Consider the following 230686-nt stretch of genomic DNA (forward strand, 5'->3'; position numbering starts at 1 on the left):
TCCCTTCGGTCTTGCGTTTCCGACTCTATCAGATCTTTTCTCGATCCGATTTCCTCGGTGCTTTCCAGGTTCCCGCTCTCGCGTTTCCCTTTCCGGCGGCTCCGACTTTATCAGAGATTCTGAGTCGGAATTTCCGCCCCCTCCGGGAGCTGGTTCCGGCGCACGAGGCGACCGGGTTCCCGTTCAGGCGGAGCCGTAAACGTACTGGAGCGGGGCGGCCCGATGCAAATCGAGGCGCCCCGCTCCTGGTTCACGCAGCCGTGTGTCCGACGGACCGTCAGACCTCCACCACCACAGGCAGGATCATCGGCCTGCGCCGGTACGTGTCCGAGACCCACTTGCCCAGGGTCCGGCGCACCAGCTGCTGCAGCTGGTGGGGTTCGACCACACCGTCCTGCGCCGAACGCTCCAGGACCTCCGTGATCTTCGGGATGACCTCTCCGAAGGCGGAGTCCTCGATGCCGGAGCCGCGGGCCTGGATGTGCGGGCCGCCCGTGATCTTGCCGGTGGACGAGTCGATCACCACGAAGACCGAGATGATGCCCTCGTCGCCCAGGATCTTGCGGTCCTTCAGCGCCGGCTCGCCCACGTCGCCGACCGAGAGGCCGTCGACGTACACGTATCCCGCCTGGACCTTGCCGGAGATCTTCGCCTTGCCCTCGACGAGGTCGACGGCGACGCCGTCCTCGGCGATGACGATGCGGTCGTGCGGGACTCCCGTCAGGGCCCCCAGTTCGGCGTTGGCGCGCAGGTGGCGCCATTCGCCGTGGACCGGCATCAGGTTCTTCGGGCGGCAGATGTTGTAGAAGTACAGCAGCTCGCCTGCCGAGGCGTGGCCCGAGACGTGGACCTTGGCGTTGCCCTTGTGGACGACGTTCGCGCCCCAGCGGGTCAGGCCGTTGATGACGCGGTAGACCGCGTTCTCGTTGCCGGGGATGAGCGACGACGCCAGGATCACCGTGTCGCCCTCGACGATGCGGATCTGGTGGTCGCGGTTGGCCATCCGGGACAGGGCCGCCATGGGTTCGCCCTGGGAGCCCGTGCAGACCAGGACCACCTCGCTGTCCGGGAGGTCGTCGAGGGTCTTGACGTCCACGACCAGGCCCGGCGGGACCTTCAGGTAGCCGAGGTCACGTGCGATGCCCATGTTGCGGACCATCGAGCGACCCACGAAGGCGACCCTGCGGCCGTACTCGTTGGCCGCGTCCAGGATCTGTTGGATGCGGTGGACGTGGCTGGCGAAGCTCGCCACGATGACGCGCTTGCGGGCGCCCGCGAAGACCTGGCGCAGGACGTTGGAGATGTCCCGCTCGTGCGGGGTGAAGCCCGGCACCTCCGCGTTCGTGGAGTCGGAGAGGAGGAGGTCGATGCCTTCCTCGCTCAGCCGTGCGAACGCGTGGAGATCGGTCAGACGGTTGTCCAGCGGGAGCTGGTCCATCTTGAAGTCGCCGGTGTGGACCACCATGCCGGCGGGCGTGCGGATCGCGACGGCCAGGGCATCGGGGATGGAGTGGTTGACCGCGACGAACTCGCAGTCGAAGGGGCCGATGCGCTCGCGGTTCCCCTCCGCCACCTCGAGGGTGTACGGGCGGATGCGGTGCTCCTGGAGCTTGGCCTCGATGAGGGCGAGGGTCAGCTTGGAGCCGATCAGGGGGATGTCCGGCTTCTCGCGGAGCAGGAAGGGGACCCCGCCGATGTGGTCCTCGTGACCGTGCGTGAGGACGATGCCCTCGATGTCGTCGAGGCGGTCCCGGATGGACGAGAAGTCCGGCAGGATCAGGTCGATTCCGGGCTGCTCCTCCTCGGGGAAGAGCACTCCGCAGTCGACGATCAGCAAGCGGCCGCCGTACTCGAAGACCGTCATGTTTCGGCCGATTTCGCCGAGGCCGCCGAGCGGGGTGACCCGCAGGCCGCCTTCGGGGAGCGGCGGGGGCGGGCCCAGTTCAGGATGCGGATGACTCAAAAGACTCTCCTCACCACGCGCGCCACGTACCGGTAGGGCACGTGGCGCGCATGACGTTCGTGCAGAAGCAGTTGTCGTTGTGTTTGGGCGCAGGCACCGGTGGCCTGCTTATTCAGTTGTGGAGTCTGCTGCGCGTCCGGCGCGCCAAGTCTGGTGTTAGAGCTGTACCCCGCCTGCGGCAAGATCGATCTTGAGCTGCTCGATCTCCTCGGGTGAGCACTCCGCCATGGGGGCGCGCAGTGGTCCGGCGGGGAGGCCCTGGAGTGCGAGCGCGGCCTTGGTGGTCATGACGCCCTGGGTGCGGAACATGCCGGTGTAGACCGGGAGCAGCTTCTGGTGGATCTCCGTGGCCTTCTGGACGTCACCGGAGGCATACGCGTCCACGAGCGCGCGCAGGTCGGGGGTGACCAGGTGGCCGACGACCGAGACGAAGCCGACCGCGCCCACGGAGAGCAGCGGCAGGTTCAGCATGTCGTCGCCGGAGTACCAGGCGAGGCCGGAGCGCGCGATGGCCCAGCTGGCTCGGCCGAGGTCACCCTTCGCGTCCTTGTTGGCGACGATCCGCGGGTGCTCGGCGAGGCGGACGATCGTCTCGGTGTTGATCGGGACGCCGCTGCGGCCGGGGATGTCGTAGAGCATGACCGGCAGCTCGGTCGCATCGGCGATGGCCTTGAAGTGCCGGTACAGGCCTTCCTGCGGGGGCTTGTTGTAGTACGGCGTGACGACCAGGAGGCCGTGTGCGCCCACCTGCTCCGCCGCGCGCGTGAGCTCGAGGCTGTGGTGGGTGTCGTTGGTGCCGACGCCGGCGACGACGTGGGCCCGGTCGCCGACCGCCTCCAGTACGGCTCGTACGAGGTCCGATTTCTCCGCGTCGCTGGTGGTGGGCGACTCGCCGGTGGTGCCGTTGATGATCAGGCCGTCGTTGCCTGCGTCCACCAGGTGCGTGGCGAGCCGCTGCGCGCCGTCGAGGTCGAGTGCGCCGTCCGCCGTGAAGGGCGTGATCATGGCGGTGAGGACCCGCCCGAAGGGGGTCTGCGGAGTGGAGGTCGGAGCCATGGGTTACACGCTACTCGTTGCGCACGCCGTGGTCTGCCCTCGGGGGGTGCGGGAAAGTCCGGACAAATATGGAGCCCGGCACTGCCTGCTCGGGGGTTCAAGCAGTGCCGGGTCCGTTTGATCAGGCTAGATGAACTTCTCTAAATGCCGCAATACGGACACTTCATGAGGCTGACGCATGCCCCAGCGCCCGGGTTGCGTTACGGCGCCACGCGGCCGTTCGCATTGAAGGCGGCGTACGTGAGCGGCATGAGCCTGGCCCACTCCGCCTCCATCTTCTCGCCGACCATCTCGATCTCCCGCTGCGGGAAGGACGGGACCTTGGCCAGCTCGTGCTGGGTGCGCAGGCCGAGGAAGTGCATCAGGGAGCGGGCGTTGCAGGTGGCGTACATCGAGGAGAACAGGCCGACGGGGAGGACAGAGCGGGCGACCTCGCGGGCGACGCCGGCGGCGAGCATCTCCTGGTAGGCCTCGTACGCCTGCCGGTAGGAGTCCTCCATGACGCGGCCGGTGAGCTCCTGCTGGGCCTGGGTGCCCTCGACGAAGACGTACTTGCCCGGGCGGCCCTCCTGGACCAGCTTGCGGGACTCGTCGGGGACGTAGAAGACGGGCTGCAGCTCGCGGTAGCGGCCGCTCTCCTCGTTGTACGACCAGCCCACGCGGTGCCGCATGAACTCGCGGAAGACGAAGATCGGGGCGCTGATGAAGAAGGTCATCGAGTTGTGCTCGAAGGGGCTGCCGTGCCGGTCCCGCATCAGGTAGTTGATCAGGCCCTTGGAGCGCTCCGGATCCTTCTTCAGCTCGTCCAGGGACTGCTCGCCGGCGGTGGAGACGCGGGCGGCCCACAGCACGTCGGAGTCGGCCGCGCTGTGCTTGACCAGCTCGACGGTGACGTCGCTGCGGAAGCTGGGCTTGAGGTCGTCGGCGGGGGTGTCGGTCACGGCTCGGAGGGTCCTTCCATCACTTCTCTGGGCGGCGCCCACTCTACGGCCCGGCTCTGACAACGGGGCGTTCGGTGCCGGGTCACGACATACGTCGGCGAACATCGGCGAATTTCTGTGAATTCGGTGAAACCGGGCACCTTTTGGGGCACTCGCTCGTCTGTGTCAGTGACGGTCACTCATACGTTCCCGAGAGGAGAAGACCTACCGATGTTCCTCCCCCAGCTACCGCCGGGAGGTGCCCCCGGCGAGTCCGTACCCTTCGCCTTCCTCGCCGAAGCCGACCAGTTCCGCAGCGATGTCACTCCCCCGCCCCGAGAGCGGGCGTCCGCCGGTCAGATAGCCGGGCGGTGGCTGCTGGGGCTCACCATCGTCGCCGGGCTGGTGGGCTCGCTGGTGGTCGGTATGCCGGCGCTGTCGACCGATACCGGCGCACAGACCCAGCAGTCGCAGGCGTCCCAGGGGCGCTGACTCCTTCGGGCCCCCCAGGGTGGTGAGCGGGGACGCGGGTGGATAGCCTCACCGGGCACAGCCCACGCATGGATTGAGTGAGGACCAGCCGTGCCCCTGCCTTTCCTGACGGCCGACCGCACCTTCGAGGCCGCCGACGATGTCGCGCTGCCCTTCGAGGACCGCGACCGCTGGCGGCGCCCTTACCGTCCGGGGCCGTGGCGGGTGGGCGTGGCGGCGCTGTGGTTGCTGCTCGCCTCGTATGTGCTGTTCGCGGCGGTCATCATCGCCCTGACCGGCACGGTGACCGAGGCCGCCGTCGTCTTCGGCATCGCCCTGGTGATCATCACCGGCGCCCTGCGGTTGCTGCGCATGGGCGTGTGGGTGAGTGGGCACGGGTTGCGCCAGGTTGGCCTCATGCTGACGCGTACGGTGCCCTGGGAGCAGGTCGTCGCCGTGCGGACGGTGCAGCAGCCGGTGCGCTGGCTGGGGTTGCCGCGCACGGTGCAGGGGCAGGCGCTGATGCTCGTACGCCGAGGCCGGGCGTCGGATGACATGCCGGTGCTGATGACCACGCACAACGGGGACTTCCTGGGGCGGGTGGCGGCGTTCGACCGGGCCGCCGACGCGGTCGAGGCGTGGGCGGCTGAGAACGGCCAGGGCTGACCCGGACAAGGACGACACCGAAGGGGCCGGTCCGCAGCGAGTGCGGGCCGGCCCCTTCGGCGTACGGCTGTGCAGTCGTCGTACGGCTGAATCGCCGCTGCTGGGGTTCAGGCCTCGACGGTCTTGCCGTCGTGCAGCGCAATGGCCCGTTGCATCGCCTTGCGGGCGCGCGGGGTGTCGCGGGCGTCGTGATAGGCGACGGCGAGGCGGAACCAGCTGCGCCAGTCCTCGGGGGACGCCTCCGTCTCCGCCTTGCGCCTGGCGAAGACCTCGTCGGCCGAGTCGCGGTCGATACGTCCGCTGGGGGTGCGCTTCAGCTCGTCGACGGGCAGGCCGCCCTCGGCGTCGAGCTTGGCGGCGAGTGCGTTGGCCTTGCGGACGAACTGGGTGTTCTTCCACAGGAACCACACGCCGATGACCGGCAGGATCAGCACGGCCACGCCGAACGTGACGGTGAGGACCGTGCCGGACTGGATGAGCATCACGCCGCGGCTGCCGACCAGGACGAAGTAGACGACCAGGACGGCGGCCGTTATGGCGTAGGAGATCTTCGCGCGCATCGGTGAGCCCCGGGTCAGCCCAGGTCCAGGAAGTGCTCGAGGCCGAAGGTCAGGCCCGGAGTGGTCACCACGCGGCGGGCGCCGAGCAGGATGCCCGGCATGAAGCTGCTGTGGTGGAGGGAGTCGTGGCGGATGGTGAGGGTCTCGCCCTCGCCGCCGAGCAGGACCTCCTGGTGGGCCAGCAGGCCGCGCAGGCGGACCGCGTGGACCGGGACGCCGTCGACGTTCGCGCCGCGCGCGCCGTCCAGGGCCGTCTCCGTGGCGTCCGGGGCCGGGGCCGTGCCGGCGGCGCGGCGGGCCTCGGCGATGAGCTGGGCGGTGCGGGTGGCGGTGCCGGAGGGCGCGTCGACCTTCTTCGGGTGGTGCAGCTCGACCACCTCGACCGACTCGAAGTAGGGCGCGGCGATCTGCGCGAACTTCATCGTCAGGACGGCCCCGATGGAGAAGTTCGGCGCGATGAGCACGCCCGTCTCCGGGGACGCGGCCAGCCAGCCCTTCAGCTGTGCGAGGCGCTCGTCGGTCCAGCCCGTCGTGCCGACGACCGCGTGGATGCCGCGGTTCACGCAGTAGTCGAGGTTGCCCATCACCGAGTCCGGCGTGGTCAGTTCGACGGCCACCTGGGCGCCCGTCTCCGCGAGCGTCTCCAGCTTGTCGCCCCGGCTCAGGGCGGCGACCAGCTCCATGTCCTCGGCGGCCTCGACCGCCCGTACCGCCTCGGAGCCGATACGGCCCTTGGCGCCGAGGACCGCCACGCGCAGCTTGCTCATCTCTGTTGCTTCCTTACGTCGGATGTTCCGAGGGCGGACGGGTCAGGCGACGGCGTCGTTCAACCGGGACGCCTGCTTGTCCTTGAGCGGGCCGATGACCGACAGCGAGGGCCGCTGTCCCAGGATGTCGCGGGCGACGGTACGGACGTCGTCCGGGGTCACCGCCGCTATCCGGGCCAGCATGTCGTCGACGGACATCTGCTCGCCCCAGCACAGCTCACTCTTGCCGATGCGGTTCATCAGGGCACCGGTGTCCTCCAGGCCGAGGACCGTGGAGCCGCGGAGCTGGCCGATGGCGCGGTCGATCTCGTCCTCGGGCAGGCCGTGTTCGGCGACGTGGTCGAGTTCGTCGCGGCAGATCTTCAGCACGTCGTGGACCTGCGACGGCCTGCAGCCCGCGTACACGCCGAACAGGCCGCAGTCGGCGAAGCCGGACGTGTACGAGTAGACGCTGTAGGCCAGGCCGCGCTTCTCGCGGACCTCCTGGAACAGGCGGGACGACATGCCGCCGCCGAGCGCCGTGTTCAGCACGCCCAGCGCCCAGCGGCGTTCGTCCGTGCGGGACAGGCCGGGCATGCCGAGGACGACATGGGCCTGCTCGGTCTTGCGGCCGAGCAGCTCGACGCGGCCCGCGGTGCGGATGCTGCGCCGACCGGCGCGCGGGGCGATGGGGGCGGCGTCGCCGTTCCTGAAGGCGTCCGCCTTCTCGAAGGCGGCGCGGACCTGTCGTACGACCTTGTTGTGGTCGATGTTGCCGGCGCACGCGACCACGAGGTGGGTCGGGTCGTAGTGCTTCTTGTAGAAGCGGCGGATGCGGTCGGCGGTGAGGGCGTTGACGGTGTCGACCGTGCCGAGGACCGGGCGTCCGAGGGGGTTGTCGCCGAACATGGTGTGCGCGAACAGGTCGTGCACGCAGTCGCCCGGGTCGTCCTCCGTCATGGCGATCTCTTCGAGGATCGCGCCCCGCTCGACGTTGACGTCCTCTTCGAGGATGAGCGAGCCCGTGAGCATGTCGCAGACGACGTCTATGGCGAGCGGCAGGTCGGCGTCGAGCACGCGCGCGTAGTAGCACGTGTACTCCTTCGCCGTGAAGGCGTTCATCTCGCCGCCCACCGCGTCGAGGGCGGAGGAGATGTCCAGGGCGGACCTGCGGGTGGTGCCCTTGAAGAGCAGGTGTTCCAGGTAGTGCGTGGCGCCGTTCAGAGAGGGCGTCTCGTCGCGGGAGCCGACGTGCGCCCAGATGCCGAAGGTCGCGGAGCGGACGGAGGGCAGGGTCTCGGTGACGATGCGCAGGCCGCCCGGGAGGGTGGTCTTACGGACCGTGCCGATGCCGTTCTCGCCCTTGATGAGGGTTTGGGTACGGGCGACGGCCCGCGCCTCCGAAGAGGGGCGGGCCGTCGCCTTGGAGCTACTCGACGTCACTGGTCGGCGTCGTCCTTCTTGTCCTCGGAAGCCTCTTCCTCGCCCTCGATCACGGGGACGAGCGAGAGCTTGCCGCGGGAGTCGATCTCGGCGATCTCGACCTGGACCTTCTGGCCCACACCGAGGACGTCCTCGACGTTCTCCACGCGCTTGCCGCCGGCCAGCTTGCGGATCTGCGAGATGTGCAGCAGACCGTCCTTGCCGGGGAGGAGGGAGACGAAGGCGCCGAACGTCGTCGTCTTCACGACCGTGCCCAGGTAGCGCTCGCCGACCTCGGGCATCGTCGGGTTGGCGATGCCGTTGATCGTGGTGCGGGCGGCCTCGGCGGACGGGCCGTCGGCGGCACCGATGTAGATGGTGCCGTCGTCCTCGATCGTGATCTCGGCGCCCGTGTCCTCCTGGATCTGGTTGATCATCTTGCCCTTGGGGCCGATGACCTCGCCGATCTTGTCGACCGGGATCTTCACGGTGATGATCCGCGGCGCGTTCGGGGACATCTCGTCCGGCGTGTCGATCGCTTCCATCATCACGTCGAGGATGTGGAGGCGGGCGTCACGGGCCTGCTTCAGGGCGGCGGCCAGGACGGAGGCCGGGATGCCGTCCAGCTTGGTGTCGAGCTGGAGCGCGGTCACGAACTCCTTGGTGCCGGCGACCTTGAAGTCCATGTCACCGAAGGCGTCCTCCGCACCGAGGATGTCGGTGAGGGTGACGTAGTGCGTCTCGCCCTCGATCTCCTGGGAGATCAGGCCCATGGCGATACCGGCGACCGGGGCCTTCAGCGGCACACCGGCGTTCAGCAGCGACATGGTGGAGGCGCAGACCGAGCCCATGGACGTCGAGCCGTTGGAGCTCAGCGCCTCGGAGACCTGGCGGATCGCGTAGGGGAACTCCTCGCGCGTCGGCAGGACCGGCACCAGGGCGCGCTCGGCGAGGGCGCCGTGGCCGATCTCGCGGCGCTTGGGGGAGCCGACGCGGCCGGTCTCGCCGGTGGAGTACGGCGGGAAGTTGTAGTTGTGCATGTAGCGCTTGCGGGTCACCGGGGAGAGGGTGTCCAGTTGCTGCTCCATGCGGAGCATGTTGAGGGTGGTGACGCCCAGGATCTGGGTCTCGCCACGCTCGAACACCGCGGAACCGTGCACGCGCGGGATGGCCTCGACCTCGGCGGCGAGCGTACGGATGTCCGTCACGCCACGGCCGTCGATGCGCTTCTTCTCCTTGATGACGCGCTCACGGACCAGGGTCTTGGTCAGCGAGCGGTACGCGGCGGAGATCTCCTTCTCGCGGCCCTCGAACTCCGGCAGGAGCTTCTCGGCGGCGAGCGCCTTGACGCGGTCCAGCTCGGACTCGCGCTCCTGCTTGCCGGCGATGGTCAGCGCCTGGGCGAGTTCGGGCTTGACGGCGGCGGTGAGGGCCTCGAGGACGTCGTCCTGGTAGTCCAGGAAGATCGGGAACTCGCCGGTCGGCTTGGCGGCCTTCGCGGCGAGGTCGGCCTGGGCCTTGCACAGGACCTTGATGAAGGGCTTCGCGGCTTCCAGACCGGCGGCGACGACCTCCTCGGTCGGAGCCTCGGCGCCGCCCTTGACCAGCTGGATGGTCTTCTCGGTGGCCTCGGCCTCGACCATCATGATCGCGACGTCGCCGTCCTCCAGGGTGCGGCCCGCGACGACCATGTCGAAGACGGCGTCCTCGAGCTCGGAGTGCGTCGGGAAGGCCACCCACTGGCCGTTGATCAGCGCGACGCGGACGCCGCCGATCGGGCCGGAGAAGGGCAGACCGGCCAGCTGCGTGGACGCGGACGCGGCGTTGATCGCCACGACGTCGTACAGGTGGTCGGGGTTGAGCGCCATGATCGTGGCGACGACCTGGATCTCGTTGCGCAGGCCCTTCTTGAAGGACGGGCGCAGCGGGCGGTCGATCAGGCGGCAGGTGAGGATGGCGTCCTCGGAGGGGCGGCCCTCACGCCGGAAGAAGCTGCCGGGGATCTTGCCGGCGGCGTACATCCGCTCCTCGACGTCCACCGTCAGGGGGAAGAAGTCGAGCTGGTCCTTGGGGTTCTTGGAGGCGGTGGTGGCCGACAGCACCATGGTGTCGTCGTCCAGGTACGCCACGGCGGAGCCGGCGGCCTGCTTGGCCAGGCGGCCCGTCTCGAAGCGGATGGTGCGGGTGCCGAAGGAGCCGTTGTCGATGACGGCCTCGGCGTAGTGGGTCTCGTTCTCCACTAGCAATTTCTCCGTTACTTTTCGTCTTTTGTCCCGGTCCGCCCGTGTGGCGGAGGGACGTGGTCGGAGAAGCGCTCCATCTGGTGCGGGCCGGTCTTCGATCGAAGCACCCGGGGTTCGGATCGCCCGGGGGCCACTACCGAGGACCGGCGGCGGCGAGGTGCACTTCTCCTCGTACTGCGTTGTGCTACCACACTACAAAGCGGGTGTGACACTCCGCACGTTTCCGTACGTACGGCAAAGGGAGCGGCTCCCGATCCTTCCGGGAACCGCTCCCCACATGGCGTCTTACTTGGCGCCCGCCGCACCGCGGCGGATGCCGAGGCGGTCGACCAGCGCACGGAAGCGCTGGATGTCCTTCTTGGCCAGGTACTGCAGCAGGCGGCGACGCTGACCGACCAGGATCAGCAGACCACGGCGGGAGTGGTGGTCGTGCTTGTGGGTCTTGAGGTGCTCGGTCAGGTCGGAGATCCGGCGCGACAGCAGAGCGACCTGGACCTCGGGGGAGCCGGTGTCACCCTCCTTGGTACCGAACTCGGCCATGATCTGCTTCTTCGTAGCGGCGTCGAGCGACACGCGTACTCCTCGTTGGTCTTCTGTTGCCACCGAGTGCCCCTGGTCTTCTTCGCAGGGGAGCTTCCATGACTCGGGAGGCGGGGATCCGCTGGGCGCAGCCCCCAGGTGGACCGGGGGCGCGTACACAAACGGCCGTCACACAGCGTACCAGCCCGGCAGACCGGGTCGTTCCACCCGCATGACACCCCGCATGACACAGCGGCTGCCACCCTCGCAGGTGGCAGCCGCTGTGCGCTGCTGGTGGCCGGGCGGCAGTCAGCTGGTCATGCCCCGGGCGGCCGCGTACAGGTCGAGCACCGCCAGGCAGAGCGGGACGAGCGACAGCAGAACCGCTCCCTCGCTCAGGTCGAGCATGCGCCCCCAGAAGGGGGTGACGCCCTTGCGCGGCACGATCAGGGCGATGGCCACCAGGATCATGGCTGCCAGCGCCACCGCGGCGGAGAGCCAGATCGTGCGGATGTCCAGCGGGGCGCTGTTCTTGTTGTAGAGCAGTTCCTTCAGGATGTCGGCCGGCGGGTTCAGGGCGAGGCCGAGCACCAGCAGGCAGATCGTGATGATGCCCGAGACCATCAGGGTCACGACCTGGGACGTGTACAGGAAGAGGCGGGCCCGCATCAGCAGGGCGAGGCCGGCCGCCAGCGACAGCAGCTGGGCCCAGCCGCTGGTGGAGAAGCCGAGCACCACACCGGCGGAGGCGACACCGCCGAGCGCGCAGCCGCCGACGAGGCCGAGCAGCAGTTCGTGGCCGCGGCGCGCCTGGTCGTTGATGACCTGGAAGTCGACGGGCTCCTGCTCCTGCTGTTCGTCGGCGCGGCCGCGCTTGGCGATCTGGTCGGGCGAGCGGAAGCCGATGGGGAGCTTGGCGAAGCGGGCGGACCAGCCGGGGAGGAAGCCGATGACGGCGACCATGACCACGGCGGTGACGGCGGCGGTCTCGCGCGGCTCGGCCTCGCTGACGATCGCCGCGAAGGTGGCGAGGACGCCGATGCCGGAGGCGAAGGCGGCGGCGATGAAGGGCGCGTCGTTCTGGGGCAGCATCAGGACGAGCAGCACGGCGGCGACGAGCACGACCGCGAGACCGATGAGCAGGTGCAGCCGTCCGGGGCCCTCGTTCGCGGGCACGCCCACGATGCCCGAGCCGCCCACCATCAGGTGGGGCAGCGAGGCCAGGCCCAGGGCCGCCGCCGCGTGGTGGTCGTCGTAGACCCGCGCCCGTACGGCCGCCAGCGCGACGAGGATGACGCCGGTGGCCCCGGCGATGATGCCCGGCAGGCCGTTCATGTCGTGCTTGATCGGCTCCGAGAACCACAGAGCCAACGCCATCATGGTCAGCAGGAGCGCGCCGGCGACCAGGCCGACGCCGCGCATCATGCCGTCGTTCCAGCTACGGCGGTCCGTTTCGACGGCCGCTGCCACGGCGTCCACGACATCGTCGAAGACGGCGGGCGGCAGCGAGTCCGCGAACGGCCGCAGCAACAGCAGTTCGCCGTCGCGGATTTGCAGTTCGGCGAGTGAGCGGCCGTCGTCGAGGACGGAGCCGTCCCTGCGTACCAAGTTGTACCCGGTGGGCGCGGCTTCCTCGGGCGTCTGCCCCGAAAGCCGCAGGATCTCCGGGTAAACGTCAGAGAGCGGTACGTCCTCCGGGAGTGCCACATCGATCCGGCTGTTCGGTGCCGCCACCGTGACTCTGCAGAATCCGGTTGCTGAAACCGTACTCACTGACGGTTCCCCCTCGTCCAGTACTCGGTGATTCGTCGCGGTTTGCCAGGGCGATTCCCGCTCCGCGCTTCGTTTGGAGCGTCACCCTACCGTCCCCACGCTGCATCTCCTCATCCCCTCCCGACTCAACGTCCCCGCAGAACAGTAGGATCAACGCCCGACTCCTGGACCCGGTATCGACCGGCGCGAGTTGACGTACGTACGGGGGCCGTCACGACGGGGGCGGTTCAAGATTGCGATTGCGTGAAGGACTGGTGGATCGGTGAGCGTCGTCATCGTCAAGCGCCCGCCGCGGGTTTTCCCGCCGGAGGTGCCGAGTGAGGAGGTCAAGCTCGAATCTCCTCCCGAAATCCCTCGCAACGAGGACGACAGCCTGCTGATGAACCTGCTGCCCATGCTGGGCATGGGTTCGTCGGCGGCGTTCTTCTTCATGCCGGGCGCCCAGGGCTTTATGAAGATCATGGGCATGCTGATGATGGTGTCCACGGTCGCCATGCTGATCGCCCAGATCGTGCGGGCCCGCAAGGGTCCGTCCGGGCAGATGGCCGAGGGGCGGCGGGACTACCTCAAGTACCTGGCCCAGAAGCGGCGTGAGATCCGGCGCACCGCGCACAAGCAGCGCGACGCCCAGTACTACCTCCACCCCGCTCCCGAGCAACTGTGGGCGCTGGTCGCCGAGGGCTCGCGGCTGTGGGAGCGGCGTTCCACGGACCAGGACTTCGCCCAGGTGCGTATCGGTCTCGGCCCGCAGCAGTTGGCGACTCCGCTGGTAGCGCCCGAGACGGCGCCGGTGGACGAGCTGGAGCCGCTGACCGCCCATGCGATGCAGCAGTTCATCGCCAGTTACGGCACGATCAACGAACTTCCCCTGGCGATCGGGCTGCGCTCCTTCTACCACGTGACGATCTCGGGCGAGGCGGAGACGGTCTACGGCCAGACCCGGGCGGTGCTCGGCCAACTGGCCTCGCTGCACTCGCCCGAGGACGTGCTGATCGCGGTCGTGGCCGCGCCGGGCGCGGCCGTTGACTGGGAGTGGACCAAGTGGCTGCCGCACATGCAGCACAAGGAGTCCGACGGTGCCGGCACGCGGCGGCTGCTCTGCTACGACCTCGGCGAGCTGGAGGAGGCCATCGCCCAGCAGCTGGAGGGACGGCCCAGGTGGAGCCGGGACGGTCAGCCGATCCTGGACCAGCCGCACGTGGTCGTCGTGCTGGACGGCGGCGGCGTGCCCGCGGACTCGGTCCTCGCGTCGGCGGAGGGCCTGCAGGGCGTGACCATCCTCGAGGTGGTGCCCGGTGAACTCGACGAGCTGCGCGGCTCACTGTCGGTGCGGGTGTGGCCCGACGCCATGGAGCTGGAGGCGGGCACCGGTGTGTTCACCGGCAAGCCCGACGTGCTGTCGCAGGCGCAGGCGGAGTCGCTGGCCCGGCAGCTGGCGCCGCTGCGCCTGGGTGCCGCGGACGCGGACGAGCCGCTGCTGGCGAACCTGGACTTCACCGACCTGATGCAGATCGGTGACGCGGCGAGCGTCGACGTCTCGCGTACCTGGCGGCCTCGTACGCTGCACGAGCGGCTGCGTGTCCCGATCGGCCTCGGCGAGAACGGCGAGGCGGTCATGCTGGACATCAAGGAGGCCTCGCAGGAGGGCATGGGCCCGCACGGCCTGTGCGTCGGTGCCACCGGTTCCGGTAAGTCGGAGCTGCTGCGCACCCTGGTGCTGGGCCTCGCGGTCACCCACTCGTCGGAGACGCTCAACTTCGTCCTCGCGGACTTCAAGGGTGGTGCCACCTTCACCGGCATGGGTTCCATGCCGCACGTCTCCGCCGTGATCACCAACCTGGCCGACGAGCTCACGCTCGTGGACCGTATGCGCGACTCCATCACCGGTGAGCTGACCCGTCGTCAGGAGCTCCTGCGACAGGCCGGCAACTACGCCAACATCACCGACTACGAGAAGGCTCGTGCGGCCGGTGCCGCGCTCGACCCGCTGCCCTCGCTCGTCCTGATCATCGACGAGTTCAGCGAACTCCTCGCCGCCAAGCCCGACTTCATCGAGATGTTCATCCAGATCGGCCGTATCGGCCGTTCGCTGGGTGTGCACATGCTGCTCGCCTCGCAGCGACTCGAAGAGGGCAAGCTGCGCGGCCTCGACACCTTCCTGTCGTACCGCATCGGTCTGCGGACCTTCTCGGCCGCGGAGTCCCGTACGGCGATCGGCGTCCCCGACGCCTACCACCTGCCGAACGTCCCCGGCGCGGGCATCCTGAAGTACGACACCGGCACGATGGTGCAGTTCAAGGCGGCGTACGTGTCCGGCACCTACCGGCCGAACGGGCCGGTCGTCCAGGGCGGCGGGCGGATCGACCGCTCGCCCGTGCTGTTCACCGCCGCGCCCGTGCCGGTGCGGATCCTCACCGAGCCGGAGCCGGAGACCCGTTCCAACCAGGTCGACGACGCGCTCGCCGACACCGTCCTCGACGTCATCGTCAGCCGCCTGGACGGTCAGGGCCCGCCCGCCCACCAGGTGTGGCTGCCGCCCCTGGACGAGCCGTTCAGCCTCGACCAGCTGCTGCCGGTGCTGAACATCAGCGCGGAGCGCGGTCTGCACGCCGAGGGCTACCACGCCCAGAGCAAGCTCGTCGTCCCGGTCGGCCTGGTCGACAAGCCGTTCGAGCAGCGCCGTGACGTGATGTACGCGGACCTGTCCGGTTCCGCCGGTCACGCGCTGATCGTCGGTGGCCCGCAGTCCGGCAAGTCGACGCTCGTGCGCACGATGATCACGTCGTTCGCGCTCACGCACACGCCCACCGAAGTGCAGTTCTACGCCCTCGACTTCGGCGGCGGCGGCATGCTCGCCCTGGAGAACCTGGCCCATGTGGGTGGCGCCGCTTCCCGTCTGGACCAGGAGAAGGTCCGGCGTACGGTGGCGGAGGTGCACGGCATCCTCAACGCCCGCGAGGAGTTCTTCCGCTCCAAGAGCATCGACTCGATGGCCACGTTCCGAAACCGCCGGGCGCAGGGCCACTACCCCGACCAGCAATGGGGCGACGTCTTCCTGATCATCGACGGTTGGGGGACGTTCAAGAACGACTACGAGATGCTCGACCCGGTCATCGCGGACATCGCGACCCGTGGTCTCGGTTTCGGTGTCCACCTGATCATCACCGCGACCCGGTACACCGAGATGCGGCCGGCGCTGCGCGACCAGATCCTGAGCCGACTCGAGCTGCGGCTCGGTGACGCCATGGAGTCGGAGTTCGACCGCAAGCGGGCCGAGAACGTGCCGATGGGCAAGCCCGGTCGCGGTCTGTCCCCGGACAAGCTGGACTACCTGGCCGCCACGCCCCGGATCGACGGGTCGCCCGCGGTGGAGGACCTGGCCGACGGCATGGCGAACCTCGTGCAGAGCGTCAACAACGCCTGGCAGGGCCCGACGGCACCCAAGGTGCGGATGCTGCCGACGATGCTGCACGCCTCCGAGCTGCCCGGTGGCGGCGACTTCGGCAGCCGCGGTATCGCGGTCGGCGTCGACGAGCTCACGCTGTCGCCGGTGTTCGTGGACTTCGAGACCGACCCGCTGTTCGTCATCTACGGCGAGAGCGAGTCCGGCAAGTCCTCGCTGTTGCGGTTCATGGCCAAGCAGATCGCGGAGCGGTACCAGCCCAACAAGGCGCTGTTCGTGGTCTCCGACTTCCGGCGCGCGCTGCTCGGGCAGGTTCCCGAGAGCCACATGTACAAGTACTGCGCCTCGGGTCCGCAGCTGCAGGAGGTCATGGAGTCGCTGGCCGGCTCGATGAGCCGCCGTATGCCGGGGCCGGACGTGACGCCGGACCAGCTGCGCAACCGCAGCTGGTACAACGAGCCGGACGCGTTCATCTTCATCGACGACTACGACCTGGTCGCCACGTCGATGGGCAACCCGATGTCGGTGCTCATGGAGTACCTGCCGTTCGCGCGTGACCTGGGCCTGCGCATCATCCTGGCCCGCACCACCTCGGGTGCCTCGCGGTCGTCCTTCGAGCCGGTCCTCACCCGGATCAAGGAGCTCGGCGCGCAGGGCATCGTGCTCTCCGGTGACCCGTCGGAGGGGCCGGTGTTCAACAACATCAAGGCCGCGCCGATGCCGCCGGGACGTGGCCAGTTCATCTCGCGCCGGACCAGCGGGCAGCTGGTTCAGACGGGGTATCTGCCGGAGAGCTGAGTCTGCTTCGGTGAAGTGCTGAGGGGTTGGGCCGTGTCCGCGGCCCAACCCCTTCTTTTGTTCCACCGTTCAACGGCGAGAGTTTCGACAATCCGCTGCCTGGAGTCGATCGACGCCGCGGGCTCGGGCGGCAGCGCCTCGACACCGGGTGCCGGGGCGGCGGCACCGGACGGTGCGGTGTACGACGGCAGCGGGGCCGCCTGCGGTTCGCCGCCCACCTCGGCCGGTCAGCCAGGGGGGAACGAAGGCCACGGGCGCGCCGTGTGCGAGCGCCGCCGCCAGAACGTGCCGGTAGCCCTCGAGGAAGGGGTGGCGCAGCTTGCGCCCGCCAACGACATTGACCCGGCGAGGGATACCTCGTGGTCGGCCAACGTCCGCCTGACGGTGTCGTCGTCGAAATAGTCGTACCCGTATGCGCTGCCGAACCGCGGTACGGCGTCAGAGGCCGGGCGGCGGAGCCTGATTCAGCTGGACCAGTCGTGCAGTACTGCCTGCGCGTAGACCACGCGCAGGTCCAAACGGGAGGAGCGGACCTTGTACTTGTCCCTCATGCCGTAGAACTTCACGGGGGCGAGCCCAAGTGCGAGGCCACCCTTGGTCCGCCATGCCGTACGTGTCGGCAGATACCAGTCAGGGCGTCCGTACCCGCCGAGGAGACCCGCTACGTTGAAGATCAGAAGCAACGGCGACACCAGGACGTAGAAGACCCACGCGCTGATGGTTCCACGGCGGCCGACCAGGTTCGTGCCGTCCGGCATTGCCATCTCGTACGGCGGCCGCCAGCCGCGTCCTCGGGTGGGGAGCCGCAGCACGCCCAACTCGGCTCCGCCAGGCCCGATCACGGCCAGAGCGATGTCCGCGCTCATCCCCGGCGCCCGCTGGGCCACGGAACACAAGGGCTTGTGACCTGCCAGGTCCTCGTAGAGGGTGAACCTGGGGCCGGCTCCATCCGGCATGTCCTTGTTCGGGAGCTCTCCCCCGGCGTAGACAGGGTTTCCGCCTCGCACCTTGATGACGCGCTGAAGGTTGTAAGCCGCGTTTTCCTGTGCGGACGGTACGTGCACGCTAAATACAGTACTCACAATTCCTGGCCCAATTTGTCAGCGGCAATGGTTTCGAGGTCGCAGGTCGCAGGTCATCGCCATCTCTTTCCGGTGACCGGCTTCAGCCACGCGGGCAGTTTATGGCGATGGAGCCCCGCTGCCGACAGGACCTCCAGGTACCCGTTGACCTGATCACGAGTTCCGCCGTGTATCCACACATGCCGGAACCAGAACGCTCGGGACAGCAGGTACACGGCGAGCGAGAGCAGGAGCGCGACGGGTGTGAAGAGGACCAGGCCGACCACCGGTTCGAGGGTGCCCAAGTCGGTGGTGTCGAGCAGGAACCAGGCCCCGGCCGCTCCGGGAGCGAGCAGCAGGCCACCCCACGCTCCACGTGAGTTCATCCTGCCCAGCAGCCGGCGATGCCGTTCGAGCATCGCCGCGACCTCCCGGTCGGCCAGGTAGTCGATGCCCCGGTCGACGCCGATCGCCCGAATGTCGTCGGACAGGCCCGGTACGGCCGCCAGGTGAGCGGCGGTCACCTGCAGCAGCCCGAGCGCCTCATCGGAGACGGCACTCTCATCACCCGGCATGCGCCGCACTCATCCGAACACGTCTCGGACGGACTTCGCTTGCAGGGGCACCTCGATGCCCTGGGCCAGGTCCGTGGGCAGGCCGGGAGGCGTACTCTGAGGCGGCTCCAACTGCTGCGGCTGCTGCGGTTGTTGTGCCTGATCCGGTTGCTGCGCCTGATCCGATTGCTGGGCCTGATCCGATTGCTGGGCCTGATCCGGTTGCTGCGGCGCGGGCGAATCATCGGCCGGGCGCTCGACATCGGCCACTTCGAGAGTGTTGACGATGTTGAAGAAAAGTTCGGAGTACAGGTCCCAGTCCTCCATGCACGGAGTGCTGAGTTCGAAGAGTGCCATCTCCGCCTCCCGTCGAAGAGGCAGGAAGACGGTGATCTTCCCGATCTCCACCTCCTCGGGCCGGCCGGAATCGGTGATCTCCGCGGGAAGGGTCATGATCTCCGAGGTGAACCGGGCCACCGCCTCGCCGGCCGTGAGCCAGACCGTCTCGATCTGGCTCTCGTCCCCGGAACCCGAGAGTTCCGCGGCGACACTCGACGCGGTCATCTTCTGGCCGTCCGGCACGGACTCCAGCAGGGTCGCGGTCACCGACGCCGTGCTGCGTCGCCCGTCGAGGTCGAGCAGACAGAAACCGGCGTAGCTGATTCCGGCATCCATCATCTCGGCGACCACCGGCAGTTGAATCGCCGCGTACTGGAACCAGAGTTCCGGGTTGCCCTCCGGATAGACATCCTGGGCCAGCTCGATCAGCGCCTGGCCGACCTGCTCCGGATCCTCGTAGACGGGGAGCTCGAAAAAGCTGGGAGGGACACGGAACGTCAGCCGCGGAGCGGCGGCGGCCGTGGGATCGGCCGAGTCGTCGCCGGGAAGCATGGTGTCCATCGGTTACGCCGCTCCCGCCGCCGACATGAACGCGTTGGAGGGCGGTGCACTGGCCGACTGGGTGCTCGACCCCCCTGCCAGGAAGCCGAGCCCCAGGCCCATGCCCTTGACGCCCATCTGCGTTCCGCGCATCGCCCAGCTGCCGACGTCCAGAACCTCGTCGCTGAGGTTCATTCGCTTGCCCGCGAACGCGAGGCTCTTGTACATGACGCCGTCGGCCATGCCCCTGGCCACGTTGACCGAGGTCGCCATCTCGTCGGCGTTGGCGAAGACACCCTTGAGGCGGTTGCCGGTCGCCGCCGCCTTGGCCGCCTTCGCTCCGGCAGTCAGTCCCTTGACCGCCCCGATCCCCGGCAGGACGCCCAGGCCGGCGCCGACCCAGTCCATGACGCCGACCTTTTCACCACGGGCTGTCCTGACGCCGTATCCGGCCAGGGCGAGCGCGCTGGCACCGATGGCCAGTGCCCCGAGCACCGCGCCCACGGGCGGGATGGCCATGGTCGCCAGGGAGAGGATGGACAGAACGGATCCGATCTTGGAGAACAGGTCCGCGTTCTTGGCGAGGAAGTCCGTGAAGCCGTCCCAGGCGCCCTTCAGTCCATCCGTGATCTTGTCCCAGATACTGATGTCCGGCGGCCGGTTCTCCGAGGCCTCGCGAATGGCGTTCTCCGCCTTCGCCGCCTGCTCCTCCCAGGACTTGCGCAGCGCTTCGCCGTCGTCGATGATCTTTTTGAGATCGGCCGCGGCATCCTTGGCCGCCGCTGAAGCGGAGTCCGCCTCCTCCGACAGGGCCTTGGCCTCCTGCTCGGTGAGCTGTCGGAACTGGGCACCCGTGATCTTGACGTTGACCCGGTCGACCGCCTCGTTCTTCTGATCGAGCCGGTTGCGCGCCTCGAGCGCCTGGTCCTCGAGGCTCCTGGCCCGCTGCTGCATGGTCTGGAGCTGGTCGTGCCAGCCCTGAAGCGCCTTCGAGCAGGCGGTCATCGACTCGTAGCCCTGCTTCAGGTACTTGGGCAGCTCGCCGATCTTCTCCTTGAACTTGGCGGCGGCTTCGCCCTCCCACGCTCCGTCCGTCTTGCCGATGCTGAGCAGCGTCTCGCGCATCTCGTCGAGCTCGTTACCGACCGTCTTGACGTCATACGCCAGTGACTCGATCGTGTGCAGATCACCCTTGGCCGGGTTGAACGTCAGACCTGGCCAGTTGGGATCGTCGAAAATTCCCATCGTCTTCTCCCCGTTGTGTGCGAGATGTGCGAGTCGGCGGTACGGCCGTACGGCGCCGGCCAGGGCTACTTCTGGCTGAAGCCCTTCTGCATGTCCCTGTCGGTCGTCTCGTACGCCTCGACCGTCTTCTTGAGCCCCTCGTGCAACTGCTTGGCGGAGTCGGCGATGCGCTTGATGCCGTCGCCCCAGGCGTCCTGGAAGTCGTCGCAGGCGTTGTCGAGGCCGTCCGTGCCCAGGCCCTTCGGGCCGACCTTGTTCAGCCGCTGCTGGGCACCGCGCATGCGGTCGTCCACCTGGTCCAACCTGTTGATCAGGGTCTTCATGCGATCGACATCGATCTGGAAGTCCGCCATCCCCGTGTCTCCCCGTAGTTGTGATCCAGTGACCGCCGCACAGATTATCGGAGCGCCAACCTCCGTGGTACACGAGGAGGTTCGCGGTTGCCAACATGACGCTGCTGCCCCTCAGATGCCGTCCCACACATGCAGCACGGCCTGTGCGTAGGCGAGCCGGAGGTCCAGCCGCTGCGACTCGATGTGAAAGATGCTCCCGCCCCGGTAGTCGACGACGGCGTCGGAGCCACCGGACGGATGCCACAGGGCAGGGCTTGGAGGTTCCAGCTCCCAGGCCGATTCCTTCTTCGCCCCGTCCTTGTCCCCGACCAGCAGCAGAAGCAGCCCCTGGAGGGCTGAGAGCGCCCAGGCGACGAAGTAGATCGGGAAGCCGAGGATTGACCAGGCCGCCCAGCCCCCCGCCGTTCCCCGCTTCGCGGTCAACGGCTCGGCCCCGGTTGCCGGCTGCAGGGTCCAGTGCGCACGGCGCGGCCAGGGCAGCACACGTCCGCCGCGCCGCGTGATCCGCCCGATGGGTGTGCCGTCGCCGCCGTAAACGTCGTAAGTGCCTTCGCCGGTGGACCGGACCGAGCAGAGCACCTCACCCTGGAGGCCGCCGACGGTGAACGGCGGCCGCGCTGTGCGCCCTCCCTTGGGAGCGTCCTGCGGCACGTGGACGTACGCGATCGCGTTGCCCTTCGTCGCCGGATCCGCCGAGCGGATGGTGACGGTCGGCTCCCCCGCCGTGACCCGGTCGTGCCTGCCCAGCCAATGGTTTGAATCTCGACCATGGTCAATGGCGCGGGGTTCGGATACGGCGTCGCGGCCGGGGCCTGCCCGTACTGTCCCGGAGCCTGCGATTGATACTGCGGCTGCCCGGGCGGCTGCCCCTCCGAAGCCCATCCCCGGCTGCTGTGGTTCATGGCCGCCCAACTGTCGTTGACGATGATGACGGACTTCAGGCTCTCAGAGTTCAGTCGTGCAGTCGTGGGGCGGGTGGGACAGAGCGGTCCCATGAGACCGCGCCTCCACGAATGGACCACAGGTGCAGTACGGGACTTGTAGCAGTTCGGGCGCTCCTTCTCGTGCCGGGTGAGAAGGACGCGCACCCTCACCCTGCAGCCCGCACAACATCTTCACGAGCTTTACCACATGGATAGGGAACCGCCCTGACCAGCAACTCACCTGCTTGTAGGGTGTCATGAGCATTAACGGGGAAGCTGAGGCATGAGCGGCGAGTCATCGCCCGTGCGAACGCTGAAGTTGATCACGCCGAGGTGATCCGGCTCGACCCATCGGTTCGACAGACGGGGTCGAGCGCTCGAGTGACGCTCCATTTCTCTGCGGCTTCGCGGCCACGAGCTCTCCGATGCCTGCGCGGGCACTGACTGGTCCCGCGCTCCATCGAGATGCACGGGAGAGGCAGTTCATGTCGTACCCTCCGCCGCCCGGAGGGCCGGGCGGCGCGTATCCGCAGGGATCGCCGCAGGGTCAGGGAGGTTGGGTGCCGCAGCAGGGCGGCGCGCCGTACCAGCCCCAGGGCACACCGGGGTACGTCGGTTACCCGCCGCCGCCTCAGCCCGGCGCGGTCCCTGGTTGGCCCGGGGCCCAGCCGTCGTACCCGCAACAGCAGCCCTACCCACAACAACAGCCCTCAGGTGGAGGCGGCGGCAATCAGGGCAAGGGCCTGAAGAGGGCAGTCATCGGCGTTGTCGTCCTGGCCGTGCTGGCGGTCCTTGGGGTCGGCGGGCTCGCTGTCTACCAGGCCGTCGGCGGAGGCTCGTTGCCCACCGCGGGCGGCGACAAGCAGAGCGAGCAACTGCTCAGCCAGGAGGACATCGAGGAGTTGCTCGACGGACGTAGCCAGGCGTTGCAGAGCGGTGACGAGGACGCCTATCTCGCCCCCTTCACCGGCAAGGCCAAGGACACGCAGCAGAACCTCTTCCAGAACCTGCGCAAAATACCCTTCTCGCAGGCCGAGTACGCCATCCTCAACCAAAGAGGCAACACCACCGACGAATACGGCGACGGGGCGACGGTCGCCCTCGACGTCGCCTTCGTCCACAAGATCCAGAACGTGGACGTCCGGCCGGTGTCCGAGTGGTACCGCTGGATCATCAAGCGGGAATCGAAGAACGCCGATCCGCAGATCACCAAAGTGGGGCCCTCGCCCGGGGCCTACGGCTCCGCGAGCTACGTGTACTACCCGGCTCCCTGGGACCTCTACGAGGACATGCACGTCGTGAAGCAGGAACACTCGCTCACGATCTCGGACAAGAAGTACGCCGCGGACACGGACCGTTTCGCACCGTACATCGAGAAGGCCGCGAAGGACGACATCGAGCTGTGGAAGTCGAAGGGGCCCGCGGGAACCGAGACTCCCACCGGATTCGTGGCGGTTCTCGAGCGCGACCGCAAGGCCTATTCCTCCCTGTACGGCTCGGAATCCGTCGAGTGGGAAGCCGGCCAGAGCGTGCCGATGCCCACCTTCGATGCCGATTCCAGCGGTGACGAGAAGGACCTGGAGTACGGCGGCGCCCGGGTGAAGATGGACATGTCCGGGAAGCGTTTCACCAACGCGACGTACTGGCCGAAGCTCGTCCAGGAGATCTCCCACCACGAGTTCGCGCACGCCATCGTCCAGCCACTCGAAGCCGCCTCCGGATTCGACTCCGAGACCTACCCGAACTGGTGGGTCGTGGAAGGCTTCGCCGACTACGTGGCGTTCCGTTACGACCGTGAGCTCGGCGAGTGGAACATCCGGAGCGACGTCACCGGTAAGGCATTCGGGGGCTCGCTGCCCAATGAGGCAGGGATCGGCGACGAGGTCTCCACGAATTACACGCTCAGCTACATGGCCCTCCGATTCATCGCCGAAAAGGGCGGCGAGGCCGCGGCGTTGAAGTTCGTCACCGACCACTACGACAACCCCGACCAGCTCGACCAGCAGCTGCGCGAGGCCACGGGCATGGGCGAGAGCGAGTTCGAGGCCGCCTGGGCCAGTTACGTGAGGAGCAACAGCTGATGTCCACAGACGGTATGCAGGGAGCCGGCGGCGGGTACGGCCAACAGCCTCCACCGCCCGTACCCCCGCCGGGATACGGCTATCCCCAGCAGCCTCCGGTGCCGCCGCAGAGCCCGCCACAACCTCCTCAGCCTCCTCAGCTGCCTCCCCAGCAGTACGGGTACGGTGCGCCGCAGCAGGCCCCGCAGCCGGGGCCGCCGCAGACGCCCCCACAGGCACCCCCGCCGGGATACGGCTATCCCCAACAGCCCCCGCAGGGCTACGGCTACCCGCAACAGACTCAGCAGGGGTACGGCTACGCCGGCCCCGGCGGCCCGCCTCACCAGGGGAACGCGCGCAAGAAGCCGGTCGGGATGATCGTGCTGCTCGTCATGGCCGTACTCGTACTGAGCGGCGCCGGTTACGGGGCCTGGTACATGTTCGTCGGCTCGCCGAGCAACAACGTGCTGTGGAGCGTGGCCGCCCCCAAGTCGGCGGGATCGTCCGTCGACTCGAACCTCGAAACCAATCGCGGCACCTGGTTCACCGACAAGGCGGTGGTCCAGGCCCTGACCGGCGGCTTGAAGGCATACGACCTCGATACCGGTAAGCAGTTGTGGGCCACGTCCCTGCCCGGTGGCACCAACCATTCGTGCATCGCGCCCGAGAACTCCTCGGGCGACATCGGAGTCGTCACCTATGGAGAGGGCCGCGCCTGCGACCACGTCGTGGCATACGACCTCAACACCGGCAAGGAGCTCTGGGACAAGAAGATCACCCTCGGTGACTCCTCGGACGGTGCGTCGGTCGCTCGTGCCGGCGATGTCGTCGTCATCAATGGCGGAGACACGGCGCTTGCCCTGAAGGCGGCCGACGGTACGCCGGCCTGGAATCCGAAGCGGTTCGCGACGGCCGACTGCGGCCCCGGCGGCTTCAGCGGTGGCGAGGCACTGCTCAGGGTCCGTCACTGCCAGATCAACGACCCCGACGACCCCGACTGGCTCGACGGCTGGGACGAGGTCTCGCTGGTCGACCCAGCCACCGGGCAGGCCCGTTGGACCTACCGTCACGAAATCCCCGAGGACAGCTTCGGCGAGCTCTCCAGCGGCAACGTCCTCTCGACGTCTCCCATCGTCATGATCCGGGAGGGCGACAACGGAGAAGAGCTCTTCTCTCTTGACGACAAGACAGGGAAGGTACGCAGCGAGTTCTCGCCCGCCAAGCCGGCCGAATACCTCCACACCGCCGGCTCGGACGGCGGTCGCTGGCCGGAGGCCGGTGTCTTCGGTGACACGTTTGTCATGGGCGTGACCGACGAGAAGAGCAAGGGCCTCATAGCGGCGTACGACCTCGACAGCGGTAAGCAGTTGTGGAAGACGGAGCCGACCGAGTTCAAGAAGTACTACCCGCTGCCGACGGCCGGAAGCGATCGCATCCTGGCCTACGTGACCAGCGTTGACAACGACAAGGGGCCCGAGCTGGTCGAATTCGGAGCCGAGGACGGCTCGATGAAGACGGTCGTGGAGTACCCGGTCGAAGTCGGCAAGGCGATGGGCACCAGCGGCACGCCGTTCTGGCACGAGGACCGGCTCTACATGGCCTTGGCGGATCCCCTCACCGGCCTGTCGAACAAGGCGTACACCCTGGTCGCCCTCCCCACCACCGCCTAGCGGCGACACGGACAACGGCCGGCTGCCGCCCGACTCCCACGAGGATCGGGCGGCACCCGACCGTATGAACGACCCGACCACTCGCACCGAGGAGACCGCCGGCCTCATGCCGCCCGACACCCCCACCCCACCGGCAACCCCCGAGCAGGCCCTGGCCATCGTCCGCAGCCGCTACGCCCAACCCACGCTGCCGGACGGCACACCGGCCCCGATGCACGTCCACGAATTCGACCTCGGCTACCTGGTGTACGCGACGTTCCCGCCCACCACCGACGCCTCGGGCCGGCCGCAGCCCGCGCCACCCGGCGGCAGCAAGATCGTCGTCGCGAAGGACACCGGCGAGACGGTCACCGTCCCCAACTACCCGGTGGAGGCGGCCATAGCGCTCTACCGCGAACAAGCCCGTCGATAAGATCGTTATATGAGCTCCACGGGACCGGTCACACCTTGCGTCTGCGAAGGCCATAGGGTGTCGGGAGACTCACGGGGGTGCCGAAAGACGCGCGAGTGGCTCGATCAGGTCGAGCCTCGCGACGACCTGGGCTACGGGTCGGTGGAGATGCGGGCTCCTTTCGTGTGAGCCCGGACCACGCATCGTGCTCCCTCGCAGAAGGACGTGTGAGAGGGAACCATGTCTTACCCCACGCCGCCCGGCGGCGGTAATCCGTATGGGCAGCCGCCCCCGCAGAGTGGTTGGCAACCGCAAGGGCAGGTACCGGGAGCGGCTCCGGCACCGCCGCCCATGCCGGCGGCGCCCCCCGGGCCTCCCCCGGCGGCCGCTCCGGCTCAGCCGGGGCCGTCTCCGTACGGTGGGTACGCTCCGCCCGGGAGCCCTGTTCCTGGGGGCCCTGTCCCCGGGGGTCCCGTCCCCGGAGGTCCTGTACCCGGCGGCCCTGTCCCGGGGTACCCCGTCCCCGGCGGCCCGGTACCCGGGGCGCCGGTGCCCCCCTCGGGCGGCGGCCGGACCGGCCGTAAGGCCTTCGGCATCGTCCTCACCGTCTTCGGCGTACTCGGCATGCTCGGCGGCGGGGCGCTGGTGGCCCACGCGTACAGCAACGCGCAGCAGACGATCCCCAACCAGGCCTACGACGCGGTGGTGTGGCGCAACGAAACCACGGAGTCGATTTTCCCGGAGACCATCGGCGACCCGCCCAACTACACGTACGAGGCGTCGGACAAGAAGATCGCGCAGTGGAACCGGATGGGCATCTCCGAGGACACCTCGTGCTCCAAGGGCCTCAGCGGAGAGACCAAGGAGAAGGCGCTGGAGCTCGGCTGCGAGGCCGTGCTGCGTGCGACGTACGTCGATCTCACCGGTGAGATGGTCGCCACCATCGCGATAGTCGTGATGCCCAAGGACAGCGAAGCCGGGTCGGAGCTGGGCGAGTACCTCAGGGAGCAGTCGAACGAGGATGTCCCCGACGCCGCGGTGGTTCCGCTGACGGTTCCCGGGACCCTCGCGGCGAAGTGGCAGGAGAGCAGGCGCAACGGCATGGGCGGGGACCCCGTCGGAACGTACGCCGTCGCTGTCACCACCGGCGCGGTCGACGGACGCGCTTCGGCCAACCTGCCCGGCGACTTCGCCGACTACAACGAAGAGGACCGAAAGCCGTGGATGGACGAGGCCGAGGCCCTCGCCGGGACGTTCGGCACGCACATCAGGAACCTGGCGAGGTGGACCTCACGGTGAAGCTCCGGACCATAGGCATACGCGCGACCTGCACCACGCTCGCCCTCACCGGCCTGCTGGGCACGCTGGCCACCACGCCCGCGCAGGCGGCCACGCCGGTCGGCTGGGAGGGGCAGGCGCTCGGCCTGTCCGCGGCGCAGCAGCAGAGCCAGGGCGAGGGGATGACGGTCGCCGTTCTCGACTCGGGTGTGATGGAGAACCATCCCGCCCTCAAGGGCAGGGTGACCACCGGACCCGACTTCCTCGAGGACGGACTGGAGCCGGGGGACCCGAAGTGGGGGCAGCACGGCACCGCCATGGCCTCGGACGTCCTCAAGGTGGCTCCGAAAGCCAAGATCCTCTCTGTTCGCGTGATCGACGACGAGCAGGACGAGACACCCGACATCGAGGACCTGAAAGACCTTCGGAACCAGGGCAAGAGCCCCATCGCCGAAGGCATCCAGTACGCGGTCGACCACGGTGCCGATGTGATCTCCATGTCGCTCGGCAGCAGCGACTGGTTCAACACGTACGCCGCCGAGGAGTCCGCGGCCGTGGACTACGCCCTGGTGGCAGGCGTGCCGGTGCTCGCCTCGGCCGGCAACTCGGGTGACGGGCTCAACAGCGTTTCGTACCCGGCCGGTTACGCCGGCGTGATCGCGGTGGCCGCCACCCAACAGAACGGCACCCGCGCCGAGTTCTCGACGGTGCACACCTACAACGACATCGCCGCGCCGGGCGTCGCCATCACCAGCGCGACGAACACCGGCGGCTACAAGCCGGTCAACGGCACCTCACCGGCCTGCGCACTGGCCGCCGGCGTCGTGGCGCTCATGAAGGCGAAGAACCCGAAGCTGACCCCGGCCCAGGTGAACGACGTCCTGATCGCCACCGCACAGCGCCCCGCCGGGGGTGGCAGTGCCCTGCTCGGCTACGGGCCGATCAACGCGAACGCGGCGGTGAAGGCCTCCGCCTCGCCTCCCAAGGACGAGACGGCGCCGGCGGCGTACGAGGGCAAGGAGCACTTCGCGACTCCGGACGGCACCCCGAAGTCCACGCACCCCGCGCTGGAGCAGGAGCTGGTGATGACGGGCGGGGCCGCCGCCGGCGTGGGGCTGGTGGCGGTGATCGGCGGTGTCCTCCTGGTGCGGTCGGGCCGCCGCAGGGGGCCGGCGGCCATGGCCGCGCCGGCGCCGATGGGACCGGCGGGCATGATGCCGCCTCAGGGGCCGTATTCGGGCTGAGTCGCTCGGCATCTGCTCACTGAGAAGCTCACGTTCAGCGAGAAGCTCCCGTCGGCCGCAGGCGCATCCTGTCTACCGGCCAACGGGAGCTTTCGTTTGCCTCGTTCAGACAGGTGCGGCGGCACTCCGCTCATGGACCGGCGCCAGCCCCGAGCAGTCGTGCCCACTCGAGGGATCCGGCTCGTACACCCAGGCCAGGGCAGCGAGCTGCACCAGCAGCAGTACGGGGACGAGGCACGCGGCCACCATGGCCACACGCCCCTGCCACACCGCCCCCGGCCGCTGCCCCCGCCGGCGAGCTCCGCGGCGCAGAGCCGTCAGGAGCAGCAGGGCGGCCAGGGCGCAGACGGGGGCGGCCCAGGCGGTGACGTACATCCGGGTGGACGGGCCCAGGTACCGGCAGTTCCGGAAGACGTCGCCCTCGAACGAGAAGTGGGCCGCCACCAGCCCCGCCGAAGCGACGACGAGGGCGGGCACCAGGAGGGACCAGCGGCGCCAGGAGGCGGCCGGGGTGGTGGTGGCAGGTGTCGGGTGGGTGTCTGTGCTCATCAGGTCTTCCAGGCTGACGTTCTGGTACGAGTCGCTGTGCTGGATGTTGAGCCAGTCGAAGCCCAGAGCCTCGGGAAGGGCAGCCACGCGCCAGAAGACCCCGGACACCCCCGCCAACCGGTCCCCCGGCATCCGCAGACCGCGCAGCACGTCCGGCCGCCGCTCCCACCGGGGCTTCGGCACCGGTGCCCCGGCACGGCCACCGAACTGCCCAGCGACCGCTCGCCGTTCGGCAGAGCGTCGTCGGCTCGCGTGCTGGCGGCCTTGTAGGGCCGGTAACGAGTAGGGTCGGACGACAATCCTCAGCCTCCCGAGCCACATGCTGGGACCGCGCGGCCATGGCTTGCTGGAGCGGTGGAAGGACGTAATGCGAGAACCAACTGTGCAGGAACGAGAGACTCAAGTCCCCATGGGGAAGGTCGCCTTCGACCACCCAGGGACTCGGACCGCCTGGGCCAAGGCAAGAGGCACAACGATCACGCGTATGTCACTGGCGACCTTCCTCTTCGTGGCGTCGTTCATCACGCTCAGCGTGCTGCAGGGCTTCGGCATCATCACTCTGCCAGGCAGCGAGAAAAAGGACGGCGGACTCCTCGGCCTGATCCTGACTCTGCTGCTCTTCGTCTACGTCGCTTTCCTCTACCTCTACGTCAGCTCCCTGCGCTGCCTGAAGCGCATCCGACGCGTCCTCGAAGCACACCCATGGCGACCGATCGCCGGCGCTCACAGGCACCGCGCCCTCAAGGACGCCGCCGGTGTACCCATCCAGCTCCAGTTGAACGCCGCGACGGACTCGACGAAGTCGGATGGCTTCATGTCGGCCCGCGGCACGGTCCACCGCCGCCGCTGGCCGCAGGCGATGGAGCACGGCGCCTGGTACGCGGGGGACGCCGATGGCCACGGTGTCCTCGGGCTGCCGGGCGGGACCGACCTCATGGAGGTCCAGCCCCGGCGCTGATCGTCCTGCTGGCAGGCGGAAGGCACCTGGTACGCGGAAGATCCGGGAGCCTGGTCGAACTACCGGTAGTAGGAGACGGCCTTCTCGATGCCGGCACGCCTGGCCTTCTCGATGCGAGCTTCCCCGGCGCTTTCGCCCACACGCCGGTTTCGATGTCCTGCGGCCAGCCGTTACCGCCCAGGGCGTACTTCGCGAGCATCGTGATCGATCCAGTCTCGCGTAGAAGGCGCCCCGTGACCAGAGATCCAAGTATCCCGACAATCGCGAGAGGCAGAAGGTAGTCGATCTTTGCACTCTCCCGGGCCGACCCGTCCTCGTCCAGAAAAGGCCGACTACCGGTACCGCACAGGCCTCTTGATTCCAGCCCGCTTGGCCCGCCCGACGCGATCCTCCCCCGCGCTGTCGCGCTCCTTCGCCGACAGCGCCCATTCAGTGGGCTGCATGAAGAGCAGCTCACCACTGCCCGGCACGATGGCCGCGCCGCCGAACGGTTCGTCCCCGGCGAACCACACGCCGTTGGCGATGCCGTCCGGCCAGCGGGATTGCCCCAGGGGATCCTTGGCCAGCAGGGTTACCGGCGGCTGGCCGGCTTTGTCGCCCAGCCTCATGTGGAGCCGTAGAGGCCGCTCCAGTTTGACTTTCTCGACGGGCGCACGGAATTCCAGAGGGTACGTACGGAAGACGCGCGCGCATCGCCAGGTCAGGAACAGTCGGCCGTAAGCGAGGAAAAACGCGATGAGGAGGCCGAACATTCCCGCGATGGCGAACGGCAGCGCGTACCCGCGCGAGTCCATCGGCCACGCGAACATCTGGACAAACAGAGCCGCACTGGGCAGACCGAGCTTCGCGAACCGCGTCAGGGCGGAGCGGTAGTAATACCCCAGCGCGCCCTTGAAGTCCGTGCCGTCCGTCGCGTAAGGCGCCTGCACCATCTCTGACACTGCGGATCCTCCAGTCTCGCCCGTGCTCATCCGAAGGGACTCTTTTCCCCCGAGCCGGCCCCAGGAGCTCCGAAGGGTCCGAATGCGCCGTTCGCTTCCGCCGGAGCGTTCGGGTCGGTGAAGGTCACCGTCCGGGCGACGCCCAGCAGCACTCCCCGGTAGTCGTCGGCCAACTGCACCGCCGGAGTCACCAACTGCACGGTGATGACCGACGAGGAGCGCGTGTCCGGAATGGCCACCGTGCCCTGCCAGACCGTCTCCTCCAGGGGCTCGTCCTGCCCCTGGGGCGGTGCGCCCGGAGAGACCGTGCGCCGTTCCGACTCGATCAGGAAACCCGTACCGATGGGCAGTTCCACCGGAACGATGCCGTTGTCCGCACCGGTCCCGGCACCGGCCGCCAGCATCTGCGTGAGCGCCGCCTTCGGGTTCCCCTTGGGCGTCGAGAGCGTGGAGACCGTCAGGACGGACATGACGGGGTCACCGGTGCTGTCGTCGGGGTGCATTCCGAGCGCGCACCCCTGCACCTGCTGGCTCCGCAGCATGCTCACGACGACGGCGTAGAGGCGGAACACCTGATCGGCGCGATCACGCGCCTCCGCGGGAAGTTCACTGATCTGCCGAGCCATCTCCAGGAGCCCCTCAGCCGTCGGCTGGAGGTCCAACTTGAGGTAGCCGTACGGGAGTCCGTACCAGTAATCCGGCTTCGGCTCGGGCGGGGCGATGTCAAGGAAGCTGTTCACAGTCGGATGCCCCTCATCATTTCGCCCATGTCCGTCAGGATGCCGATGGCGCCGCCCTTCAGCCCGGTGGAGGCAGCGCCGATCTTCGTCACCTCGGCGGCGTCATGTCCGTAGCCGTTCTTCGGAAGAACGCCGGCGGTCTCCAGCGACGAAGCCCCGTTCGCGAGTACGTTCACGCCTTGGATCGAGTACTGGAGCGCACCGACCGCCGGATCCGTCGCGGCCTCGAGCGCCTTGAACTTGAAGGCCGGCACGATCTCGCTGCCGAAGTTGGCCATCTTCGAGCCGAGCGACAGGGCCTCTCCGCCCTCCCGGGCGACCGCCGCCGCGAGCCCCGCCTCGCTCCCGGCCCTGGCCAGCGCTCCGACGCCGGGCACCATGCCGAGGGTGTCACCGACCATCGCGCCCCACGCGAACGCCCCTTCTTTCCACCCGTACTTGCCCATCAGGGAATCCCTGAAGTCCTCGCTCGAGAGGTTCTTGGTCATGGCGAGCGCGCTGGCGCCCACGGCGATCGCCGCGAAGATCGGCGCGGCCGGCGTCGGAAGGAGGGCGAGGAGACCGGCGATCGCGCCGATGGTTCCGGCGTGCTCGTAGATCTGCTTGCCGACCCAGGCGATGCCCTCACCGATGGCCGAAACGGTCTTGCTGAGCCACCCCGGCTCCTTCGGCGCCAGCTTGTCGTCGGCCTCGTCGAGCTTGCCGGCGATGAACTCGGCCCGCTTGGTGTGGTCGTCCTCCAGGTCCTTCGCCTTCTTGATGACGTCGTTGTACGCCGTAGTGGCGTTGTTGAGCTGGGTGGTGGCCTCGTTCAACGCGCTCTCGGCGGCCCGCAGCCGGGTCGTGGCGGCATCGGCCTCCGCCTGGGAGGGGAACTCCTTCCCGGCGAGCTTGAGGTCCGGGTGCTGGTTGGCCTCGTCACGACGCTGCTTGGCCGAGTCCATGGCGGACTTCTTCTCGCGCGCGGCGTCGTCGTACTTCTTCGCCAGGTCACGGTGGGAGGCAAGGTCGCCGTCCCAGGTCCCCAGCCAGTTGGCGGCCTTCCCCAGGGAGTTCCCGGCGTTCCTCATGTACTCCTTGAGGTCGCCGTCGAGGGCGTCCCGGAACGCGCTCGCCGCGTCCCCCTCCCAGGAGGAACTGGCCGCGATCAGCCTCTCGATCTGGCGATGGCAGTTGTCCAGCGTCTCCGCCGCGGACTTCACCTTCTTCTGCAGCGCCGAAACCGCTTCGGGTACCCCGGGAACGGGGTTCCAGCCGAGGTTCGGATACGGGTTCGCGGCCATCAGCGGGTCCCCCCTGCGTTCGCGGCGGCCGTGTCGTTCATCTGCTTCAGGGCCTTCGACAGCTCTTCTTCGAACGTCTTGTAGCTCAGCATGGTCGTCTCGACGCCCTCACCGACCGCCTTGATCAGCTCCTTCAGCTGATCCGTCCCATACGCCCACCTGTCCTGGAAGGTGTCACAGGCTTCGTCCAGCCGAGCCGTACCGATCTGGTCGGCGCGGACGTCCGCGAGAGCCTTGCGGGCTCCCTCCAGTTCCTCGACCGATCGCTTCAATGTGTCACCGAATGACTTCAGATGGTCGAGATCGACCTTGAATTCCCCAGCCACTGAGGACCCCCTTGCTCGTTGCGGTGAAGCGATCGTTTGGAACGCAGGGGGCGGTACGGCACCCCCGTGGCGTTGTGGCGACGACAGAGTATCGTCGACTTTTGAAGATCCTGTGGTTGTCGGAGCGCCGCATTGAGCGGCTGCACGGAGCGAGAAACCTCCGAGGCGGATGCCCTCTCCCGTTTCAAGATCGCTCAATGCCGTCATGATCAATGCCCTCGCGATCAATGCCGCCATGATCAATGGAGTCGCGAAAGCGCGGGCGCGCCCGAGGCGCCGCGGCCCGGGTCGCGTCTTCTCAGCCTTCGAGGGACGCCAACGCGAGCGTCAGCGGCAGGGTGGCGACCGCCAGCACCAGACCCGTCACCGCCATCCCCATACGGATCTCCCGCTTGCCCCGGCTGCCCAGGTACGCAGCGATCAGCGGCAGGAGGCAGCACACGAGGAAGCTGAAGTGCCAGCCCTCTTCCTTGATCAAGAAGGCCATGAGGGCCCAACAGGCGGGCACCGACGCGACGCTCATCATGTGGCAACGCGAGAGGAAGAGCTCAAGACTGTCGCCCCCGCCTATGAAACTCATGCCCCGAACCGCTTTCTTCCGCTTCTACGACCGGGTGAGCGTAGCCACCGGTGCCGGTACGAGGAAACTCGCCGGTTGCCTGGAACGCGTGGGCCTCAGAGCGCTGCACGAGCGGGATCGCTCGACGGGTGAGCAGCGCCAGGCGACCGACCACATACGGCCCCACAGGCGCCCTCTGAATGCGGGAAGGGCTTCGCTAAGCTCACGCACCATGTTGCCGCCGCACACCCCCTCCCCCGCACCGGACGCCACGGTCATCCGTACCGGCCGCCGCGCAGCCACGACCGGGTTGCCCTGCTCCGTCGTCCTCATCGCGATGGGCGCCATCGGCGTCTTCGGCGCGGTTGTGGTTGCCTCCGGGAATCAGCGGGGCGAGTCGTCCATCGCCGGCTTCGCAGGCATCGCCTTCATGCTGGCGCTCGGCGCACTCGGCGTGTTCCTCTTCATCGGCAACTGGGCGAACCGCCGCGCCAGGATCCTCCTCGACCACACAGGCCTGTGGGTCGACAACGGAAAGCTTCGGAACGTCATCCCGTGGCAGACCCTCGCCGGAGTCGGCCTCTACTGGAGCAAACTCGGCCGAAGCCAGAAGCTCTACTCCCTCGAACTGTTCCCAACGGGCCCCATCGACCGGGACGACCCGGTCCTGTGGGGCCTGGTCCGCGACGAGGAGCCACTGCGCCCCGAGCTTCCCCGCCTGCGCTACCGCCTCCCCTTCCCGGCCGCCTGCCGGCAGGAGGTTGTCGCGGCGGTCCAGCAGTTCGTCCCGCAGCTGTGGCTGGGCGAATCCGAGCGCGCGGCGGGCCACATCGGCCGGCCCGACCTTCAGGGGCACCGGAGGCGGGTCAGTGCTCGGCTGACGCCGAAGCAGGCGGAGAACCAGTGATCGGAATGCCGGGGTCATCCGCGAGGTACACCCACAAGCCGCGCGTCGGATCATCTTTGACGCAGGCCTTCGCTTTCAGTCCGTGACGTGCGAAAGAAGACTACGAACACGCCAGGACAGCCAGCACTGGACGGCAGCTGCGAAGTCCCGTCAAAAATGGGTTTCTTCAACGGTCGATTGCCATCCATTCCAGGGGAGGAACAAGGGTCGCCGGCACCTTGCCCAGTGACGAGCCGCGTTCAATACACCTCATCTGCGCCCCTGTTGGGCAGACGAATCACCCCACCGGGACAATCCCTTTGGCTGGCTACTGGACCGATCGGAGATACACACCGGATGAACAAGGACTGCCGTGACCAGGTCAAACCGCACCTCCATCCAGGGGAACAGCTGATCGCGGTCTGTGAGTGCCACACGGCGCCTGGCGTCCCGGAGCGTCCCGTCTGGTTGCGTCAGCCACCCAGGTCCCAGGAGTCGGAGCTGGAGCGCCGAATCAAGTCCCGTCTCCCCGGGGCCGTACAGCGGTTCCTGCGGCCGAGGGAACCGAAGCCCATGGGACGGTTCGAGCAGCAGATGGAAGGCCTTGAACAGGCGAAGGACGATGCTCTCGCCCGGGCAGTCCACGGCAAGGGCATGCATGGCGGCTGGGAGAGCCAGGCCGGCCAGTTCCTGGTGGCGCACTACACCGCCGCGTATCTGCCCGCCTCGACACTGGCAACCGCGTTCACCGACCGACGAGTGCTCGTACTCGCCGACCGCGCGAAACTCTGGCAGACCAAGCGAGCGTTCGAGGTGCAGTGGGAGGCCCCGCGAGCCGCTGTCCTCGGGGTTCGCGCGAACCCCAAGGGGGTTTTCCAACGGGGCCGTTTCGAGCTGACGTTCGCGGACGAGTCCTGGATAGCGTTGGTGGCGGAAGTACCGACGCATGCGGAGTCGTTCGCCGTGCAGGTGGGTTGCTGAGAGTTCCCAGGAAAAGAGGCTCAACGGCGGTTGGAACTGCTCGGCCGGAGGCCTCGGGATCGCTGTGTGCCTCTGGGGGGAACGCGTGCTGGCCGTCGGGGAGCGGCAGGTCAGCCTCCTGTACGTCGATGAACACGAGGCCGAGATCGCCTGGTCCGTCCCCCGGGAGCAGTTGGCCGGCGTGGAGCATGCCCTCTGGGACGCCCATGACGCTCAGCAGGCCACGCTGCGGTGGCACATCAGGGACGGTTCCTGGTACGACGTGAAGGCACAGGGGGGAGGGTGGAAGCTCCTCGTCGATGGCCTGCCTCTGCGCTGAGTTCGGCGGCGGCCGTCGCAGTATGCCTCCACGCCGGTTTCTACGCAGTTGCCGTTACCAGGCGGGGGTGGCCCCTCAGCCGAAGCGGTTCATGCCGGACGTAGGGCGGGGTGCCGGCGGGTCTCGTCGTACGTAGGCGTATTGGCGATGTACGACGTGAGCGGACCCAATAGCCCGTCGCCGGATGACTGTCTCCTGGACCGAGACCCGGGCGTCCGACAGGATGGCGCTCTCCCCCGCTAGGGCGCGGCACCGCAGAGGGCGCCGTAGTGGCCGGACCGCCAACTCCGGTCAGGGTTTGCCGATGTCAACGGCCCACACGCCCGTACCGTTGTATGCCTCGGGCGTGGCGGTCAGTACCTGACCCTCGACTGCACCGGAGACGGCGGCGTGGACAGCGTGGCCGTACGCCCACTCCAGACCGGCCTCAACCGCCTGTTCGACCGTGGCGGCGCCGGCGAAGTCAAGCGGCAGAAACTCAAGCCCGGGCAATGCCCCGACATGTGCTGCCGCGCCGGGGAGTTGAAGACTCGCCGCCACCAGACACAGCGCTGGAATGTGCGCACGCTGGTCCGGATCGTCGACCTCGACGGCGGCCAGGCCTGACAACAATCGGTGACCACGGCACAAGGCGAGCACCGCCGTGTGGTCCAGGACGATCAACGGCGCTCCCCCAGTTGCCTGGAGGCGATCGCGGCGCGCCATTCCTGCGCCTCCCGCAAATCAGCCTCGGTGAAGTCCTTACGCAGGTTGGCCCGTACATACGCGATGCCCCGTGCCGTTCGCTCCGCACGCTCCGCCTCTGTTGGCGTTGTGGCAACCACGCGCTCGACGTAGGCGCGCGTGCTCAGACCGCGCTCCTCGGCGAGGGTACGCAGACGGTCCCTTGTCGACTCACTGATCTTGATGGTGGTGTCAGCCATGCCGGAAGAATACAAATGAATACCGGGATACGGGAAGCCGAGGGGGGCGCCACAACGAGTAGTGCCGCGCCCACCTTCGACCGGGCGCTGAAGCCTGCAAACCCACGCCCTTGATCTTCCCTACGCCTCCCGGCGAGCTAGGGAAGTGCGGCTGGGCTGTCGCATCCATGGCGGGCGGCCGATTGGTCGGCGAAGCGCTGTATATCCGCCCGTTCGCTCTTGTTGAGAGGGGCCGATGTGAACTCTCGGTCACTCCCCTCGACCGGCGAAGCGTGGTAGTAGCCGATACCCAGGGCGCCCTGGCATGTGGCTGACGTCCAGGCCGTGGACCTCTCGACTCCCGAGGGGGCGTCGTGGCCGCCGTACTTGCCGTTGATGACGGCGTCGGACGCGTCGCTGAAGGGACCGTACTCGGCGAAAAGTCGCAGGCTACCGACGAGTACACACTCTTCCACCGGCGCCTGCGCGGCGGCTGTCTCCCGTACCGTCGGTACGGACGTCATCCCCTTGCAGGTCCCCGTGGCGGCATCGGCCGACACGGTCCTGGCATTGGTTTCTGGAGCGGTGAGCTTGTCCGTGTCCCCCGTCTGCGTCTCGCAGCCGGTCTTGTCCGCCGCGCGCTGTGCCGTCCCGGTGGCGACTTGGGCGAGCTTGAGCCGGATGGACTCTGTGACCTCGGTGTCGTACGGCGAATCGGCCGTCACGAGGATGCCGCTGCCCTCTTTCGGTGACCAGTTCTTGCAGCTGAGGAGTACCGACGCGGTCGCCTCGAGGTCATCGGTGACCATGAACCCCTGCCACCCGGCGCTCAGGGGTACGACAGGGGTCTTCTCGTCCCCCTGGAAGGCGGCGTACGCGCTGTGGGCGCCGGCCGTGGTCTCGATGGCTATCTCGATGCCGTCGACCTCGCATCTCGTCGCCAGTCCAGCAGGTTCCGTCACATCGCCGGACACGTCGAACTGCGAACTGGAGACGTCGAATCCCATGCCGAGCAGGGAAAGTTTCGACTTCCCCGCCAGGTCCAGTACCGAGTCGACGGGAAGCATCCCACTGCACGCTCGTCCGGTCTTGGCAGCCGGGTACTGGAGCTGAAATCCGTAGTACCCAGCCCCCAGCACGGCGAGGGCAACCGTGGAGCCGATCAGCCCACGTCTCCCTTTTCCTCGGAACAGAGCCCGAGAGTCCCACTTCATCTGCCGCAATCCCTGTCTGCCTGACGATTGACCGAACCTACACATGCACCGCGTGTGACCCTCGGACCGCCCCCGGGCTGTCCGGGTCAGCCCTGCCCCGTGCCCCTCTTGTCCTGGCCGTAACCGCCCAGGTTGCTCTCGGCCGCATGGAACCCCTGCTCGACCTCGTTGGCCAGGATGTTGTTGTAGTCGGCGACGTCGCCCTTGCCCTGGGCCGCGGAGTTCTGGTAGGCCTCCTGGAGAACGGGCCGATGTGGAGTGCTTCGCGTTCTCCCAGTCCGCACCTCTGCGGTACACCGTGTCCCCCCGGGTGTCCCGACCGACGGCCGGCGTGGCTACGAAGGAGGTGCCGACACCGATGCCGGTGCCCACGATGCCCGCCGCGTAGCTGCCCGCGCGCAGCATGGGCGTCGTTGTAGGCCTTGTCGGCCCCCACAACATCGCCGATGTCGGGCTCCGACGACGGATCGCGATGCTTCCCCTGAATTCCCGGAAGACTTGGCGATTTCCCTTAATAAACCGTTTCGGGTCTGATTGAGGTCAGGCCTGCCCTGAAGACCGTCAGGTCATTCCGGCGCTCTCGTGGTGGTCAGCGATGGCGAGGCTGGGAGATCGGCAGCTTCCTTGCATCCCACAAGTCCTGCCATCTTCCTCAACACCGGGTAGAGGAGAGAGATCTGGAGCTTCTGGCGTTCGGCGAGAGGGAGGTCCGAGTCGGGGCCGTTAAGCCGGGCGAGAAGATAATGCTCCTTGTCGGGATTAAGGTTCCGGATGGAGGCGCTGCACTTGACGAGCGCGTAGGCAATCCGCCCATCGGAATAGGCCTGGTCGCCCACCGAGAAGAACGCTGCTTCGGAGGTGTCGGAAGGGCTCATGAGGCCGTAGGCCCAACCGAACCTTATGATCATCCCGCGGTCCGTCGTATCGGAAAGAACGACCCCGCACGCTTCCACGTCGTCGCCCTTGGCTTGCTTCAGCTCATCAGCCACCTTCGTCAGGCTGCTGCTGTACGACGCCTCTTCGACCTTCCTTCCTGCGAAGAGTTTCTCGAAGTCCTTCCTCGCTGCCGAACTCAGTGAGGAGTCACAGACTTCCTGGGCAAGCTGAGGGACTGAGGTCGTGTCCCCTTCACTCTTCTCGCTCGAACAGCCCACCATAGCCATGGCCAAGAGCGGCAAGACGGCTACGGCGAGGGTAAGTGTCGTGCGCTTTGCCATTCTCAGTCCTCCTCCTTGTAAGGAGCGCGAGAACTCTTTCCCTGGTCGTATCCGGCCGCCGCCGCCGCCGTTAGCCGTCTGTCCGGTGTCGAGTACTCCTCGATGCCATGCACCCGGTTGTATGCAGTGATAGGAAGTGCCGCGCGGCTCTCCCCCGTCACAACGTATTCGTCCCGGGCCTCCTCGATGGCGTCATTGTTGTCTGCCTCGAACTTCTTCGCTGTGTCGTCGATTTGCTGTCCCACAAAGGTCTCCAGCGCTCCACCTACTGTCTCCGCCGCCAGAGGCACCGCAATCGCCGCGCCCATGCCCCCGGTTGCAACGCCAACGGCGCCCCCGATGACAGCCCCAGTCCCCCACTTGATCCATTCGGTGGACTTGCCGAGCTCCTCCTTCTGCTTTTCCTCGTCGCCCCGGTAATCCGCCTCGATCTGCTGAACCCGCGAGTCATCGAGCACACCATGCACCTGGGCGCCGGTACGCACGGCGGACTCGGCCTCCGTGATGTTGTGCGTCGAGTCCAGGACACCGAGTGTGTATGCCTGCTGCGCCTGGGACATCGCTGCATGAGTGTCCTCGTTCTGTCCCATGACCGTCAGGAAGTCGAGGGCATCCTCCCGTGAGATCTTGGCGTGGGCCTGCCCCTTCGTGTCGTACAAGGGGTCACGCGTGTCCTCGTTACGGTTACCGAAGTTCGAGACGCCGTTGTTGAGGTCATCGATGTATGCGGCGCCTACCTTGCTGAGGCTGTCCTCGATACCTGGGCGTTCGTGCATGAGCTCCGGGTGGTCCCCGTAGGTCGTGACGAGACGATCCATGAGCGCAGCGCCGTCGGCAGTCCGGTGCAGCGGCGGAACCTCGGACTCGTATGGACGTCCGATAGTGGCCGACTCAAGGGCATGGCCGAGGGAGTCATGGCCGGCGACCTTGCCGCTGGCGTCGCCCATCCGAGCATCGGCCGGCCAATCACGGGCCTCGGTCTCCTCGGACCCGCCGACGAGGTAGTCGAAGTTCTCGGTCTTCTTGAAGAAGTCTGCCGAGGCTTCGGGGTTGTGGCCGAGTGCCTCCAGGTAGCCGGTCATCGGGTCATTGCCCCGGTCGTTCTCTGCCCCGAAGTTGAGATCGCCTGTGTTGAAGTTGCCGGTCCAGACCATGTCGAGGTCAGCCCCGCCGCCCATCTTCCGTTCATGGCCGACCAGGGCGTTGCCGTAGTCCAAGAGGAATTCCCTGTCGTACTCGCCGTGGCGCATCAGGTTGCTCATCACCTGGAAGCCGTAAGGGTTGCCCGCGTCGTCGATCTCGAGCCGCTGCGGTCCGAGCTTGATCATTTCCTGCTTCCACTCCGTCATGGCCTTGCTGTCGGAGTGAGTCGCGGTGCCGAGGGTGGTGCCGAGCTGGTTCTGGAGGTCCTTGAGAAGCTTCTCCCGCTCCTCGCTGCGGCCATAGGCTGCGGGGTACGGGTCGGCCATCTCGGACCAGAATGCCAACGTTCCCTTAGGACCGAGACCGGTGGCGAACTTCTCCTCGAACTTGGCGTCCTTGTCCTTGCTGTGCTCCTTGAGAAGCGCGTTGAGCTCCGTCAGCTCCTGGTCCGACATGTCCTTGCCCTTGCCGGCCAACTCCAGAGCGCGGGCGGAGTCCCGGGCAGCGTCTGCCGCGTCCAGCGAGGTGTAGACCTTGTCGTTGAAGTTCGCGTTGTCGCTGCCGAGGTTCTTGTTCAGCGCGTAGCAGGCCTCTTCGTCGGCCTCGGCGGCCCGTTGAAGGATGCGGTCGAGCTTGGCGACAATCGCGTCGATGTTGGCGTGCTGCTTGCGAATGAGGTCCTGCAGGTCGGGGTCATGGTGGCGCATCGGGTCCTTGGACAGGTCGTCGACCGGGGTGACCTCGCCCTTGGGGCTGACGTGCAGGCCCTTCTCCTTGGCCTCCACCTCGGCGCAGTGGCGCAACTCGGCCTGGTAGCCCTTGAGCTTGGTGTGCAGGTCGCCGAGGATCTTGGCAATGCCATCGGCCTCGACCCGGGCATCGTCGAACTCCTGCTTGGCTTCTGTGGTCTTGGTCCCCGCGTAGGTGGCGGTGAGGACCGGCTGTCGCCAGCCGGCATCCTTATAGGGGCGCTCGACCCGATCCCCGAAGGAGCTGTGCAGGCCCTTGAACTTGGTGGAAGTCTCCGTCCACCGATCAGCGGCGCTTCTGAGATTGCCAAGCTTGAGGTGGTAGAGCTGCTCGTACGTCGGCATCGGCCGGAATTCTCCCCGTGAAAATGCTGATGTGACAGCTGGTTGGCTAATGCGCGGCTGATCAGCCGAACGGTGACGGCTGCGCAGACATCGTCTGGGTGTTCGCCGACTCGACCTCGACGTAGTTGTTACGCGTGGCGCCGAACTGGGCGCTGAGGTCCCGGCACCGGCCGACCAACCCATCCACCTGGAGAGACCACACCGACGCGAGCCTGTTCAGCGCGGCGCCCGCGCCGCCGCTCCAATCAGCACTGAAGTCCTTGGCTGCCGCATAGGTCTCATCGACAGGATGGTTGCCGGCGGTTCTTGTCTCGCCAGCGATCTCCGCCGCCCCGTTGCCTGCCTGCCGCAGCGACTCCGGGTTGTCGACTTCTGTACCGCCTGACATGGTTTCCCCTCTTTATCCCCGTTGGTGCGCCCCATGGACCACATGTCACGTCGAGAATATCTGAAGAGATGCCAAATGGATCATCAGTGGCAGAGGTAAGGCAGGATTTTGGTCAGGCGGTTAACTCCGTTAGACCGCGTGGGAGAGATACGCCTCTCAGTCGTTGGGCGCCCCTGCTGGTCAAAGAGTTTGGCGATTGGTGACGTTGGCGACCTGGTGGCCCCCTCGCCAGCATGGTGTTGATCGCCGCCGGAGCCGACAAGGTTTTGAGGCCTACGACTGATCACCGCAGGAGGTTGAGGAAGGCGCTCCACGCGTGGTGGCCGAACTCGAGCACAGGAGCGATAGGTCGCTTGCTGTCGCGTACCAGGACTATGTGGGGGACGTCGTCGGCGACCTCGACGCACTCATTGTTTCCGCCACTGTATGTGCTGCTGCGCCACCTCGCGCCTGACAGATCCGGCGTGCCGTGACGTGCGTGCTTCATGGTCTGTACTCCTTGGCCCTGCGATGGATGACGGCACGGGACTCCACTGGAGAGAGCGCGGATGTGCGTGCAGCGTCGAAGAGGCCCCGGTATCGAGCGACTTCCGCCTCTCGCTCAAGCCATGTCGAACCGGTTGGGTTGTCCGCCAACACCACGTCCAAGGCTCCCTCTTCGGGAAAGCCCAGCACCACGTACGGGCCGAACATACTCGCATGGGCACCGCGGGAGAACGGCAGCACCTGCACAGTCACATTGGGACGCTCGGAAACGTCCAGAAGATGTTGCAGCTGCCCTTTCATCACCTGGGCTCCGCCTACTTGCTGAAGGAGTACGGCTTCCGACAGAACGGCCCAGAGGTGCAGAGGTGAGTCGCCTGTCAGCCGCTGCTGCCGAGCCAGTCGCACCGTGACGAACTGTTCGATCTCGTCCCCCGTCTCCCACTGCCGTGATGCCACCGTTACGGCACGGATGTACTCCGGGATCTGAAGCAGGCCGGGAACGAGTTGCGCCTGGAAGGTGCGGATGGAATCCGCCATGGCCTCCAGAGCGATGTAGTCGCGGTAGGCGTCGGCGAGGACGGAGCTGTACTGGTTCCACCACCCTTGCCTACGGCGCCTGTTGGCCTTACGGGCCAGAGCGGTCAGTCGCTCACGGAGATCGACGTCCGACACCTTGTACGTCTGCAGCATGGCCGTCAGGTCGGGAAGCCTCACCGCCACTCGTCCGTTCTCGATACGGCTGATCTTGCCCTTGGTGCAGTCGAGAGCCTCAGCGGCCTGGACGGTTGTCAGCTCCGCAGCTTCTCGCAACCGGCGGAGCTCGTCTCCGAGTTGGCGCCCGAGGACGGTCGATGGACTCGCGGCGTCGTTTTTGGCAAGCATGACAACACCTTTAGCAGGGCAGCGGGCGCCAAGACATAGCCGCCATCCGAAAGAGGGAATATTGCTGCCGCCTCAAATGGAAACGTTGCAGATTGAGTTGGTGCACCTTCATTCTGTTGGCCATGGACACCGGTGTCCCGCTGCCCAACTGGCCTTCTCTGTAGGGGATCCCGGTCAAGCATCTACTCCCCGGGGGCTGCCATGGCCGTACTGAACCAAGTCGCGTTTCAGCTGTCCCGCCGTCGCGGCAGCGTTCCCCGGGCGCGAGCCCTGGTCACCGCAGTGCTCGGCACCTGGGGAATCGATCAAGAAGCCATCGATACGGCGGAGCTGGTGCTGTCGGAGCTTGTCACCAACGCACTGCGGGCACGGGCCCCAGGTGACCGCCAGGTGGGCATCCGCATCGCGCACTCCGAGGCGGACGGGCTGCTGCGGCTGGAGGTAAGCGACGCTGCGGAGGGCAGGCCCGAGGTACGAAGTCCCGGCGAGGACGAGGACGGGGGACGTGGATTGCTGCTCGTGGATGCGCTGACTCACCGCTGGGGCGTACAGAAACGCGAGGGCGGCATCGGGAAGACGGTGTGGGCCGAGCTGAAGGCGCCGGTCATCGCGGCTGTCCCGATCGAAAGGGAGATCGCCGCGGTCACGGTCCAACCGGGGGAGCAGGTCCAGTTGCGCGGGGCGTGGCGGACCGTCCGCAGTGTCCGGGGTGAACGGTCTGTCACGGGTGGGTTCGTCTTGGTGCTGGGACTGGACGACGGCCCCGTAGTGCGGGTGGACGCCACCGATCCGCTGACTGTGCGGAGCACGGGGCGAAATGGTTCCTGCGGCGCCGCAGGAAGCGGTGAAACGTAGGTTGCCTGACGCGCACCGGGATTGTGACTCCTCCGTCGGTAAGACTGGAGCCACTGGTACTCGCACTATGCCCAGCGGGCGTGATGCCTGGTCGCATCACGCCCGCTGGGATCTGAGCCGTATCAGGCCGCTACTGCTGGGGCGGCCACTGGCTGTGAGGCGGGGTTGGGTGCTGGTACGGGTTCTGGTGCGGCGAAACCTGCTGCTGATACGGGTTGTGCTGGGGCGGGAAGGGCTGCTGAGCGTATTGCGGGTAGCCGGCACGACCGCCAGGAGCGCCAGTCTGGTTGCTGTTTCGTCGGGACCGCTTGGCGATCAAGAGCACAATCAGGCCGATGACAGCCAGTCCCCCGACACCGATGACAGTCCAGGCAATGATTGCCTTTCGATCAGCCCTTGCCTGTTCCTCATCGGACATGCCGATCGCAGGAGCGGCCGACTTCTCCTTGAGGGACTCCGGAACGGTGAGGGGACCGTAGTTCGAGCCGGCCGGGATGTCCTCTTTCAGTGCTGCGAGCGGCTGGATGATGCCGTAGCCGTACCGCTTGTCCGGCAGGGACAGGCCCTTCTCGGCATCCGGTAGGGCCGCTGTCTTCACGAGGCGGTTTGCGATCTGGCCTGCCGTAAGGTCAGGAAATTTTGATCGAAGGAGGGCAGCCGCTGCCGCAACATACGCAGTGGCATCAGATGTACCGGTTCCAGAACGATATTCGTTGCCGGATCCGCTTGCGGAGACAATGTGAGTACCGGGAGCAGCCAATGACACAAAGTCCCCCGGGTTCGAGCCCTCCCAGATGAAGCCGTCATTCTTTACGGCGCCTACGCCCAAGGCACCCGGCGAAGCGGCTGGATAGCACTTACCGCCTTTATCGCCCTCATTTCCGGCTCCACCAACTACCAACACGTCACGACTCAAAGCATAAGCTACAGCCTCATTAGCTGCTTCTATCTGGCGAGGGTCGGTAGAATCGAAGCACATAGAGACGCTGATCACGGAGGCGCCGTGGTCAACTGCGTATGGAATGGACGTGGGATATCCTGGCCCATCTGTACCAAAATCACGAACCGGCAAGATTTTGCCTTCGGCGCCAATCCGATGACGCCATCGTTAGTGCCATGGCCGTGCGCCACGATGATTGACGCCATAGCCGTGCCGTGGTCGTCACCGGAACGTGGGGTCGTAGGACCCCCGTCCATGAAGTCTTTCCCTTCAAGGACGTTGCCCTGAAGGTCGATGTGGTTGGCATTCACGCCATCATCAATGACAGCAACTGTTACCCCGCTTCCTTGAGAGATATTCCACACAGACTGGGCGTTGAGCGCTTCCAGCGCCCACTGATCTTGTCTGATCTGATCTGCCGTCGCAAGCGGAGTTGAGACAAAAACCAGTGCACCGGTCAATACTCCGCAGCCAACCGTGCGGATTGCCTGAGCGAGGACCATTCCGTCTTCCTGTCCCTTACCCAAACGTGAACGTGGGCGCAAAGACAAAATATTGTCTTTGCGCCCACGCGACCTTCATGTCGAGTTTCGCGCTGCACCGAATCCGCGGCTACTGCTGCGGCGGCCACTGCCCCTGCGGCGGAGTGGGCTGCTGCTGGTACGGGTTCGGTTGCTGCGGCGGCCCCTGCTGCTGGTACGGGTTCTGCTGGGGCGGGTAGGGCTGCTGACCGTATTGCGGGTAGCCGGCAGGACCGCCGGGTCCACCGCTGTTGTTGCTATTACGCCGGGACCGCTTCACGATCAGGAGCACGATGAGGCCGATCACGGCCAGGGCGATGACGCCGAGGATGACGAAGAACAGCATCTGCTTCTGGTCTGCCTTTTTGTTTTCTGCGGCGTACTCGGCGTCGGACTTGCCGGTGCTTGGAGCAGCGGAGGAGCTCTCAGATCCAGGGGCCTTAAGCGGCCCGTACTTCGAGCCTGCGGGGATGTCCTCCGTCAGCGCAGCGAGCGGGCGGATGGTGCCGTAGCCGTACTTTTCGTCGGGGAGGGAAAGTCCCTTGGCGGAGTCGGGAAGGACGGCGGTCTTTACGAGGCGATTTGCGATCTGCCCTGCCGTGAGGTCCGGGAACTTCGACCGGAGCAAGGCAGCAGCTGCTGATACGAACGCCGTCGAGTCCGAAGTACCATCTCCGATCTGGAGATTGTTGCCAGGCCATCCTGCGCTCACAATACGCGTGGCAGGGGCGGTCAACAGAACTTCGGGTCCGTAGTTGGAATCTTGCCAAACATTTCCACTCTGGTTAACCCCTCCCACCGCCAAGACACCCGGGGCCATAGCAGGGAATCCAACTCTCCGTTTCCCTTGGTTTCCGGTTCCGGCCACGATTAGGACGTCATGCTCGAGCGCGTAGGAGATCGCCTCCATATCTTCGACAGAACCGCCAGCTTCCGAGTACTCATCACGAATATCCATGGAAATATTAATGACAGAGGCCCCATTGTCCACCGCGTAGCGAATCTCGTCTGCAAACCCGGCCAGGTCCGCGCGGATAGGGAGAATCTTGGCTTCTGGCGCTAGACCCATTACGCCGTCTGCCGCACTGGGCCCATGCCCATGTCCTGCGATAATTGCGGCCATCTGCGTGCCGTGGGTCGGCTTATTATCCGAGGCTTCAGGCGAGGCATCATCATCCCCATCGACAAAATCTTTGCCTTTGAGGACGTTACTTTTCAGATCCACGTGCTCAGCGTTCACGCCAACATCAATGACTGCGACTGTGACGCCCTTGCCTTTGGATACCTTCCAGACAGACTCGGCCTGCAGTGCCTCCAATGCCCACTGATCACGTCTGGTCTGGTCTGCGGAGGCAGTAGGAGCCGCCGCCAGTATCAGCGCGCCCGTCAGTGCCGTGGCGCCCAGAGCGCGCACAGTTCGCGTGAAGGCCATTCCTTCTTCCTCTCCCATACCGAAACGTGGGCGTGACCCGGAGGCCACGCCCACGCATCCTGTCACGTGCCGGTGAGAGCCAACCGACTACTCCTCGATGACGCGAGGCGCCGCATTGGTCTGCGGGGCCCAGGTCTCCTCGTCCTCGACCAAGTAGTCGGGACGCTCGCCCTCGCGCTGCTCCTGGTCCTTGGGGCGACCGGTGCGTGCGCCAGGGACGCCGACCATGCCACCCTTGCGAGTAGCTGCGGCTCCCCGTCCAGCGGCACCAGCGGCACCACGGCTGCTGTGCAGACCCGAGCCACCGGCAGTGCCCCTGCCCGCACCTGCACCCGTCCTGGGCGCCCCGCCAACTACGCCACCGCTCTGGCGAGCCATGCCTCCGGCACGCGCGGCACCGCCCTTGGCTGCACCTGCGCCAGCGGCACCACCCATGCCTCCAGCACCGGCGCGACCCGCCATGCCCGCTGCACCGGCACGATTGGCCATGCCGCCGCGAGCGGCACCGGCCCCAACCGCCCCGCCGGCCGCACCGCCGACGACACCAGATCCACCACCGACGCCAGTGGATCCACCGCCAACCGTGCTGGCGCCGCCAACCGTGGGTGCACCAGGGCGGCCACCGGAAACGCCGTCAATCGCAGTGCTGACCTGCGGCTGTGGCGGGGTCGGCTTGTGTGCGCCGCCGGTGATACCCGCAGGCGGGGCTACTGGCTTCGACGGAGCGACCCTACCGGCCTGGCTTCCCCGAGCGGTCCCGCCTGTCGCACCTTGCGGACTTCGAGTCGCAGTCCCGGCGGGGACAATTACAGGAGCAGGAGCAGGTGCAGCGCCGCCAGGATCGCCTGGATAGGTATCACTGTCGTTGACACTGCCGGGCTTCCACGACCCCAGTTCCCGGGCTCGGCTGTTGTAAGCTGCCCCCAGCATCTCCATCTTCGCAGCCATCTGGAGCTGCCGTTCCTTACCCTCCGACAAGCTGCCCGCGTTGTCGTCGAGGGCCTGCTGCGAGCTGGCCCCGCCCCGGATGGCGTTGTCCGCAGCCGGACCGCCGTCCCGGTCACCCAGGTTGCCGATATAGTCCGCCCCGCTGGAGAGCTTGCTCGGCTTCTCCATCGCCATGACCTGAGGCTTGATCTCTGCAAGCTTCGCAGCGGCGCCCTTGAGAGATTGCGAGGTGTTGTCGGCGTACTTGGAGCTGTCTGTGATCTTCTTGCCGATCACCTGCGCCCGTGCCCTGAACAGATCCGCGCTCTGTCCTTCCCAGTGGGCGAGGACGTGCTGGACAGCCGTGTCAAGACTCTCCTTGATCCCGCCAGGTCCGACGAGGTCCTTACTGAGGGCCGTCCAAGCCTCTGCCACCAACTCTACGGTTCTCGGATCGGCATCTCGGACCATGTCTTTCATTTGGTCCATGTCGTAATCGAGCCCGAATGGCGTGGTGTGCTTTTCCGACACGCACTGATTTACTTCGACATACTCGAAGTTGTCGACGTCCTTGTCGCCCATGTCTACAGCCCCCTCACATCCACGTAGCAGGACACCCCGTTACTTCCCGTTGAACGCCGCATAGTTCTCTGCCTCAGCGTCGCTGAACGCGTCATGCGTCCTCTTCGTCTTCGTCCCGAAGTCGTCCAACACCTCTTCCAAGTGCGCGACGATCTCGTAAAGTCGTTCCTTCATCGCTTCGTGGGCCTTGTACAGCGCTTCGGCCTCGCCGAAGCCCGTCCCAAGCGCCCCCTGCGGCAGGTAAGTCTTGCCCATGCAGCTCGACTTGGACGTCGTCATGTCCTTGATGACGCCATTCAGCTTCGTGATCGTGCCCTCGATCTCACTCAGATCGACCTTGTACTGCTCAGCCATCCTCAGCTCCCCGTTGACTCCACGTTGTTACTCATGCCCTGTCTGCGTCGCCAGTCACTCAACACCCGACCACCACCGAACAGAAGAAGCACCGCAGCGAACCCAGTCGCGAACACGTACAACGCATACCGCTCCGTCCGCTCCTGCCGAGACTCCCCAAGCACCAGCGTCGCAGCCTCGACATTCGCCGAGCCGCCCGCGGCCCCGACCTGGTCCGGCGTCGGACCGTCCTCCGACGGCTCCGTCGAGTCGTCGTTGACCGCGGCGGCCGGGTCGACGACACCCCAGCCGACGAAGTCGTCGCGGTTCGGCTTGGTGCGGTCCGCGGTCTGTTCGATCTGGGTGATGACCTGCTTGTAGGTCCAGTCGGGGTGCTTGGCGCGGATCAGGGCCGCGACGCCCGAGACGTATGGGGCCGCGAAACTGGTGCCCTGGTCGACGCAGTGGCCGCCCACGGGGACCGTCGAGACCATGTCGATGCCGGGTGCCGCGACGCCCACGAACTTGCCCGACTGGGAGAAGGGGGCGCGGGCGTTGTTGCGGTCGGAGGCCGCGACCGCCAGGACGCCGGGGTACGCCGCCGGGTACGTCTCCTTGATCTCGCCGTCCGCACCGTTGTTGCCGGCCGCGGCGACGATCAGGATGTCTTTCTGTTCCTGGGCGTACTTGATGGCCGCCCGGAAGGCCTCGTCGACCTGCGGAGGCATCTTTGAGGCGGTGTCCTGCGAGATGTTGATGATGTCGGCGCCGTGGTCGGCCGCCCACATGATGGCCTGGATCATCGTGCGGACATTGCCGCTGCCCTGGTCGTCGTTCTGCCGGATCGGGATGATCGTGGCTTCCGGGGCGATACCGATGAAACCGGTCTCGTCCGACTTACGCGCGGCAATGATGCCGGCCACCTTGGTGCCGTGCCCCACCGTGGGGTCGGTCTTGCCCGTGCCGCCCTTTTTCAAGAAGTCCGTGCCGTTGACAACGGCCTTCCGCAGCTGCGCGTTGACGATGTCGACGCCGGTGTCGATGACGGCGACCTTGATGCCCTTGCCCTTGGTGTCCGCCCACAGCTGGTCGGGGACGATGCGCTGGAGGGACCAGGGCGTTCCCTTGATCGGGTCGGACGGGAACGAGCAACTGGTGTCGTCGATCTGGAAACGCACGTCGTCGTCGGCCAAGGTGGTCCGCACCTGCTCCGCGGCGGCGGCCGGTGCTGCGCCCGCGAAGGGTAGCCCGCAGGCGAGGACCGCCAGGGCGGCGGTGCCTGCGGCGCTCCGGCGTGCGGCGCGCGATGCCCCGGATCCCACTGTCTTACGTCCTCCCGTTTCGTTCCTGCTACTGGCCGTGCGGAGTTCAAAGTCCGGAGGCCCAGAGCCCCAGAGCCCCAGGGTCCGAAGACCCGAAGTCCCCGAGATCCGAAGTCCCGAGATCCGAAGGGCCGGAGACCAGAGATCGGCACCTGCCGAAATGGTCTCCACGGCCCGTCATCCGCCCGACCCGTCAACCGCCAATGGGGGCGAGCGCGCCGTCGCGCGCCCGCCCCCATCAAGCGATCACGTCAGCCGCCCCAGATCTGGGCGTTCTTCGACTCGGTCGCCTGGTAGTTCTGAGCGGCGCTGTCGAGGGCCTTCGCGATGGCCTCCAGCGTCTGCTGCATGGAGTTGGCGCGCTGGTCCCACTCGGCCTGCTTGGCACGGTAGGACTCCTGCGCCTGGCCTTCCCAGCTGGCGGCGATCCGCTTGACGCCGGCCTCGAGGTCGTCCAGCTGACGGCGGATGTTGTTCGCCGTCGAGCGGACGTCCTGGGAGGCCTGGGAGATCGTGGCAAAATTGACGAGGATCTGCCCGGACATGTCTTGTGTCTCCTCAGATGTATGGATAGTCGGTCACGGACGTGCGCCGCGGCGCACGGGGCCGATCATCCGAACGGGGACGAAGCCGCGATGTTCTGGATGGAAGCCCGCTGCTCCTCTTCCGAAGCCGCGTAGGCCTTGGTGCTCTGGTCGATGGCTTCCTTGATGTCGTTCAAGATCTGGTTGATCTTGTTCGCATCCTGGTTCACCTGCGACTGCAGGTTGTTGTACGCGGTGGCCGCCGAGCCCTTCCACCCGCCCGTGATCGTGTCGATCACGGTCTGCAGGCGACGGATCTCGCCCTGGATCGAGGAGTTGACCGAGGAGATCTTGCCGCTGAACGCGACCATCTCCTCCTCGGTCATGGTGAACTGCTGTCCAGCCATGCTGTGTCCCCCATGAGACGTAGGAGTTCTGGATAGATCCATACGTGGCACGCCAACGCCGTGCAAACGGCGGGCGTATCCAGTCTGGTCTGCTTCCACTCTAGTCGCATCCACCGACAGAGCGAACATCAGACGGATCCTGTAGCAGGATCGGGATGAAGCCAACTCATCTTTTTCACATGGCAGTTCATTGAGTGTTTGATGAGTTGACCTCGTGGTGCGTGTAGGAGGTCGGTATCCGGCTCGCCAAGAGCCCTGCGCCCGTCTCGCTAAGAGCCCTGCGCCTGCTCGGCGTTGCCGCTGCTGAGCTCCGGACCCGCCGCGAGCAGGTCCGCCCACGCCGCCCGCACCGGGACCGCGCGGATCTTCCCGTAGCCGAGCCGCACCTGCGCGGTGTTGGTCTGTTGGCCGTCGGCCTTCTCGCCGCCGGTGACCTGGCTGTCGTTGCGGGTCGGAACCGAGTAGCGCAGCCCGGTGTCAGTCACCAGGTAGGTGCTGCCTCCGCCGCCGTCGGTCCCCGTGATCCGCTTGAACAGGAGGCCGCTGCCGGGTGAGACATACGTGCTGGAGCCGTTCTGGGCGACGTCCTTCGGGTAGTCCTGGCCGGCCCAGACGGTCATCTGCGGCAAGCCGGTGAACTCGTCGTTCTTGCCGTGCCAGATGCTGCACGAGACCTTGTTGCCGGCCTGCTCCCAGTGCGTGTTGGCCTGCTTCACCGGTTCCTTGGGCCAGTTCTTCTGCGACATCCACTCGCCGTCCGCGGGCGGCATGTCGTTGAAGGAGACCTTCACCGGCGCCGGGGTCTTGCCGCCGTACACGCCCTCCGCCCAGGGGCTCAGCAGCCACATCTGCGCCGTGAAGTCGGACACACGCTGAACTCGGTCCTTCAGCACGATGTACTTCTGCGTCGTGTTGTTGGACGGGGCTTCGAGGATGAGGCCCACCTTGGACAGGCTGGGATCGAGGTCGTCGACATTCGCCTGCGTCGCCACGGCCGACCCCAGATCGGGGAAGTCGACGTCTCCCACGACGTTCAGCGTGTTGATGAAGTCCGCGCTGACCTTCTGCGGCTCCATGCCGTCACCGATAACGGCTCGCTCCAGCCTCTTCAGCGCCGCCTCGGTCTGGAGCTTCCACCCCACGCCGCCCATCAAGTAGGCCCGTCCGTCCGAAGTGACCAGGTACCGCGGCCCGCCACCGCTGACCGCGCCGCTAGCGACCGGCCCCTCGATGTACAGCGCCTGCCGCGGGTTCAGCTCCTTGTTGCCCTTGTGCAGCAGGTTGTCGTAATCGCCCTGGTCCAGCACATACGTCGCCCTGACGGGCTGGCCGTCCTTACCCGGCGCCTCACACAACGCCCACACCTTCGCCTTCTCCGCGTCATCGGGAGAAGGAAGCCGATCCGGCGCGAACGGAATCCCGACGGTCGCCCCCATCGGGTACTTGCTCTCGTCGAGCACCGATTCCTTGATCTTGATGACCTGTGGGTTCTCGCCGTTCAGCAGAAGCTTGGCGGACGCGAGGTTGAGGACCGGGTGCAGGCTGAGCTTGTCCTCGCCCTTGGTCTTCACCAGCACGTACCGTGTCGTCGACTCGCTGCCGACGAGGATGTTCTTGCCCTGGGTGTCCCAGCCCTTCGGCGCGGTCGGGCTGAGCATGCCCCACGCTCCGAATACGACGAGCACCAGTGCCGCCACGCCGACACTCGGCAGGACGGTCTTGAGGGGGCGCGGCGCGGCCTCCTCGGAACCGTGCGGGGACGGCTGCAAGAACGCCGCCACCGTGCGCCTGCGCGCAAAGGAGTAGGCGTTCAGCTCATCCCGACGTGTCGCCATCGATGGGTCAACTCCCCGTTTTTTCGCTTTGTTTCCGTATGCGGAACTCCCCAGGGCCGCCCGGTACTCCGTGGCGTTTGCTCCTGCAGGGACCTCTACTATGCCGTGTGACGATCGCACCGTACGGTACGGGGTACGGTGGTGCGCCGCCAGCTCAAGTCGCGGCCAGAGAATGCAAAGGGGTTGTAGCGGGGGATGAGCACTGCGACCAGGTCCCGGCGCCGTAACGGCAGCCGTCGCACGCAGGAAAACCAAGGGCCGGAACCCGCGCAGCGGTCCGCAACCCCTACTCGCCAGAGCCCGGTCACGCCGGTGCTCGCCAGGCGGCCCGGCAGCATCGGCCCCATCCGGGTCCAGCAGCTGGTCGGCTTCGAGCTGGCCGCCGCGGTGCTGTTGATCGGCTGGCTGCTGCGCCCCATCGGTCTCACCATCGGCATCGTGCTGGCCGTACCGCTCGTCCTGGCCGGGCTGCTGCGAAGGCGCGGTCGGCCGCTGCCCGAGTGGTTCGCCACCGCTCGTGCCCTGCGAGACCGCCGCAAGCGCAACGCCGAGCCCGTACCGCCCGGCACGGACCCCGGCTTCGCCCCGGCCGTCGAGTGCGACCCGGCGCTGCGGACCTACGCCTTCCAGGACCGTGAGCAGCGCGAGATCGGCATGGTCGGTGACGGTACGTTCCTCACCGCCCTCGTGCAGGTGGAGGCCGCGGACATTCCGCTGCGCCCGACGCAGGGCACCCGGGACATTCCCCTCGACCTGATCCAGGGTCTGCTCGAGGTGGACGACATCCGGCTCGCCTCCGTCCAGGTCGTCCAGCACACCCAGCCCGCGCCGGCGACGCACCTGCCTCCGCAGGCCATGGCGGTCCGCTCCTACGGGCCGCTGCAGGCGCAGAGCATGACTCCGGGTATGCGGCTCACCTGGGTCGCGCTCAAGTTCGACCCGGAGCTGTGCCCGGAGGCCGTGGAGGCCCGTGGCGGCGGCATTCAGGGGGCCCGGCGGGCGCTGCTGCGGGTCGCCGACCAGCTGGCCAGCCGCCTCATGGGCGCCGGCCTGCAGGCCAAGGTGCTGAGCGAGTCCGAGATCGTCGCGGCCATCGCCACCTCCAGCTGCGTCAACCCGCTGGCCACCACCGGCGGTGCCGCGCTCGACGGCAGCCGCTCCAACCGCCGTACCGCCGAGAGCACCAAGGCCTGGCGCTGCGACGACCGTTGGCACACCACGTACTGGATCTCCCGGTGGCCGCAGCTCGGCCCCGGCAGCCCGGCGCTGCCCCAACTGGTCGGCGCGGTGACCTCGTCGCCCGCGCTCGCCAGCACCTTCTCGCTCACGATCAGCAAGCGGCGGGGCAACACCCTGGCGCTGTCGGGACACGTGCGGGTCACCGGCCGCGGTGAGAACGAACTGGCTCAGGCGACCCAGCACTTGGAGCGGTCCGCGTCCGCGTTCAAGATCGGTCTGCTGCGGCTCGACCGTGAGCAGCTGCCCGGCGTTCTGGCCACCCTGCCGCTCGGAGGTACCCGCTGATGTCCGCCCCCACCGTTCCCGCGTCCGGCCGCCCCGGCTTCGGGTCCGCGGCGCCGGGCCTGCCCGGGCAGCGTCCCGGCCATCTCCCCCGCAACCCCGAACCGGCTCGGCAGGGGCCGGAGCGACGCCTGCGCGCCGCCTTCGGTCTGCTCGGCCCCCGGCGTGAGCGCCACCTCGTGGACGCCGACGTACTGGCGCAGTTGGCGCTGCCCGCCGGCGACGACGGCCTGATCCTCGGGGTCGACCCCAACAACCAGCCCGCGGTACTGGGACTGTGCCGGCCCACACGGTTGGACATCCTGATGGTGGGCGGCACCTGGCTGGCCCAGGTCGTCGCCCTGCGCGCCGCGGCGATCGGCGCTCGCGTGGCCGTGGAGACCGCGCGTCCCCAGCTGTGGTCGCCGATGGCGCAGGCGGCCGGCGGCGGTCAGCAGTGTGTGACGGTGCACCAGGTGGGGCGGATAGCCCCGCAGGGCCCGTCCCCCGCCAGCCCGGTGCTCATCATCCGCGACCTGGGCATCCGCCCGCCGAGGAGCCGCCTCAGCCCGGCGCCCTGGCAGTCGGTGCTGACCCTGCTCCCCTATCTCGGCCCCACCGCCCCGCGACTGCTGGCCAACGCCGACGTCGTCGGCGTGCAGCGGATCTCCCCGCAGGAGGCCGACGTCGTGGGCAAGGTGATGCGGCTGGGCCGGGACGACACTTCTTCGCTGCCCACCCTCGCCGACAGCGTTGCCCTCTGGTGCACGCAGAAGCACCGGCAGTACGTGATGACCCAGCCCACCGACGCGGAGACCGGACTCCTCGGAGCCGCGCGCCGGATGGACTGAGTTCGCGGCGCCGTACGGACTGAGTTCGGTGGCGCCGTACGGACTGAGTTCGCGGCGGGAGAGCCTCGTTCGTGGCACATGGGTCCGGGTTCCCAGGAACGTGTGTGTCATCGTGGGGAGTTCGGCGTACGACCTCTGGCAGCCGGGGTGTCCATTGTGTCCACCGTGTCCACTCTGTCCGCCGGAGGGCGACGTCACCACCCAGCCATAACGGCACACTCATGGATGAAAACGACCGCCTTCCGTGGGCGGGAGGGCTCTGCGTGAACGGAAACTCTCGTCGTATCCCGAACACCCCGGCGCCTGCCTGCAATTCGTGACCAGATCGTTGCAGCGTGCGAGCCCGCGGAGTCTGAGTAAGGTGACCCTGCACGTCGTTCGCCCACCAGAAAGGGCCTTTGACCATGGCTGACGCACCCGGCAGCGCCGCAGGGACACCGGACGAGGACGTCAAGGCACGTAAGGAAAGGGAACGGGACGAGCTGTACGCCCTGGACATCTCGGATGTCGAGTGGCACAGCGCACCCGGCACCGAGGAGCACGAGGAGCGCGTCGAGATCGCCAACCTCCCGGGCGGCGCGGTGGCCATGCGGTCCTCCTTGGACCCGGACACCGTGCTGCGCTACACGGAGGCGGAGTGGCAGGCTTTCGTACTCGGCGCGCGCGACGGCGAGTTCGACCTCGAGCCCGCACCGCACAACGGCGGGCTCGCGGCGGAGTAGCCCGAGGAAGACAGCAGTGCCGCGGGTGCGAGCACACACAGGACGGGCCTGCCCTGCCGACCCCTGTGGCGTTTACGCTTGATGCGGGTGCGACGTCGGAACCCCCGGGTGGGTTGTTCGCGTCCAGGGGACACCAGTGGATCGGACAACAGGAACGGTCGCCCCAGCCCGGCACATGAATGCCCCCAGGGCACGAGGGTGCTCGACCACACCAGGAGGAATTGTGCAGAGCGATCGGGACGGGCTGCGGGCTGGCTGGACCACGCCCAGCGATGACCAGTCCGACGCGGAGTCCGCCGTCGAGATGACGGGTGAGTTCACCATCGACTACGCCGCGCCTGCCTGGTACACACAGGGCGCGGCACCCGCCGGAGAGGCGGCAGCTCCAGCGCCCGCCCCTCCCGCACCTCCCGCGGCCCCCGCCCCTGCCCCTCCTGCTGCCCCCGTCCCTCCGACTCAGGCGCCCCATCCTGGTTACGGCGATACGTCCGGTTCTGCGACGGCGCACGGCGCGTCCGGTGCGACGCCGCCCGCACCGCCCGCACCCTGGGCAGCGAATCCCAACGTGGCCCCGAACCAGAACGTCGCTCCGAACCAGTACGTCGCCCCGAGCCAGCCCGCGCCGACCACCCCTCCGCCGGCGGCCCCCGAGGTCCCGGGGCCGTCCGCCGCCCAGGCCGGCGGTTCCCAGGGTGCGGCGCCCGCCGGCGCCACGGATTCCGGTAGCTGGGCCACCGGGAGCCGGACCGAACCCCCGTCCGCCGGCACGGGCACGACGAGTGACGTCCAGCAGCCCGCCGCCGCGCCGGTCGCTCCCGCGACGAACGAGGCCGCCGCCGGGCACGACAGCGGCGCCACGTCGGCGACTCCGGCCGACGGCACCCAGGTGCCGACGGGAGCGGCGGCGGACGCCGGTGTGCCGGCGACCCCGGCCCCCAGCACCGCCCCAACCCCGACCGACACCGGCGAGGACGCCACGGCCGGACCGGACACGACAGCTGGACCGGACACCACGGCCGGACCGGACACCACAGCCGGGCAGGACGCGACCGACGGTGCCGGCTCGGAGGGTGCCCACCAAGTTCCGGGTACCGCCGGCGACATAGCCGCAGAAGGCTCGGACAGCGCCGAAGGTACTGCCGCCGTCCCCTCCGGCGATGCCGAAGCGGGCCCCGCCGAGCCGCAGGCCGCCGCACCCTCCGGAGGCGACTCGACCGCACCGACCGGCGAGCAGCAGCAAGCCGCTGTTCAGCCGACCCCTGCTCAGCAGGACGCGGCCCCACAGGCGGCTCCTCAGCCGGACGCGGCCCCACAGGCGGCTCCTCAGCAGGACGCGTCGGCCGGCTGGACTCCCCCGCCGGCTCCGCAGGGGACCGTTCCCCCGCTCCCGCCCGAGTTCCCGTCGGCGGCCACGGGCGGCGCGGCACCGGCCGCCGGGCAGGAGTGGTCGGCGGCGCCCGGGCAGCCACAGCAGCAGCCCCCCGCCGCGCCCGCGCCCGCTCAGCAGCCGGCTGCCCCGGCTCAGCAGCCCCAGGCCCCGCAGCCCGCGCAGCCGGGCTGGCCGGCCGCCGCGCAACAGCCCCAGGCCCCGGCTGCCAACCAGGCCCCGCACGGCGCCGACGGCTTCCCGCCACACGCCGCCGTACAGAACCCGCAGGGCGCCTACGGCTACCCGCAGCAGCCCGCCCCCCAGCCGCCGCAGGGTGCGTACGGCTACCCGCAACAGCCCACGCCCCAGCCGCCGCAGGGCGCTTACGGCTACCCCCAGCAGCCGACGCCCCAGAACCCGCAGGGCGCCTACGGCTACCCGCAGCAGCCCGCCCCCCAGCCGCCGCAGGGCGCTTACGGCTACCCCCAACAGCCCGCCCCCGCACAGCCCCAGCAGCAGCCCCAGGCGCAGCCGGGTCAGCACATGCCCCCTGCGCACCAGGCTCCGCCGCAGGCCCCGCCCCAGCCGCAGGCACAGGCCCATCCTGGACAGCCGCCGGTGGCGGAGCAGCCGCCGCAGGCCCAGCAGCCCTACGCACCGGCCCCCGGCCAGCCCGGAGTCGACCCCCGCACCGGTGCCGCCTGGCCGCAGAGCGTGCAGCACGACCAGCGCAACCAGGTCGGCCCGGGCGCGCCGCTCGGCTACAACGCGGCTGTCGAGCTGACCTCCGACCGGCTGGTCAACAGCCGGAAGCAGAAGGCCAAGAGCAGCCGTCCCACCCCGGGCGGGTCGAAGTTCAAGCTCGGTGGGAAGAAGGAGGAGCAGGAGAGGCAGCGCAAGCTCGAACTCATCCGCACGCCGGTGCTCTCCTGCTACCGGATCGCGGTCATCAGCCTCAAGGGCGGCGTGGGCAAGACGACCACGACCACCGCCCTGGGCGCCACGCTCGCCACCGAGCGGCAGGACAAGATCCTCGCCATCGACGCCAACCCGGACGCCGGCACGCTCGGCCGACGGGTACGGCGCGAGACCGGCGCCACCATCCGCGACCTCGTCCAGGCGATCCCGTACCTCAACTCGTACATGGACATCCGCCGCTTCACGTCGCAGGCGCCGTCGGGTCTCGAGATCATCGCCAACGACGTGGACCCGGCCGTGTCCACGACGTTCAACGACGAGGACTACCGGCGCGCGATCGACGTGCTGGGCAGGCAGTACCCGATCATCCTCACGGACTCCGGTACGGGACTGCTCTACAGCGCCATGCGCGGTGTGCTCGACCTCGCCGACCAGTTGATCATCATCTCGACGCCGTCGGTGGACGGCGCGAGCAGTGCCAGTACGACGCTCGACTGGCTGTCGGCGCACGGGTACGCGGCGCTGGTGTCGCGGTCCATCACCGTGATCTCGGGGGTGCGCGAAACCGGCAAGATGATCAAGGTTGAGGACATCGTCAACCACTTCGAGCAGCGCTGCCGAGGCGTGATCGTCGTGCCGTTCGACGAGCATCTGGCGGCGGGCGCCGAGGTCGACCTCGACATGATGCGGCCGAAGGTGCGAGAGGCGTACTTCGACCTGGCCACGATGGTCGCCGAGGACTTCGTGCGGGCCCAGCAGGAGCAGGGGCTCTGGACCTCGGACGGCAACCAGCAGCCGCCCACCATGGCTCCCCCGATGCCGGGCCAGCAGCAGGGCCAGCCGCAGCAGGGGCAGCCGTACCAGGGCGGACAGCCCTACCAGGGCGGGCAGCCGTACCAGGGTCCCCCCGGGGTCCAGCCCGGTCAGCCGTGGCAGACGGGCGCGCCGCAGCCCGGGTTCACGCAGCAGCCGTACGACCAGACCGGCGGCGGACAGCCGCAGCCCGGGTTCCCTCCGGGACAGATGCCGCCACAGCAGCAGTAGCGCATCGACCGCAACGCGAGAGGGCCGGCACCGTCACGGTGCCGGCCCTTCGTCGTCGTACGGTTCAGCCCGCGGCCGCGATCAGCTCCCGGCAGCGCTTGACGTCCTCGGCCATCTGCTCCAGCAGGGCGTCCAGCGTCTCGAACTTCGCCTGACCGCGGACGAAGGCGAGGAAGTCGACGGCGACGTGCAGGCCGTACAGGTCCAGCCCCACCCGGTCGATCGCGTACGCCTCCACCGTCCGCTCCGTGCCGTCGAACTGCGGGTTCGTGCCGACGGAGATCGCGGCGGGCATCGCCTCGCCCTGGGCGTGCAGCCAGCCGGCGTAGACGCCGTCGGCGGGGATGGCGGTGTGCGGCAGGGTCTCGACGTTGGCGGTCGGGAAACCGAGTTCCCGCCCCCGCTGAGCGCCTCGTACGACCACGCCCTCCACCCGGTGCGGACGGCCGAGGATCTCGGCAGCGCCACCGACGTCGCCCTCGGCGACCAGACGCCGGGTCAGGGTCGAGGAGAACGGTTCGCCGCCGCCCGCCTCACCGGTCACGTACAGGTCGACGACCTCGACCTCGAAGTCGTAGATCTTGCCCTGTTCGGCGAGGAACTCGACGTCGCCGGCGGCGCGGTGTCCGAAGCGGAAGTTGGGGCCCTCGACGACCGCCTTGGCGTGCAGCTTGTCGACCAGGACCTTGACCACGAAGTCGGCCGGCGACAGCTTCGAGAACTCGGTGGTGAACGGCAGGATCAGCACCGCGTCCACGCCCAGTTCGCCCATCAGCTCGGCGCGGCGGTGGTGCGGGGCCAGCAGGGGCGGGTGGCTGCCGGGCCGGACGACCTCGCTGGGGTGCGGGTCGAAGGTGACGACGACGGCGGGAACGCCCAGCTCACGCGCGCGGTCCACGGCATGCCGGATGATCAACTGGTGCCCGCGGTGCACTCCGTCGTAGGAGCCGATGGTGACGACGCTGCGCCCCCAGTCCTGGGGGATGTCCTCCAAGCCACGCCAGCGCTGCACTGTGCCTGCTCCTTGTCGCAAACTCGTCGAACCCGTGTCCGTCTTTGCCTCAGACGCTCTTACGCAGGTCTAAGGGTGCCATGCCGGGCGCCTCGGGCCCGCATCGGCATGGGCTGTGACCGGGTGCACGGGCGGATGCGCCGGTCAGGCGGGGACTCGTCCGCCGGCCAGGTTCTCGATCATCCGGCGGGAGCTCGGCCCGACCACCGCCGACCACTCGTGCGGGGCGTCGGTCAGCCACCCGGCGACCCGCGCGGCGAAGCCCGGGACGCGGCGGCCCAGGTCGACCAGGCCCCGGTCGAAGCGGGCCGCGCCGTCCGGGGTGCGGACGAGGAGCAGGCCCGTGTGATGGACCAGGCCACGGAGGTCGTCGTCCACCCGGTCACCGCTGCGCTGGACGGTGGCGTGCAGGAAGGCGTCCAGGACGGCGGGGGCGCGTTCGTGAGCGAGGAGGACCTCGCGGAGTTCGCGGCGCAGTGGGCGGGACTCGGGGGTGCCGGAGGTGGCGAGTACGGCGGCCAGGGCGGCCCGTACCTGTTCCGTACCGCCGTCCAGCAGGCCGGTGACCAGCGGGAGGAGTACGACGCGTGCGGTGGGGCCCTGGTCGAGGCGCCGGTCGACGTAGGCGGCCACGTCCGCGGCGGTCTCCGGGTGCCGCTGGACCGCCTCCCGTACGAGGGCGGCGACGCGGAGGGCGAGGCCGGGCTCGGTGACGTCCGCGAGGGTGCGCAGCGCCTGGCCGGGGTCCGGCCGGTTCAGGCGTTCGCGGAAGGCGTCCAGGACCGGTTCGGTGTGGGTGTCCAGAGCGGCGACCAGGGCGCTGGTCGGGAACTGGGGGTCGTCGGCCGCGAAGAGCGCGAGCGCCTGCGGGAGGTGGCGGGCGCGGGTGTGCGGGTCGCGCACGAGCAGGGCGATCGCGCCGCCGTGCAGGGTGCAGTCGGTGGGGCGGGCGAGCAGGGCGAGGGCGGCGTAGCGGAGCAGTTCGCGGTCGGCCTCGGTCCGGACATGGGGTGCGGCCCGCAGTCCGTACGCCGCCGCCGCGACCCGTCGCCCGGGCCGCTCGTCGTGCGCCCAGCGGTCGACGGCCCGGCAGATGGCGGACGGTTCCTCCTCGGCCAGCACGGCGAGGAGTTCGTCGGCCCTGCGGTGCGCGCTGTTGACGAGCGTCTCGGTGAGGTCGTCGAGGGCACGGTGACGGTGGGCGTAGAGGAGGGCCTGGGCTGCTCGGGCGACGGTCGCGTGGGGGGTTGCCGGGAGGGGGCGGTCGTCGTCGAACCAGCGGGTGAGGTGGGGTTGTACGGCGGTGGGGGCGGCGGCGAGGAGCTGGGCGGCGGTGTCGAGGTAGCGGGGGGTGCGGGAGGAGGGCGAGGGCGAGAAGGAGACAGGTGAGAAGGCGGTCGGCTGTTGTGGACCGCCGTCGGTGCCGTGCGCGAGGGAGTCGCTCGGGGCGGTGTCCGATTCGTGCGGGGGGCCATCAGCGCGGACGAGGTCGCGGAACAGGGCGAAGCGGTCGGTGTCCGGGAGGCGGAGGGCCGTCCAGAAGTCGGGGTGGAAGTCCGGGGGTGCGGGGTGTCCCCGGTGCCGCCAGGCCACGATGCGGTCGGCGAGCCGGCGCAGTACGTCCAGATACGGCGTCGCGTCCGGGACCCGCAGCAGGGTTTCGGCGAGGAGGCGGGCGGCCCACCAGGAGTGCCGGTCGGCGTCGAGAGCGCGCGTCAACTCCTCCATTCGGCAGGCGAGTTGGGCAGTGCCGTGCTGGCGGGCCAGCAGGAGCAGGGCCTGTACGACGGGGCCGATGCGGTGGTGCGGTACGGGGAGCGGGTGCGCGGTGTCGGGGTCGGTGCGGGGGCGGTGGACCAGTGCCTGGAGGGCCTCGTCGAGGTCGAGGTGCATGCCCTGGATCCAGTCGGCGAGTTCCTCGTGGGCGAAGCGGTAGCCGTTGCCGGCGGGGACGAGGAGGCCCTCGGTGAGGACGGCGGACGCCCAGCCGGTACCGCCGCCGAGCCGCGCGGGAGCGGGACCCCACGGGAACACGGCCTCGAAGGACGCTCGGTCCAGCTCTCCCTGACCGGGGCCGAGGCTGCGGCGGGCGGCCTCGTGGACCTGGCCGGACACCTTGGCGGCGAGGCGGCGTACGGCGCTGCCGCGCAGACCGTTCTCGGCGGCGAGGCGTACGGCGATGCGCAGGCACATGAGGTCGAGGTGGGCGGAGAGGACGTCGTCGCGGTCGAGTGGGGGGTGGGGGACGTCGGGGAGGGCGGCGCGGACCTCGGAGAGGAGGCGGAGGGTGAGGGGGTGGCGGGCGTCGGGGGCGGCCAGGGCGGATTCCGGGATGCCGTAGCGGGCGCGGGCCTGGTGGGCCTCGTCGGGGGTGAGGTCGCCGAGGCGTACGCACGGCGGGTGACGCCGGGAGTTGTCGCCCCCGCCGCCCCTACCCGTCCCGTCCCCAGGGGCTCCGCCCCTTCGACCCCGCCAGGGGGCTCCGCCCCCTGGACCCCCGTCGGCCCGAAGGGCCTCGTCCTCAAACGCCGGACGGGCTGAATTCCCACTCCCCTCGTACAGCAACTCCTCCGGGAACTCCGCCCCCGCCCCCTCCCAGTACTCCGCCCCGCACGCCACCACCAGCCGCGCTCCCGTCTCCCGCAGCCACGCCGCCGTGCCCTTCGTCCAGTCCGTGAGGCGATGGGCCAGAAGCGGGGGCATCTCCTCGGGGCCGTCGAGGAGGAGCAGGAGGGGGTGGCCGGTGGTGCGGGAGAGGTGGGCCAGGCGGTCGGGGCTCGTGTCGCCCAGGGCGGCGGGGTCGGACGGGGTCGACGCCGCCACGATGCGGGCCGCCCGGGTCAGCGCCCGGCGGGCGGCGTCGGCCACCGAGTCGTCGTCGTCCTTCAGGTCGGCGCCGCGCAGCCACAGCGTGGGAGCCGGTGCCGGCCCGCGGTGGCGGCGTGCGGCGAGGGCCGCGAGTTCCGTCGTACGGCCGCTGCCCGGCGGCCCGACCAGGCCCAGGACAGCCGCCCCGCTCTCGGTGAAGGCGGCGAACTCCCTTGCCACCGTGGCCCGTTCGACCGGCGCCACCGCCCCGACCGCGGCCCCCGCTCCCCCGGCCTCCACCCGGCCCACACAGCCCGCCAGCGTCCCCGGCGGACCGTCCTGCCCGACCGACGTGGCCGTCAGTTCCAGTACGCCCGCCAGATTCAGGTCGGCGCCGTACCCCGGCACGGTCGCCGCGTTCTCGGCGAGCAGTTCGGCCAGCGGGCCGTCGGCAAGCGGTCGCAGCGGCACCGCGAACCCGGCGCCGCGGTCACCGGACTGCAGCGCCGTGCCGAGGACGCCCACGACCGCGCCGGTCCCGGCGTCCAGCACAGGCCCCCCGGCCGCCCCACCACCCAGCCGCAACGCGTCCCGTCCGGCCGTACCGATCGCCAACTCCAGGGCGCCGTCGAGGAGATGGAAACGGTCCGTGGCCGTGTACGTCACCAGCGCCGGGCCCAGCACCCGTGCCTCCCGCCACCCGCCGGCCGCGATCCGCACATACGCCCCGGTCTCGACCCGCTCCCGCACGCTCACCGGCAACGGATCCACGCCCAGGCCTTCGGTCCGTACGAGGGCGAGGTCCAGTGCGGGCAACGGCGTCACCGCACTCGCGGGAACCACACAGCTCCGACCGCTCTCGGCGGCGTGCAGCACCAGCCGGGGCAGGCCGTCGACGACCTCGTGGCTGGTGACGACGGTGCCTTGATGGTCGGCCACGAAGCCGAGCCCACGGGGCCGCCCGGCCAGGTCGTGGATGCGGATCAGGGCGTCGTCAGGGGCGCGTTCCTGGGCGTCGGCGCGGACACGGGCCTGAGCTTCCTCACGGAGGCGAGCCCGGTCGTCGTCGTGGGACTGGCAGCGGCGTGAGTGCCGTACGCAGTCGTCCTGCCTGGACCGGCCGATGTCGTCCGGCGTGTCCCACGTGCCGTGAGCTCCCCGCGTGCCCCCCGCAGTACCGGCCGCCTCCGCCGTCCGCCGGTCGCCGCCCGCCCGCGGGCCCCGTCCCGCCATCGTCGAACCTCCCCGCCGTACGTCCGGACGCGTATACGCCCATACGGCCGCGCCCTGTGTTCTCGACGGTAGGCGCGAGGTGATCAGCGGGACAGATCGCTCGGCGAACGCGCCCCCTTCCGCTCCCTCGGTTCACTCCGAGCGCCTGCACGGACGGGTGAACAGACGGGGGTCGCTGGATACACCCTAGGGGTGGGGGAACCGAGGGGGGACCGTGGAGCGGCGGGCAGAGGACTACCCCGTGACCGCCGCTCCACGGGCAGGCACCGGCAACAGGGGCTGCCTCAGCCGAAGACGGCCAGGCTCCTGGCCTTGCCCTTCTGCTGCTCCACGAGTGCGAGGAAGCGCCCCTGCGGGTCGAAGACGGCGACGGGACCGGCGCCGGCATACTCGTCGGGCATGTCGAGGCGGACGCCGTTCGTCAGCAGCCGGGCGCGCTTGGCATCCACGTCCCAGCGCGGGAACGCGGCCGCGGCGGCCTCGGCGATCGGCATCACGGTGAGCTCCTGCTGGAGCTGGTCCAGCGTCTTGGCGGCGTCCAGCTTGTACGGCCCCACGCGCGTACGGCGCAGCGCCGTGAGGTGGCCGCCGACTCCGAGGCCGGCACCGAGATCGCGGGCCAGGGCCCGGATGTACGTACCTGAGGAGCAGACCACCGACACGACCAGGTCGAGGACCGCGGTGCCGTCGTCGGCGACGGCGTCCCGGACGTCGTACACCGAGAAGGACGAGACGGTGACGGGCCGGGCGGGAATGTCGAAGTCCTCGCCGTCCCTCGCCCGCTTGTAGGAGCGCACCCCGTCGATCTTGATGGCGCTGACCTTGGACGGCACCTGCATGATGTCGCCGGTCAGCTTGGCGATCTGGGCGTCGATGGCCTCGCGGGTGACCTTCGAGGCGTCGGCCGACCCCGTGATCTCGCCCTCGGCGTCGTCGGTGACCGTGGTCTGGCCCAGGCGGATGGTGCCGAGGTACTCCTTCTCGGTCAGGGCCAGATGACCGAGGAGCTTGGTCGCCTTCTCGACGCCGAGGACGAGGACGCCCGTCGCCATCGGGTCGAGGGTGCCGGCGTGCCCGACACGGCGGGTGCGGGCGATGCCGCGCATCTTGGCGACCACGTCGTGCGAAGTGAAGCCCGACGGCTTGTCGACGATGACAAGGCCGTCGGGCGTGCTGTGCTTCTGCGTCATTCCGCGGTGTCGCCGTCCGTCTCGTCCTCGGCGCCCGGCTTGCGGTACGGGTCCGCCTCACCGGCGTACTTCGCGCCCGCGGACACCTCACGCACCTTCTCGTCGGACTGGCGCGCCTTGTCGAGGAGGTCCTCGATGGTGCGTGCCGTGTCCGGAAGGGCGTCGGCGACGAAGGTCAGGGTCGGCGTGAACTTCACGCCCGCCGCCGCCCCGACGGCCGAGCGGAGCACGCCCTTGGCGCTCTCCAGACCGGCCGCGGCGGCCGCCCGCTCCTCGTCGTCCCCGTACACCGTGTAGAAGACGGTCGCCTCCCGCAGGTCACCCGTGACCCGGGTGTCCGTGATGGTGACGTGCGAGCCGAGCCGCGGGTCCTTGATCCCGCGCTGCAGCTTCTGGGCCACCACCTCTCGGATGAGGTCCGCCAGCCTTTTCGCCCGCGCGTTGTCGGCCACTGGTCCGTCTCCCGTTCTTTCTTCTGCTCGTTCTGTGGTCAGTCGTCGTCGCCGTGGAAGCGCCGTCGCACGGACAGCAGCTCCACCTCGGGGCGGCCGGCGACCAGCCGTTCGCACCGGTCGAGTACGTCGCTGAGGTGCCCCGCGTCGCCGGAGACCATCGCGAGGCCGATGACGGCCCTGCGATGGAGGTTCATGTGGTCGACCTCGGCCGCGCTCACTGCGTACTTCCGCTGGAGTTCGGCGACGATCGGACGGACGACGGAGCGCTTCTCCTTCAGCGACCGTACGTCGCCGAGGAGGAGGTCGAAGGACAGAGTCCCCACGTACATGTGTGTAGCCGGTTCACCCGCCGGTACGGGATCGATGGCCCTGCGATCGGTAGGGGCAGGGACATCAAGAACGGTACCGCGAACCATCCGGCGGCTCGACGGAGTTTCCGTTCGGCAAACGGCGCGCTGGCCGACGGAACCGAAGTCCCGTCGGCCAGCACGAACCGTCGGTGCGGTTACACCCGCGGCTTCTCGCGCATCTCGTACGTCGCGATGACGTCGTCGACCTTGATGTCGTTGAAGTTGCCGAGGTTGATACCGCCCTCGAACCCTTCGCGGATCTCGGTGACGTCGTCCTTGAAGCGACGCAGACCCTCGATGTTGAGGTTCTCCGCGACCACCTTGCCGTCGCGGATGAGGCGCGCCTTGGTGTTGCGCTTGACCTCGCCGGAGCGGATGAGAACACCCGCGATGTTGCCCAGCTTGGACGACTTGAAGACCTCGCGGATCTCCGCCGTACCGAGCTCGACCTCTTCGTACTCCGGCTTGAGCATGCCCTTGAGGGCCGCCTCGATCTCCTCGATCGCCTGGTAGATGACCGAGTAGTACCGGACGTCCACGCCCTCGCGCTCGGCCATCTGCTGCGCACGCCCGGCGGCGCGCACGTTGAAGCCGATCACGATGGCGTCGGAGCCCATGGCCAGGTCGATGTCGGACTCCGTGACCGCACCGACGCCGCGGTGCAGGACGCGGATGTCGACCTCTTCGCCGACGTCCAGCTGGAGCAGCGAGGACTCGAGCGCCTCGACGGAACCAGAAGCGTCACCCTTGATGATCAGGTTCAGCTGCTGGACCTCGCCAGCCTTGAGCACCTTGTCCAGGTCCTCGAGCGAGACACGGCGCGTGCGCTTCGCGAATGCCGCGTTGCGCTCGCGAGCGGCACGCTTCTCCGCGATCTGGCGGGCCGTACGGTCCTCCTCGACCACGAGGAAGTTGTCGCCCGCACCCGGGACGTTGGTGAGGCCCAGGACCTGCACCGGCGTCGACGGGCCGGCCTCGGTGACGAGGTTGCCGTTGTCGTCGTGCATGGCGCGCACTCGGCCGTAGGCGTCGCCCACGACCATCGTGTCGCCGACCCGCAGCGTGCCTCGCTGGACGAGGACCGTCGACACGGCACCGCGGCCGCGGTCGAGGCGGGACTCGATCGAGATGCCCTGCGCGTCCTGGTTCGGGTTGGCCCGCAGGTCGAGCGAGGCGTCGGCCGTGAGGATCACGGCCTCCAGCAGCGAGTCGATGTGCAGACCCTGCTTGGCGGAGATGTCGACGAACATGGTGTCGCCGCCGTACTCCTCGGCCACCAGACCGTACTCGGTGAGCTGACCGCGCACCTTGGTCGGGTCGGCGCCCTCGACGTCGATCTTGTTGACCGCGACGACGATCGGGACCTCGGCCGCCTTGGCGTGGTTGAGCGCCTCGACCGTCTGCGGCATGACGCCGTCGTTGGCCGCGACGACCAGGATCGCGATGTCGGTCGACTTCGCACCACGGGCACGCATGGCGGTGAACGCCTCGTGACCCGGGGTGTCGATGAAGGTGATCTTGCGCTCTTCGTCGTTGACCTCGGTCGCGACCTGGTAGGCACCGATGTGCTGGGTGATGCCGCCGGCCTCGCCCGCGATGACGTTCGTCTTGCGGATGGCGTCGAGCAGTCGGGTCTTACCGTGGTCGACGTGACCCATGACGGTGACGACCGGCGGACGGACCACCAGGTCCTCCTCGTCGCCCTCGTCCTCGCCGAACTCGATGTCGAAGGACTCGAGCAGCTCGCGGTCCTCCTCCTCGGGGCTGACGATCTGAACCGTGTAGTTCATCTCGTCGGCGAGGAGCTGCAGCGTCTCGTCGGAGACGGACTGCGTGGCCGTGACCATCTCGCCGAGGTTCATCATGACCGCGACGAGGGACGCCGGGTTGGCGTTGATCTTCTCCGCGAAATCGGTGAGGGACGCACCGCGCGACAGGCGAATGGACTCGCCGTTGCCGCGAGGCAGCATCACGCCGCCGACCGACGGGGCCTGCATGGCCTCGTACTCCTGGCGCCTCTGCCGCTTCGACTTGCGGCCACGACGCGCGGGACCACCGGGACGACCGAAGGCACCCTGCGTGCCACCACGGCCACCGGGACCGCCGGGACGACCGCCGAAGCCGGGACGGCCACCGCCGCCACCGCCGGGACCACCCGGACGGCCGGCGAAACCGCCGCCACCGCCACCGGGACCGCCGGGACGACCGGCGAAGCCGCCACCGCCGCCGCCACCCGGACGACCGGCGAAGCCGCCGCCACCCGGACGACCGCCGCCGCCACCACCGGGACGACCGCCGCCACCGGGACCACGGCCACCGGGGCCACCGCCACCGGGACGCGGGCCGGCAGCAGGACGCTGCGGCATCATGCCGGGGTTAGGACGCGGACCACCGGGGCCGCCACCGGGACGCGGGCCGCCGCCCTGCGGACGGGGCATGCCGCCCGGCGTGGGACGCGCGCCGCCCGGAGCCTGCGGACGAGGACCGCCCGCCGCACCCTGGGGACGGGGACCGCCCTGACCCTGCGGACGCGGGGCGCCGCCGGGACGCTCGCCCGGGCCACCCGGGCCGCCGGGACGCGGGGCGCCGCCCGGACGGGGCGCCTGCGGGCGCGCCATGCCGGTGGAGCCACCAGAGGTGAACGGGTTGTTGCCCGGACGGGGACCGGCCGGACGGGCACCGGGACGCGGGGCGCCGCCACCCGGACGCGCAGCGCCGGGACGGTCGCCGCGGTCACCACGGCCCTGGCCACCCTGGCCGGGACCACCCGGACGCGGAGCGCCCGGACGCGGGGCCTGGCCGGCCGGACGCGGGGCGCCCGGACGCGGACCGGAGCCCTGGGAGGCGGCCGGTGCGGCGGGAGCCGACGGGGGTGCCGTGAACTCGGGCGTGGTCGGAGCCGGGGACGCCGGGGCGGGCCGCGGCGCGGGCTTCGGGCCCGGAGTGGGACGGGGGCCGGGAGCAGCCGGGGCGGCCGGAGCCGCGGGCTTCTCGGCGGCCGGCGGCTTGGGGGCCGCCGGGCGCGGCGGGGCCGGTCGGGCCGCCTGCGCCGGGGAGGGGGCTGCCGGCTTCGCCGGGGCAGCCTTGCGGGCGGGGGCGGGCTTGCCGCCTCCGTTGCCCTGCTGGAGGGCGTCCGTCAGTTTGCGGACAACGGGCGCTTCGATGGTCGAAGACGCCGAACGGACGAATTCACCGAGTTCCTGGAGCTTGGCCATGACGACCTTGCTCTCCACACCGAACTCCTTGGCGAGTTCGTATACCCGGACCTTAGCCACTTCGCTCCTTTTAGGTCCGGGTTGCGTCCGGACCGTCGCTACTTCATGGGCGTACTCATCGCGTGCTCATCGAGTGCTCATCGCAATCTCGACCTACTTCCAACTCGCGGGGTACCTGGGCCGCGCGGGGGTTCCGCACGACGCTTCTTACGGTGTTGCCTGCTCAGCAACTGTTGTCTGCTCGACGTGCTGGCGCAACGCCTTTGTGTCGAGCGCTCCCGGGGCGCGCAACGCCCGCGTGAACGCCCGGCGGCGTACCGCCTGGTCGAGACAGACCAGAGCGGGGTGTACGTACGCACCCCGGCCGGGCAGCGTACCGCTTGGATCAGGGACGCACTCGTCCTTGATCGCCACGATCCGCAGCAGATCAGCCTTGGCCGCTCGCTCCCGGCACCCCACACAGGTGCGTTCAGGGCATGCGCGGACGCGTGTCCGGCCAGACACAGCTAAGTCTACCTCCCCGTACCGACCTCACCCCTTTGGGGCAGGATTCGAACAGTTGCCGGGCGATAACGTGACGTGATCTAAGCGCCCTGCGGCTTGGATCTATTCCCCGGTCTGCTCGGTGTCCGGACGGATGTCGATCCGCCAGCCGGTGAGCCGGGCCGCGAGCCGGGCGTTCTGCCCTTCCTTGCCGATCGCCAGCGACAGCTGGTAGTCGGGCACGGTCACGCGCGCGGAGCGGGCTGCCATGTCCACGACCTCCACCTTGGAGACCCGGGCCGGGGACAGCGCGTTCGCCACCATCTCGGCCGGGTCGTCCGACCAGTCGACGATGTCGATCTTCTCACCGTTCAGCTCGCCCATGACATTGCGCACCCGGCCGCCCATGGGGCCGATGCAGGCGCCCTTGGCGTTCAGGCCGCTGCGGGTGGACCGTACGGCGATCTTGGTGCGGTGGCCGGCCTCACGGGCGATGGCGGCGATCTCCACCGAACCGTCGGCGATCTCCGGCACCTCCAGGGCGAACAGCTTCTTCACCAGGTTCGGGTGCGTGCGCGACAGGGTGACGGACGGGCCGCGCACGCCCTTCGCCACCCGAACGACGTACGAGCGAAGCCGCATGCCGTGCGGGTACGTCTCGCCCGGGACCTGCTCCTGCACCGGCAGGATGGCCTCCAGCTTGCCGATGTCGACGAGGACGTTCTTCGGGTCGCGGCCCTGCTGGACCACGCCGGTGACGATGTCGCCCTCGCGGCCGGCGTACTCGCCGAGCGTCGCGTCGTCCTCGGCGTCGCGCAGCCGCTGCAGGATGACCTGCTTGGCGGTGGTGGCGGCGATACGGCCGAAGTCGGACGGGGTGTCGTCGAACTCGCGCGGCTCCTGGCCCTCTTCGAGGTCCTCGGGGTCTTCCTTCGCCCACACCACCACGTGCCCGGACTCCCGGTCGAGCTTCACGCGCGCGTGGCGGTGGCTTCCCTCGGTGCGGTGGTAGGCGATGAGGAGGGCCGACTCGATCGCCTCGACCAACAGGTCGAAGGAGATCTCCTTCTCCCGTACCAAGCCCCGCAGGGCACTCATGTCGATGTCCACGGCTACGCCTCCTCTTCCTTCTTGTCCTTGCGGCTGAACTCGACCTGCACGCGCGCCTTGTCGATCTCCGGGAAGCCGAGTCTGCGGCTGGTGGCCTTGCGGCCCTTCACTCCGGGCACTTCGAGGTCGAGACCTTCGTCGTCGACCTTCATGATTCGGGCCACCAGTTCCCCGCCCTCGGCCAGCTGGAACTTCACCAGCCGGTCGACGGCGCGCACGTAGTGCCGGTGCTCCTTGAGGAGGCGTTCCGCGCCCGGGGTGCCGACCTCGAGGGTGTACTCGCCCTCGCCCATCGCGTCCGTCTCGTCGAGCTTCGCCGAGAGCGCACGGCTCACATCGGCGACCTTGTCCAGGTCCGCCCCGGTGTCGGAGTCGACGACGACACGCAGCACGCGCTTGCGTCCGACGGAGTCCACTGCGATCTCTTCGAGGTCCAGGCCCTGGGAGCTGACGAGCGGTTCCAGCAGTTCTCGCAGCCTCTCGCTCTGGGTGGTGCTCATCCGGGTGACTCCTCGGCCGCGTGTGCTGTTGTGGGATGGGTCGCGTGTCTGGTCAAAGGGTATCGGGTCACAGGGAGTGTTGCCGTCCACCTGCACGCGTACGGTGCCGGTGAGTGGTGCCGTCCGGTTGCGCAGGTACGGTGATCACGGGCCCGCGGCCCACTGACTCCGTGGCCGCTCCGCAGCTGCTTTCGTAAGTGCTTTCGTACGAGTTCCCCGAGGACGTCTGCCGTGCCGTACCCGTCGCCACCGCGCTCCCCCTCGGGGCCGCGCAGAAGAACCCTGCTCGCCTCGGCCGCCGGGGCCGCCCTGCTGGTGGGCTGCTCCTCCGGGCCCGAGGACTCGGACGGCACCACGAGCGGCAGCCCGTCGCTCACCGAGCGGGCACGCGCGCGTGCGGCCCGGGACAGCGAGGGTCTGGTCGAGCGGTACGACGCGGTGCTCGCCGTCCATCCGGCACTGGCGGAGCTGGTGGGGCCGTTGCGGGACGAGGCCGCACGGCATGCGGAGGCGTTCGGCGGGGGTTCGGCCGGGTCGTCCCCCGCAGCCTCAGGGCCGTCCAGGGGCTCTTCTACGACGTCCGAGGCGCCGCAGGCCGGGAAGGCGTCGCCGTCGGCCGCCCCGTCGGCCACCGTGCCCGCGAAGGAGAAGGACGCCCTGACCGAGCTGGCCGCCGCCGAACGGGCGCTCGCCGACCGGCGGGCGAAGGCGCTGCTCGACGTGCCGGGCGAGTTGGCCAGGCTGCTGGCCTCGGTGGCGGCGGCCGGGGCCGTGCACGCGTATCTGCTGACGGAGGGCGCCAAGTGATCGAGACGAGGAAGCAGCGGCTTACGGCTCTCCAGGCGGCCCTCGCCGCCGAGCACGCGGCCGTGTACGGATACGGGGTCGTCGGCGGGCTCGTGCTCGAGGGGCTGCGCTCGGAAGCACGCGCGGCGTACCACGCGCACCGGGCGCGGCGGGACACGCTGGCGCGCGAGGTGCGTGACCTGGGCGCCGAGCCGGTCGCCGCGAGCGCCGCGTACGCGCTGCCGTTCCCGGTGCCGGACTCCGCCGCCGCCGTCCGGCTCGCCGCCGAGTTGGAGGACCGGGTGGCCGGGGTGTACTCCGACCTGGTGCGGGCGACCGAGGGTGAGCTGCGGGGCACCGCGGCCGAGGCCCTGCGCGAGGCGGCGGTGCGGGCGGTGCGCTGGCGGGGCGAGAGCGTAGCCTTCCCTGGGCTGGCCGAGCGGGCGGGCACCACGACGGCATCGGCGGCGCCCAGCGCCTGACGGGGCCGCAGCGCACGTACGGGCAGTACGGGCAGTACGGGCAGTACGGGCAGTACGGGCAGTACGGGCAGTACGGGCAGTACGGGAAGGGAACTACTCGCGCATGGCTTTCGAACCGCCGCAGCGTCTGGTCAGGGCGCTCGGTGAGACGGCACCGGACGGTGACGACTGGTTGGAGAAGCTGCCGGAGGCGGCCCACCAGGCCGTCGCGCTACGCGAGTTGACCGTTGAACGGGTGCAGGTGCCCGGCGGCCGCAGCAGCCTGGTTGTGCTGGTGCGGCGCGCTGATGGCACCCCCGCCGTGCTCAAGCTGGCACCGCCCCGGTCCCGCCCGGAGAGCGAGCGGGCCGCGCTGGCGCACTGGGACGGTCTGGGCGCCGTACAGCTTCTGGAACCGTTCGTGACGGAAGGCGTACTGCTGTTGGAGCGGCTGCATCCCGATCTGTCGGTGCGGTCGTTGCCGGAGGCGAAGGCGTTGCTGGAGGCGGCGGGGACGTTGCGACGGCTGTGGGTGGAGCCGCCGGCTGAGCATGTTTTCGAGACGGTGGCCGAGCGGACCGGGCGGCAGGCTGAGGCCATGCGGGCGACTGCGGGTGCCTTCGGCGATTTGGCGGTGTTGGTCGATGCCGCGCTCGTTGCGCGCGAGGAGTTGTTGGCCGCGCCGCCTGTGGAGCGTTTGCTGCATGGGACGTTCCGGCAGAGCAAGGTGTTGGCCGGGGAGCGGATGCCGTGGTTGGCCGTGGGGCCGGATCCGGTGGTCGGGGAGTGTGCGTTCGATCTTGCGCGATTGGTGCGGGATCGGGTGGAGGATCTGATCGCCTCGCCTTCGGGGGCGGCGACTACTCGGCGGCGGGTCAAGCGGCTTGCGGAGTCGCTGGATGTGGATCAGGAGCGGTTGCGGGGGTGGACCTTGTTCCGGGCCGTGGAGTCGGGAGTTCGGGCGCTTCGGGTGGGGCGGCCCAAGGATGCCGAGTTGTTGCTGGAATTCGCCGGCTGGCTTTGAGGGGTTGTGTTTTGTCTGCGGGTGTGTGGGGGCTGGTCGCGCAGTTCCACGCGCCCCTGATCGGCATCACCTGATCGCCAGTTTCCCATGTCGTGGCCCCCGTTCCCTGGTGCGCAAGACCGTTCCCCGCCGTAGTGACGCTCTGTCACGTACTACGGTCGGGGAACGGTCTGAGAGAAAGCTGTGAGGCGCTTTGGCCGCCGGGAGAGCTTTCTGAGGAGTTGCTTTACGCCGTCGCTTACGCGGTCAGGCGCGCGATCGCCTCGTCCACCGTCAGCTCCTCGCGCTCACCGGTCCTGCGGTCCTTGAGCTCGACGACGCCCTCGGCAGCGCGCCGTCCGGCCACCAGGATCTGCGGTACGCCGATCAGCTCCGAGTCCGTGAACTTCACGCCCGGCGAGACACCGGCCCGGTCGTCGCACAGGACACGCAGGCCGGCCGAGGCGAGCTTCTCGGAGACGTCGAGGGCGAGTTCGGTCTGCAGGGCCTTGCCCGCGGCGACGACGTGCACGTCGGCCGGGGCGACCTCGGCGGGCCAGCACAGGCCCTTGTCGTCGGCCGTCTGCTCGGCGAGGGCGGCGACGGCGCGGGAGACGCCGATGCCGTAGGAGCCCATGGTCACGCGGACCGGCTTGCCGTTCTGGCCGAGGACGTCGAGCTTGAGGGCGTCGGCGTACTTGCGGCCCAGCTGGAAGATGTGGCCGATCTCGATGGCACGGTCGAGCTTGAGGCCGGTGCCGCAGTTCGGGCAGGGGTCGCCCTCCTGCACGACCACGACGTCGACGTACTCGTCGACCTCGAAGTCACGGCCCGCGACGACGTTCTTGGCGTGCGTGGCGTCCTTGTTGGCGCCCGTGATCCAGGAGGTGCCGGGGGCCACGCGCGGGTCGGCGATGTACTTGACCTTCTCGCCCAGGCCCTGCGGGCCGACGTAGCCGCGGACCAGGTCCGGGCGGCCCGCGAAGTCGGCCTCGGTGACCATCTCGACGACGGCCGGGGCGAAGTGGGCCTCGACCTTGTCCATGTCGACCTCGCGGTGGCCCGGGACGCCGACGGCGACGATCTCGCCGTCGACCTTGACCAGGAGGTTCTTCAGGGTGGCGGAGGCCGGGACGCCGAGGTGGGCGGCGAGGGTCTCGATGGTCGGGGTGTCGGGGGTGGGGATCTCCTCGAGGGCCGCCACGCCTTCGGCGTCCACCGGCTTCAGCTCGTACGAGATCGCCTCGGTGTTGGCCGCGAAGTCGCAGTTCGGGCAGTCCGCGAAGGTGTCCTCACCGGCGCCTGCCGGGGCGAGGAACTCCTCCGACTTGGAGCCGCCCATCGCGCCGGCGGTCGCGGCGCAGATGCGGTAGTCGAGGCCGAGGCGCTCGAAGACACGCTGGTAGGCCTGGCGGTGCAGGGCGTAGGACTGGGCGAGGCCCTCGTCGTCGGTGTCGAAGGAGTACGAGTCCTTCATCAGGAACTCGCGGCCGCGCAGGATGCCGGCCCGCGGACGCGCCTCGTCACGGTACTTGTGCTGGATCTGGTAGAGGATGACCGGCAGGTCCTTGTAGGAGGACGCCTGGTCCTTCACCAGCAGGGTGAAGATCTCCTCGTGGGTGGGGCCGAGCAGGTAGTCGCCGCCCTTGCGGTCCTTGAGCCGGAACAGCTCCTGGCCGTACTCGTCCCAGCGGCCCGTCGCGTCGTACGGCTCACGCGGCAGCAGCGCGGGGAGCAGCACCTCCTGGGCGCCGATCGCGTCCATCTCCTCGCGGACGATGCGCTCGACGTTGGCGAGGACCCGCTTGCCGAGGGGCAGCCACGACCAGATACCGGCCGCCGTGCGGCGGACGTAGCCGGCGCGGACGAGCAGCTTGTGGCTGAGGACCTCGGCGTCCGCCGGGTCGTCGCGCAGCGTCTTCGCCATCAACTGGGACATGCGCTGGACCGGTGCGTTCGCCATGGTTCTCGTACTCCTGCTGGTTTGGGTTATGGCAGGAGGTTAGCCGGGGGGTACGGGGCGGTGGAAATCGGTTAGCGACGGCGGAGGGGCAACGGGGCACCCATCACGGCGTACGGCTTCGGTGCGCTGGGGAACAACACCTGGCGGGCGAGATCCTGGTAGCCGAGGGAGTGGTAGAGGCCGCGGGCCGGGCTGTCCGTGTCGATCGCCGAGAGGATCGAGCGGGGTTCGGTGGCGCCGTCCGTGATCGTGGTGATCAGTGTGCGGCCGATGCCGCGGTTCTGGTAGCCGGGGTGGACGTGGAGTTCCGTGATGACGAAGGAGTCGTCGAGCCAGGCGTCGTGTCCCTGGGCCCGGAGGTAGGGCTCCACGACGGTGGACCACCAGTGGGTGCGGTCGTTCGGCATGCCGTAGACGAAGCCGACGAGACGCTCCGCTGTGGTGGCGCCGAGTGCCCTTGCGCCGGGGTAGGTCATGTGGCGCAGGACGATTTGGCGGCGTACGGCTACCTCGTCGGGGCCCAGGCCGAAGGCTACGGCCTGGACTGCGAGAGCCTCGTCCACTCGGGCTGACAAGTCCAGGGGGCCGATCACGATGTCGTCGGGTTGGCGGCGGTGTCCGTGACCGGGAAGGCGCATGTGGGGAGGGTACCGGTGCGCTTCGCTGGATTGCGCCGGGGACTTCAGGTTGTCGTTCGGGTGCGGGTTGTGCTCTGAAGGGACGTTCAGAACAGAACGCTCATGAAGGCGCCGACCTCTTGGAAGCCCACCCTCTGGTACGTCCTTCTCGCCGCCGTGTTGAAGTCGTTGACGTACAGGCTCACCACGGGGGCCACGTCCGCCAGGGCGTAGCGCAGTACCGCCGCCATGCCGGGGGCCGCCAGGCCCTGGCCCCGGTACTCGGGGGCCACCCAGACCCCCTGGATCTGGCAGGCCCGGTCCGTCGCCGCGCCGATCTCCGCCTTGAAGACGACCTTTCCGTTCTGGTCGAGGCGGGCGAAGGAACGGCCGGAGCCGACGAGTTCGGCGACCCGGGCCTGGTAGAGGAGGCCGCCGTCGCCGGCCAGGGGCGATACGCCGACCTCCTCGGTGAACATCGCCACGCAGGCCGGCATGATCGTCTCCATCTCGTCCTTGCGGATGCGGCGGACGTACGGATCCGGGGTGATGTCGGCCGGCATGCGGTGGGTGACCATCAGCGGCTGGTGGGGGCGGACCTCACGGGCCGGGCCCCAGCCGGGTTCCAGCAGGCGCCAGAGCTGGCCGGTGGATTCGGCGGGGCCGACGATGGAGGAGCAGCGGCGGCCCGCGCGGCGGGCCCGGTCGGCGAAGGCCCGTACCGCTCGCGGGGTCGCGCAGATCGGGACGAGGTTGGCGCCCGCGTAGCACAGGGACGTCAGCATGCCGCCCTCGTACCAGCCCCACATCTCGCCGCCGAGGCGCCAGGGGTCGAGGCCGGCGACCTGCACCCGCGACGTCACGAAGGCGTTCGCGACCGGCTCGCGGTCGAGGACGGCGAGCGCGGCGTCCAGGTCACTCGGTTCGAGCACCCGTGAGGTGGTCTGGGTCAACACGTGCGGGGGCCCTCCGGGGGAACTGCTGGTCTCCGCACTGTACCTGCGGAAGCTGAGCCGCGCCGCCCTGCCTTGGTGCCGCCTGCTTGGAGGTACCCGGCGTTGTCGTTGCCGTCGACTGGGGGCTGCCGCCCCCAGACCCCCGCTTCGGCCCTGAAGGGGCCTCGTCCTCAAACGCCGGACGGGCTGTTATTGCTGACCGGCGTCAGCCCGCCACCGAAACCGACGGCTCGCCGCTCGCCACGCCGTCCGCCTCCATCTGCTCGGCCAGCTTCATGGCCTCCTCGATGAGGGTCTCGACGATCTTGGACTCGGGGACGGTCTTGATGACCTCGCCCTTGACGAAGATCTGGCCCTTGCCGTTGCCGGAGGCGACGCCGAGGTCGGCCTCGCGGGCCTCGCCGGGGCCGTTGACGACGCAGCCCATGACGGCGACGCGGAGGGGGACCTCCATGCCGGTGAGGCCGGCGGTGACCTCTTCGGCCAGCTTGTAGACGTCGACCTGGGCGCGGCCGCAGGACGGGCAGGAGACGATCTCCAGGCCGCGCTGCTTGAGGTTCAGGGACTCCAGGATCTGGTTGCCGACCTTGACCTCCTCGACCGGCGGGGCCGAGAGGGAGACGCGGATGGTGTCGCCGATGCCCTGCGAGAGCAGCGCGCCGAACGCCACCGCCGACTTGATCGTGCCCTGGAACGCCGGGCCCGCCTCCGTCACGCCGAGGTGGAGGGGGTAGTCGCACTGAGCGGCGAGCTGGCGGTAGGCCTCGATCATCACGACCGGGTCGTTGTGCTTGACGGAGATCTTGATGTCCCGGAAGTCGTGCTCCTCGAAGAGGGAGGCTTCCCACAGGGCGCTCTCGACCAGGGCCTCGGGCGTCGCCTTGCCGTACTTCTGGAGCAGGCGCCTGTCCAGGGAGCCGGCGTTGACGCCGATGCGGATCGGGGTGCCGTGGTCCTTGGCGGCCCGCGCGATCTCCTTGACCTTGTCGTCGAACTGCTTGATGTTGCCGGGGTTGACGCGGACCGCGGCGCAGCCGGCCTCGATGGCCGCGAAGACGTACTTCGGCTGGAAGTGGATGTCCGCGATCACCGGGATCTGGGACTTGCGGGCGATCGTCGCGAGGGCGTCCGCGTCGTCCTGCGTCGGGCAGGCCACGCGCACGATCTGGCAGCCGGAGGCCGTGAGCTCGGCGATCTGCTGGAGGGTGGCGCCGATGTCCGACGTACGCGTCGTCGTCATCGACTGGACCGAGACCGGCGCGTCCCCGCCGACCGCCACGGATCCGACCTGGATCTGCCGGCTCTTCCGGCGCTCGGCGAGCTTGGTCGGAACGGACGGCATGCCGAGAGAAATCGCAGTCATCTGCTGTGCAACCCCAAGTCGTGGATCAAGGTCCGGTCCCGTCAGCAGCGGGCTCCAGGCTTCGAGATTACGGCACGGGCGCTCGGCCCAGCACATCACAGCCTGTAAACCCACTCATTGGAGGGCGGCCCGGGACAGATGATCCCGGGCCGCCGCGAACTCCGTATGACTAGGAGATTCTGACCGGGTTAACCACGTCCGCGACCAGTACGAGCAGCGTGAAGCAGATGAAGATTCCGGCGACGACGTAGGCCACCGGCATCAGCTTCGCCACATCGAACGGACCGGGGTCCGGGCGGCGCAGCACCTTCGCCGTGTTCCGGCGCAGGGACTCCCACAGGGCGCCCGCGATGTGGCCGCCGTCGAGCGGCAGCAGCGGGAGCATGTTGAAGAGGAAGAGCGAGAGGTTGAAGCCGGCCAGCAGGAACACGAAGGTCGCCAGCTGCTGGGATGCCGGAATGTCCAGCGTCGCGATCTCGCCGCTCACCCTTGCCGCGCCGACGATGCCCATCGGGGAGTCCGGCTCGCGCGGGCCGTCGCCGAAGGCCGCGTCCCACAGGGCGGGGATCTTGGAGGGCAGGGCCACCAGGGAGTCGACGGCGTCGCCGACCCGGTCGGTCATCCAGACCATCGAGTCGCCGAAGTCCTGCTTCACGACGCCGGTGGCCGAGCTGAAGCCGAGGAAGCCGGCCTTGACGTACTCGCCCTCGACATAGGCCCCGCCGGCGTCCTTCTTCACGACCCGGTTGGTGGCGATCTTCGCCTCCAGGGTCACTTGCTCGCCCTTGCGGTCGACGACGATCGGCACCTCCTTGCCGGCGCTGTCGCGGATCAGGTCGGAGAGGGTGTTCCAGTCGTCGGTCCGTACGCCGTCGAAGGAGACGATCTTGTCGCCGGCCTTCATGCCCGCGGCCGCGGCCGGCGACTCGGGGTCGGACGCCTTGCACTCGTCGCGGTTCTCGGTCTGGGCGATGACGCACGGGGAGACCGAGCTCACCGTGGTGGTCTGCTGCTGGATGCCGAAGCCCATCAGCACCGTCAGGAACAGTCCGAAGGCGAGGACCAGGTTCATGAACGGGCCCGCGAACATCACGATGACCCGCTTCCACGGCTTGCGCGTGTAGAAGAGGCGGGTCTCGTCACCCGGCTTGAGCTCCTCGAACGCGGCTGAGCGGGCGTCTTCGATCATGCCGCGCCAGGGCGAGGTGGAGCGGGCCTCGAGCCTGCCGTCGGGGCCGGGCGGGAACATGCCGATCATGCGGATGTAGCCGCCGAACGGGATCGCCTTGATGCCGTACTCGGTCTCGCCCTTGTTCCGCGACCAGATGGTCGGGCCGAAGCCGACCATGTACTGCGGCACTCGGATGCCGAACAGCTTGGCCGTGGACAGGTGGCCCAGCTCGTGCCATGCGATCGAGAAGAGCAGCCCGACCGCGAACAGCACTATGCCGAGGATGAACATCAGGGTCGTCATGCACGGGCCTCCGCCGTGTGTGCCGCCAGTTCCCGGGCGCGGCTGCGCGCCCAGGTCTCCGCTTCGAGGACGTCCGCGACGGTGAGGGAAGTTCCCGCGTTCGGGGTTCCGTGCTCCTCCACCACCCGGGTCACGGTCTCGATGATCCCGTTGAACGGCAGCGCGCCGGCCCGGAAGGCCTCCACGCACTCCTCGTTGGCCGCATTGAACACGGCCGGTGCCGTTCCCGCGAGTTCTCCCACGTGACGCGCGAGGTCGACCGACGGGAACGCGTCGTTGTCGAGCGGGAAGAACTCCCAGGTCGACGCCTTGCTCCAGTCGAAGGTGGGCGCGGCGTCGGGGACGCGTTCCGGCCAGCCGAGGCCGATGGCGATGGGCCCGCGCATGTCGGGGGGTGTCGCCTGGGCGATCGTGGATCCGTCCGTGAACTCAACCATCGAGTGAACATACGACTGGGGATGCACGACGACCTCAATGCGGTCGAAGGAAATGTCGTAGAGCAGGTGCGCCTCGATGACCTCCAGACCCTTGTTGACGAGGGTCGCGGAGTTGATCGTGATCACCGGGCCCATCGCCCAGGTGGGGTGGGCGAGGGCGTCCTCGACGGTCACGTTCGCCAGCTCGGCCTTGGTACGGCCGCGGAAGGGGCCGCCGGAGGCCGTGACCACGAGCTTGCGTACGTCCGCCCGCGTGCCGGACGCCAGCGCCTGGAACAGGGCGGCGTGCTCGGAGTCGACCGGGATGATCTGCCCCGGCTTGGCGAGGGCCTTCACCAGCGGGCCGCCGACGATCAGCGACTCCTTGTTGGCGAGCGCGAGCGTGCGGCCCGCCTCCAGGGCGGCGAGGGTGGGCGCGAGGCCGATGGAGCCGGTGATGCCGTTCAGAACGGTGTGGCAGTCGGAGGCGGCGACCTGGGTGGCCGCGTCCGGTCCGGCGAGGATCTCGGGGAGCGGCTCGCCCGTGCCGTACTGGGCGGCGAGTGCCTCGCGCAGGGCCGGTACGACGTCCTCGCGGGCGACCGCGACGGTCCGCGCCTTCAGCCGGTACGCCTGCTCGGCGAGGAGGGCGACCCGGCCGCCGTTCGCGGAGAGGGCGGTGACCCGGAACCGGTCGGGGTTGCGCAGCACGAGATCGATGGCCTGGGTGCCGATCGAGCCGGTGGAGCCGAGGATCACCACGTCCTTCGGGCCGTCGCCCGCCACGGGGTCGTAGACGAGATGCGGGTCGGCGAGGGGGGCTGGACTGTCGCTCATTCCCCCATTGTGGCGGGAACGGCTGTCGGCGTGGACAGGGTGTCCCGTTCGCCGGGTTACAGGATGGTGAGAGGTCACTGCGGGCAGTGACCTCTCGGGGCTTTTCCTGATCGGGCGGTGCCCCTTCTCCCGCTGACTCGGGCCCGGCGTCGCCTCGGCGATTTCGGGCGGACTGCCGCTCAGTCGGCCGCAAGGTCCGCGGGCGGAACATCAAGAACATGCGCGATCAGCAGGAATTCGTCGAGGGTTGTGTCGACGGCGCCGTGCTCGATGTGGTCGATCCGCCTGCTGCCGAGCTTGGTCACCCTGCCCAGATCCTGCTGAGTCAGTTCCTGGGCTTCGCGCAGGAGGCGGATACGCTCTCCGAGCGCACGGAGGCGGGTGTCCACCCAGTCGGGCCGGATATCGGATCGCATGGGTGGACTCTATTTCCGCCTGATCGCCTCAGCTGCCCGCGCCTCAGCGAATCGGACGGTGCACGTTCTCCCGCTGCGACGGGCCCGGGGTCGCGTCGGCGATCCACACGCCGCCGTCGTCCGACGGGTCGACGATGCCGCTCTCCAGCCACTCGTACGTGCCCGACATCACGCCCTTGACGACCTTGCGGTCGAGGTCGTCGGTGTTGGACCACAGGCGGCCGAACAGCTCCTCCACGCGCAGGCGTGCCTGGCGGCAGAAGGCGTCGGCGAGCTGGTAGGCCTCGCAGCCGTGCTCGCCCTGGCCGCGCAGGTGCTCGGCGCGGACGCAGACCGCGCTCATGGCGAACAGCTCGGCGCCGATGTCGACGACACGGCCCAGGAAGCCCTGCTTGGTCTCCATCCGCCCCTGCCAGCGGGACATGCCGTAGAAGGTGGAGCGGGCGAGCTTGCGGGAAGTGCGTTCGACGTAGCGCAGATGCGGCGAGAGGTCGACTCCGCGTTTGAACTCGCCGTATGAGTACGGCAGTTGCCCCTGGCCCGCCACCAGCTTCGGCAGCCACTTGGCGTAGAAGACACCGGCGTTCGCGCCCGCCTTGGCCTTGTCCTGGAGGGACTTGTCGGGGTCGATGAGGTCGCCGGCGACCGAGAGGTGGGCGTCGACGGCCTCGCGGGCGATGAGGAGGTGCATGATCTCCGTCGAGCCCTCGAAGATGCGGTTGATGCGCAGGTCGCGCAGGACCTGCTCGGCGGGGACGCCGCGCTCGCCGCGGGCCCGGAGCGACTCGGCGGTCTCGAAGCCTCGGCCGCCGCGGATCTGGACGAGTTCGTCGGCGATGAGCCAGCCCATCTCGGAGGCGTACAGCTTGGCGAGTGCGCCTTCGATGCGGATGTCGTTGCGGTCCTCGTCGGCCATCTGCGAGGCGAGGTCGGTGACGGCCTCCAGGGCGAAGGTGGTGGCCGCGATGAAGGAGATCTTCGAGCCGACGGCCTCGTGGTGGGAGATGGGCTTGCCCCACTGCTCGCGGGCCGCCGACCATTCGCGGGCGATCTTCAGGCACCACTTGCCGGCCGCGACGCAGGAGGCGGGGAGCGAGAGACGTCCGGTGTTCAGCGTGGTGAGCGCGATCTTCAGGCCGGCGCCCTCGGGGCCGATCCGGTTCGCCGCCGGGACGCGGACCTGGTGGAAGCGGGTGACGCCGTTCTCGATGCCGCGCAGGCCCATGAAGGCGTTGCGGTTCTCGACGGTGATGCCGGGCGAGTTGGTCTCCACGACGAAGGCGGTGATGCCTCCCTTGTGGGCTTCCGACTTGGGCACGCGCGCCATGACGACGAGGAGGTCGGCGACCACCCCGTTGGTCGTCCAGAGCTTGACCCCGTCGAGGATGTAGTCGTCCCCGTCCGGTACGGCGGTGGTGGCGAGGCGGGCCGGGTCGGAGCCGACGTCGGGCTCGGTGAGCAGGAAGGCGCTGATGTCGGTGCGGGCGCAGCGCGGCAGGAACCGTTCCTTCTGCTCGGGGGTGCCGAACAGCTTGAGCGGTTGGGGTACGCCGATCGACTGGTGGGCCGAGAGCAGCACGCCGATCGCGGGGGACGCCGAGCCGGCCAGGGTGAGGGCCTTGTTGTAGTAGACCTGGGTGAGGCCGAGACCGCCGTACTTGGTGTCGATCTTCATGCCGAAGGCGCCGAGTTCCTTGAGCCCGTTGATCACCTCGTCGGGGATCCGGGACTCGCGCTCGATCAGGGCGCCGTCGACCTTCGTCTCGACGAAGTCGCGCAGTTTGGCGAGGAACTCCTCGCCGCGCTGGGCGGCCTCGTCGGTGGGCATCGGGTGGGGGTGGATGAGGTCGAGGCGGAAGCGGCCGAGGAACAGTTCCTTGGCGAAGCTGGGCTTGCGCCATTCCTGTTGCCGGGCCGCCTCAGCCACCTGGCGGGCCTCACGTTCGGTGACAGTAGGGCGTCCGGAGGACGACGTGGGTGCTGCGGACATGAGGCTCACCTCGCCGTGAATCGGGATCATGGGCCGTTTGGTTACCGACGGGTGCTACCCGATCGTATGTACCCGATTCCGGGCGACCCCACCACCCTGCGTGCAGCCGTTCAGCCGATGACCTCGCTGCCGGACTCGATGGGATGCTTCCGGGGGACGGTTCGTGTGCGATCCTCGGTGGCCGCCGACCCCGCCCCGCAGGTTGCCCCCACGGCGCCGGCACTCTCGTACGAGAAAAGCTGTCGAAGCGCTTCGACAACCTATGGACACCCGCGCGCGCCAGAGCTAGTGTCGAACCACCCTCACACCCACCCCTGTACCCACCGCGCACTGTCGAAGCGCTTCACAAAGCTTGGAGAGCTGGATGGTCACCCTCGCCGAGGTCGCCCAGCACGCCGGAGTCTCGGCGAGCACGGTGAGCTATGTCCTCAGCGGCAAGCGGTCGATCTCCGCGACCACCCGGCAGCGGGTCGAGCAGAGCATCCGCGAGCTCGGCTACCACCCGAACGCGGGCGCCCGCGCCCTGGCCAGCAGCAGGTCGAACATCATCGCGCTGATGATCCCGCTGCGCACCGACATGTATGTGCCGGTGATGATGGAGATCGCCATCGCGGTGGCCACCACGGCCCGCACCCACGGCTACGACGTCCTGCTGCTGACCGGCGAGGAGGGCCCCGACGCCGTCCGCCGCGTCACCGGCAGCGGGCTCGCCGACGCGATGATCCTGATGGACGTCCAGCTGGACGACGAGCGGCTGCCGCTGCTGCGCGGCACCGACCAGCCGTCCGTGCTGATCGGGCTGCCCGCCGACACCACCGGGCTGACCTGCGTGGATCTCGACTTCAAGGCGACCGGCGCGCTGTGCGTGGAGCATCTGGCGATGCTGGGGCACCGCGACATCGCTGTCATCGGAGAGGCCCCGGCCGTCTACGAACGGCACACCGGCTTCGCCGAGCGGACGCTCGACGGACTCCGGCTGCGTTCCCAGGAGTTGGGCATGCGGCTGCTGCACCGGCCGTGCGAGGGCGGGTACGACGCGATGGCCGTCACCCTCGCCCGGATCCTCGACGAGCGCGCCGGCACCACCGGTTTCGTCGTGCAGAACGAGTCGGCGGTGGAGCCGCTGCTCGCCCTGCTGCGCCAGCAGGGCCGTGCCGTGCCCGAGGACGTGTCGGTGGTCGGCATCTGCCCCGACCAGGTCGCCACCCAGGCCTCGGTGCGGCTGACGTCCGTCTCCATCCCCGCGCAGGAGATGGGCCGGCATGCCGTGGAGCAGCTGGTGGCCAAGCTGGACGGGCGCGGGAGCGACGAAGTCCTGTTGATCGCACCCGAGTTGACGGTCCGGGCGAGTACGGGACCGGCGCCGTCGGCGTCCTGACGCCCTTTGCTTCACGTGCTTGTACGCACGTCCCTGTCTGCTTTCCTGTCTGCTTTCCTCCAGGAGCACGCCTCGTGTATCAGCCTGCCGAAAACCAGCCCAAGGTCAGTCTCGCGCAGTCGTCCCCCACCGTCGGCACGTTCCGCGAGCGGGACGGCGCGCTCGAGTGGAGCGGCCGCCAGGAGACCGTTCGCGTCGAGCCATGGGGGCCGGACGCAGTCCGGGTGCGTACCCGGCTCGGTGGACCGATCCTCGACGGGCTGCCGGGTGCCCTTCTGGACGAGCCTGCGGCCACGGCGAGCTCGGTCAAGATCGGTGACGCAGAGGCGCAGTTGACGGTGGGCGCCCTGACCGTTCACGTCGACGCCGAGGGCCTGATCCGCTTCGTGCGCACGGATGACTCCGCCGAGCTCCTCGCAGAGGCTCGCGCCCACTTCTGGTGGCCGGGACCGCGCCTGTACACCGCCGTCGGCAACGGCTACCACCGCCTGGAGCAGCGCTTCGCCGCGTACGACGACGAGAAGCTGTACGGCCTCGGCCAGCACCAGCACGGACGGTTCGACCAGAAGGGCCTGGTCCTCGACCTCGTCCAGCGCAACGCCGAGGTCGGCATCCCGGTCCTGTCCTCCAGCCGCGGCTACACGCTGCTGTGGAACAACCCGGCGATCGGCCGCGTGGAGCTCGCGCACAACGGCACCCGGTGGGTCGCCGACTCCGCCCGCCAGATCGACTACTGGATCACCGCGGGCACCCCGGCCGACGGCCAGCGCCGCTACAGCGCGGTGACCGGCCGTACGCCGATGCTGCCTCAGTGGGCGGCGGGCTTCTGGCAGTGCAAGCTGCGCTACCGCACCCAGGACGAACTCCTCGCCGTGGCACGGGAGTACAAGCGCCGCGGTCTGCCGATCTCCGCGATCGTCTGCGACTTCTTCCACTGGACGCACCTCGGCGAGTGGAAGTTCGACCCGAAGGAGTGGCCGGACCCGGCGGCGATGGTGCGTGAGCTGGACGAGCTCGGCATCAAGCTGGTGGTCAGTGTCTGGCCTTCGGTCTCGCCGCTCTCCGAGAACCACCCCGTCATGGAGCAGCGCGGCTACTTCATCGGCACCCAGTACGGGCCGATGGCGCACGCCGACTGGCCCGACAAGGAGGTGGCCTCCACCGTGCAGGTGGCGTTCTACGACGCCACCAACCCGGATGCCCGCGAGTTCGTGTGGTCGCGGGTGCGGGACAACTACCTTGTCCCGTACGGCATCACCGCCTTCTGGCTGGACGCCTGCGAGCCGGAGCTGAAGCCCGGCTTCCAGGAGAACCTGCGCTACTGGTCGGGCCCCGGCCTGGAGGTCGGCAACAGCTACCCGGCCGAGAACTCCCGCACCTTCTACGAGGGCCTGCGCGCGTCCGGCGAGGACGAGGTGATCACCCTCAACCGCTCGGCCTGGGCGGGCAGCCAGCGCTACGGCGCCGCCCTGTGGTCCGGCGACATCGGCACCGACTTCCCGACCCTGCGCCGCCAGATCGCCGCCGGACTCAACACCGCGCTGTCCGGCATCCCCTGGTGGAACACCGACATCGGCGGCTTCCACGGCGGCGACCCGGACGACCCGGCGTACCGCGAGGTGATGGTCCGCTGGTTCCAGTTCGGCGCCCTGTCCCCGCTGATGCGCCTGCACGGCTTCCGCGACCCGGGCATGCCGCTCGGCCCGGAGATGACCGGCGGTCCGAACGAGGTGTGGTCGTACGGCGAGGAGGCCGGCGCGATCCTGGAGAAGTACCTGCGGCTGCGCGAGCGCCTGAAGCCGTACGTGCTCGAGGTCATGCGGGAGGCCCACGAGGAGGGCCTGCCGGTGATGCGGCCGCTGTTCCTGGAGTTCCCGGAGGACCAGGCGGCCTGGTCGGTGGACGACGCCTACCTCTTCGGCCGCGATCTGCTGGTCGCGCCGGTGCTGACGGCGGGCGCGACGGCCCGCACGGCGTATCTCCCGGCGGGCGCCGACTGGACGGACGCGTGGACCGGTGAGACGTACGAGGGCGGTACGACCGTGACGGTCGACGCCCCGCTGGACCGCATCCCGCTGTTCCTGCGGGACGGGGCGCGGCTGCCTGTAGCGGAGTAGCCGTGCGGGAGGGGGTGGCCGGCGGGTGGAGGTCTTCCGGCCACCCCCTCCGCATGTTCGGCCAACTTCCTTACGGCCTCGGCCAGTTCGACGAGATAGGTTCCCTGCATGTCCTCGTCTCCGCTCACTCTCACCCTCGCCAATGCGCTGCTGCGCCCCGGCTTCGGCTCCCGGCGCGATCCCGACCGGGTCTTCGACAGGATCGCCGCGGAAGCCGGGGAGGCGCCCGGTGACGAGCAGTTCGTCGACGGCTTCCGTTCGCTGCTGGGCTGGTGGGCGAAGGCCGAACGGCTCACGCCGGTCGGCTGGCAGTCGGCGCAGGCGCATGTACGCCGGCATCTCGCCAACCGGGCCCGCATCCGGCGGCTGATCGCCGAGCACCCGGAGATCGAGCGGGAGCCGGTCGAGAAGCCGGTGTTCGTGGTGGGGCTGCCGCGCACCGCGACCACGGTCACGCACGCCGTCCTGTCGCTGTCGGACGATCACCGCAGCCCGCTGCTGTGGGAACTGCTGGCGCCCGACCTGGAGTTGCCGCCCCGGCAGCGGCGGAAGGCGATCACGACCGGGCGTCGGATGGTCCAGGGCACGGACCTCTTCGCGCCGCGCTTCCGGGACATCCACGCGATGGTGGCCGAGGGTCCGGAGGAGTGCACGTTCGCGCTCCCGCACGCCCTGATGCCGTTCTCCCAGGCCCGTATCCCCGAGTACCGGGACTGGCACTGCGCGCGGGACTTCGTCCCCGACTACCGGTATCTCAAACAGGTCTACCAGGTCTTGCAGTACGGCCGTCCGCGCCGCCGCTGGGTGCTGAAGTCCCCCATGCACCTGGAGAACCTGGACGCCCTGCGCACGGTGTTCCCCGACGCCACGATCGTCTGGTGCCACCGTGACCCGGTCACCGCCGTGGCGTCCTTCTGCAGCCTGATCGAGCACGGCATGGCCGTCAGCTCCCGCCCGCTCGACCTGCCCGGCATCGGCGCCACCTGGCTCGGCCTGTTGAGCCGGGCCATGACGCGCGGCATGGCGGCCCGTGCCGCCATCCCCCCGGAGCAGTTGGTGGACGCCCCGTACTCCTGGCTCGGCTCCGATCCGGCCGCCGGCGCCCCCAAGCTGTACTCGGCCGTCGGCGCCCGCTGGACCGACGCCGAGGCGGCCAGGCTGCCCGAGGCCGTCGCCCGCCCGAAGGGCAGCCGCCCGCACCGGTACGACCTGGCCCGCTACGGCCTGACCCGTGCCGAGGTCGAGTCGGCCTTCGCCGGCTACAACGCGCTGCGGGCCGAGGTCGACCGCGCCTGAGGAGGACGCGGACCGACCCCGGCCCTGATGTCGCATCAGCCACCGTTGATGGTCAGGTTGTTGGTGTTGAAGTTGAGTCCGCCGGACGACGAGGTGATCTCATAGCCGAACTGGACGTCACCGATGGTCTCGTTGCTGGACATCCAGCCCTTGGTGTAGGCGAGCCACTGGAGGATCGGCTTGATGTCCACCGTGCCGGAGTTGGAGTCGGATGTCCGCAGGAACGAGAACACCTGGTTCGCCCCGTTGGTGCCCCGGTAGACGTTCCAGTTGTGGCCGCCGAGCGTGACGGTGCTGTCGTAGCCGCCGATCGGGCCGACGGCTCCGTTGTGGTTGACCCAGAGCATGATCTCGTACTGGTGGTCGGTGTCCCAGATGTCGTACGCCGTGTTGTACGCGCCGGACGACGGGACGCTGACGTTGTAGTCGCTGGTGAGCCAGCCGAGAGACGCGATCGACTTGTTGATCGCCTTCGTCGAGTTGGGGTAGGACTTGATGCCGCCGGTGTTGGGGTGGTTGGCCCAGACACCCCAGTTGGTGCCGGAGTTGGCCCAGGTGCATTGGCTACCGGCGCCGGAGCCCCAGATGTTGTTGTAGAGCGTGTAGCCGTTCAGGTTCGTGCTGCCCCACTGGTCGCAGGTGTTCCAGACGGCGGCCGAGGCGGGGGCGGAGGCGAGTCCGACGGTCGCGCCGAGGGCCATCGCCGGGGCCAGCACCGCCATGGTTATCTTGCGCAGTGCGCTCTTTGCCATGGTGTCCCTTTCCATGGGTGGGGGGAAATGCGGGGGGATTACCACGCCCCCAACGCGAGGACGTGGTCTTCTCCGGCGACGAGGTCGAGCGGCTGTGTGTCGCCGTCGTCGCCGGATGAAGTCCGGATTTCGACGCGGACGGTGCGGGACGGCCTCACGACCGCCGTCGCCCCGTCGCGCGTCCAGCTCAGATCGACCTCCGCGCCGAACCGCGTGCGTACGCCCCGGAGGCGGCCCTCCGGGAGGGTGGGGGGCAGCGCGGGCAGCAGGACCAGGCGGTCCGGGGTCGACTGCACGAGCATCTCGATCAGTACGGCGGGCAGGGTGTGCGCGGCGTCCGCGTTGTAGACGCTGCGGTTCGGGTAGTGGGAGCTCATCAGGGAGGCGTGGAAGAAGTCGCCGCCCAGGACCTGGTCGAGGGCTTGGGCGACCCGGTCGGCGTCCCGGAGGCGGGCCGCGATCAGGGCGTGGTGGAGGTGGCCGTGCGCGGAGTCGTTCTCGGCGCCCCGCAGTTCGAGGGCGCGGTGGGCGGCCGCCGCGAGGTGGGGGGTGTCGTACGGGGTGATCTCGTCGAGCGGCCAGACGCCGTAGAGGTGGCTGAGGTGACGGTGGTCGTAGGTGTCCGCCAGGCCGGGCCAGGCCCATTCGGCGAGGGCGCCGTCCTCGTTGATCCGGTGCGGGGGGAGGCGGTCGGCGAGGGCGCGCCAGCGGCCGGCGTCCGGGGTGTCCGGGTGGTACTGGGCGGCCGTGAGCAGGGCGTGCCGGGCCGCGGAGAGGTCCATGGCGGCGTTGATCGTGCCCCAGCTCGCGTTGGCCGGGCGGTTCTCGGGTGAGTAGGAGGGGACGACGACGAGATGCCCGTCGTCGTCGGTCCGGGTGAGGAAGTCCTCGTAGAACCTGGCCAGTTCGGCGAGGACGGCGGCGGTGCGCGGGTCGCGGTCGCCGCGTGTCTCGTCGTGGTCGACGAGGGGCTTGAGCAGCCAGTCGGTACCGGCGGTCCACAGGTGAAGGGGGTACTCGCGGTTGAAGTGGTAGAGGTGCCCGGACTCGCCGTCGGTGTGGGCGGGGGCCACGACGCCACGGGTGCCGAAGATCGCGCGGGCGTTGTCACGCCAGTGGGCCACCTGGCCGTGGATCAGGGTGGCGTGGGCCTCCGTGACCTCCGGGAGCGCGGCTGCGGCGGCCGATGCGGTCTGGAGGTTGAGGTTGGCGTCGGTGGTGAAGGCGCCCGACCACGCCGTGTCCCAGTCGCCGGTCCACAGGCCGGTCAGGCGGGGCGGGAGCATGCCGGAGGCGGAGAGGAGGTGGTAGCGGCCCGCTGCGAAGAGGCGTTCCAGGAGGGCCGGACTCTTGGTGCGGCTGACCAACTCCGACCCGGGCAGAGCGCGTTCGGCGGGGTTCGCGCACAGGTCGAGGGTCACGCGTTCGTAGGCGGCGCGGTGGAGCAGGGTGTGGCGGTCGAGGAGGTGGGCGAACGCGCCGGACTCGGTGAGCAGGTCGTGCAGGGCTTCGACGTGGGTCGCCGTGTCCAGTTCGCCGATGTGTCGCACGACCCGGGTCAGGAGGAGGACGGATGCGGCTCCGGTGACGCGTGCGCCCGGCGGGACGAGCGCGGTACGGCCGCCCGTCGGCACGACCAGGGTCATGCCGGTGTAGGCACGGTCGCTGTCGGGGTAGCGGACGCGGAGGGTGAGGAGGGCCCCCTCGGAGGCGCGGACGATGCTCTGGCCGACCATGAGTGCGGCGGGGGCGCCCGGGAGCCGGTGGTCGAGGGTGACGACGAGGTCGGCCGCCTCGACCTGCTGGACGACCACGTCGTCCGCGCGGGAGACGAAGACCCGGCTGCTCCAGTCCGTGCACTGCGCGTGCGTGATGCCGGTGGCGAAGTCGACGGACCGGCGGTAGCCGGAGGTGTCGGCGGCCGGGCGGCGCAGTCGTATCTGGAAGGCGGGATGGAAGGGCTGCACCCACTGCAGCTCCCGCCCGTCGGTGAAGCGCTCGGCCGCTGTCACGTCTCCGGCGAGCAACTTGTCCTGGAGGGACGGGAGTTCGGCGGCGAGCGCGGGCGGACGAGCGTGTTCGCCGCCGTTGGGGCGGACCAGGGTGTGGTGGTTCACAATCACCCGGTCGTCGTTCGGATCACCGAACACCATGACGCCGTGCCGGCCGTTCCCGCTCAGGAACGCGTCCTCCCAGCGGCCGGCGGGGGCGGGTTCCCAGGTGCCGTGCACGGGGGCGGTCGGCTCGGACGCCGGGGATACGGGGCTGGGACTGCCGGGGCTCGTAGGGCTCATGGCGCCAACTCCAGCACGGCAACCCCGTACCGGCCCAATTCCATGGTGTCGGTGACGTCCGCGCCGGTCAGCAGGTCGCGGTGGCGGCCCGGCACCGGCACGGTGACGCCGTCGCGCCCATGGTTGAGCAGGAACAGCAGCCCGCCCCGCCGTACGGCCTCCACCCCGGCCGGGAGCCCCGCGAGGGTCGGCCGTACGCCTGCTTCAGCGGCGATGTCGACGAGGAGCGTGCGCAACACGTGCGGCTCGGGGAGGGTCGAGACGTACCAGGCGCGGCCCTTGCGCAGGACGGCCGGGAGTCCGTCCAACTCGCCGCCCTTGTAAGGGATGACGGCCTCCACGTCGTCCGCCGCCTCGATCTCCTCGGACCACAGGGTCCCGTGGAAGCCCTCGACGTCGGCCTTCTCGCCCGCGTCGAGCGGCCACCACTCGTGCAGCACGCGGATGCCGAACAGCTCGCGCAGCCGTACGTCCATCCCACCGGGACGCACACGGTCGTCCTCGTCGGCGATACCGGTCTGGAAGCCGGCGACGAGGGTGCCGCCTGCGTTGACGTACGCGACGAGGTTGCCGATCGCGGCGTCCGTCATCAGGTACAGCTGCGGGACGACGACCAGCTTGTAGGCGGACAGGTCGTGCTCGGGGTGGGCGAAGTCGACGGTGGTGTTCGCCTCCCACAGGGCGCGGTGCCAGGCGCGGACGACCTGCGGATGGTCGGCCTCGGAGGACAGCCGCCCGTCCTGCTGGCTCGCCCACCAGGCGTTCCAGTCGAGGAGTAGGGCGACCTCGGCGGCCTCGACCCGGCTGTCGGCCACCTTCTCGCTCAACTGCGCGAGTTCGCCGCCGATCCGCTTGACCTCCTGGAAGGTACGGCCGTGCTCCCCGGCATGGCTGACCATCCCGGAGTGGAACTTCTCCGAGCCCTGCCGGGACTGCCGCCACTGGAAGTAGCAGACGGCGTCGGCGCCGCGGGCGACGGCCTGGAGGGACCACAGGCGGTTGAGGCCGGCCGGTTTGGGGTGGTTGACCCCGCGCCAGTTGACCGGTCCGGCGGCCTGCTCCATGACCATCCAGGGTCCGCCGCGGGCCTGCGAGCGGGTCATGTCATGGACCAGCGCGCCGGACTGCCCGCCGAACGGATCCCTCGGGTCCGGATAGACGTCGATCGACACGACGTCCTCCTGCTCGGCCCAGGTCCAGGCGTCCAGGCCCTGCCACACCGCCATGAAGTTGGTGGTCACCGGGATGTGCGGGGTGTGCCGGGCGACGATGTCCCGTTCGGCGAGGTAGCACTCCAGCAGCGCGTCGGACGTGAACCGCTTGAAGTCCAGCACCTGCGTGGGGTTCTTCATGTAGTGCGCCCGGCGCGGCGGCAGGACCTCATACCAGTCGCCGTAGCCCTGGCTCCAGAAGGCGGTCCCCCAGGCCTCGTTGAGCGCGTCGAGCGTGCCGTACCTGTTCTGCAGCCAGCGGCGGAAGGCGGCCTCGGCCTCGTCGCCCCAGTCATAGGTGCAGTACTCGTTGTTGATGTGCCACATCCGCAGGGCCGGGTGGCTGCCGTAGCGGGCGGCGAGGTCCTCGGTGATGGCGGCGGCGTAGCGGCGGTAGGTGGCGCTGGAGTGGGAGAAGTGCTGGCGGGAGCCCCACCACTCGGTGCGCCCGTCCTCGTCGCGCGGCAGTGTCTCGGGGTGCAGGCGCCCCATCCACGGCGGCGGCGAGGAGGTGGGCGTGGCGAGGACGACGCCGATGCCGCCTGCGTGCATCAGGTCCATCAGCCGGTCCAGCCAGCCGAAGTTCCGCTCCCCCGGCCGGGGTTCGAGCTTCGCCCAGGAGAAGACGCCGAGGGTGACCGAGTTGATCCCGGCCTCCTTCATCAGGCGGACGTCCTCGTGCCAGGTCTCCTCGGGCCACTGCTCCGGGTTGTAGTCGCCGCCGAAGAGGAGGCGGCCGCGGGTGGCGTCGGCGAGGGTCGGTCGTTGCGATTCGGGCATCACACCGGGTCTCCGTACTGGACGCCGCGTCCGTTGGTGGCGAGGTAGACGCGGCCGTGGATGCGCGGGTCGCCGATGACGGCCGTGCCGATCCAGCCCCACTGGTGCCGGTCGTCGTTGATCCGCACCCAGGTTCTGGCCCCGTCGTCGGAGCGGTGGACGCCGGTGACGGCCCCGATCGTGCCCACCTGGTAGATCGCGGGGTAGTCGGCGCCGTCCGCGGCCCTGCCGAAACCGAGACACTCCGAGGCCCCGACGCCGGCGATCTTCGAGAAGCTCTCGCCGCCGTCGGTGGACCGGTGCAGGCCCTCCCCTTTGGCGCTCAGCCACAGGTCGCCGGATCTGCCCGGCGCCGTGACCAGCTTGAACTGGCTGTCGCCGGAGGGCAGTCCGGTCGCACGGGCGGTGAAGGTACGGCCACTGTCAGTGCTGGCGAGTAGCGTTCCTGTGTCGGTGTCGTACGCGTAGAAGAGCGTCGGGTCGGCCGGGTCGGCGACCGGCGTGGCGCCCTTCGGGAAGGAGGTGACCTCGGACCAGGTGGCGCCGTTGTCCGCGGAGCGGTAGGCGGGGTACTTCGTGCCGTCCCAGTGCACGAACACCCAGAGCAGCACGCTGCCGTCGGCGTTGGTGGCGATCGGCCCGGGCGCGTCCTTGGCGAGGGAGGGCTGAGCCTTGAAGGGCGCCCAGGTCTGCCCGCCGTCGTTCGAGTAGGCGCCGTTGCCGTTGTCGCCCCAGCCGGTACGGACGACGTACGCCGGCTTGGCCGCGGCCTGGGCGAGCCCCGCAGCCGACCCGAAGACGGGGTTCGACGCCATGCCGCGCGAGGGCGATGCCGTGAGCGACTCGTGGTACATCACACCGATGTCCCCGTTCCCGCTGATCAGATGCGCCTCCCCGACCGGGGGCGAGATCAGCATGCGCACGGACGTCTCCTCCAGGCCGCGGATCTGCGGGGCCCAGTTCCTCAGGTCCCGGGTGCCGTAGAGGGTGGCGCCGGTGCCGTAGACGATGTGCCGCGAGTCGTACGGGTCGAGGGCGAGGGCCTGGATCCACCAGCCGAACTTCGGCTTGTCCTGGCCCCACTTGAGGTAGGGGGTCTCGGAGACGTCGAGGACGGCCGTGTCCTTCAGGGACGTCCAGGTGCGGCCGCCGTCGGTCGTCCGGTACAGGGTGTCGATCTCCGCCCACCGGTTGTTGGTGGAGACGACGACGGTGCCGGGCCGGCGGGCGTCGACGGCGACACCCCCGTACCCGAAGGCGTCGGCGGATCCGTCGGCTGCGGTCCCGCCCGGCTTGACCGGCGTGACCTCGGTCCACTTGCCGTTGAGGGTGCAGAGCTTGTGCACGCTGCCGTCGGACTGGCCGTTGGGGCCGGGCGCGTTGGCGTAGGTCACGTACAGCTCGCGGGTGTACCGGTCGTACGCGGCCCGGATCGGGACCTTGGCGGCGGTGCCGGAGGGCTGGCCGGGGACGGCTTCCCAGGTGGTGCCGTCGGCGGTGCGGTAGAGGTTCTTGGCACTGGCCGTGCCGTCACCGTCGCCCCAGCCGGCGTAGAGGATGCGCCCGGCGGCGACGAGGAAGGTGACGCCCTGCCCGGTGGCGCTCGGGGAACCCGGGAATCCGGTCACGGCTGCCCAAGTCGCGCCCCGGTCGGTCGACTTGAGCAGCCCGTCGTGCCGGGTTCCCAGCCACAGAGTGTTGCTGTCCCGCGGATCGACGAGCAGCCGCTCACCCGTACCCCGGCCGTCCTCGTTGGCGCCGAGCTTGACGCCGAGGTCGGCGCGGGTCCAGGTGGCGCCGCGGTCGTCGGACCGCAGGATCGCCCCGTTGCCGGCCCAGGACTGGGTGTAGGTGCCCAGGGCGAGGTAGACGCGGTCGGGGTGGGTGGGGTCGACGGCGATGGCCTCGACACCGGTGAGGTTCCAGTCGTCCGCACCGAGGTGGTCGGTCAGCGGGACCCAGCGGGCGGTGCGGTCGTCCCAGCGGTAGGCGCCACCGATGTCGGTACGGGCGTAGGCGAGGCCGCGCACGGCGGGGTGGAAGAGAACGCCGGTGATGAAACCGGTGCCGCCGATGACGGCGTTGCGCCAGCGGTAGGCCGGCGCGGCGGTGGCGGCCGGTGCCATGGCCAGTGCCCGCCCGGGGAGGCACGGGACGGCGGTGAGCGCGGCGGTCGCCGAGGTACCGGCGAGAACGGCACGTCGGCTCGGAGCGGACGCGGGCATGACATACCTCGTTCCGTGCGGTGGGGAGAAAGCGGTGGGGAGAAAGGGGAAGCTTGGGCCCGCCGCGGCCGACCGCTGATGGCGGCAGGTCGGCCGCGGCGGAGTCGGAATGTGCGGCTCAGCCCTTGATGGCGCCGGTGAGCATGCCCTTCTTGAAATGCTTCTGGACGAAGGGCGACAGCACGGCCACGGGCAGCAGGGCCATCACCATGACCGCCATCTGGATGGCCAGCCCGGACAGCTGACCGGTCTTGATGGCCTGGCCCAGGCCGACCGGCGCTTCCTGCTTCTGCACGAGCTGGATCATGACGTTCTGCAACGGCATCATGTCCTGCTGGTTCAGATACAGGGACGCGTTGAACCAGGCACTCCAGTACCCGACGGCGTAGAACAGCGTGATCACCGCGAGGACGGCCCGCGACAGCGGCATGACGATCTGCCAGAGGATCCGCAGGTCCCCGGCGCCGTCGATGCGTGCGCTGTCGATGAGTTCCTGCGAGATCCCCATGAAGAAGCCGCGCAGCACCAGGATGTTGAAGACGCTGATCGCGCTCGGCAGGATCAGCGCGAGATAGGTGTCCGTCAGGCCGAAGGACTGCACCAGAAGATAGGTGGGGATGAGGCCGGCGCTGAAGAACATGGTCGCCAGCAGTGTCATCAGGATCCAGCGGTGGCCGAGCGAACCGCTGCGGGACAGACCGTAGGCACAGAGGACCGACACCGTCATCGAGAACAGCGTGCCGACCAGGGTGACGAGGATGCTGACGATCGTGGCGCGGGTGACCTGGCCTCCGCTGAGCAGCTCCTCGTAGGCGATGAAGGTGATGCCCTTGGGCACCATCACCAGGCCGCCCGCCTCGTCGATCGTCTTGCGCGAGGACAGGCTGGTGACGACGACGATCCACAGCGGGAAGAGGATCGCCAGGCAGGCGAAAGTCAGGGCGATGCCCTTGCCCGCTAGGCCGGCCTTGGACGGCTCCTCCTCCCACGCCGGGCGCTCGGGTGCGGCCCACCGGCGGGGCTTGTTCGCCGGTTTGTCGATGACGGCGGTCACTTCTTGTACACCCCCTGCTCACCCATGAGATGGGCCACCTTGTTCGCGGCGAGGACCAGGCCGATGCTGACCACGCCCTTGACGAGACCGGCGGCGGCCGCGTAGCCGAAGTCCTGGTTGCGCACGCCGTTCCACCACACGAAGGTGTCGAGCACCTCCCCCGCGCCCGGTCCGACGCCGTCACGTTGCAGCAGGATCTGTTCGAAGCCGACGGTCAGGGCGTCGCCGACGCGCAGCACGAGGAGGAGGGCGATCACCGGGCGCAGGGCGGGAAGCGTGACGTGCCACATACGGCGCCAGCGTCCGGCGCCGTCCATCGCGGCGGCCTCGTACAGGTCGGGGCTGACCGACGCCAGGGCGGCGAGGAAGATGATGATCCCCCACCCGGCGTCCTTCCACACGCTCTGCGCGGTGAGCAGGAAGGGGAAGGTGTCCGGGTTGGTCATGATATCCAGGCCGTCGTACCCGTTCTGCCTGAGCAGCTGGGAGAGCATCCCCGCGCCGCCGAACATCTGCTGGAAGACAGCGATGACCAGCACCCAGGAGAAGAAGTGCGGGAGGTAGAGAACGGCCTGCGCGAACGCGCGCACCCGGGGCCGGACCACGCTGTTGATGAGCAGCGCGAGCAGGATCGGGATCGGGAAGAACAGCAGGAGCTGGACGAAGAACAGCACGAGCGTGTTCTCGACGGCGTTCCAGAAAGCGGAGTCCTCGAAGATCCGCTGGAAGTTCTCCATGCCCACGAAGGGGCTGTTGAGCATGGAGACGATGCCGTTGTCGCTGATGTAGGGGTCGTAGTCCTGGAAGGCGACGATGTTGCCGAGGATCGGCAGGTAGTTGAAGACCAGGAGGAGCAGGACGGCCGGCAGCGTCATGAGGAGCAGCACGCGGTCGCGTCTGAACCTGAGCCGCAGGCTCAGCTTGCCCGAGCCTCGTTTCTCCCGGGGGCCGGTGGCGCCGTCGGACGCCACCGTGGTCTTCACCGGTGTGCTGGCCTCGGCCTTGCTCCGAGGCACCGTGCTGTGGGACACAGCCGTTCTCCTTGCCTCAGAGTCTCGTCAGCTCGCCGCCGGACCGTTCTCGTCGAGAAGCTTCTTGTACCAGTCGCGCAGCTTGTCGCCGCCCTTGCTCTTCCAGTCGGAGACGGCCTGCTGCATGTCGCTGATCTTCTTGTGCCCGCGGATGATGTCGTCCTCGAGCTGCTCGAAGTCGTTGGCGAGGTTGGTGTAGCGGGAGGGCTCGGTGATCTGCAGGCCCCAGAAGGACGACTTCTTGGTGAAGGCGCCCATGCGCTGCTGCCACTCGACCATGCCCTGGGTGTATTCCGGGAGGTCGGGGTAGGCGAGGGTCGCGGCAGGGCTCGCGACCATGACGTAGGCGTTGATGACCTCGTTGTTGCCCCTGTCGTTCTTGACGGGGACGCCGTCCTTGAGCGTGTAGTGGGTGCCCTCGACCCCGTAGTGGGTCATCATCCACTCCTTGGTGCCGTACGGCGCCGCGGTGACGTTGGCGACCGCCAGCGCGTCGCGGATGACGGACTCGGAGGCCTTCTTGTTGACGAAGGCGAAGATGTTGGCCGGGTTCACGGCGTACAGCGTCGGGTCACCGCCGTCGTGGCCCCAGATGTCCATGCCCCAGACCTTGACGTCGGGGTTCTGGGCCCTCAAGGAGGCCTGCTGCGCGTGCCAGTTGGAGATGTCGTTGTTCCAGATCAGGAACTCGCCGGCGGCGAACTTGGGGGCCGGGTCGGCGATCTGGCTCTTGCCCAGCTTGAAGTTGGGGTGGACGACTCCGGCGGCGAACAGCTTGCGCGTCCACTCGATGGCTTCCAGGTACTGCGGGGTCTCGATGCGGTTGATCAGCTTGCCGTCGACCATGTTCCACCAGAGCGGCTTCTCACCGCCCCCGAGCACGCCGAAGTTGCTGAACGCGGTCCACTTCATGTCGCCGCAGGCCCACCGCTTGGCCCTGGGGTTGGTGATCTCCTTGCACAGGGCCATGAACTCGTCGGCGGACCGCGGGATTTCGTAGCCCTCCTTGTCGAAGATGTCCTGGCGGTAGAGCGGCACGATGTTCCCGACGTACCCGGCGGGCATCGGCAGGCCCATCAGCTTGCCGCCGAAGATGGAGCGCTGCCAGGCATCGCTGGGGATCGCCGCGAGGTTGGGATACTCCTTGACCTTGTCCCCGGACAGGTACGGGCCCAGGTCGGCGAACTTGCTGATGATGGCGCTGGGTATCTTGCCCATCATGTTCCAGCCGGGGACGACCACCACGTCCGGGACTTCGCTGGAGGCGAGGACCGCGCCGAGCTTCTGGTCGTAGGTGTTGCCGTCCTGGTTCCGCCACTGGACGTCGACGCCGATCAGGTCGTTCATCGACGTGTAGTAGGGGTTGTTCTGCCTGGGCGGCGAGCCCCAGAACGGCGACATGATGGTGACCTTGCCGCCCTTGCCGAGCTTCTTCGGCACCGACGTCTTGAGGGTGGCGATGTCGAGCTTGCTGGTGAAGCCCATCGCGGAGCCGTTCTTGGACGGGATGTCCGGCTGCACGATGTTGCTGGCCACATAGGCCGGCAGGATCTTCTTGGCGTTCTTGCCCGACGTGGTCCCCTCGCGCGACCCGCCGTCCGAACCGCCGCAGGCGGAGAGCAGCGGCATCCCTCCCGCCACCGCTGCGGTGGCGACCGCCGTGGAGGCGAGGAAGCTTCTCCGGCTGGGTCCGGAGGAGGCGGAGGCGGCGTTCGGCGTCATTGCGTCAACCCTTCATGGCGCACCTGGACACCCGGCGGGGGCCGTCGGCTGCGGTGTCTGAGTGGAACTGGCTGAGCTGAAGCGCTCCTCCGACCACTGCGGCGAGATGCGTAGTCGAAGCGCTTCGATGTTGCTGTGAGGTTAAGTGAACCCTCATGGGTGCACAAGGGTCGCTTCCAAGAATCCTCCGACGTGTAAGAAGGGACCTCTTCTTATGCACCGCTTGAAGTAACGGTGTCGATCTCTTGACACTCGCCCTTGAGTCGAATGAGCATCGAAGCGCTTCGAAAGCACCAAGCCGATCCATCGCAAGGGGATCCCCACGTGACCGCACACACGCCGCCCACGCTGCCGTTCCGCGATCCGCAGCTGCCGTTCGCGAAGCGCATCGACGACCTTCTGTCGCGGCTCACCCTCGACGAAAAGATCGGATTCCTGCACCAGTTCACGCCCGCCGTCGAGCGACTGGGCGTCGCCGGGTTCCGCACCGGGCAGGAGGCGCTGCACGGGGTGGCCTGGATGGGTCCGGCCACCGTCTTCCCCCAGGCGGTCGGCCTCGGCGCGACCTGGAACACGGATCTCGTACGACGTGTCGGCGAGGCTGTCTCCAAGGAGACCCGCGCGATGCGCGCCCGGGACGACCGCGTGGGCCTGAACGTCTGGTCCCCCACCGTCAACCTCCTGCGCCACCCCCTGTGGGGCCGCAACGAGGAGGGCTACTCCGAGGACCCGAAGCTCACCTCGGCCATCGCCACCGCGTACACCCGTGGCCTGCGGGGCGACCACCCGACGTACTGGCGTACCGCGCCCGTCCTGAAGCACTGGCTGGCGCACAACAACGAGACCGGCCGCGACGTCACGTCCTCCTCGGTGCGCCCGCGCGTGCTGCACGAGTACGACCTGCGCGCGTTCCGCGAGACGGTCGAGGCGGGCGCGACGGCCGGGGTGATGCCGGCGTACAACCTGGTCAACGGCCGCCCCAACCACGTCTCCCCGTATCTGCGCGAGCACCTGCGCACCTGGACCGACGAGGACCTCCTCGTCTGCTCGGACGCGGGCGCGCCGTCCAACCTGGTCGACTCCGAGCACTACTTCGACACCCACGAGGAGGCGACGGCCGCCGCGCTGCTGGCCGGCGTCGACAGCTTCACCGACCACGGCACCGACAGCTCGAAGATCACCGCACGGGTGCGCGGCGCCCTCGACAAGGGTCTGCTGACCGAGGCGGACATCGACACGGCGGTCCGCCGCCAGCTCTCGGTCCGCTTCCGGCTCGGCGAGTTCGACCCGGAGTACGACCCGCACGCGCTGACCAGGGACTTCGACACCCCGGCCCACCGCGCCCTCGCCCAGGAGGCGGCGGAGCAGTCGGTCGTCCTGCTCAAGAACAGCGGTGGCCTGCTGCCGCTCGCCCCGGACACCCGGCTCGCGGTGGTCGGGCTGCTCGCCGACGAGTGCAAGCTCGACTGGTACAGCGGCACGCTCATCCACCGCTCGACCCCGCTGGAGGGCGTGTACGAGCGGTTCGGCGCGGAGCGTGTGGAGTTCGCGGAGGGCGTGGACCGCGTCCTGCTGAAGACCTCGGCCGGAGCCTTCCTGCACGTCCCCGAGGCCGACGCCGCCGACGAGGTGCGCGGCGCCGAGGGCGCCCTCGACCCGGCCCTGCTCGCCGGCCGTACGGACCTGCCGCCGCTCACCACCGACCCGGCCGGCACCGAACTCGCCCTTGTCGACTGGGGCGAGGGCGTGCTGACCCTGCGTGCCCCCGACGGCCGCTACCTCTCGGTCGCCGAGGACGGCCGCGTCCGCGCCTCCGCCGACCAGCCCGGAGGCTGGGTCGTCCAGGAGACATTCCGCCTGGAACCGCACGAGAACGGACACCTCCTCCGGCACATCGGTACGGGTCGCCACGTCTCAGTCGCCGCCGACGGCGTCAGGGTTGCCGAAGCGAATCCGGAAATCTTCGAGCTCGTCGTCGTCGAACGGGGCGAGGACGCAGTAACGCGGATCACCTCGCGGGCCGACGCGGTCCTGGTGGTCGCGGGCAACGACCCGCACATCAACGGCCGCGAGACCGAGGACCGTACGACACTCGCCCTCCCCGCCCACCAGGAGCGCCTGCTGCGCGCCGCCCGCGCGGCCAACCCGAACACGGTGCTGGCGCTGGTGTCGGCGTACCCGTACGCCGTCGACCACGCGTCCCTGCCGGCGATGCTGTGGACGTCCCACGGCGGCCAGGCGGCCGGCACCGCCCTGGCCCGCGTCCTGGCCGGCGACGTCTCCCCCGCCGGCCGCCTCCCGCAGACCTGGTACGCCGACGACGCCGAGCTGCCCGACCTCCTCGACTACGACGTGATCGGGGCCCGCCAGACGTACCTGTACTTCGAGGGCACCCCCCTGTTCCCGTTCGGCCACGGCCTGTCGTACGCGACCTTCTCCTACGCCGACCTGGACACCGGCGTGACGGACGAGGCACTGCACGTCTCCTTCACGGTCACCAACACCGGCGACGTGACGGCCGACGAGGTCGCGCAGCTCTACACGCGCGCCGTGGACCCGACGGTGCCGCGCCCGCGCCGCGAGCTGGTGGCACACGACCGGGTGCGCCTGGAACCCGGCGAGCGGCGGGAGCTGAGCTTCGAAGTCCCGTTGCGCACCTTCGACTTCTGGGACGTGACGCGGGGCGGATGGCGCCGCGAGCCGGGCCCGTACGAGCTGCTGGCCGGTGCCTCCAGTGAGGACATCCGGCTGCGGACGACCGTGCTCCTGGACGGCGAGGCACCGGCACCCCGCCCGGTCCTCCAACGCGGTCTGAGCGCGGCCGACTTCGACGAGCAGAGCGGCGTCGCGATCGTCGACCGCACGAAGACGTCGGGCGACGCGGTGACGGCCGCGCAGGGCAGGTCGGGAGAACTGGTCTACCGTGACTGCGACTTCGGGGACGGCGTCGCGGAGATGACGGCGAGCATCTCCGGCGACGGCGTGGTCGAGATCTCGCTGGACGGCGGCCCGGCGCTCGCCGTACTGACGTCCAAGGCGGCGGACGCGAGCCCGTACGACTACTCGACGCTGAGCGCCGAGATCATCGCCGAGGGCGTCCGCGACGTCCACATCAGGCTGCGCGGCCCACTGCGGCTCGCGCATGTCGGCTTCTCCGGTTGAGGGTCCGGACGAGGCCGACACAGAGAAGGGGCCCGGCACCGGAAGGCATCGGTGCCGGACCCCTTCGGGGATCCTATCTGAAAATGGTTCCCATTAGCCAGAGGTGATGCGGGCTCGCTCAGAGGGCGAGGCCGGTGAGGACCATCACCCGCTCGTAGGTGTAGTCGTCCATCGCGAACCTCACGCCCTCGCGGCCGACGCCGGACTGCTTGGCACCGCCGTACGGCATCTGGTCGGCGCGGTAGGAGGGAACGTCGCCGATGACGACACCGCCGACCTCCAGCGCCCGGTGGGCCCGGAAGGCGGTCTGCAGGTCACGGGTGAACACCCCTGCCTGGAGGCCGTACTTGGAGTCGTTGACGGCGGCGAAGGCGGCGGCCTCCCCGTCGACCTTCTGCACGGTGAGGACGGGTCCGAAGACCTCCTCGCAGGCAAGGGTGACGTCGGACGGTACGTCGGTGAGGACGGTCGGCGCGTAGGATGCGCCGTCGCGCTTGCCGCCGGTGAGGAGGGCGGCCCCGGCGGCCACGGCCTCGTCCACCCAGGTCTCGACGCGCTTGGCGGCGTCCTCGCTGACCAGTGGCCCGACGTCGGTGGCGTCGTCGCTCGGGTCACCGGTGACCTGCGCCTCGACGGCGGCGACGATACGCGGCAGGAGGCGGTCGTGCACGGACGCGTCCGCGATCACTCGTTGTACGGAGATGCAGGACTGGCCGCCCTGGTAGTTGGAGAAGGTGGCGATGCGGCCGGCGGCCCAGTCGAGGTCCTCGTCGGAGGCGAAGTCGCCGAGCACGACCGCCGCGCCGTTGCCGCCCAGCTCCAGGGTGCAGTGCTTGCGCGGCACCGAGTCCATGATCGCGTAGCCGACCGTCTCGGAGCCGGTGAAGGAGATCACGGGCAGGCGCGGGTCCTGGACGAGCGCGGGCATCCGGTCGTTGGGGACCGGGAGGATGCTCCAGGAGCCGGCGGGCAGCTCGGTCTCGGCGAGCAGCTCACCGATGACCAGCCCGGACAGCGGGGTGGCCGGGGCGGGCTTGAGGATGATCGGCGCGCCGGCGGCGATGGCCGGGGCGATCTTGTGGGCGCACAGGTTCAGCGGGAAGTTGAACGGTGCGATGCCGAGCACGACGCCCTTGGGGAAGCGCCGGGTGAAGGCGAGCCGGCCCTGACCGCCGAGGTCGGTGTCCAGCCGCTGGGCATCTCCCCCGTTGAACCGCCGGGCCTCCTCGGCCGCGAACCGGAACACGGACACGGCACGGCCGACCTCGCCGCGGGCCCACTTGACGGGCTTGCCGTTCTCGGCGGAGATCAGCTGGGCGATCTCCTCGGTCCGCTCGGCGAGCCGCCTGCTGACGTGGTCGAGGGCGGCGGCGCGCACATGGGCCGGGGTCGCGGCGAACTCGTCCCGGACGGCGTACGCGGCGGCCACGGCCTCCTCGATCTGCGCGTCCGTCGGCACGCTCACCTTGCCGACGACCCGCCCGTCCCACGGGGAGGTGACATCGAAGCTGTCCTCGCCGCTGACCTGGCGGCCGGCGAGCCAGAAGGCGTGGGTGGAAGTCATAGTGGAGTCCCGGCCCTTCCGCGTTGGGGGTGTCCTGGTGTGTCGTGGTCCACGGTAGGGGTGCGGGGGCACAGGGGCGTTTGTCCGGGGTGTAGTGGTGAGGGCCGAGGGCGCACCGATTTGGCGGAGTACCGCGAGGACTAGCGCCGTTCGGCAGGAGCGTTCCTGCGCAGGAACAGCCACAGCAGGGCGAGCAGCACCGCGCACAGGGACCAACTGGCCAGTACGTCCAGTGGCCAGTGGTAGCCGCGCCGGACCAGTCCGAAGCCGACGCCGAGGTTGAGGACAGCGCAGGTGGCGAGGAGGGCTCGGCGGGCGAGTACGGAGGTCAGCCACGGGAGGAGCAGCATCGTCGCGGCCCCGTAGGCGACGGCGGCGGTGGCCGTGTGGCCGGACGGGTAGTAGCCGGTGCCGGGTGGCACGACCGGGGTGCCGGGGCGGTCCGTCAGTTCCTTGAGGGGGACTATCAGGGCCGGGACCAGAGCCATGAGGGCGGCGGCCGCGGCGGCCGGCCACCACCAGTGGTCTGTACCGGCACGGCGGCGGGCCCGCCAGGTGACGTACGCCAGGACCGCGCCCAGCACCGGCACCGCGACCTGCACATTGCCCAGGTCCGCGAGGAGTTCGGAGAGGCGGTCCGGGTGGATCAGGACCCGGCTGGCCGCCTCGTCGAGGTCGGCCAGCGGGCCGTCGGCCACCACCTGCCAGGTGATGAGCGCGAAGAGAAGGGCCGGAAGCCCGAGAAGGAGAGAGAGGGAGGTCGGCCGCCCCGGAACAGGGGGGGTGGTTCCGAGGCGGCCGTCCGGATCGGATGGTCGCGCGCCCCGGGGGGTTTGGGGCGGGCGACTGTCCGATCGGTGAGGAGATCCGGAGCCGGAAGCCCCGGTTGTGTGCGCGAGGGCACGACCAGGTCGAAGCTGGGGAGGCCTCGGCCTGATGTCACCCAGAGTCCCCTCTGGGCGGGGTGTATCTCTCATCTGGTTAGAACCTACGACAGGGCGACGGCGTAAGACAGGCGGAATCGCGTCCTGCCATCCACCTCGCACACCTTCTTCACACGCTCTGACGGTAGCCGCCCCAGCCCCGGAACCGCGAGCGGTGTCAGGGCTGGGGCGGATGGGGTTCCCGGAGCGGGGACCTGTCGCTCACCAGTGGTTTTGCAGTGACCTCAGATGCGGGCGAATGCCTGCTCGATGATGTCGAGGCCCTCGCCCAGGAGCTCGTCGCCGATCACCAGCGGGGGCAGGAAGCGCAGCACGTTGCCGTAGGTGCCACAGGTCAGGACCAGCAGGCCCTCCTGGTGGCAGGCCTTGGCGAGCGCGGCGGTCGCCTCCGGGTTCGGCTCCTTCGTCGCCCGGTCCTTGACCAGCTCGATCGCGATCATGGCGCCACGGCCACGCACGTCGCCGATGATGTCGAACTTCTCGGCCATTGCGGTGAGGCGGGCCTTCATGGTGGCCTCGATCTGCTTCGCCCTGGCGTTGAGGTCCAGCTCCTTCATCGTCTCGATGGAGCCGAGCGCACCGGCACACGCGACCGGGTTGCCGCCGTAGGTGCCGCCCAGGCCGCCCGCGTGCGCGGCGTCCATGATCTCGGCGCGGCCGGTCACGGCGGCGAGCGGGAGACCGCCGGCGATGCCCTTCGCGGTCGTGATCAGGTCCGGGACGATGCCCTCGTCCTCGCACGCGAACCACTGACCGGTACGGCAGAACCCGGACTGGATCTCGTCGGCGACGAAGACGATGCCGTTGTCGGCGGCGAACTGACGGACCGCCGGCAGGAAGCCCTTGGCCGGCTCGATGAAGCCGCCCTCGCCGAGCACCGGCTCGATGATGATCGCGGCGACGTTCTCCGGGCCGACCTGCTTGGTGATCTGGTCGATGGCCTGCGCGGCGGCCTCGGGACCGGCGTTCTCCGGACCGGTCGGCCAGCGGTAGCCGTAGGCGACCGGCACGCGGTAGACCTCGGGCGCGAACGGGCCGAAGCCGTGCTTGTACGGCATGTTCTTCGCGGTCAGCGCCATCGTGAGGTTGGTGCGGCCGTGGTAGCCGTGGTCGAAGACGACGACGGCCTGGCGCTTGGTGTACGCACGGGCGATCTTGACGGCGTTCTCGACGGCCTCGGCACCGGAGTTGAACAGCGCCGACTTCTTGGCGTGGTCACCCGGCGTCAGCTCGGCCAGGGCCTCGGCGACGGCGACGTAGCCCTCGTACGGCGTGACCATGAAACAGGTGTGGGTGAAGTCGGCGAGCTGCGCGGTGGCCCGGCGTACGACGGCCTCGGCGGACGCGCCGACGGAGGTCACGGCGATGCCGGAGCCGAAGTCGATGAGGCGGTTGCCGTCGACGTCCTCGATGATGCCGCCGCCCGCACGCGCGGTGAACACGGGCAGCACGGAGCCCACGCCCTGCGCGACCGCGGCGGTACGGCGGGCCTGCAGCTCCTGCGACTTCGGGCCGGGGATGGCGGTGACGACGCGGCGCTCCTGAGGAAGTGCGCTCATGAGGGGCTCCTGGAGGTGTTACGGACTCTTGTCTTCTCTTTTCTCGCAGGCTAGGGCTGGCAGCGGGGGGTGGGCATGCTCCATGTGGGCGTTGTCAGCGGCGCCGCTTGTCCGTGGTGGACATAGCGACCCGGACCGGCTTGGCGCCACCGGGGACGGAGACGACGCAGGGCCCCTCGGGATCGCCCGCCATCCACAGGCCGGTCGCCCGTTCGTCGACGTACACCCGGAACGGGCTGGGCGTCAGCGTCCGCCCCTCGGCCTTGATCAGCTGCTGCCTGCCCCGGCTGCGGATCTCGCAGCCGACCGGGCGCCAGGGGTGCTCGCCCAGCGTGCGGGCCGTGCGGCGGGTGGCGACGACCAGGTAGATGTGGAACGGGAGGAGCGTCACCTCGAGCAGCGCGCCCATCACCACCAGTCCGATCATGTCGTGGCCCTCGTCGGCGACGATCACGGCGATCTGGACCGCGAGCACGGCCGGCCAGACGAGGAGCAGCGCGGCGACCCGGTTGACCAGGCGGCGGCGTATCACGCGCCGCGTCGCCGGGTGGGAGAGCGCGCTGCCGGAGGGGTCCGGGACCGGGGCGTCCGTCCGCTCGGGATTGTCCGGCAGCAGGCTGTGCCGCAGATACCGGTGGCGCAGGCGGCGGGGTGCGTGCTCCGTGGTGCGGGAGGCGGCGATGACGACCTGGTCGTCGAGGAGGCCGCAGTACCAGAACCGGGCGATCCGGGCCCTGCGGTCCGCGGGGGCCTTGCGGTCCATGCGCCGGCTCCACCACAGCGGCGCATGGATGATCAGGGGCAGTCGGCGCCGGGGATTGTCGGGGTCGGGGACCTCGAACCAGGCGTCGTTCACGTTCCGGGCCCTCGCGTGGCCCGACAGGCCGTGCCGCGGGTTGTCCACGGTGCGCCAGGGGTGGGCGCGCAGGAGGCGGCGTACACGCCAGGCATTGGGGAGCTCGGCGAGCAGCTGGAGGAGCAGACCTATGAGCGAGACGACGAAGAACAGCACGGTCAGCCAGGCCACCCGCTCGCGCACCGCGACGGTCGTTCCGGAGTACCAGGTCCACCATGCGGCGCACACCCCGACGATCAGCAGGCTCCGCCCCGTCTGCCGCCACCACGCCCGCCGGGTCGCCGCGTCGTCCCAGGCGACGCCCGAGACTCCGGTCAAGTCCTTTTCATCAGTGGGCAGTTGATCGGTCACCGGGGAGTCTCCGTCTCCTGTTCCGCGCGTCTGAGGCAGGTCACGACGATATCCGGAGCATCTCGGTCCGCTGCGTCGGCCGTGTAAGCGGTGAACTCCCCAGGAGAGGGCGTTAGATTGACTCGCTGATGGTGGATGGCACGGATGGAACGGCTGGTCAGGGGGCAAGGGCGATGGACAGCGACGGGACCCAGGACGCGCGGGGCACGCACGCGACACCTGTGCCACGTCCAGCGGTACCGCCGGAGGTCCCCGCGGTGCCGCCGCGGCCTGCGCGGGCGCCGGGCGAACCCGCGTTTCTGACGTGGCTGCGGGCGCCGCGACCGGAGGCGCTGCCGGGCGTGTGGCGGTTCGGGCACGTGCCCCGGCCGGACGAGGAGCCCGAGCGGATTCCGGCGCGGCAGTTGCTGAGCGGGGCGCTGATCGCGTTCCTGGTCGGCTGGCTGATCTGGTCGCTGCTGTGGAACGGCTATCTCGGCGGCTGGTGGGTGCTGCCCCTGGAGCTCTTCACCCCCGACTCCTGGCGGGAGAACAACGACCGCGTCGGCAACGCGATCCTCTGGTACGGCTACTACACGCTCATCGCCCTCGCCATCATGTTCGCCGTCGGCCGCCTGGGCCGCTGGGGCGAGGTCTGGCGCCGCTACGGCCCGCCCGCCTGGCGAGGCACCGCAACGACGCCCGAGCGTCCGCCGACCCCCGAACAGGACCCCGCGACCTGGCCCGCGCTGCGCGCCGCCGGTGCCTCCGACGCCGCCGAGCGGCTCGCCGCCGACGCCCGCTCCGGGCAGATGCGCGACGTCGACTACGCCCGGATCGCTCGTGCCTGGCAGGGCGTGCGCAGCGGGCGGCACGACCTCGCCACCTTCTCGGGCGCCGTGCTCAGGGACGGCGCCGCCGCCTGTCTGCACCCGTCGGGTGAGCGCGACCTGCCCGCCCGGGTCGCCCGGCACGACCTCGTCAGCGGTCAGGTGCGGCTGGGCACGACCGCCGACGATCCGCGCAATCCGTACGCCTATCGGGGCACCGGCCTGGGCCTCGGGCCCGACCTGCTCGGCACCTCCTTGCTGGCCGTCGGACCCGCCGGGTCCGGCAAGACGGGGACCGTGGTGCGGCCGCTCGCCGAGTCGCTGTGTCTGCACGCGCTGGCCGGGCGGGCCGCCGTGGTCGTGGTCGGCGCGGCGGGCGCGGGGCTCGGACCGGCGGACGCGTACGACGTCGTCGTACGGATCGGAGACCCGGAATCGGTCTACGACCTGGACCTGTACGGCGGCACCAGCGACCCCGACGAGGCCGCGGCCGTGCTCGCCGAGGCGCTCGTCGGGGACCTCGTCGACCCGCATCCCGGCAGCGACAGCCGCCGCTCCACGACCGTGCTGGCCCAGCTCCTCGGACCGTTCCGGGCGGTGCACGGCCGTTTCCCGTCCGTGCCGGAGCTGCGGCAGCTGCTGGACGGCTCGCCCGGGGCGCTCGGCGCGCTGCGTACGGCCCTGGAGGGATCGGGGCAGGAGTCGCTGCTGCGGGAACTGGACGCGCGGGAGCGGCAGTTGGGGCATCCCGGTGATGTGTCGGCCGTGCTGGCGGACCGGGTGGCGCTGCTGGACCGTCCCGCGTTCGCGGGCTTCTTCGACACGTCCGGACAGTCGCGGCCGTTCTCGCTGCAGGCCCTCGACCACCCCGTCCGGGTCCGCATCGATCTGCCCGCGCGCGGGCACGCCGAGGCCTCGCGGATGCTGGCGCGGCTGGTGCTGGCGCAGTTCACGGCGAGTGTCGCGATCCGGGAGGACCGGTCGCTGTTCGCCTGCCTGGTGCTGGACGACGCGACGGGGGTCGTGACGCCCGAGGCCGTACGGGGGATCCAGCGGCTGCGGTCGGGCAACGCGGGCGCCGTACTCACGCTGCGCACCCTGGACGACGTACCGAGGCCGCTGCGTGGGCCGCTGCTCGGTTCCACGGGGTGCCGGATGGCGCTGGCCGGGGTCACGCCGTGGGACGGGCAGGACTTCGCCGAGGTGTGGGGCAAGGAGTGGACCGAGGCGCGGGACGTCACCGACCGGCAGATCATCGCCGAGACCCCGGCCGGGAAGGCGGTGCACGCGCTGCGGCGGGTGATCACCGGCAAGGCGCCGACGGCGCGGGCGGTGACCGTGCGGCAGGTCGAGCGCGAGCGGTGGTCGGCGTCCGAGCTGGCGCACGCGGTGCCACCGGGCCATGCGGTGCTGTCGCTCACCAGCGTCCAGGGCGAGCACGCGCCGCCGTTGCTGGTGGATCTGCGGGGGTGACCTCGGCTTCCGGGTGCGCGACCGCACGGTGACCGTACGGTGAGGCAGAATCGACACAGGTCGTTCATACACGGCGGCCAAAAGATCACCGGGACCACACCGATGATCACCGCGATCACACCGATCACACCGATTTGAAGGCCTCATGCCCCCCACGCTCGCCTCGCTCGTCCACCACTCCGCGCTCAAGCTGACCGTGCGGGCGGGCGAGGACCGTCTGGACGTGCCCGTGCGGTGGGCGCATGTCAGTGAGCTCGCCGACCCGGTCCCCTATATGGAGGGCGGCGAGCTGCTGCTGATCACCGCGCTCAAGCTGGACGCGGAGAACCCCGAGGCGATGCGGCGCTATGTGCGGCGGCTGGTCGGCGCGGGCGTGGTCGGGCTCGGCTTCGCGGTCGGTGTCAACTACGAGGAGATCCCGAAGGCGCTGGTCGACGCGGCGGAGGAGGAGCGCCTGCCGCTGCTGGAGGTGCCGCGCCGCACGCCCTTCCTTGCCATCAGCAAGGCCGTCTCGGCGGCCATCGCCGCGGACCAGTACCGGGCGGTGACGGCCGGGTTCGCGGCGCAACGGGAGCTGACGAAGCAGGCGCTGACCGGCGGGCCGGACGGGCTGCTGACCGCGCTGGCGGCGCAGGTGAACGGCTGGGCGGCGCTGTACGACGCGTCCGGTGCCGTCGTCGCGACGGCACCCGACTGGGCGGGTCGGAGGGCGGCACGGCTCACGGCGGACGTCGAGCGGCTGCGGGAGCGGCCCGCGCCGGCGTCGTCGGTGGTGGGCGGACCCGAGCACGAGGACCGGGTCGAGCTGCACTCCCTCGGCACGGGGCGCCGGCCACGGGCAGCGCTGGCCGTGGGGACGGCGGCGGCGCTGGGCACGGCGGAGCGGTACGCCGTGCACTCGGCGATCGCGCTGCTGACGCTGACCACCGAGCGGTCGCGGTCGCTGCACGCGGCCGAGCAGCGGGTGGGGGCGGCGGTGCTGCGGATGCTGCTCGCCGGGGAGCCGGATCACGCGCGGGCCGTGGCGGGAGACCTGTACGGCGAGCTGCTGGACGCCCCCTTCCGGGTGATGGTGGCCGAGGCGGCGCCGGTGTCGGCGGCGCGGGTGGTGGACTCCGGGACGCGGGTGGCGCTCCCCGCGACGTCCACTGCGGTGCCGGTCGCCACGCCCGAGGCGGGCGGTGATCCACTGGGTGCGCTCGCCGAGGTGGTGGAGTCCGCGGCGGCAAGGGCCGGCGAGGCGGTGCTCGTGGTGCCGGAGGGCGAGGGCGAAGCGGCTCGGGTCGTGGTGCTCGCCGCGGACGGGGGCGCGGCGGTGGCGGCGTGCGCGGAGTACGCGGCGGCGTTGGAGGCGGCGCGGGCGGGGGCATCGCCCGAGCGGCCGGGCGACGAGAACGAGCTGGTGATCGGGCTCTCGGCACCGGCCGGGCCCATCGCCGCGGCGGCCGCGTACAAGCAGGCCGAGCAGGCCGTGTCGGTGGCCCGGCGGCGGGGCCGGGTGTGCGTGGAGCACGAGCAGCTGGCCGCCGGGTCCGTGCTGCCGTTGCTCGCGGACGACGCGGTGAAGGCGTTCGCGGACGGCCTGCTGCGGGCGCTGCACGAACACGACGCGATCGGGCGGGGGGACCTGGTGGCCTCGCTGCGGGCGTGGCTGTCGCGGCACGGGCAGTGGGACGCGGCGGCCGCGGATCTGGGGGTGCACCGGCACACCTTGCGGTACCGGATGCGGCGGGTGGAGGAGATCCTGGGGCGGTCACTGGACGACGCGGACGTGCGGATGGAGCTCTGGCTGGCGTTGAAGGCGACGTCGGCGGCGTAGCGGGCGAGGGGGCCCGCGTCCGGGCCCCCTCGGCGCCGGGCCGTCCGTCAGCCGAAGTAGCCGTCGAACGTCCGCTGGAACTCCCAGCCGCCGTACCGGCCCCAGTTGATCGACCAGGTCATCAGGCCGCGCAGCGCGGGCCAGGTGCCGTGGGTGGTGTACGAGCCGCAGTTGGTCTTCTTCGTCAGGCAGTCGAGGGTCTTGGTGACCTCGGCCGGGGGAACGTAGCCGTTGCCCGCGTTGGTGGAGGCGGGCATGCCGATGGCGACCTGGTCGGCGCGCAGGGGCGGGAAGACGTTGTTCGCGTTGCCGGCGACCGGGAAGCCGGTCAGCAGCATGTCGGTCATGGCGATGTGGAAGTCGGCGCCGCCCATGGAGTGGTACTGGTTGTCGAGGCCCATGATCGGGCCCGAGTTGTAGTCCTGGACGTGCAGGAGCGTCAGGTCGTCGCGCAACGCGTGGATGACCGGGAGGTACGCCCCTGCCCTCGGGTCCTGGCCGCCCCACTGGCCGGTGCCGTAGTACTGGTAGCCGAGCTGGACGAAGAAGGTCTCCGGGGCCATTGTCAGCACGAAGTCGTCGCCGTACCGGGCCTTCAGGGTCTTCAGTGCCGAGATGAGGTTGATGATCACCGGGGTCTTGGGGTTCTTGAAGTCCGTGTCGTCGGCGTTCAGGGAGAGCGAGTGGCCCTCGAAGTCGATGTCCAGACCGTCCAGCCCGTACTGGTCGATGATCTTCGAGACCGAGGAGACGAAGGTGTCGCGGGCCGCCGTGGTCGTCAGCCGCACTTGGCCGTTCTGGCCGCCGATGGAGATCAGCACCTTCTTGCCCGCCGCCTGCTTGGCCCTGATCGCCGCCTTGAAGTCGGCGTCGCTCTCGACGTTCGGGCACTCGGTGACCGGGCAGCGGTTGAAGCGGATGTCGCCGGAGGTGACCGAAGTCGGTTCGCCGAAGGCCAGGTCGATGATGTCCCAGCTGTCGGGGACGTCGGTCATGCGCGTGTAGCCGGAGCCGTTGGCGAAGCTCGCGTGGAGGTAGCCGACCAGGGCGTGGGCCGGGAGGTCCACGGGATCGCCGGTACCCGCCGTCGTCGTCGCCGTCACCGTGGCCGACTTCGCGGACTCCCCCGCCTGGTTCACCGCGGTGACCTGGAAGCCGTACGCCGTCGAGGAGGCGAGTCCGCCGATCGTCGCCGAAGTGCCGCTCACCGTCTGGACCTTGGCGCCGTCGCGGTAGACCGCGTAGCTCGTCGCGCCGCTGACCGCCGACCAGGACAGGGCGACGCTGGACGAGGTGACGGATCCGGTCTTCAGGCCGGTCGGCGCCGCGGGCGGCTGCCCCGCGTCCACGCCGGGGCCGACGAGCGAGATGTCGTCGGCGTGGTAGGCGCCGGTGCCGTACCAGCCGTGGGTGTAGATGGTGACGCGGGTGGTGGAGGGGCCGGTGCGGAACGTGGTCGTCAGCTGCTGCCAGGCTGTGGCGGACTGGGTCCAGGCGGAGACGTCGGTGGTGCCGGTGCCGCTCGCGCCGAGGTAGACGTAGGAGCCGCGGACTTGGCCGGACAGCGTGTACTGGGAGTCCGGTTTCAGGGTCACGGTCTGCGCGCACCGGGCGTTGTCGGACCCGGCGGGAGTCGCCTGGAGCGCGGAACTTCCACTGCGGACAGGTGAGTTGACGGTGGTCCCCGCCGTGCAGGTCCAGCCGTCGAGGCCTGCCTCGAAGCCGCCGTTGCGGGCGAGGTCCGCGTCGGCCGCACGGGCGGCCGACGAGAGTGCGGTGAGGCCGGACAGGGTCAGTGCCGCAGCGGTCAGCAGGGCGAAGGGTCTGGAGGGATCCACAAGTGCCTCCGGGCATGGGGGAATTGGAGGGTGGAGAAGCCCACAACTTGGTCCAGACCAATCAGGTTGTCAAGGTATCCGGCGGTTCGGCAACGCCCCCAAGGGGCGCGGGGATCTGCGCGACCAGCCACAACGCCGCCGCTGCCGACCGACAACCCGGCGCGGCACTCGCCTCAGTCGTCGGCCAAGCCGGCGGCAGCCTCGTGCATGGCCAGTTCGAGGAGGGCCGGGTCGGTGAGGGTGCCGCTGCCGTCCGGCGGGATCAGCCAGCGGATGCCGCCGATGGCGCGGCCCGGGTACGGGACGACGATCCAGGTGCCCGCCCCGGCCGTGCGGATACCGGTGCCGAGCCAGCGGGCGGCCGTGCCGGGCGGCACGAAGAAGCCCATGCGCGAGTCGCCGAAGTCGACCAGGACCGGGCCGAGTTGGTCGAGGATGCGGGTGAGGACGTCGAGGGTCGGATAGCCGAGTTCGCCCGGCAGGATGAGTACGTCCCAGGCCTTGCCGGCCGGCAGCAGCGCAACCCCGAGGGGATTGCGTTCCCACTCCCAGCGACAGGCCGCGGGGTTCGGAGCCACGGATGTCAGCCACTCGACCGCCGACTTCGCCCCTGTCATGACGGTGACCTCCCTTGCCTTCGTGGACGCCGGTCGCGTCACGAGGGAGAGGGAGGTCACCTGGCAGGCATTACGCGGGTTCGCGCGACCAGTTTGAAGTGAACTGGGTCACATTCAGCTGAGACGCCTTCAGCTGTCGAAGCCGAGACCCAGCCGGTCCATCGCCCTCAGCCACAGATTGCGCCGCCCGCCGTGCGCGTCGGCGCGGGCCAGCGACCACTTGGTCAGCGCGATGCCGGTCCAGGCGAAGGGCTCCGGCGGGAAGGGCAACGGCTTCTTGCGGACCATCTCGAGCTGCGTCCGCTCCGTGCGCTCCCCCGACAGCAGGTCCAGCATCACGTCCGCGCCGAACCGGGTCGCACCGACGCCGAGGCCCGTGAAGCCCGCCGCGTACGCCACCTTGCCCTGATGGGCCGTGCCGAAGAACGCCGAGAAGCGCGAGCAGGTGTCGATCGCGCCGCCCCAGGCGTGGGTGAAGCGGACGCCCTCCAGCTGCGGGAAGCAGGTGAAGAAGTGCCCGGCGAGCTTGGCGTACGTCTCCGGGCGGTCGTCGTATTCGGCGCGGACCCGGCCGCCGTACGGGTAGATGGCGTCGTAGCCGCCCCAGAGTATGCGGTTGTCGGCGGAGAGGCGGAAGTAGTGGAACTGGTTCGCCGAGTCGCCGAGGCCTTGGCGGTTCGTCCAGCCGATCGAGGTGAGCTGCTCCTCGGTGAGCGGCTCGGTCATCAGGGCGTAGTCGTAGACCGGGACCGTGTAGGCGCGGACGCGCTTGACCAGGCTGGGGAAGATGTTCGTGCCGAGGGCGACCTTGCGGGCGCGGATCTGGCCGTAGGGGGTGCGTACGGCCATGCCGGCGCCGTACGGCTTCAGCGTGAGGGCGGGAGTGTGCTCGTACACGCGGACGCCGAGGTCCAGGCACGCCCGCTTCAGGCCCCAGGCCAGCTTGGCGGGGTGGACCATGGCGACGCCGCGGCGGTCGTAGAGGCCCGCCTGGAATGTCGGTGAGTCGACTTGCGCCCGCACCGCATCGGCGTCGAGGAACTCGATGCCCTCCGCCAGGCCCTTGTCCCGCAGCTCCTCGTACCAGTCGCGCAGTTCCCACGCCTGGTAGGTCTCGGTGGCGACGTCGATCTCGCCGGTGCGCTCGAAGTCGCAGTCCAGCGAGTAGCGGGCGACCGCCTTCTCGATCTCGTCGAGGTTGCGGGCGCCCAGCTCCTCGAGCTTGTGGATCTGGTCCGGCCAGCGGGCGAGCCCGTTGGGCAGACCGTGGGTGAGGGAGGCGGCGCAGAAGCCGCCGTTGCGGCCCGAGGCGGCCCAGCCCACCTCGCGGCCTTCGACCAGCACGACGTCCCGCTGCGGGTCGCGCTCCTTGGCGATGAGCGCGGTCCACAGTCCGCTGTAGCCACCGCCGACGACGAGGAGGTCGCAGGTCTCGGCGGTGGTGAGGGCGGGCTCGGGGTGGGGCTTGCCGGGGTCTTCCAGCCAGTACGGGACCGGCTGGGCTTCAGAGAGTGCCTGTGTCCATCTATTGCCACGACTCATGGCGCTTGGGGCCATGATTTCAACTCCCTACAGGGGTTTATGCCTTTTGCTTGTTACGGCGATTGCTTACGGCCATGGAGACCAGGACGAACAGTACGGCGACGACGAACATGGCCGTACCGATGACATTGATTTGAACGGGCGTTCCGCGCTGGGCCGAGCCCCAGACGAACATCGGGAAGGTGACGGTGGAGCCCGCGTTGAAATTGGTGATGATGAAATCGTCGAAGGAGAGCGCGAAGGCGAGCATCGCGCCCGCCGCGATGCCGGGGGCGGCGATCGGCAGGGTGACCCGGACGAATGTCTGGAACGGGCCGGCGTACAGGTCCTGGGCGGCCTGCTCCAGCCTCGGGTCCATCGACATCACACGGGCCTTCACCGCCGTCACGACGAAGCTCAGGCAGAACATGATGTGGGCGATGAGGATCGTCCAGAAGCCCAACTGCGCGCCCATGTTGAGGAACAGGGTGAGCAGCGAGGCCGCCATGACGACCTCGGGCATCGCCATCGGCAGGAAGATCAGCGAGTTCACGGCGCCCCGTGCGCGGAAGCGGTAGCGGACCAGCGCGAAGGCGATCATCGTGCCGAGGAGTGTGGCCCCGAGGGTCGCCCAGAACGCGATCTGGAGGCTGACCGACAGCGAGCCGCACAGGTCGGAGACGCCGCACGGGTCCTTCCAAGCGGCCGTGGAGAACTCCTGCCATTCGTAGTTGAAGCGCCCCTTCGGATTGTTGAAGGAGAAGACCGTGACGACGATGTTCGGCAGGAGGAGATAAGCGAGTGTCAGCAGTCCCGCGATGACGACGAGATTGCGCTTGAGCCAGTTGACGAAGGTCATTTAAACCAGATCCTCCGTTCCCGACCTGCGGATGTAGACGGTCACCATGACGAGGATGGCGGCCATGAGGATGAAGGAGAGCGCCGCGGCCGTCGGATAATCCAGGATGCGCAGGAACTGCGTCTGGATGACGTTGCCGACCATGCGGGTGTCCGTGGAGCCGAGCAGGTCCGCGTTCACGTAGTCACCGGCCGCCGGAATGAAGGTCAGCAGCGTGCCGGAGACGACGCCCGGCATCGACAGCGGGAAGGTGACCTTGCGGAAGGTGGTGACCGGCTTGGCGTACAGGTCGCCCGCCGCCTCGTGCAGCCGAGGATCGATGCGCTCCAGCGAGGTGTAGAGCGGCAGCACCATGAACGGCAGGAAGTTGTACGTCAGACCGCACACCACCGCGAGCGGCGTGGCCAGCACGCGGTCGCCCTCGGTCATGCCGAGCCAGCTGGTGACGTCCAGGACGTGCAGTGTGTTCAGGGCGCCGACGACCGGGCCGCCGTCCGCGAGTATCGTCTTCCAGGCGAGGGTGCGGATCAGGAAGCTGGTGAAGAACGGCGCGATCACCAGGATCATGATCAGGTTCCGCCAGCGGCCCGCGCGGAAGGCGATGAGGTACGCGAGCGGATAGCCGAGGATCAGGCACAGGATCGTCGCCGAGCCGGCGTAGAGCACGGAGCGCAGGAACTGCGGGTAGTACTCGGACAGGGCGTCCCAGTAGGTGGCGAAGTGCCAGGTGACCTTGTAGCCCTCCTCCAGGGAGCCCGTCTGCACGGACGTGGAGGCCTGGTAGATCATCGGCAGCGCGAAGAAGACCAGCAGGTACAGGATGCCGGGCAGCAGCAGCCAGTAGGGGACGAGACGGCCGCGTTTGCGCGGGGGCTTCTTCTCGGGTGCCGTCGGGGTGAGAGGCGGTGGCGCCTCGGTGAGGGTCGCCATCAGACCGCCGCCTCTTCCTCGGTGCCGGCGTCGATGTCCTGGGTCGCGTCGAGGCCGAAGGTGTGCGCCGGGTTCCAGTGCAGGACGACGTCGGCGCCGGGCACGAGCCGGGGGTCGCGGTCGATGTTCTGGGCGTAGACCTCGAACTCGGGGCAGACGGGGCTGTCGACGACGTACTGCGTGGAGACGCCGATGAACGAGGAGTCCGCGATCTTGCCGGTGATGCGGTTGCGGCCCTCCGGGATCTCGCCCGCCTCGTCGGCGTGCGTGAGGGAGATCTTCTCGGGGCGTACGCCGACCAGCACCTTGCCGCCGGTCGAGGTGGGCGCGCTGCAGCGCGCCTCGGGGAGGACGAGCTTGCCGCCGCCCGCCTTCAGCACGATGTCGTCGCCGCTCTTGGAGTCGACCTCGGCCTCGATGAAGTTCGAGGTGCCCAGGAAGTTGGCGACGAACGTCGTGCGCGGGTTCTCGTACAGGTCGGTCGGCGAGCCGAGCTGCTCGACGCGGCCCGCGTTCATCACGGCGACCGTGTCGGCCATGGTCATGGCCTCCTCCTGGTCGTGCGTGACATGGACGAAGGTGATGCCGACCTCGGTCTGGATGCGCTTGAGTTCCAGCTGCATCTGGCGGCGCAGCTTCAGGTCGAGGGCGCCGAGGGGCTCGTCGAGGAGGAGCACCTTGGGGTGGTTGATGAGCGCGCGGGCGACGGCCACCCGCTGCTGCTGGCCACCCGACAACTGGTGCGGCTTCTTGCGGGCCTGCTCGCCGAGCTGCACGAGGTCGAGCATCTCCTCGACCTGCTTCTTCACCGACTTGATGCCGCGCCGGCGCAGGCCGAAGGCGACGTTCTCGAATATGTCGAGGTGCGGGAAGAGGGCGTACGACTGGAAGACCGTGTTCACCGGCCGCTTGTACGGCGGGAGGGCCGTCACGTCCTGGTCGCCGAGGTGCACGGTGCCGGAGGAAGGTTCCTCCAGACCGGCGATCATGCGCAGCGTGGTCGTCTTGCCGCAGCCGGAGGCGCCGAGCAGGGCGAAGAAGGAGCCCTGCGGCACGGTCAGGTCGAGCGGGTGGACGGCGGTGAAGCCGTTGTCGTACGTCTTGCTGATGCCCGAGAGGCGGACGTCCCCGCCGGTTTCGTTCTTGTTCGTCACGGTGGTCACGCCCCAGTCAGCTTCGCGAACTTCTCTTCGAACTCGGTCTCTTCCTTCGAGCTCAGCGAGCGGAAGGCGTGAGACTTCGCGGCCATGGCCTTGTCCGGGATGATCAGCGGGTTGTTCGCCGCATCCGCATCGATCTTCTCCAGCTCGGCCTTCACACCGTCGACCGGTGTCACGTAGTTGATGTACGCGGCGAGCTCGGCGGCCGGCTTCGGCTCGTAGTAGAAGTCGATCAGCTTCTCGGCGTTCGTCTTGTGCCGGGCCTTGTTCGGAATGAGGAAGTTGTCGGTCGACGTGATGTAGCCGCTGTCCGGGATCAGGAAGTCGATGTCCGGGCTGTCCGCCTTCAACTGGACGACGTCACCGGCCCAGGCGATACAGGCGGCGAAGTCGCCGCTGCTCAGGTCGGAGGTGTAGTCGTTGCCGGTGAAGCGGCGGATCTGGCCCTTGTCGACGGCCTTCTGGATGCGGGCGACGGCCGCGTCGTAGTCGTCGGCGCTGAAGCTGCCCGGGTCCTTGCCCATGTCGAGCAGGGTCATGCCGATGCTGTCGCGCATCTCCGACAGGAAGCCGACGCGCCCCTTGAGCTTGGGGTTGTCGAGCAGATCGGAGAGAGTCTTCACCTCGACGCCGTCGAGCGCCTTCTTGTTGTAGGCGATGACGGTCGAGATGCCCTGGAAGACGTACGAGTGGGCGCGGCCCGGGTCCCAGTCGGGGTTGCGGAACTGTGCCGACAGGTTGGCGTAGGCGTGCGGCAGGTTGGCCGGGTCCAGTTTCTGGACCCACCCGAGGCGGATGAGGCGGGCGGCGAGCCAGTCGGTGAGGACGATGATGTCCCGGCCGGTGTCCTGGCCCGCGGCGAGCTGCGGCTTGATCTTGCCGAAGAACTCGACGTTGTCGTTGATGTCCTCGGTGTACTTGACCGAGATGCCGGTCCGCTGCTTGAACTGGTCGAGCGTGGGGTGGTGCTTCTCGCTCTCGTCCACGTCCATGTACTCGGTCCAGTTGGAGAAGTTGACCACCTTCTCCTTGGCCGAGTGGTCCTCGGCCGAGACGCCGCCCTCGGTGTTGCCGGCCGCGGGGATGCCGCAGCCGGTCAGCGCCCCGAGGCCGCCGACCGCGAATGCGCCGCCCGCTGAGGCGCGCAACAGTGACCGCCGGGTCATGGCGGCCCGGCCGTTGCGGAAGCTGCGCCGCATGGCGGCCACTCGGGCCGGGCTCAGGCGGTCGGGCTCGTACTGCTCCATGCGCGTGGTGCCCTTTCGGAGGGGGAGCGGCCGGACGTGGTCGGGCGGCCGGCCGCGCTCGCTGACGTGGCTATCGGTCCCCGAAGACGGTGCGGTGCCAGTCCTTGACGGCGACCGCGGTGTTGTCGAACATGACGTGTTTGATCTGGGTGTACTCCTCGAAGGAGTACGCGGACATGTCCTTGCCGAAGCCGGAGGCCTTGTAGCCGCCGTGCGGCATCTCGCTGATGATCGGGATGTGGTCGTTGACCCACACGCAGCCCGCCTTGATCTCGCGGGTGGCGCGGTTCGCCCGGTAGACGTCGCGGCTCCAGGCGGAGGCGGCGAGTCCGTACGGGGTGTCGTTGGCGAGGCGGATGCCTTCGTCGTCGCTGTCGAACGGCAGGACGACGAGGACGGGCCCGAAGATCTCCGACTGGACGATCTCGCTGTCCTGGGGTGCGTCGGCGACGAGGGTGGGCCGATAGTAGGCGCCGTTCTTGAGATCGCCCTGGGGAGCCTCACCCCCGGTGACCACGCGCGCGTAGGCACGCGCACGGTCCACGAACCCGGCGACCCGGTCGCGCTGGACGTGCGAGATCAGCGGGCCGAGGTCGGTGCCGGGGGCGAAGGGATCGCCGAGCCGGATGCTCTCCATGAGGGCGGCGGTCTGTTCCACGAAGGCGTCGTAGAGCGGCCTCTGCACGTACGCGCGCGTGGCGGCCGTACAGTCCTGCCCGGTGTTGATGAGCGCGCCCGCGACGGCGCCGTGGACGGCGGCTTCCAGGTCGGCGTCGTCGAAGACGACGAAGGGCGCCTTGCCGCCCAGCTCCAGGTGGATCCGCTTGACGGTGCCGGTGGCGATCTCGGCGACGCGCTTGCCGACGGCGGTGGAGCCGGTGAAGGACGTCATGGCGACGTCGGGGTGGGCGACGAGGTGCTCCCCTGCCTCCTTCCCGGTCCCGGTGACGATGTTGATGACACCGTCGGGGATCCCTGCGTCGGTGGCGGCCCGGGCGAAGAGCAGCGAGGTCAGCGGGGTGAGCTCGGCGGGCTTGAGCACGATGGTGTTGCCCGCGGCGATCGCCGGGAGGATCTTCCAGGCGGCCATCTGGAGGGGGTAGTTCCAGGGGGCGATGGAGCCTACGACACCGATGGGTTCGCGGCGCACGTAGGAGGTGTGGTCGCCGGAGTACTCCCCCGCGGACTGCCCCTGAAGATGCCGGGCGGCACCGGCGAAGAACGCGGTGTTGTCGATCGTCCCCGGGACGTCGAACTCGCGGGTCAGCTTCAGCGGCTTGCCGCACTGCAGGGATTCCGCGCGCGCGAAGTCCTCGGCGCGCTCGGCGAGGACGGCGGCGAAGCGGTGCAGCGCGTCGGAGCGCTCGCCCGGGGTGGCGGCGGCCCAGGCGGGGAAGGCCTCGCGCGCGGCGGCGACCGCGGCGTCGACGTCGTCGGTGCCGGCCAGGTCGTACCTGTACACCTCCTCCCCGGTGGCAGGGTCGACGACGGCGTGCGTACGACCGGAGGTCCCCTTCGCCGGACGGCCCGCGATGTGCTGCGCGCCGTCCGCGAAGCGGTCCTGGGCCGGGAATCGTTCCGAGGTGGCGGTTTCCGGGGTTGTGGTGTCCGGTGGTGCGGTTTCCGGGGTGGCGGTGCCCGGGTTCTGCATGGCGCTCTCCTCCGTGTCCCCGTGGTGGGGCCGGCGTGGCTCAGGCTCGATTTGAGTGCCGATCCTGACAGAGCAGGAGGACTCCAACAAGTGATTCCGTTGTTGCCTTTTGGTTACGCGACGGAATCTGTCGACCAGGTGTCGAGTTCGCCTGGAAAACCGAGGACGGATTGTCGGTGGTGCGTGCGATGCTCGGGGGCATGGCGAAGATCGATTCTTGGGACGCCCTTCTCGGGGCGGTCCGTGCGGGGGCGAGAGTCAAGTATCTGCACTTCTGGGGGCACCGGCCGCTGCCCGACGGCCGGGTGGGCGCGAGCTGTCTGAGCCAGTGGTGGCCGTCGCCGTTCACGGTGGACGGGGTGGCGTACGCGACCGCCGAGCACTGGATGATGGCCGAGAAGGCGCGGCTGTTCGGGGATGCGGAGGCGGAGCGGCGGGTGCTCGACGCCGGGCATCCGTCGGTGGCGAAGAAGGCCGGGCGGCTGGTGCGGGGGTTCGACGACGGGGTGTGGGAGCGGGAGCGGTTCCGGATCGTCGTCGAGGGGTCGGTCCACAAGTTCGGTGCGCATGCGGATCTGCGGGGGTTTCTGCTGGGTACGGGGGATCGGGTGCTGGTGGAGGCGAGTCCGGTGGATCGGGTGTGGGGGATCGGGTTGGCGGCGAGGGATGAGGGGGCCGGGGATCCGGAGCGGTGGCGGGGGCCTAATTTGCTGGGGTTTGCGTTGATGGAGGCGCGGGAGCGGTTGCGGGGGTAGGCGGTTTTTCGCCCCCGCCGCCCCTACCCGTCCCATCCCCAGGGGCTGCTGCCCCTTCGACCCCGCTCCCAGGGGGCTCTGCCCCCTGGACCCCCGCTCCTCAAACGCCGGAGGGGCTGACTTAGCCCGTCCGGCGTTTGAGGACGGGGACGGGACGGGTAGGGGCGGCGGGGGCGAGAAACACCCGGCGTTCCCTATGACGTCGCGATCACGAACGCCAGCATCACCAGGCTGAGCACCAGACCCGCCACCCCACAGATGACCCCGGCAAGCGCCTGCCCCCGGTTCGTCGCCTCACCCCGCCGCGCCTTACCCATGCCGATCGACCCGAAGATCACCGCCAGCACACCCACGACGATCGCCACCGGCCACAGACAGAAGACCACGGCCGAGATGATCCCGAGCACCAGCCCCGCGGTACCCATCCCATTACTGGGCAGGGCATGCATACCGGGCCACCCGTAGTAGCCCGCCGCACCCGGCCCCGGAGGGAAACCGTGACCACCGGGATAGCCGTACGGCACCCGCCCCGGCCCCTCGGGCCCGATGGGCGGCGGCGGCACATGCTCGCCATGGGCCGCGTAGTGACCGGGCCCGACAGGAGGTGCGAAGGGATTCACCGGCGCCCCGAGCGACGCGGACGCCATGGGAGCCGTGGGAGACGCGGCCCCCGGCGGCGCGAACGGGTTGGCTGCCGAGCCGCCCGGCGGCGCGAACGGGTTCACTGCCGAACCGTCCACCGGCATCGCGGGCGCCGCCCCTGCCGAGGGACCGCCTCCTGCCGACGGATTCATCCACGGCGGCGCCGGCGGGACGGCGTCCCGCGGCTCGGACGGCACTCCCGCCGTCGGCGCCGAACCAACCGTCTCCTGGTCATGCACGGACGGAGCGGGCCAGGTCGGCGGCTCGTACGGGGCGAAGGTGTGCCCGGCTCCCACGGGCCCCGGGGAATCCACCCGCGCTCCCCCGACAGGAGGCGCCCACGGATCCCGCTCAGGACCCGACACCGCACCCCCCGGTCCCGGCACCCCCGGCTCGCCCAAAGACCCGGACGCCCCATCGCCGCCCTTCCCGAGCGACACCTTCGGCCCCTTCTCCAAGGAAGCCCCAGATACCTCCGACGCCCCCAGTACTTCCGCCGCCTCCGCCACCCCCGGCGTCTCCGCATCGTCGGACATGCGCGGGCCCCCCTCTTTCGTACGTGCCGTCATGCTAAGGCCCCGTCTCCGCCCTCGCGGTCCCGGCCTACGATGACCCCCGAGTCACCGATCAGCCGATCACCCGCGCCCGCCGCCCCACACCCGGCCGCGGACGCCGTTCCCGGGGAGGAACCTTGACCGACCGTCTCGTCGACGCCCGCGTCCCGCGCGATCTGCACGCCTTCATCGCCGGACTGCCCAAGGCCGAACTGCACGTCCACCACGTCGGCTCCGCCTCCCCCCGCATCGTGGCGGCACTCGCCGCCCGTCACCCCGACTCCAAGGTCCCCACCGACCCGGAGGCCCTGGCCGACTACTTCACGTTCACGGACTTCGCCCACTTCATCGAGGTGTACCTGTCCGTCGTGGACCTGATCCGCACCCCGGAGGACGTACGGCTGCTGACCTACGAGGTCGCCCGCGACCTGGCCCGGCAGCAGGTGCGCTACGCCGAGCTGACCATCACCCCGTTCTCCTCCACCCGCCGCGGCATCGACGAGGGCTCGTTCATGGACGCGATCGAGGACGCCCGCAAGGCGGCCGAGGCCGAGTTCGGGACCGTACTGCGCTGGTGCTTCGACATCCCCGGCGAGGCGGGGCTCGAAGCCGCCGAGGAGACCGTGCGGCTCGCCACGGACGACCGGGTGCGCCCGGAGGGCCTGGTCTCCTTCGGGCTCGGCGGGCCCGAGATCGGCGTACCGAGGCCGCAGTTCAAGCCGTACTTCGACCGGGCGATCGCCGCCGGACTGCACTCCGTGCCGCACGCCGGTGAGACCACCGGACCGGAGACGGTCTGGGACGCCCTCACCCACCTGCGCGCGGAGCGCATCGGGCACGGCACGAGCTCGGCACAGGACCCGAAGCTGCTCGCGCACCTCGCCGAGCACCGGATCCCGCTGGAGGTGTGCCCGACGTCCAACATCGCCACGCGCGCGGTCCGCACCATCGACGAGCACCCGATCAAGGAGTTCGCGAAGGCCGGGATCGTCGTCACCATCAACTCCGACGACCCGCCGATGTTCGGCACGGACCTCAACAACGAGTACGCGGTCGCCGCCCGCCTCCTCGACCTCGACGAACGCGGCCTGGCCGACCTGGCCAAGAACGCCGTGGCCGCGTCCTTCCTCGACGAGCCCGGCAAGGCGCGGATCGAGGCCGAGATCGACACGTACACCGCCGACTGGCTCGCGCCCTGACACCGCCACCGACCCACAACCTCGCCGACGGCTCCCCACACCTCCCGACGGCTCCCCACCCACCACAATGTCCCTCATGCAGAACGTGACCGCCGTCGCCCACCGCGGCGACCCCTACCGCGTCCGCGAGAACACCCTCGACTCGCTGCGCTCCGCGCTCGAACTGGGCGCGGACGCGGTGGAGATCGACGTACGGCTCACCAGGGACGGCGTGCCCGTGCTGTTGCACGACGACACCCTGAAGCGGCTGTGGGAGCAGGACCGGCCGCTGCTCGCGCTGTCGGCGGCCGAGGTGCGGGGGCTGACGGCGGGCGGGGTGCCGACGCTTCAGGAGGCGCTGGCGGTGTGCGACGGGAGCCGGGTGATGCTCGACCTGCCCGGCACCCCCGATGTGAGCGCCGCCCGCCGGGTCGTGGACGTCGTGCGCGAGTGCGGGGCCGAGGACCGCGTGTACTACTGCGCGGGCGCCTCCGCGATGCTCGCCGTGCGCGCCGCCGACCCGGCCGCGGAGATCGCCCTGACCTGGACGACGCTGGCGCCACCACGGCCCGTGCTGCTGGACGCGGTACGCCCCCGCTGGCTCAACTACCGCTTCGGGCTGGTCGACCACGCCCTCGCCGAGCGCGTCCACCGCGACGGCCACCTGCTGTCCGTGTGGACCCCGGACACCCGCCGCTCCATGCGCCGCCTGCTGGACGCCGGCGTCGACTCGATCACCACGAACCGGGTGGACGCCCTCCTGGGCCTGCGCACCGCCTGAGCTCAGGAGCTCCGCACTCGGGACTCCTGCGGCACGGTCGCCGCGTCCGCCGGGGTCGCGCGCGTGACGTACTGCGGGACGGGCGTGTCGTCCTTACCGGTGTCGCGGACCAGGCCGTAGCGGATCACGCCGTCGGGCGGTCCCAGGTTGATGTCCTTGTTCGCGGCGTCCCAGCTGGAGGGGAAGACGCTGAGGTTGTAGTCGGCGCCGCTCTCGTTGACGGTGAGGGTGACGCTGCCGTCGAGGTAGAAGTACTCGTTCTGCCACATCTGCTGGGTGCCGGGCGGCAGGACGGTGTACCCGGTGGTCGTGCTGCCCATGCCGGTGGCAGAGCTGTCGGTGCTGCTGACGCGGTCGTCCATGCGGCGGCCGCCGCCCGAGGCCACGTGGAAGAGCTTGCCCTTCAGTCCCGTCCAGGCCGGCATGACGAGGCCGCCCGGCCGGTACTGCGGTGCGATCTGCCAGCGGACGAGGATGTAGCCCTGGCCGGTGAGCGTGGCGCTGTCGCCGCGGTGGTTCATCACGGCGTGCGCGCCGCCCGTGCTCGTTATGCCGGACTCGGGGCGGTGCGGCAGGGCAGCGGGCCGGGCGTTCGGGTCGGGCGCCCGGTCGACGGCGTCGACGACCGTGCCGTACAGGTCGGCCTTCCGCGTCGGTGACGGCGACGGTGAGGGCGTCGCCGACGGTGACACGCGCGGCGTGGGCGACGGCGGGCGGGGCCGGGCCGTGCTGGCCGCGGTGGGGGCGGCCGCCCGGGGCGGCGGGGCGTCCGGGGCCTGGGTGACGACGTACGCGCCGCCCGCGACGATCGTCGCGCCGGCCGTCACCGCGACGGCGGGCTGGGTGAGCGCGGCCACCACCTTGGCCGACCAGCCGACGGACGTCGCCGCGACCGCCGTCTTGCCGCCGAAGGCCAGGGAGAGGGTGAAGCCGACGGGGATCGGGACGAGCGCGATGCCGACGAGGAGGCGTTCCGCCGGTACGACGGCCTCGCGGGTGTCGCCGCAGTAGCCGCAGCCCCTGATGTGCCGGGCCAGCCGCTTGCGCCAGACCGAGTCGGGGCGGCCGCTGAAGCGGGCGGTCAGCTCGCGCAGGTCGGGGCAGGCGCCGTCCAGGGCCCGGACGATGCCGCGCGCGGTCTCCAGCCGTTCCTTCACCCGCTGGACGCGCACGGCGGCGTGCTGCCGGCTGATCCCGGCCGCGGCGGCCAGCTCGCGCCGGGTCAGCTCGCCCGCGACCTCCAGCCACCACAGCGACAGCAACTGCCGGTCCTCGTCGTCGAGCCAGCGCACGGCCTCCGCGACCTCGCGCCGCTGTCCCTCCAACTGGAGCCGCAGCACGGTGAGTTCGGCGAAGTCCGTCGCCTCGTGCGCGGCGGACTCGTCGAGTTGGACGGGCTGCTTGCGGCGGGCCCGGTCGCGTATCTGCCGCATGGCGATGGCGACGAGCCAGGAGCGGAAGCTGTCCGGGTCCCGCAGCGAGCCGAGGTTGTCGACGGCACGCAGCATGGTCTCCTGGACGACGTCGTCGACGTCGGCATGGCCGTTCAGGGCGCGTCCGACCACGTTGTAGACGAGCGGAAGCCAGCCCTCGACCAGTTCGTCCAGCGCATGCCGGTCACCGCCCTGCGCCGCCGCGATGGTGGAGCGCCACTGCCTGCCGGCTGCCTCGTCCACGTACGTCCTCTCCCGGGTCACTTGCTGCCCGTACGCACCATCTCAGCCTGACCTGCGCTGTTGGCTATGTCGGAGATCACATTCCGCTTCCGGGACAGGCGAGGCATGGGGGTGGCTCCGGGGTGTGGGGACGGAGGGACGCGAGTGGAGACGCGGTGAAGAGGGCGGCGATAACACTTTTTTCGGCGGACGGGGCCCGTAAGGGCGATCCCTTACAACTCCCCTGTATCGCCCGGCACTTGGTCGGGGCTCGCTCAGGGGCCGAGCCCCTCCTCGCCGACGATCCGGCCGGGGCCGTACCGCCCGAGGATGATCACGCACCACCTCTTCACCGGACACCCCGTCGATTTCAGGAGCAGAAGATGCCCGTACGCCCGCTTCCCGCCCTCCTCACCTCCGCGCTGGCGCTCACCCTCACCGCGCTGCCGCTGGCCGGGGCGGCCTCCGCGCGGCCAGCGTCGCCATCGTCGTCGTGCTCCGCGCAGGCCATCGAGACCGCACCCTCCAGCGGGCCCGACGTCAAGGCCCTGTGCGCCGCGCTCGCCGGCCTGCCCGACAAGGACGCGACGGCCGCGCTGATCCGCGTCGGCGGCAAGGGGAGCTGGCACGGGGCGGCCGGGGTGCGGGACGTGAGAACCGGGGCGCCCGCGCTGGAGAACGCCCGGTTCCGGGCGGGCTCCTCGACGAAGATCGTGACCGCGGCGATCGTGCTGCAACTCGCCGCCGAGGGGCGGCTCTCCCTCGACGGCACGGTGCAGCAGTACATGCCGGGCCTGCTCACCGACGACTTCGAGCCCATCACCGTACGGCAGTTGCTGAACTTCACCAGCGGACTCCAGCCGGGCGCATCCCTCGGCGAGGACGTCGACGACGGCTACGAGCACCGCTTCGAGACGCTGACCCCTGGGGAGGTGGTGGCCGCGTCGGTCGCCAAGGGCCCCGACCCGGACCACGCGCCCGGCGAGCACCAGCGCTACGGCAACATCCACTACACGGTGCTGGGCATGCTGATCGAGAAGGTCACCGGCGACTCGTACGCCCACCAGGCGGCCGTACGGATCTTCCGCCCGCTCGGCATGCGGCACACCTCGTTCCCGGCCGGCCCGGACCCCCGCATCCACGGGGCGCACAACCGCGGCTACGACTGGATCGACGGCAGGCTGGTCGACGTGACCGAGTGGAACATGTCCGACCGGTTCGCCGCCGGCGACATGATCTCGACGACGACCGACCTGGAACGGCTGGTGTTCGCCCTGTTCCGCGGCCAGGTGGTGCCCGAGCCGCAGCTGAAGGAGATGTTCACGGTCCCGGACGTCGAGGGGGCCACCATGGCCGCCGCGCTGGAACGTTACGAGCTGAACGGCAAGGTGATCTGGGGCAAGACGGGCGCCCGCCCCGGCTATCACACCGTGGTCGCGGCCACCCGCGACCTCTCCCGCACGGTCGTCTACTCCGTCAACTCCACGGACGCGAAGGGCGACGGCCTGGCCATCGCCCAGCGCTTCGCGTTCCCGGCGTTCAACCGCTGACGGCGGCGGCAGCGGCCGGAGGTGCCGACTGTTCGGTCAGCGCCTCCAGCCGCTTGATCCTCTGCCGTACGACATACAGCGGGATCACCCCGAAGACACCGAAGGACATGTCGATCACCGACCACCAGAAGGGGATGTCGCGGATCGGCCCGCAGATCAGGGCGAGCGGGATGATGCCGGCGCAGGCGATCATCCCGAACTCGACGACCCAGATGTTGCGGACGGGGTCGCGGTACGGGCCGTAGAAGGCGACGGCGATGACGAGGTGGGCGAAGGCCAGCCAGTCCGTGCCGTACAGGATGAAGGGGTATTCGGCGTCGGCGGTGTCGAGCCCGTGCCGGACGCGCTCGATCCAGTCCATGAGGCCGGGCAGCTGCTCCGGCACGGACAGGGCGCGCAACAGGTCCTCGGTCCAGCGCAGTTCATGCACGAGGGGGAAGGCCGTGGCGCCGCTGAGCACCAGGCAGACGACGAAGAAGGCCAACCAGGCGCGGATGCCCTTGAGCAGGGCGGCTCTGTCGCTCATGGGGGTAGCGTACGCCCTTGTTGAACATGTTCAAAAGTGTGTGCCGTGCGCTGCCCCGCCCTGACCACCGCGCTGCGGCCGGGGCTGGTCACACGCGCGACGCACCCGCCCTACGATGTCCGCGGCGGACGGAGGAATCATGGGCTGGGACTTCAGCGAGCGGGCCTACCGAGGCCAGCGGTGGGCGGCGCGTACGGCGTTGGCCTCGGCCGGTCTCGCGGTGCTCGTGCCGCTCGCCTACGGCGGTGTCGGCGGCGTGCTGCTGCTGGTGGCCGGCGCCGCGGGCCTGGGTCTCAGCGCGGTCGCGGTGTGGTGGACGCTGACCCTGCGCGGGCCGCTGCGCTGGGCGGCGGCCGTCGTGGCCCTGGCCGTACCGGCCGCCGTCGTCGCACTGTTCGCGGCCACCCTGTTCTGGGCGCTGCTGGCGTCCGTGGCGCTGTGGACGCTGGCCGTGTGGAGCGGCCGGTACGCGCTGCGGGGCACGGGCAGCACGCGGGTGCGGGTCATGCGGGAGCGCAAGGCGCCGCCGCCGCAGCGGCCGGTCCTCATCATGAACCCGCGCTCGGGCGGCGGGAAGGTGGTCAGCTTCGCACTCAAGGAGAAGGCCGAACGGCTCGGCGCCCACGTCGTCCTCCTCGACCCGGACCAGCACCAGGACGTCACCGCCCTGGCCCGCAAGGCCGTGGCGGAGGGCGCGGACCTGCTGGGCGTCGCGGGCGGCGACGGCACGCAGGCGCTGGTCGCGGCCATCGCCGCCGCGTACGACCTCCCGTTCCTGGTGATCAGCGCGGGCACCCGCAACCACTTCGCCATGGACCTCGGCCTCGACCGCGACGACCCGTCCAGCTGCCTCGACGCGCTCACCGACGGCGTGGAGCTCCGCGTCGACCTCGGCTACGCGGGCGACCGGCCCTTCGTCAACAACGCCTCCTTCGGGGCGTACGCGGCCATCGTGCAGAGCCCCTCCTACCGCGACGACAAGATCGGCACCAGCCTGGAGCTGCTGCCCGACCTGCTCAGCCGCCAGCAGGGCCCGCGACTGACGGCCCGGGCGGCCGGGACGACGCTCGACGCCCCCCATGCCGTGCTGGTCAGCAACAACCCGTACCGCACGGACGACCCCTTCGGGTTCGGCCGCCGCGACCGCCTCGACGCCGCCGTTCTCGGTGTCCTCGCCATCAGGGTGGACAGCGCGGCCGATGCCGCCGCACTGATCCTCGACCCCGCGCCGCGCGGCCTCACCATCCTCACCGCGCCCCACGTCGTCATCGAGGCCGACCGCGCGGAGATCGAGGCCGGCATCGACGGCGAGGCCCTCGTCCTGCCCGCCCCGGTGCACTGCCGCATCATCCCCGGCGCCCTGCGCGTCCGCGTCCCCCGCAAACGCCCGGGCGTCCCGCAGCGCGGCCCCCGCCTGGACTGGCGCCGGTTGCGCAAGCTGGCGGCGACGGTGGGGCGTACGGCGGTGCACCGGCGGGGGCCGTTCGTCTGACGCCGCCGAACTGCCGTGTGACACACGGGATTTGGGTACGCGCCCCGCGACAAGGGAGACCGACGGGTGGACGGCCGACACACCCGCCATTTGTCACGCCTACGACGAGCACGTCGAGGACGACCGCCGGACACCTTGTCCCTGTCCCTCACCACCTGGATCCTCGGCACGCCGCCCGAGGTCCTGGCGTCTCCGCCCTCCTCCGCGACGCCGCCGGCAACCAGAACTTCGAGGCCGCCGAGGTGGCCCGCTGCATCTCCGCCGGCAGTGCGCCATCGTCTTTCCCGGGGAGACGGACGAAAGGTGTGGCACCCGCCCTACAGCCCCGCCACCGCATTCCACCGCTTGGCGAACTCCACCCGCTCCCCGGCCGTGATGTCCCGCGCGATCGCCAGGCGCCTGCGCATCGCCGCGTCCGGGAAGATCAGCGGGTCCTCGGCCAGGGCGGCGGTCTCCTCGTCCTTGGCGGAGGCGAGGACGTCCTGGGCGGCCGGGACGGGGCACACGTAGTTGACCCAGGCCGCCAACTCGGCGGCGACCTCGGGCTCGTAGTAGTAGTCGATCAGGCGCTCGGCGTTGGCCTTGTGGCGGGCCAGGTTGGGGATCATCAGGGACTCCGACCAGAGCTCGGCGCCCTCCTCGGGAACGACGAAGCGGATGTCGGGTTCGTCCGCCTGGAGCTGGATGACGTCGCCCGAGTACGCCTGGCAGGCCAGTACGTCCCCGCTCGACAGGTCCTTGATGTAGTCGTTGCCGGTGAAGCGGCGGACCTGGCCCTTGCGCACGTGCTCCTCAACCTGGTCGCAGACCCTGTGGAAGTCGTCCGCGCTCCACCGGGTGATGTCGACGCCGTTGCCCTGCATGAGCAGGGCGAACGCCTCGTCGAGCCCGGAGAGCAGCGTCACCCGGCCCTTCAGGTCACTCGCCCACAGATCCGCCACGCTGCGTATCTCGCGGCCCAGCCTGCGGCGGTTGTACGCGATGCCGGTGATGCCGGACTGCCACGGCACGGTGAACTTCCGTCCCGGGTCGAACGCCGGTGAACGCAGCTGCGGATCAAGGTACTTCGTCACGTTCGGCTGCCGCGCCCGGTCCATCTCCTGGACCCAGCCCAGCCGTACGAACCGGGCGCACATCCAGTCACTGATGACGATGAGATCGCGGTCCGTGCGCTGATGGTTCATCAGCGCGGGGCTGACCTTGCCGAAGAACTCGTCGTTGTCGTTGATCTCCTCGACGTACTCGACGGAGATGCCGGTGCGCTTCTCGAAGGCCTCCAGCGTCGGCCGCCGCGTCTCGTCCGCGTCGTCCGTGTCGATGTACAGCGGCCAGTTGGCCCAGGCGAGCCGCTTGTCGGTGGCGGAAAGGTCAGCGGCGGCCCGCTCGCCGGGCGGCACGTAGGCGGCGGGCACACCACAGCCGGTGAGCCCGCCGAGCATCGCGCCGGAACCGAGCGCGCGAAGGAGAGTGCGACGAGAGGGCATGCCCCGGACGGTACTTGACGCGTCCAGGGCTGCAACGTCCCTCAGGGGCGCGGGGCTGTATCGATTTGCGGCTCCGCCGCGCGGGCGCGACCAGCCCCCACGCACCCGCAGCCGGAGAACTACGCCTCCAGGGACGTCATCACATGCTTGATCCGCGTGTAGTCATCGAACCCGTACGCCGAAAGGTCCTTGCCGTACCCGGACTTCTTGAACCCACCGTGCGGCATCTCCGCGACCAGCGGAATGTGCGTGTTGATCCACACGCACCCGAAGTCCAGCGCCTTGGACATCCGCATCGCCCGCCCGTGGTCCTTGGTCCACACCGACGACGCGAGCGCGTACTCGACACCGTTCGCCCACTCGACGGCCTGCGCCTCGTCCGAGAAGGACTGCACGGTGATGACCGGCCCGAAGACCTCCTTCTGGATGATCTCGTCGTCCTGCTTGACGCCGGAGACGACGGTCGGCGCGAAGAAGTAGCCCTTCTCCCCGACCCGCTTGCCACCGGCCTCCACGCGCGCGTGCGCCGGCAGCCGCTCGATGAAGCCCTCGACCTGCTTGAGCTGGTTGGGGTTGTTGAGCGGGCCGAACAGCACGTCCTCGTCGTCCGGCTGCCCGGTCTTGGTGTCGGTGGCCGCCTTCGCGAGCGCGGCGACGAACTCGTCGTGGATGGCCTCGTGGACGAGGACGCGGCAGGCGGCCGTACAGTCCTGCCCGGCGTTGAAGAAGCCCGCGACCGAGATGTCCTCGACGGCCTTGGCGATGTCCGTGTCCTCGAAGACGACGACCGGCGCCTTGCCACCCAGCTCCAGGTGGACCCGCTTGAGGTCCTTCGACGCGGACTCGGCGACCGACATGCCGGCCCGCACGGAGCCGGTGATGGACGCCATGGCCGGAATCGGGTGCTCGACCATCAGGCGGCCGGTGTCACGGTCGCCGGTGATGACGTTGAAGACGCCCTTGGGCAGGATCGAGCCGATGATGTCGGCCATCAGGACGGTCGACGCCGGCGTCGTGTCCGACGGCTTCAGCACGACCGTGTTGCCCGCCGCGATGGCCGGCGCGAACTTCCATACGGCCATCATCATCGGGTAGTTCCAGGGCGCGACCTGCGCGCAGACGCCGACCGGCTCACGGCGGATGATCGAGGTCATCCCGTCCATGTACTCGGCGGCCGCCCGCCCCTCCAGCATCCGCGCCGCGCCCGCGAAGAAGCGGATCTGGTCGACCATCGGCGGGATCTCCTCCGACCGGGTGAGCCCGACCGGCTTGCCGGTGTTCTCGACCTCGGCGGCGATCAGTTCCTCGGCGCGCTCCTCGAACGCGTCCGCGATCTTGAGGAGGGCCTTCTGGCGCTCGGCGGGCGTCGTGTCGCGCCAGCCCGGGAAGGCCCTGGCGGCGGCCTCCATCGCGGCGTCGACGTCCGCCTGCCCGGACAGCGGCGCGGTCGCGTACGCCTCGCCCGTCGCGGGGTTGACCACCTCGGTGGTCCGTCCGTCGGCGGCGTCCCGGAACTCACCGTCGATGTAGTTGCGCAGACGACGCAGCTCGGTGCTCACTGCCGGCCTCCTGTCAGGTCTTCACTGCTTGTGGCTGTCAGTACGGGGTGTCCAGTTACTGAGACACCCACCCTAATCGCCGGGCCCACGTTTTCAACACCCCCAATCCCGCCACCGCTGCGAAATCCGCAGGTCTCAGTCACGTAAACAACGAATTTCATCGCTACGACCTTGCGGAAGTGTCGAGACGTCGTGCACAGTGACGTCGTGGCCAGTCGAAGCGCAGAGCACAGGGACTCCCGCGAGTCCAGGAACGGCGGCGGTCCCCAGCTGGACGCCGTCTCCCTCGCCATCATCGAACAACTTCAGGAGGACGGCCGCCGGCCGTACGCCGCCATCGGCAAGGCCGTCGGCCTGTCCGAGGCGGCCGTGCGCCAGCGCGTCCAGAAGCTGCTCGACCAGGGCGTGATGCAGATCGTCGCCGTCACGGACCCGCTCACCGTGGGCTTCCGGCGCCAGGCGATGGTCGGCGTCAATGTCGAGGGCGACGTGGAGTCCGTGGCCGACGCGCTGACCGCCATGTCCGAGTGCGAGTACGTCGTGATGACCGCCGGGTCCTTCGACCTGATGGTGGAGATCGTCTGCGAGGACGACGACCACCTGCTGGAGGTCATCAACAAACGCATCCGGGCCGTCCCCGGAGTGCGCTCCACCGAGAGCTTCGTCTACCTCAAGCTCAAGAAGCAGACCTACATGTGGGGAACCCGATAACCGTGAGGACCCGATAACCGTGAGCACCGACACCCCTCAGGACCTCAGCAGGACCGCGTACGACCACCTGTGGATGCACTTCACGCGCATGTCCTCGTACGAGAAGTCGCCCGTCCCCACCATCGTCCGGGGCGAGGGCACGTACATCTACGACGACAAGGGCAAGCGTTACCTCGACGGTCTCGCCGGCCTGTTCGTGGTCCAGGCCGGGCACGGCCGCGTGGAGCTGGCCGAGACCGCCTTCAAGCAGGCGCAGGAGCTGGCGTTCTTCCCGATCTGGTCGTACGCCCATCCGAAGGCCGTCGAGCTCGCCGACCGTCTCGCGGACCACGCTCCGGGCGACCTCAACAAGGTCTTCTTCACCACCGGCGGCGGTGAGGCGGTGGAGACCGCCTGGAAGCTCGCCAAGCAGTACTTCAAGCTGGTCGGCAAGCCCACCAAGCACAAGGTCATCTCGCGTGCCGTCGCCTACCACGGCACCCCGCAGGGCGCCCTGTCCATCACGGGCCTGCCCGCCCTTAAGGCCCCCTTCGAGCCGCTGGTCCCCGGCGCCCACAAGGTCCCGAACACCAACTTCTACCGCGCCCCGATCCACGGCGACGACCCGGAGGCCTTCGGCCGCTGGGCCGCCGACCAGATCGAGCAGCAGATCCTCTTCGAGGGCCCGGACACGGTCGCCGCGGTCTTCCTGGAGCCGGTGCAGAACGCGGGCGGCTGCTTCCCGCCCCCGCCCGGTTACTTCCAGCGGGTCCGCGAGATCTGCGACCAGTACGACGTGCTGCTGGTCTCGGACGAGGTCATCTGCGCCTTCGGCCGCCTCGGCACGATGTTCGCCTGCGACAAGTTCGGCTACGTCCCGGACATGATCACCTGCGCCAAGGGCATGACCTCGGGCTACTCCCCGATCGGCGCCTGCATCATCTCCGACCGCATCGCCGAGCCGTTCTACAAGGGCGACAACACGTTCCTGCACGGCTACACCTTCGGCGGCCACCCGGTGTCGGCCGCGGTCGGCATCGCCAACCTCGACCTGTTCGAGCGCGAGAACCTCAACCAGCACGTCCTCGACAACGAGGCCGCCTTCCGCTCGACGCTGGAGAAGCTGTACGACCTGCCGATCGTCGGCGACGTCCGCGGCAACGGCTTCTTCTACGGCATCGAGCTGGTGAAGGACAAGGCGACCAAGGAGTCGTTCAACGCCGAGGAGACCGAGCGCGTCCTGTACGGCTTCCTCTCCAAGAAGCTGTTCGAGAACGGCCTGTACTGCCGTGCCGACGACAGGGGTGACCCGGTCGTGCAGCTCGCGCCGCCGCTGATCTCCAACCAGGAGACGTTCGACGAGATCGAGCAGATCCTGCGCGCGACGCTGTCGGAGGCATGGACCAAGCTGTGACGCGCCAGGCGCACCAGGCGTACCAAGCGCCCCAGGTGCCCCCGCCGACCCGCGGAAGTTGATCTTCCGTCTGGATGATCAACACCGGCCCCGGAGCCGCCCGTTCGAGTGAGAAACGGCGGCCCGGGGCCGTGTGCTGTCCGGGGTCCGGGGGACGGCTGCCTAGCGTTCCTGTGACCGATCGGCCGAGCCATCGTTCCCCCGCACGGGGGATCAGGTACGGAAACGGATCAGAAGCGAGGTGTACGTCATGGTGGCCCCGCCGGACAACGACGTGCTCTGGGCGCGCGCCCTGCACTTCACCTACAACGACGGCTCACCCGCGCTCAGCGGCGTCTCGCTCGGTGTCCAGGAGGGTGAGGTCCTCGCCGTCATCGGTCCGCGCGGGAGCGGCAAGACGACCCTGCTGCAATGCCTGTCCGGCCTGCTCCCGGTACGCCGGGGCGACGTCTGGTTCAACAGCGTGCCGGTGCACAAGATGGGCCCGCTGGCCCGCGAGCGGCTCCGCCGCGACCGCTTCAGCTGGATCGACCCGGCCCCGTCCCTCGTCCCCGAACTGAACGTCTGGGAGAACGCCGCCCTCCCCCTGATGCTGCGCGGCACCAGCCGCCGGCGTGCCAAGACGGCCGCGCTGGAGTGGCTGGAGCGCCTGGACGTCGGCAAGGTGGCCCGCAAGCGCCCGCACCAGCTGCTCCAGGCCGAACGCCAGCGCGTCTGCATCGCCCGGGCACTGGCCCCCTCGCCCACGGTCCTGTTCGCCGACGAGCCGGCGGCTTCCCTGCACCGCACCGACCGCACCCAGGTCCTGCGCACACTGACGACGGCGGCCCGCTCGCACGGCATCACGGTCGTCCTGGCCAGCTACGACCCGGACGCGGCGCCCCTCGCGGACCGCAGGCTCACCCTCCTGGACGGACGCCGTGTGAACACGGTGCAGCTACCCCCGGTCGGCGAGGCGGAAGGCCGGGCCGCGTGCTCGCTCTCCGCCTGACCCTCGGCTCCCAACCCGCCGTCCAGCTGCGCCGCCTGCTGGTGGCGACGGCGTCCGCGGGCACGGGCTTCCTGCTCCTGTGCGCCCTGGGCTACGCCCTGTCCCACCCCGACGATCCCGGCGCGTCGCTGCTCCGCCTGGCCTGGTGCGTGCCCCCGTTGGCCGCGACGATCCACTTCGCGGTCGCGGTGGCCCGCACCGACCCCGGCACCAAGCCCCGCCCCGGCCTCTCGGCGATCGGCCTGGGCCCGGCCCGCCTGATGGCCGTCTCGGCGACGACCACGGCCCTGTCCTGCACCCTCGGCTCGATGGTGGCCCTGCTGTTCTTCCTGCACCTGCGAGGCGACCTGACGGGCATGCCCTTCGACGGCGCCGGCGAGGAGTTCCTCGCAGCGGACACCCCCCTCCCCCTCCCGGCCACCTTGACCCTCCTCACCGCGGCACCGGCGATCGCCTCCCTGACGGTGGCGTTCACCCTCCGCCCGAAGGAGCAGCGCACGCACGCACAGGGCGGGGCGAGGCCGCACGGCCGCTTCGGTTCGCGCAGCGGGCCGACGACGCGGGAGACATTCGGGGCGTACGGCAGGTTCGGGGCCCATCTGAGGCGGGGCGGGCGGGGAGCAGCTGAGGCACCTGGCGGCCATCAGCCCGCGGACAGCCGGCCCCCGCAGCCCACCCAGACCCCAGCCCCCACCCCGGGCAAGCAGACAACCGACTGGACCGAAGCGGTAGCCGACCCCACCGCCACCCCGGACTCCGCACTCCCCCCAGCACCCCGCAAACCCCCCGCTGGCCTCCCCTGGGGCATCGCGGTGATCGCCGCAGGCCTGGCCGCGGAGACCTACGCCGCCCACGCCACAACCGGCGCCGCCCTCACCCTGCCCGCCGCCCTCCCCACCGGCCACGCCGGCGTTCTCCTCGGCTGGCTCCTCACCGCCCTCGGCCTCGCCCTCGCCGCCCCCGGCCTCACCCACCTCTGCGGCCGCCTCCTGCAGTCCGCCCGCCCCGGCGCCCTCCGCCTCCTGGCAGGCCGCGTCCTCATGGCGGAAGCCGTCCGCATCGGCCGTCCTCTCGGCATCGTCTGCGCCGCGGCCTCCGGCGCGTACGCCGTGGCCACCCTCTCCGACCCCGACGCCATCTCCGCCTTCGGCCCTCTCACCACCGTCGGGGTCGCCCTGGTCACCGGCTGCACCGTGGCCACCCTCCTGACGGCCGCCGTGGAGGCCAAACAGGCCCGCGCCGACACCACGGCCGCCCTGCTCCGCCTCGGCGCCCCCACCTCGATGCTGCGCAGCGCGGCCGCCCTGCGCGCCGGTGTCCTGGCGGCCTTCTTCGGCCCGCTCACCCTGATCGTGGCCGAGCTGGCCGCACTGCCCCTGGCGCGCTGAAGCAGGGCGCGAAAAACTCGTACGAAAAAAGTCCCTCCGCGGCGATGAGTTCCGCACGACCCCCCGGTCTACCCCACCGAACAGCATCGAACCCGATGGGAGAGACCACGATGACCGCCCCCGCGTACCAGCAGATGATCTTTGTGAACCTGCCCGTGAACGACCTCGACGCCTCGAAGAAGTTCTTCACGGAGCTCGGTTACTCGATCAACCCGCAGTTCAGCGACGAGAACGCCGCCTCCGTCGTGATCAGTGACACCATCGTCGCGATGCTGCTGACCAGGCCGTTCTACGCGACCTTCACCGACAAGGAGATCGCGGACGCCACGAAGACCAGCGAGGTGCTGGTCTGCCTGAGCGCCGAGAGCCGCGACAAGGTCGACGAACTGGTCGAGAAGGCCGTCGCCGCCGGCGGCACCGCCTCGGAGAAGATCCAGGACATGGGCTTCATGTACGGCCGCGCCTTCGACGACCTCGACGGCCACACCTGGGAGGTCGTCTGGATGGACCCGTCGGCCATCGAGGGCTGACGCCCGCGCCCCCTCGGACGGTGCCTAGCATGGGCGCGTGCAGACGATGCCCGCCCATGCGGCCCACCACGACGACCGTGAGATCGAGACGCTCGAGGAGTTCGACGCGACCGTCTCGTCGCGCGGCACCCTCGCCGGATTCCGTGTCCAGGCCGTCGACCTGACGGACCGTACGCGCGAGCTGCTCGGCACGGACACGGCGGGCGCCGTCTTCCTCGGCTGCCCGATGCGCGAGGAAGCCGCCGCGAAGATCCGCACGGACGGCGCCCTGGTCTTCCCGCCCGTCCCGGATCTGCCCTTCGACCCGTACCGCGGCCAGGTCTACTCCCCCGACGAGCTCTTCACGTCCCTGGCGGACGGATACGAGGCCACGCCGGACGCACGCTCATACGCGTGGTTCCAGCAGACCAAGGCGGACGGGGACATATACGCCTCCATGCTCCGCGCGGTCCACGACGACTCGGTCTCCGACGCCCTCGACGAACTCCTCGCCGGCGCCCGGGTGGTCGGCGTCATGGGCGGGCACGCGATGCGCCGCGGCACGGAGGCGTACGAGGGTGCCGCGCGCCTCGGCCGGGAGCTGACCCGCGCCGGTTTCACGGTCGCCACCGGCGGCGGCCCGGGCGCGATGGAGGCGGCGAACCTCGGGGCGTACGCCGCCCCGTACGACGACGAGATGCTCCGCGAGGCCGTCCAACTCCTCGCCAAGTCCCCCGGGTTCACACCCTCGATCACCGACTGGGCGGCCGTCGCCTTCGACGTGCGCGCCCGCTGGCCCAGGGGCGGCCGCTCCGTGGGCATCCCGACCTGGTTCTACGGCCACGAGCCGCCGAACCCGTTCGCCTCCCACATCGCCAAGTACTTCGCCAACGCCACCCGCGAGGACGGCCTCCTGGCGCGCTCGAACGCGGGCGTCGTCTTCCTGCCGGGCGCCGCCGGAACCGTACAGGAGATCTTCGACAACGCGACGCCGAACTACTACGAGTCGCGCGGTGAACCCACCCCGATGATCCTGGTCGACCGCACGCACTGGACCGAGAGACTGCCGACCTGGCCCCTGCTCCAGTCGCTCGCGCGGGACCGCTCGATGGAGTCCCGTATCGCCCTGGTTGACCGGATCGAGGAGGTGCCGGAGGCGTTGAAACGTCTGGGCGGTTAATAAGAGGGCAAAGCCAACGCCTGTTGGCTGCATACACGTTGACACTGCTTATGTCACGCTTATAAACCTGTGAGACTCCTGGGGACGGCGATGTCAGAATCGCCAACCTCTTCAACCCCCCTCAGTTGCGCAACTCGTAAGGACAAACGTGTCCATAAACCGCCGTACTGTCGCACGTTCCGTGCGCGCTCTTGGTGTCGCCTCCGCATCCGCGGCGCTCGCGCTCGGTCTCGCGGGCAACGCGCTCGCGTGCGACATCAGTGAATTCTCCGCCGAAGCCAAGTGCGACGGCGTCAAGGGCGTCATCACGGTGACCGACGTGGACCCCAGCGGGATCCCGGCGACCGTCAGCGTGTACCTGCAGAACAACGGCGCCGACCTGAAGAAGGTCGGCGAGCAGGTGGTCAAGGGCTCTCGCGAGGGTGTGACCATCACCTTCGAAGAGAACTGGAAGCCGGACGCCGAGTACCGGGTCCACGTCAAGGCCGAGGGCTATGTCGACGAGGACATCAAGCCGAACCTGACCACGCCGTCCACGGCCTGCAAGAAGGAAGAGGAGGAGCCGCCGGCTCCGTCCGACACCCCGACCCCGTCGGACTCCGCCTCGACCCCGGCCGAGGAGACCGACACCCCGACCCCGACGCCGTCTCAGAGCGAGAGCACCGCCCCCGCGGGCACCGAGAGCAACGCTCCGGCCCCGGCGGACGCCGGTGACTCCAACCTCGCCGAGACCGGTGCGAACTCCAACACCGGCCTGATCGCCGGCATCGCGATCGCGCTCGTGGCGATCGGTGGCGGTGCCGTCTTCTTCGGCATGCGTCGCCGCGGGACGAGCGGCGACCGCTGACACGCCCGCACAGCAACACCGTTGTGGCCCGCCCCTTCCCCGGGGGCGGGCCATACGCCTGTCAGCCGAACGTCGCCCGTTCGAGCCAGAACTCCAGCAACTCCCGCTCGCCGAGGATCTCCAACTCCGCGCTGTCCAGCGGCAGTCGGCGGTAGAAGGCGAGCAGTACGGCGGTGAGCGGGCCGCGCAGGGCGACCGTCGCCTTCTCGTGGCCGCGCCGCCAAGTGACGACGTCCCCGGTGAGATCGATGAACCATTCGGCGTTCACCTCGGGGGCGTTGTCGGTGGCGTGCAGATGGATACTGCCCCCCGGCCGGTGCAACTCCCTCGCCGGGTCGTCCGGCAACGTCCGCTGCGCCCACTCGACGATCTCCAGCCACTCGTCGATCGCGTCGGCGGCCACGTCCGGCGCGACCTCGTAGGGCAGCCCGGCGGCGAGGGTCGCGTCGGCGCGGTGGACGGTGATCTCGTGTGTCATACGGCGGGCCCAGAATCCCGCGGTGGGGACGCCGGCCCACCCCCACATCTTGGCGTCCGGCCCGGCCTCCCGCAGCGCGCCGACGACCATCTCGCCGGTCTCCGCCAGCCAGGCGTCCAGGGCGGCGGGATCGCCCTGCCCCTCGGGACCCTCGGCCCCCGGCACCTGTTCCTCCGGGATCTCCTCCTGTGCCCGCGTCCGCACCATCAGCTCCACCCAGCGCAGGGCGCCGCCCGTGTGCCGTACGAGCTGTTCCAGCGACCAGTCCGGGCAGGTCGGCACGGTGGCCGACAGATCGGCGCCGGAGGTCACCACAGCCCTCAACAGGCCGATCTGATGGGATATTTCGTCACAGTAGCGATCATGCGCGAGCTGCCTCATGCCCCGCACCCTACGGGCCGGGTGATCAGTCCAGCACGACAATTTCAGCCGCATCGAACTCGACGCCGACCACGTCCCCGACCTCCGGCGCGTCCCGCAGCGCACACGCCGCCTCCAGGCGCGGCGCGTCCTCGGGCTGGAGGTGAACGGCGACATGCGTGCCCTTGAAGGTGCGTGCCGTGACCGTGCAGCGCAGCCCGGCGTCGGGGGCCACGAGCCGCACCCCGGCCGGCCGCACGAGCAGGGTCCGCGGGCCCTGCGCGGCGCCCTCGCCCACCGGCAGCTTGCCCCAGGGCGTGTCCGCGGCCTCCCCGGCGACCGTGCCCTCGACCACGTTGTCGAAGCCGAGGAAGCGCGCCACGAACTCGTCCACGGGCCGCTGCCACACCTGGAGCGGCGTGCCGGTCTGGGCGATCCGCCCGTCCCGCATCACCACGACGCGGTCGGCGAGCGCGAAGGCCTCGCCCTGGTCGTGCGTCACGGCCAGCACGGTGGTGCCCAACCGCCCGAACAGCTCCCGAAGTTCGACCACCAGCCGCTCACGCAGCGAGCGGTCGAGCTGGCCGAGTGGCTCGTCCAGCATCAGCAGCCGAGGCCGGGGCGCGAGCGCGCGGGCCAGCGCCACCCGCTGCTGCTCCCCGCCGGAGAGGGAGGCGACGGCGCGCCGGGCGGCGCCCGGCAGTCCGACGAGATCGAGCAACTCCGTTATCTGTTCGGCCTGTTCACCCTTGGATGCGCCGTGCATCCGCGCCCCGAAGGCCACGTTGCCGCCGACGTCCCGCTGCGGGAACAGCTGGTGGTCCTGGAACATCAGCCCGACACCCCGCTTGTGCGCGGGCACCCCGGCCTGGTCCCGCCCGTCGAGCGACACCCGCCCGGCGTCGAGGGGTTGCAGGCCCGCCACCGCCCTCAGCAGCGTCGACTTGCCGCTGCCGCTCGGCCCCAGCACGCACACGATCTCGTGCTCGGCGACATCGAGGTCCACGCCGTCCAGCACGGCCCGCCCGCCGAACCGTACGGTCGCACCCGCCAGGCTCAACAGCATCTAGAACTCCCCCGTCCGATCCGTACGAAGCCGCTCCAACACCAGCAGCGCCACCGCGCACACCACCATCAGTACCGTCGAAAGAGCCATCGCCTGGCCGTAGTTGAGCTCGCCGGCCCGCCCCAGCAGCCGCGCCACGGCGACCGGCAGCGTCGGATTGTCGGGCCGCGCGATGAACACGGTCGCCCCGAACTCCCCCAGCGACACGGCGAAGGCGAACCCGGCCGCGATCAGCAGCGCCCGCCGCACCATCGGCAGATCCACCTCACGCCAGACCCGCCAGGGCGAGGCCCCGAGCACCGCCGCCGCCTCACGGAGCCGCTGGTCCACGGCCCGCAGCACGGGCAGCATGGTCCGTACGACGAAGGGCACGCCGACGAGCGCCTGAGCCAGCGGAACCAGGATCCACGAGCTGCGCAGATCGAGCGGAGGCTCGTCCAGAGCGATCAGGAACCCGAACCCGACGGTCACCGCGGACACCCCGAGCGGCAGCATCAACAGCGCGTCGAAACCGCGTACGAACCGCCCCGCGTCCCGTCGGGTCAGTGCCGCCGCGGCCAGACCACCGATCAGCACGGCGATGACGGTGGCGACGACGGCGTACTGAAGCGAATTGCCGATGGCCTCGATCGGCGCGACGAGGAAGACCCCGCCGTCGGCGCTGGTCAGCGCCCGGTAGTGGCCGAAGTCGGGCGCGTCCAGCGACCGCTGCACCAGCACGGCGAGCGGCAGCAGCAGGAGTACGACGATGACGGCCAGGACACCGGCCAGCAGCGCCCACTGCCCCGCGCCGCGCGGCCGCCGCGCGGTCACGGACGCGTCGACCAGCCGAAGAGTGCTCTCCCGGCGCCGTACCGTCCAGGCGTGCACGGCGAGGATCGCGGCCACGGCGAGGAACTGGATGATCGTCAGGACGGCGGCCGTGGAGAGGTCGAAGATCTCCGAGGTCTGCCGGTAGATCTCCACTTCGAGGGTGGAGAAGGTCGGCCCGCCGAGGATCTGGACGACACCGAAGGAGGTGAAGGTGAACAGGAAGACCATGAGCGCGGCGGCGGCCACGGCGGGCGCGAGGGCCGGGAGGGTGACCTGACGCCAGGCCTTCAGCGGAGACGCCCCGAGCATCCGCGCGGCCTCCGCCTGCCGCGGGTCGAGCTGCGCCCAGAGCCCGCCGACCGTCCGTACGACGACGGCGTAGTTGAAGAAGACATGCGCGAGGAGGATGGCCCACACAGTGGTGTCGAGGCGTACGCCCCACAGCTCGTCGAGGAGCCCGCCACGGCCGACGAGTGCGAGGAACGCCGTACCGACGACGACCGTCGGCAGCACGAAGGGCACGGTCACCACGGCCCGCAGGATCTGCTTGCCGGGGAAGTCGAAGCGGGCGAAGACATACGCGCCCGGCAGCGCGATCAGCAGGGTCAGCGCGGTGGACGCGAGGGCCTGCCAGGTGGTGAACCACAGGACGTGCCGGATGTCGGACTGCCCGAGCACGTCCCAGAGCCGCCCGAACTGCCAGACCCCGTCGACCTTCAGACCACGCGCGACGATCGCGGCGACGGGGTAGGCGAAGAAGGCCGCGAAGAACGCGACGGGCACGGCGATGAGGCCGAGCCGCACCGCCGCACCGCCCGCGCGTCCCTTGCGGGCTCCCTTTCGTGGGGCTACTTCAGTACGAGCGAGGTCCACGACTTGACCCAGTCGTCACGGTTGTCGGCGATCTTCGCCGGGTCCATGGTCTCGGGATCCTCGGCCTGCGGGCCGTACTTCACGAACTCCTCGGGAACCTGGGCGCCCTCGACCACCGGGTAGACGAACATGTTGAGCGGCATGTCGTCCTGGAACGTCCTGGTGAGCAGGAAGTCGAGGAGCGCCTTGCCGCCCTCGGCGTTCTTGGCGTTGCTGAGCAGACCCGCGTACTCCACCTGGCGGAAGCAGGTGCCGGTCGCGACCCCGGTGGGCGCGGTCGTCGGCTTCGGGTCGGCGTAGATCACCTCGGCGGGCGGCGAGGAGGCGTACGACACGACGAGCGGCCGGTCGGCCTTGGCCTGCTTGCCGCCGGCCGAGCCGGAGAACTCCTCGTTGTAGGCCTGCTCCCAGCCGTCGACGACCTTGACGCCGTTGGCCTTCAGCTTCTTCCAGTAGTCCTGCCAGCCGTCGTCGCCGTACTTGGCGGCGGTGCCGAGCAGGAAGCCGAGGCCGGGCGAGGAGGTGGAGGCGTTCTCGGTGACGAGGAGGTTCTTGTACGCGGGCTTGATCAGATCGTCGTAGGACGTCGGTGGGGCCAGCTTGTGCTCGCTGAAGTACGCCTTGTCGTAGTTGACGCAGATGTCGCCGGTGTCGATCGGCGTGACCCGGTGCTCGTCCTTGTCGGCGAGGTACTCGGGCTTGATGCCGTCGGAGCCCTTCGCCTCGTACGACTGGAACAGGCCGTTGTCGAGGGCCCGCGAGAGCAAGGTGTTGTCGACGCCGAAGAAGACGTCGCCCTGCGGGTTGTCCTTGGTCAGGATCGCCTTGTTGACGGCCTGCCCGGCGTCGCCGTCCTCCAGGACCTTGACCTTGTAGCCGGACTGCTTCTCGAACGCGGCGAGGACGCTCTTCGAGACGGCCCACGAGTCATGGCTGACGAGCGTGACGTTCTTGCTCTTGGACTCGCCGGTGTCGCTGCCGGAGTCGGACGACCCACACGCGGACAGCGTGACGAGGCCCAGCCCGACGGCCACGGCCGCGAACTTCTTGGTGGTGCTCACGAAATTCCTCCTGGGGTGGACCAGGAAGAGACGCGGCCCTGCCCACGAGTCCTTTCGGCTCCTGGGCAGGGCGCAACAGCTTGAGTGATGACCGAACTTCCTACCCAGAATGACCTGGGCGAGGTTCAGAGGGTCTGCGGCCCGGTTGCCGCACTCTCAGCGCTGTGGCGCTCCCCTGTCGGAATATGAAGATGTACGTACGGGTGTACGCGCTCAGATTACCGCTCGGTGGCCGCCAGCTGACCGCAGGCCCCGTCGATCTCCTGACCACGGGTGTCCCGAATGGTCACCGGCACACCATGGGCGGCGATGGCCTCCACGAACGCCTTCTCGTCCTCGGGCCGGGAGGCGGTCCACTTCGACCCGGGAGTCGGGTTCAGCGGAATCAGATTCACATGCACGGGCTTGCCCTTGAGCAGCCGCCCGAGCCGGTCACCGCGCCAGGCCTGATCATTGATGTCCCGGATGAGCGCGTACTCGATGGACAGCCGACGCCCGGACTTCTCGACGTACTCGAACCCGGCGTCGAGCACCTCGCGCACCTTCCACCGCGTGTTCACGGGGACGAGGGTGTCGCGCAGCTCGTCGTCGGGCGCGTGCAGGGAGATCGCGAGCCGGCACTTGAAGCCCTCGTCGGCGAACCGGTGGATGGCCGGGACGAGACCGACCGTCGAGACGGTGATCCCTCGCTGGGACAGGCCCAGCCCGTCGGGCTCGGGATCGGTCAGCCGCCGAACGGCCCCCACGACCCGGTTGTAGTTGGCGAGCGGCTCGCCCATCCCCATGAAGACGATGTTGGACAACCGAGCGGACCCACCGGGCACCTCCCCGTCCCTGAGCGCCCGCATCCCGTCCACGATCTGATGCACGATCTCGGCGGTGGACAGATTGCGATCGAGCCCCGCCTGCCCGGTGGCACAGAACGGACAGTTCATCCCGCACCCCGCCTGGGAGCTGATGCACATGGTCACCCGGTCCGGATACCGCATCAGCACCGACTCGACGAGCGTCCCGTCGAACAGCCGCCACAGCGTCTTGCGCGTGGTGCCCTCGTCGGTCGACAGATGCCGCACGACGGTCATGAGCTCCGGGAACAGCTCCTCCCGCAGCTTGGCACGCGACCCGGCGGGGATGTCGGTCCACTGCTCCGGGTCGTGCGCGTACCGCGCGAAGTAGTGCTGCGAGAGCTGCTTGGCACGAAACGGCTTCTCGCCGATCGCGGCAACAGCGTCCTTACGCTCACCGGGCGTGAGATCAGCGAGGTGCCGCGGCGGCTTCTTGGCTCCGCGGGGGGCGACGAAAGTGAGTTCTCCGGGCTTAGGCATGGCTGTACCAGTGTCGCAGATCGAATCACGTGCCCCGGAGCCCGAGCGCGCACCCCTCTGATGCCCATCGACTCGTCCGCGCTGAAATCGTCCCTCTCCATCAGGTGGAGAACCACTGAGTCACCGCTGACCAGTGATGAAGACGCGGTCCACGCCACCACCGTCCTGCGGCGTCATCGGACGGTTCAGTCGGTCTTGCGCTCCAGCCTGTCCTTGAGCAACTGCTCGTCGCGCGGCAGCTCCTTGCGGACCTGCGGGCGGACGACGAGGGGCACCAGGACCTTGCCGAGGCCGTGCCCTTCGAAGTCGATGTCGATCGTCACTCGGGAGCGGCGGCCGTCGTCGAGCGGCTCGATCTCACCGTGGGTACGTGGCCTGACGGGGCCGTCGATGCCGTGCAGATCCCAGCTGTGCGGAGGGTCGAGCTCGTCGAACTCAACGGTCATCGGAATCTCACGGTTACCGATGCGCCGGGTGACCCGCACCTGGGAGCCGGCGTGGATCGGCCCTGCGTCCAGCGGCTCGGCCGAGACTGCGCTCAGCTGCCATTCCGGCAGGTGGGACGGGTCGGTGACATACGCGTACACCTCGTCCGGCGTGCAGTCGACGTCGATGACTTCTCGGATGGCGGTCATGATGACCCCCTTCGAGTCCCCTTTGAGTGCCTTCATTGACGTACACGGGAATCGTCCCACACACCAGGGAGCCTCCGCTCTACGAGAGCGGAGGCTCACAGAGGCTGATCAATCCGTCAGCCAGACCCCACGAACAACACCAGCAGCAGCCACACCACAGGAGCCGTCGGCAACAGCGAGTCCAGCCGGTCCATGATCCCGCCATGACCCGGCAGCAGGGTGCCCATGTCCTTGATGCCCAGGTCCCGCTTGATCATCGACTCGCCGAGGTCGCCCAGCGTGGCGCTGGCCGCGACCGCGAGGCCCAGTAGCAGGCCCTGCCACCAGGTGCCGTCGTCGATCAGGAACTCCATGCACAGTGCGCCCGCCACCATCGCGAAGCTCACCGCGCCGAGCAGGCCCTCGCGGGTCTTGCCGGGGCTGATGCGCGGGGCGAGCTTGTGCTTGCCGAAGCGCCAGCCGACGGCGTACGCGCCGGTGTCGCTGACGACCGTCAGCAGCAGGAACGTCAGGACGCGGAACGCCCCGTCCTCGGCGGTGAGCATCATCGCGACGAACGTCGCCAGGAACGGCACGTAGAACGCCGCGAAGACGCCCGCGGTGACGTCCTTGAGATAGCCCTCCGGCGGTTCCGTCATCCGCCAGACCAGTACGGCCAGCGCGGTCAGCGCCATCGACACCCAGGCGCCCTCGGCACCCCGGACGTACCCGGCGACGACCATGGCCGCACCGCCGAGCGCGAGCGGGACGAGGGGCGCCTTGATGCCCTTGCGCTCCTCGAGCCGCTTGGTCAGCTCCCACAGGCCGACGACGACGGCGACCGCGACGACACCGACGAACACGGCCTTGACGACGAACAGCGAGGCGACGATCACCACGCCGAGCCCGACACCGACCCCTATGGCCGCACCCAGGTCGCGCCCCGCGCTCTTCTTCTGCGGCTGGGGCGCCGGCTGCGGGGCGTCGGGCATGGGCTCCGGATTCTGCTGCGCCGCCTCGAAAGGCCGCGCCTGCGGCGTGTCGTACGGCCGCGCATGCGGCGGCTGTTCGCGGAACAAGGGGCCGCTCAGCCGAGCGGCCCCCCGGTCGTCATCCTGGTCTCCGCCATACGCGGGAACGTCGGGCACGATGGGCATGGGGCGAGTCTGCTGCGCCTCAGGCGCATCGTACGCGGGACCCGCCGGGGCAGCCCCCTGGACAGGTCCACGCTCGGCGGCGCCCCAGTACCCGGCTTGCCCGGCCCCTGACGGCACCCCCCAGGAAGAGTCGTTCATCAGACCTCGAGCAGCTCAGCTTCCTTGTGCTTCAGGAGCTCGTCCACCTGGGCGACGTACTTGTGCGTGGTGTCGTCGAGCTCCTTCTCCGCACGGCGGCCCTCGTCCTCACCGATCTCGCCGTCCTTGATCAGCTTGTCGATGGCGTCCTTGGCCTTGCGGCGGACGGAACGGATGGACACCTTGGCGTCCTCGCCCTTGCCCTTGGCGACCTTGATGTACTCGCGGCGGCGCTCCTCGGTGAGCTCGGGGAACACCACCCGGATGATGTTGCCGTCGTTGCTCGGGTTGACGCCCAGGTCGGAGTCCCGGATCGCCTGCTCGATGTTGCGCAGCGCGGTCTTGTCGAACGGGGTCACGACCGCCATGCGCGGCTCCGGCACGGAGAACGAAGCCAGCTGGTTGATCGGCGTCGGCGCGCCGTAGTAGTCGGCCACGATCTTGTTGAACATCGCCGGGTGCGCACGGCCGGTGCGGATCGCGGCGAAGTCCTCCTTGGCGACCACGACGGCCTTCTCCATCTTCTCCTCGGCCTCGAGGAGGGTCTCTTCGATCACCACTTGCTCCTGCGTGTCTTGAGTAAAAGGCCCGGCTGCGGTTCCAGGGTGGGGGCGGCGGCCGGCTGCGTCGCGTCTTCTTCCTGCACGGTTCCCGACCGGCAGGACATTGTCCATCCCCCGGTCAGGGTCCGTCCCGTCCGTCCCCCGGACGGGGTTGTTCTGGGGCGTCAGCCCTGACTGCCCTGCTCACCCACAAGCGTGCCGATCTTCTCACCATTGACGGCGCGGGCGATATTGCCCTCCGCCAGAAGCTCGAAGACGAGGATCGGGAGCTTGTTGTCGCGGCACAGGGTGATCGCGGTGGCGTCGGCGACCTTGAGGTCGCGGGTGATGACCTCGCCGTAGCCGAGGGAGTCGAACTTGACCGCGTCGGGGTTGGTCTTGGGGTCGGAGTCATAGACCCCGTCCACGCCGTTCTTGCCCATGAGCAGCGCCTCGGCGTCGATCTCCAGGGCGCGCTGGGCGGCGGTGGTGTCGGTGGAGAAGTACGGCATGCCCATACCGGCGCCGAAGATGACCACACGGCCCTTCTCCAGGTGCCGTACGGCGCGCAGCGGGATGTACGGCTCGGCGACCTGGCCCATGGTGATGGCCGTCTGGACCCGGCTGTCGATGCCCTCCTTCTCCAGGAAGTCCTGGAGGGCGAGGCAGTTCATCACGGTGCCGAGCATGCCCATGTAGTCCGAGCGGGCCCGGTCCATGCCGCGCTGCTGGAGTTCGGCACCGCGGAAGAAGTTGCCGCCGCCGATGACGACCGCGACCTGCGCCCCGTCGCGGACGACGGAGGCGATCTCGCGGGCGATCTTGTGCACCACGTCCGGATCGACGCCGAGGCCCCCGCCACCGGAGAAGGCCTCTCCGGACAGCTTCAGCAGAAACCGGCCGCGTACTTTGCCGTCGTCGCTCTTCTGGGCCTTGGTGGTCATCGAGATCCCGCCTTTGTTACGTGGTGCACATACGAAGAAGGCCATTGCCGGTTGGGGCGTGTTTCGCATCCCATGCGCGGCAATGGCCTCCTCGTCAGATCTGCTGTCGTCCGTCACGCGCGCGTACGTGGTGACGGCGTCCGCGGACGACTGCCCTCGACCCTATCGGGGTCGGGCGCCGATCGCGGTACGGACTCAGATGCCGACCTTGATGCGCGAGAAGCGCTTCAGGGTGACACCGGCCTCGTCCAGGATCTTCTGGACGGACTTCTTGTTGTCGAGCGCGTACGGCTGACCGAGCAGCGTGGCGTCCTTGAAGAAGCCGTTGAGGCGACCCTCGACGATCTTCGGCAGGGCGGCCTCGGGCTTGCCCTCGGCGCGGGTGGTCTCCTCGGCGACGCGACGCTCGGACTCGACGACCTCGGCCGGGACGTCCTCCTTGGAGAGGTACTTCGGCGCGAAGGCGGCGATGTGCTGGGCGATGCCCTTGGCGACCTCGGCGTTCGGCTTGTCCAGCTCGACGAGGACACCGATCTGCGGGGGCAGGTCGGGCATCGTGCGGTGCATGTAGGCGAGCACGAAGCCGTCGGCGAACTGCGCGAAGCGGTCCAGGACGATCTTCTCGCCGAGGTTGGCGTTGGCCTCGTCCACGAACGCCTGGACGGTCTTGCCGGCCTCGATCTCGGAGGCGAGCAGGGCCTCGATGTCGGCCGGGGAGGTCTTCGCGACGTGCTCGGCGATGGCGTTGGCCACGGCCTGGAACTTCTCGCCCTTGGCGACGAAGTCCGTCTCGCACTTCAGCTCGACGATGACACCGGAGGAGTTGTCGTCGGCGATGATCGAGACCACGGCGCCGTTCTCGGCGGAGCGGCCCTCGCGCTTGGCGACGCCCTTCTGGCCCTTGATGCGGAGCGCCTCGACTGCCTTCTCGACGTTGCCCTCGGCCTCGTCCAGCGCCTTCTTGCAGTCCATCATGCCGGCGCCGGTGAGCTCGCGGAGCTTCTTGACGTCGGCGGCGGTGTAGTTCGCCATGAGTCTGTGAATCTTTCTCGAAGTCTGGAAGATCGAAGATCTACGGGGTCTGCAGCTCCCCATGTATCCGGGGGCCCTGACCTTCCGTCGACCTACGGGTGAACGGCGGGAGCGGACTTCAACCGCGCCGGAGGCGCTGTTGGACGCAGGACCGCTCCCGCCGTCAACGCTGACGGTGTCAGGCCTGCTCGCCCTCGGCGGCCGGAGCCTCAGCAGCCGGAGCCTCGGCGGCCGGAGCCTCGGCAGCGGGGGCCTCGGCAGCAGGCGCCTCGGCGGCGGCCGGGGCCTCCTCGGCCTTCTTCTCGCCCTCGAGCAGGTCGCGCTCCCACTCGGCGAGCGGCTCGCCCGCGGCCTTCTCGCCCTTGCCCTCCGTCGCCACGCCGGAACGGGCGATGAGGCCCTCGGCGACGGCGTCGGCGATCACACGGGTGAGCAGGGTGACGGAGCGGATCGCGTCGTCGTTGCCCGGGATCTTGTAGTCGACCTCGTCGGGGTCGCAGTTGGTGTCGAGGATGGCGACAACCGGAATGTTGAGCTTCCGGGCCTCACCAACGGCGATGTGCTCCTTCTTGGTGTCCACGATCCAGACGGCGCTGGGCACCTTCTGCATCTCGCGGATACCACCGAGGGTCTTCTCCAGCTTGGCCTTCTCGCGCGAGAGCACGAGAAGCTCCTTCTTGGTCAGACCGGAAGCGGCGACGTCCTCGAAGTCGATCTGCTCGAGCTCCTTGAGGCGCTGCAGACGCTTGTAGACGGTCGAGAAGTTGGTGAGCATGCCGCCCAGCCAGCGCTGGTTGACGTAGGGCATGCCGACGCGGGTCGCCTGCTCGGCGATGGCCTCCTGCGCCTGCTTCTTCGTACCGACGAACATGACCGTGCCGCCGTGGGCGACGGTCTCCTTGACGAACTCGTAGGCGCGGTCGATGTACGACAGCGACTGGAGCAGGTCGATGATGTAGATGCCGTTGCGCTCCGTGAAGATGAAGCGCTTCATCTTCGGGTTCCAACGACGGGTCTGGTGACCGAAGTGGACGCCGCTCTCCAGCAGCTCCCGCATCGTGACGACGGCCATGGCCGTATCTCCTTGAATGTTCTCGGTTGTGCCGCGGATGCCGGATGGCTCCCGCGCCTGACGCCCACATGCGCCGTGCCACGAAGGACCGAGAGGCGCTGACACGGACCGTCTCCGGTGGCCGTATCGGGGCGTGCGAAGTCGACCCGGTGACCCGGATCGCCAGAAGAAGTGTACGGGACCCGGGAGGTACCGGGTGACGCCGCTGTCCACAACCCGGGAGTTATCCACAGATACCGGCCATGATCGGGGAGGGTGCGGGACGGTTCTCGCATGCGAGCAAAGCGATGTGCGAGAACGGCGGAGACGGCGAGGACATGCGGGCGGCTGGTGTTGCGGCTGGTGTCACTGCTGCTCCTGACGGCGACCGTCCTGCTGACACCGGTCCCACGACTGACTCCGGCCGCCAGTGGCGTGCCTGCCGCGCCGGCCCAGGACCCCACAGTGCCGGCGGTCGGCCAGGCCTGGCCCGTGGGGTTACGCCCTCCGGTCCTCCGCGGCTGGGAGCCCCCGGCGACCGCGTACGGCCGCGGCCACCGCGGCGTGGACCTGGCAGCGCCCGCCGGGACACCGGTACGGGCGGTGGCGGCGGGGCGGGTTTCCTTCGCGGGCCGGGTCGCGGGGAAGGGGGTCGTGTCGGTGGAGCTCACCGGGACGGGGGATCCGCCGTTGCGGACGACGTATGAACCGGTGCGGGCGATGCTGAAGAAGGGCGAGGAGGTGGAGGCGGGAGAGGTCGTGGGGACAGTGCAGGCGACCGGGTCCCACTGCGCGGGGACGTGCGTCCACTGGGGTTTGCGGAGAGACGACGCCTACCTGGACCCGCTGTCGCTCCTGCCCCCGTCGCTACTGCACAGGGGACCGTCGAGGCTGCTGCCGGTGCTGGGGGTGCCGTTGCCGTCCTAGCCGGCGCGGGGTGCGGGCACCGGCACCCCGCACGCGCGGACGGGCGTTCCCGCCCCGTCGGCACCTCGCGCCGGTCAGCCTGTCAGCCCCGCACACCCCGCAGTGCCATGGCCACGGCCGCCTCCGTGATCGCCGAGGGATCCTCCGCCGCCCCCAACTCGATCCTCCGCACAGCCGCGTCCACGACCCCCTGCAACAACATCGCCGCCAGCCGAGGCTCCGCGTGCCCCATCTCCGCCAGCGCCTCGACGATCATCGCGACGAGCCCGCCGTGCGCCGCCCGGATCTTCTCCCGAGCCCCGGCGTCCAGCTCGCTCGCGGAGATCGCCACCACGGCCCGGTGCCGCCGATCTCCCACCAGCGCGAGCTGCTGCCGCACATACGCCTCGACCTTGCCGTCGGCCGTCGGGTCCCGCTCCATCGCCGCCGAAACCTCCGCGGCCCACACAGGAAAGTCGACCCCGCACAGCTCCTCGACCACGGCGGCCCGCGACCGGAAGTACTCGTACACGGACGACCGCGCGAGCCCCGTCCGCTCGGCGAGGGCCGGGAAGGTCAGCGCCTCCGTCCCGCCCTCGGACAACAGGGAACGAGCCGCGTCCAGCAGGGCGGCTCGCTGCATCGACCGGTGCTCGGCCACGGAGGCCGCTCGAATCCTTGGCACGTCAACCACTTTACGGACGCGCCACCGCCGACGGGAGTCTCTCCACGGATCCCCCGACACGTCCCGCCAGGTCAACGACCGAAGCCGGCCAGCTTCGCCCGCAGCTGCAGCACCGACTTGGTGTGGATCTGGCTGACCCGGCTCTCGGTCACACCGAGCACGTTCCCGATCTCGGCGAGCGTGAGCCCCTCGTAGTAGTACAGCGTCACCACGGTCTTCTCCCGCTCGGGCAAGGTGTTGATCGCCCGCGCCAGGAACCTCCGCAGCTCCCGGTCCTCGGCCACCTCCACCGGATTGTCCGCGGCGGTGTCCTCCAACGTGTCCATGACGCTCAGCCCGTCGCCACCCTCACCCCCGACGTGCAGCAGCTCCTCCAGCGCCACCACGTTGGCCAGCGACAACTGGCTGAAGACCGCGTGGAGTTCGTCCACCGCGATCCCCATCTCGACGGCCACCTCCGCCTCGGTCGGTGTCCGCCGCAGCCGCGCCTCGAGCGTCGCGTACGCCCGCTCCACGTTCCGCGCCTTCTGCCGCACCGACCGCGGGATCCAGTCCAGCGCCCGCAGCTCGTCGATCATCGCGCCCCGGATCCGCGTGATCGCGTACGTCTCGAACTTGATCTCCCGGTCGATGTCGAACTTCTCGATCGCGTCGATCAGTCCGAACACTCCCGACGACACGAAGTCCGCCTGCTCCACATTGGGCGGCAGACCGACGCTCACCCGGCCCGCCACGTACTTGACGAGCGGCGAGTAGTGCAGGATCAGCTGCTCGCGCAACCGCTCGTCCCCTGTCGCCTTGTACGACCGCCACAGCTCGTCGAGCGTCGAGGGAGCGGGCGGCCGCACGCTGCCACCGTCACGGGCGGCTGGGGGGATCGCCGCACGGTCGGACCCGGAGGTGTGCTGGGGCATTCGTTGCCTTGTGCCGTTCTGCCGTGATGTGGGGGCGCCTGGGGGAGCTGCCGGTCTGATGTCGTTCTGATGCTGTTGCGGGGTCGAGGGGCCGGTCTGAGTCGGAATTCTCGTGAGCGTAGCGTGACTGCGGCGTCGCGGTGCGCGAAGGATGAAGCGCAAGCCGTACGCAGATACGTTCCGCTGGACGCCCCGCCGGGGCATGGCGGTCGCTCTACGTGATCACCCGAACACCCCAACTGGGGGAATTCACAAGGGCGTCCGTGTTCCCCCGTACGGCCGAACCTGCTCGGTCAGGATCGACTTCGATCTTCGCGAGCGGACATAATCGCCTGGCGTGTCAACTTCCAGCCGTCGCCGTGTCGTTCGACGTAACCGAGTGAGCGGAGTTCGTACAGCCTCGCGATCGCGTCGTCCTCGGTGGTCTGCGCACCGCGCGCGATCTCGTCCGCCCGTGCGGCGCGGCGACCGGGGAGCGCGGCCAGAACCCTGCGCGCCCCAGGCTCCAGCAGATCGCGCGGGAGGACGGGCCCGCGCCGCTCGGGCGCCAGCTCTCCCATGTCACCCACGATTTCCACGATCTCCGCGGCGTCGGTGACCAGCACGGCATCTCCGCGCAGCAGTTCGTGCACGCCCGCGGAGAGGCCGCTGGTGGCCGGGCCGGGCACCCCCATCGTGTGACGTACCAGCTTCTGGGCCGCCCGCGCGGTGACGAGTGACCCGCTGCGATGGGCGGCCTCGACGACGACCGTGCCCCGCGTGAGCGCCGCGATCACCCGGTTGCGCACGATGAATCTGCTCGGCGTCGGGTGGTCGCCGGGTGGCAGTTCCCCGATCACGAGTCCCTGTTCCGCGATCCTGTTGATCAACTGGGTGTGTCCGCGCGGATAGGGCCGGTCGACCCCACAGGCGAGCACGGCGACGGTGGCCCCGCCGGCGCTCAGGGCACCCCGGTGAGCGGCTCCGTCGACGCCGTAGGCGCCGCCGGACACGACCACCCACCCCCGCTCGGCGAGCCCGTCGGCGAGGGCGGCCGCCATGTGGGCCCCGTACTCGGTGCAGGCCCGCGCGCCGACGACGGCCACGGACCGCAAGGCCCACATCCGCAGGCTGGCCCGCCCCCGCACCCACAGCCCGATGGGCCGGGCGTCCCCCAGATCATCGAGCTGCTGCGGCCACTCGACGTCCCCGGACCGCAGAAACCGCACCCCGGCCTCCCGGGCCAGGGCAAGATCACGCCGGGGCTCGGCCCGCGATGCCCGGGCCCGCAACCCGTCCCACCGCTTGTAACTCACCCCCGGCAAGGCCTCCGCCCCCTCCCGCAACCGCCACACCACTTCCCCCATCCCGTACTCCCGCACCCACCGCCCGACGACCTCGTCACCGGGCTCGACTACTCGGCTGAGGAGCACCCGGCCGAGCAGCTCGTCGTCCGGGTCCTCGCTCCCGCTCACGTCAGCGCCCAGATGGCCATGGGCACGCCCCGCGGCACACCGGTGCGCAACTGCAGCGCCAAGGCGACATCGGTGGCGTCAGGCCGGTCGTGCCCGACGAGGTCGGCGACGGTCCAGGCGACGCGCAGGACACGGTCCAGGCCGCGGGCGGTCAGAACTCCGCGTTCAAGGTTCCGTTCGGCATCGTCCATGGCGCCGGCCGCGGCGTACCAGCGGCTTCGCAGCTCACGTCCGGGGACCTCGCTGTTGGTCCGCCACGGGGTGCCGGCCAGGCGGGCCGACGCCCGCTCGCGGGCCGCGCGCACCCGGTCGGCGACCGTCGCGGTGGATTCGCCCCGGGCTCCCCGCTCCGTCAGCTGGGCGCGCGTGACACGGTCCACCTCCACCCGGAGGTCAACGCGGTCGAGCAGCGGCCCGGACAGCCGCGCCTGGTAGCGGCGGATGGCCGAGGGCGGGCACTCGCACAGATCGTCCGTCTGGGAGAAGCGGCCACAGGGACAGGGGTTCGCCGCCAGCACCATCAGGAACTTCGCCGGGAAGCGGACGACTCCGGCGCTGCGCGCGATCACGACATGGCCGGCCTCCAGTGGCTGCCGCAGGGCGTCGAGGGCTTGGCTGTTGAACTCCGGTGTCTCGTCGAGGAAGAGAACACCCCGATGCGAGAGTGACACCGCGCCCGGCCGCGCGATGCCAGGGCCCCCGCCGACGAGGGCCTGCATCGTCGCCGAGTGATGCGGTGCGCAGTAGGGGGCCATGTCGACCAGGGGCTTGCCCGGAGGCAGCAGACCCGCCACCGAGTGCACCGCCGTGACCTCCAGGGACTCCTCCCTGGCGAGCCGGGGCAGGATGGCCGGCAGCCGCTCCGCGAGCATCGTCTTGCCGGCGCCGGGCGGCCCCTCCAGGTAAAGGTGATGCCCACCCGCCGCGGCGACCTCCACGGCCGTACGGGCCGACATCTGCCCCACCACGTCGGCGAGATCGTGCCCGTGATCGGGCTGGGCGGCGCCGAGGCTGTGCATGCCCGTGGCCGCGCCCGTACCCGGCATCCGCAGACCCGCGAGCAGCGGGTCCGGGCGGCCCTGCTCGTCCGGCTCCTCCTCGGGTACGGGCTCGTCCGCGAGGACGGCGATCAGCTGGCGCAGGCTGCGCACGCCCAGCACGGACACGCCCGGCACCAGTGAAGCCTCGGCCGCGGCACACTCCGGGACGACCACCTGCTCGTAGCCGGCATCCGCCGCGGCCAGCACCGCGGGCAGGATGCCCCGGACCGGACGCACACGTCCGTCCAGACCGAGCTCTCCGATCATCACGATGTCGGCGAGGACTCGCGGATCGATCCGCTCGCAGGCGCCGAGCACGGCACACGCGACGGCCAGGTCGAAGCCGCTGCCCGCCTTGGGGACCGATGCCGGGCTGAGCCCGACAGTGAGCTTCTTCTGCGGCCACTCGCCCCCCGAGTTCACGACGGCAGCCCGCACCCGGTCCCGGCTCTCCGAAAGACTCTTGTCCGGCAACCCCACCAACGTGAACGCCGCCACCCCCGGCTCCAGATCCGCCTGGACCTCGACCACAACCCCCTCGACGCCCACCAGGGCCACCGAGCACGTACGAGCGAATCCCATCTCAGGCCACCCCCCGGGCGTGCTCGACCACGGGGGCGCCGCGCTGTGGCAGGAGGACACCCACCAGATCGATGCGGACGCCTCCCGGTGGTGCCCCTCCGTGTGCGTGGAGCCAGCTCTCCGCCAGGCCTCGCAGGCGCTGGGCCTTCTCCGGGGTCACCGCGGCCATCGGGTGCTCGAAGGCACCCGTCCTGCGTGTCTTGACCTCGCAGACGACCAGGACGTCGCCGTCCCGCGCCACGATGTCGATCTCGCCCGTCCTGCCGCAGCGCCAGTTGCGCTCCAGGACCGTCATCCCGGCCTCGACCAGCCGCCGTGCGGCCAGCGTCTCGCCGTACCTGCCCAGTGCGCTGCGTGCGTTTCCGTTGCTCGTGCTCATGTCGGCACCACCTCCGGCGCCAACATTGAGGGCAGCTCACCGAGCTATTGGATCTTGGTGGACGAGTACGCGATTGTGGATAACTTCCTCACCCCTGCGGGTGAACCGGGTGAGGCGGGCAATCCGGGGGCCTCACCCGCCGGGAAGCTCCAGATCACTCTTGTTCAGCTCCTCGATGTTCACGTCCTTGAACGTGAGCACGCGGACCTGCTTCACGAACCGGGCGGGCCGGTACATGTCCCACACCCAGGCGTCCGCCATGGACACCTCGAAGAACACTTCTCCCTGAACCGAGTGCACCTGCATCTCGTAGTCGTTGGTCAGATAGAAGCGCCGCTCGGTCTCGATCACATACTTGAACAGACCGACGACATCGCGGTACTCCCGATAGAGCTTGAGCTCCATCTCGGTCTCGTACTTTTCGAGGTCCTCGGCGCTCATGGCATGTTCCCCTTCAGCCGTGCGATCCCACCATTGTGCGCCAGTCCCGTCCGCACCTAGACAATTTCGGGGTCAAGGGTCACGGGCCCGGCGGGGGGACCTTGGTCGAGCAGTGTGCGCAGCAACCCGGCGAGTCTGGTCGGGTACACCGTCTCATGCGCCCGGGCGAGTTCCTCACACGTCCACCAGCGCGCTCCGGCGACACTGCGCCGCTCCAGCTCGGTGAGGCCCACGGCCCGCGTCGCCGTCTGCGTCGTACGGGCCAGGTAGTACCACTCGTCCTGATCCCAGCGGCGGCCCGCGAACGGGAAGGAGCACCTCCGCCGCCACAGCACGGGACCGAGTTCGACCTCGGTGATGCCGGTCTCCTCGGCGAGTTCCCGCAGCGCGGCCTGCTCGCGGCTCTCGTCGCCCTCGACGCCGCCGCCCGGCGTGAACCACCAGTCGTCCGCCGGATCCTCCGGCTCATGACCGTGCAGAAGCAGAATGCGGTCCCGTGGGTCGAGCAGCACCACACGTGCGACCTTGCGCAGCCCGCCGTCGTACAAGTCGCCGTACGCCGCGTTCCCCGCCGCTGTCCCGCCGTACGGTCCGTTCCCCGCGCCGACCGCCTCAGCGGGCACCCGCGGGCTCCGTCCGGGGCGTCGAGCGCTTGGCCAGCCTGTTGGCGATCGGGCCGTACGCCCCGCCGCCCATGACCAGCGCACCGCCCACGACGATCAACGCGACGATCGTCCGCAGCGGTCCCGGCGACGACAGCGCGCCGAGTGCCTCGAAGCCGGTGGGGCGCTCCAGCAGGCCGTCCATGGGCCATACGACGGCGTCCACCCGGGCCGACACGGCGCTGCGCGCCACCGTGCCGCCGGCGGCGTCCGTGAGGTGGGCCGTGGAGTCCAGGGAGCCGCTTCGTTCGTCACCGAGCAGGAAGAGCCTGTCCTTCGGCACCGTCACCGTCGGGAAGTTGCGGATCTCGGCCGGAGAGTCCCCGGCCAGGTACGGCTCGTCGATCTGCTTACCGTTGACGGTCAGCTTGCCGTCGGTGCAGCAGGCGACCGTGTCGCCGCCGACGGCGACCACGCGCTTGACGACGGGTGCGTTGGTCACCCAGGTCTTGTCGGTGAAGACGACGACGTCACCGCGGCGCACCTCAGAGCCGTCGACGCGCTCGGCCAGCACCCGGTCGCCCGCGCCGATCGTCGGCGACATCGAACGGGTGGGCACGGTGTACGGCCGGTAGACCACGGCTCCCCAGGCGAACCCGCCCAGGAACAGCACCAGGCCCAGCGCCACGGCCAGCCCGGACAACCGCTGTCCGGTCCGGCCCGCCGCCGGGCCCCTGCTCGCGCCGCCGTCGCGCGGCGCCGTGCGTGTCGTGCTCTCACCACCCATGGGTCCGCACACTACCCGGCAGTACCGACACCGGGCAGCCCCCTCCCGAGGGCTCGAGGTCACACGCTCGGCAAAGCTTTCCCAGCCATGTGCCGAAGCCCCGTCCGAGCGGCCGCCCAAGCCTTCACCCAGGGGACCCTCACGGCCTTCCAGGCGACCCTCACGGCCTTCGGCCGAGGCGGTCCCCGCATGCCCTCATGGAGAGCCACGGCCTCCCGGGCCTCGTGGAGAAGCCCCACCTCGCGCGCTCAGCGGCCCTCCGCCGCCTTGATCCGCTGCCGGCGCCACAGCACCAGCGGCACCGCACCGGCCAGCGCGAGCCCCTGGGGTGCGACCGTCAGCGCGGCGGACCGGGCGCTCAGGTTCTGGTCGAAGGTGTCCGGGACCGGCAGGTTGTCCCAGCGGCTGATCGGCCAGGCGATCACGATGGCGCGGCCGACGACCTCGTTGACGGGGACCATGCCGTGGTTCTTGTCGGACTGGTTGTAGCGCGAGTCGCGGGAGTTCTGGCGGTGGTCGCCCATGACCCAGATGTGGCCCTCGGGAACCTTCACCTTGAACTGGCCGCCCTGGTCGTCCTGGCTGCAGGGGGTGTTGCCCGGGTAGACGTAGGGCTCGTCCAGCGCCTTGCCGTTGACCGTCAGCGGGCCGGTCTTCTTGCACTCGATCGTGTCACCGCCGACGCCGATGACGCGCTTGATGAGGTCCTTCTCCTCCGCGGACGGCATCAGGCCGATCCAGCTGAGGAAGGTCTGCAGGGCGTTGGGGTCCGGCGTGGGCTCACCCGCCAGCCAGTTGTCGGGGTCGTGGAAGACGACGACCTCGCCGCGCTCGGGCTCGGAGCCGAACCAGGGCGTGAGCTTGTCGACCAGGACGCGGTCACCCTGTTGGAGGGTGTTCTGCATCGAGTCGGAGGGGATCGAGAACGCCTGCACGAGAAACGTCTTGATCAGCAGCGCGAGGACGAGCGCGATGCCGATCAGGATGGGCAGCTCCTTCCAGAAGGAGCGCTGCTTCTTCGGCTTGGGGGAAGCCCCGCCCGGCCCCTCGCCGTCGGTCGGGGGCTGCCCGCCCGCCCCTGAACCGGCGCCGTCCGCTCCGAGGTCATTCCCTGAGGTCACGGCGCCGTCCGGGGCCGGGTCGGCCGCGTCCACGGGGCGTCCGCGGTGCTCCTCGCCGTCGTGCCCGGATCGTGCGCCAACCGCCACATCCCCCACGCCAACTCCTTACCTTGTGCCGCTGCCTGCCCCATGTGCGGCGCAGGCCCACCACTCCCATAACGAGCGGGAGTTCCGCAGGGCTCGGGAGCTGGATCGTTCCGTTCGAATCGTCGGAAGCAACCCTATGCGACAGCTGGGGAGCTGCGGTCGACCCTGTCCCCCAGTCGGACACGGAAGCGTACGTGTTCGGCTCCTCCAGGGTGGTCCAGTGGCCCAGGGGCCAGGCGATCCACATCGCCCGTCCGACCACCTCCTCCTCGGAGACCGTGCCGCCGTAGTCCTCGTCCTGGTGAACCCGGGAGTCCGCGGAGTCGGCCCGGTGGTCACCCATCACCCACAGCCGTCCCTGCGGGACGGTGATGTCGAACTGCGAGTCGGAGGGGGCGTTGCCGGGATACAGATAGTCCTCGTTCAGGGGAACGCCGTTGACGGTCACCCGTCCTTGCCCGTCACAGCACTTCACTCGATCGCCGCCGACGCCGACGACGCGCTTGATGAGGTCCTTCTCGTCGTCGGAGGGCAGCAGTCCGATGAAGGTGAGCGCCTGCTTGACCTGCTTGATGACGACGGGATCCTCCTTCTTCACCGTCGTCTGCTCGTCCCGGAGCCAGCCGCCGGGGTCCTTGAAGACGACGACGTCCCCGCGCTGCGGCTTGGAGCCGAACCAGGGGGTGAGCTTGTCGACCAAGACGCGGTCGCCGATCTGGATCGTCTGCTCCATGGAGCCGGACGGGATCACGAACGCCTGCACGAGGAAGGTCTTCAGGACGAGCGCTATGAGGACCGCGACGCCGACGAGGAGGGGTATCTCCTTCATCGCGGAGCGCCTGCGGCGCCGTTTGACCTTGCGCTGGAGCTTGCGCCGCTCGGCGCGCGTACGGCCGCCCGCGGGGCTGGCGGCGCGCCGGGCGCCGGTGGGCAGAAGATTGTCGGCGGGACTGCTGGGCACGCCGCGGGGCTTGCCACGGTTACCCATGCGCGCCCTCCTCCGCAGCGGGCACGCGCGCGTACGCGTCGGGACGGTGCAGGCGGGTCCAGTGGGCGGTCGGCCATACGATCCAGTCGGCGCGGCCGATGACGTCGTCGACCGGGACCATGCCGCCGCCGGGCGAGCCCATCCGGTCGCGGGAGTCGCTGGATTCGCTGCGGTGGTCGCCGAGGACGAACAGGGTGCCGTCGGGCACGACGACGTCGAAGCGCACCGTGGACGGGCTGTCGCCGGGGTACAGATACGTCGACTCGTCGACCGACCGGCCGTTCACCTGGATCCTCCCCTCCTTGTCACAGCAAACCACGTGGTCTCCCCCCACACCCACAACGCGTTTGATGTAGTCGGCATCCCCGAAATACCCAGTTCCGTCGAACACGACAACATCGCCGCGCTGCGGCTCGGCACCGAAACGGTACGCCAACTTATTTACGAGAACGCGGTCGCCGATCCTCAATCCGGACTCCATGGATCCGCTGGGAATCTCGAACGGCCGCAGGACGAACGTGTTGAGCACCAGCAGGAACGTCAGGAAGACCAGCAGCGTCAGGCTGATCCGCCCGCCCGGGAGCCACTCGGTGATCCGCGACACCAACGCGAAGCGCGACCGTTCCTCCGGCCCCTCTGTGTCCGAGGTCTCCTCGGAGTCGGAAGGGCGGGAGGAGCGGTCGCGCTCCGTCGGCTGTGCTTCGGTGTCCATCGGGGCCAGATGCTATCCGGCCCCGCTGTGGACCCCGCGGGGGCGAGCCCCCGGAAGCGCTCAGTTCTCGCGCTTCTCCTTGATCTTCGCCGCCTTGCCGCGCAGGTCGCGCAGGTAGTACAGCTTGGCGCGGCGGACGTCACCCTTGGTGACGAGCTCGATCTTCTCGACGATCGGGGTGTGCACCGGGAAGGTGCGCTCGACGCCGACAGAGAAGGAGACCTTGCGGACCGTGAAGGTCTCGCGCACGCCGGCACCCTGGCGGCGGATCACAACGCCCTTGAACTGCTGCACACGGGAGCGGTTGCCCTCGATGACGCGGACGTGGACGTTGACGGTGTCGCCCGGGCGGAAGGCCGGGACGTCGCTGCGCAGCGACGCGGCGTCGACGGAGTCGAGCAGGTGAGACATTTCGTCTGCTTTCTTCGCTGATGCCACAGGTCATCAACGGGAACTAGATGTTCGGTGAGAGTGCCGTGCGCGTCGGGGCGGGCGTCGTGTCCCCCTGTGGCAGGGGCGCACGCCGGACGGCGCACAACAGCTGTCTATTCTTCCACGCCCTCGGTCCTGCGCCAAAATCGGCCGGACCGCTCCCCTTCCGGGTCGGGCATCCAGCCCAGGATGGAGAGCATCTCGCGGTCCTTCTTGTCGAAGGCCTTGGGGTCGCAACGCTCGATCAGTTCGGGCCGGTTGGCCGTCGTACGCTTCAGGGCCTCGTCGCGGCGCCAGCGGGCGATCTTGCCGTGGTGGCCGCTGAGCAGCACGTCCGGGATGCCCCGGCCGCGCCACTCGGGCGGCTTGGTGTAGACGGGGCCCTCCAGGAGGTTGGCCATCGCGCCGGGCGCGAAGGAGTCGTCCTGGTGCGACGCGGCGTTCCCCAGCACGCCGGGCAGCAGACGCGCCACGGCCTCCGTGATGACCAGTACGGCCGCCTCGCCGCCGGCGAGGACGTAGTCGCCGATGGACACCTCGTGGACGGGCAGACGGGTCGCGTACTCGTCGACGACCCGGCGGTCGATGCCCTCGTAGCGGGCCGGCGTGAAGATCAGCCAGGGCCGCTCGGAGAGTTCGACGGCGAGTTCCTGGGTGAAGGGGCGGCCGCTGGGGGTGGGGACGATCAGTGTGGGCGCACGCGAGCCGGTCTCGTAACCGTCCGCGAGCACGGAGTCCAGCGCGTCCGCCCAGGGCTCGGTCTTCATGACCATGCCGGGGCCGCCGCCGTACGGGGTGTCGTCGACGGTGTTGTGGCGGTCGTACGTCCAGTCCCGCAGATCGTGCACATGCACGTTCAGCTGTCCACGCGCGCGTGCCTTGCCGACGAGGGAGACGTTCAGGGGCTCCAGGTACTCGGGGAAGATCGTGACGACGTCGAGCCTCATGCGCTGTCATCCCTGGTGGAGTCGATCTCCGCGTTGTCGTCGATCAGGCCCGGCGGGGGCGTGATGACGGCCTTCTGCTCCGTCAGGTCGATCTCGGTGACGATCTCCTCGACGAACGGGATCATGACCTCGCTGCCGTCGGGACGCTCCACGATGAACAGGTCCTGGGAGGGCAGGTGCGAGATCTCGGTGATGCGGCCGACCTCCACGCCATCAGCGGTGACCACGTCCAGGTCGATCAGCTGGTGGTCGTAGTACTCGTCCTCTTCCTCGGGCAGCTCGTCCGGGTCCACCTCGGCAATCAGCAGGGTGTTGCGCAGTGCCTCGGCGGCGTTGCGGTCCTTGATCCCTTCGAAGCGCAGCAGCAGCCGGCCGCTGTGCACCTTGCCGGTCTCGATGGTGAGCGGGCCTGCCGAGGCGGGATCCGTGAGGAGCACCGCGCCGGGCGCGAGCCGCAGTTCCGGCTCGTCGGTACGGACCTCCACGGTGACCTCGCCCTTGATGCCGTGGGCGCGGCCGATCCGTGCGACTACGAGCTGCACTTTTCGAAGATCTCCTGTCATGACGACGACGGGCCGGGGACGGCCCAGTGGCCCTCCCCGGCCCGAGCCGGTGCTGCGTTCGGCGTCAGCGGACGTGGTCCACGTCGACGAGGTCGACACGGACACCGCGGCCGCCGATGGCGCCCACGACGGTGCGCAGAGCGCGTGCGGTGCGGCCGTTGCGGCCGATCACCTTGCCGAGGTCGTCGGGGTGCACCCGGACCTCCAGCACACGCCCGCGACGCAGGTTGCGCGAGGCGACCTGCACATCGTCAGGGTTGTCGACGATGCCCTTCACGAGGTGCTCGAGAGCCTCCTCGAGCATGCTCAGGCCTCGGCCGACTCGGACTCGGCGGCAGCCTCGTCCTTCTTCTCCGCCTTCTTCTTCTGGGTGATCGCCTCACCCTTGCCCTCGTCGTCGCCACCGAGGGCCTCGAACGACGGGCGCGCCTTCTTCGGCTCGGCAACCAGCAGCGGAGCCGGGGCGGGCTCGCCCTTGAACTTCTGCCAGTCGCCGGTCTTCTTCAGAATGGCGAGCACGGGCTCGGTCGGCTGCGCGCCGACACCCAGCCAGTACGCCACACGGTCGGCGTCCACCTCGATGACCGACGGGTTGTAGGTCGGGTGGTACTTGCCGATCTCCTCGATCGCACGGCCGTCGCGACGGGTACGCGAGTCGGCGACGACGATGCGGTAGTGAGGCGAACGGATCTTGCCGAGACGCTTGAGCTTGATCTTGACTGCCACGGGAGTGGGTTCTCCTGGATTTGACGTGGTTGGGCACGGCGAGAAAGCCGCGTGGGGTTGCGGTACCCGAGTGCCCGATGGACGCGTCAGCCGGAGGAGAGAGGGGTCCTGTGCGGCTGTCGAGTACAGCTAGCCATTGTGCCATACCCTGCGGGTCGCTTTTGGCCGAGGGGGCGGGGAGGGTGGCTGGGCATGCTGGGGAGGCACCCGGCATTTCGGGTGCCTCGGGGTTGGTCGCGCAGCCCGGCGCTGACGGGGTGCCACGGGGGACAGCGGCACCCCTGCGCCATGCGTCCCGACCGGCAGCCACGAGATGCCGGTGCTGGACGCCCCCGCGGTTACGCGTTACGCCGCGCCCATGACCTCCGGGATCCGGAACGGCTTGCCGCAGCCGCCGCACACGATCGGTGCCTGGGCCAGGACCGACGGGACGACCCGGACGTTACGGCCGCAGTCGCACACCGCCTTGACGCGGACGCCGCCGCCGGAGGAGCCGTGGCGGGCGGCCGGGCCCCGGAAGGTCCTGCTCGTGTCGGCGGAGGTCGCCGCCGTGTGCGCCTTGAGGGCGCGCTGGAGGCGGTCGATGGTCGGACGGTACCGGCGCTTGGCCTCGGGGTTGAGCGTGACCAGGGAGAAGCCGCTGCTCGGGTGCGGCTCCTCGGGGTGGTCCAGGCCCATCTCCTCGGCGATGGCGAGGAATCTGCGGTTGTGGTAGCGGCCGGCCCGGGAGGTGTCGCGGACGCCGCGCGCGGCGGCGATGCCATGGACTGCCTCGTGAAGCAGTCGCTCGAAGGAGAGCTCGTGACCGCAGGCGGACGACGACTCCCCGATCAGGGACTCTGGCGCGGCGAGATCCGGCAGCTCGGGGTGGTACCGCTGAATGTCGGCCCACGCCTCTGCCAGCTCTGCGGCGAGAACAGGTGGTGTCTGTGTCGTGCTCACGTAATGACAACGAGCCGGAGTGCCGCTGTGTTCCGATTCCGGGGCATCCCAAATAATTTGCACGTACCCGTCAGTTGCGAATGATGCGCCACGACGAGGGCGGGTGCGCCGATCTGCGGAGAAGCCTCACAGCTCGTACCAAGCCGGTGCGTAGCCTGACGTACGCACCAGCGTGTAGATCGCGTCCACACGCCGGGACCGCTGTGGTCCGCGGAAGCGCAAGAGGGGTTCCGGCCGCTCTCTTCCCCCACGGGCGTCATCTCAATAAGCGCGCGCCACGACGGCGACGTTACCGGGTGCGTCGTCGGCGTCCGGCACCGACCCGTCCTCGGCGACCAGACACCGTACGGTCACGGCGTGCTCGGCCAGCCTGGCCTCGCCTTTTTCGCCGAGCGTCGCCCACGGGAGGCGCGCCCAACCGCCGGCGACGGCTGCCTCGACGGCCTCCTTGATCGTCGACACGTCGGCGGTGCGGGACTCACGCCGTTCGCGGGACTGGGCCAGCAGCAGCGCCTGATCTTCTTCGAGGACCGTGGGGAGAAGCCGTACGAGCGACTCGACGGGCACCGGCTCCTTGCCGCCCGGGATGCGGCGCGCCAGCATCGCCGTGCCGTTCTCCAGGTCACGGGGGCCGACCTCGACGCGGACCGGCACACCCTTGAGCTCCCAGTCGACGGCGCGGCGGCCGAAGGGGATGTCGGTGCGGTCGTCGACGTGGACGCGGATGCCGGCCGCCTTCAACTGCGCACCGATCTCACGGACCTTGGCCAGAACCGGCTCGTCGCCCTTGATCGCGAGCACGACGACCTGGATCTGCGCGAGGCGCGGCGGCACCCGCAGCCCGTTGTCATCCCCGTGAGTCATCACCAGGGCGCCGATCATGCGGGTGGTCGATCCCCAGGAGGTCTGCCAGACGAGTTCCTGCCCGCCTTCCTTCGACAGGTACCGCGTGTTGAAGGCCTTGGCGAAGTTCTGGCCCAGCTCATGGCTGGTCGCCATCTGCAGGGCCTTGCCGTCGCCCATCATGCCTTCGAGGGTGAGGGTGTTGATCGCGCCGGCGAAGCGCTCCTTGACGGTCTTGCGGCCGGGGACGACGTCCATCGCGAGGACGTTCACCATGAAGTCCTCGTAGACCTCGCGGTGGATGTACGCGGCGAAGTCGCGGGCGTCCTCGTACGTGGCGTGCGCGGTGTGACCCTCCTGCCACAGGAACTCCGTGGTCCGCAGGAAGAGACGCGGCCTGAGCTCCCAACGGACCACGTTCGCCCACTGGTTGATCAGCAGGGGCAGGTCGCGGTAGCTCTGCACCCACTTGGAGAAGTACTCGTTGATGATCATCTCGGAGGTGGGGCGGACGACCGCGGGCTCCTCGAGCTCCTTGCCGCCGCCGTGTGTGACGACCGCGAGCTCCGGCGCGAAACCCTCGACGTGGTCCGCCTCGCGCGCGAGATACGACTGCGGGATCAGGAGCGGGAAGTACGCGTTCTGAGTGCCCGTCTCCTTGATGCGGGCGTCCATCTCGGCCTGCATCCGCTCCCACAGCCCGTACCCGTACGGCCGGATGACCATCGTGCCGCGCACCGGACCGTTGTCCGCCAGCTCCGCCTTGTTGATCAGCTCCTGGTACCAGCGCGGGAAGTCATGTGCCCGTGGCGTAAGAACGGGTGCCTTTGCCATGGCCAGATGGTACGGGCCCATGTTGCCGGAATGTGAATTTCGGCCACGGACACAGCGATCCGGCAAGCCGGGCTCCGCGACCCCTGGACGCGACGTCGAGCGCGGAGTTTCCTGGCATACGGGGGGAGCGCGAGCGCAAGTCACGGGGGCTACTGAATCGGGTACATCGTCAACTCTCGGTGGATTGGGGCGCTTTACATGACACCTACGCTCGTGCGGCAGCACCTGCCTCACGCGGGCGCGACACCCCGCGTGGACCTGTGTGCACGCGCGCGTGACTGGTCCGAGATCCAGGAGCGGATGCTGGTTCCGCTCTACGAGGCCGTCTACGAGCGACTGGACGTGGGCACCGGCACCCGGCTGCTGGGCCTCGGCTGCGGCAGCGGGCTCGCCCTTGTGCTGGCGGCGTCCAGAGGCGCGGCCGTCACCGGTGTCGAGTCCTCCGCCCCAGAACGACTGGACCTCGCTCGGCAGCGGTTGCTGCCCGAGGCGTGGGGCACGCGCGCGCGTGTCGGCACCCGGCTCATCGACGGCTCGCCTCGTGACACGTCCGACGCGGGGGCGCCCCCTTACACCCTCGTGACCGCGTTCGAGCCCATCGGGTGCCTCGCGGGCGACTCCGAGGGGCTCGGTGAGGCGCTCGCGGCCGCGGTGCCGCTCGCCGGGCGCGGGGCGCCCGTGGTCCTCGCCGGCTGGGGGCCGCCGGAGCGCTGCGCCACCTCGTCCGTGCTGCGGGTCGCCACGAAGCTGGCCGATCCCCTGCGCAGCACGGGCAGTTGGCGCCCTGCCCTGCGCGACGACCTGGAGGAGGTCGCCCAGCGCGCGGGCCTGCGGCCCGACGGTTCCGGGCGGGTGGCCTGCCCCTTCGGCTACGCGGACGTCGACAGTGCCGTACGGGGACTGCTGTCGACGGGGCTGTTCGACGCGGCGATCTCCGCGACCGACCAGGCCCAGGTGGACAAGGAGGTGACGGAGGCGCTGCATCCGCATCAGCGGCAGGACGGGACGGTGTGGATGCCGAACGTCTTCCGGTACCTGATCGCCCGCGTGCCCTGAGCCTGTCCGCTACGCGTCCGTGTCCTTGGCCAGCCGGGTGATTCCGGCGATCCGGTACGCGTCGGCCTCCTCCAGCGTCTCGTTCTCCAGCAGCGCCTCGGCCAGGGCGTCCAACTTCCCCCGGTGCTCCCGGAGTTTGTCGCACGCCTCCTCGTAGCACTCGTCGACGATCCGGCGCATCTCGGCGTCGATCACATCGAGGGTCTGCGGGGCGGCCGCGAGCCCGTACGCCTGCTGGGTATCGCTCGGCAGGGCGGACAGCCGGCCCACCCGCTCGCTCATGCCCCAGCGGGCGACCATCCCGCGTGCGATGTTGGTGACCTGTTCGAGGTCGTTCTCGGCGCCCGTGGTGACGACCCCGTAGACCACCTGTTCGGCCGCCATGCCGCCCAGGGCGCCGATGATGCGGCCACGAAGGTAGCCCTCCGAGTGCGCGTACCGCTCCACCTCCGGCGTGGACATCGTCACCCCGAGCGCCCGGCCGCGCGGCACGATGGTGATCTTGCGTACGGGGTCGGCGCCCGGCTGCAGCATGCCGAGGAGGGCGTGTCCGCTCTCGTGGAACGCGGTGCGACGGCGGTCCTCCTCGGGCATCACGAGGGTGCGCTCGGCGCCCAGCTGCACCTTCTCCAGGGCCTCGGACAGGTCCGACGCGGTCACCTGCCCCTGCTTCCGCTTGACCGCGAGCAGGGCGGCCTCGTTGGCCAGATTGGCCAGATCCGCGCCCGTCATGCCCGGGGTCGTGCGGGCCAGCTGGGCCAGGTCCACGTCGTCGGCGAGCGGGATCTCGCGGGTGTGGATCCGCAGGATCGCCTCGCGCCCACCTCGGTCCGGCGGGGATACGTTGACCACCCGGTCGAAGCGGCCGGGCCGGGTCAGCGCCGGGTCCAGGATGTCGGCGCGGTTCGTCGCCGCGATGACGATCACGCCCTCCGAGCCGGAGAAGCCGTCCATCTCGGTGAGGATCTGGTTCAGCGTCTGCTCGCGCTCGTCATGGCCGCTCACCGAGGCGCCACCGCCGCGCATCCGTCCGATGGTGTCGATCTCGTCGATGAAGATGATCGACGGCGCCACCTTGCGGGCCTCGCCGAACAGCTCCCGGACCCGGGACGCGCCGACACCGACGATCATCTCGATGAACTCGGACGCGGAGGCGGAGAAGAACGGGACGCCCGCCTCGCCCGCCACCGCCCGCGCCAGCAGGGTCTTGCCGGTGCCCGGCGAACCCGCGAGCAGCACGCCGCGCGGCATCTTCGCGCCCATCCTGCGGTAGGCGTCGGGGTGTTCCAGGAAGTCGACGACGTCGTCCAGCTCGCCCTTGACCTCGTCGATGCCGGCCACGTCGGCGAACGTCGTGCGCTCCTTGCCCGGCTGGAGCTCGACCGGCTTGGGCGGCGCCTTTCGGCCGAGCATGCCGCCCGCACCGCCCAGGCCCCCGCCCATCCGCCGGGCGAGGAAGATCCAGACCGCCACCAGGAGCACGATCGGGATCAGGGAGAACAGCAGGTTGGACAGGACGCCGCGCTCCCGCACGACCGGCTCCGCGGTCACCGTCACATCGCGGCTGCTCAGTTGCCGCCAGAGTTCGTCGTCCGCGAAGGCCGGGCGCTGTGTCTTGAACCTGGTGTACTCACCGTCGCCGTCGGGGTTGTCCCGGGCGCTCTTGAGCTCGCCCTGGATCGCGTCGCCCTTGGAGTAGATCTTGTCGACGTTTCCTGCGTCGACCTGCCTGCTGAACTCCGTGTAGGAGATCGTCGGCTCGTTGCCCCGGTCGAGGTACGTCAGCCCCACATAGGCCAGCAGGAACACGATCACCGCGGTGAGGAGCAGCCCCCACCATCGACCGCGGGTCCGTCGGCCGCGGGGCGGCCCGGGCGGCTCGTCGGGAGTGCCCTCGATGCGCCACGGCTGGTCAGGGGCCTTGCGTGGTGGCGCGGCATTGCTCATATCTGGACGTTACGGCAGATACCCGGCTACGGCACGCGCTGGGGGCGCCCCCATGACGAGGGGCGCCCCCACTGACGTACGCGACGAGACGGTCGTACGAAACGAACCGTCAGCCCATGAACTTCTTGAACTCGTCCGGCAGCTCGAAGTCCTGTCCGGCCTGCTGACCCGGCAGCCCGAAGGCGCCGCCGCCCTGAGCCGCGGCGGCCCGGCGGGCGGCCTCCTCCTGCTCCTGCTGCTTGCGCTTCATCGGGTTGCCCGAGCGCTGCTTGCCCTTGGCCTTCTTCGGCTGCTTTTTGGCGCGGCCGGGACCGCCGCCCATGCCCGGCATCCCCGGCATACCGGGCATGCCGCCGCCCTGGGCCATGCGCGACATCATCTTGCGGGCCTCGAAGAACCGCTCGACGAGGTTCTTGACCGCGCTGACCTCGACACCGGAACCGCGGGCGATACGGGCGCGCCGCGAGCCGTTGATGATCGTCGGGTCCTGGCGCTCGCCCGGCGTCATCGACTTGATGATCGCGGCGGTGCGGTCGACGTCCCGCTCGTCGAGGTTGTTGATCTGGTCCTTGATCTGGCCCATGCCCGGGAGCATGCCGAGCAGCTTGGAGATGGAGCCCATCTTCCTGACCTGCTCCATCTGGGCCAGGAAGTCGTCGAGGGTGAAGTCCTGGCCCTTCTTGGAGGCCAGCTTCTCGGCCATCTTCTGGGCTTCGGCCTGGTCGAAGGTCTTCTCCGCCTGCTCGATCAGGGTGAGCAGGTCACCCATGTCGAGGATGCGGGAGGCCATCCGGTCCGGGTGGAAGGCGTCGAAGTCGTCGAGCTTCTCGCCGTTCGACGCGAACATGATCGGCTTGCCGGTGATCTGCCGGATCGACAGGGCGGCACCACCGCGGGCGTCACCGTCGAGCTTGGAGAGCACCACGCCGTCGAAGCCGACGCCGTCGCGGAACGCCTCGGCGGTGTTGACGGCGTCCTGACCGATCATGGCGTCGACGACGAACAGGATCTCGTCCGGCGAGACCGCGTCCCGGATGTCCGCGGCCTGCTGCATCATCTCCTGGTCGATGCCCAGACGGCCGGCGGTGTCCACGATCACGATGTCGTGGACCCTGGTCCTGGCGTGCTCGATGGAGTCCTTGGCGACCTTGACCGGGTCACCGACGCCGTTACCCGGCTCCGGCGCGAAGACCGCGACACCGGCGCGCTCGGCGACGACGCTGAGCTGGTTGACGGCGTTGGGGCGCTGGAGGTCGGCGGCGACGAGCAGCGGGGAGTGGCCCTGCTCCTTCAGCCAGCGGCCGAGCTTGCCCGCGAGGGTGGTCTTACCGGCACCCTGCAGACCCGCCAGCATGATCACGGTCGGCGGCTGCTTGGCGAACCGCAGGCGCCGGGTCTCGCCGCCGAGGATCGTCACGAGCTCGTCGTTCACGATCTTGAGGACCTGCTGGGCCGGGTTCAGCGCCCGGGACACCTCGGCGCCGAGGGCGCGCTCCTTGACGTTCTTGATGAACGTCCGGACGACCGGCAGCGCCACGTCCGCTTCGAGGAGTGCGATGCGGATCTCGCGCGCGGTGGCGTCGATGTCCGCCTCTGAGAGCCGTCCCTTGCCGCGCAGGTTCTTGAAAGTCGCTGAGAGGCGATCGGAGAGAGTATCGAACACGGCGCTCGCGGTCCTCGGGGTCGGTGGCAGCTGGGAATCGCCCTCCAGGGTATCCCGGCGACGCAGGTTGCCGGGATCCCTGGTTCAGGGCCTGTCCTTCGGATCGGCTCGGGGACGCGGGCCCTGGCACGCACTCCCCCGAGCTCTGCGAGCAGGGCCCTAGCCCCGCAACGTCTCCTCCAGCTTGCGCGCCACGGCAGCCGCCTCGTCGCCGGGCAGCGGGGCGCCCTCGGGCCCTGTGACATAGAACGCGTCGACGGCGTTGGCGCCGAGTGTGCTGACATGCGCACTGCGCACCCGCACGCTGGCGTCCTCCAGGGCCCGGCCGATCCGGAACAGCAGCCCCGGCGCGTCCTGGGCGCGGACCTCGATCACCGTGGCCAGCCGGGAGGCGGCCGGGTGGACCGACACCCTGGGCGGTGGCGGCACGACGCCCCGGCGGCGCGGATACGCCGCGTCCCGCTCGGCGAGGCGGCCGGCGATGTCCAGGGAGCCGTCCAGGGCCCGTACGAGGTCGGCGCGCAGTCGGGCGGCCTGCGGCAGGGAGCCGTACTCCGCGGCGACCCGCCAGTTCAGCAGCAGCACGGAGCCCTCGACGCCGTCGGGCAGGTCCTGGGCGCGCAGTTCGGCCGTACGGACGGTCAGGCGGTGCATCGCCAGGACGCCGGCCACCGCGGGCAGCACGCCCGGCTGGTCCGGTACGGCGATGAGGAGCTCCACGCCGAGCGGCTCCGGGTCGCCCGAGGGCTGCTCCTCGGCCGGCGGCTCGGTCTGGGCGCGCAGTGACAGTACGGGGCTGCCGGTCGCCATCGCCTCGATGGCGAGCCGTTCCTGCTCGGCGGTGGGCGCGGCGGCCTCGGGCTCGTCCGGGTCGTCCCCGGCGAGCACGGCTGCGACCCGTTTCACCAGGTCGGCGACGAGTGAGCCGCGCCAGGACGACCAGGCCGCCGGGCCCGTGGCCAGGGCGTCCGCCTCGGTCAGGGCGTGCAGCAGTTCCAGGGTGCCCTGCGAGCCGACCGCCTCGGCGACCGAGCGCACGGTGGCCGGGTCCTCCAGGTCACGCCGGGTGGCCGTGTCGACGAGCAGCAGGTGATGGCGTACCAGCGTGGAGAGCACCGTCACGTCGTCGCGGTCGAAGCCGATGCGCGCGGCCACGTCCTTGACGATGATCTCGCCGGCCACCGAGTGGTCGCCGGGCCAGCCCTTGCCGATGTCGTGCAGCAGCGCGGCGACCAGCAGGAGGTCGGGGCGGTGGACGCGGCGGGTGAACTCGGAGGCGCGGACCGCCGTCTCGATGAGGTGCCGGTCGACGGTCCAGACATGCACGGCGTTGCGCTGCGGGCGGCAGCGCACCCGCTCCCAGTCGGGGAGGAAGCGGGTGATCAGCCCCTCGGCCTCCAGCGCCTCCCACACGTCGACGGTCGGGCGGCCGGAGCCCAGCAGGGTCACGAGCTGCTCGCGGGCCTCGGCGGGCCACGGCGTGGGCAGGGCGCGCCCGGTGGCCGCCATGCGCCGGACGGCGTGCAGGGAGAGCGGGAGTCCGGCCTGTGCGGCGGCGGCCGCGGCGCGCAGTGGGAGTACGGGGTCGCGTTCGGGGCGCGCGGCACGGGCGAGCACCACCTCGCCGTCCTGCTCCACCACACCCTCCGCCAGCGGAGAGCGCTCGGCGGGCGGCTTTCCGCCGCCCAGCATGGCGCGCAGCCGGGGCCGCACGGCGCGCGATCGCAGCACGCGCCCCACTTCGCGCCAAGTGACATCGCTGGCATACGAGATGACCCGCGCCGCCTCGTACACCTGCCGCAGCAGGGTGTCGGCGTCGAGCAGTCCGAGCTCGGTGGCGACCTGGTCCTGCTCCTGCAGCGCCAGCCGGTCGGTCGCGCGCCCGGTGGTGAGGTGCAGGGCGTCGCGTACGTCGAGCAGCCGGCGCCGGGCGTCGTCGAGGCCCTCGCGCGGGGCGTCGGCCAGCCAGGACGCGGCGACGGCGCGCAGGATGGTGGCGTCCCGCAGACCGCCGCGCGCCTCCTTCAGGTCGGGTTCCAGGAGGTACTGCAGCTCGCCCTGGCGCTCGGCGCGTTCGGCGGACAGCTCCTGGAGTTCGGGCAAGCGCTTGGGCGCCTGGTTGCGCCAGTCGGCCAGGATCGACGTACGCAGTCCCGCTGTCAGGCCGAGGTCGCCCGCGATGTGCCGGGCGTCGAGCAGGCCCAGCTGGACCTTGAGGTCCTCGCCGGCGGTCTTGCGGGCCTCGGCGGGGGTGCGCACGGAGTGGTCGAGGGCGAGGCCGAGGTCCCAGACCGGGTACCAGATGCGGTCGGCCAGGGCGGCCACCGCCTGGCTGTCGCCTCCGTCGTGCAGCAGGAGCAGGTCCAGGTCGCTGCGCGGGGACAGCTCGCCGCGGCCGTAGCCGCCGACGGCGACCAGGGAGACGCCACGCAGCCCTTCGGCACCGGCGGCGAACAGGCCGGTCAGCCACTCGTCGGTCAGTTCCGCGAGGGCGGAACGGCGCGGCGGCCCGGACCGCGCCCCCTCGGTGAGGAGGCGCAGCCGGGCCGCCGCGTAGCCGCTGGGTCCCGAGTCCTCTGCTTCGTTGTGCACATCCGTACTCGACACCCAGCAGCTCCTGTTCTTCTTCTGTCAGAGCGCGTCGGGACCGCGCTCGCCGGTCCGGACCCGTACGGCCGTCTCGACCGGCAGGGACCAGACCTTGCCATCACCGATCTTGCCGGTGCGGGCGGCCTTGACGATGACGTCGATCAGCTGCTCGGCGTCGTCGTCCTCGGCCAGGACCTCGATACGGATCTTCGGGACCAGGTCGACGGTGTACTCGGCACCGCGGTAGACCTCGGTGTGGCCCCGCTGACGACCGTAGCCGCTCGCCTCGGTGACCGTCAGGCCGTGTACTCCGAAGGCCTGGAGGGCTTCCTTGATCTCGTCGAGCCGGTGGGGCTTGACGACAGCGGTGATGAGCTTCATGCGTCCACCTTCTTGCTCGCGGCCGCGGCGGCCGGGGCCGCGACGGCGGTCTTGGCGGCACCGCCACCGGCGCCACTGAAGTCGTATGCGGTCTCGGCGTGCTCGGCCTGGTCGATGCCGGCCACCTCCTCGTCCTCGGAGACCCGCATGCCGATGGTCTTGTGGAGGACGAAGGCGATCAGCGCGGAGACGATCAGCGAGTAGGCGAGCACACCGCCGACACCGGCGAGCTGCTTCCACAGCTGGTCGAAGCTGTGGTCGCCGTAGAAGACGCCCGTGGCCTCGGACTGGCCCTTCCCGCTGGCGAAGAAGCCGATCAGGACCGAGCCGACGACACCGCCGACCAGGTGGACACCGACGACGTCGAGCGAGTCGTCGTAGCCGAACTTGTACTTCAGGCCGACGGCCATGGCGCACAGGACACCGGCGATGGCGCCGACGGCGATCGCGCCCATCGGGGTGACCGAACCACCGGCCGGGGTGATCGCGACCAGACCCGCGACCGCACCGGAGGCGGCGCCCAGCGTGGTGAACGCGCCGTGGCGGATCTTCTCGTAGATGAGCCAGGCCAGCATGGCGGCGGCGGTGGCGACCTGCGTGTTGACGAACATCAGCGAGCCGACGCCGTCGTCGTTGCCGAGCCAGGAACCGGCGTTGAAGCCGAACCAGCCGAACCACAGCAGGCCCGCGCCGAGCATGACCAGCGGGAGGCTGTGCGGACGCATCGGGTCCTTCTTGAAGCCGACACGCTTGCCGATCACGAGGATCACACCGAGCGCGGCCGCACCGGCGTTGATGTGGACCGCCGTACCACCGGCGAAGTCGATCACACCCATGTCGAAGGCCCAGCCGCCGTCACCCCAGACCCAGTGGGCGACCGGGAAGTACACGACCGTGGCCCACAGCGCGATGAACAGCGCCCACGCCGAGAACTTCACGCGGTCCGCGAGGGCACCGCTGATCAGGGCGGGCGTGATGATCGCGAACATCAGCTGGAAGACGAAGAAGACCAGCACCGGGATGTTGTACGTCGTGCCGGCCGAGCTCCACAGCTCGCCCTTGTCGAGGTTGCCGAGGCCGACCCAGTCGGAGTTCCAGCCGATGAGGCTGCCGGAGTCCTTGCCGAAGGCGAGCGAGAAGCCGAACAGCACCCACAGGATGGTGACGATTCCCAAGCTGATGAAGCTCATCATCAGCATGTTGAGGGTGCTCTTGACGCGGACCATGCCTCCGTAGAAGAAGGCCAGGCCCGGTGTCATGAGCATCACCAGGGCGGAACAGATGAGCATGAAACCTGTGTTGGCGGGCGACAGCTCTACCTTGTCTGCCGCCATCATGATGGCTGGAGCCATCGGCGTCTCCTCGTGGTTGGTACGGCCCCGTGCGGGCGAAGCCTGAGCGGATTGAGGGGTGGGCCGGTTATGCGCCACGAGATTGGCGCAGCGCGGTTTCGGTGGAAGCCCCTCGTTGTTTCGCCACCGTGACGAAGGCGCCCTGCGTGTTACGCGTTGATGAACTCCGAGATGTTGCGCTGCACGATCGTTATCGTGGCGCAACCTTCACGGAGGGAAACGAAACCGGCCGCGGTCGGCCTTCCGATGACCTGGCATGGGGGAGCCGAGTCGGGCAGTTCGGGAGGGCCGGCCGCGGCCGGGGTTCTGGGGTTTCTGGGTTTCGCCCGGGTCGGTCAGACCGCCTCCGCGGTCTCCGGCAGCTCCACGGCGAGCTTGTCGGTGAGGTCCACGACCTCGGCGAGATCCCCGAAGTCACGGGCGGCCGTGTCCACCGTCTTTCGAATACGAGTGTTGACGCGCTCGGAGCGCACCTTCTTGGCGATGTGCATGGCCTGCTCGGCGTAGACCGCGCTCTGCTCGGGCTCACGCCGCAACAGGTGCACCGTGGCCATGCCGATGAGGTTCAGTGCGTACGACCGCTGGTGCTCGCCGTCCTTCGCGAACAGGTCCACGGCCCGCCGCATCACCGGCTCGGCCAGCGAGGCGTACGTGGGGCTGCGGCCGGCGACATAGGCGAGGTCGCGGTAGGAGTGGGAGTTCTCGCCGTACAGCTCGGCCTCGGAGAAGAAGCGGATCCAGTCCGGGTCCGGCTCGTCCCACTCGTCGGACTCGGCGAAGGTGTCCTCGGCCATCCGGACCGCCCGCTTGCACTTGCCGGGCTGACCCATGTTGGCGTAGGCGCGGGCCTCCATCGCATACAGCATCGACTGGGTGCGCGGGCTCGCGCAGTCCCGGCTGCCGTACTGCGCGAGGTGGATCAGCTCCAGGGCGTCGTCGGGCCGGCCGAGGTGGATCATCTGGCGGCTCATGCTGGAGAGGATGTACGAGCCGAGCGGCCGGTCGCCCGCCTCCTTGGCGGCGTGCAGCGCGAGGACGAAGTACTTCTGCGCGGTCGGCTGGAGACCGACGTCGTAGGACATCCAGCCGGCCAGCTCCGCCAGCTCGGCGGCGACCTTGAACAGCTTGCGGGTGGTGGCCTCGGGCTGCGGCTCCTGGAGCAGGTCGGTCACCTCGTGCAGTTGGCCGACGACCGCCTTGCGGCGCAGACCGCCGCCGCACTGGGCGTCCCACTGCCGGAACATCACGGTGGTGGACTCCAGCAGGTCCAGCTCGGGCTTCGACAGACGGCCACGCGCGCGTGAGGACGGGACGGGTCCGGGCTCCTGGTACGGCGCGGGCGGCGCGGGGACCAGCCAGCGCTGCATCGGCTCGATGAGGGACGGGCCGGCGGACAGGGCGAGCGAGGTCCCGAGGAAGCCGCGCCGGGCCAGCATCAGGTCGCTGCGCGAGAACTCGCTCAGCAGGGCCACCGTCTGCGGGCCCGTCCAGGGCAGGTCGACACCGGACACGGAGGGTGACTGACGGGCGGCGCGCAGGCCGAGGTCCTCGACGGAGACGACGCAGCCGAACCGCTCGGAGAACAGCTCGGACAGGATCCGCGGGATCGGCTCGCGCGGGTTCTCGCCGTCCAGCCAGCGCCGTACCCGCGAGGTGTCCGTGGAGATGTGGTTGGCGCCCAACTGGCGGGCTCGGCGGTTCACTTGGCGGGCCAGTTCGCCCTTCGACCAGCCGCTGCGCACGAACCAGGACGCGAGCAGCTCGTTGGGGCGCTTGTCAGCGTGCGATGCGCCACCAGCACTCGTACCGCTTCCGCTGTTGCCGCTCACTGGAACGCCCCCATCCCTTGGACCACTTGTCACCGAGTGCGCCAAGCCCTATCAGAATGCCGGTAAACACGGTCGCCCGTCCGGCAGTTCTCACCCTTCGAACGGAAAGCCGACTTGCCCCCGGCATACCCACGAGCGCATGTGCCCCGAGGCTCCGTGCACTCACAGTAATCCTACGATCACGCCCCCAGCCATGGCGATCCCGGAATCGCCACCATTCGCCACCCCTTCGAATGAACTAACGGTGGCGTCTCCGCGATTCACTTGACATAGGACGGCCGGGAGTGGGCGTAGCGAAGCACCCAGGGGCGCGCGTCGCCGAGTCCGCGACCCGGGGCACTTCCGAGCGCCACGTGAACTGAGCGGCGTCACTGGGTAACCGGCCGCCGAGGAACACAGAGGGTCACGAACCGAATTCGCGTCGTAACCACGGGCGCGCTGGACCCGTTGGAGGGGGCATGGGCTTCACGATCGGCGGCATCCGGGAGATCCGATCCGGCTCGCGGCGACGCGGCCGCTTCTCGGAGTGCACCTCCGTCGCCGAGTTCACGGGGTTGTGGGGCTGGGACGTGGTGCCCGGCGCGCGAACCTCGGCGGGCGCCTGTTCGTGCGGCCGCTCCGACTGCGACGCGCCCGGCGCTCACCCCCTCGACTTCGCGCCGGAGGTTCCGGCCGGGGCCACACTCGACGAGGTCGCCAAGGCGTGGTCGGAGTTTCCGGGCGCCGCGGTGATGCTGCCGGTCGGGCGGGCGTTCGACGTGATCGAGGTGGCCGAGCCCGCCGGGCGCCGCGCGCTGACCCGGCTCGAGCGCATGGGCCTCCCCCTCGGCCCGGTCACCGCCACCCCCGAGGGCCGCGCCCATTTCTTCGTCGCCCCCGGCGCCGCCGCCGAGCTCCCCGAGCTCCTCTACCGCATGGGCTGGGACGACCCGACCCACCTCGACCTGCGCGGCCTCGGGCCCGGTACGCACATCACGGCTCCGCCGTCCGACCGGGGCGGACTGGGTCCGGTGCGCTGGCTGCGGCCGCCCGCGCTGGACACGGCGACGAAGCCGCCGGCGGCGCGGTTGCTGCTGGGCACGCTGGCGTATGTGGCGCACCGGTCGCGGGCGTAACAGGAGCACAACCCTCACAGCCGTCACAGCGAAGCGCCCGTCCCCCAACTGCACCTTGGGAGGCGGGCGCTTCTTCGAACCACGTACCGAATTTGGTAGGTGGGTGTCACTCTCCGATCAGGGCGTCAACAAACGCCTCCGGCTCGAACGGCGCCAGATCATCGGCACCCTCGCCCAGCCCGACCAGCTTCACCGGCACGCCCAGCTCGCGCTGCACCGCCACGACGATGCCGCCCTTCGCGGTGCCGTCCAGCTTGGTGAGCACGATGCCGGTGATGTCGACGACCTCGGCGAAGACACGGGCCTGGACCAGGCCGTTCTGCCCCGTGGTCGCGTCCAGCACGAGCAGCACCTCGTCCAGCGGCGCGTGCTTCTCGACGACGCGCTTGACCTTGCCGAGCTCGTCCATGAGGCCGGTCTTGGTGTGCAGGCGCCCGGCGGTGTCGATGAGGACGACGTCCGTCCCCATCTCCTTGCCCTCCTTCACCGCGTCGAAGGCGACGGAGGCGGGGTCGCCGGCCTCCGGCCCGCGCACGGTGTAGGCGCCGACCCGCTCGCCCCAGGTCTGCAGCTGGTCGGCGGCGGCGGCGCGGAAGGTGTCGGCGGCGCCCAGGACCACGCTGCGGCCGTCGGCCACGAGGACGCGGGCGAGCTTGCCCGTGGTGGTGGTCTTGCCGGTGCCGTTGACGCCGACGATCATCACGATGCCGGGCTTGCTCGTCTCCGGCTCGGTCTTGACCGTGCGGTCCATATCGGTGCCGACCAGCTTGAGCAGCTCCTCGCGCAGCAGGCCGCGCAGCTCCTCGGGGGTGCGGGTGCCGAGCACCTTCACACGCTCGCGCAGACCCTCGACCAGCTCCTGGGTGGGCTGCACGCCCACGTCGGCGGTGAGCAGCGTGTCCTCGATCTCCTCCCAGGTGTCCTCATCGAGATGCTCCCGCGAGAGCAGTGTGAGCAGGCCCTTGCCCAGGGCGTTCTGGGAGCGGGAGAGCCTGGCGCGCAACCGGATCAGACGGCCGGCGGTGGGCTCCGGGACCTCGATCGCGGTCGGCGGGAGCTCTTCGACGACGGGCGGTTCCTCGACGGCGACCCCGGTCGAGCCGCCTGGGAGATCCACCTCCTCTATCGTCCGGCGCTCTTCGTCGCGCGGTGTCTCGGCCTCGTCGCCGACATGCGGCTCGGCCGGAGGGGCGGTGATGTCGGGGGCGGCCGGGGGCGGCGGAGGCAGCGGCTTCTTGCGCCGGCTGCCGACGATGAGCCCGCCGAGCGCGCCGAGCACGACCACGGCGATGACTACAGCAAGGATGACGATGTCCATAACGCGTCCAGTATCGGCCATGGAGGCCGGCGACACCGCTCTGGATGTCTGACACACCGTCAGCTAACGTCCGCCTTCACACCCGCCCGGTGAAGGGGGACCCCCATGCCCGTCACGGTCGTACGCTTCAACCTCGTCGAGCCCGACGCGACCCCCGCCTCGCTCAGCGCCCGCTACCGAGCCGCCCTGGAGATGGCGGCATACGCGGACGAGCACGGGATCACCACCGTGCAGACGGAGGAGCACCACGGCGCCGAGAACAACTGGCTCCCCGCCCCCTTCTCCTTCGCGGCGGCGGTCTTCGGCGCGACGCGGCGCATCGCGGTCACCGTCTCTGCGATCATCGGCCCCCTGCACGACCCGCTGCGGCTCGCCGAGGAGATCGCCGTACTGGATCTGCTCAGCGGCGGCCGGCTGGTCACGGTCGCCGGGATCGGGTACCGGCCCGAGGAGTACGCCCTGTTCGACGTGGACTGGAAGCAGCGAGGTCGCCTCCAGGACGAGCTGCTGGAGACGCTGTTGAAGGCGTGGACCGGCGAGGAGTTCGAGTACCGCGGCCGGACGGTGCGGATCACCCCGCGTCCGTACACCGAGCCGCACCCCCTGCTCCTGGTCGGCGGTTCCTCGAAGGCCGCCGCGCGCCGTGCCGCCCGGCTGGGCCTGCCGTTCTTCCCCAGCGCGCATCTGCCGGAGCTGGAGGCGTACTACAAGGAGCGGCTCGTCGAGTACGGCACCGAGGGCTGGACCATGATGCCGGCCGCCGAGACGCCGTTGCTGCACATCGCCGAGGACCCCGACCGGGCCTGGGCCGAGCACGGCGGCCACTTCCTGCACGAGGCTCGGACGTACGCGTCCTGGCAGTCCGGGGACATCCGCTCGGCGGTGAAGTCGGGGGCCACGACGGTGGAGGAGCTGCGCGCCGAGGGTGTGTACCGGATCGTGACGCCTGAGGAGTGTGTGGCGCTGGGTTTCGACAACTACGTACTGCATCCGTTGTCGGGCGGGATGCCGGTGGAGGAGGGGTGGCGGAGTCTGCGGTTGTTCTGCGAGGGAGTGCTGCCCGGGCTCGGCGCCTGACGTGTCGTACACGAACCGCCGCCCCGGCTCGGGCAGTGGCCGAGCCGGGGCGGCGGCGTGGTTACGGGGAGAGGGGCAGCGGGGACTTGGCCCTTCTCCCCGAGTTCGGGGAGCCCTTCCTGGGGCTCAGCCCATCTCCTCCAGCTTCTTGCCCTTGGTCTCGGGCACGAACTTGAGGATGAAGGGGATGGAGAGGAAGGCGAACACCGCGTACATGACGTAGGTGAGCGACAGGTTCCAGTCCGACAGGTCCGGGAACGTGATCGTGATCAGCCAGTTGGCGATCCACTGGGCCGAGGCGGCCACGCCCAGGGCGGCGGCGCGGATCTTGTTCGGGAAGACCTCGCCGAGCATGACCCAGACGACCACGCCCCAGGACAGGGCGAAGAAGAGGACGAAGGCGTTGGCGGCGATCAGCGCGACGTAGCCCTGCGCGGTCGGGAGCGGGTCGTTGCCGTTCTGGAAGGAGAAGGACCAGGCGGCCGCCGCGAGCGAGATGCCCATGCCGACAGAGCCGATCAGGGCGAGCGGCTTGCGGCCGATGCGGTCGACGAAGATCATCGCGATCACGGTGCCGATGATGTTGATGATCGAGGTCTCGAACGAGTAGAAGAACGAGCTCGACGGGTCGACGCCCACCGACTGCCACAGCAGGTTCGAGTAGTAGAAGATGACGTTGATGCCGACCAGCTGCTGGAAGACGGAGAGGCCGATACCGATCCACACGATCGGCAGCAGACCGAACCGGCCGCCCAGCAGGTCCTTGAACGTCGACTTGTGGTCGCTGCGCATGGCCTGGTCGATCTCGGCGACCCGGCTGTCCAGGTCCACGTCGCCCTCGACGTCGGCGAGGACCTTCTTCGCGTCGTCGATACGGCCGACGCTGATCAGGAAGCGCGGGGACTCGGGGATCGCGAAGGAGAGCAGCCCGTAGACGATGGCGGGCAGGACCATCACGCCGAGCATCCACTGCCAGGCCTCGAGGCCCGCGACCGTCCCGCGCTCCTCGCCGTCGGCCATGTTGAGGATGGCCCAGTTGACCAGCTGCGACACGGCGATGCCGATCACGATGGCGGCCTGCTGGAACGAGGCGAGCCGGCCGCGGTACGCGGGCGGGGCGACCTCGGCGATGTAGGCCGGGCCGATGACCGAGGCCATACCGATGGCGATGCCGCCGAGGACACGCCAGGCGGCGAGGTCCCACGCGGCGAACGGGAGCCCGGAACCGACGGCACTCACGGCGAACAGCACCGCCGCGATCTGCATGACGCGGATCCGGCCGATGCGGTCGGCTATGCGGCCGGCGATCGCGGCGCCCAGTGCGCTGCCGAGCAGGGCGCTGGCGGCGACGGTTCCGGTGACGCCGGAGCTGAGGTCGAACCGGGCCTGGATGCCGCCGTTGGCTCCGTTGATGACAGAGCTGTCATAACCGAACAGGAAGCCGCCCATGGCGGCCGCCGCGGTGATGAAGACGACGTGCCCGAGATGTTCGGGATGCGACGTCCGGGCTCCTGACGTGGGTGCCTGCGCTGTGCTGGTCACGTGTACTCCTCGGGCACCGGCAACGCTGCCGGGTGAAGGCAAAAGCAACGTCGATGACCCTATGTCTTCAAGTTTCGAAGTCAAGGGATCGAGGATGTGACCTTGAAAGGAGCAGGTGAGGGGAATGTGTTCAACTCTTGAATGAAGGGAGGGGGTCAGCGAAGCCGCTGGCTGATGACCTTCGACACACCGTCGCCCTGCATGGAGACGCCGTACAACGCGTCGGCGACCTCCATCGTGCGCTTCTGGTGCGTGATCACGATCAGCTGCGAGGCCTCCTGCAGCTCCTGCATGATGCGGATAAGCCGCTGCAGGTTCGTGTCGTCGAGGGCGGCCTCGACCTCGTCCATGACGTAGAACGGGCTCGGCCGGGCCTTGAAGATCGACACCAGCATGGCGACGGCGGTGAGTGAGCGCTCACCACCCGAGAGCAGGGACAGCCGCTTGACCTTCTTGCCGGGCGGACGCGCCTCGACATCGACACCGGTGGTGAGCATGTTGTCGGGATCGGTCAGGATCAGGCGGCCCTCGCCACCGGGGAACAGCCGGCTGAAGACGCCCTCGAACTCCCGGGCCGTGTCCCGGTACGCCTCGGTGAAGACCTGCTCGACGCGCTCGTCGACCTCCTTGACGACCTGGAGCAGATCCGCGCGGGTCTTCTTCAGGTCCTCGAGCTGCTCGCTGAGGAACTTGTGCCGTTCCTCCAGCGCCGCGAACTCCTCCAGGGCGAGCGGGTTGACCTTGCCGAGCTGCTGGTAGGCCCGCTCGGCGGCCTTGAGCCGCTTCTCCTGCTCGGCCCGGACGAACGGCTTGGGCTGGTTGCGGGGGTGCTCGGGGTCCTCGGGGAGCTGCTCGCCCTCGGCGGCCAGGGAGGGCGGCACCAGCTGGTGGGGGCCGTACTCGGAGACGAGCCCCGCCGGCTCCACGCCCAGCTCCTCCAGCGCCTTGGTCTCCAGCTGCTCGATCCGCATCCGCTTCTCGGCGCCGAGGACCTCGCCACGGTGGACTGAGTCGGTCAGCTTGTCGAGTTCGGCCTTGAGGTCGCGGCCCTGGTTACGGGCGACGGTGAGTTCCTGCTCGCGGCGGGCCTTGGCGGCCTCGGCGGCGGTGCGTTCCTCGTCGGCGCGGGCGAGCGAGACCTCGACGTGCGCGAGGAGTTGGCGGGTTCCGGAGGCGACGGCTTCCGCGACGGCCGCCTCGTGGCGCAGCCGCGCCCGCCGCTGCTCGGCACGCGCGCGTGCGTCTCGCTCCGCTCGGGCGGCTCGGTCGAGGGAGTCGGCGCGGCCGGCGAGTCCCTTGACGCGTTCTTCGTGCGTACGGACCTGGAGGCGGGCCTCCATCTCGGTCTGGCGGGCGTTGGCCCCGTCGGCCGCGAGTCGGTCCCGTACCGACGTGTCGGGCTCCTCCTCGACCGGCATCTCCTCGGCGACGGCCAGCCGCTCCGCCAGCTCCTCGACCTCTTCAAGGGCCTTGTCGAGCGCCTCCTGCGCCCGCGCGGCGGCGGCGACGGAGCGCTCTGCTTCGCCCGCCGCGCCCCGTGCCTGCCCGGCGAGCCGGCCGAGCTGCTGGGCGACGGACGACTTCTCCCGGTCGGCGGCCCTGCGCCGCTCCCCCAGTTCCTCGACGAGCGCGGCACATTCCTTACGCCGCTCCCCCGCCGCGTGCTGCGCCTCGGTGAGCTCCTCGCACCGCACCGCCAGCTCCTCCAATTCGGCGGCGGCCTCGTCCACGGACGCCTGCACTTCGAGGAGGCTGGGGGCGCCTGCGGAGCCGCCGTGGGCGAAGTGGGCGCCGAGGAGGTCGCCTTCGGCGGTTACGGCGGTGAGGTCGGGGTGGGCGTAGACGAGGTCTTCGGCGTCTTCGAGGGCGGGGACGACGACGATGCCGCGCAGGATGCGGCGTACAGCGGGCATGAGTTCGGAAGGACCGCGGACGAAATCTGCCGCGTGAGGTGGTCGGGCGTCTGAGGGTTCGTCGTGGTTTGTCGCGCAGTTCCCCGCGCCCCTGAGGTCGGCTGCCGTACCTGTGTCTTGTGGTTCTCCCGCCAGCAGCAGCGCCGCCCGCCCGCCGTCCTGCTTGCGCAGCAGCCGGATCGCCTCCGCCGCCGCGGACGGTGACGTCACCGCGATCGCGTCGGCCGCCGCCCCGAAGGCGGCCGCCAGCGGTACCTCGTAACCCGGCGTCACCGTCAGCAGTTCCGCGGCGGGGCCCAACAGCCCCGTGAGGCGGTCCTTGGCGCCGAGCAGCGCGCCGGTGCCGTCCTTGCGGCGCAGGCCCAGCGCCAACGCCTCGTGGCGGGCCTGGGTCGCGGCCCGCCCCCGTTCCGCGGCCGTGGCCGCCTCGCGGGCTGCGGACAGGGCGGCCTCCGCCTCCGCCAGCCGCCGCTTCGCCGCCTCGTGCTGCTCGGCCAGTTCCGCGTCCCCGGCGTCCAGGCCGTCGACCTCGGCCTTCAGCACCTCGTACTCCTCCTGGGCGGCGAAGGCCCGCTCCTGGGCCTCGTCGCGAGCGGCGGCCAGGCGGTCGATCTCGGCCTGTGCGGAGGCGGCCCGCGAGCGCGCCGCGTTGACCTGCCCGTTCAGCCGGGCGAGCCCCTCGCGGCGGTCGGCGATGGCGCGGGCGACATCCTTCAGGCGCCGCTCTTCGAGGGCGAGCTCGCGTTCCAGTTCGGCACGGTGGGCGACCGTGTCCTCGAGGGCGCGCTCGGCCGCCTCCAGGGCAGCCTCGAGCTCGGCCTCCTGCTCCCGGATCCGGGCGGCCTCGCGCTCCATGTCCTCGGGGTCGCGGCCCCGGCGTTCCTCCGGCGGTGCGGAGGTGGCGCTCTTCACGCGCGCGTCGGCCAGCGAGATCGTGCCGCGCACCCGCTCGGCCAGCTGGGACAGCTCGTACCAGGTCTGCTGGGCCCGCTGGAGGCGCGGTGTGAGCTGCCGTACCTCGTCCTCCAGGAGTGCCTCGCGTTGCAGCGCTTTCTTCAGCTCCTGTTCGGCGGCCTCCTTGCGCTCCTTCAGCGCGGCCTCGTCGGCGACCTCGGCCTGGAGCGCCTCCCTGAGCCGTACGAGATCGTCGGCGAGGAGACGGAGGCGGGCGTCGCGCAGGTCGGCCTGGATCACGGCTGCCCGCCGGGCGACCGCCGCCTGGCGGCCGAGCGGCTTGAGCTGCCTTCTGAGCTCGTCCGTCAGGTCCTGCACGCGCGCGAGGTTGGCCTGCATCGCGTCCAGCTTGCGGAGGGCCTTCTCCTTGCGCTTGCGGTGCTTGAGGACGCCCGCGGCCTCTTCGATGAAGGCGCGGCGGCCCATGGGGTCGGCGTGCAGGACGGAGTCGAGCTGGCCCTGGCCGACGATGACGTGCATCTCGCGGCCGATGCCGGAGTCGGAGAGGAGTTCCTGGATGTCCAGGAGGCGGCAGGTGTCGCCGTTGATCTGGTACTCGCTGCCGCCGTTGCGGAACATGATCCGCGTGATGGTGACCTCGGAGTACTCGATGGGCAGCGCCCCGTCGGAGTTGTCGATGGTCAGCGACACCTCGGCACGGCCCAGCGGCGGCCGGCCGGTGGTGCCGGCGAAGATGACGTCCTCCATCTTGCCGCCGCGCAGCGACTTGGCACCCTGCTCGCCCATGACCCAGCTGAGCGCGTCCACGACATTGGACTTGCCCGAGCCGTTCGGTCCGACGACACACGTGATCCCCGGCTCGAACCGGAGCGTGGTCGCCGAGGCGAACGACTTGAACCCGCGGAGGGTCAGGGCCTTGAGGTGCACGCCGCTGGACTCTACCTTCCGGGGATGTCTCGCTCCATGAACCCACGGTTTCACCGGTGAACGTGCAGGGCACACCAGACGTTAAAGAGAGTGAAAGAATGCGCGGGGCATTAAGACGGGGGCAAGAAAGAAGGGACGCCGAAGCGTCCCTTGCAACTTCTTACGGCTGACTGGCCAGCCGTTGACAACTTAGCGGTTGAACTTAGCGGTTGTTACGGGCAGCCCAACCACTGCTGGTGCTGTTGTGGAGCGATGCAGTGATCAGGTGAGCGCAGGCTCCGCCTGGTGTGCGTCGATGCTCTCCATGATCCTGTCGTGAGAAGCGGCAGCCTGCAGGGCATCCTTCTCCGCCTGGATCCGTACGAGTTCGGATTCCAGGTCCTGGACACGCTGCTGGAGCCGTCGCATCTCGGCGAGGAGTCGAGGGTCGGAGCCGCCGACGTAACCGAGAAGCGCCTTTGCCATGATGGATGGTCCTCCACACTGAGTGACCGACCGAAGCGGTGTGGGTCGTGAGGGATTCGCACCCGCGGTTGCTTGGCAGGCCTGAAGTTGTGCTGCCGTTCAGCCATGCCAAACAGCTAAGGTGCGCGGGGCTTTCAGCGTCTCACCAAAAAGTTTGACGGTCAACACGATCACGCCCCGTATCGGTGGGAAACCCGGGGGCGCACGGCCGGAAAGCGGCGGTGCTGCGACTCCTGCGGGCCCCTCGGGGCGTGGCGATCATCCTTGCCTGCGGAGCCTGCCACTGCAAGGGGGTTGTTGGCAACCACCTGCTCATTTCTGCTCGGGGCAGTTGCCGGTGGCAGATCCCTCCGCTCGTTCCAGGCCCGCTTTACAGATCCGGCTCAGCGGATGGCGAAGCCGTCGTAACCCCCGCGAGGTGTGTCCCAGATCTCGGTGACACCGTCCACCCGCCCGGGCGTGTCGTCGCCCTGAAGCCAGTCCAGAAGTCCCTCACAGCCTTCACGCGGGCCCTCCGCGACCACCTGGACCCTGCCGTCGCCCAAATTGAGAGCAAAACCACTCAGGCCGCCGATCTCGAGGGCCTTGGCCCGCGTGAACCAGCGAAAACCCACACCTTGGACGCGTCCACGGACCCAGGCGACCAGCCGTACATCCTCGCTCATGAGTGCAACCTAACGGGCCAATGTCTCTTCGGGCACTTCCTCCCCGGGCGCCATGCGGTACCGTCCCCACCCAATGAATCCCATATGAAACTCACACGATCGAGTGAGTTCTGTGGGGATCTTGAGACCGCACGGACGAGGAAGGCCAGAAACATGGGACGCCACCGACGCTCCGCCGCCGGCCGCGCCGCCAGGGGCCGCGCCACGGGGGTCACACATACGGACGGCTCCTATACGGGGGGCCACGACTCCCTGGACTCGTACGCGAACGACCGCCCCACGATGGGCATCGCGCCCTATCTGAACCCGGAGGCGTACGCCGAGGCCTACGCGAAGAGTGACGCCTACCTCTTCGCCTCGGACGACGACTACGACCGGATCACCGACCCGACGACCTTCCCGAGCGACACCTCAGCCGTCGGCGGGCCCGCGGGCGCCGCCACCGCGGTCTTCCACGGTGACGGTTTCACGCCCGACGCCGGCTCCCGCCGCCCCGGGAACGGCTCGCACCGCCGCCGCAAGAAGAAGGCCGCGGCGCCGGTGAAGACCGGACTGCTCGGCGTCTCCGCGGCGGTCGCTCTCGGCACGGTCGCGGTCGCCACGGGCGTGGTGCCCGGCATCGAGAACTACCAGCTCGGCGGGGGCAGCGGCGCGGACCGCGTGCAGGCCGCGGACACCCCGACCAACTCCCCCAGCGAGCAGGGCGGCACCTCCGGCAGCGCCGAGGGTCACGAGGACGGCGGCTCGACGAGCCGCGACGTCGAGCGGCCCGCCTCCCCGACCCCGTCGAAGACGTCGTCCGCGCCGACGAAGACCCCGTCGAAGAAGCCGTCGGCGACGCCCAGCGAGAAGCCGAAGGAATCTCCTTCCCGTACGGCCACGAAGGCGCCGGAGAAGAAGCCCGAGAAGGAGACGGAGAAGCCCAGCGACTCCGTGGCGGTGTCCGCGGAGGCCGTCGCCGCGGCCGAGGTGCTGAAGCTTGTCAACGAGGAGCGCGCACAGGTGGGCTGCAGCGCTCTCTCCGCCAACAGCTCGCTGGCCGACCTGGCGCAGGACTTCAGCGAGGCCATGGCCGCCCGGGGCTTCTTCGACCACACCGACCCCGACGGGGCGTCCCCGTGGGACCGGGCCGCGAAGGCCGGCATAACCGACCTCGGCGGCGAGAACATAGCCCGCGGCCAGGCCGACGCCGCCGCAGTGATGGAGGCCTGGATGAACAGCCCGGGCCACAAGGCCAACATCCTGAACTGCGACTTCAAGACGCTGGGGGTCGGGGTGCACTTCGGCTCCGGCGGGCCCTGGTGGACGCAGGACTTCGGGTACTAGCCCCCGGAACCACACTGTCACTCCCGCACAGGGCGCTAACTTCTGGTTAGCGCCCTCTGCAAGTCAGCGCTGCCTGCGAGTACGCTTTCGATATGGACACCACGCAGGAGCGCGCGGACGCGCAGGACTTCCCCTACGACGTGTTCGCCAAGGCCTGCCCCTCGCGCGGCACGCTGGAACACGTCACGGGTCGCTGGGGCGGGCTCACGCTCAGCGCCCTGTACGAGGGCTCGCTGCGTTTCAACGAGCTGCGCCGCCGGGTCGACGGCGTCAGCGAGAAGATGCTGTCCCAGACGCTGCACGCCCTGGAGCGGGACGGCCTGGTGCACCGCGAGGCCCAGCCGACCAACCCACCACGGGTCGACTACGAGCTGACACCGCTGGGGCACGGAGTCGCCGAGCGACTGATGGGCCTCATCCACTTCGTGGAGGGCCGGATGGACGACGTGCTCGCGGCGCGTCGGCGTTACGACGAGACCCGCGGCGCCCGCTGACACTTCGGGCAGAAGTAGCTGGACCGGTTCATCCAGGGCCGCCTGCGCATCGGCGTACCGCACCGCTTGCAGGGCAGCCCTTCACGGCCGTACGCGTCGAGGGACCGGTCGAAATAGCCCGACTCGCCGTTGACGTTGACGTACAGGCTGTCGAAGCTGGTGCCGCCCACGGCGAGGGCGGCGTTCATGACGTCCCTTACGTGGCCGAGGAGTTCGAGGCTGCGCGGGCGGGTGAAGGTCGCGGTCGGGCGGTCGTAGTGGAGGCGGGTGCGCCAAAGGGCCTCGTCCGCATAGATGTTGCCGACGCCGCTGATCAACGACTGGTCGAGCAGGGCCCGTTTGATGGTCGTGCGCTTGCGGCGCAGGGCCTGGTGGAAGGCCTCGTCGTCGAAGAGCGGGTCAAGGGGGTCGCGGGCGATGTGCGCGATGACGTCGGGCAGGCCGTCCGGGGTGTTGTCGTGCAACGACAGGCCGCCGAAGGTGCGTTGGTCGACGAAGCGCAGCTCGGTGTCAAGGGCGTCCGCGAACCGCACGCGGATCCTGAGGTGCTTCTCGTCGGGCGCGGTGTGCGGCTGGACCAGCAGCTGGCCGCTCATGCCGAGGTGAGCCAGGATCGACTGGTCCGTGTCCTCCAGGGGCAGCCACAGGTACTTGCCGCGACGGCTGGGGACACCGACGCGGTGGCCCTTGAGACGGTGCGCGAAGTCGTCCGCGCCGCCCAGGTGACGGCGCACGGCACGCGGGTGCAGCACCTCGGCGTCGGCGACCGTGCGGTGGGCGACCCACCGCTCCAGGCCACGCCGTACGACCTCGACCTCGGGCAATTCGGGCATGGGATCCCCCGTCGACCTGCGTGGGCCGCCCGTAGGGCTTTCGCACCCTGGGGTGGCCTGTCCGCTCAATGGGCCGAGCGCCCGCCCCGCGGCGGGGTACGGGCGCTCGGGTCGCGCTGTTCGGTCAGGCGGAGGCCGACGACGCGTCGGCGTCGGGCTCGGCGGCATCCACTGCCGCCTTCGCCTTCTTGGCTCGCTCGTCCGCGGCGGCCCGGATGGACCGCCACGCGGATTCCGCGGCCTGCTGCTCCGCCTCCTTCTTGCTGCGGCCGGTGCCGGTGCCGTACGAGACGCCTCCGACGCGGGCGGCAGCAGTGAAGGTCTTCTCGTGGTCGGGGCCGGTCTCCGTGACCAGGTACTCGGGGACGCCGAGGCCTTCGGTCGCGGTGAGCTCCTGGAGACTGGTCTTCCAGTCCAGGCCGACTCCGAGGTTCGAGGACTTCTCGATCAGGGGGTCGAACAGGCGGTGCACCAGCTCCGCCGCCGATTCCAGGCCCTGGTCGAGATAGACCGCGCCGATCACCGCTTCCAGGGTGTCGGCGAAGATGGACGCCTTGTCCCGGCCGCCCGTGCCCTCTTCACCGCGGCCGAGCCGGATGAAGGAGCCAAGGTCAAGGCCGCGACCGACCTCCGCCAGCGCACGCGAGTTGACCACCGCGGCCCGCAGCTTGGCCAGCTGGCCTTCGGGCAGGTCGGGGTGGGTGCGGTACAGCGTGTCCGTGACCACGAGGCCGAGCACGGAGTCCCCGAGGAACTCCAGGCGCTCGTTGGTCGGCAGACCGCCGTTCTCGTATGCGTAGGAGCGGTGGGTCAGCGCACGCACCAGAAGGGCGGACTCGAGCTTGTACCCGAGCCGCCCTTCCAACAGCGTGTGGGACGAGGCTGTGTTGTCCGCAGCGTTCTTCTTAGGCGTGGACACAGTGCCTCTCACCAGCCGCTCAGACCTCGAGGACCTGGCGCTTGTTGTAGGTGCCGCAAGACGGGCACGCGATGTGCTGCTGCTTGGGCTCGTGGCAGCGCTCGCACGCAACCAGGGTGGGGACCGCAGCCTTCCACTGCGACCGGCGGTGGCGCGTGTTGCTGCGCGACATCTTCCGCTTCGGAACAGCCACGGCTACTTCTCCTGCTTCTCGTCGACGCCCGCTTCGGCGCCGCTCTTCTCGTCCTTATCGCCGGGTTCGAGTGAATCGGCGAGTCCCTGCAGTGCCGCCCAACGGATGTCGACGGCGTCGTGGTGGTGGTCCGGGTCGTCCGCGAGGCGTGCGCCGCACTCGGCGCACAGTCCTGGGCAGTCTTCCTGGCACACCGGCTGCATCGGCAGTGCGAGCACCACCGCATCGCGCAGCACGGGTTCGAGGTCGAACAGGCCGTCCTCGAGAAAGAGCCTGTCCTCGTCGTCCTCGGCGTCGTCGCCGGGTTCCGCACCGTGGTGGTGACGGCCCCGATCGTCGGCGTCAGGGTACGAGAACATCTCCTGGAAGTCCGCTTCCACGTCGAGCTGAAGCGGCTCCAGACACCTTACGCACTCCCCCTCGGCCTGTGCACGGGCGGTGCCTGTGACGAGCACCCCTTCCATGACCGACTCGAGCCGGAGTTCGAGCTCCACCGGGGCGCCTTCCGGCACTCCGACGACTCCCTGGATACCGAGATCCTTGGGAGCGTCGACCTCGCGGGTCAGGCGCTGCAGCGCACCGGGCCGCCGACCCAGCTCGTGTGTGTCGAACACGAGAGGGTTGCGGTGGTCGAGGCGGGCTGTCACGCCATTCCTGCTTTCGATCTGCTGAGCTCAGAGGGTCACTGCCCTTCGGTGTCCCCGGGCAGCGTTGATCGCGGACGTACGCGCGACCGAAGAGCCAGGATACTGGACCTTTCGCTCACGGCCCAATCCGGTGGTGGGCTACTGGCCGCGCCCCTGCTCGTAGGCCCGCAGCTGCTCCGGAGTGATCATGCTGGTGTCGAAGAGGCTGGTCTCGTCGAGGGCGTACGACTGGTGCGTCTGCTGGGGCTGCTGGGCCTGCTGGGCCTGCTGGGCCTGCTGGGCCTGCTGGGACTGCTGGGCCTGCTGGGCCTGCTGGGCCTGCTGGGCCTGCTGCGGGTCGTACGCCTGCTGACCGTCGTAGCCCTGGTAGGAGGCGTAGGGATCGGCCTGCTGGTAGCCGTACGGGTCCTGCTGCTGGCCGTAGGCCTGCTGCGGGTAGCCGCCGTAGGTGTCCGTCTGCTGGTAGCCGTACGCCGGCTGTACGGGCTGCGGGTCGTACTGGGGCTGTGCCGGTACGGCTGCCGCCGCCGGCTCGACCGGGGCCGCCGCCGGGGTGTCCCGCTCCGCGAGGGCCGCGAGGTCGGCGAGGTAGTCGGCGTCGCTGGAGTGCTGGACGGTGCTGGTGTCGTCGGCGAGGGCGCCGAGGTCGTCGGTGGCGATACGGCCGTGCAGCTTCTGCCGGCCGCGGCCGACCGCCTCCAGGGTCTTGGCCAGGACCGCCTCGAAGGCCCCGAGCTTGGCGTCGACGTACTGGTCGGCGTTGTGGCGCAGGGTCTCCGGGTCGTGGCTGCGCTCGGGGGCGTCCTCGTCCTCGTAGCCGTTCTCGTCGGTGCCGGGGCCGGTACCGAGGAGCTTCTCGCGGCCGCGGCCGACGGAGCCGAGGGTCTTGGTGAGGACGACCTCGAAGTTGGCGAGCTTGGAGTCGACGTAGTCGTCGGCCTCGGCACGGATGTCCTCGGCCTCCTTGCGGGCCTCGGCGAGGATGCGCTCACCCTCGGCCTGGGAGCGGCGGGCGACCTCGGTGTCGGAGATCAGGGAGCCACGCTCGGCGTGCGCGCCCTGGATGATCCGCTCGGCCTCCTGGCGGGCCTGCTCGACCATCTGCTCGCGGCCGCCGATCAGCTCCTGGGCCTGGGCGAGGGAGCCGGGCAGGGCCTCGCGGAGCTCGTCGAGCATCGAGAGCAGTTCGGCGCGGTTGACCACGCACGAGGCCGACATGGGCATCGACCGGGCGCCGGAGATCGCGGCCACGATCTCGTCGAGCTTCTTCTGCACGTCCACCTGTGCTCGCCATTCTCTACAGCTGTGTTTTAAGACGGACGGGACGACTGTAGCCCCATCAGTCCTTGCGCAGGCGCTTGTTCAGGGCCTCCAGCACCACGGGGGGCACCAGGTGGGAGACGTCGCCGCCCCAGGTCGCCACTTCCTTGACCAGGGAGGAGGACATGAAGCTGTAGGTGGGGTTGGTCGGCACGAAGAGCGTCTCGACGCCCGACAGGCCATTGTTCATCTGGGCCATCTGCAGCTCGTAGTCGAAGTCGCTGACCGCGCGCAGGCCCTTGACGATGGCCGGGATGTCGCGCTGCTTGCAGAAGTCGACGAGGAGGCCGTGGAAGGCCTCGACCCGGACGTTGCCGTACTCGGCCGTGACCTGGCGGATCAGGTCGAGACGCTCGTCGACCTCGAACAGGCTTTTCTTGGACTTATTGATCATGACCGCGACGTAGACCTCGTCGTACAGCCTGGAGGCGCGGGAAATGATGTCGAGGTGTCCATTGTGGATCGGGTCGAACGACCCAGGACAGACGGCGCGGCGCACTTGTGATCCCTCGCTCTCCGGTCCGGTCATCGTGCGTCTTCGCACGTAGAGGCGGCGCGACCGTACCAAAACGTTCCCTCGCCGTAGCGACGGGCCCGGAGCGCTTCGAAGCCGTCCGGCCACCTGAATTCGCCGCCTCTGGTGCTGCGCTCAACGGTGACGAGCGCCTCCGGCGCTAGCCAGCCCCCTGAGCGGAGTGTGAGCAGAATCTCGCGAAGATCGTGATCTGAGACTCTGTACGGCGGGTCGAGGAAGACGATGTCGTACGGCTCGGTCGGTGGCGGTGTCTGGATGATCTGTTCGGCTTTGCCCGCCTTCACTTCGGCGCCGGGGAGGCCGAGGGCCTTGACGTTCTCGCGGACGACGCGGGCGGCTCGGGCGTCGGCCTCGACGAGAAGGGTGTGGCCGGCGCCGCGGGACAGTGCCTCCAGGCCGACGGCACCCGAGCCGGCGTACAGGTCGAGGACCCGCTCCCCTTCCAAGGGGCCCCCGAGGAGGGACTGCCAGGTGGAGAAGAGACCTTCGCGTGCTCGGTCGGAGGTGGGGCGGGTGCCGGTTCCTGGCGGGACTGCCAGGCGACGTCCGCCGGCTGCGCCGGCGATCACGCGGGTCATCTTGGGTCCTTGGTTGTGGGCGGCTCTAGGTTCAGTGTGGCTGGTCGCGCAGTTCCCCGCGCCCCTTGGGGAAGTCTCCCTCACCCCTTTTCCAAGTACTGCTCCCTCTCCTCGTCCAAAAGGGCGTCCAGGGCCGTCCGTAGGCCGGGAAGTCCCGTCAACTCCGGGTCCGCCGCCACCAGCGCCGCCGCCTCGTCCCGCGCCTCGGCGATGATCTCCTCGTCCTCGATGACCGCCAGGACTCTCAGACTGGACCGCGCGCCCGACTGGGCCTGCCCCAGGACGTCGCCCTCGCGGCGCTGCTCCAGGTCGATGCGGGAGAGTTCGAAGCCGTCGAGGGTGGAGGCGACCGCGTTGAGGCGCTGGCGGGCCGCGCTGGCCTCCGGCATTTCGGTGACCAGGAGGCAGAGGCCGGGCGCCGAGCCACGGCCGACGCGGCCGCGCAGCTGGTGGAGCTGGGAGACGCCGAAGCGGTCGGCGTCCATGATCACCATCGCCGTGGCGTTGGGGACGTTCACGCCGACCTCGATGACCGTCGTGGCGACCAGGACGTCCGTCTCGCCCGCGGCGAAGCGGCGCATGACGGCGTCCTTGTCGTCCGGGTGCATACGGCCGTGCAGCACCTCGACCTTGAGTCCCTGGAGCGGCCCCTTGGCCAGTTGGTCCGCCACGTCGAGGACCGCGAGCGGCGGACGCTTCTCGGCTTCGTCCTCCGGGGACTTCTTCTTGCCGGCCTTCTTCGGGTCGTCCTCCTCGTCCCCGATGCGGGGGCAGACGACATACGCCTGATGGCCGTTGCCGACCTCCTCACGCACCCGCTCCCAGGCTCGGGCCAGGAAGTGGGGCTTGTCGGCGGCCGGGACGACGTGGGAGGCGATGGGTGAGCGGCCGGCCGGGAGCTGGTCCAGGACCGAGGTCTCCAGGTCGCCGAAGACGGTCATGGCGACCGTGCGGGGGATGGGTGTGGCCGTCATGACGAGGAGGTGGGGTGGCTGTTTGCCCTTGCCTCGCAGGGCGTCGCGTTGCTCGACGCCGAAGCGGTGCTGTTCGTCGACCACGACCAGGCCGAGGTCGTGGAACTGCACCTTGTCCTCGATCAACGCGTGCGTGCCGATCACGATGCCGGCCTCGCCCGTGACCAGGTCGAGCAGGGCCTGGCGGCGGGCGGCGGCTCCCATGGAGCCCGTCAGCAACGCGACCTTCGTGGCCTGCTCGGCCCCGCCCAGCATGCCGCCCTCGGCCAGCTCGCCCATCATCTCGACGATGGAGCGGTGATGCTGCTGGGCCAGCACTTCGGTGGGCGCGAGCATGGCGGCCTGACCGCCCGCGTCGACGACGGCGAGCATCGCGCGCAGCGCCACCATCGTGTTGTGGGTCACCGTGAAGTGATCCGTGACATAGGCGTGGCTGGGGTGGCCGACGCTGATGCATTGGACCGGCTTCCGCCCCACGTACTCCACAGCACGGATGCCGCGGCGGAAGGTGTTGTACTTCGGGCGTGTGCGCACACGTTCGGCTTTGCGGGTGAGCCGGAAGGGGGCGTAGCCATCCGGCAACGCCACCGACACGTTGAAAGCGGCCTTCTTCGGCAGAACACGCGCCCGGCCGCCCAAAGAGCGCACAAGCCAGGCCACGTCGTCCGCCAACGTCGGCGAGGCCGAGCACAGGGAAATACTCATACCGTTTTGATCAACTGTGCCCTCGGTGTCCATGAGCCCCTGCAGGAGAGCAAGGCGGTTCTTGATCGACGTGTTCTTGAATTCGGCGGGAATGAACTTGTCCTGTGACGTCAGTCCCCAAAGGCCCAGATCACGCAGAGTCTGGATGACCGGATTACGGGGAGCCACCGAGGTCTCCAAGACATCGCGGATCTCCTCGTCGATGGTGGAGAACCGCAGGTTGTGCCGGAACGAGCCGTCACCCAACAGGAGCCCGAACAGGTAGGGATCCAAGGGAAGCCCGGAGTCGTCGCCGAGGTCCACGGGCGTTGCCGCCGGGACGTACCACTTCGACGATCCGTTGGCCTTGAACAGGTCGTGCCGGATTTCGCGGGTGGTCAGCACTTTGGGGGGCTGACCACGATCCCAGCCGCAACTCGTGCCGACGATCCAAAGGTGTTCGTCATCGCATTCCACCGAACTTCCGTCGGAGAGCACGATGCGCCACACATCTCGCTCGCCTTGTGGAAAGACCCCGTCGATCAGAGCGATCTCTCCTGCGGGCACGACGACTTCATCACCCACCCCCAGATCGCCCATCCGCCGGAAACCGCGGGGCGTGAGCACGAGCGAGTCCAGCGGCTGAGCCTTCCCCGAACCCACCTCTCCCTGCAGCAGCCGGTGCATCGGGTGCTCGGTGGCCAGGTCGTCGAAGATCTCCTTCGAGACCTTCTGCTGGCCCTCGGTGAGGGTGAAGGGCAGGCGGTCGTCGAAGGCCGTGAGGAGGCCGTCGGGGCTGGGTTTGCGGGCGACCGCCGGGAGTTGGGCGTCGGCGTGGCGGCGGCGGGCGAGAGCCACCTGGAGGACGAAGGCCTCGTCCCACTTCAGGCGGGAGCGGGCGTCCTCGATGTCGGCCTTGGTGTGCGGGCGGTGGATCTTCAGGAGCGCCTCGGGGAGGGAGACCATGCCCCGGCCCTCCCGAAGGGTGTCGGGGAGCGGGTCGACGGCCTCCTGGGCGCTGGGCAGGACCGTCTGGATGGCCTTGCCGATCTTCCAGGACTCCAGTTTGGCGGTGGCGGGGTAGATGGGGATGAGGGCGCCGGCCCAGGTCTCGACCGTTTCCTCCGAGTCGCCGCGCAGCAACTCGTACGCCGGATGCGCCAGTTGCAGGCGGCGGTTGAAGACGGAGACCTTGCCCGCGAACATCGCGCGTGTGCCCGGCAGGAGCTCCTTGTGGGGCTTGTGAACGCCGTTGCCGAAGAAGACCAGTTGGAGGCGGCCGCTGCCGTCGGTGATCGTGACTTCGAGGCGCTGGCCCCTGCCTCGGGGGGCCTTGCTGGAGGCGAACGTGTGCAGGCGGGCGTCGGCGACCTGGGCGACCACCGTGACGTGCTCGTCCATGGGGAGGTCGGCGAGGTGGGTGAGCTGGCCGCGCTCCTCGTATCTGCGCGGGTAGTGGTGCAGCAGGTCGCCGACGGTGTGCAGGCCGAGGTGCTCGGCCATCACCTTCGCGGTGGGAGGGCCGAGCACCTTCTTCAGTGGTTCTTCCAGTGCGGGCACGAGATCCATTCCACACCACGCCACTGACAATGCCGTAGAGGTCGCGGCGACCGTCAAGGTAAACGTCCCGGAAACCCCTGGTCAGGCGGCTCGCTCCGGCTCTAGGATGGCGCGCTCCGGCCATCCTTCTTCGCGGTCACCGCCTCACCGGGGCCGCCCGACCCCGCGCCGTCGCCAAGTCCCCCCAACGGCGCTGCGACGATGGACTCCCAGACCTCACAGTCATCCCAGGCACCTCAGCCGCCCCAGCCACCTCATACGTTCCAGGTCGACCTGCGCGGTCTGGTGGACCTGCTCTCCCACCATCTCTACTCCAGTCCCAAGGTCTATCTGCGCGAGCTGCTGCAGAACGCGGTCGACGCCATCACCGCCAGACGCGCCGAGGAGCCGGACGCGCCGGCCAAGGTGCGGCTGTACGCCGACGGCGGCGCCCTGCGGGTCGAGGACTCCGGGGTCGGGCTCACCGAGGCGGATGTGCACAACCTCCTCGCGACGATCGGCCGCAGCTCCAAGCGTGCCGAGGGGCTGCAGGAGGCCCGGTCCGACTTCCTGGGGCAGTTCGGCATCGGACTGCTGGCCTGTTTCGTGGTCGCCGAGCGGATCCGGGTGGTCAGCCGCAGCGCCCGTACGCCGGACGCGCCGCCCGTGGAGTGGACGGCCACGGACGACGGTTCGTACACCGTGCGGACGCTGCCGGACGACGCCCGCGCCGAACCGGGCACCACCGTGCACCTGGTGGCGCGCGCCGGGGCCGCCGAGTGGCTGGCCGAGGACCGGGTGCTGGCGCTGGCGCGGGACTTCGGCTCGCTGCTGCCGTACGACGTCCGGGTCGGCGACGAGGCGGTCACCGACCTGCCCGCGCCCTGGGACCGGCCGTACCCCTCCCCCGCCAACCGGCGGGTCGCGCTGGCCCGGCACTGTCACGACCTGTTCGGCTTCACGCCGCTGGACTCCATCGAGCTGAGCGTGCCGCTCGCGGGGATTCGTGGCGTGGCGTACGTCCTTCCGTCGGCGGTCAGCCCGGCCCAGCGGGCCGGTCATCGCGTCCACCTGAAGGGCATGCTGCTGACCGAGCGGGCCGAACAGCTGCTGCCGGAGTGGGCGTTCTTCGTGCGGTGCGTGCTCGACACGGACAGCCTGCGGCCCACGGCCTCGCGCGAGTCGCTGTACGAGGACGAGACGCTGGCGGCCGTACGGGAGGCGCTGGGCGAAAGGATTCGGTCCTGGCTGACGGGCCTGGCGGCCGGTGATCCGGAGCGGCTGGCGGCCTTCCTGTCCGTGCACCACCTGGGCGTGAAGTCCCTCGCGCGGCACGACAAGGAGATGCTGCGCACGATGCTGCCGTGGCTGCCCTTCGAGACGACCGACGGGCGGCTGTCCCTGGAGGAGTTCGCGCAGCGCCACCCGGTCGTGCACTTCACGCGGACCGTGGAGGAGTACCGCCAGGTCGCGCCCATCGCGTCCGCACAGGGCGTCGGGGTGATCAACGGCGGCTACACGTACGACAGCGAGCTGGTCGAGTCGCTGCCGTCGGTACGGCCGGGAACGGTCGTCGCCGAGCTGGACGCGGACACCGTGACCGCCCATCTGGACGCGGTCGACCCGGCCGAGGAACTGGCCCTGTCGGGCTTCCTGGCGGCCGCGCGGGCCAAGCTCGACCCCCTGGGCTGTGACGTCGTGCTGCGCGCCTTCCATCCGCTGTCCGTGCCCGCGCTGCACCTCGACGACCGGGCGGCCCGGCACGAGCAGGCCCGCGCGGAGGCCGAGGAGCAGGCCGACGACCTCTGGGCCGGCATCCTCGGCTCGCTGCGCGGCAGCGCCCCACGCGCGCGTCTCGTGCTGAACAACCTCAACCCGCTGATCCGGCGGATCAGTTCCCTGGGCGACCCGGAACTGATCGGCACCGCCACCGAGTCCCTCTACGGGCAGGCCCTGCTGATGGCGCAGCGCCCGCTCAGGCCCGCCGACTCGGCGCTGCTGAACCGGGCCTTCATCGGTCTGCTGGAGTGGGCCACGAACGGCGAGGGAGGCCGCTGATGAGTGGGATCACCGACTTCGACTCGCTGCGCCGGGCCATGGCCGACAACGCCGAGGAGCCGGAGGGCCCGGCCCGCAACGCGCGCGCGGAGCAGCTGCTCGCCGAGGCCGAGAAGCTGAACATCCCGCTCGCCGTGATCGAGGCGCTCGGACACCAGCTGAAGGTCTACAACTACAGCTCCGAGAAGGACAAGATGTTCGTCCCCTTCGCGCGTCTGCTGCGCATGTGGGACGAGCGCCCGGAGGACTTCGACGAGTACGAGACCCACTCCCTGCACTGGGTCTTCAAGTGGATGTCGTCCGGCATGCTCGACCAGCCGCACATCCCGCTCGCCTCGATCGAGAAGTGGCTCGGCGAGATGGAACACCGCTACCGGCTCGCCGGGCACTCCGAACGGGCCGTGCGCAGCGCCGAGTTCAGCGTGGCCGCGCATGTCGGGGACGTGGCACGGGCCGAGCGGGCGTACGGCGCCTGGCTGGCCGCCGACCGGGACAGCATGGCCGACTGTCACGCGTGCGAGCTGCACGGGCAGGGCTGGTGGCAGGTGGAGCGGGGCCGGGACGCCGAGGCGCTGCGGCTGTGGGGGCCGGTCCTGGAGGGCGAGTTCACCTGCGCCCACGAGCCGCACACGGTCCTCGCGTCCTCCCTGGTGCCGCTGCTGCGCCTCGGCCGCGTGGACGAGGCCCGCGCCAACCATCTGCGGGGCTTCAGGCTCGTACGGGCCATGGAGAGCATGCGTGGCGCATACGCCGACCACGTGGAGTTCTGCGCGCTGACCGGGAACGAGGCGCGCGGCCTCGAGCTGCTCGCGCAGCGGCCGGCCTACTTCACGGACGACGGGCATCCACGCAGCAAGCTGGACTTCATGAGCGTGGTGGCCCTGCTCATGGACCGCCTGACCGCGCTGGGGCTGGGCGACCGGCAGGTGTCCGGTCCGGCGGGCCGTGCCTGGACCGCCCGCGAACTCGCCGCCCACGCGCGCGAGGAGGCTCTCGCGCTCGCCGCGCGCTTCGACGAGCGCAACGGCACGGGGCACATCAGCGAGCGGGCACGCGCGCGTATGGACCAGCGGCCACTGGTGGAGCGGCTGCCGTTGGGGGTGCGTACGGCGGCGCGGGCGGCTTCGGTGTCCGTGCCCGTGCCGGTCACCGAGGTGCCGCAGGACACCGAGCCCGACCTGCCCGAACTGATCGCCGAGGCACGGCGGCTGTCGGACACCCTGCAGCCGAACGCCATCGAGGCCTGGGCGGCCGTCTCGCGGGCCGCCGAGGGCGTCGAGCTGGACGCCCTCGACCGCGCGGAGATCGCCGATCACCGGGCGATGGACCTGGGCCCCGAGGGCATCGGCCTCTTCGAGGAGGCGGCCGAGCTGTACGCGGAGGCGGGCGACCCCGGCGAGGCCTTGGCGGCACGCGCGCGTGGGGCGTACGTACGCGCTCTCACGGGCGACGTGACGCGGGCCCTCACGTCGATCGCCGGCCTGTACGACCAGGTGCTCGCGCTGTACGCCGAGGACGGCACGGGCGTACGTCAGACGGCGGCCGTCCTGATGAGCCGGGCACGGATCCTGATGCGGCGGGTGCACGCGGCGGAGGACGCGGCGCCGCAGGCCGTCGTGACCGACGCCGAGACCGCCGCCCGTGAGGTGCTCGCGCTCGTCGACGGTCAAGCCGGGGACGACGTACGGCTCGCCTCCCGGGCCGCCGAGGCGCAGGCGATGCTCGCGGAGCTGGCGGCGCTCACCGGGGACGTGGAGGGGGCCGCGGAGCTGTTCGCGCGGGCCTCGGAGGCGTTCGTGGGCGCCGGGCTGCCGTGGTTCGCGGTGGAGTACGAGGCGCGGCTGGCCGGGCTCGCGCACCATCTCGGCGACACGGCGGAGGCGGAGCGGGCGCTGCGGGCGGCCCTGGAGCACGGCGGGCCGCATCTGGAGGCCCCGGGGCGGGCACAGCTGCACCTCCAGCTGGCCGAGGTGCTCGGTGGCCGGGGGCTCTCCGAGGAGGCCGCTGAGCACGCCCTGGAGGCGGCGCACTGGGCCGACGAGGCCGGTGAGAGCCGCACGCTGGGCGCCTGGGCGCGGCAGCAGCTCGGCGGGTTCCTGCTGCGGCAGGAGCGGTTCGCCGAGGCCGCCGAGGTGCTGGAGTCGGTGCTGCCCGACCTGAGCGCCGAGACGCACGGCGACGGGGCGGTCGTCCAGACCCAGTGGTGGCTCGGCGACTGCCTGAGCGAGCTCGGCGAACACCACGGCGCGGCCGAACGCCGGTTGCAGGCCGCCGAGATCGCCCGGCACTGGCCCGAGCAGCACGACCACGCCACGCTGGCCCACCTCGCCGCCGAGTCGCTCGGCCACGCGGGGCTGCTCGCCGAGGCGGACCAGGCCTACGCGCGCGCGGGTGCGCTGTGGCGCGAGCTCGGCAACGTGCACGGCCTCGTCCGCTCGCTGCGCGCACGAGCGTGGCTGGCGCTGCGCGTGGAGGACGTGGAGGGCAGAGCCGACACGGCCTCCGAGCTGATGGCGAGCGCGGTCGAGGAGTGCGCGGCGGCGCTGGACGCGGCCGGGGACGAGGAGGCACGCGCGCGGCTCACCGCCGAACTCGGCCACACCCACCGGCAGTTCGGCGACCTCCTCGCCCGGTCCGCCGCGGAGGACGCCGAGGACGAGTCGATCCAGGCCTCGCTGGAGGAGGCCCTGTCCCAGGTGACACGGGCCGCCGCGGTGTTCGCCGCCCTCGGCGACGACGCCCTGCACAGCCGCACGGGCGCCGAACTCGCCGCGGGCTGGCTGGAGGCCGATCTGAGCCGCCCGGCCGAGGCGGCGGCACGCGCGCGTGCGGTGCTGGCGCAGTACGACGGCGCCGAGGAGGGCGACGAGGCGGCGCGGGAGCGACGCGCGGAGGCGGAGCAGATGCTTCAGGTGGTGCGGGAGCAGAGCGGCACGGACTAGGCCCTGTCGTTTGGATCATCCCGGCGTCGGCCGAGAGGAACCGATCCTCGCAGCCGAGCTGATCCAAACGACAGGACCTAGGGCCCGCTCAGGCTGGTCCAGCGCCGCTCGCCCCCGTCAGGATTCCGCTCACTCCACGCCGATGAGCAGCAACGCCCCTTGCCGACCGCCCCGGTACACCACCGTGTCGACGGCGAGGTACGACTCACGCACGCGTGCCTCGAGGTGCTCGGCGATCGTCTCCGGCGCGTCGTCGCCGAGGACCAGCGTGACGAGTTCGCCGCCGGCCGCGAGCATGCGGTCGAGCACGGCCTCGGCGGTGGCCGTGACGTCCGAGCCGATCACGGCCACGTCGCCGTCGACAAGGCCCAGGACGTCGCCGGCCTGGCAGATGCCGGCCATGGTCCAGGACTGGCGCTCGGCGACGGCGACCTCGGCGTAGCGGGTCGCGCCGGCCGCCGAGGTCATCGACACGACGTCCTCGTCGAAGCGGCGCTCCGGCTCGTGCACGGCGAGCGCCGCGATGCCCTGGACGGCCGAGCGGGTCGGGATCAGCGCCACGCGGATGCCCTCCGCGCGGGCCTGCTCGGCCGCCGCGGCGGCGGTGTGGCGCAGCTCGGCGTCGTTGGGCAGCAGCACGACCTCGCGCGCGTGGGCACGCCGTACGGCCTGCACCAGCTCCCCGCTCGCGGGCGGCTCCCCGGGGCGTGCGAGGACGGTGGTCGCGCCGGCCTCGGTGTAGAGCCCGGCCAGTCCCTCACCCGGCACGACGGCGACGACGGCCCGCTGGACCCGTTCCCGGGGCGAGCGCTCGCCCGTGGTGTGCGCGTCACCGGCGCCGAAGTGGGTGATCCGGATCCGGTACGGCCGCCCGGCCTCGACGCCGGCCTCCACGGCGGCCCCCGCGTCGTCGACGTGCACATGCACATTCCACAGCCCGTCGCCGCCGACGATCACGAGCGAGTCCCCGAGCCCGTCGAGCCGCTCCCGCAGCCGTGCCACGGCGGCGTCCTCGGCCTCGAGAAGGTAGATCACCTCGAAGGCGGGGCCGCCCGCGTCCAGGGCCTCGGCGCACTCCTCGGCCCCGGTCCCCACGCGGGTCTCCACGCGCGCGTGCGCCCCGGAGACCGCCGGGACCGCCTCCCCCGTGAAGGTCTCCACCAGCGCGCCCAGCACCGCCACCAGCCCTCGCCCACCGGCGTCGACCACTCCCGCGCGCTCCAGCACGGCCAGCTGCCCGGGTGTCGCCGCCAGTGCCGCACGCGCCCCCTCGTAGGCCGCCCGCGCGACCGCCCCGCAGTCGTCGCCCGTGGCCCCGCCGGCCGCGTCGGCGGCGGCCGAGGCGACGGTGAGCACCGTGCCCTCGACGGGGTGGGCCACGGCCTGGCGGGCGGCGTCGGCCGCCTGTCGCAGGGCGAGGCGCAGACCGCAGCCGTCGGTATGAGCCGTCTCACCGTCGGCGAGCACCTGGGCCATGCCCCGCAGCAGCTGGGCGAGGATGGTCCCGGAGTTCCCCCGGGCGCCTATCAGTGCCCCGTGCGCCATCGCGCGGGCGGCATCCGCCAGGGTGGGCTTCCCCACGTCGTATGCGGTGAACACGGCCTCCACGGCCGCGACCGCCGACTCCACGGTCAGATAGAGGTTCGTCCCGGTGTCCCCGTCGGCCACGGGGTAGACGTTGATCGCGTCGATCTCCTCACGCGCGCGACCGAGTGACTCCAACGCGAGGCCGCACCAGGTGCGCACCGCGAGAGCATCGAAGAATGTCTGCGGCACCTGCGCCACCTGCGCCTCCTTGAGCTGCCGGCCGTGGCACGCAGCGTAGACCCAGGGCCGGGGTGTGCCGGAAGTGGGCCGGGAGCGGGCTCCTGAGCAGCCATGGTAGTTTCGTTGTACTGGCGCAGTCGTTGTATGCTGCTCCGGTTGCCCGATGCAGATCGGGCCGTTCCCCTGGCAACGCCACTCAGATCTCTGATCCTGCGATCTCGATCCCGGCCTGCCGGGATTAACCGTAAGTGCATCTGAAGTCTTTGGAGTGACCCGTGGCTGCCAACTGCGACGTCTGCGGCAAGGGGCCGGGCTTCGGCAACAACATCTCGCACTCGCACCGCCGTACTTCCCGCCGCTGGAACCCGAACATCCAGCGTGTGCGTACGGTGGTCGGCGGGACGCCGAAGCGCGTTAACGCCTGCACCTCGTGCATCAAGGCCGGCAAGGTCTCGCGCTGACGCCCACAGCTTAGCGCGCGGCCACTGCTGGTTCGCCCCATTGAGCCGGTTCACCTTCGGGTGGACCGGCTCTTTGCTGTGCCCAGCCGCCGCTCAGCCACCGTCCGGGAGGCTACGCGCCGCCGCGGAACCGCCACCCATGATCCACCGGCCCGATCCCCCCGCCAAGCGCGAACCCGCCCTTGATCGCCCCGGTGACGTACTCCTTGGCCGCCGCCACCGCCTCCGGCACGGGCAGCCCCTTCGCCAGCCCCGAGGCGATCGCGGAGGCGAGCGTGCACCCCGTCCCGTGCGTGTGCCGGTTGTCGTACCGGGGTGCCCGCAGCCAGTGCTCCTGCGTGCCGTCCGTCAGCAGGTCCACGGCGTCCCCGGACAGATGACCGCCCTTGATCAGCACCCACCGCGGCCCGTACGCCAGAACGGCCGCCGCGGCCTCCCTCAGCTGGCCCTCGGATTCGACGAACACGCCCGTCAGTTGCGCCACCTCGTCGAGATTCGGCGTCGCCACGGTCGCGACCGGCAGCAGTTTCGTACGCACCGAGTCGAGCGCGGAGGCGGCCAGCAGCGAGTCCCCGTGCTTGGAGACACCCACCGGATCCACCACGGCGGGCGCGTTCGTCCCGCCGATCAAATCGGCCACCGTCTCGACGAGTTCGGCCGACGCCAGCATGCCCGTCTTGATCGCCTGAACGCCGATGTCGTCGACGACGCTGCGGAACTGCGCCCGCACGGCCTCCACCGGGAGCTCCCAAGCCCCCTGCACGCCGAGTGAGTTCTGGGCCGTTACCGCCGTGATCACACTCATGCCGTGCACACCGAGCGCGAGCATCGTCTTGAGGTCGGCCTGAATGCCGGCGCCCCCGCCGGAGTCGGAGCCGGCCACCGTGAGGACATTGGGGATCATGATTCGATGCCCCCGCCGAAGTGGTCCCAGCCGCCCTTCTTGGTCCACGGCGCCCCGTCCACCGTGACCTGGGGCAGCGCCGAGGGGTTGAGGACCTCGCCGATGACCTTCCAGCGGGCCGGCAGCTTCACGTCCGGCGGGAAGGTCGCCACGATCGCGTGGTCCTCTCCCCCGGTCAGCACCCACTGCATGGGGTCGACGCCGACGGCCTGCCCGATGTCGTTCATCTGGGTCGGGATGTCGATCGCGCCGGAACGGATGTCGATTCGGACCTTGCTGGCCTCGGCGATGTGCCCGAGGTCGGCGATCAGCCCGTCGCTCACGTCGCACATCGCGGTCGCGCCGAGCCCGGCAGCCGCCGGACCCGCGTGATACGGCGGTTCGGGACGCCGGTGCGCCTCCACGAAGGCGCGCGGCGAGCGGAAACCCCGGGCGAGCACGGCGTATCCGGCGGCGGACCAGCCCAGCCAGCCGGTCACCGCGACGAGGTCGCCGGGCTGCGCGCCGGCCCGCGTCACGGGCTCCTGGTTGCGCAGATCGCCGAGCGCGGTGATCGACACCATGATCGTGTCGCCGCGTACGACGTCCCCGCCGACCACCGAGGCGCCCGCCACCTGGCACTCGTCGCGCAGGCCGTCCATCAGCTCGCTCGGCCAGGTCACCGGGAGTTCGGCCGGCACGACCAGGCCGAGCAGCAGCGCGGTCGGTACGGCGCCCATGGCGGCGATGTCCGCGAGGTTCTGCGCGGCGGCCTTGCGGCCCACGTCGTAGGCCGTGGACCAGTCGCGCCGGAAGTGCCGTCCCTCCAGCAGGATGTCGGTGCTGGCGACCACCCTGCGGTCGGGCGCGGCCACCACCGCGGCATCGTCGCCGGGACCGACCCGGACCGCCGGGGTGGTGGTGAGACGGGAGGTGAGCTCCCTGATGAGCCCGAACTCACCGAGCTCACCAACAGTGCCCTTCATTACCCTTACGCCCCTTCTGTCCCTGTCCGTACCCGGTCGCGCGTCACTACTGTCCTCGCTACGGTCGAGGTGTACGTCAACTTCTGTCGTGCTCGCACCCCGGCGCGCAAGCCCCGGTCCCCGCAGGTCTCCCCGCGACGAGCGGCGACGCGATACCGTGGCGTTCCTTTTCCCCACATGATCCTCGTGGCCGCCCTGGAGGTTCCGTGGTACAGGCGTACATCCTGATCCAGACGGAGGTCGGCAAGGCGTCGACCGTCGCCGAGACGATCAGCAAGATCCCTGGAGTCATCCAGGCCGAGGACGTGACAGGACCGTACGACGTCATCGTGCGCGCCCAGGCCGACACCGTCGACGACCTGGGTCGCATGGTGGTCGCGAAGGTCCAGCAAGTGGACGGCATCACCCGCACCCTGACCTGCCCGGTCGTACATCTGTAGCCCCCGTCTACCCTTGGCCGGTGAACGTTTTCCGTCACCGGCACACTTCTGTCCTCGGGCTGCCCGCGCTCGTCCTGCTGATCACCGCCGCGGGCTGCTCATCAGCAGACGACAGCGCGTCGGCGGCGGTTCCCAGCCCCGGCGCGACGGCCACGCGGCTGTGCCAGAACCTCGACAAGGTGCTGCCGGCCAAGGTGGACGGCGAGAGCCGTGAGGACCCCTCGCCCGCGTCCGCGCTGACCGCGGGGTGGGGGGACCCGGCGATCATACTGCGGTGCGGAGTCGTACGGCCGCCGAAGATGAGCGACCCGAAGGTGGCCGAGGGTAGGGATGCGGACGCGGTGGCCGGTGGTGTGGACGGCGTCCGCTGGCTGATGGAGGAGCAGGGCGACGGGGGTTACCGGTTCACCACCGCCCTGCGGCGGGCCTACGTCGAGGTCACCGTGCCGGAAGGCCGGGACACCTCGGGTGTGCTGATCGACCTGGCGTCGGCCATCAAGAAGGCGATCCCCGGAGGGATCGCCGACTGAGCCACGACGGAACCGACGGCTCCTACCTGAGCCCGGTGGACCGCCTCAGGGCGGCCTGGATCAACTGATCCACCAGGTCCGGGTAGCTGATCCCGCTCGCCTGCCACATCTGCGGGTACATCGAGATCGGCGTGAAACCGGGCATCGTGTTGATCTCGTTGATCACGAACTCCCCGTCCTCGGTGAGGAAGAAGTCCGCCCGTACCAGGCCCTCGCACGAGGCCGCCTCGAAGGCGTCCACGGCCAGGCGCTGCACCTCGGCCGTCTCCTGAGGCGTCAGTGGCGCCGGCACGATGCCGGGCGTCGAGTCGATGTACTTGGCCTCGAAGTCGTAGTAGGCGTGTGCGTCCGGCGGCGGGATCTCGGCCGGGACGGAGGCGCGCGGGCCGTCCTCGAACTCCAGCACCCCGCACTCGATCTCACGGCCGCGCAGCGCCGCCTCGACGAGGATCTTCGGGTCGTGCCGCTGGGCCTCGGCGATCGCCTCGTCCAGCCCCGACAGGTCCTCGACCTTGGTGATGCCGATCGACGAACCCGCGCGCGCGGGCTTCACGAAGAGCGGCCAGCCGTGGTCGCCGGCCAGGTCCACGATCTTCTTGCGGGCGGCGGACTCGTCCTGCTCCCACTCGCGCGGCCGGATCACCACGTACGGGCCCACCTTGAGCCCGAACGAGGTGAACACCCGCTTCATGTACTCCTTGTCCTGGCCGACGGCAGAGGCCAGCACGCCGGAACCCACGTACGGCACCCCGGAGAGCTCCAGCAGGCCCTGCAGGGTGCCGTCCTCGCCGTAGGGGCCGTGCAGCACCGGGAAGACGACGTCGATCTCGCCCAGCGCCTTGGGCACGGATCCGGGCTCGGTGTAGACGACTTCGCGGTTCGCCGGGTCGACGGGGAGCACCACGCCGCCCTCGGCGGAGTCGGTGAGGTCCTCGACTTCGGGCGTACGGCGATCGGTGATCGCCATACGCTCCGGTTCGTCCGCGGTGAGCACCCAGCGGCCTTCCCGTGTGATGCCGATCGGCAGGACGTCGTACTTGGTCCGGTCGATCGCGCGCAGTACGGCGCCGGCGGTGACCATGGAGATCCCGTGCTCGGAGCTGCGACCGCCGAACACGACGGCCACCCGCGGCTTGCGGGGCGGCTGGTCAGGGCTCTGGGGGAGGTTCTCGGTGCTCATATCGCGATGAGCGTACCCGCCCGTAGGGGCCGAGTCAGCGTTAGGAGGGTGCCGTTCGCTCAGCGTCGCTCCGGCTTCGCGCTGCGCGACATCAGCTCCTTGAGGGCGACCACCGGCGGCTTGCCCTCGTGCACGATGCCGACGACCGTCTCCGTGATCGGCATGTCGACACCGTGCCTGCGGGCCAGATCCAGCACGGACTCACAGGACTTGACGCCCTCGGCGGTCTGCTTGGTGACCGCAATGGTCTCCTGGAGGGTCATGCCCTTGCCGAGGTTGGTGCCGAAGGTGTGGTTGCGGGACAGCGGCGAGGAGCAGGTCGCCACCAGGTCGCCGAGGCCCGCGAGGCCGGAGAACGTCAGCGGGTCGGCACCCATCACGAGGCCCAGGCGGGTCGTCTCGGCGAGGCCGCGCGTGATGAGCGAGCCCTTGGCGTTGTCGCCGAGTCCCATGCCGTCCGCGATGCCGACGGCGAGGCCGATCACGTTCTTCACGGCACCGCCCAGTTCGCAACCCACCACGTCCGTATTGGTGTACGGGCGGAAGTACGGCGTGTGGCAGGCCGCCTGGAGTCGCTGGGCGACGGACTCGTCGGTGCAGGCGACCACGGCGGCGGCGGGCATGCGCGCGGCGATCTCGCGGGCGAGGTTGGGGCCGGTGACCACGGCGATGCGGTCCGAACCGACCTTGGCGACATCCTCGATGACCTCGCTCATCCGCATCGCGGAGCCGAGTTCGACGCCCTTCATCAGCGAGACGAGGACCGTGCCGGGCGCGAGCAGCGGCGTCCATTCGGCGAGGTTGCCGCGCAGTGTCTGCGAGGGGATCGCGAGGACGGTGAAGTCGGCGCCGTGCGCGGCCTCGGCGGCGTCAGGCGTCGCCCGCAGGTTCTCCGGGAGTTCGACTCCGGGGAGATAGTCGGGGTTCGTACGGCTGGAGTTGACCGCTTCCGCGAGTTCGGCGCGGCGGGCCCAGAGGGTCACCTCGCAGCCGGCGTCGGCGAGAACCATGCCGAAGGCGGTGCCCCACGATCCCGTGCCCATGACGGCCGCCTTGACGGGCTTGCTCACGTGCCCTGCCCCTCTTCCTGCTCGGCCTTCGCCTGCTGCACCCGCTGGGTCTGCGCGGCCGTCCTGCGCCGCTGCTCGATGCGCTCCTGGCGCGGGTCGTACGGCCTGTCGGGCGCCTTCTCGCCGCGGATCTCCTCCAGCTGGCGGGTGATGGCGGCCATGATGACCTCGGTCGCCTCCTTCAGCAGCTCCGGGGTCATCTCCTTGTCGTAGAACCGCGAGAGGTCCACGGGCGGGCCGGCGAGCACCCGGTGGGTCTTGCGCGGAAGGAGGTTGGCCTTCTTGGCGTAGGGCGGCAGGAGTTCGTTGGCCCCCCACTGCGCCACCGGGATCACCGGGCACTTGGTCTGCAGGGCGACGCGCGCGGCACCGGTCTTGCCGGTCATGGGCCACTGGTCCGGGTCCCGGGTGATGGTGCCCTCTGGATAGAAGGCGACGCACTCGCCGCGCTCGACCGCGTCGATCGCGGCACGAAAGGCGCTCAGCGCGTCCGTGGTCTCCCGGTAGACGGGGATCTGCCCGGTGCCGCGCATCGCGGCTCCGATGAATCCCTTCTTGAAAAGCCCGCTCTTCGCCAGGAATCGCGGAACCCTGCCGGTGTTGTACTGAAAGTGCCCGTACGTGAAGGGATCGATGTGCGAATTGTGGTTCACCGCGGTGATAAATCCGCCCTCGGCCGGAATGTGCTCCATTCCACGCCAGTCCCGCTTGATCAGAACGACCAGCGGCGGTTTGCAGAGCACCGCGGCGAAGCGGTACCAGAAGCCGATTCTGCGGCGGGGCACGCGCGCACCTTCCTCTAGGGATCAAGGACGTGGGGCCGGGGGGCCGCACAAGTGTCGCCCCAGGCCGCCGGTCTGTCGAGAACACCGTACGCCTCGCCGCTCCCACCGCCAGATGGCCCTGGTGACGGCTGAGTGACAATGGCCGCGACTAGAGAGGGACGGAACGCTGGTGCAGTGGACCTTGGTCGTACCCCTGAAGCCCTTGGCGCGGGCGAAGAGCAGGCTCGCGGACACCGCGGCGGACGGTCTGCGCCCGGGCCTGGCCCTCGCCTTCGCCCAGGACACCGTGGCCGCGGCGCTGGCCTGCCCGGCGGTGAAGGATGTGGCAGTCGTCACGAACGACGCCCTGGCGGGCCGCGAGCTGGGCGCACTTGGCGCGCACATCGTCCCGGACGAGCCGGGCGGCGGCCTGAACGCAGCACTGGCACACGCGGCGGCGGTCGTACGCGCGTCCCGACCCGATACCGCCGTGGCTGCCCTGAACGCCGATCTCCCGGCGCTGCGCCCCCTGGAACTGGCCCGCGTCCTGGACTCGGCTGCGGAATTCCCCCGCGCATTTCTCTCGGACGCGGCGGCAATAGGAACGACTCTGCTGGCCGCGACCCCCGGTAATGAATTGTTGCCCGCATTCGGCGAGCATTCCCGGGCCCGCCACCGCGCGTCGGGCGCGATGGAACTCCGCCTCGACGACGTGGACTCCATACGCCAGGACGTGGACACCGGCGAGGATCTCCGAGCCGCACTGGCCTTGGGGGTGGGCCCACGAACGGCGGCGGCCGCACGTCTGCTGATCAAGGAACGGCAGCCGCAACGCCCTGAAGGGCCGCTGGGAACAGCGCGATCAGCCCCCACGGTGCCGCACCCGAACCACAACCCGTCGTAGGCTGCAGCCATGCAGGCCACCGCATACACCTACGACGCCGAAACCCGCTCCGGCAGTGTGCTGCTGGACGACGGCACCCCGGTCCCCTTCGACGCCCCCGCGTTCGACGCGGGCGGACTGCGGCTGTTGCGCCCCGGTCAGCGGGTGCGCATCGAGACGGAGGGCAAGGGCGAGGCCCTGCGGATCACGCTGGTGACGTTGCAGACGCTCTGAACCGTCACAGAACCCCGAACACGCCGCGGGCCGGGCTCCAAACGGAGTCCGGCCCGGCGCGTGAGTGCCCTCGGCGGTCCTACCTGCTGCGCGCGGTCCTCTTGGCGGTGGCCTTCCGCGCCGTCGACTTCTTGGCCGGGGCCTTCTTGGCGGTCGCCTTCTTCGCCGGGGCCTTCTTGGCCGTCGCCTTCTTGGCGGTGGTCTTCTTCGCCGCGGTCGTCTTCTTGGCGGCGGCCGTCGTCTTCTTGGCCGGCGCCTTCTTCGCGGTCGTCTTCTTGGCGGCGGCCGTCGTCTTCTTGGCCGGCGCCTTCTTCGCGGTCGTCTTCTTCGCCGCGGCCGCCTTGGTGGTCTTCTTCGCGGCGGCCTTCTTGACCGTTGCCGCGGCGCCACCGGTCAGGCTGCCCTTGGGCGCCTTCTTGACGGCGACCTCGCCGCCCCGCGGGAGCTTCTTCGAGCCGCTCACCAGGTCCTTGAAGCCCTGACCCGCACGGAAGCGCGGAACGGAGGTCTTCTTGACCCGAACCCGCTCGCCCGTCTGAGGATTGCGGGCGTAACGAGCCGGACGGTCGACCTTCTCGAACGAACCGAAGCCGGTGACCGAGACCCGCTCACCACCGACGACTGCGCGGACGATCGCGTCCAGTACATGGTCGACAGCATCGGCGGCCTGCTGGCGGCCGCCCATCTTGTCGGCAATCGCTTCTACGAGCTGCGCCTTGTTCACGTCTTCCCCTTCGGAGACATCGCCAGAACGAAAGTGTTCAAGCTTTTTCGCACGTTAGGCAGATATATACCGCAAATCAAACACGAAACGGGCTAATCACCCTTGTGCCGCAACAGACTCGGCGATCTCGAAGGTGTTCTCAGCGTTCCTCTTCGGGGAATCGCCCCGCGTCGAGGTCCGCGATGAACCGCTCCAGACGCCTTGTCGCTTCGGCGACGTCGTGCTTGGCCGCGGCCGTAATGACCAGCAGCTTCCGGGTCAGCGCCATCCGTACGCCCTCCGGGACTTGCAGTGCGCGCACCCTGGCGTGCGCTTCCTTGAGTTGGTCCGCGACTGCCGCATAGAGCTCGAGTTGGCCGTCGTGTTCCATGCACAGATTGTGCCATCTGGGGCGAGTTGTCGCCTGCCAGGGGTGCAACTCCGGCCTCAAATGGCCTTCCGGGCACTTGCGGAAGCCGCGGTCATGGGATTCGCGTACCCCGGCAACACCCCTCGTAACGTGGGAAGTTGAACTCGTCGTCAAGCCGCGCAGGGCCGTTCGGGTGCAGACATGCCGGTACCCCCGATCGGGGCCGATCGGGGGTACCGAGGGGGTGTTGCGGTGTCCGAAAGTCGCCTTGCGCGGCGGCCTCGGATCAGGCCTGGAGCGTGCGCGGCTTGAACGACGGCCGCTTCGCCTCGTAGGCGGCGATGTCACCCTCGTTCTGCAGGGTGATCGAGATGTCGTCGAGGCCGTTCAGCAGCCGCCAGCGGGAGTTCTCGTCCAGCTCGAAGGAGGCGGTGATGCCTTCCGCACGAACCTCACGAGCCTCAAGGTCCACAGTGACCTCAGCAGTCGGGTCCTTTTCGGTGAGCTCCCACAGCGCGTCCACGATCTTCTGCTCCAGAACCACCGTGAGCAGGCCGTTCTTGAGCGAGTTGCCGCGGAAGATGTCCGCGAAGCGCGAGGAGATCACGGCCTTGAAGCCGTAGTTCTGCAGCGCCCACACGGCGTGCTCACGGGAGGAACCGGTGCCGAAGTCGGGACCGGCGACCAGCACCGTGGCGCCTTCGCGCTCGGGCCGGTTGAGCACGAACTCCGGGTCCTTGCGCCAGGCCTCGAACAGCCCGTCCTCGAAACCGTCCCGGGTCACCTTCTTGAGCCAGTGAGCAGGGATGATCTGGTCGGTGTCGACGTTGGAGCGGCGCAGCGGAACGGCCCGTCCGGTGTGCGTGGTGAATGCTTCCATGACTGATCAGACTCCAGCGGGCGTACGGGTCTCGGCGTCGGACAGGTCGGCCGGGGAGGCCAGGTGGCCCAGGACCGCGGTGGCCGCCGCGACCTGCGGCGACACCAGGTGCGTACGACCGCCCTTGCCCTGCCGGCCCTCGAAGTTGCGGTTGGAGGTGGACGCGGAGCGCTCACCGGGGGCCAGCTGGTCCGGGTTCATGCCCAGGCACATCGAGCAGCCCGCGTGCCGCCATTCGGCGCCGGCCTCCTTGAAGACGACGTCCAGGCCCTCGGAGACGGCCTGCAGGCCCACCCGCGCGGAGCCGGGGACGACCAGCATCCGTACGCCGTCGGCGACTTTGCGGCCCTTCACGAGCTCGGCGGCGGCGCGCAGGTCCTCGATGCGGCCGTTGGTGCAGGAGCCTACGAAGACGGTGTCCACCTTGATGGAGCGCAGCGGCTGACCGGCCTCCAACCCCATGTATTCCAGGGCCTTTTCGGCGGCGAGGCGCTCCGAAGCGTCTTCGTACGAAGCCGGATCGGGGACGGACGCGGAAAGCGGCGCACCCTGGCCGGGGTTGGTGCCCCAGGTGACGAACGGCGACAGTTCGGCGGCCTCGATCACGACCTCGGCGTCGAACTCGGCGTCGTCGTCGGTCTTCAGCGTCTTCCAGTACGCGACGGCGGCGTCCCAGTCCTCGCCCTTGGGCGCGTGCGGACGGCCCTCGAGGTAGTCGAAGGTGGTCTGGTCGGGGGCGATCATGCCCGCGCGGGCGCCGGCCTCGATCGACATGTTGCAGATGGTCATCCGGGCCTCCATCGAGAGCTTCTCGATGGCGGAGCCGCGGTACTCCAGGACATAGCCCTGGCCGCCGCCGGTACCGATCTTGGCGATGATCGCCAGGATCAGGTCCTTGGCGGTGACGCCGTCGGGCAGTTCGCCGTTGACGGTGATGGCCATGGTCTTCGGGCGGACCAGCGGCAGCGTCTGGGTCGCCAGCACGTGCTCCACCTGGGAGGTGCCGATGCCGAACGCCAGGCCGCCGAAGGCGCCGTGCGTGGAGGTGTGGGAGTCACCGCAGACGACGGTCATGCCGGGCTGGGTCAGACCCAGCTGCGGGCCGACGACGTGCACGACGCCCTGCTCGACGTCGCCCAGCGGGTGCAGACGCACACCGAATTCGGCGGCGTTCTTGCGCAGCGTCTCCAGCTGGACGCGGGAGACCGGGTCCGCGATGGGCTTGTCGATGTCGAGGGTCGGGGTGTTGTGGTCCTCGGTGGCGATGGTCAGGTCGAGCCGACGCACCTTGCGACCGCTCTTGCGGAGGCCGTCGAAGGCCTGCGGGCTGGTCACCTCGTGCAGCAGGTGCAGATCGATGAAGAGGAGGTCGGGCTCGCCCTCGGCGCGCCGGACGACATGGTCGTCCCAGACCTTCTCCGCGAGTGTCCTACCCATCGCTTTCCCTCCGGCCGGCATACGGTCCACCGGCCCAACTAGAGATCTTGAGAAGGCGGCCACCGCCCACGCCCCTGTGTACGGGCGCCCGCCGCCAGGCCCGTTTCGTTTCGCGGGCCGCTCTGCCTTCGTTCTTCCAGAGTGGCGTGTTCCACGGAAAATTGAACTTGCGTTTCACAGAGTGAGACGCGAGTATCGTTTCATGGACAACAGTAGCGGCGTCGGCGTTCTGGACAAGGCAGCCCTTGTCCTGAGCGCCCTGGAGTCCGGTCCGGCCACCCTCGCAGGGCTCGTCTCGGCCACCGGACTGGCACGACCCACGGCCCACCGGCTGGCCGTGGCTCTGGAACACCACCGCATGGTGGCGCGCGACATGCAGGGCCGTTTCATTCTCGGCCCTCGCCTGGCAGAACTGGCCGCGGCCGCGGGTGAGGACCGTCTCCTCGCCACCGCCGGCCCGGTCCTCACCCACCTCCGTGACGTCACGGGCGAGAGCGCGCAGCTCTACCGCCGCCAGGGCGACATGCGTATCTGCGTAGCCGCGGCGGAGCGTCTGTCCGGCCTGCGGGACACGGTCCCGGTCGGCTCGACGCTCACGATGAAGGCGGGCTCCTCGGCACAGATCCTCATGGCCTGGGAGGAGCCGGAGCGCCTGCACCGGGGCCTGCAGGGCGCCCGCTTCACGGCCACGGCCCTGTCGGGCGTACGACGCCGGGGCTGGGCCCAGTCGATCGGCGAGCGCGAGCCGGGCGTCGCGTCCGTCTCCGCGCCCGTACGTGGCCCGTCGAACCGCGTGGTGGCCGCCGTATCGGTCTCCGGCCCGATCGAGCGCCTGACGCGCCACCCGGGCCGTATGCACGCCCAGGCGGTCATCGACGCCGCCGCCCGCCTCTCCGAGGCCCTGCGCCGCACGGGCTGACCTTTCGGGTACGTCGACGAGGGGACCTGCCTCAACGCCGCGGCAGGCCCCCTCGTTCCCCCGATCCCCCCGGTCACCCGGCCTCTTCGGCCACCCCTGCCGCGGGCCGGTATGCGAACCGGCCCGTGCGCCGCGGCGAGCCCGAACGCCGGCATGTCCGCGTAGATCGACTCGTACGCGCCCTCTGGCACGACATACGCCTCGTGCCAGATCCCCACATGCCCGCGCGTCTTCCCCGCCCGCTCCTTGCGGTTGATGATCCCCCAGACCTTGTGGTGGAACATGTCGGGCGCCGTCGCGTAGGCGTAGAGCTTCTCCTTGGACTCCCAGTACTGGACGACGTAGTACGTCCGCGGCGAGCCCGCCAGCAGCACGCGCCCCAGCAGCCCCCGGTCGCTGTCCCCCGCAAGCTCCCCAAGCATGCGGAACATCGACAGCATGACCGGCAGCCACTGGTGCACCGCCCAGAAGTGGTTGATCCGCATCCCGATGAGCAGGACCACCACATCGCCTTCGGTGTCCGCGGTCGTACGACCCAGCACCGGCTTGGCGAACATGGCGGCCCCCTGGTTCTCTCGTCGGATAGCGGCACTATCCATCTGCCGATGCTTGGATAGTGACACTTCCCAAGGAGAGGCGTCAACACATGCGACTGGGCGAACTGAGCGAGCGCAGCGGGGTGTCCACCGCGACGATCAAGTACTACCTGCGCGAAGGCCTGTTGGCGCCGGGTCGGCAGATCAACGCGACGACGGCCGAGTACGGCGAGGAGCATCTGCGCCGGCTGCGGCTGGTGCGGGCACTGATCCAGGTGGGCAGGGTTCCGGTGGCGAACGCCAAGCAGGCCCTCAAACACGTCGACGACGACTCCCTGGGGCTCACCATGCGGCTGGGCGCGGCCCTGTGGGAGCTGCCGCAGGGTCCCGAGCCGGATGAAGCGGACCCGGCGACGGCCGGCGCGCGGGCTCAGGTGGACCGGCTGTTGGCCGAGCTGGGCTGGGAATCCGCCCGGGAGATCGGCGCGCTGTCCCCCGTACACCGTTCCCTGGTGGCGCTGGTGGCCCTGCTGATCCGGCTCGGCTATCCCTGCGACGCTGAACTCATGGCGCCTTACGCACAGTTGATGCACGCGGCGGCCCGGCTGGACCTCGACCGGATGGAGACGTACGAGTCCGACGCGGAGAAGGTCGAGCTCGCGGTCTCCTCAGCGGTGCTCTTCGAGCCGGTGCTGCGGGCGCTGCACCGGATGGCGCAGGAGGAGGAGTCGGCGCGGCGCTACGGCATCGTGTGAACGCCGAAGGGGCCCCCGCCGAAGCGGAGACCCCTTGCGATATGTACCCCCGACCGGATTCGAACCGGCGCTACCGCCTTGAGAGGGCGGCGTGCTAGGCCGCTACACAACGGGGGCGTGGACGCTGCGTTTCCGCAGGCCCGAGCTGGTCTACCTGGACTCGAACCAAGACTAACTGAACCAGAATCAGTCGTGCTGCCAATTACACCATAGACCAATGTGGTTTAGACCAGACAGTACCCCCGACCGGATTCGAACCGGCGCTACCGCCTTGAGAGGGCGGCGTGCTAGGCCGCTACACAACGGGGGCCTTGATCCCTAAGGATCCGTACCCCCGACCGGATTCGAACCGGCGCTACTGCCTTGAGAGGGCAGCGTGCTAGGCCGCTACACAACGGGGGCTTTGCAGATGAGCTCTGCGAGCTGGCCTACCTGGACTCGAACCAAGACTAACTGAACCAGAATCAGTCGTGCTGCCAATTACACCATAGGCCACTGGAACGCAAGCCCCTGAGGGGGATCTTGTTCTAGTTTGCTCCCCCGGGTTTCCGGCCTCTCGGCCCGCTCCCCGGCGGCGCAGGAAGAACATTACCTGAAGGTGGACGGGGCTCCAAAACGAGTATCCGCGCCGAGCAGCGCCGGGAGTTCGGCGAGCGAGGCGATCCGGTGCGGTCCGCCGAGGGCGTCATCCCTGGTGTACGCGCCGTCACGGTCGATCCACACCGACAGCAGCCCGGCCTCCGCGGCACCCTGCCCGTCGATCTCCGGGTGATCGCCGACATACGCGACCTGGTGCGGGGCGAGCTCCAGCGCGGCGCAGGCGGCGTGGAAGGCGCCGGCCTCCGGCTTGGAGACACCGAGCTCGGCCGCGCACAGGATCGCCTCGAAGCGGTCATGGACACCGAGCACGCGCAGCTTGCGGTCCTGCACGGTGAGGCTGGAGTTCGACAGCACGGCGTGCCGGTGGCTGGCGGCGAGGGCGTCCAGGACGGGCAGAACGTCGGGGAAGAGGGCCCAGGCGGCCTCGTAGTGACGAATGTAGCGCTGGAACCACGCGTCGGCCTCGGTGTCGGTCAGCTCCTCGCCCAGGAAGACCCGTACGCGATCACGGCGCTGCCCCTCGAAGGTCGCTTCCCCGGCCGAGAAGCGCGCCCACTGGGCGTCCGTGACCCGCCGCCAACGGACCAGGGCCTGCTCGACGCTGTCGTACCCGTCGAGCAGGCCCTCGGCCAGCAGGTGCTCCCGCATTCCGGCGCGGTCCGCGGTGGTGTAGTCGAAGAGGGTGTCGTCCACGTCCCAGACCACGGCGCGAATGCCCATGATCCGACGGTAACCCGGGCGCCGGGAGCGTGTCCGTCAGTCGACCGTCGTCGTCCCGGTCACCGAGAAGGCGGGCGGCGAGAGCCACTGCCTGGTGGACGAGAACGACGCCTGAAGGGCATGCGAAGGGCGGCGCCCGAACCGGACGCCGCCCCGCTGTGAACGTGTTACGCGGCCAGCTTCGCCAGCGCCGCGTCGATCCGGGCCAGCGTCTTCTCCTTGCCCAGGACCTCCAGGGACTCGAAGAGCGGCAGTCCGACCGTGCGGCCGGTGACGGCGACGCGGACCGGGGCCTGGGCCTTGCCGAGCTTGAGGCCGTGGGCCTCGCCGGCGGCCAGGACGGCCTCCTTCAGGGACTCCGGGGAGGTCCAGTCGGCCGCGTCCAGCTTCTCGCGGGCCGTGCGCAGGAGGGCGTCCGAGCCCTCCTTCATGGCCTTCGTCCAGGACGGCTCGTCGAAGACCGGCTCGGCGAGGAACAGGAAGTCGACGTTGTCCGTGATCTCCGACAGCACCTTCAGACGGGTCTGGGCGTGCGGGGCGATCGCCTGCCACTTCACCTCGTCGAAGGCCTCCGGGGCCCAGGGGGCGAATGGGGCCTGGAGCCACGGGCGGCAGCGCTCGGTGAAGTCCTTCACATCCAGCAGCCGGATGTGGTCGCCGTTGATCGACTCGCACTTCTTCAGGTCGAAGCGGGCCGGGTTGGGCTGCACGTCCGCGATGTCGAAGGCCGCGACCATCTCGTCCGTCGTGAAGATGTCCTGGTCGGCGGAGAGCGACCAGCCGAGGAGGGAGAGGTAGTTGAGCAGGCCCTCCGGCAGGAAGCCGCGCTCGCGGTAGAGGTTCAGCGACGACTGCGGGTCGCGCTTCGACAGCTTCTTGTTGCCCTCGCCCATCACGTACGGCAGGTGGCCGAACTCTGGGATGCCCTTGGCGATGCCCAGCTCCATCAGCGCCTTGTACAGGGCGATCTGACGGGGCGTCGAGGAGAGCAGGTCCTCGCCGCGCAGGACGTGGGTGATCTCCATCAGGGCGTCGTCGACGGGGTTCACGAGCGTGTAGAGGGGCGCCCCGTTGGCTCGTACGATCCCGTAGTCCGGGACGTTCTCCGGGGTGAAGGTCAGCTCGCCGCGGACCAGGTCCGTGAAGGTGATCGTCTCGTCGGGCATGCGGAAGCGCACGATCGGCTCGCGGCCCTGGGCCTTGTACTGCTCGACCTGCGCCTCGGTCAGCTCGCGGCAGTGGCCGTCGTAGCCGGAGGGCTTGCCGGCCGCGCGGGCGGCCTCGCGGCGGGTGTCCAGCTCCTCCTGGGAGCAGTAGCAGCGGTAGGCGTGACCGCCCTCCAGGAGCTTGGCCGCGACGTCCGTGTAGAGGTCCATGCGCTGCGACTGGCGGTACGGCGCGTGCGGGCCGCCGACCTCGGGGCCCTCGTCCCAGTCGAAGCCCAGCCAGCGCATCGAGTCGAGCAGCTGGTTGTACGACTCCTCCGAGTCGCGGGCCGCGTCGGTGTCCTCGATGCGGAAGACCAGGGTGCCCTGGTGGTGCCGGGCGAACGCCCAGTTGAACAGGGCGGTGCGGACCAGGCCCACATGGGGGTTACCGGTGGGCGAGGGGCAGAAACGGACGCGAACGGGGGAGCCGGGTGCGCTAGCCACGCTTGACAACCTTGTTGGTGAGAGTGCCGATGCCTTCGATGGTGACGGCGACCTCGTCGCCGACGTTGAGGGGGCCGACCCCTGCCGGGGTGCCCGTGAGGATCACGTCGCCGGGGAGCAGCGTCATGGCCTCGGAGATGTTGACGACCAGGTCCTCGATGGAGTGGATCATCTCGCTGGTACGGCCGAGCTGGCGCTGTTCGCCGTTGACCGTGAGCTGGATCGTCAGGTCGGACGCGGTCTCGACATCCAGGTCCGTCTCCACCCAGGGGCCCAGCGGGCAGGAGGTGTCGAAGCCCTTGGCTCGTGCCCACTGCTTCTCGCGCTTCTGGACGTCGCGGGCGGTGATGTCGTTGGCGCAGGTGAAGCCGAAGATCACGTCCTTGACGCGCTCGCGCGGGACCTCGCGGCACATGCGTCCGATGACGACGGCCAGTTCGGCCTCGTGGTGGAGGTCCTCGGTGAAGGACGGGTACTGGATCTCGTCGCCGGGGCCGATCACCGCGGTGGACGGCTTGAAGAAGGCGAACGGGGCGTCGGGCACCTCGTTGCCGAGTTCGCGCGCGTGCTCGGCGTAGTTGCGGCCGAAGGCCACGACCTTGTTGGGGAGCACCGGCGGCAGCAGCCTGACCTTGCTCAACGGGACCTTGGTGCCGGAGAGCTCGAAGTCCGCGAACGGGATGCCCTTGATGATGTCGAGGACGAGCTCGTCCGGCCTGTCGCCCTCGACCGCGCCGAAGGCGACGTTCCCGTCGATGGAGAATCTGGCGATGCGCACGGGATCTGGCGCCCCTCACTTGAACCGGCTGGAGTCTGACGCTCCAGGCTAGCGCGGGGAGGGGTGGGCGCCTCGCGTATTACCGCGGGCGCCCTGACCGTCGTACGGAACCGTCCGAACCGTCGGGACCGTCGTGGATACGCGATCCGCCGCCGAAGGTTCGTATGTGATTGAACAATCGGCGGCCCGCTCGCGTACTACTGGGCGGCGGCGGTGACGGGGATCTCCTGGAGGATGGTGCGCTTGGGGTTCGCGGTCTGCGTGGGAAGATCGACGGAGTGCTCCGGCTGCTGCGGGATCTGCAGTTCGCCGGCGTCGTCGAGGTGCGCCAGCGTCGTGCGCCGCGGGTTGGCTATCGTGCGGATCATCGTCGTCGTCTTCACGGTGGTTCTGAGTCCTGTCGTGACGGAGCGCCGGAAACTGCCTCAGGGCGGCCTGTGACCGGGGCGCGGGTTGGCAGAAGCTTCCCTCTTGTAAAGCGTCAGGCTAAACATGCGATTCCCCCGGGAAGTCATCGACCCCCCTTCTCCCGCGTGTGAGTTTGCTCACGGATCGACGGGCAAATCGGTCAATTCAGACCTGCAAGCCACCCTAACGAAACGGACATTGGGCACCTGAACCCATCATTCCGCTCCTGATCATGGCGACTGGGACACCTCCCGCGCGTAAGAGGATCGGGGGCATAGGTCCGTTTTGGGTGGGATAAGTTTCTACGGCAGGTAATCTCGCCCTCACGTGGTGTCACGTATGTCACGGCTCGACCTACGGGCCTTGTTGGAGATCCTGCACTGTGCTGGAATTCCACGGACCGCCGCAGGATCGAGCCGGCGCACAGGGGGCGCACCGAGCGCCGAGTGGCGGCGAGAAGGGGGAGCCAGCGCCGGTCCATCACGACTATCGGGGAGCGTATTCAGGACGCTCCCTACTACGCCGACACCGTGTCCGTCCGCTCACGCGGAGGGGCGCCTGGTCCAGAGGTTGCGACGCTAGTGCAGGGACGTTTCAAGAGGGATGGCAGCGCTTCGGCGGAGCCGGAGCACGGCGGGACCGACCGAGGTCCCTCGCCCCAGCACGCCCAGAACCCGGGCCCGGCACCGTCGGTCGACGGCGGTGACCGCTCCGGGCGTCCGGCCGTGTCGGCGTCCTCGGGCTCGGCGACTCCCCCCGCGCCACCGACGAAGAAGCCGCAGGGCCCTGGCGGCCCCGGCTCGCGAATAGCCCTGCGCAACTGGCGTATCTCCACACGCCTCGTGGCGCTGCTGACGCTTCCTGTGGTCGCGGCCACCTCGCTGGGCGCGTTGCGCATCAGCGACAACATGGACGACATCCAGCAGCTCGAGAACATGAAGCTGCTGACGGACATGACCAAGCGCGCCACCGAGCTCGCCACGGCGCTCCAGGAGGAGCGCGACCAGTCCGCCGGTCCGCTGGCGCACGGCGGCAAGGCGACCGACTACACGGTCAAGGGCTTCCGGGACAAGACGGACCGCGCCGCGCAGAGCTTCCGGGACGCCTCCGAGGAGATCGACAACAGCACCAAGGACGGCAGCCTCCGGGGCGTCCGCGACAACATCGTCCAGCTCGTCCGGGAACTGGGCACCCTCTCCGAGATCCGCAACGTCGCCTACGAGGCCGAGGGCAACTCCACGCAGACCGTGGAGGCCTACCACCGGGTCATCACCCACCTGCTCGAGCTCTCGCAGGACATGGCCGAGGCGACCAGCAACCCGGAGATGATCCAGAGCACGCGTGCCCTGGCCGCCTTCTCCTCGGCCAAGGAGTACGCGTCCATCCAGCGCGCGGTCCTCGCGGCGGCGCTGCCGGCGAACAGCACGTCCGAGGGCGACCTGTCGGAGAACGACCGGCTGTACGGCGACTCGGCGCTGGAGAACCAGAACTCGGAGCTCCGCAGCTTCAAGAGCATCTACGGCACGGAGTCCGCCGAGGAGCTGCTGAAGCCGATCGGCGAGAACAACCCGACGATCAAGGCCAGCGACACCTACGCCAGCCGGGCCCTGACCTCCGCGAACGGTCTGCTGTCGCTGGACAAGCGGTCGTACCGGGACTGGGTGGACGACAGCACCACCAAGCTCCAGCAGATGCGCGCCATCGAGACGACGCTGCTGGAGGACATGGAGCAGAAGGCCCGCGAGCTGCGCAACGAGTCGGAGCGCGAGGCGATCATCTCCGGTGCGCTGATCCTGCTCGTGCTCGGTGTCTCGCTGGTCGGCGCCTTCGTCGTGGCCCGGTCCATGATCCGCTCGCTGCGCCGCCTGGAGGAGACCGCCACCAAGGTCGCCCAGGACCGGCTGCCCGAGCTGGTCAAGCAGCTGTCCGAGTCCGACCCGCAGGACGTCGACACCTCCGTCGAGTCGGTCGGTGTGCACTCCCGGGACGAGATCGGCCAGGTGGCCGCGGCCTTCGACGACGTGCACCGCGAGGCGGTCCGCCTCGCCGCCGAGCAGGCCCTGCTGCGGGGCAACGTCAACGCGATGTTCACCAACCTCTCGCGCCGCTCCCAGGGCCTCATCCAGCGTCAGCTGTCGCTCATCTCCGAACTGGAGTCCCGCGAGGCCGACCCCGACCAGCTGTCCTCGCTGTTCAAGCTCGACCACCTCGCGACGCGTATGCGCCGTAACGGTGAGAACCTCCTCGTCCTCGCCGGTGAGGAGCCCGGCCGTCGCTGGACCCGTCCGGTCCCGCTGGTCGACGTGCTCCGTGCCGCCGCGTCCGAGGTGGAGCAGTACGAGCGCATCGAGCTGGCCTCCGTGCCGACCACCGAAGTGGCCGGCCGCGTGGTCAACGACCTCGTGCACCTGCTCGCCGAGCTGCTCGAGAACGCGACGTCGTTCTCCTCCCCGCAGACCAAGGTCAAGGTCACCGGTCACGCGCTGCCCGACGGCCGCGTCCTGATCGAGATCCACGACACCGGTATCGGCCTCTCCCCCGAGGACCTCGCGGCGATCAACGAGCGGCTCGCCTCGCCGCCCACCGTGGACGTCTCCGTCTCCCGCCGCATGGGCCTCTTCGTGGTCGGTCGTCTGTCGCAGCGGCACGGCATCCGCATCCAGCTGCGCCCGTCCGACTCCGGTGGTACGACCGCGCTGGTCATGCTCCCCGTCGACGTCGCCCAGGGCGGCAAGAAGCCCGCTCCGGGCAAGCCCGGTCAGGGTGGTCCCGGTGCCTCCGGTGGTCCGGCCGCCGCGCAGGCCGCCGCCGGTGCGGCAGCCGCTCGTCGCCAGGCCCAGGCCGGTGGCGGCTCCCTCGGCGCGGGTGCGCCGGGCGGTGCGCTCGGCGCCGGTGCGTCCGGCGGAGGCAGGCTGGGCGCCGGTCAGGGACCGCGGGCCGCACTGCCGGGACGTGACGGTGGCGGGCTGCCGGGTGGACCGGGTGCACCGCGCGGGCCTCAGGGTCCGGGCGCGCCTTCGCAGGGCCGGCCTCCGGCCGGTGCGGGCGCCGGATACGGTGGCCAGGCCCCGGGTGCTCCGCAGGGGCTCCAGGCTGCGGGCGCCGGTCAGGACCCGTTCGGCCCCGGCCAGGACGCGTTCGGTTCGCGTCAGGACGCCTTCGGCGGTTCCGCCGGACGCGACCAGTCCCGGCCGCAGGGTCCCGCGTCGCCGCCGTCCGCCGCCCCGTCCGCCGGTGCCGAGAGGGGCCGTCGTGGTCGTCGGCCGCAGCTGCCGCCGCGCGGTGGCGCGCGGGCCGAGCTGCCGGGCGGCAACCAGCCGCGCACGCCCAGCTGGAGCGACGAGAACGCCCAGCCGCCGGTGCCGCGCGCCTCGCTCGACGCCCCGCGCGGGCACGACGAGGACCCCGCACAGACGTCCCGGATGCCGCGGATCGACGACCGTCAGGGCCCCGGCGCGACTACGGACTTCCCCCAGCCCGGTGGGAACGAACCGCAGAACACGGGTCAGTACGTCCGCTCCGACGTCTTCGGCGCCCCCGGCGGGCAGAACAACTCGTCGCAGACGGGCCAGTTCGCCGTACCGCAGGCGTACGACGGCAGCTCGACGGGCCAGCACGCCCTGCCGGGCCGCCAGAACCCCGAGCCCACCGGGCAGTTCGAGCGGCCCCAGGCCAACGGCACGTACGGCGGCGGTTCCGGCTTCGGTGCCCCGCAGCCTCCGGCCCCGGCGCGCCCGCAGCAGCGGCCCGCCCGGCAGGAGCCCGAGGCGCTGCCGCCCGCGACGGGTCCCGGCGACGGCCGTACCCCGCTGTACGACACGCTCGAGACCAACTGGTTCCACGGCAGCCAGCAGGACCAGGGACGTCGGCCCGGCGCCAGCGGTTCCGCTCCTGCCCCCGCTCCTCAGCAGCCGCAGGCCCCTGCGGCTGCGTCCCAGCCTCCCGCGTCGACGACCGCGTGGCGAAGCTCGCCGAACGACGACCTCGTCCGGCAGGCGGAGCGCGTCCGGCAGCCGGCCGCGGGCGGTGTCACCACCTCCGGCCTGCCGCGCCGGGTGCCCAGGGCGAACCTCGTCCCGGGTACGGCTCAGCAGCAACAGCACCAACCCGGTCCGCAGGTCTCGCGTTCGCCTGACGACGTACGTGGCCGGCTGACCAATCTCCGTCGGGGCATCGCGCAGGGTCGTCAGGCCGGCACCGGCCAGACGGGCAGTTTCCCGAGCCCCACTCACCAGCAGGAGCGTTAGTTGAGCCAGATGAGCCAGGCAGCACAGAACCTCAACTGGTTGATCACCAACTTCGTGGACAACACCCCCGGGGTGTCCCACACCGTCGTCGTGTCCGCCGACGGCCTCCTGTTGGCGATGTCCGAGGGCTTCCCGCGCGACCGTGCCGACCAGTTGGCGGCCGTCGCGTCGGGTCTGACCTCGCTGACGGCAGGAGCGTCCAGGATCTTCGAGGGCGGCGACGTGGCACAGACCGTCGTCGAGATGGAGCGGGGATTCCTTTTCCTGATGTCCGTCTCGGACGGTTCGTCCCTTGCCGTCCTGGCACACCCCGAATGCGACATCGGCCTCGTCGGCTACGAGATGGCGCTGCTGGTCGACCGCGCGGGCGCGGTTCTCACGCCCGACCTGCGCGCCGAACTCCAAGGCAGTCTGCTCCACTGATCACCCCCGGATCCACCTGTCTCACCAAATCACCGTCCGGCCGCCACAATCCCCCCATCGGCCTTCACCAGACGGCTTGACTGACCGACTTGCTGTCCCCGCCCGGAGGATTCATGACCCCGCCCACCGCCTCTCATGATCCGTACGCGGAGCCGTACGAGGATGAGGGCGACCAGCCGCTGGTACGTCCTTACGCGATGACCGGCGGCCGGACCCGGCCGCGCTACCAGCTGGCCATCGAGGCCCTGATCAGCACCACGGCCGACCCGGCAGCGCTCATGGGGCTCCTGCCGGAGCACCAGCGCATCTGCCACCTGTGCCGCGAGGTGAAGTCGGTCGCCGAGGTCTCGGCGCTGCTGTCCATGCCGCTGGGCGTGGCCAGGATCCTCGTCGCCGACCTCGCTGAGGCCGGCCTGGTCGCCATCCACCAGCCGGGCGGCGACGAGAACAACGGCGGCGCTCCGGACGTGACGCTGCTCGAAAGGGTGCTCAGTGGACTTCGCAAGCTCTGACCCGGGCCGGGCGACCACCTCCGCCAAGATCGTGGTGGCGGGTGGCTTCGGCGTGGGCAAGACCACGTTCGTGGGCGCCGTCTCGGAGATCAACCCGCTGCGCACCGAGGCCGTGATGACGTCCGCGAGTGCGGGCATCGACGACCTCACGCACACCGGGGACAAGACCACCACCACGGTGGCCATGGACTTCGGCCGTATCACCCTGGACCAGGACCTGATCCTGTACCTCTTCGGTACGCCGGGCCAGGACCGCTTCTGGTTCATGTGGGACGACCTCGTACGCGGCGCCATCGGCGCGGTGGTGCTCGTGGACACCCGGCGCCTGGCGGACTGCTTCCCGGCGGTCGACTACTTCGAGAACAGCGGGCTGCCGTTCGTCGTGGCCCTCAACGGCTTCGACGGGCATCAGCCCTACCAGCCCGAGGAAGTGCGGGAAGCGCTGCAGATCGGTCCGGACACCCCGATCATCACGACGGACGCCCGGCACCGCTCCGATGCCAAGAGTGCGCTGATCACGCTGGTCGAGCACGCGCTGATGGCCCGGCTGCGATAGATCAAGTAAGCAGCGACATACGGCAGTTGTCGTAGATGTGCCGGAGCCGACTGTGGCCTTTGACACGGTCGGCTCCATTGTTCATAACGTTTCGGCAGAGGAATCGGGTGGTACGGCCACTCGTCGCGGTCAAGCGGTCTCGCTACGCGCACAAATGCCCCGTCTTTTGACGGGGCTCGCTCTTTATGACCGTTTTATCTGGGGCTTACATCACTCCGAATCCGCCGCTTCCACTGTTTGGAAGAGCGCAGGCCGACGTGCTGGAATGCCTGAACTGCCCAATAGTCAAAGACGTACTCAGCAGTACTGCGTACTCCTAGGCGAACCGGGCTCTGAGACACTGCGGCACAACGTAGGTGCCGACCCCGCCGGAAGGTTGTTGGTCGAGTGAGGCGAAGCAAGAACAGTCCCGAGCCGTCGGCCCGGGGCAACTTCACCCCGCCGCCGCGCGGAGCGGCGCCTGTCCCTGTGCCCGGATCGGAACCAGCGGCCACGCCGGCCCCCAGCGGTGGCCGCCTCTCCCCGCGCAACTGGCGCGTGCCGACCCGGCTGAACGCGATCCTGCTCATACCCGTGCTGGTCGGCCTCGTCATGGGCGGCTTCCAGGTGAAGAGCTCGATCGACACCTGGCAGGAGGCCGAGGACGCGGAGAACACCGCGCGACTGGTGCGGGCCTCCCTCAACTACGCCGACGCCCTCTACAACGAGCGTGACGTCACCGCCGCCCCACTGCTGCAGGGCAAGGGCGAGGACGACCCGACGGTCACCGAGGCCCGTGACCTCACCGACAAGGCGGCCGACGAGTTCGACGCTGCCACCCAGAACATGCCGCAGAAGGCGGGTCTGGAACGCCGCCTGAGCCTGTTCCGCGAGGTCGAGCCCGAGCTCACGGACCTGCGCGCGGAGGCCTACGGCAGCAAGCGGACCGGTGTGCAGACCGAAGAGGGCTACGTCGAGGTCGCGCACCCCCTGACGGAGTTCGCCAACGAGCTCGGTCTGGGCACGGGCAACATCACCTCCTACGGCCGTACGGTCTACGCCATCGAGCTCACCAAGGCGGCCCTGTCGCTGCAGCGCTCCATCGGCATGCACCTGCTGGTCAAGCCCGGCCCGACCCCGAGCAGCTTCGCCAGCCAGCGGGTCGCCCTCACCTCGTACGCGTACCTGGAAGGCATCGCCGTCGAGGAGTACATCGGCGGTGGCACCGAGGCCGACGAGCAGAAGCTCAAGGACGCCGAGGCCCAGATCAGGGCGGAGGGCGCGGCCCTGGCCAAGGAGGCCAAGGCCAAGAACCCGGACTATGTGCCGCCGCCGGCCAAGACGACCGACATGATCAAGCTCATCGCGGGCCTGCAGTCCACGGACGCCTCCGAGCGTGCCGCGCTCGCCCAGAAGGGCGTCACCGCCGAGAACTGGTGGGCGGTCAACACCCTCAAGTTCAACGCCTACCGCCAGATCGAGTCCGACCTGGCCGACACGGCGGTGAACGAGGCCTCCGACATCGCCGACGACGCCAAGCGCGACGCGCTCATCACCGGTGCCGCCGTCGTGGTCGC

At 69.7% G+C, this 230686-nt stretch carries 199 protein-coding genes, 5 tRNA genes and 2 pseudogenes (1 of these 206 cut by a window edge); 59 read left to right on the top strand and 147 right to left on the bottom strand.

Annotated features, from left to right (window positions below):
• Positions 1-277 precede the first annotated feature (277 nt).
• From IF78_RS0125110 to thyX, 3 genes are all read right to left on the bottom strand, one after another.
• Positions 278-1963 carry a ribonuclease J gene (locus IF78_RS0125110; RefSeq protein WP_031484837.1) on the bottom strand — a complete coding sequence of 562 codons (1686 nt, stop codon included), beginning with the start codon at positions 1961-1963 and terminating at the stop codon, positions 278-280.
• Between the two features lie 156 nt (positions 1964-2119).
• Positions 2120-3019, bottom strand: coding sequence for a 4-hydroxy-tetrahydrodipicolinate synthase (gene dapA / locus IF78_RS0125115; RefSeq protein ID WP_031484839.1), 900 nt, complete (start codon positions 3017-3019; stop codon positions 2120-2122).
• Positions 3020-3219: 200 nt separating this feature from the next.
• Positions 3220-3960, bottom strand: a complete 741-nt coding sequence (gene thyX, locus IF78_RS0125120; protein ID WP_031484840.1) for an FAD-dependent thymidylate synthase — start codon at positions 3958-3960, stop codon at positions 3220-3222.
• A gap of 210 nt (positions 3961-4170) precedes the next feature.
• Here thyX and IF78_RS0125125 point away from each other — a divergent pair, with 210 nt between their 5' ends.
• Both IF78_RS0125125 and IF78_RS0125130 read left to right on the top strand, forming a co-directional pair.
• On the top strand, positions 4171-4431 hold the full coding sequence (locus IF78_RS0125125) for a hypothetical protein (RefSeq protein WP_051828154.1): 261 nt from the start codon (positions 4171-4173) through the stop codon (positions 4429-4431).
• Between the two features lie 90 nt (positions 4432-4521).
• On the top strand, positions 4522-5076 hold the full coding sequence (locus tag IF78_RS0125130) for a hypothetical protein (protein ID WP_031484844.1): 555 nt from the start codon (positions 4522-4524) through the stop codon (positions 5074-5076).
• Between the two features lie 107 nt (positions 5077-5183).
• Here IF78_RS0125130 and IF78_RS0125135 read toward each other — a convergent pair whose 3' ends face one another.
• The 6 genes from IF78_RS0125135 to eccD form a co-directional block, all read right to left on the bottom strand.
• The gene (locus tag IF78_RS0125135; RefSeq protein ID WP_031484846.1) at positions 5184-5636 is read right to left on the bottom strand and encodes a tetratricopeptide repeat protein; all 453 of its coding nucleotides are present in this window, start codon (positions 5634-5636) and stop codon (positions 5184-5186) included.
• 14 nt (positions 5637-5650) lie between these two features.
• Entirely contained in the window at positions 5651-6403 is a 753-nt protein-coding gene (gene dapB / locus IF78_RS0125140) for a 4-hydroxy-tetrahydrodipicolinate reductase (RefSeq protein ID WP_031484848.1), read from the bottom strand.
• 42 nt (positions 6404-6445) lie between these two features.
• Positions 6446-7825, bottom strand: coding sequence for a M16 family metallopeptidase (locus IF78_RS0125145; RefSeq protein WP_031484849.1), 1380 nt, complete (start codon positions 7823-7825; stop codon positions 6446-6448).
• On the bottom strand, positions 7822-10044 hold the full coding sequence (locus IF78_RS0125150; RefSeq protein WP_031484850.1) for a polyribonucleotide nucleotidyltransferase: 2223 nt from the start codon (positions 10042-10044) through the stop codon (positions 7822-7824). The genes IF78_RS0125145 and IF78_RS0125150 overlap by 4 nt, the downstream gene beginning before the upstream one ends.
• Before the next feature lie 288 nt (positions 10045-10332).
• The gene (gene rpsO, locus IF78_RS0125155; protein WP_031484852.1) at positions 10333-10620 is read right to left on the bottom strand and encodes a 30S ribosomal protein S15; all 288 of its coding nucleotides are present in this window, start codon (positions 10618-10620) and stop codon (positions 10333-10335) included.
• A 255-nt stretch (positions 10621-10875) separates the two neighbouring features.
• Positions 10876-12300, bottom strand: coding sequence for a type VII secretion integral membrane protein EccD (eccD, locus tag IF78_RS0125160; RefSeq protein WP_037641178.1), 1425 nt, complete (start codon positions 12298-12300; stop codon positions 10876-10878).
• Between the two features lie 301 nt (positions 12301-12601).
• On the opposite strand from eccD, the gene IF78_RS0125165 reads away from it, so the two are divergent.
• The gene (locus IF78_RS0125165) at positions 12602-16540 is read left to right on the top strand and encodes a type VII secretion protein EccC (RefSeq protein ID WP_031484854.1); all 3939 of its coding nucleotides are present in this window, start codon (positions 12602-12604) and stop codon (positions 16538-16540) included.
• 33 nt (positions 16541-16573) lie between these two features.
• Complete coding sequence (locus tag IF78_RS48540) at positions 16574-16942, top strand: hypothetical protein (RefSeq protein ID WP_158751493.1); 369 nt, start codon at positions 16574-16576, stop codon at positions 16940-16942.
• 62 nt (positions 16943-17004) lie between these two features.
• Here IF78_RS48540 and IF78_RS0125170 read toward each other — a convergent pair whose 3' ends face one another.
• From IF78_RS0125170 to IF78_RS43895, 6 genes are all read right to left on the bottom strand, one after another.
• On the bottom strand, positions 17005-17604 hold the full coding sequence (locus IF78_RS0125170; RefSeq protein WP_031484855.1) for a hypothetical protein: 600 nt from the start codon (positions 17602-17604) through the stop codon (positions 17005-17007).
• A gap of 71 nt (positions 17605-17675) precedes the next feature.
• The gene (locus IF78_RS0125175) at positions 17676-18176 is read right to left on the bottom strand and encodes a hypothetical protein (protein ID WP_031484857.1); all 501 of its coding nucleotides are present in this window, start codon (positions 18174-18176) and stop codon (positions 17676-17678) included.
• Positions 18177-18185: 9 nt separating this feature from the next.
• On the bottom strand, positions 18186-19055 hold the full coding sequence (locus tag IF78_RS0125180) for a hypothetical protein (protein WP_031484859.1): 870 nt from the start codon (positions 19053-19055) through the stop codon (positions 18186-18188).
• A 3-nt stretch (positions 19056-19058) separates the two neighbouring features.
• Positions 19059-20279: a WXG100 family type VII secretion target gene (locus IF78_RS0125185; protein WP_031484861.1), complete on the bottom strand. Its 1221-nt coding sequence runs from the start codon at positions 20277-20279 to the stop codon at positions 19059-19061.
• Positions 20280-20344: 65 nt separating this feature from the next.
• On the bottom strand, positions 20345-20632 hold the full coding sequence (locus tag IF78_RS0125190; protein ID WP_031484863.1) for a hypothetical protein: 288 nt from the start codon (positions 20630-20632) through the stop codon (positions 20345-20347).
• A 111-nt stretch (positions 20633-20743) separates the two neighbouring features.
• Positions 20744-21283, bottom strand: coding sequence for a hypothetical protein (locus IF78_RS43895; protein WP_234439886.1), 540 nt, complete (start codon positions 21281-21283; stop codon positions 20744-20746).
• 832 nt (positions 21284-22115) lie between these two features.
• Here IF78_RS43895 and IF78_RS0125200 point away from each other — a divergent pair.
• The 5 genes from IF78_RS0125200 (at position 22116) to IF78_RS0125220 (ending at position 28198) form a co-directional block, all read left to right on the top strand.
• Positions 22116-23636 carry a hypothetical protein gene (locus tag IF78_RS0125200; RefSeq protein WP_158751495.1) on the top strand — a complete coding sequence of 507 codons (1521 nt, stop codon included), beginning with the start codon at positions 22116-22118 and terminating at the stop codon, positions 23634-23636.
• A complete protein-coding gene (locus IF78_RS0125205; RefSeq protein ID WP_158751497.1) occupies positions 23636-25285 on the top strand; it encodes an outer membrane protein assembly factor BamB family protein in 1650 nt (549 codons plus the stop codon). Before IF78_RS0125200 ends, IF78_RS0125205 begins: the two co-directional genes overlap by 1 nt.
• Before the next feature lie 64 nt (positions 25286-25349).
• Complete coding sequence (locus tag IF78_RS0125210; RefSeq protein ID WP_234439887.1) at positions 25350-25697, top strand: hypothetical protein; 348 nt, start codon at positions 25350-25352, stop codon at positions 25695-25697.
• A 528-nt stretch (positions 25698-26225) separates the two neighbouring features.
• Positions 26226-26975 carry a hypothetical protein gene (locus IF78_RS48545; protein WP_031484870.1) on the top strand — a complete coding sequence of 250 codons (750 nt, stop codon included), beginning with the start codon at positions 26226-26228 and terminating at the stop codon, positions 26973-26975.
• Complete coding sequence (locus IF78_RS0125220) at positions 26972-28198, top strand: S8 family serine peptidase (RefSeq protein WP_234439888.1); 1227 nt, start codon at positions 26972-26974, stop codon at positions 28196-28198. Before IF78_RS48545 ends, IF78_RS0125220 begins: the two co-directional genes overlap by 4 nt.
• 105 nt (positions 28199-28303) lie before the next feature.
• On the opposite strand, the gene IF78_RS0125225 is transcribed toward IF78_RS0125220, so the two are convergent.
• Entirely contained in the window at positions 28304-28930 is a 627-nt protein-coding gene (locus IF78_RS0125225; protein ID WP_158751499.1) for a hypothetical protein, read from the bottom strand.
• Between the two features lie 301 nt (positions 28931-29231).
• On the opposite strand from IF78_RS0125225, the gene IF78_RS0125230 reads away from it, so the two are divergent.
• Positions 29232-29705: a hypothetical protein gene (locus tag IF78_RS0125230; protein WP_031484876.1), complete on the top strand. Its 474-nt coding sequence runs from the start codon at positions 29232-29234 to the stop codon at positions 29703-29705.
• 332 nt (positions 29706-30037) lie between these two features.
• Here the strand turns inward: IF78_RS0125230 and IF78_RS0125240 are convergent, their stop codons facing one another.
• The 5 genes from IF78_RS0125240 to IF78_RS0125260 form a co-directional block, all read right to left on the bottom strand.
• Positions 30038-30637 (bottom strand): hypothetical protein, encoded by a 600-nt coding sequence (locus IF78_RS0125240; protein WP_234439899.1) that lies wholly within the window; start codon positions 30635-30637, stop codon positions 30038-30040.
• A 35-nt stretch (positions 30638-30672) separates the two neighbouring features.
• On the bottom strand, positions 30673-31386 hold the full coding sequence (locus IF78_RS0125245; protein ID WP_031484880.1) for a hypothetical protein: 714 nt from the start codon (positions 31384-31386) through the stop codon (positions 30673-30675).
• Positions 31383-32669 (bottom strand): WXG100 family type VII secretion target, encoded by a 1287-nt coding sequence (locus IF78_RS0125250; protein WP_031484882.1) that lies wholly within the window; start codon positions 32667-32669, stop codon positions 31383-31385. The genes IF78_RS0125245 and IF78_RS0125250 overlap by 4 nt, the downstream gene beginning before the upstream one ends.
• Positions 32669-32995, bottom strand: coding sequence for a hypothetical protein (locus tag IF78_RS0125255; RefSeq protein ID WP_031484884.1), 327 nt, complete (start codon positions 32993-32995; stop codon positions 32669-32671). Before IF78_RS0125255 ends, IF78_RS0125250 begins: the two co-directional genes overlap by 1 nt.
• A 298-nt stretch (positions 32996-33293) precedes the next feature.
• Positions 33294-33521, bottom strand: a complete 228-nt coding sequence (locus IF78_RS0125260) for a hypothetical protein (protein WP_234439889.1) — start codon at positions 33519-33521, stop codon at positions 33294-33296.
• A 265-nt stretch (positions 33522-33786) separates the two neighbouring features.
• Between IF78_RS0125260 and IF78_RS0125265 the strand changes: the two genes are divergently transcribed.
• From IF78_RS0125265 to IF78_RS0125275, 3 genes are all read left to right on the top strand, one after another.
• Positions 33787-34461, top strand: a complete 675-nt coding sequence (locus IF78_RS0125265) for a hypothetical protein (protein WP_031484888.1) — start codon at positions 33787-33789, stop codon at positions 34459-34461.
• Positions 34462-35013: 552 nt separating this feature from the next.
• Entirely contained in the window at positions 35014-35421 is a 408-nt protein-coding gene (locus IF78_RS0125270; RefSeq protein ID WP_031484890.1) for a hypothetical protein, read from the top strand.
• Between the two features lie 85 nt (positions 35422-35506).
• Entirely contained in the window at positions 35507-35740 is a 234-nt protein-coding gene (locus tag IF78_RS0125275; RefSeq protein WP_158751501.1) for a hypothetical protein, read from the top strand.
• Between the two features lie 291 nt (positions 35741-36031).
• Here IF78_RS0125275 and IF78_RS48550 read toward each other — a convergent pair whose 3' ends face one another.
• The 9 genes from IF78_RS48550 to IF78_RS0125315 form a co-directional block, all read right to left on the bottom strand.
• Complete coding sequence (locus IF78_RS48550) at positions 36032-36403, bottom strand: PIN domain-containing protein (protein ID WP_158751503.1); 372 nt, start codon at positions 36401-36403, stop codon at positions 36032-36034.
• Positions 36400-36663, bottom strand: a complete 264-nt coding sequence (locus tag IF78_RS0125285) for a hypothetical protein (protein WP_031484897.1) — start codon at positions 36661-36663, stop codon at positions 36400-36402. The genes IF78_RS48550 and IF78_RS0125285 overlap by 4 nt, the downstream gene beginning before the upstream one ends.
• A 137-nt stretch (positions 36664-36800) precedes the next feature.
• A complete protein-coding gene (locus tag IF78_RS0125290; RefSeq protein WP_234439890.1) occupies positions 36801-37709 on the bottom strand; it encodes a hypothetical protein in 909 nt (302 codons plus the stop codon).
• A 233-nt stretch (positions 37710-37942) separates the two neighbouring features.
• Entirely contained in the window at positions 37943-38140 is a 198-nt protein-coding gene (locus IF78_RS0125295) for a hypothetical protein (RefSeq protein ID WP_031484901.1), read from the bottom strand.
• Positions 38141-38422: 282 nt separating this feature from the next.
• Complete coding sequence (locus IF78_RS0125300) at positions 38423-39073, bottom strand: hypothetical protein (protein ID WP_031484903.1); 651 nt, start codon at positions 39071-39073, stop codon at positions 38423-38425.
• Positions 39074-39075: 2 nt separating this feature from the next.
• A complete protein-coding gene (locus IF78_RS0125305) occupies positions 39076-41310 on the bottom strand; it encodes a hypothetical protein (RefSeq protein ID WP_051828156.1) in 2235 nt (744 codons plus the stop codon).
• 61 nt (positions 41311-41371) lie between these two features.
• Complete coding sequence (locus tag IF78_RS0125310) at positions 41372-41698, bottom strand: hypothetical protein (RefSeq protein WP_031484907.1); 327 nt, start codon at positions 41696-41698, stop codon at positions 41372-41374.
• A 283-nt stretch (positions 41699-41981) separates the two neighbouring features.
• On the bottom strand, positions 41982-42185 hold the full coding sequence (locus IF78_RS46430) for a DUF397 domain-containing protein (RefSeq protein WP_031484909.1): 204 nt from the start codon (positions 42183-42185) through the stop codon (positions 41982-41984).
• Positions 42182-43066, bottom strand: coding sequence for a helix-turn-helix domain-containing protein (locus IF78_RS0125315; protein WP_031484911.1), 885 nt, complete (start codon positions 43064-43066; stop codon positions 42182-42184). The genes IF78_RS46430 and IF78_RS0125315 overlap by 4 nt, the downstream gene beginning before the upstream one ends.
• 201 nt (positions 43067-43267) lie before the next feature.
• On the opposite strand from IF78_RS0125315, the gene IF78_RS43900 reads away from it, so the two are divergent.
• A complete protein-coding gene (locus IF78_RS43900; RefSeq protein ID WP_037641186.1) occupies positions 43268-43921 on the top strand; it encodes an ATP-binding protein in 654 nt (217 codons plus the stop codon).
• Positions 43922-44051: 130 nt separating this feature from the next.
• Here IF78_RS43900 and IF78_RS43905 read toward each other — a convergent pair.
• From IF78_RS43905 to eccB, 8 genes and pseudogenes are all read right to left on the bottom strand, one after another.
• Positions 44052-45364, bottom strand: a pseudogene (locus IF78_RS43905) (S8 family serine peptidase).
• Between the two features lie 109 nt (positions 45365-45473).
• Positions 45474-46814, bottom strand: a complete 1341-nt coding sequence (locus IF78_RS0125330) for a S8 family serine peptidase (RefSeq protein ID WP_051828157.1) — start codon at positions 46812-46814, stop codon at positions 45474-45476.
• 87 nt (positions 46815-46901) lie between these two features.
• Positions 46902-48323 (bottom strand): hypothetical protein, encoded by a 1422-nt coding sequence (locus IF78_RS46435; RefSeq protein ID WP_031484917.1) that lies wholly within the window; start codon positions 48321-48323, stop codon positions 46902-46904.
• 39 nt (positions 48324-48362) lie between these two features.
• Positions 48363-48677, bottom strand: coding sequence for a WXG100 family type VII secretion target (locus IF78_RS0125340; protein ID WP_031484919.1), 315 nt, complete (start codon positions 48675-48677; stop codon positions 48363-48365).
• A gap of 2 nt (positions 48678-48679) precedes the next feature.
• Positions 48680-49978, bottom strand: a complete 1299-nt coding sequence (gene mycP / locus IF78_RS0125345) for a type VII secretion-associated serine protease mycosin (RefSeq protein WP_031484921.1) — start codon at positions 49976-49978, stop codon at positions 48680-48682.
• 251 nt (positions 49979-50229) lie between these two features.
• Complete coding sequence (locus IF78_RS0125350) at positions 50230-50523, bottom strand: WXG100 family type VII secretion target (protein ID WP_031484924.1); 294 nt, start codon at positions 50521-50523, stop codon at positions 50230-50232.
• Between the two features lie 65 nt (positions 50524-50588).
• Positions 50589-50909 (bottom strand): WXG100 family type VII secretion target, encoded by a 321-nt coding sequence (locus IF78_RS0125355; RefSeq protein WP_031484925.1) that lies wholly within the window; start codon positions 50907-50909, stop codon positions 50589-50591.
• A gap of 269 nt (positions 50910-51178) precedes the next feature.
• Positions 51179-52744, bottom strand: a complete 1566-nt coding sequence (eccB, locus tag IF78_RS0125360; RefSeq protein WP_031484927.1) for a type VII secretion protein EccB — start codon at positions 52742-52744, stop codon at positions 51179-51181.
• 195 nt (positions 52745-52939) lie between these two features.
• Between eccB and eccE the strand changes: the two genes are divergently transcribed.
• The 4 genes from eccE (at position 52940) to IF78_RS0125380 (ending at position 59148) form a co-directional block, all read left to right on the top strand.
• The gene (gene eccE / locus IF78_RS0125365; protein ID WP_031484929.1) at positions 52940-54268 is read left to right on the top strand and encodes a type VII secretion protein EccE; all 1329 of its coding nucleotides are present in this window, start codon (positions 52940-52942) and stop codon (positions 54266-54268) included.
• Positions 54268-55095 (top strand): hypothetical protein, encoded by an 828-nt coding sequence (locus IF78_RS0125370; RefSeq protein WP_031484931.1) that lies wholly within the window; start codon positions 54268-54270, stop codon positions 55093-55095. The genes eccE and IF78_RS0125370 overlap by 1 nt, the downstream gene beginning before the upstream one ends.
• Positions 55096-55499: 404 nt before the next feature.
• Positions 55500-55817 carry a DUF397 domain-containing protein gene (locus tag IF78_RS0125375; RefSeq protein ID WP_031484933.1) on the top strand — a complete coding sequence of 106 codons (318 nt, stop codon included), beginning with the start codon at positions 55500-55502 and terminating at the stop codon, positions 55815-55817.
• Between the two features lie 223 nt (positions 55818-56040).
• Positions 56041-59148 carry an SCO5717 family growth-regulating ATPase gene (locus IF78_RS0125380; protein WP_031484935.1) on the top strand — a complete coding sequence of 1036 codons (3108 nt, stop codon included), beginning with the start codon at positions 56041-56043 and terminating at the stop codon, positions 59146-59148.
• Between the two features lie 64 nt (positions 59149-59212).
• On the opposite strand, the gene IF78_RS0125385 is transcribed toward IF78_RS0125380, so the two are convergent.
• From IF78_RS0125385 to rimP, 9 genes are all read right to left on the bottom strand, one after another.
• Positions 59213-60160 (bottom strand): bifunctional riboflavin kinase/FAD synthetase, encoded by a 948-nt coding sequence (locus IF78_RS0125385; RefSeq protein WP_031484937.1) that lies wholly within the window; start codon positions 60158-60160, stop codon positions 59213-59215.
• Positions 60161-60304: 144 nt separating this feature from the next.
• Positions 60305-64201, bottom strand: coding sequence for a serine protease (locus tag IF78_RS0125390; protein ID WP_234439892.1), 3897 nt, complete (start codon positions 64199-64201; stop codon positions 60305-60307).
• Between the two features lie 284 nt (positions 64202-64485).
• Complete coding sequence (gene truB / locus IF78_RS0125395) at positions 64486-65391, bottom strand: tRNA pseudouridine(55) synthase TruB (protein ID WP_031484941.1); 906 nt, start codon at positions 65389-65391, stop codon at positions 64486-64488.
• The gene (rbfA, locus tag IF78_RS0125400; RefSeq protein ID WP_031484943.1) at positions 65388-65843 is read right to left on the bottom strand and encodes a 30S ribosome-binding factor RbfA; all 456 of its coding nucleotides are present in this window, start codon (positions 65841-65843) and stop codon (positions 65388-65390) included. The genes truB and rbfA overlap by 4 nt, the downstream gene beginning before the upstream one ends.
• A 38-nt stretch (positions 65844-65881) precedes the next feature.
• Positions 65882-66175 (bottom strand): DUF503 domain-containing protein, encoded by a 294-nt coding sequence (locus IF78_RS0125405; RefSeq protein ID WP_031484945.1) that lies wholly within the window; start codon positions 66173-66175, stop codon positions 65882-65884.
• 176 nt (positions 66176-66351) lie between these two features.
• Positions 66352-69471, bottom strand: coding sequence for a translation initiation factor IF-2 (infB, locus tag IF78_RS46440; protein WP_078662583.1), 3120 nt, complete (start codon positions 69469-69471; stop codon positions 66352-66354).
• A 147-nt stretch (positions 69472-69618) separates the two neighbouring features.
• Entirely contained in the window at positions 69619-69915 is a 297-nt protein-coding gene (locus IF78_RS46445; protein ID WP_078662584.1) for a YlxR family protein, read from the bottom strand.
• 102 nt (positions 69916-70017) lie between these two features.
• Positions 70018-71004, bottom strand: coding sequence for a transcription termination factor NusA (gene nusA, locus IF78_RS0125425; RefSeq protein WP_031484948.1), 987 nt, complete (start codon positions 71002-71004; stop codon positions 70018-70020).
• 2 nt (positions 71005-71006) lie between these two features.
• A complete protein-coding gene (gene rimP / locus IF78_RS0125430) occupies positions 71007-71504 on the bottom strand; it encodes a ribosome maturation factor RimP (protein WP_031484950.1) in 498 nt (165 codons plus the stop codon).
• Between the two features lie 231 nt (positions 71505-71735).
• Here rimP and IF78_RS0125435 point away from each other — a divergent pair, with 231 nt between their 5' ends.
• From IF78_RS0125435 to IF78_RS0125445, 3 genes are all read left to right on the top strand, one after another.
• On the top strand, positions 71736-72311 hold the full coding sequence (locus IF78_RS0125435; RefSeq protein WP_031484952.1) for a hypothetical protein: 576 nt from the start codon (positions 71736-71738) through the stop codon (positions 72309-72311).
• Positions 72308-72772, top strand: a complete 465-nt coding sequence (locus tag IF78_RS0125440) for a ferritin-like domain-containing protein (protein WP_031484954.1) — start codon at positions 72308-72310, stop codon at positions 72770-72772. Before IF78_RS0125435 ends, IF78_RS0125440 begins: the two co-directional genes overlap by 4 nt.
• 103 nt (positions 72773-72875) lie before the next feature.
• Entirely contained in the window at positions 72876-73775 is a 900-nt protein-coding gene (locus tag IF78_RS0125445; RefSeq protein ID WP_031484956.1) for an aminoglycoside phosphotransferase family protein, read from the top strand.
• A gap of 238 nt (positions 73776-74013) precedes the next feature.
• Here IF78_RS0125445 and IF78_RS0125450 read toward each other — a convergent pair whose 3' ends face one another.
• The 8 genes from IF78_RS0125450 to IF78_RS0125485 all read right to left on the bottom strand — a co-directional run bounded on the left by IF78_RS0125450 (position 74014) and on the right by IF78_RS0125485 (position 83786).
• Positions 74014-75717 (bottom strand): proline--tRNA ligase, encoded by a 1704-nt coding sequence (locus IF78_RS0125450; RefSeq protein WP_031484958.1) that lies wholly within the window; start codon positions 75715-75717, stop codon positions 74014-74016.
• A gap of 71 nt (positions 75718-75788) precedes the next feature.
• Positions 75789-76355: a GNAT family N-acetyltransferase gene (locus tag IF78_RS0125455; RefSeq protein ID WP_051828162.1), complete on the bottom strand. Its 567-nt coding sequence runs from the start codon at positions 76353-76355 to the stop codon at positions 75789-75791.
• A gap of 86 nt (positions 76356-76441) precedes the next feature.
• Complete coding sequence (locus IF78_RS0125460; RefSeq protein WP_031484962.1) at positions 76442-77290, bottom strand: GNAT family N-acetyltransferase; 849 nt, start codon at positions 77288-77290, stop codon at positions 76442-76444.
• A 205-nt stretch (positions 77291-77495) separates the two neighbouring features.
• Positions 77496-78653: a flavodoxin-dependent (E)-4-hydroxy-3-methylbut-2-enyl-diphosphate synthase gene (ispG, locus tag IF78_RS0125465; protein WP_031484964.1), complete on the bottom strand. Its 1158-nt coding sequence runs from the start codon at positions 78651-78653 to the stop codon at positions 77496-77498.
• Between the two features lie 169 nt (positions 78654-78822).
• Positions 78823-80115: a M50 family metallopeptidase gene (locus tag IF78_RS0125470; RefSeq protein ID WP_199921431.1), complete on the bottom strand. Its 1293-nt coding sequence runs from the start codon at positions 80113-80115 to the stop codon at positions 78823-78825.
• 8 nt (positions 80116-80123) lie between these two features.
• Complete coding sequence (gene dxr, locus IF78_RS0125475) at positions 80124-81380, bottom strand: 1-deoxy-D-xylulose-5-phosphate reductoisomerase (RefSeq protein WP_031484969.1); 1257 nt, start codon at positions 81378-81380, stop codon at positions 80124-80126.
• A gap of 179 nt (positions 81381-81559) precedes the next feature.
• Positions 81560-81796: a helix-turn-helix domain-containing protein gene (locus IF78_RS43925; protein WP_037641197.1), complete on the bottom strand. Its 237-nt coding sequence runs from the start codon at positions 81794-81796 to the stop codon at positions 81560-81562.
• A 43-nt stretch (positions 81797-81839) separates the two neighbouring features.
• Entirely contained in the window at positions 81840-83786 is a 1947-nt protein-coding gene (locus IF78_RS0125485) for an acyl-CoA dehydrogenase family protein (protein WP_031484971.1), read from the bottom strand.
• Positions 83787-84150: 364 nt separating this feature from the next.
• Here IF78_RS0125485 and IF78_RS0125490 point away from each other — a divergent pair, with 364 nt between their 5' ends.
• The 3 genes from IF78_RS0125490 (at position 84151) to IF78_RS0125500 (ending at position 88577) form a co-directional block, all read left to right on the top strand.
• Entirely contained in the window at positions 84151-85164 is a 1014-nt protein-coding gene (locus IF78_RS0125490) for a LacI family DNA-binding transcriptional regulator (RefSeq protein WP_031484973.1), read from the top strand.
• Between the two features lie 74 nt (positions 85165-85238).
• Positions 85239-87281 carry a glycoside hydrolase family 31 protein gene (locus IF78_RS0125495; RefSeq protein WP_031484975.1) on the top strand — a complete coding sequence of 681 codons (2043 nt, stop codon included), beginning with the start codon at positions 85239-85241 and terminating at the stop codon, positions 87279-87281.
• A 108-nt stretch (positions 87282-87389) separates the two neighbouring features.
• Positions 87390-88577, top strand: coding sequence for a sulfotransferase family protein (locus tag IF78_RS0125500; RefSeq protein ID WP_031484977.1), 1188 nt, complete (start codon positions 87390-87392; stop codon positions 88575-88577).
• Between the two features lie 35 nt (positions 88578-88612).
• Here the strand turns inward: IF78_RS0125500 and IF78_RS0125505 are convergent, their stop codons facing one another.
• The 7 genes from IF78_RS0125505 to IF78_RS0125535 all read right to left on the bottom strand — a co-directional run bounded on the left by IF78_RS0125505 (position 88613) and on the right by IF78_RS0125535 (position 99646).
• A complete protein-coding gene (locus IF78_RS0125505; RefSeq protein WP_031484979.1) occupies positions 88613-89329 on the bottom strand; it encodes a glycoside hydrolase family 12 protein in 717 nt (238 codons plus the stop codon).
• Between the two features lie 38 nt (positions 89330-89367).
• Positions 89368-91623: a glycosyl hydrolase family 95 catalytic domain-containing protein gene (locus IF78_RS0125510; protein WP_051828165.1), complete on the bottom strand. Its 2256-nt coding sequence runs from the start codon at positions 91621-91623 to the stop codon at positions 89368-89370.
• Positions 91620-93614 carry a beta-galactosidase gene (locus tag IF78_RS0125515; RefSeq protein WP_031484983.1) on the bottom strand — a complete coding sequence of 665 codons (1995 nt, stop codon included), beginning with the start codon at positions 93612-93614 and terminating at the stop codon, positions 91620-91622. The genes IF78_RS0125510 and IF78_RS0125515 overlap by 4 nt, the downstream gene beginning before the upstream one ends.
• Positions 93614-95839: a sialidase family protein gene (locus tag IF78_RS0125520; protein WP_031484985.1), complete on the bottom strand. Its 2226-nt coding sequence runs from the start codon at positions 95837-95839 to the stop codon at positions 93614-93616. The genes IF78_RS0125515 and IF78_RS0125520 overlap by 1 nt, the downstream gene beginning before the upstream one ends.
• A 118-nt stretch (positions 95840-95957) precedes the next feature.
• Positions 95958-96893 carry a carbohydrate ABC transporter permease gene (locus IF78_RS0125525; protein ID WP_031484987.1) on the bottom strand — a complete coding sequence of 312 codons (936 nt, stop codon included), beginning with the start codon at positions 96891-96893 and terminating at the stop codon, positions 95958-95960.
• Positions 96890-97924: an ABC transporter permease gene (locus IF78_RS0125530; RefSeq protein WP_031484989.1), complete on the bottom strand. Its 1035-nt coding sequence runs from the start codon at positions 97922-97924 to the stop codon at positions 96890-96892. Before IF78_RS0125530 ends, IF78_RS0125525 begins: the two co-directional genes overlap by 4 nt.
• 27 nt (positions 97925-97951) lie before the next feature.
• Positions 97952-99646 (bottom strand): extracellular solute-binding protein, encoded by a 1695-nt coding sequence (locus IF78_RS0125535; RefSeq protein WP_031484991.1) that lies wholly within the window; start codon positions 99644-99646, stop codon positions 97952-97954.
• A gap of 324 nt (positions 99647-99970) precedes the next feature.
• Here IF78_RS0125535 and IF78_RS0125540 point away from each other — a divergent pair, with 324 nt between their 5' ends.
• On the top strand, positions 99971-102808 hold the full coding sequence (locus IF78_RS0125540) for a glycoside hydrolase family 3 C-terminal domain-containing protein (RefSeq protein ID WP_031484993.1): 2838 nt from the start codon (positions 99971-99973) through the stop codon (positions 102806-102808).
• Between the two features lie 118 nt (positions 102809-102926).
• On the opposite strand, the gene IF78_RS0125545 is transcribed toward IF78_RS0125540, so the two are convergent.
• The 4 genes from IF78_RS0125545 to IF78_RS0125560 form a co-directional block, all read right to left on the bottom strand.
• Positions 102927-104372: an aldehyde dehydrogenase family protein gene (locus IF78_RS0125545; RefSeq protein ID WP_031484996.1), complete on the bottom strand. Its 1446-nt coding sequence runs from the start codon at positions 104370-104372 to the stop codon at positions 102927-102929.
• Between the two features lie 140 nt (positions 104373-104512).
• On the bottom strand, positions 104513-105319 hold the full coding sequence (locus IF78_RS0125550; RefSeq protein ID WP_234439900.1) for a phosphatase PAP2 family protein: 807 nt from the start codon (positions 105317-105319) through the stop codon (positions 104513-104515).
• A 221-nt stretch (positions 105320-105540) separates the two neighbouring features.
• On the bottom strand, positions 105541-106875 hold the full coding sequence (gene gabT / locus IF78_RS0125555) for a 4-aminobutyrate--2-oxoglutarate transaminase (protein ID WP_031484999.1): 1335 nt from the start codon (positions 106873-106875) through the stop codon (positions 105541-105543).
• Positions 106876-106969: 94 nt separating this feature from the next.
• The gene (locus IF78_RS0125560; protein ID WP_158751505.1) at positions 106970-108082 is read right to left on the bottom strand and encodes a hypothetical protein; all 1113 of its coding nucleotides are present in this window, start codon (positions 108080-108082) and stop codon (positions 106970-106972) included.
• Between the two features lie 173 nt (positions 108083-108255).
• On the opposite strand from IF78_RS0125560, the gene IF78_RS0125565 reads away from it, so the two are divergent.
• A complete protein-coding gene (locus IF78_RS0125565) occupies positions 108256-110364 on the top strand; it encodes a hypothetical protein (RefSeq protein ID WP_031485003.1) in 2109 nt (702 codons plus the stop codon).
• Between the two features lie 145 nt (positions 110365-110509).
• Positions 110510-112183, top strand: a complete 1674-nt coding sequence (locus IF78_RS0125570; protein ID WP_031485005.1) for a PucR family transcriptional regulator — start codon at positions 110510-110512, stop codon at positions 112181-112183.
• Between the two features lie 47 nt (positions 112184-112230).
• On the opposite strand, the gene IF78_RS0125575 is transcribed toward IF78_RS0125570, so the two are convergent.
• The 8 genes from IF78_RS0125575 to IF78_RS0125610 all read right to left on the bottom strand — a co-directional run bounded on the left by IF78_RS0125575 (position 112231) and on the right by IF78_RS0125610 (position 122006).
• Positions 112231-114021: a chitinase gene (locus IF78_RS0125575; protein ID WP_031485006.1), complete on the bottom strand. Its 1791-nt coding sequence runs from the start codon at positions 114019-114021 to the stop codon at positions 112231-112233.
• Between the two features lie 173 nt (positions 114022-114194).
• Entirely contained in the window at positions 114195-114638 is a 444-nt protein-coding gene (locus tag IF78_RS0125580) for a hypothetical protein (protein WP_031485008.1), read from the bottom strand.
• Positions 114639-114767: 129 nt separating this feature from the next.
• Positions 114768-116195 carry an NAD(P)/FAD-dependent oxidoreductase gene (locus tag IF78_RS0125585; RefSeq protein WP_031485010.1) on the bottom strand — a complete coding sequence of 476 codons (1428 nt, stop codon included), beginning with the start codon at positions 116193-116195 and terminating at the stop codon, positions 114768-114770.
• A 22-nt stretch (positions 116196-116217) separates the two neighbouring features.
• Positions 116218-117018, bottom strand: a complete 801-nt coding sequence (locus IF78_RS0125590) for an ABC transporter permease (RefSeq protein ID WP_031485013.1) — start codon at positions 117016-117018, stop codon at positions 116218-116220.
• The gene (locus tag IF78_RS0125595) at positions 117019-117948 is read right to left on the bottom strand and encodes an ABC transporter permease (protein WP_031485015.1); all 930 of its coding nucleotides are present in this window, start codon (positions 117946-117948) and stop codon (positions 117019-117021) included. It abuts the gene before it with no gap.
• Complete coding sequence (locus IF78_RS0125600) at positions 117948-119111, bottom strand: ABC transporter ATP-binding protein (RefSeq protein ID WP_031485017.1); 1164 nt, start codon at positions 119109-119111, stop codon at positions 117948-117950. Before IF78_RS0125600 ends, IF78_RS0125595 begins: the two co-directional genes overlap by 1 nt.
• Complete coding sequence (locus IF78_RS0125605) at positions 119108-120355, bottom strand: ABC transporter substrate-binding protein (RefSeq protein ID WP_031485019.1); 1248 nt, start codon at positions 120353-120355, stop codon at positions 119108-119110. The genes IF78_RS0125600 and IF78_RS0125605 overlap by 4 nt, the downstream gene beginning before the upstream one ends.
• Positions 120356-120425: 70 nt before the next feature.
• Positions 120426-122006, bottom strand: coding sequence for a gamma-aminobutyraldehyde dehydrogenase (locus IF78_RS0125610; protein ID WP_031485021.1), 1581 nt, complete (start codon positions 122004-122006; stop codon positions 120426-120428).
• A gap of 200 nt (positions 122007-122206) precedes the next feature.
• Between IF78_RS0125610 and IF78_RS0125615 the strand changes: the two genes are divergently transcribed.
• The gene (locus tag IF78_RS0125615) at positions 122207-122761 is read left to right on the top strand and encodes a riboflavin biosynthesis intermediates N-glycosidase (RefSeq protein ID WP_234439893.1); all 555 of its coding nucleotides are present in this window, start codon (positions 122207-122209) and stop codon (positions 122759-122761) included.
• A 194-nt stretch (positions 122762-122955) separates the two neighbouring features.
• Here the strand turns inward: IF78_RS0125615 and IF78_RS49795 are convergent, their stop codons facing one another.
• A complete protein-coding gene (locus tag IF78_RS49795; protein WP_244889800.1) occupies positions 122956-123717 on the bottom strand; it encodes a DUF4190 domain-containing protein in 762 nt (253 codons plus the stop codon).
• A 320-nt stretch (positions 123718-124037) separates the two neighbouring features.
• On the opposite strand from IF78_RS49795, the gene IF78_RS0125625 reads away from it, so the two are divergent.
• Together IF78_RS0125625 and IF78_RS0125630 are read left to right on the top strand one after the other, a co-directional pair.
• Entirely contained in the window at positions 124038-125156 is a 1119-nt protein-coding gene (locus IF78_RS0125625; RefSeq protein ID WP_107050013.1) for an adenosine deaminase, read from the top strand.
• Between the two features lie 76 nt (positions 125157-125232).
• Positions 125233-125916, top strand: a complete 684-nt coding sequence (locus tag IF78_RS0125630; protein ID WP_031485028.1) for a glycerophosphodiester phosphodiesterase — start codon at positions 125233-125235, stop codon at positions 125914-125916.
• Positions 125917-125918: 2 nt separating this feature from the next.
• Here the strand turns inward: IF78_RS0125630 and IF78_RS0125635 are convergent, their stop codons facing one another.
• Complete coding sequence (locus tag IF78_RS0125635) at positions 125919-127592, bottom strand: sigma-70 family RNA polymerase sigma factor (RefSeq protein WP_037641211.1); 1674 nt, start codon at positions 127590-127592, stop codon at positions 125919-125921.
• 362 nt (positions 127593-127954) lie between these two features.
• Between IF78_RS0125635 and IF78_RS0125640 the strand changes: the two genes are divergently transcribed.
• Positions 127955-129121 (top strand): serine hydrolase domain-containing protein, encoded by a 1167-nt coding sequence (locus tag IF78_RS0125640; protein WP_031485032.1) that lies wholly within the window; start codon positions 127955-127957, stop codon positions 129119-129121.
• Here IF78_RS0125640 and IF78_RS0125645 read toward each other — a convergent pair.
• Positions 129111-129647 carry a hypothetical protein gene (locus IF78_RS0125645; protein ID WP_031485034.1) on the bottom strand — a complete coding sequence of 179 codons (537 nt, stop codon included), beginning with the start codon at positions 129645-129647 and terminating at the stop codon, positions 129111-129113. The genes IF78_RS0125640 and IF78_RS0125645 overlap by 11 nt on opposite strands.
• Before the next feature lie 139 nt (positions 129648-129786).
• Here IF78_RS0125645 and IF78_RS0125650 point away from each other — a divergent pair, with 139 nt between their 5' ends.
• Positions 129787-131139, top strand: coding sequence for a diacylglycerol/lipid kinase family protein (locus IF78_RS0125650; protein WP_031485036.1), 1353 nt, complete (start codon positions 129787-129789; stop codon positions 131137-131139).
• A 317-nt stretch (positions 131140-131456) separates the two neighbouring features.
• On the opposite strand, the gene IF78_RS0125655 is transcribed toward IF78_RS0125650, so the two are convergent.
• Positions 131457-132623 (bottom strand): polyamine ABC transporter substrate-binding protein, encoded by a 1167-nt coding sequence (locus tag IF78_RS0125655; RefSeq protein ID WP_031485038.1) that lies wholly within the window; start codon positions 132621-132623, stop codon positions 131457-131459.
• Between the two features lie 119 nt (positions 132624-132742).
• Positions 132743-134182, bottom strand: a complete 1440-nt coding sequence (locus IF78_RS0125660; RefSeq protein WP_031485040.1) for a gamma-aminobutyraldehyde dehydrogenase — start codon at positions 134180-134182, stop codon at positions 132743-132745.
• 192 nt (positions 134183-134374) lie between these two features.
• Between IF78_RS0125660 and IF78_RS0125665 the strand changes: the two genes are divergently transcribed.
• The 7 genes from IF78_RS0125665 to IF78_RS0125695 all read left to right on the top strand — a co-directional run bounded on the left by IF78_RS0125665 (position 134375) and on the right by IF78_RS0125695 (position 141201).
• Entirely contained in the window at positions 134375-134893 is a 519-nt protein-coding gene (locus tag IF78_RS0125665) for an Lrp/AsnC family transcriptional regulator (RefSeq protein ID WP_031485042.1), read from the top strand.
• A gap of 19 nt (positions 134894-134912) precedes the next feature.
• Complete coding sequence (locus tag IF78_RS0125670; RefSeq protein WP_031485044.1) at positions 134913-136286, top strand: aspartate aminotransferase family protein; 1374 nt, start codon at positions 134913-134915, stop codon at positions 136284-136286.
• Positions 136287-136536: 250 nt separating this feature from the next.
• On the top strand, positions 136537-137277 hold the full coding sequence (locus tag IF78_RS0125675; RefSeq protein ID WP_031485046.1) for an ABC transporter ATP-binding protein: 741 nt from the start codon (positions 136537-136539) through the stop codon (positions 137275-137277).
• Positions 137259-138665, top strand: coding sequence for a hypothetical protein (locus IF78_RS0125680; RefSeq protein WP_031485049.1), 1407 nt, complete (start codon positions 137259-137261; stop codon positions 138663-138665). The genes IF78_RS0125675 and IF78_RS0125680 overlap by 19 nt, the downstream gene beginning before the upstream one ends.
• 110 nt (positions 138666-138775) lie before the next feature.
• Positions 138776-139195 (top strand): VOC family protein, encoded by a 420-nt coding sequence (locus tag IF78_RS0125685; RefSeq protein ID WP_031485051.1) that lies wholly within the window; start codon positions 138776-138778, stop codon positions 139193-139195.
• A gap of 37 nt (positions 139196-139232) precedes the next feature.
• Positions 139233-140354 carry an LOG family protein gene (locus IF78_RS0125690; RefSeq protein WP_031485053.1) on the top strand — a complete coding sequence of 374 codons (1122 nt, stop codon included), beginning with the start codon at positions 139233-139235 and terminating at the stop codon, positions 140352-140354.
• A 181-nt stretch (positions 140355-140535) separates the two neighbouring features.
• Positions 140536-141201 carry an LAETG motif-containing sortase-dependent surface protein gene (locus IF78_RS0125695; protein ID WP_234439894.1) on the top strand — a complete coding sequence of 222 codons (666 nt, stop codon included), beginning with the start codon at positions 140536-140538 and terminating at the stop codon, positions 141199-141201.
• Positions 141202-141262: 61 nt separating this feature from the next.
• On the opposite strand, the gene IF78_RS0125700 is transcribed toward IF78_RS0125695, so the two are convergent.
• The 11 genes from IF78_RS0125700 to rpsB all read right to left on the bottom strand — a co-directional run bounded on the left by IF78_RS0125700 (position 141263) and on the right by rpsB (position 152676).
• Entirely contained in the window at positions 141263-142060 is a 798-nt protein-coding gene (locus IF78_RS0125700; protein WP_031485057.1) for a maleylpyruvate isomerase family mycothiol-dependent enzyme, read from the bottom strand.
• A gap of 25 nt (positions 142061-142085) precedes the next feature.
• The gene (locus IF78_RS0125705) at positions 142086-143105 is read right to left on the bottom strand and encodes an ABC transporter ATP-binding protein (RefSeq protein WP_031485059.1); all 1020 of its coding nucleotides are present in this window, start codon (positions 143103-143105) and stop codon (positions 142086-142088) included.
• Positions 143106-144791 carry an ABC transporter permease gene (locus tag IF78_RS0125710; RefSeq protein ID WP_031485062.1) on the bottom strand — a complete coding sequence of 562 codons (1686 nt, stop codon included), beginning with the start codon at positions 144789-144791 and terminating at the stop codon, positions 143106-143108. It lies immediately after the preceding gene.
• Entirely contained in the window at positions 144767-145852 is a 1086-nt protein-coding gene (locus IF78_RS0125715; RefSeq protein WP_031485064.1) for a thiamine ABC transporter substrate-binding protein, read from the bottom strand. Before IF78_RS0125715 ends, IF78_RS0125710 begins: the two co-directional genes overlap by 25 nt.
• A 218-nt stretch (positions 145853-146070) precedes the next feature.
• Positions 146071-147177, bottom strand: a complete 1107-nt coding sequence (gene rlmN, locus IF78_RS0125720; protein WP_031485066.1) for a dual-specificity RNA methyltransferase RlmN — start codon at positions 147175-147177, stop codon at positions 146071-146073.
• 185 nt (positions 147178-147362) lie between these two features.
• The gene (locus IF78_RS0125725) at positions 147363-147812 is read right to left on the bottom strand and encodes an SRPBCC family protein (RefSeq protein WP_031485068.1); all 450 of its coding nucleotides are present in this window, start codon (positions 147810-147812) and stop codon (positions 147363-147365) included.
• A 116-nt stretch (positions 147813-147928) separates the two neighbouring features.
• A complete protein-coding gene (locus IF78_RS0125730) occupies positions 147929-149086 on the bottom strand; it encodes a phosphatidate cytidylyltransferase (protein WP_037641217.1) in 1158 nt (385 codons plus the stop codon).
• On the bottom strand, positions 149086-149643 hold the full coding sequence (frr, locus tag IF78_RS0125735) for a ribosome recycling factor (RefSeq protein WP_031485072.1): 558 nt from the start codon (positions 149641-149643) through the stop codon (positions 149086-149088). The genes IF78_RS0125730 and frr overlap by 1 nt, the downstream gene beginning before the upstream one ends.
• A 170-nt stretch (positions 149644-149813) precedes the next feature.
• A complete protein-coding gene (gene pyrH, locus IF78_RS0125740) occupies positions 149814-150572 on the bottom strand; it encodes a UMP kinase (RefSeq protein ID WP_031485074.1) in 759 nt (252 codons plus the stop codon).
• Between the two features lie 195 nt (positions 150573-150767).
• A complete protein-coding gene (gene tsf, locus IF78_RS0125745; protein ID WP_031485076.1) occupies positions 150768-151604 on the bottom strand; it encodes a translation elongation factor Ts in 837 nt (278 codons plus the stop codon).
• A gap of 178 nt (positions 151605-151782) precedes the next feature.
• Positions 151783-152676, bottom strand: a complete 894-nt coding sequence (rpsB, locus tag IF78_RS0125750) for a 30S ribosomal protein S2 (RefSeq protein WP_031485079.1) — start codon at positions 152674-152676, stop codon at positions 151783-151785.
• Between the two features lie 273 nt (positions 152677-152949).
• Here rpsB and IF78_RS0125755 point away from each other — a divergent pair, with 273 nt between their 5' ends.
• Entirely contained in the window at positions 152950-153582 is a 633-nt protein-coding gene (locus tag IF78_RS0125755) for a M23 family metallopeptidase (RefSeq protein WP_078662586.1), read from the top strand.
• An 82-nt stretch (positions 153583-153664) separates the two neighbouring features.
• Here IF78_RS0125755 and IF78_RS0125760 read toward each other — a convergent pair whose 3' ends face one another.
• The 18 genes from IF78_RS0125760 to proS all read right to left on the bottom strand — a co-directional run bounded on the left by IF78_RS0125760 (position 153665) and on the right by proS (position 168640).
• Entirely contained in the window at positions 153665-154222 is a 558-nt protein-coding gene (locus IF78_RS0125760; RefSeq protein WP_031485083.1) for a TetR/AcrR family transcriptional regulator, read from the bottom strand.
• A gap of 95 nt (positions 154223-154317) precedes the next feature.
• Entirely contained in the window at positions 154318-155160 is an 843-nt protein-coding gene (gene whiG, locus IF78_RS0125765) for an RNA polymerase sigma factor WhiG (RefSeq protein ID WP_003997555.1), read from the bottom strand.
• A gap of 293 nt (positions 155161-155453) precedes the next feature.
• Entirely contained in the window at positions 155454-156614 is a 1161-nt protein-coding gene (gene dprA, locus IF78_RS0125770; protein WP_031485085.1) for a DNA-processing protein DprA, read from the bottom strand.
• A complete protein-coding gene (locus IF78_RS0125775; protein ID WP_031485088.1) occupies positions 156611-158236 on the bottom strand; it encodes a YifB family Mg chelatase-like AAA ATPase in 1626 nt (541 codons plus the stop codon). The genes dprA and IF78_RS0125775 overlap by 4 nt, the downstream gene beginning before the upstream one ends.
• A gap of 1 nt (position 158237) precedes the next feature.
• A complete protein-coding gene (locus IF78_RS0125780) occupies positions 158238-158615 on the bottom strand; it encodes a YraN family protein (RefSeq protein ID WP_031485090.1) in 378 nt (125 codons plus the stop codon).
• Between the two features lie 132 nt (positions 158616-158747).
• A complete protein-coding gene (locus tag IF78_RS0125785; RefSeq protein WP_003965949.1) occupies positions 158748-159056 on the bottom strand; it encodes a DUF2469 domain-containing protein in 309 nt (102 codons plus the stop codon).
• A 56-nt stretch (positions 159057-159112) separates the two neighbouring features.
• Complete coding sequence (locus IF78_RS0125790) at positions 159113-159679, bottom strand: NUDIX hydrolase (RefSeq protein WP_425314629.1); 567 nt, start codon at positions 159677-159679, stop codon at positions 159113-159115.
• Positions 159669-160445: a signal peptidase I gene (lepB, locus tag IF78_RS0125795; RefSeq protein ID WP_031485098.1), complete on the bottom strand. Its 777-nt coding sequence runs from the start codon at positions 160443-160445 to the stop codon at positions 159669-159671. Before lepB (IF78_RS0125795) ends, IF78_RS0125790 begins: the two co-directional genes overlap by 11 nt.
• A 248-nt stretch (positions 160446-160693) precedes the next feature.
• A complete protein-coding gene (gene lepB / locus IF78_RS0125800) occupies positions 160694-161662 on the bottom strand; it encodes a signal peptidase I (protein ID WP_037641221.1) in 969 nt (322 codons plus the stop codon).
• On the bottom strand, positions 161550-162641 hold the full coding sequence (gene lepB, locus IF78_RS0125805; protein ID WP_031485102.1) for a signal peptidase I: 1092 nt from the start codon (positions 162639-162641) through the stop codon (positions 161550-161552). The genes lepB (IF78_RS0125800) and lepB (IF78_RS0125805) overlap by 113 nt, the downstream gene beginning before the upstream one ends.
• A complete protein-coding gene (gene lepB / locus IF78_RS0125810; RefSeq protein ID WP_031485103.1) occupies positions 162634-163353 on the bottom strand; it encodes a signal peptidase I in 720 nt (239 codons plus the stop codon). Before lepB (IF78_RS0125810) ends, lepB (IF78_RS0125805) begins: the two co-directional genes overlap by 8 nt.
• A gap of 60 nt (positions 163354-163413) precedes the next feature.
• Entirely contained in the window at positions 163414-163764 is a 351-nt protein-coding gene (rplS, locus tag IF78_RS0125815; RefSeq protein WP_031485105.1) for a 50S ribosomal protein L19, read from the bottom strand.
• A 134-nt stretch (positions 163765-163898) separates the two neighbouring features.
• On the bottom strand, positions 163899-164732 hold the full coding sequence (trmD, locus tag IF78_RS0125820) for a tRNA (guanosine(37)-N1)-methyltransferase TrmD (protein WP_031485107.1): 834 nt from the start codon (positions 164730-164732) through the stop codon (positions 163899-163901).
• A complete protein-coding gene (rimM, locus tag IF78_RS0125825) occupies positions 164729-165274 on the bottom strand; it encodes a ribosome maturation factor RimM (protein WP_031485109.1) in 546 nt (181 codons plus the stop codon). Before rimM ends, trmD begins: the two co-directional genes overlap by 4 nt.
• 85 nt (positions 165275-165359) lie before the next feature.
• Positions 165360-165599, bottom strand: a complete 240-nt coding sequence (locus tag IF78_RS0125830) for an RNA-binding protein (protein ID WP_003973401.1) — start codon at positions 165597-165599, stop codon at positions 165360-165362.
• Positions 165600-165601: 2 nt separating this feature from the next.
• Positions 165602-166021: a 30S ribosomal protein S16 gene (gene rpsP, locus IF78_RS0125835; protein WP_030048919.1), complete on the bottom strand. Its 420-nt coding sequence runs from the start codon at positions 166019-166021 to the stop codon at positions 165602-165604.
• Between the two features lie 345 nt (positions 166022-166366).
• On the bottom strand, positions 166367-166963 hold the full coding sequence (locus IF78_RS0125840) for a hypothetical protein (RefSeq protein ID WP_031485115.1): 597 nt from the start codon (positions 166961-166963) through the stop codon (positions 166367-166369).
• Positions 166964-167224: 261 nt separating this feature from the next.
• On the bottom strand, positions 167225-168640 hold the full coding sequence (gene proS / locus IF78_RS0125845) for a proline--tRNA ligase (RefSeq protein WP_031485117.1): 1416 nt from the start codon (positions 168638-168640) through the stop codon (positions 167225-167227).
• A 198-nt stretch (positions 168641-168838) separates the two neighbouring features.
• On the opposite strand from proS, the gene IF78_RS0125850 reads away from it, so the two are divergent.
• The gene (locus IF78_RS0125850) at positions 168839-169696 is read left to right on the top strand and encodes a hypothetical protein (RefSeq protein WP_031485119.1); all 858 of its coding nucleotides are present in this window, start codon (positions 168839-168841) and stop codon (positions 169694-169696) included.
• 9 nt (positions 169697-169705) lie between these two features.
• Here the strand turns inward: IF78_RS0125850 and ftsH are convergent, their stop codons facing one another.
• From ftsH to nsdA, 6 genes are all read right to left on the bottom strand, one after another.
• Complete coding sequence (ftsH, locus tag IF78_RS0125855) at positions 169706-171643, bottom strand: ATP-dependent zinc metalloprotease FtsH (protein ID WP_031485121.1); 1938 nt, start codon at positions 171641-171643, stop codon at positions 169706-169708.
• 109 nt (positions 171644-171752) lie between these two features.
• Positions 171753-173306: a signal recognition particle protein gene (gene ffh / locus IF78_RS0125860; protein WP_031485123.1), complete on the bottom strand. Its 1554-nt coding sequence runs from the start codon at positions 173304-173306 to the stop codon at positions 171753-171755.
• Between the two features lie 159 nt (positions 173307-173465).
• Positions 173466-175913: a [protein-PII] uridylyltransferase gene (locus tag IF78_RS0125865; protein WP_031485125.1), complete on the bottom strand. Its 2448-nt coding sequence runs from the start codon at positions 175911-175913 to the stop codon at positions 173466-173468.
• A 24-nt stretch (positions 175914-175937) separates the two neighbouring features.
• Positions 175938-176276, bottom strand: coding sequence for a P-II family nitrogen regulator (locus tag IF78_RS0125870; RefSeq protein ID WP_003997576.1), 339 nt, complete (start codon positions 176274-176276; stop codon positions 175938-175940).
• Complete coding sequence (locus IF78_RS0125875; protein WP_031485127.1) at positions 176273-177628, bottom strand: ammonium transporter; 1356 nt, start codon at positions 177626-177628, stop codon at positions 176273-176275. The genes IF78_RS0125870 and IF78_RS0125875 overlap by 4 nt, the downstream gene beginning before the upstream one ends.
• 335 nt (positions 177629-177963) lie before the next feature.
• On the bottom strand, positions 177964-179457 hold the full coding sequence (gene nsdA, locus IF78_RS0125880) for a transcriptional repressor NsdA (protein WP_031485129.1): 1494 nt from the start codon (positions 179455-179457) through the stop codon (positions 177964-177966).
• A 458-nt stretch (positions 179458-179915) separates the two neighbouring features.
• On the opposite strand from nsdA, the gene IF78_RS0125885 reads away from it, so the two are divergent.
• The gene (locus IF78_RS0125885; protein ID WP_031485131.1) at positions 179916-180572 is read left to right on the top strand and encodes a bifunctional DNA primase/polymerase; all 657 of its coding nucleotides are present in this window, start codon (positions 179916-179918) and stop codon (positions 180570-180572) included.
• Positions 180573-180678: 106 nt separating this feature from the next.
• Here the strand turns inward: IF78_RS0125885 and ftsY are convergent, their stop codons facing one another.
• Positions 180679-181890 carry a signal recognition particle-docking protein FtsY gene (gene ftsY / locus IF78_RS0125890; protein WP_031485134.1) on the bottom strand — a complete coding sequence of 404 codons (1212 nt, stop codon included), beginning with the start codon at positions 181888-181890 and terminating at the stop codon, positions 180679-180681.
• A gap of 105 nt (positions 181891-181995) precedes the next feature.
• Between ftsY and IF78_RS0125895 the strand changes: the two genes are divergently transcribed.
• Entirely contained in the window at positions 181996-182967 is a 972-nt protein-coding gene (locus IF78_RS0125895; RefSeq protein WP_031485136.1) for an LLM class flavin-dependent oxidoreductase, read from the top strand.
• A 126-nt stretch (positions 182968-183093) separates the two neighbouring features.
• On the opposite strand, the gene IF78_RS0125900 is transcribed toward IF78_RS0125895, so the two are convergent.
• The 4 genes from IF78_RS0125900 to IF78_RS0125915 all read right to left on the bottom strand — a co-directional run bounded on the left by IF78_RS0125900 (position 183094) and on the right by IF78_RS0125915 (position 189394).
• Positions 183094-184509, bottom strand: coding sequence for a sugar porter family MFS transporter (locus IF78_RS0125900; protein WP_031485138.1), 1416 nt, complete (start codon positions 184507-184509; stop codon positions 183094-183096).
• A gap of 155 nt (positions 184510-184664) precedes the next feature.
• The gene (gene smc, locus IF78_RS0125905; protein WP_031485140.1) at positions 184665-188264 is read right to left on the bottom strand and encodes a chromosome segregation protein SMC; all 3600 of its coding nucleotides are present in this window, start codon (positions 188262-188264) and stop codon (positions 184665-184667) included.
• Positions 188265-188525: 261 nt separating this feature from the next.
• Positions 188526-188729 (bottom strand): hypothetical protein, encoded by a 204-nt coding sequence (locus IF78_RS0125910; RefSeq protein WP_031485142.1) that lies wholly within the window; start codon positions 188727-188729, stop codon positions 188526-188528.
• Between the two features lie 383 nt (positions 188730-189112).
• Positions 189113-189394, bottom strand: coding sequence for an acylphosphatase (locus IF78_RS0125915; RefSeq protein ID WP_031485144.1), 282 nt, complete (start codon positions 189392-189394; stop codon positions 189113-189115).
• Between the two features lie 153 nt (positions 189395-189547).
• Here IF78_RS0125915 and IF78_RS0125920 point away from each other — a divergent pair, with 153 nt between their 5' ends.
• On the top strand, positions 189548-190720 hold the full coding sequence (locus IF78_RS0125920; RefSeq protein ID WP_031485147.1) for a CAP domain-containing protein: 1173 nt from the start codon (positions 189548-189550) through the stop codon (positions 190718-190720).
• 92 nt (positions 190721-190812) lie between these two features.
• Positions 190813-191214, top strand: a complete 402-nt coding sequence (locus IF78_RS0125925; RefSeq protein ID WP_031485150.1) for a winged helix-turn-helix transcriptional regulator — start codon at positions 190813-190815, stop codon at positions 191212-191214.
• On the opposite strand, the gene mutM is transcribed toward IF78_RS0125925, so the two are convergent.
• The 8 genes from mutM to IF78_RS0125965 all read right to left on the bottom strand — a co-directional run bounded on the left by mutM (position 191187) and on the right by IF78_RS0125965 (position 199466).
• Positions 191187-192047 (bottom strand): bifunctional DNA-formamidopyrimidine glycosylase/DNA-(apurinic or apyrimidinic site) lyase, encoded by an 861-nt coding sequence (mutM, locus tag IF78_RS0125930; protein WP_031485153.1) that lies wholly within the window; start codon positions 192045-192047, stop codon positions 191187-191189. The genes IF78_RS0125925 and mutM overlap by 28 nt on opposite strands.
• 124 nt (positions 192048-192171) lie before the next feature.
• On the bottom strand, positions 192172-192966 hold the full coding sequence (gene rnc / locus IF78_RS0125935; protein ID WP_031498491.1) for a ribonuclease III: 795 nt from the start codon (positions 192964-192966) through the stop codon (positions 192172-192174).
• A gap of 19 nt (positions 192967-192985) precedes the next feature.
• Positions 192986-193159 (bottom strand): 50S ribosomal protein L32, encoded by a 174-nt coding sequence (gene rpmF / locus IF78_RS0125940; RefSeq protein ID WP_003951102.1) that lies wholly within the window; start codon positions 193157-193159, stop codon positions 192986-192988.
• Positions 193160-193161: 2 nt separating this feature from the next.
• Complete coding sequence (locus tag IF78_RS0125945; protein WP_031485158.1) at positions 193162-193806, bottom strand: YceD family protein; 645 nt, start codon at positions 193804-193806, stop codon at positions 193162-193164.
• Between the two features lie 138 nt (positions 193807-193944).
• On the bottom strand, positions 193945-195087 hold the full coding sequence (locus tag IF78_RS0125950) for a F0F1 ATP synthase subunit B (protein WP_031485159.1): 1143 nt from the start codon (positions 195085-195087) through the stop codon (positions 193945-193947).
• 58 nt (positions 195088-195145) lie between these two features.
• Complete coding sequence (gene coaD / locus IF78_RS0125955; protein ID WP_031485160.1) at positions 195146-195625, bottom strand: pantetheine-phosphate adenylyltransferase; 480 nt, start codon at positions 195623-195625, stop codon at positions 195146-195148.
• Between the two features lie 26 nt (positions 195626-195651).
• Positions 195652-196239: a 16S rRNA (guanine(966)-N(2))-methyltransferase RsmD gene (gene rsmD / locus IF78_RS0125960; RefSeq protein ID WP_031485161.1), complete on the bottom strand. Its 588-nt coding sequence runs from the start codon at positions 196237-196239 to the stop codon at positions 195652-195654.
• Between the two features lie 80 nt (positions 196240-196319).
• Positions 196320-199466 (bottom strand): helicase-related protein, encoded by a 3147-nt coding sequence (locus IF78_RS0125965; protein WP_031485162.1) that lies wholly within the window; start codon positions 199464-199466, stop codon positions 196320-196322.
• Positions 199467-199658: 192 nt separating this feature from the next.
• Here IF78_RS0125965 and IF78_RS0125970 point away from each other — a divergent pair, with 192 nt between their 5' ends.
• Both IF78_RS0125970 and IF78_RS0125975 read left to right on the top strand, forming a co-directional pair.
• Positions 199659-201494, top strand: a complete 1836-nt coding sequence (locus IF78_RS0125970; protein WP_031485164.1) for an HSP90 family protein — start codon at positions 199659-199661, stop codon at positions 201492-201494.
• Entirely contained in the window at positions 201494-204436 is a 2943-nt protein-coding gene (locus IF78_RS0125975) for a hypothetical protein (protein WP_031485166.1), read from the top strand. The genes IF78_RS0125970 and IF78_RS0125975 overlap by 1 nt, the downstream gene beginning before the upstream one ends.
• Positions 204437-204565: 129 nt before the next feature.
• Here IF78_RS0125975 and IF78_RS0125980 read toward each other — a convergent pair whose 3' ends face one another.
• Complete coding sequence (locus IF78_RS0125980) at positions 204566-206221, bottom strand: DAK2 domain-containing protein (RefSeq protein ID WP_031485168.1); 1656 nt, start codon at positions 206219-206221, stop codon at positions 204566-204568.
• A gap of 257 nt (positions 206222-206478) precedes the next feature.
• On the opposite strand from IF78_RS0125980, the gene rpmB reads away from it, so the two are divergent.
• Entirely contained in the window at positions 206479-206664 is a 186-nt protein-coding gene (gene rpmB, locus IF78_RS0125985) for a 50S ribosomal protein L28 (RefSeq protein WP_003993230.1), read from the top strand.
• Between the two features lie 112 nt (positions 206665-206776).
• Here rpmB and thiD read toward each other — a convergent pair whose 3' ends face one another.
• A complete protein-coding gene (gene thiD, locus IF78_RS0125990; RefSeq protein ID WP_031485170.1) occupies positions 206777-207568 on the bottom strand; it encodes a bifunctional hydroxymethylpyrimidine kinase/phosphomethylpyrimidine kinase in 792 nt (263 codons plus the stop codon).
• Complete coding sequence (locus IF78_RS0125995; RefSeq protein ID WP_031485172.1) at positions 207565-208533, bottom strand: thiamine-phosphate kinase; 969 nt, start codon at positions 208531-208533, stop codon at positions 207565-207567. Before IF78_RS0125995 ends, thiD begins: the two co-directional genes overlap by 4 nt.
• 206 nt (positions 208534-208739) lie before the next feature.
• Between IF78_RS0125995 and IF78_RS0126000 the strand changes: the two genes are divergently transcribed.
• On the top strand, positions 208740-208973 hold the full coding sequence (locus IF78_RS0126000) for an Lrp/AsnC family transcriptional regulator (protein ID WP_003997603.1): 234 nt from the start codon (positions 208740-208742) through the stop codon (positions 208971-208973).
• A 20-nt stretch (positions 208974-208993) separates the two neighbouring features.
• Complete coding sequence (locus IF78_RS0126005; protein WP_031485175.1) at positions 208994-209503, top strand: DUF3515 domain-containing protein; 510 nt, start codon at positions 208994-208996, stop codon at positions 209501-209503.
• Positions 209504-209525: 22 nt separating this feature from the next.
• On the opposite strand, the gene IF78_RS0126010 is transcribed toward IF78_RS0126005, so the two are convergent.
• The 3 genes from IF78_RS0126010 to IF78_RS0126020 are packed head-to-tail and all read right to left on the bottom strand — an operon-like array spanning position 209526 to position 212538.
• Positions 209526-210683: a D-alanine--D-alanine ligase family protein gene (locus IF78_RS0126010; RefSeq protein ID WP_031485177.1), complete on the bottom strand. Its 1158-nt coding sequence runs from the start codon at positions 210681-210683 to the stop codon at positions 209526-209528.
• 59 nt (positions 210684-210742) lie between these two features.
• Entirely contained in the window at positions 210743-211753 is a 1011-nt protein-coding gene (locus tag IF78_RS0126015) for an NAD(P)H-dependent glycerol-3-phosphate dehydrogenase (protein ID WP_031485179.1), read from the bottom strand.
• Entirely contained in the window at positions 211750-212538 is a 789-nt protein-coding gene (locus tag IF78_RS0126020) for a lysophospholipid acyltransferase family protein (RefSeq protein ID WP_031485181.1), read from the bottom strand. Before IF78_RS0126020 ends, IF78_RS0126015 begins: the two co-directional genes overlap by 4 nt.
• 169 nt (positions 212539-212707) lie before the next feature.
• Between IF78_RS0126020 and cofC the strand changes: the two genes are divergently transcribed.
• Positions 212708-213421, top strand: coding sequence for a 2-phospho-L-lactate guanylyltransferase (cofC, locus tag IF78_RS0126025; RefSeq protein WP_051828169.1), 714 nt, complete (start codon positions 212708-212710; stop codon positions 213419-213421).
• Positions 213422-213430: 9 nt separating this feature from the next.
• Positions 213431-213634, top strand: coding sequence for a hypothetical protein (locus tag IF78_RS0126030; RefSeq protein ID WP_031485185.1), 204 nt, complete (start codon positions 213431-213433; stop codon positions 213632-213634).
• A gap of 79 nt (positions 213635-213713) precedes the next feature.
• Here the strand turns inward: IF78_RS0126030 and IF78_RS0126035 are convergent, their stop codons facing one another.
• From IF78_RS0126035 to leuC, 4 genes are all read right to left on the bottom strand, one after another.
• Positions 213714-214358, bottom strand: a complete 645-nt coding sequence (locus IF78_RS0126035; RefSeq protein ID WP_031485187.1) for an HU family DNA-binding protein — start codon at positions 214356-214358, stop codon at positions 213714-213716.
• A 139-nt stretch (positions 214359-214497) separates the two neighbouring features.
• Positions 214498-214728, bottom strand: a complete 231-nt coding sequence (locus IF78_RS0126040; RefSeq protein WP_003997611.1) for an SCO5555 family protein — start codon at positions 214726-214728, stop codon at positions 214498-214500.
• Positions 214729-214993: 265 nt separating this feature from the next.
• Positions 214994-215587 (bottom strand): 3-isopropylmalate dehydratase small subunit, encoded by a 594-nt coding sequence (gene leuD / locus IF78_RS0126045; protein ID WP_031485190.1) that lies wholly within the window; start codon positions 215585-215587, stop codon positions 214994-214996.
• 6 nt (positions 215588-215593) lie between these two features.
• Positions 215594-217024: a 3-isopropylmalate dehydratase large subunit gene (gene leuC / locus IF78_RS0126050; protein WP_031485192.1), complete on the bottom strand. Its 1431-nt coding sequence runs from the start codon at positions 217022-217024 to the stop codon at positions 215594-215596.
• A 202-nt stretch (positions 217025-217226) separates the two neighbouring features.
• On the opposite strand from leuC, the gene ndgR reads away from it, so the two are divergent.
• Complete coding sequence (gene ndgR / locus IF78_RS0126055; protein WP_031485194.1) at positions 217227-217943, top strand: IclR family transcriptional regulator NdgR; 717 nt, start codon at positions 217227-217229, stop codon at positions 217941-217943.
• An 86-nt stretch (positions 217944-218029) separates the two neighbouring features.
• Here ndgR and IF78_RS46455 read toward each other — a convergent pair.
• Positions 218030-218500 (bottom strand): annotated as a pseudogene (locus IF78_RS46455) (DUF4188 domain-containing protein); the annotation flags it as partial.
• Positions 218501-218589: 89 nt separating this feature from the next.
• Between IF78_RS46455 and IF78_RS0126060 the strand changes: the two are divergent.
• Positions 218590-219234 carry a MerR family transcriptional regulator gene (locus tag IF78_RS0126060; protein ID WP_031485196.1) on the top strand — a complete coding sequence of 215 codons (645 nt, stop codon included), beginning with the start codon at positions 218590-218592 and terminating at the stop codon, positions 219232-219234.
• A 44-nt stretch (positions 219235-219278) separates the two neighbouring features.
• Here the strand turns inward: IF78_RS0126060 and IF78_RS0126065 are convergent.
• The 9 genes from IF78_RS0126065 to IF78_RS0126105 all read right to left on the bottom strand — a co-directional run bounded on the left by IF78_RS0126065 (position 219279) and on the right by IF78_RS0126105 (position 223367).
• Positions 219279-219351 (bottom strand) — tRNA-Glu (locus IF78_RS0126065).
• Between the two features lie 28 nt (positions 219352-219379).
• Positions 219380-219451: transfer RNA gene (locus IF78_RS0126070), tRNA-Gln, on the bottom strand.
• 20 nt (positions 219452-219471) lie between these two features.
• Positions 219472-219544, bottom strand: a tRNA-Glu gene (locus tag IF78_RS0126075).
• Positions 219545-219563: 19 nt separating this feature from the next.
• Positions 219564-219636 (bottom strand) — tRNA-Glu (locus IF78_RS0126080).
• 21 nt (positions 219637-219657) lie between these two features.
• Positions 219658-219729, bottom strand: a tRNA-Gln gene (locus tag IF78_RS0126085).
• A 93-nt stretch (positions 219730-219822) separates the two neighbouring features.
• Positions 219823-220554 carry an HAD family hydrolase gene (locus IF78_RS0126090; RefSeq protein ID WP_031485198.1) on the bottom strand — a complete coding sequence of 244 codons (732 nt, stop codon included), beginning with the start codon at positions 220552-220554 and terminating at the stop codon, positions 219823-219825.
• Between the two features lie 167 nt (positions 220555-220721).
• Complete coding sequence (gene gltX / locus IF78_RS0126095; protein WP_031485200.1) at positions 220722-222206, bottom strand: glutamate--tRNA ligase; 1485 nt, start codon at positions 222204-222206, stop codon at positions 220722-220724.
• Positions 222199-222984: a fumarylacetoacetate hydrolase family protein gene (locus IF78_RS0126100; protein WP_031485202.1), complete on the bottom strand. Its 786-nt coding sequence runs from the start codon at positions 222982-222984 to the stop codon at positions 222199-222201. The genes gltX and IF78_RS0126100 overlap by 8 nt, the downstream gene beginning before the upstream one ends.
• A gap of 197 nt (positions 222985-223181) precedes the next feature.
• Positions 223182-223367 (bottom strand): hypothetical protein, encoded by a 186-nt coding sequence (locus IF78_RS0126105; protein WP_031485204.1) that lies wholly within the window; start codon positions 223365-223367, stop codon positions 223182-223184.
• A 606-nt stretch (positions 223368-223973) separates the two neighbouring features.
• On the opposite strand from IF78_RS0126105, the gene IF78_RS0126110 reads away from it, so the two are divergent.
• The 5 genes from IF78_RS0126110 to IF78_RS0126130 form a co-directional block, all read left to right on the top strand.
• Positions 223974-227639 carry a sensor histidine kinase gene (locus IF78_RS0126110; protein ID WP_031485206.1) on the top strand — a complete coding sequence of 1222 codons (3666 nt, stop codon included), beginning with the start codon at positions 223974-223976 and terminating at the stop codon, positions 227637-227639.
• Between the two features lie 9 nt (positions 227640-227648).
• Positions 227649-228062, top strand: a complete 414-nt coding sequence (locus IF78_RS0126115) for a roadblock/LC7 domain-containing protein (protein WP_005479910.1) — start codon at positions 227649-227651, stop codon at positions 228060-228062.
• A 113-nt stretch (positions 228063-228175) separates the two neighbouring features.
• Positions 228176-228574 carry a DUF742 domain-containing protein gene (locus IF78_RS0126120; protein WP_003997626.1) on the top strand — a complete coding sequence of 133 codons (399 nt, stop codon included), beginning with the start codon at positions 228176-228178 and terminating at the stop codon, positions 228572-228574.
• Positions 228555-229130: a GTP-binding protein gene (locus IF78_RS0126125; protein WP_031485210.1), complete on the top strand. Its 576-nt coding sequence runs from the start codon at positions 228555-228557 to the stop codon at positions 229128-229130. The genes IF78_RS0126120 and IF78_RS0126125 overlap by 20 nt, the downstream gene beginning before the upstream one ends.
• 387 nt (positions 229131-229517) lie before the next feature.
• On the top strand, positions 229518-230686 hold the 5' portion of the coding sequence (locus IF78_RS0126130) for a sensor histidine kinase (protein ID WP_031485212.1). Its footprint extends 2098 nt past the window's final position; only the first 1169 of its 3267 coding nucleotides appear in the window; the start codon lies at positions 229518-229520; the stop codon falls past the right edge of the window.

Origin of the sequence: Streptomyces bicolor, from assembly GCF_000719285.1 — a bacterium.
Lineage (GTDB): Bacteria > Actinomycetota > Actinomycetes > Streptomycetales > Streptomycetaceae > Streptomyces > Streptomyces bicolor.

Excerpts from the sequence above, each read along its gene's own strand:
- dapA (WP_031484839.1), bottom strand. The coding sequence starts at position 3,019 with ATGGCTCCGACCTCCACTCCGCAGACCCCCTTCGGGCGGGTCCTCACC.
- IF78_RS0125125 (WP_051828154.1), top strand. The coding sequence starts at position 4,171 with ATGTTCCTCCCCCAGCTACCGCCGGGAGGTGCCCCCGGCGAGTCCGTA.
- IF78_RS0125135 (WP_031484846.1), bottom strand. The coding sequence starts at position 5,636 with ATGCGCGCGAAGATCTCCTACGCCATAACGGCCGCCGTCCTGGTCGTC.
- dapB (WP_031484848.1), bottom strand. The coding sequence starts at position 6,403 with ATGAGCAAGCTGCGCGTGGCGGTCCTCGGCGCCAAGGGCCGTATCGGC.
- IF78_RS0125175 (WP_031484857.1), bottom strand. The coding sequence starts at position 18,176 with ATGCCGGGTGATGAGAGTGCCGTCTCCGATGAGGCGCTCGGGCTGCTG.
- IF78_RS0125180 (WP_031484859.1), bottom strand. The coding sequence starts at position 19,055 with ATGGACACCATGCTTCCCGGCGACGACTCGGCCGATCCCACGGCCGCC.
- IF78_RS0125185 (WP_031484861.1), bottom strand. The coding sequence starts at position 20,279 with ATGGGAATTTTCGACGATCCCAACTGGCCAGGTCTGACGTTCAACCCG.
- IF78_RS0125190 (WP_031484863.1), bottom strand. The coding sequence starts at position 20,632 with ATGGCGGACTTCCAGATCGATGTCGATCGCATGAAGACCCTGATCAAC.
- IF78_RS0125205 (WP_158751497.1), top strand. The coding sequence starts at position 23,636 with ATGTCCACAGACGGTATGCAGGGAGCCGGCGGCGGGTACGGCCAACAG.
- IF78_RS0125210 (WP_234439887.1), top strand. The coding sequence starts at position 25,350 with ATGAACGACCCGACCACTCGCACCGAGGAGACCGCCGGCCTCATGCCG.
- IF78_RS0125230 (WP_031484876.1), top strand. The coding sequence starts at position 29,232 with ATGTCACTGGCGACCTTCCTCTTCGTGGCGTCGTTCATCACGCTCAGC.
- IF78_RS0125240 (WP_234439899.1), bottom strand. The coding sequence starts at position 30,637 with ATGGTGCAGGCGCCTTACGCGACGGACGGCACGGACTTCAAGGGCGCG.
- IF78_RS0125250 (WP_031484882.1), bottom strand. The coding sequence starts at position 32,669 with ATGGCCGCGAACCCGTATCCGAACCTCGGCTGGAACCCCGTTCCCGGG.
- IF78_RS0125260 (WP_234439889.1), bottom strand. The coding sequence starts at position 33,521 with ATGATGAGCGTCGCGTCGGTGCCCGCCTGTTGGGCCCTCATGGCCTTC.
- IF78_RS0125265 (WP_031484888.1), top strand. The coding sequence starts at position 33,787 with ATGTTGCCGCCGCACACCCCCTCCCCCGCACCGGACGCCACGGTCATC.
- IF78_RS0125270 (WP_031484890.1), top strand. The coding sequence starts at position 35,014 with ATGGGACGGTTCGAGCAGCAGATGGAAGGCCTTGAACAGGCGAAGGAC.
- IF78_RS0125285 (WP_031484897.1), bottom strand. The coding sequence starts at position 36,663 with ATGGCTGACACCACCATCAAGATCAGTGAGTCGACAAGGGACCGTCTG.
- IF78_RS0125290 (WP_234439890.1), bottom strand. The coding sequence starts at position 37,709 with ATGCTTCCCGTCGACTCGGTACTGGACCTGGCGGGGAAGTCGAAACTT.
- IF78_RS0125300 (WP_031484903.1), bottom strand. The coding sequence starts at position 39,073 with ATGGCAAAGCGCACGACACTTACCCTCGCCGTAGCCGTCTTGCCGCTC.
- IF78_RS0125305 (WP_051828156.1), bottom strand. The coding sequence starts at position 41,310 with ATGCCGACGTACGAGCAGCTCTACCACCTCAAGCTTGGCAATCTCAGA.
- IF78_RS0125310 (WP_031484907.1), bottom strand. The coding sequence starts at position 41,698 with ATGTCAGGCGGTACAGAAGTCGACAACCCGGAGTCGCTGCGGCAGGCA.
- IF78_RS46430 (WP_031484909.1), bottom strand. The coding sequence starts at position 42,185 with ATGAAGCACGCACGTCACGGCACGCCGGATCTGTCAGGCGCGAGGTGG.
- IF78_RS0125315 (WP_031484911.1), bottom strand. The coding sequence starts at position 43,066 with ATGCTTGCCAAAAACGACGCCGCGAGTCCATCGACCGTCCTCGGGCGC.
- IF78_RS43900 (WP_037641186.1), top strand. The coding sequence starts at position 43,268 with ATGGCCGTACTGAACCAAGTCGCGTTTCAGCTGTCCCGCCGTCGCGGC.
- IF78_RS0125330 (WP_051828157.1), bottom strand. The coding sequence starts at position 46,814 with ATGGCCTTCACGCGAACTGTGCGCGCTCTGGGCGCCACGGCACTGACG.
- IF78_RS46435 (WP_031484917.1), bottom strand. The coding sequence starts at position 48,323 with ATGGGCGACAAGGACGTCGACAACTTCGAGTATGTCGAAGTAAATCAG.
- IF78_RS0125340 (WP_031484919.1), bottom strand. The coding sequence starts at position 48,677 with ATGGCTGAGCAGTACAAGGTCGATCTGAGTGAGATCGAGGGCACGATC.
- IF78_RS0125350 (WP_031484924.1), bottom strand. The coding sequence starts at position 50,523 with ATGTCCGGGCAGATCCTCGTCAATTTTGCCACGATCTCCCAGGCCTCC.
- IF78_RS0125355 (WP_031484925.1), bottom strand. The coding sequence starts at position 50,909 with ATGGCTGGACAGCAGTTCACCATGACCGAGGAGGAGATGGTCGCGTTC.
- eccB (WP_031484927.1), bottom strand. The coding sequence starts at position 52,744 with ATGGCGACACGTCGGGATGAGCTGAACGCCTACTCCTTTGCGCGCAGG.
- eccE (WP_031484929.1), top strand. The coding sequence starts at position 52,940 with ATGAGCACTGCGACCAGGTCCCGGCGCCGTAACGGCAGCCGTCGCACG.
- IF78_RS0125370 (WP_031484931.1), top strand. The coding sequence starts at position 54,268 with ATGTCCGCCCCCACCGTTCCCGCGTCCGGCCGCCCCGGCTTCGGGTCC.
- IF78_RS0125375 (WP_031484933.1), top strand. The coding sequence starts at position 55,500 with ATGGCTGACGCACCCGGCAGCGCCGCAGGGACACCGGACGAGGACGTC.
- IF78_RS0125390 (WP_234439892.1), bottom strand. The coding sequence starts at position 64,201 with ATGGCGGGACGGGGCCCGCGGGCGGGCGGCGACCGGCGGACGGCGGAG.
- truB (WP_031484941.1), bottom strand. The coding sequence starts at position 65,391 with ATGACGCAGAAGCACAGCACGCCCGACGGCCTTGTCATCGTCGACAAG.
- IF78_RS0125405 (WP_031484945.1), bottom strand. The coding sequence starts at position 66,175 with ATGTACGTGGGGACTCTGTCCTTCGACCTCCTCCTCGGCGACGTACGG.
- rimP (WP_031484950.1), bottom strand. The coding sequence starts at position 71,504 with ATGAGCACCACCCAGAGCGAGAGGCTGCGAGAACTGCTGGAACCGCTC.
- IF78_RS0125445 (WP_031484956.1), top strand. The coding sequence starts at position 72,876 with ATGGCTTTCGAACCGCCGCAGCGTCTGGTCAGGGCGCTCGGTGAGACG.
- IF78_RS0125450 (WP_031484958.1), bottom strand. The coding sequence starts at position 75,717 with ATGGCGAACGCACCGGTCCAGCGCATGTCCCAGTTGATGGCGAAGACG.
- IF78_RS0125455 (WP_051828162.1), bottom strand. The coding sequence starts at position 76,355 with ATGCGCCTTCCCGGTCACGGACACCGCCGCCAACCCGACGACATCGTG.
- ispG (WP_031484964.1), bottom strand. The coding sequence starts at position 78,653 with ATGACTGCGATTTCTCTCGGCATGCCGTCCGTTCCGACCAAGCTCGCC.
- IF78_RS0125470 (WP_199921431.1), bottom strand. The coding sequence starts at position 80,115 with ATGTTCATCCTCGGCATAGTGCTGTTCGCGGTCGGGCTGCTCTTCTCG.
- dxr (WP_031484969.1), bottom strand. The coding sequence starts at position 81,380 with ATGAGCGACAGTCCAGCCCCCCTCGCCGACCCGCATCTCGTCTACGAC.
- IF78_RS43925 (WP_037641197.1), bottom strand. The coding sequence starts at position 81,796 with ATGCGATCCGATATCCGGCCCGACTGGGTGGACACCCGCCTCCGTGCG.
- IF78_RS0125485 (WP_031484971.1), bottom strand. The coding sequence starts at position 83,786 with ATGTCCGCAGCACCCACGTCGTCCTCCGGACGCCCTACTGTCACCGAA.
- IF78_RS0125490 (WP_031484973.1), top strand. The coding sequence starts at position 84,151 with ATGGTCACCCTCGCCGAGGTCGCCCAGCACGCCGGAGTCTCGGCGAGC.
- IF78_RS0125500 (WP_031484977.1), top strand. The coding sequence starts at position 87,390 with ATGTCCTCGTCTCCGCTCACTCTCACCCTCGCCAATGCGCTGCTGCGC.
- IF78_RS0125505 (WP_031484979.1), bottom strand. The coding sequence starts at position 89,329 with ATGGCAAAGAGCGCACTGCGCAAGATAACCATGGCGGTGCTGGCCCCG.
- IF78_RS0125510 (WP_051828165.1), bottom strand. The coding sequence starts at position 91,623 with ATGAGCCCTACGAGCCCCGGCAGTCCCAGCCCCGTATCCCCGGCGTCC.
- IF78_RS0125515 (WP_031484983.1), bottom strand. The coding sequence starts at position 93,614 with ATGCCCGAATCGCAACGACCGACCCTCGCCGACGCCACCCGCGGCCGC.
- IF78_RS0125520 (WP_031484985.1), bottom strand. The coding sequence starts at position 95,839 with ATGCCCGCGTCCGCTCCGAGCCGACGTGCCGTTCTCGCCGGTACCTCG.
- IF78_RS0125535 (WP_031484991.1), bottom strand. The coding sequence starts at position 99,646 with ATGACGCCGAACGCCGCCTCCGCCTCCTCCGGACCCAGCCGGAGAAGC.
- IF78_RS0125545 (WP_031484996.1), bottom strand. The coding sequence starts at position 104,372 with ATGACTTCCACCCACGCCTTCTGGCTCGCCGGCCGCCAGGTCAGCGGC.
- gabT (WP_031484999.1), bottom strand. The coding sequence starts at position 106,875 with ATGAGCGCACTTCCTCAGGAGCGCCGCGTCGTCACCGCCATCCCCGGC.
- IF78_RS0125565 (WP_031485003.1), top strand. The coding sequence starts at position 108,256 with ATGGACAGCGACGGGACCCAGGACGCGCGGGGCACGCACGCGACACCT.
- IF78_RS0125570 (WP_031485005.1), top strand. The coding sequence starts at position 110,510 with ATGCCCCCCACGCTCGCCTCGCTCGTCCACCACTCCGCGCTCAAGCTG.
- IF78_RS0125580 (WP_031485008.1), bottom strand. The coding sequence starts at position 114,638 with ATGACAGGGGCGAAGTCGGCGGTCGAGTGGCTGACATCCGTGGCTCCG.
- IF78_RS0125585 (WP_031485010.1), bottom strand. The coding sequence starts at position 116,195 with ATGGCCCCAAGCGCCATGAGTCGTGGCAATAGATGGACACAGGCACTC.
- IF78_RS0125590 (WP_031485013.1), bottom strand. The coding sequence starts at position 117,018 with ATGACCTTCGTCAACTGGCTCAAGCGCAATCTCGTCGTCATCGCGGGA.
- IF78_RS0125595 (WP_031485015.1), bottom strand. The coding sequence starts at position 117,948 with ATGGCGACCCTCACCGAGGCGCCACCGCCTCTCACCCCGACGGCACCC.
- IF78_RS0125605 (WP_031485019.1), bottom strand. The coding sequence starts at position 120,355 with ATGGAGCAGTACGAGCCCGACCGCCTGAGCCCGGCCCGAGTGGCCGCC.
- IF78_RS0125610 (WP_031485021.1), bottom strand. The coding sequence starts at position 122,006 with ATGCAGAACCCGGGCACCGCCACCCCGGAAACCGCACCACCGGACACC.
- IF78_RS0125615 (WP_234439893.1), top strand. The coding sequence starts at position 122,207 with ATGGCGAAGATCGATTCTTGGGACGCCCTTCTCGGGGCGGTCCGTGCG.
- IF78_RS0125630 (WP_031485028.1), top strand. The coding sequence starts at position 125,233 with ATGCAGAACGTGACCGCCGTCGCCCACCGCGGCGACCCCTACCGCGTC.
- IF78_RS0125640 (WP_031485032.1), top strand. The coding sequence starts at position 127,955 with ATGCCCGTACGCCCGCTTCCCGCCCTCCTCACCTCCGCGCTGGCGCTC.
- IF78_RS0125645 (WP_031485034.1), bottom strand. The coding sequence starts at position 129,647 with ATGAGCGACAGAGCCGCCCTGCTCAAGGGCATCCGCGCCTGGTTGGCC.
- IF78_RS0125650 (WP_031485036.1), top strand. The coding sequence starts at position 129,787 with ATGGGCTGGGACTTCAGCGAGCGGGCCTACCGAGGCCAGCGGTGGGCG.
- IF78_RS0125655 (WP_031485038.1), bottom strand. The coding sequence starts at position 132,623 with ATGCCCTCTCGTCGCACTCTCCTTCGCGCGCTCGGTTCCGGCGCGATG.
- IF78_RS0125675 (WP_031485046.1), top strand. The coding sequence starts at position 136,537 with ATGGTGGCCCCGCCGGACAACGACGTGCTCTGGGCGCGCGCCCTGCAC.
- IF78_RS0125685 (WP_031485051.1), top strand. The coding sequence starts at position 138,776 with ATGACCGCCCCCGCGTACCAGCAGATGATCTTTGTGAACCTGCCCGTG.
- IF78_RS0125700 (WP_031485057.1), bottom strand. The coding sequence starts at position 142,060 with ATGAGGCAGCTCGCGCATGATCGCTACTGTGACGAAATATCCCATCAG.
- IF78_RS0125705 (WP_031485059.1), bottom strand. The coding sequence starts at position 143,105 with ATGCTGTTGAGCCTGGCGGGTGCGACCGTACGGTTCGGCGGGCGGGCC.
- rlmN (WP_031485066.1), bottom strand. The coding sequence starts at position 147,177 with ATGCCTAAGCCCGGAGAACTCACTTTCGTCGCCCCCCGCGGAGCCAAG.
- IF78_RS0125725 (WP_031485068.1), bottom strand. The coding sequence starts at position 147,812 with ATGACCGCCATCCGAGAAGTCATCGACGTCGACTGCACGCCGGACGAG.
- IF78_RS0125730 (WP_037641217.1), bottom strand. The coding sequence starts at position 149,086 with ATGAACGACTCTTCCTGGGGGGTGCCGTCAGGGGCCGGGCAAGCCGGG.
- pyrH (WP_031485074.1), bottom strand. The coding sequence starts at position 150,572 with ATGACCACCAAGGCCCAGAAGAGCGACGACGGCAAAGTACGCGGCCGG.
- tsf (WP_031485076.1), bottom strand. The coding sequence starts at position 151,604 with ATGGCGAACTACACCGCCGCCGACGTCAAGAAGCTCCGCGAGCTCACC.
- rpsB (WP_031485079.1), bottom strand. The coding sequence starts at position 152,676 with ATGGCCGTCGTCACGATGCGGGAGCTGCTGGAGAGCGGCGTCCACTTC.
- IF78_RS0125755 (WP_078662586.1), top strand. The coding sequence starts at position 152,950 with ATGCGAGCAAAGCGATGTGCGAGAACGGCGGAGACGGCGAGGACATGC.
- whiG (WP_003997555.1), bottom strand. The coding sequence starts at position 155,160 with ATGCCCCAGCACACCTCCGGGTCCGACCGTGCGGCGATCCCCCCAGCC.
- IF78_RS0125775 (WP_031485088.1), bottom strand. The coding sequence starts at position 158,236 with ATGGGATTCGCTCGTACGTGCTCGGTGGCCCTGGTGGGCGTCGAGGGG.
- IF78_RS0125780 (WP_031485090.1), bottom strand. The coding sequence starts at position 158,615 with ATGAGCACGAGCAACGGAAACGCACGCAGCGCACTGGGCAGGTACGGC.
- IF78_RS0125785 (WP_003965949.1), bottom strand. The coding sequence starts at position 159,056 with ATGAGCGCCGAGGACCTCGAAAAGTACGAGACCGAGATGGAGCTCAAG.
- lepB (WP_031485098.1), bottom strand. The coding sequence starts at position 160,445 with ATGGGTGGTGAGAGCACGACACGCACGGCGCCGCGCGACGGCGGCGCG.
- lepB (WP_031485102.1), bottom strand. The coding sequence starts at position 162,641 with ATGGGTAACCGTGGCAAGCCCCGCGGCGTGCCCAGCAGTCCCGCCGAC.
- lepB (WP_031485103.1), bottom strand. The coding sequence starts at position 163,353 with ATGGACACCGAAGCACAGCCGACGGAGCGCGACCGCTCCTCCCGCCCT.
- rplS (WP_031485105.1), bottom strand. The coding sequence starts at position 163,764 with ATGTCTCACCTGCTCGACTCCGTCGACGCCGCGTCGCTGCGCAGCGAC.
- trmD (WP_031485107.1), bottom strand. The coding sequence starts at position 164,732 with ATGAGGCTCGACGTCGTCACGATCTTCCCCGAGTACCTGGAGCCCCTG.
- IF78_RS0125830 (WP_003973401.1), bottom strand. The coding sequence starts at position 165,599 with ATGCTCGAGGAGGCTCTCGAGCACCTCGTGAAGGGCATCGTCGACAAC.
- proS (WP_031485117.1), bottom strand. The coding sequence starts at position 168,640 with ATGGCAAAGGCACCCGTTCTTACGCCACGGGCACATGACTTCCCGCGC.
- IF78_RS0125850 (WP_031485119.1), top strand. The coding sequence starts at position 168,839 with ATGACACCTACGCTCGTGCGGCAGCACCTGCCTCACGCGGGCGCGACA.
- ftsH (WP_031485121.1), bottom strand. The coding sequence starts at position 171,643 with ATGAGCAATGCCGCGCCACCACGCAAGGCCCCTGACCAGCCGTGGCGC.
- IF78_RS0125870 (WP_003997576.1), bottom strand. The coding sequence starts at position 176,276 with ATGAAGCTCATCACCGCTGTCGTCAAGCCCCACCGGCTCGACGAGATC.
- IF78_RS0125875 (WP_031485127.1), bottom strand. The coding sequence starts at position 177,628 with ATGGCTCCAGCCATCATGATGGCGGCAGACAAGGTAGAGCTGTCGCCC.
- IF78_RS0125885 (WP_031485131.1), top strand. The coding sequence starts at position 179,916 with ATGGGCTTCACGATCGGCGGCATCCGGGAGATCCGATCCGGCTCGCGG.
- ftsY (WP_031485134.1), bottom strand. The coding sequence starts at position 181,890 with ATGGACATCGTCATCCTTGCTGTAGTCATCGCCGTGGTCGTGCTCGGC.
- IF78_RS0125895 (WP_031485136.1), top strand. The coding sequence starts at position 181,996 with ATGCCCGTCACGGTCGTACGCTTCAACCTCGTCGAGCCCGACGCGACC.
- IF78_RS0125910 (WP_031485142.1), bottom strand. The coding sequence starts at position 188,729 with ATGGCAAAGGCGCTTCTCGGTTACGTCGGCGGCTCCGACCCTCGACTC.
- IF78_RS0125915 (WP_031485144.1), bottom strand. The coding sequence starts at position 189,394 with ATGAGCGAGGATGTACGGCTGGTCGCCTGGGTCCGTGGACGCGTCCAA.
- IF78_RS0125920 (WP_031485147.1), top strand. The coding sequence starts at position 189,548 with ATGGGACGCCACCGACGCTCCGCCGCCGGCCGCGCCGCCAGGGGCCGC.
- IF78_RS0125925 (WP_031485150.1), top strand. The coding sequence starts at position 190,813 with ATGGACACCACGCAGGAGCGCGCGGACGCGCAGGACTTCCCCTACGAC.
- mutM (WP_031485153.1), bottom strand. The coding sequence starts at position 192,047 with ATGCCCGAATTGCCCGAGGTCGAGGTCGTACGGCGTGGCCTGGAGCGG.
- rsmD (WP_031485161.1), bottom strand. The coding sequence starts at position 196,239 with ATGACCCGCGTGATCGCCGGCGCAGCCGGCGGACGTCGCCTGGCAGTC.
- IF78_RS0125965 (WP_031485162.1), bottom strand. The coding sequence starts at position 199,466 with ATGGATCTCGTGCCCGCACTGGAAGAACCACTGAAGAAGGTGCTCGGC.
- IF78_RS0125970 (WP_031485164.1), top strand. The coding sequence starts at position 199,659 with ATGGACTCCCAGACCTCACAGTCATCCCAGGCACCTCAGCCGCCCCAG.
- IF78_RS0125975 (WP_031485166.1), top strand. The coding sequence starts at position 201,494 with ATGAGTGGGATCACCGACTTCGACTCGCTGCGCCGGGCCATGGCCGAC.
- thiD (WP_031485170.1), bottom strand. The coding sequence starts at position 207,568 with ATGATCCCCAATGTCCTCACGGTGGCCGGCTCCGACTCCGGCGGGGGC.
- IF78_RS0125995 (WP_031485172.1), bottom strand. The coding sequence starts at position 208,533 with ATGAAGGGCACTGTTGGTGAGCTCGGTGAGTTCGGGCTCATCAGGGAG.
- IF78_RS0126010 (WP_031485177.1), bottom strand. The coding sequence starts at position 210,683 with ATGAGCACCGAGAACCTCCCCCAGAGCCCTGACCAGCCGCCCCGCAAG.
- IF78_RS0126030 (WP_031485185.1), top strand. The coding sequence starts at position 213,431 with ATGCAGGCCACCGCATACACCTACGACGCCGAAACCCGCTCCGGCAGT.
- IF78_RS0126040 (WP_003997611.1), bottom strand. The coding sequence starts at position 214,728 with ATGGAACACGACGGCCAACTCGAGCTCTATGCGGCAGTCGCGGACCAA.
- leuD (WP_031485190.1), bottom strand. The coding sequence starts at position 215,587 with ATGGAAGCATTCACCACGCACACCGGACGGGCCGTTCCGCTGCGCCGC.
- leuC (WP_031485192.1), bottom strand. The coding sequence starts at position 217,024 with ATGGGTAGGACACTCGCGGAGAAGGTCTGGGACGACCATGTCGTCCGG.
- ndgR (WP_031485194.1), top strand. The coding sequence starts at position 217,227 with ATGGACAACAGTAGCGGCGTCGGCGTTCTGGACAAGGCAGCCCTTGTC.
- IF78_RS0126060 (WP_031485196.1), top strand. The coding sequence starts at position 218,590 with ATGCGACTGGGCGAACTGAGCGAGCGCAGCGGGGTGTCCACCGCGACG.
- IF78_RS0126090 (WP_031485198.1), bottom strand. The coding sequence starts at position 220,554 with ATGGGCATTCGCGCCGTGGTCTGGGACGTGGACGACACCCTCTTCGAC.
- IF78_RS0126115 (WP_005479910.1), top strand. The coding sequence starts at position 227,649 with ATGAGCCAGGCAGCACAGAACCTCAACTGGTTGATCACCAACTTCGTG.
- IF78_RS0126120 (WP_003997626.1), top strand. The coding sequence starts at position 228,176 with ATGACCCCGCCCACCGCCTCTCATGATCCGTACGCGGAGCCGTACGAG.